This window comes from Wocania ichthyoenteri Th78, assembly GCF_000789235.1.
Lineage (GTDB): Bacteria > Bacteroidota > Bacteroidia > Flavobacteriales > Flavobacteriaceae > Wocania_A > Wocania_A ichthyoenteri.
Map to the genome: position 1 here is coordinate 898,071 of NZ_KN525716.1, position 230,686 is coordinate 1,128,756.

Below are 230,686 nucleotides of genomic sequence, written 5' to 3' on the forward strand. Positions count from 1 at the left end.
TCGCTTTTAATTATGGCACATCAATTTAAATGCATCTGGTTCTATATTAGCTTTGGAAATGGCTATTAAAAACAGAAAATATAAACAAAAAGGTTTGATTCATCATTCTGATAGAGGTTTACAATACTGTTCTGATGACTATCAAGAAAAACTAAAAGATAACTTTATAAAACCAAGTATGACTGAACAATATGATCCTTATGAAAATGCTATCGCAGAACGTATAAATGGTATTTTAAAACAAGAATTTGGTATAGCGAAACACAATGTGGATTTAAAGCTAAGGATCATTTTAATTAAAAATGCAATAAAAATTTACAATAAAAAAAGACCGCATTGGTCTAACAACATGTTAACTCCAATACAAATGCATCAACAAAACACTTTAAAACCAAAACGATATAAATCAAAAAACCTGAACAATAGTAATATTGTTCAGGTTTAATTTATAAATTTAATCCTTTATTAATCTGTATCGATTATTTAGGACTAGACAATTTAAGACTCTTCGACTAGGTTTAAAGTGACATTGTTCAAATTAACCTAATACTTGTTGTACTTTATCTGCAGCTTCTTGAAATTCGGTAGCACTCATTACATCTAAACCAGAATTATCAATTAACTCTTTTGCAATGTCTGCATTGGTTCCTTGTAAACGTACAATAATAGGCACATTAATGTTCCCCATATTCTTATAAGCATCAATAACACCTTGAGCCACACGATCGCAACGTACTATACCTCCAAAAATATTAATTAAAATGGCTTTTACAGCTGGGTCTTTTAATATAATTTTAAAAGCTGCTTCAACACGAGCTGCATCGGCAGTACCACCTACATCTAAAAAGTTTGCTGGCTCACCACCTGCTTGCTTTATTAAATCCATAGTTGCCATTGCTAGTCCAGCACCATTTACCATACAACCAACGTTACCATCTAAATCTACATAATTTAAACCTAGTTCTCCAGCTTCAACTTCAATAGCGCTTTCTTCACGTATATCGCGTAAATCAACGTAATTCTTATGTCTGTATAAGGCATTATCATCAATGGTAACCTTAGCATCAACAGCCATTATTTTATTATCACTTGTTTTTAAAACTGGATTTATTTCGAACAAAGACGAATCCGATTTTACATAAGCCATATAAAGATTAGTAACAAACTTTGTCATTTCTTTAAATGCCAATCCAGACAGTCCTAAGTTAAAAGCAATACGTCTTGCTTGAAAGGGCATTAAACCTACAGACGGATCAACTTCTTCTGTAAATATTAAATGTGGTGTTTCTTCAGCTACTGTTTCAATATCCATTCCGCCTTCAGTAGAATACATAATCATATTACGCCCAGTACCACGGTTTAATAATACCGACATATAAAATTCATTGGTTTCGGTTTCGCCTGGGTAATACACATCTTCAGCTATTAAAACTTGGTGTACTTTCTTTCCTTCAGCAGAAGTTTGAGGAGTAATTAAATTCATCCCAATAATCTGTCCAGCTATGGTTTCTACCTCTTGCAAGTTTTTAGCAAGCTTAACACCTCCACCTTTACCACGTCCTCCAGCATGAACTTGAGCTTTAATTACATGCCAACTCGTACCAGTTTCTTGTGTTAATTGTTTTGCAGCTGCAACAGCTTCTTGTGCATTTTGGGCTACAATACCGCGTTGTATACGTACTCCAAAAGTGCTTAATATTTCTTTACCTTGATATTCGTGTAAATTCATAACTTGCTTAATAGTTTAAGATGCGCAAATGTAAATAATAGCTATTAATTACGCTAATATTTTATTTAGGAATGAAGAAAATTAAAGTTGCAACAACTAAGTTGTTAAATATTAAACATTTTGTTTAATTTGATTAATTTTGTGATTATTAATTTTATTTTGAAAATAATAAAATATCTTTGAAAAAAATAATGTTGTACTTATGACTAATAACCAGTTGCTAAACATAGCGAAAGAATACGGAAGCCCTGTTTACGTTTATGATGCTGAAAAAATTACAGCGCAATATAATCGCTTAACTAGTGCTTTTAAAAGTGTTAAGACTTTAAAGTTAAATTATGCTGTAAAAGCTTTATCAAATATTTCTATATTAAAATTATTTAAACGTTTAGGTTCTGGGATTGATACTGTTTCAATTCAAGAATTACAACTTGGTTTAGCTGCAGGTTTTTCGCCTGAAGAAATAATTTTCACACCTAATGGCGTGTCGTTAGCAGAAATTGAAGAAGCAGCAAAACTAGGTGTTCAAATAAATATTGATAACCTAGCTATTTTAGAGCAATTTGGTACAAAGCATCCAAATATTCCTGTTTGTATACGTATCAACCCTCATGTTATGGCTGGAGGGAATAGTAATATTTCTGTAGGGCATATAGATTCTAAGTTTGGTATTTCCATCCATCAAATTCCACATTTATTGCGTATTGTAGAAAATACCAAAATGACTATTAATGGCATTCACATGCATACAGGTAGTGATATTTTAGATATAGATGTGTTTTTATATGCCAGCGAAATACTTTTTGAAACCGCTAAAGCATTTAAAAATTTAGACTTTATAGATTTTGGATCTGGTTTTAAAGTACCTTATAAGGTTGGAGATATAGAAACCAATATTGAAGAATTAGGAAAAAAACTATCTTCTAAATTCAATCAATTTTGTAAAGACTATGGCAAAGAATTAACCTTAGCTTTCGAACCTGGAAAATTTTTAGTTAGTGAATCTGGTAGATTTTTAACAACCGTAAATGCAGTAAAACAAACGACTTCAACGGTTTTTGCTCAAGTTGACTCTGGGTTTAATCATTTAATTCGCCCCATGTTTTATGGGTCGCATCATGATATAACAAACCTATCTAACCCTGACGGACGCGAGCGTTTTTATACGGTTGTAGGTTACATTTGTGAAACGGATACTTTTGGAAACAATCGTCGTATTAATGAAATAAATGAAGGCGATATATTATGCTTTAAAAACGCAGGTGCATACTGCTTTTCTATGGCGAGTAACTACAATTCACGTTATCGTCCAGCAGAAGTTTTATGGTACAATAACAAAGCACATTTAATACGAAAAAGAGAAACTTTTGATGATATTTTGAAAAATCAGGTAGAAGTTGATTTCTCAACTAAAAAAGAAAAAGAATTGGTTAAATAAAAGACAACTCTAACAAAATAAATAATAATAATATATAATCAACCCTGTATCTGTCCGTTAAAATAGATACAGGGTTTTATTTTAAAAACTCTAACGAAAAACTAAAGTAAGAATAAAAAATCGACCTATTTTTGAGCAAATGACAATATTTTAATGAATTTCACTAACCCATTAGTTTATGGTGTTCCATGTTTTCTTGGTCTTATCCTCCTAGAATTAGCATATAGCAAACATAATAACAAAAAAAAAGATTTATATAATTGGAAAGATTTATCAGCTAGTCTTACAATGGGTATAGGCTCAACCATTATTGCTCCTCTTACTAAAACTATTGCAGCCATTGTTCTATTTAATTATGTTTACGATGTTTTTAATCCAGAAATAGATGGTATTCGTACTAACATTATGGGTTGGAAATCTTTTGGTTATGCATGGTACATATGGCTTATTTGTCAATTGCTAGATGACTTTAGTTATTATTGGTTTCACAGACAAAACCATAATGTACGCTTACTTTGGGCTGCTCATATTGTACACCATTCTTCAAATAAATTTAATTTAGGCACCGCAGTAAGAAATGGTTGGTTTACTATTTTTTATAAACCTTTTTTTTATATGTGGATTCCTGCTCTTGGTTTTCCTCCAGAAATGCTTGTTGTATGCTTAGGCATTGAAGCTTTATGGCAATTTCAACTACATTCTGCTTTTATACCTAAAATGGGGGTTGTTGAAAGAGTATTTAACACCCATACCATGCATCAAGTACATCATGCACAAAATGTAGAATACATGGATAAAAATCATGGTGGCTTTCTGAATATTTTTGACAGACTTTTTGGCACTTGGAAAGAACTTGACGACACTATAGATATAAAATATGGAGTTTCTCACCCACCTAACTCATATAATCCATTAGTTATTTTAACACATGAATATAAAGATATCTGGAACGACATGAAAAAGTCTAAAAACTGGTATCATAAATTTATGTATGCTTTTGGAGCCCCAGGTTGGAGTCATGATGGAAGTACACTAACCATAAAGCAACAGCAAAAACAATTAAAAAATTCTTAATAAATATTAAACATTTTTTTTTATTTATAACTTATTTAATGACCATTTCACAATATGTTTGTTAATTACTGAAAAATACATTAATATTATAAGATAATTCCCTGAGTCTTTTTTTTGTTAATAACAATATAATGAAAGACAACATGAAGAAACCAAATTATAGATGTTTCAACAAGAAACAAAATCTATTTTTTATATTCCCATCTGCTTTTCTTTCATTTTAATAGCATACCTTATTATTGATTAAAATTAAATTTTAATCAATACATATTAACCAACCAAAAACCAATCATAATGAAAAATTCCTTCACACTTTTTATTTTTTTACTCGTACTCTGTATGACATCTTGTTATAATTCCAAAGTTGAAAACAACATTAAAATGTACTCAAATGTCTGGGACGAAGTGATAAACAATGGAAATCTAGATGAGATTAATGGCACTAATTTTGATAAAGATATCACTCTCGTTTATAGTCCAGAAAGCATTGTTGGTATTGAGAATTTTAAAGCTTACTACAGAAATTTTACTACAGGATTTTCGGATGTAAAATTTACTATTGTTGATTTATTCGGGCAAGATGATAAGCTTGTAAAACATTGGAAATTTGTTGGAAAACATACAGGTGATTTTTTTGGTATGTCAGCCACAGGAAATATAGTAAATGTAGAAGGCACAACACTAGTAAAAATGAAAGATGGAAAAATTGCTCAAGAGCAAGATTTTATGGATAATATGGTATTTATGCAGCAATTAGGAATCGTATCATCACCAGAAAACGTTTCTATTATAGAAAAACTTTACAACGATTTTAAAACAGGTGATATTCCTGCAGTTGGGGCAGTTATGGACACCAAAATTGTATGGAATGAAGCCGAAAATTTTCCATTTGCAGATGGCAACCCATATATAGGTTTTGATGCTATAAGAAAAGGTGTTTTTGCTAGAATTGGAAGTGATTGGGAATATTGGAATCTTACTGATATTAACTTAAATGAAATGGCAAACAACAAGGTTTTAGCAACGGGTCGTTATCAAGCAAAATACAAAAAAAATGGTGCTGTTATAAATTTACAAATGGCTCATTTATGGACTCTTAAAGACGGAAAAATAATAAGCTTTCAGCAATATGCTGATACAAAAGGAATAGTTGACGTTATGAAGAAGTAATTTTAAAATATATAAATGTTGATATTAAAATCGACCAGAATAGAATCCATAGATATTTTAAGAGGTCTAGTAATGATTATTATGGCATTAGACCATGTTAGAGATTATTTTCATTATGGATCATTTTTTACAGATCCCTCAAATTTGGAAACCACAACACCTTTCTTATTTTTCACACGCTTTATAACTCATTTCTGTGCACCGGTATTTATATTTCTAGCAGGAACTTCAGCGTTTTTATATGGAAGCAAAAAAACAAAACCAGAACTTTTTAAATTTTTATTTACAAGAGGTTTATGGCTAATTTTTCTTGCCTTTGTAGTAAATAATTTTGTTTGGAAATTTGATATTACCAATAGTTTTGTCATTCTTCAAGTTATTTGGGCTATAGGATTGTGTATGTTACTATTATCATTCATCATTTTTTTCCCTATCAGAGTATTACTCATTATAGGTTTAATATTAGTTACCGGTCATAATTATTTAGATAATATAGTTGTTCAGGGTACAAGTTTCAAATCTATAATTTGGTATATATTACATCAAGAAAAGTTTATTAATATTGGTAATACACTTTTTGTTTTTAAATACCCTATAATACCTTGGTTTGGATTAATTATTTTAGGCTATTGTTTTGGTACGTTTTATAAAAAAGGTTTTGATATTATTTTACGTAAAAAATGGCTACTCTATTTAGGATTTGGTGCTACTGTATTATTCTTCTTAATTAGAGGTGTAAATATATATGGTGACTTAGTTCCATGGCAAATACAAGATACTACTACAAAAACGATGTTGTCATTTTTTAGTGTTACCAAATATCCGCCTTCACTTTCATATTTATTAATAACTATCGGTCCTTCGTTGTTGTTTTTATACAGTATAGAACGTGTTAAAAATAAAATAACAGATTTCTTTTTAGTTTTTGGTCGCGTTCCGTTGTTTTACTATTTCTTGCATGTTTTGGTTATTCATGTATTTGCAATAATTGGCATACTAATTTTTGGAGGTGAGTGGAAAGACATGATACTAACTGCCGAAGTATTCCAAAATGCAAAACTTATAAATTACGGTTATTCGCTTTTTGTAGTATATATGGTTTGGATTGGTATTATAGCACTACTCTACTTTCCGAGTAAAAAATATATGATTTACAAAGCTACTAATAAAGATAAATGGTGGTTGAGTTATTTGTAGTTCGCTTTTAATTATGGCACATCAATTGTTTAAAAGCTTATAGTTTTTTAAGGATTGATTTATTCAAGTATAACCGAAGCCGGAAAAGGACAAATGCTTGTTGGCAGTGCTATTGTTTTTGGCTACGGTGTTATTGGCACTTTTATTAGCTTATAACTTAAAAAAATAATGGTTTACTCGCTTTAATTATTGTAGCATCATTTGCATATTTCTATATTAAATATCAAAAATGTCAAGAAGAAAATGAATACGATAGTTTTTATATTGCTGCTACACCACCTTGGTTAGTGCCAGATCATTTAAAATTAATGATAAAATTCTTCAACTAATGACTAAAAATTAATCTGTTTTAATAATTTTATATGTGCCTTGTTTACCAGTTTCACTCTCAATCTTTACAAAATATATACCATTTGATAAACGGCTTAAATCTATTGTATTATTATTACTAACCTTATTTTTTAATAATTGTCCGTAAGTATTAAGAACCAATATATTATTTAATTTCAGAGAATTAGGGTTAGATATTTTAATAATACCTGTACTTGGGTTTGGATATAAAACTATATTTTGTTTTATATAACCATCATCAACAGACAGGTAAGCACTATATTTACTTAAAATATATTCAATAAGACTTTTACGCTGCATGTCATTAGAAACACTTTCAATTGCAAATGACAAATATTCTACTCCACCTTGCGCAGTTGTAGAACTTACACCTGCAACTCCCGTTGAAGAAGAAATTCCACTGTAAGTAAAAATATTTACAGAGCCATTAATTGGCTTTATTAAATCTGGATATCTAGCATCTAAAATATCATTTGGGTTTTGTACTAAATTATAACTAGCACTATTATTATCATTAACAATATAGTTTAATGGTGTTGGATTGTCTGCAACATAATCTGCTTTTAAAACTGTATTATAAAATACTTTATCGGCAGCTGTAGATTGTGCTCCTCTGGCTAAATCCCAACCTAGTTCGTTTCCAGAAACTATAAATACTCCATCTGCATCTATAAAGTCTGAAACTTTAGTTTGTTCACTACTGCTAAAAGTTTCATCCGCGGTACTTTCATCTAACAACATCCATATAACAAATTTAAAATCACTTAAATTCACAAGTCCGTTTAATACAGCATCATTAGTTGCAGACGAAAATGTATGCCCTAATTGTGTCATCGGATAGTCGTATTGCTCAATAGCATCAAAATTAGCATTTGAAGCTCTTCTTTCTACACCATCAATAATTAAAAATTGAGATATATATGAACTTGGTATGGCTGCAACTACTTCAGATAAGTTAGATGAACCATTACTATTAATCGCTTCAACTTTAAAATAATAAACAACTCCTTCGGCTAAACCTGTTATTGGAATTGTTGTAGATGCAGATTCTGTTACTTTACTAAAAGTTAAATTATCTGTACTTATATAAACACCATAGCTAGTTGCTGTATCCACAGAGCTAAAATGAATATCGACACTTGAACCGCCACTACGAATAGCGCTAAACGATTTAGGTATTGATGGCACACTATTACTAGATATATAACACGAATAACTTGCTACACTACTACGAATACTTGAAATTTGACTATATAAATTAGCCCCTGGACAAAGCGTAGCTGTACAGTTAGATGATGGATAATCATCTTTTCCTGTTCTGTGACCTGACAGATGATCTATAGATCCTAAAGCTGTTACATTACTACTTGCTTCTATATCTATACCTTTATCTGTAGCTTCCCAAGCGATAAAATCTTTTAATGCTTGTATACCTGCAGAAGACGGCGTAGCCGTTTCATAATTCCCTATAAAACAAATCCCAGAAGATGTTCCATTCATACATGGTGAATGCGCTCCTCGCACTCTATCTCCTCTCCCTTCATAAATAACTCCATTTGGGTCAATAAGCCAGTTATAACCTATATCGTTCCAGCCATTTGTATTAACGTGAAAATCCCAATAACCACGAACAACGGCAGCATAATCTGAACTAGAAGTATCAGATGCCGAATGATGCACTACAACATGTGTTGGACTTATGGTTGAAGGACTATTATTTTTTGGGCACGTACCATCTGGACACCAATCTAATCTATCTTGAAAAACAGGTTGTAAACAGCTAGCAAAAACCCTACTTACTGTTGTTGGATTTGTGACAGCGTTTTTTGTACTCTCATAGGTATTTGTGAATTCTGGAAAAAACATTCTAAAAACAAATTTAGACTTAGCAGCCTTATCTGTTTTAAACTGAATACTTTCAAATGCACTTTCTAAATAAGCAGGTGCATAAACTTTTCTATCAAAAGTTTCTCCATCATGTGAATCATTAAATACAATCCATTTTCCCCATACATTATTATTTTTCACTCTATAATACACCGCATTACTAAATTCTAAATCCTTAGTATAAGCGCTTAACATAACAAAAGGAGACGTGTTATTATAACTAATTAAATGTGTTTTACTTTTAGTATTGCCTTTATTTCCATTTTCAATACTTGAAAACTGCAAGGGGATTTCAATGCTTTTATCTTGTGAGAAAGACACAAAAGTAAAAACAAAAAAAACAAATAACGAAATGCGGCTAATTTTAAATGCTGAAGTATTTTTTTTCATAATTATGTTATTATTAAGTAAAACGAATACTAAAATTAATCTATTATATCAGATAAATTTATAATAACAGTTGAAACGCAAATAAAAACGATAAAAAATGCAAAAAAAATGCAAAAAATACGGCAATACCAAGTCAAATACAGCAAATTAAGACAAAATACAGCAAATAACCTGTTAATAATTTGCAAAAGTGTATTCAATAATACTAATCCATCAATTTGCCTCTAAAAACACTAACTTTAGAATTAAACGGATTTCCAGAAGCACGACGAAGCATAACCACTTGCCCACAATGCCAAAGGGCATCTGCAATTGGACCGTTTATTATATTCCAAAACGGAAATCTATCGTTATCATATTTAGAAATATCATCTGATGCTCTTAAAATATTTGAGACTTTTTTAATATTCAACAAAGTCTGTTTTCTTTTTTCATTAAAAGACAATTCGTTAGCATCTTTTTTTCTTTCTTCGCTAGAAATAGAATTCAGAATAAAATTAGATAAACCAAAAATATGATCAATCGTTTCTGCACTTGTTCGTCCACTTTCACTGGGTTTATAATTTAAGTCTTCTGGTCGTAATCCTTCAGTTGCCCAATAATACCTAAATCCTAAACCATCAACCATTCTAGCTGTAACAGTTCCTGCAGTATAAGTTTCTGGATGTTCTGGAATTTCATAATACGGCAATTCCTCCTCACTTTGTGCCATAATTGTTGAAGTAAATACTATTAATAATATTAAAATTATTTTTTTCATCTGTTAATGTTTATTGTTCTTTAGCTCACATATAATAAGTACTAATTTTTTATTGCTTTTTGATTAGGAATAGGATTAACACCATATTTATCAAACAAATATATTAGTGAAGTCATAGTTGCTGCCCCTAATTCTAACTCGCGTTTATTAACATGTTCAAATGTGTCATTACTAGCATGATGATGGTCAAAATAGCGTTGCGAATCTGGGCGCAAACCAGCTAGCACCACAGCATCCGTTTTTAAAGGACCAATATCTGCGCCTCCATAACCTTTTTCAAAATAATGAATTAAATAAGGTTTAAATAAAGGTTTCCAATTTAAGACTTGATTAAAATTGGCATCACTACAATCGAAACTAAAACCACGAGGTGTAAACCCGCCAGAGTCACTTTCAAGAGCAAAAACATGGTTTTCGCCTTTTTGTTTGGCAACTTCAGCATATTTGTTGCCACCACGTAATCCGTTTTCTTCATTCATAAATAACACGACTCTAATACTGCGCTTTGGTTTTATTCCAGATTCTTTAAGAAGCCTTAAAACATCCATAGACTGTACAACACCAGCACCATCGTCATGCGACCCATCACCTAAATCCCACGAATCTAAATGCCCACCAACTATCATATACTCGCTAGGGAATTCACTACCAGTAATCTCGCCAATAACATTATACGATAACACATCTTTTAGTTGTTTACAGCTTTGCTTAAAATAAAAACTTATGGATTTATCTAGTTCCAGCATTGTACTTAACAATTCTGCATCGTTTGTACTAATTGCCGCAGAAGGAATTCGTTTTTCGTTAGGTAAATCGCCGTAACTCATAGCGCCTGTGTGCGGGTAATCGTCTAATCTTAAACTCATTGAGCGCACAATAACACCAACTGCTCCATATTTAGAGGCCTCAACTGCTCCAGAATAACGCTGATTTACACAACCACCATAGGCTTCAAATGTGCTAATCAATTCGGGTTGCATGGGTCTATTATAGAATACTATTTTTCCTTTAATTTTTTCTTCGCCCAAAGCTTTTAATTCTTCAAACGTTTTAACCTCAACAATATTTGCTTTTATACCTAGTGGGTTTGTTGCCACAGAACCGCCTAATGCACAAATATTAACGGTGGTAGTTTTTGCTGTTTCGAAACCTTTTGATTTTGTTTCTATATAAGCATATTCTTTTGCACCACGAACCCATTTTGGCACCATAACAGGTTGTAACCAAACTTTATCTAATCCTAGTTTCTCTAGTTCCTCTTTGGTATAAGCCACTGCTTTTTCGGCATTTAATGAGCCAGATAACCTTCCTCCTATTTGGTTTGAAAGATGATTTAACCAATCGTAACTTTTACCATTTGTTAAAGATTGCGTATAAATTTCTCTTATAACTTGTTCATCAGTTTGTGAGTTGGATTGAATTGATAATAATATGGCTAAAATAAAAATGAATGGTCTTAAATGAATCATATATATATTTTTGATTTAAATATACTATTTATTGAAAGTTGAGTGCTAACTTTAAACATAAATTTGTGTTAATTACATGCTGCAGGTGCGTTAACGATTGAACGGCATGTTTGAAATCCTTTTTGCTTTTTTCGCAAAAAGATTGAGTAGTGAAAGCGTGTTAAAAAGTCCAAAAACGACTACTCGTTGTTTAACTGATTTATGTATTCATCTAAATTTGCTTTTACTTTATCGTCTAATTCTGGTTCTTGAATATCGGTGTATTTGCTTAAGGTATCGTACATGATTTTGGCAACAATATAGCGTGCTGTAGATTTATCGTTTGCTGGAATATTATACCATGGCGCATGTGGCTTTGATGTTCTATTTATAGCATCTTCATAACAGTCTTGATATTTATCCCAAAGGGCTCGCTCTTTTAAATCGTCTGGAGAAAACTTCCAATGTTTTTCCTTTTTATTTAATCGACGGAGTAATCTGTTTTTTTGCTCGTCTTTTGAAAGATTCAAATAAAACTTAAATATAATGGTACCATTTTCGGCTATGTGCTTTTCAAAATTATTGATTTGCTCAAATCGTTTATCCCAGAACTTATCATCGATATCGTCAATTGAGTTAACCGATGGAATCTTTTCATTTAATATATAATTTGGGTGAACACGTGTTACTAACACGTTTTCGTAATGTGTCCTATTAAAAATAGCAAATTTACCGCGTTCGGGCAATGCGACGTAATGGCGCCATAAATAATCGTGACCCAACTCCAAATCGGTTGGCACTTTAAAACTATGCGAAATAACGCCTCTTGCATTAAAATTTTTAAAAACCTCGCGTATTAAACTATCTTTTCCAGAAGTGTCCATACCTTGTATGCACACTAAAACAGCATACTTATCGTGTGCATACATAGTATTTTGTAGCTTCCCAAGTTTTTTACTTACAAATTGTAAGGCGTTTACTAAATCGTCTTTTGAAGCGTCTAAACGATAACTAGAAGGTTGCTCGCTTAATTTTATTTTTGATGTGATTTTAAAATCGCTGGTATCAATAGTTTTCAAAATGTATGGTATTTATTATCGTTTTTAAATATATAAAAATGAAAATCAATTTTCCCTTTATTGGCATTATTTGTTTCTATTATGTTTTTTATTTTAAACCCTAATAATTGCATTACTTCGTTTTACTAAAATTAAAAGAAATGAATAAATCTGTAATTATACAAGGAAGCGCAAGACCCAAAGGTGATACTAATACTATTGTAAATTATATGGCTTTAAAAGGTGGTTTTGATGTAATTGATTTATACTCGAAAAATATTGGACATTACGATTATGAATACAAAAACACTAATGATGATTTTATTGAAATTATGACAAGCATTATTAAAAATTACGATACTATAATTTTTGCAACGCCAGTTTATTGGTACACCATGAGTGGTCATATAAAAGTATTTTTCGATCGAATTTCTGACTTAATAAGAATACATAAAGCCCTTGGCAGAAAACTACGTGGTAAAAATATAGCTATGATAAGTACTAGTAACAGCAATGATTTAGTTCGCGGTTTTAATATGCCATTTGTTGAATCTGCAAACTATTTAGGGATGAATTATTTAGGAGATATACATACTTGGGTTGAGAATAACTATATTCCAAATGAAGTTAAAAACATTATAAATGACTTTATTGAAAATAAGTTAAATACATAAATTCGACGAACGACACAGTTGTCCCCTTGGTTTTTAATATATTCGTCATACCCTACTTAATTTTAACCCCAAATTTTATGAATAATTATTACTTCCTTTTATTTTTTGTAGCTACTTTAAACATTAGCGGACAAACAGCCAATTGCGATGACGCCAACTCGTATCTTGTTAATGCATATTCGCATGTTAAGGATGCATATGACTCTAATAATATAAGCCATTTAAAATATTATGCTAACAGATCGTTGGAAGCTTTTAAGCTTTCGAAAAAAACATTAAAAGATTGTGGCTGCGAAACTGCATTAAACTTAGCTAACAAAAGTATAGATTTACTTGCTAAGGTTGAAGGTACAGAAACTTTTGAAGATGGTCGTTTTTTTGTTAAACGCGCCAGAGACACAAGTAAAGAAAGTGTTATTGAAATTGATAAATGCTCTTATTCTAATAGCTCTGATTCTAATAATTCTGATGTTGCTAAAACTAATAAAAGTACTGAGCTTTCCGATTTACAAAATGAACAATTAAAATTAAAACAACAGCAAGAGGCACTGAAGCTTAAAGAAAATCAAATAAAACAAAAATTAGCACAACAAGAAGAAAAAGCTTTGATGCTTAAAAAAGAACAATTGGTAATTTCTTATAAAATGGCAATTACAGAAAACATTAAAACATACAACGATGCTTTAAAAATTTGTGATTGTAAACATAACATTTTAAAAGAAGTAGATTCATCAATCGACATATCAAAAAAAAGTATTGAAGCCATAAGAACTTATTATATAGACAATCTTAAAACACAAGCTTCAAATTATTTATCGCAACTTAATTTATGTAAAAAGTAGATTTATTAAAAGACCTATTTGGTTTTTAATAGTTCTGTTTATTTACTAGCAAACATCTTAACGTCACTTTCACTAACCTCACTTCCACCAAGTATAATTAGGCGTTCTACAACATTTCGAAGTTCTCGAATATTTCCCGTCCAATCGTAATCTTGTAACAGATTGACAGCTTTATCAGAAAATATTTTTTTGGCTGTACCTTGTTCACTAGCTATCTTATCAGAAAAATAATTAATAAGTAAAGGAATATCGTCTCGTCTTTCATTTAAAGCAGGTACTTGAATTAAAATAACTGCTAGTCTGTGATACAAATCTTCTCTAAATCTCCCTTCTTTTATTTCCTTTTTTAAATCTTTATTGGTCGCTGCAACTACACGTACATCAACTTTAATGTCTTTATCGCTACCAACGCGTTGAATACGACTTTCTTGTAATGCGCGTAATACTTTAGCTTGCGCAGAAAGACTCATATCTCCTATTTCATCTAAAAAAATAGTACCACTATTTGCTGCTTCAAACTTTCCTGCTCGGTCTTTATTAGCACTTGTAAAAGCACCTTTTACGTGACCAAATAATTCACTTTCAATTAATTCGCTTGGTATGGCAGCACAATTAACTTCTATCATTGGTCCTTTTGAACGCTCACTTTTTTGATGCAACCAATGCGCAACTAATTCTTTTCCTGTTCCGTTTGGACCAGTAATAAGCACTCGAGCATCTGTTTGTGCTACTTTTTCAATAATATCTTTTATATGAGAAATGGCTTTACTTTCTCCTATCATTTGAAAATTCTTGCTTACTTTCTTTTTAAGCAATTTGTTTTCAACCACAAGTTCTTTTCTATCTAAAGCATTTCTAACGGTATTAAGCAGCCTGTTTAAATCTGGTGGTTTCGATATGTAATCAAAAGCCCCTAAACGCATGGTATTTACAGCTGTATCTAAATCGCCATGACCAGAAATCATAACCATTGGTATTTCTGGTTTAATTTTTTTTGTAGCTTCCAACACTTCAACACCATCCATTTTTGGCATTTTTATATCGCATAATACCAAATCGAAATCGTCGTTCTTTATTTTTTCAATGCCAACTAATCCATCTTCGGCTTCTTCAACTTGATAAGTGTCATTTTCTTCAGAAAGAATTTTTACTAAAACTCTTCTAATGGCTGCTTCATCTTCTATTATTAATATTTTAGGCATATTTATATTTTAAATTTAAGTCCGGTTCTTAAATAAAACGCATTTACATCGTCTAATTTAAAAATTTCATCTCTATTTTCATTTCGTAACACATTATTTAATCTGAAAGTATAACCTGTATACATATAAGCGACTAAATGTTTAGTAAAGCAATATTCGTACCCCAATCCTCCAATGGCAACAGATAATGAAATATGATCTACATTTTCTCCATTTACAACCGAGGGCTCTTGTAAGTGAGCTAAGTAACCATCTAACCCCACAAAGGCTTGTAAATTATTTTTTTTATTAAATGTGTATTTTAAATTAGACTTTGGCACTCCAGCATTAAAACTCCACTTATCATTAATTTCTCTATAATAACTTACAAACGGTAACGGAAATGGCAAGCCTGTAGTGGCATTGTAGGTTAACCCAAGAATTAATCGATATGGACGTTTTATGCTTTCATCTTTTGTTCTATCATTAATAAGATATAGTCCACCATTAATAAAGTAATCGTCTGAAGTTAATGATTTTGATAAAGTGGAAGCTATTCTTGGATTAAATTTTACACCAAACCGCCATTTTTCATTCCACTTAAAAGTATAACCAATATTTAAATCTATAATGTGAATTTTATTTAAAGTAGAAGTATTAAAAGGGTAATTATCTTCTAAATTAAGTAAAACCCGGTTGTATTCTGCTCCAACAATTAAATAAGCATCCTCTTTAACTTCAATAGGGTAATTAATAAGAGCTCTTAATCTGGTGTATTGGTCTTCTGATTTATTTTTTGGAATAAAAGAATATTCTAATCTTGCCAAATCTGTGAGTTGTGCATTTGAAAATTGACATACAAAAATTAGAAATAACATATATATCCATTTCAATTCTTGCTTTATCATATTTAATATTATACTTTTTTAAAAAATTTAACTCTACTCTGTTTTTTGAATAATATGTACATCGCGTTGCGGAAATGGAATAGTTATATTGTTTTCTCTAAATAATTTATCTATTTCAAATCGAATATCGCTTTTAGGAAATTGTGCTTTAAAACTATCGTTAATAGTGAAGACTATTTTAAAGTTTAATGAGCTATCTCCAAAATCTGTAAATACCACTGTAGGTTCTGGTTGGCTAATAACATCTGGATGTGTGCTAGCTACTTGTAACAATAATTTTTTAACCAATTGCACATCGCTACCATAAGCCACACCAACGTTTACAGATTCTCTAGTTGTTGAGCCGTTTTGTGTCCAATTATACAAGCTGTTTGTTAAATATAAATGGTTAGGAATCACCAGTACTTTATTATCAATGGTTACTGCTCGCGTTGTACGTAATTTAATTTCTTCAACGCGACCTACCTTACCTTCAATTTCAATAATATCGCCAACATGAACTGACTGATCTATGAGTATAAAAATACCAGAGATAATGTCTTGAAATAAGGTTTGCAATGCTAAACCTATTCCTATTAATAAAGCCGCAGAAGCAGCAAAAATTGCTGTAACATTAATACCAATAGAGTCGAAAACAACTAGCATTACAATTATATAAATTACCCATCTTCCAAAAGAAAAAACAGTTGTGAATTTTGCTTTATCATCGGCTGGCATATTCTTGGTAACAAGTTTTTTAACCCATCTTAAAATATATGTTGTTGCTACTATTACAAAAAGTACTAGTAAAACATATTTAACCTTAAGTATTACATCGTGAGCATCATCACCAGTTCCATAAGTAAAATTGATGATTTTAAATTCAAGAAATTCTACAAGTTTTTCCCACAACGAACTTTCGGTAATTACATCACCTATTGATTCTGCTTCTTTTTCAATTTTATCTGTTATTTTATCTTGCATTTAATACTTAATCCATTTTATTAATTCTTTATAACTTGGTTTTTTTCCATACATTAAAATACCCACTCTATAAATTTTTGCTGCAAACCAAACGGTTAGCATAAATGTAGCAATTAATATTAGTAAGGACAAAAGTTGTTGCCATAAAGGCACACCAAAAGGTATACGCATTAACATAACCACTGGTGATGTTAATGGAATGAATGAAAATATGGTAGACACCGTACCATGCGGATCTTCAATAACTGTAAAAATACCTATATATACCGCCAGTATTAATGGCATTAAAATAGGTAACATAAATTGTTGAGTATCGGTTTCATTATCAACTGCAGCGCCAATAGCAGCATAAAACGAGCTATATAATAAGTAGCCACTAATAAAAAATAAGATAAAGGCAATAATTAAATTTAAGATAGGCAAATTATAAAAAGCAGCTAAAATGTCTTGAACTTGCATATTAACCTCTGGATTCTCCATAGCTTGCTGCATCATGTCTTGCTGTGGTGATTGCGCCATATCAATTCCAAAAATTGCAGACACAATAGTCATTAAAACACCTCCTAAAATTAACCAAATTACAAATTGAGTAATACCAGCTAACGATGTACCAATAATTTTACCAAGCATTAACTGTACTGGTTTTACAGACGAAATTATGACCTCTATAATTCTGCTAGTCTTTTCTTCAATAACACTACGCATAATCATATTGCCATAAATAATAATAAACATAAACAACAAGTAGCCAGCAATACCACCAAAAATAAGTTTAACAACACTATCTATTTTAGATGTCTTTTCGCCTTCAAAACTTTCTTGAGCAAGGTTTACATTTATTTTTGAAGCCTTAATCATCTCAACATCTACACCTTTTTGCTGAAGTTTTAAATTTGTTAGTTTTTTTTCTATTTTAGATTCTAAGCTAGAAATTAATGATAACGATGGTGACTCTTCTGAATAAAACTTAATATGCTTTGATAGCACATCAAAATCATCAAATTTCCCAATATGTAGTAAACCATAATTAGAGGTTTCTTTAACTATGGCTTTAGCATCGCTTAAAGACATATTTTGTAAAATATGGTAAGTTGTGTTTTCTGTATCTTTAAAAACTTCTTTTACTATTCCAGACTCATCTAAAACAGAAATAACCCGTGTTTTATTATTATTTAACTGCGATAAATAAGCAACAACCGAGATAAGCGCTATCATAATAATAGGGCTTAAAATAGTCATAATTATAAATGATTTGTTTTTAACTTTTGTTAAATATTCACGCTTTATTATAAGTGGTAAATGGTTCATAAAAATTAATTATTCTTTACTGTTTGAATAAAAATATCGTTAACACTTGGAATTAATTCAACAAAATGAGAGACATTTCCTTTTGTTGTTAAATATGATAAAAAATCGTTTGGTTTATCGCCTTCGTTAAGCTTTATGTTTAGCTTCAACTCATCATCTAAAGTTTTAAAATTAGCATTCGAAACCCTAAATTTTTCTGACAATTCTTGTTGTAGAATGGTGTTCTCGTTTGTTTTAATGCCAACCTCATAAGTATTAGTTTTGTATTGACGTTTAACATCAACTAATTTACCATCTAAGATTTTATTAGATTGATGTATTAATGCAATATCATCACATAACTCTTCAACAGATTCCATACGGTGTGTTGAAAAAATAATAGTCGCCCCGTTTTCTCGTAAACGCAAAATTTCGTCTTTAATTAAATTAGCATTTATGGGGTCGAATCCCGAAAAAGGTTCATCGAAAATCAATAATTTTGGCTCGTGCAATACCGTTACTACAAACTGTATTTTTTGTGCCATGCCTTTTGATAATTCTTGGATTTTTTTATTCCACCAATCGCCAATTTCCAAACGGTCAAACCAATATTTTAATCGGGTTTTAGCTTCAGCCTTACTTAAGCCTTTTAATTGCGCTAAGTACAAAGCTTGCTCTCCTACTTTCATAGATTTATATAACCCACGTTCTTCTGGTAAATAACCAATATCCTTTATATGATTTTGATTTAGCAATTCACCATCTAAATGTACCGTACCAGTATCTGGCATGGTAATTTGATTAATGATTCGTATTAGTGTAGTTTTTCCTGCACCATTAGGCCCTAACAATCCAAAAATACTACCTTTTGGTACTTGAATAGAAACATTATTTAATGCTTTGAAATTACCGAAATTTTTAGAGACTGAATCAGCCACTAATAGATTATTCATTCAAAAAATTTTAGTGTTTAAAATAAGTATGGTAAATATATTAAATGTTACAACCAACATTTAAAATTAATTGATAAAACATATAGAAATTAGCTTTTAATACTAAAAACAAAACCCACCCTTAAAAAAATTAAGGATGGGAAAAAAATTGCTATGAAAAAGAAAAATTATCACTAAAGTTAATTAGTGATAGTCCAAATATAAGTTTTTTTTTGCAATTAATATAAAAACTATAAGAGAACTTTGTATTTTCTAATACTAAGAAAACATATCTTTTACCTTTTCAAAAAATGATTTATCTGAACTTTCTGGCTTCGGAGAAAAATGTTCATCATCTCTCATACTTTCAAAAAATTCTTTTTGTTGTTTATTTAATGTTTTAGGTGTCCAAACGTTTACATGCACTAAAAGATCGCCTTTTCCATACCCATTAATACTTGGAATTCCTTTTCCGCGTAAGCGCAAAATTTTACCCGATTGTACACCAGCTTCAACTTTTATACGCACTTTTCCTGTAACGGTATCAATCTCTTTTGAGGTGCCTAAAACCGCATCAGGATAACTTACATATAAATCGTAATGTAAATTATCGCCCTCGCGTTGTAATGTATCATGATCTTCTTCCTCGATAGCAACTAATAAATCGCCAGAAAAGCCATTTCCTGGAGCATCATTACCTTTTCCAGAGACTTTAAGCTGCATACCGTCTACTACACCTGCTGGTATTTTAATAGATACGGTTTCTTCTGCTACTTTTAAACCTTGTGCATCAGCATCGGCAGGTTTTTTGTCAATAGTTTGTCCTGCGCCTCCACAAACATTACATGGTGCCGAGGTTTGCATGCGTCCTAAAATAGTGTTTGTAATACGTGTAACTTGTCCGCTACCATTACAAGTAGAACAGGTTTTATAAGTGGTTCCTGGTGCTTGAACTTTACGTTTTACTTTAATTTTTTTCTCAACACCATTGGCTATTTCTTCGAGTGTTAGTTTAACTCTAATACGAAGGTTACTGCCTTTTACTCTGCGTTGACCACCGCCACCACCAAAGCCAGAAAATCCGCCGCCAAAACCACCACCAAAGATATCACCAAACTGACTGAATATATCGTCCATATTCATACCGCCACCACCAAAGCCACCACCGCCATTTTCAAAGGCTTGATGACCAAATTGATCGTAACGTGCTTTTTTATCAGCATCACTTAGCACCTCGTAAGCTTCGGCTGCTTCCTTAAATTTTGCTTCAGCGCCTTTATCGTCTGGATTTTTATCAGGGTGAAATTCAATCGCTTTTTTTCGGTATGCCTTTTTAATTTCGGCAGCACTAGCACCTTTACTTACTCCTAATATTTCGTAATAGTCTTTTTTAGCCATATCCTATCCTAAACCCTTTCCATACTTCGACTGCGCTCAGTACAAGCTGGAAAAGCTTTTTTAAATTAATTTTATTTATTGCCCAATTACAACTTTAGGAAAACGTATTATTTTTTCCCCTAGCTTATATCCTTTTTCTACAACATCAATGATTTTTCCTTTTAAATCGTCTGTTGGTGCTGGTATTTGCGTTATAGCTTCGTGGTTATCTGCATTGAAATCATCTCCTTTTTCAATTGCTATTGCAATTAAACCTTTTTGTTCTAATGTTTTTACTAATTTTTGGTAAATTAATAATACGCCTTTACGCAATTCTTCCGCTTCTTTATCTTCTTCAATATGTGTTAAAGCACGCTCAAAATCATCAAGAACTGGCAATAAGGTTTTCATGACATCCTCACTTGCTGTCGAAAATAATTCGATACGCTCCTTAGAGGTTCTTCGCTTATAATTTTCAAATTCTGCAAATAAACGCAAAAACTTATCTTTTTCTTGCTTTAATTCGTCTTGAAGCTTTTCTTCAACAGTTTGCTCTTCAACATCAACGGTTTCGGTTTGTACGTTTTCAACCTGTTCTTTCTCTATATCTTTTTTATCCTTTTTACCCATTGCAAAATTTAATTTATTCGAATACTAAAATAGGTTGGCAAAAGTACTGCCATTATTATAAAAATGTCAAAATGTCACGAAAAAAATTTAATATTTTTTTAGCAAAAAAGAGTAATCAATTAACTAATTTTACAACTTAACACTAAAAACATTGAAAATGAAAAAAAGTATTGCTACACTATTTACTATTGCAGCATTGGTTGTAAGTACAACTGGATGTAAAGACAAAGCTAAAGAAGCAAACACAAAAGAAGCTGAAACAGTAGCAACTACTGAAGCTACAGCCGAAAAATACACAGCTAACATAACCGAATCTACAATTGAGTGGAAAGGGTTTAAACCTACAGGCACTCATACCGGAACTATTAATTTAGAAAACGGAGTACTTAATTTAACCGATGGAAAAATTAACAGCGGTACGTTTTTAATTGATATGAAATCTATTGAGGTTACAGACATTCCTAAAGAAGATGAGTATAACGGAAAACTTGTTGGACATTTAAAAAATGCTGATTTTTTTGATGTTGAAAAATATCCAAGCGCCGCTTTTGAAATTACTGGTTTAAGTGAAGCAGAAGGAAAAACCATGTTATCTGGAAACTTAACACTTAAAGAAACTAAAAACAATGTTACATTTCCTGTAATGGTTACTAATACGGATGGCGCAGTAACATTAACTAGCGAAACGTTTACAATAGACCGCTCTAAATGGAATGTAAAATATGGCTCTAAGTCGTTTTTTGATGATTTAGGTGATAAGTTTATTAATGACGATATTGAATTAAAAATTACAGTTAAGGCTACAAAATCTTAAACTGAAATTTATTTTATTAAAAGCCACTTTGTTTACACAAAGTGGCTTTTTGTTTTTGGCTGCTATTTGACAATCTCATAAAAAATGTCGAAATTCGGTTTAACAATCGATAAAGTTCATCGAAACAGAGCTTTATCTTCACATTATGCTTCATAAAATCAACCATTAACCAATGATTAAATTCTTTAGAAAAATTAGACAAAAAATGCTGACCGAAAATAAATTCAGCAAGTATCTAATTTATACTATTGGAGAAATCATACTTGTTGTTATTGGAATTTTAATAGCACTTTCAATCAATAATCAGAATGAAAATAGAAAAAATCAAGAATTAGTTTCAATTTACAAAACCGAACTTATTAACGATTTATTATTGGATGTTAGTCATTTTAAATTTCATTTATCTCATGCAAAAGAAGAAAACAAAACTATTGATAGCTTAAGAACAATTCTTGAACGTCCAGACTCTAATGAAGACACTTTAAACAATATCATAAGACAAAGCTTGACTTATTTTAAAAGAGAACCATGGATAATGTTAGCCACAACTGAATATCCGCTTATTAGCGACAATACTTTTAAATCACTTCAGAATTCGGGTCAAATAACTTTGCTTGACAACAAACTGCAAGAGGAATTAGTTAGTTTTTATGGCTATACCCAAAAATAAACCTTTATGATTCAAGAAATAATAACGAATAAAAATGAAGTGTATTTTGACTATATAAACAATATTCCTGCAAAACAATCAAATGAAATGAATATTGTAAACTCAAATCTTTACAATAAGCTATGGTACAATGTTGACTGGAATTATGTACAGATTAAGTTTGTTAGTTTACTGAATACATATTATGAACGAAATTTAAAAACGAAATTTTTTAACGATATGCGACTTTATAAAACTAAAATAATGATTAACCAATTAAAATCTGACTTAAAAAAATAACGAAAGCACAATAAAGTATAGCCCATTGCGACTGAATTCCTAATCGAAATTCATTGCAATTTGTTATCTTTCGATTACGGCGGAAAGAATCCTAAAAATTTTTCCGCAACGAAACCATACACAAAATTGTTTAACATAACTTCAAAAAGCATCAATGAAAAAAATATACTCCGTTGAAGAATACATTGAAGAAAACGATCATTTTAGTGAAGCTTTAACTCTTTTACGAGATATAATAAACACAACCGAACTTGAAGAAACTGTAAAGTGGAGCGCACCTGTTTACAGTATAAACAATAAAAATGTAATTGGTTTGGGGGCTTTTAAAAACCATTTTGGAATTTGGTTTTTTAACGGTGTATTTTTAAAAGATGAGCACAAAATATTAGTAAACGCACAAGAAGAAAAAACAAAAGCCTTACGGCAAATGCGATTTGTATCGATTAATGATATTGATAAAAATATTGTTCTAGCCTATGTTAAAGAAGCCATAGAAAACCAAAAATTAGGTAAAGAAATTAAACCTGATAGAAGTAAAAAAGAAACGGTTATTCCGAAAGAATTAAAAGCTATTTTGGTAAACGATTTAAAAGTAAGTTTTAACAACTTATCCGCTTACAAACAACGTGAATATTGTGAATATATTAGTTCGGCAAAAAGAGAAGCGACCAAGAAAACACGTTTAGAGAAAATTAAGCCTATGATACTTCAAGGTGTTGGTTTAAACGATAAGTACAAAAATTGCTGATTTTAAAAGAGTAATGTTATTAACGAAGTATAAAGAGCAATCTAATAACTAAGAAACTTCTCATCGCTCGTTTCTCGCTCTGTCGGAATAACGAACCAAATGATAAGAACAAAAAAAGCTTCCAAAATAGGAAGCTTTTAAAATAATTAAAAAATGTATTATTTATTTAACTGTTGCTGGTGCGTTTAATTTACTACTCATCTCCATAGAAATAGCAGAGCGTTCAAACTTTATTTTACCAGACATGGTTTCAATAACACAGCTATTGTCTTTATCATTAAGCTCTAAAACTTTACCGTGCATACCACTTTTAGTAACTACTTTATCACCACGTTTTAATTCGGCTGCAAACTTTTTTTCTTTTTTAGCACGTTTCATTTGTGGTGCAATCATAAAAAAGTATATGACTACAAACATTAATACAAACGGCATAAATTGTCCTAAATCTCCCATTAACTATTATATTATTGTGCTGGTTTTACAGCTGGTTTAGCATTTGGATCTGGTTTTACAAAAGCTGAAATTTTTACAACTTCTGTTCCTTTTTCCGTATTTGCTGTTACTGTTACTGTTTTTGTTATTTTGTTTTGTCCGCTACCATTAAACTTTACCGTAAACTGTCCAGATTCACCAGCTGCTAATGGTTCTCTACTCCAATCTTTAGGAACTGTACAACCACAAGAACTTTTAATATCTGTAATAACTAATGGTGCATCGCCTGTGTTTTTATACTTAAACACCGTTTCTACTTGTGCTTTAGCTTCAATTTGACCAAAATCATGTTCTTTTTTATCAAACTCTAATTTTGGGAATTTTGAAGATACTGCATCCCTTTTTGCTGCAGCTGCCAAATTACTTTCTTCTATTTTTTTTGCTGCGTTTTCTTCTTTACATGATGTAAATGCAATTAAACACAACGTGCTTAATCCTAATATTACTTTTTTCATTTTAAATGTTTTTATCATTTTGGGATGTAAAAATAACAATTATTTAATCGATTAAAAACTTTTATTATACTCTTAACAGATTATTACATTAAGCCACGACTTATTACATTAAGCCACGACCTATTTTATTAAATTTTCCAGCGGTAGCATATTCTTTTACCAACTTATCTAAAATACCGTTTATAAAAATGCTGCTTTTAGGTGTTGAATACTCTTTAGCAATTTCTAAATATTCGTTAATAGTTACTTTTACAGGAATTGAAGAAAAATTTTGAAGTTCGCAAATTGCCATTTGAAGTAACACATAATCTACATTTGCAATACGATCGGCATCCCAATTCTGGGTTTTAAGTTCAATTTCTTTGTTTATTGCTGTTTTATTTAGTAGTGTTTTTTTAAACAAATCAATAGCAAATTGTTTATCCTCAACATCTTTATACAAATTAGGTGTAAAATGATTTTCGCTTGATGTTGTTTTAACTTTTCGTAATAACTTTAAAATAGTAGTATTTACTGTTGGAAGATCGTCTAACCATGTTAAATTTTTATCTTCCATATAATCGTAAAGTTTCTCGTTTGGAGCAATAACTTCTTTAAAAATATCCACTATAAAATCTTTATCTTCTTTAAAATCAGATACTTTAGTTTGCATATAATCTTTATACAAATCACTAGAAATGATAGCTTTAAATATAATATCTACATACTCGCTGTCTAAATTCCAATTGGTTATTTTATAACTTTCAAGTTGATTTTTTAATGGTAAATTGTTTTTAAGTATTTGCAACACTTGATTGTTAACAAATTTTCGGTTAGGATCTTTGTCTTCTTTAGTCGCTAAATGTTTTTTTTGTTTTTTTTGTAAATCGTTTTCAGCTCTTTTTTGTACTTCAAGAAGCAACGACATTAATAAAAGGTACAGGTTGTACATATTATCTATACTAAACAGTAAAAATTTCTGGTCTTTACTAAAATCGTCACTTTCTCCTCCTTTAAAAGCATACATAGTTTGCATTACTTTTACACGAATATGTCTTCTGTTTAGCATCATTACAAAGAACTTTAAATTAAAAAACGAAAATTATAGTGTTATTTCGTGCTGCAAAAATAATACTATTTTAAAAATAACACTTCATATTATAAACTAATTATCGCAATAATATTTAGGCTATTTTTAACAGTTCTCCTAATAAAGTAAAATCGATTAATGGTTTTAATCTATTATCTTTGTTTCTTCAAATTACATTTGCCTTTACACTTATTAAAGCAACGATTAGATTTATAAATGAAGGAACTTCAGCATTTAAACAAATACTTTTTAAAATACAAAACACACCTTTTAATAGGCAGCGTTATTACTGTAGTAGCCAGAATATTTTTGCTTTTTACACCACGTTATGTCAAGAAAATTTTTGTTACTATAGAAAGGTATTCAGACAACATCATCACAAAAGACGTTTTTAAAGCCGAATTAACAGAGGCTATTCTTTATATAATTGGAGCTGCCATAGTTGCTGGAATACTTACATTTTTTATGCGTCAAACCATAATAAATGTGTCGCGGTATATCGAATACGATTTAAAAAATGAAATTTACGCACAATACCAAAAGCTCTCTTTAAATTTCTATAAAAAAAATAGAACTGGTGATTTGATGAATCGAATAAGTGAAGACGTAGGTCGTGTACGTATGTACGCTGGTCCTGCATTAATGTATAGTATTAATACCATTACGCTTTTTGTAATTGTGTTAATTTACATGTTTAACGCTGCGCCTAAACTAGCTTTATTTACTATTGCTCCATTACCAATACTTTCTGTTGCTATATATAAACTAAGCCGAGAAATACACAAACGCAGTACCATTGTTCAAGAATATTTATCGAAACTTTCAACCTATACCCAAGAATCTTTTAGTGGCATTTCAGTTATAAAAGCCTATGGAATAGAACCTTTAACGTCAACAAATTTTGAAAACCTTTCGGCAACTAGTAAAGAGAAACAAATTAGTTTAGCCAAAGTGCAAGCGTTGTTTTTCCCGATGATGATTTTACTTATTGGGGCTAGTAATTTATTGGTAATTTATATTGGCGGTATGCAATATATAAATGGTGAAATTGAAAGTTTAGGTACTATTGCAGAGTTTATTATTTACGTAAATATGCTTACATGGCCAGTAGCTACTGTGGGTTGGGTAACCTCTATTGTGCAACAAGCCGAAGCCTCTCAAAAACGTATTAATGAGTTTTTAAAAATTGAACCAGAAATAAAGAATACTGTTAATAATCATACTGAAATTACTGGGGATATTGCTTTTAACAACGTGTTTTTTACTTATGATGACACCAATATTCAAGCTTTAAAAAATGTAAGTTTTAATGTTAAAGCTGGTGAAACACTTGCTATTTTAGGTAAGACAGGTTCTGGAAAATCTACTATTTTAGATTTAGTAGGTAGACTTTATGATATTGATGCTGGCTCAATTACTATAAACGATACTGAAATAAGTAAACTCAACCTTACCGATTTAAGAAACAGCATTGGTTATGTGCCACAAGACGCCTTTTTATTTTCTGATTCTATTAAAAATAACATAAGATTTGGTAAAGAAAATGCCACAGACAATGATGTTATTGAAGCTGCAAAAAATGCGCAAGTACATAAAAACATTATAAAATTCAATGAAGGTTATAACACCGTTTTAGGCGAGCGCGGAATTACACTTTCTGGTGGACAAAAACAACGTGTCTCTATAGCTCGAGCCATTATTAAGTCACCAAAAATTTTATTGTTTGATGATTGTTTATCAGCTGTTGATACCGAGACCGAAGAGAAAATACTCAAAAATTTAAACAAATTATCAAAAGGAAAAACAACTGTTATTGTAAGCCACAGAGTATCTTCTGCTAAAAATGCCGATAAAATTATTGTGTTAGAGGATGGTGAAATTATTCAAAAAGGGAATCATGACTCACTAATTAATGTAGAAGGTTATTATAAAGATTTGTATTTAAAACAATTAAGTGAAACAGACTCTAAATAAACTATATCTGCGGAAACACACGAAGTATTTGCAAGAAACTAATTTTGATTTCGAGATAAACCTGTGTGTATTCAAACCTTGTTTACCGAGTAAACTACCTGAATTTTAAATAGATACATCATTTTATTATTCAATTAAACATAATGAATATTTACATTTAAAAAAGAAAACTCATTATTTGTTGGTTAATATGTGATTTTTTTTAGATTTTTGATACAAATAATAGATAATTCAACAAATTTCTAAATAACTATGAATAATAATGATATGATGGAGAAAGAGGAGATTTTTTCTAAAGTACTAAGAGCTGGAAGACGCACCTATTTTTTTGATGTAAGAGCAACAAAAGCAGAAGATTATTATCTTACCATAACTGAGAGCAAGAAATTTACTAATGATGATGGATCTTATCATTATAAAAAACATAAAATATATATTTATAAAGAAGACTTTGCTGAGTTTAAGGACATTTTAGCAGAAATGACTGACTATATTATTAAAGAAAAAGGTGATGAAGTGATTAGCGAGCGTCATCAAAAAGACTTTAAAAAAGAATATGATAATACCCCTCGAGTTACTGAAGATGAATTAAAAACTCCTGAAAGCTTTACAGACATAGACTTCGACGATATATAAAAAATATCTATAAAATTAACAAAAACCGTTACATCTATATGTAGCGGTTTTTTTATATTTATAACCTAACTAACTCATAATGAATAGACTTATAATAGTTTTCTTTTTATCATCTTTAATAGCTACTTCACAAAACCATACAGACTTATCCTATTATCTTCCGCAAGACATCAATTATAACCAAAATATACCAACACCAGAGAGTGTTATTGGGCATCAAGTTGGAGAATGGCATGTAACACACGATAAGTTAGTACAATATATGCATGCACTAGCTAAAGCATCAGATAGAATAACCATAGAAGATAGAGGCAAAACTTTTGAAAATAGGCCACTACTATTACTAACTATTACTTCGGTTAAAAATCATGAAAACATTGATGCTATTAAAAAAAAGCATATTGATGCAACAAATAATAACGCTGTAGATATTAAAGATATGCCCATTGTGGTTTATCAAGGGTTTTCAATTCATGGAAACGAACCTAGTGGCTCTAATGCTAGTTTATTAGTGGCGTATTATTTAGCTGCTGCAAAAGGCAATTACATAAATGAATTGTTAGATAATACGGTTATATTATTAGACCCTTCTCTAAATCCAGATGGATTACAGCGTTTTGCTTATTGGGCAAATACAAATAAAAATATAAACTTAAATCCAGACCCAAATGATAGAGAATATAGTGAGGTTTGGCCTGGTGCAAGAACAAATCATTATTGGTTTGACATGAATCGTGATTGGCTACCTGTACAATTACCAGAATCTAGAGCTAGAATTGAAACGTTTCATAAATGGCTGCCAAATATTTTAACCGATCATCATGAAATGGGTACTAATGCTACATTTTTCTTTCAACCTGGTATTCCATCAAGAACACACCCTTTAACACCTAAATTAAATCAAGAATTAACTAAAAACATTGGCAATTTTCATGCAGAAGCTTTAAACAAAATTGGTTCGTTATATTACACCGAAGAAAGCTACGACGATTTCTACTATGGTAAAGGCTCTACTTTTCCAGACATTAACGGAGGTATTGGTATTTTGTTTGAACAAGCAAGCTCAAGAGGACACATGCAAGAAAGCGATAATGGCATTTTAACCTTTCCATTTACCATCAGAAACCAACTTACTACTGCATTATCTACTTTAAATGCTGCTAAAAATATGCGTGAAGACATTTTAAAGTATCAGCACGATTTCTATAAAAATGCCAGACAAGAAGGGATAAAAGAAGCTACTAAAGCTATTGTTTTTGGAGATGAAAAGGACGCTGCAAAAACCTTTCATTTAGCAGAAATACTAAGTCGTCATAAAATAAAATTTCATGAGATAAAACAAGATTTTACGGCAAATGGAAAACGTTTTAAAAAAGGATATAGTTATATCATCCCAAAAAATCAGAAAAATACACGTTTAATAAATGCCATGTTCGAAACACGCACCACGTTTCAAGATAGTTTGTTTTACGATATTTCTGCGTGGTCTTTTCCATTAGCTTTTAATGTAGATTATGCCGAAAATGTTTCAACAAATAATTTAGGAGAACAAGTCACTAATTTACAGCAAAATATAGGTAATGTTTCAAAACAAAGTGATTATGCTTATTTAATAGAATGGCATGAATACTATACACCAAAACTCCTGAATCAGTTATTAAATAAAGACATTCGTACTAAAGTGGCATTGAAGCAATTTAGCATGAATAATAAAGATTATGACTACGGCACGCTTTTAATTCCAGTACAAAATCAAAAACTAAATGGCACAGGTTTATATGCCTTTTTAAATAAATTAGCTAAAGAAAGTCATATACAAATTGATGCTGTAAAAACAGGTTTAACAAAGGGTATCGATTTAGGTAGCAGAAATTTTAAGACGCTAAAGAAGCCAGAAATTGCATTATTAGTTGGAGATGGTATTACATCTTACGATGCCGGCGAAATTTGGCACTTATTTGATACGCGTTATAATATCACAGCAACAAAACTAGATACAAAAACCATTGGTCGTGCAAATTTAAATCGATACAACACTATTGTTATTCCAAATATGAGGTCATTAAGTGAACCTAATACTAAAAAACTAAAAGCATGGGCAAAAAATGGAGGGACAATTATAGCCTACAGAAATACTGCAAAATGGCTTAAAGAAAAAGAATTCATTAAGTTAGATTTTGAAAAAACGAATGTGCCTGCAAAAAACATAAGCTTCGAAGAAAAAAGCGATTTTAATGGCGCACAGGTTATTGGGGGTGCTATTTTTGAAGCAAAACTAGACCGATCTCATCCTATAAACTTTGGATATAAAAATGATAAAATTCCATTATTTAGAAACACAACTGTTTTTATAAAAGCCGATTCTTTAAGCTACAACAACCCCATTAGGTATACTAAAAACCCGCTTTTAAGTGGTTATATTTCTAAACCAAACTTGGAAGTTTTATCTGAAACTGTTCCTGTTCAAATAAAAAAATTGGGCAAAGGTAAAGTGATTGTGTTTACTGACAATACCAATTTTAGAGCGTTTTGGTATGGCACAAATAAGTTGTTAATGAATGCTATTTTCTTTAGAAAAGAATTATAATTTAACGGCTAAAAGCGAAATTATTAAAACTGAAATAACATAAATTACTGCTATTTTAAAACTGAATAAAAAAAGCAGAGAAATTCCCATAATTAAAATATAAAAAGGGACTAAAGTTATGGCTATAGCAAATCTGAAAGTAGACATAAACTCAACTTCACCTATTTTGGGTTGTACAATAAACTTCCAAAGTAAATAAGGCAGAAGAATATTTAAAATTAATAAGCCTTTAAAAAATAATCGAATCCTTTTTATTTTAGGTTTTCTATTTGTTTCACAATTTTCAAAATGATTAGCAATACAATCATTTACAGTTTTTGGATTCAAAAAATCGACTTGCAAATTGTTTAAAGTCTTTATAATTTCATCATAATTATCTGATGGAATATGCGTTGTTAATTTTGAGATTTCAGATTGAACTCTAGCTTTTAATTTTGCAACATCTTCATTTCTATTTTCTGAGATAAAATCTTTCGCATTCATTGGTTCACCAAAATACATTGATACACTATCTGGAAACTTTTCAGCATTTTCAAAATTTAAACCCACAGGAATTAATTGTAAATCTGTTTCAGGATATCTTTCTAAAGTATCAAAAACAATACGAGTAAAACCCTTACTTAATGGCCTTACAGTACGTTTTAAATTATGGCTTCCTTCAGGAAAAATAACAATCGCTTTATTTTTATTTAAAAGACTTGTGCAGGTTTCAAAAATGGCATTATTATTTGATATGTTGCTCCAACCATCGCGAACTCTATACACAGGAAGCATTTGTAAACTATTTAAAATTTTGCTTGCCAAAGCCTTTTTAAAAACTGCGGCTCGGGTTAAAAAATAAGAAAATCTACCGCATTTAGTCGCAATTAATAAAGCGTCTAATAAAGCATTTTGGTGATTACTGAGTAATAAAATAGGTTTGCTTTTAGACACGTTTTTAATACCATAAGTTTTTATTTTTCTGAAATAAAAAAACATGCCAATACTTAAATACAATCGTACGCTATATAACCAGATAAAATTCAATATGATAAACTTGTTTTTTTATTAGACCAGTACCATGCTAATAATAACCCCGAAATGATATGCCAAACACCCCAAAATGCTGCTAAAATTGCCATACCTCCAATGCCATCAAAAAAAGTAAAAATAAGTAATAATCCTAAGCCAGAATTTTGAATACCAGTTTCTATAGCTAATGTTTTTTGATTTTTAAACGATAATTTAAATGCCTTAGCAACTAAAAACCCAATAATAATTGCTAATATATTATGGCTTATTCCTATTAATAATACATGATGAATGTAATTATTAAACACTTCTAAATTTTTAGAAAATGCAATAATTACAATGGCGATAAAAACGACAATAGATAATGGTTTTAAAACTTTAGAAAGTTTGTTAGCTAACGTTATGTTTTTAAATCTTAACAGCATTCCTAAAATTAAAGGAATGCCAAGAATAAGAAGAACAAGCTTTACTAACTCAAAAGGTTCTAATTGTATGCTTTTTAAAATTTCGGCAGTCGGCTGATATAAATTTCCGTAAAGTTGAAAATTAAAAGGCGTCATAATCATTGCCAAAAACGTAGCAAAAGCAGTTAAGCTTACAGATAACGCTGTGTTTCCCTTTGCTAAACTCGTCATAAAATTTGAAACATTTCCTCCTGGGCAAGCAGCAACCATAATCATTCCTAAAGCAATAGTCGGTTGTGGTTTTATAAGAAGTATGAACAAGAATGTAATAAAAGGCAATAAAACGAACTGAGATAAAATACCAATTAAAACAAGTTTTGGCTGCTTGATTAAGTTTTTAAAATCGGTTATAGAAACCCCTAACGCAACACCAAACATAACTAATGCAAGAGCGACATTTAAAACCCAAAGGGCATTTGTATCAAAATTTATTTGAATATTGTCGAGTTGTTGCATAGGTTAAGAAACAGGCGTACCGTTTTTAACGCTGTTTTCTGGATTTAAAAGCATAACATCTTTACCATTTACAGCACCTAAAACCAAACATTCGCTCATAAATTTAGCGATTTGCTTTTTAGGAAAATTGACAATTGCAACAATTTGTCGGTTTAGTAAATCTTCTTTAGAATACAAGGTTGTTATTTGTGCCGAAGATTTTTTAATACCCAAATCTCCAAAATCTATAGTGAGTTGGTAAGCAGGATATCGCGCTTCAGGAAAATCGTTTACCTCTGTAATAGTACCAATTCGTAAATCTACTTTCGTAAAGTCTTCAAAAGTTATAGTCTCGTTCATTTTTTAAAAATACAAATTATACCGAACTTTGAATAAAAACTTTTAAAATGGCACGAACACCTTCAAATATGCTTCCGTTAGGAACAATAGCTCCAGATTTTAATTTATTGGACACGGTTTCAAATAACATATTATCACTTCAAAATTTAAAAGGAAAAAACGCCACGGTAATTATGTTTATCTGCAACCATTGTCCGTTTGTAATTCATGTAAATTCTGAGGTGGTTTCCATAGCAAACGCTTACGCAGAAAAAGGCATTTCATTTATTGCGATATCTAGTAATGATGTAGTTAATTATCCGCAAGATTCTCCAGAAAACATGACCATTCATGCCAAAACTGAAAATTATCCGTTTCCGTATTTATACGATGAAACTCAAGAAATAGCAAAAGCTTATGATGCGGCTTGTACTCCAGATATTTATGTGTTTGATACTCATTTGAAATTGAATTACAGAGGACAATTGGACGATTCGCGACCAGGAAACGGACTGCCTGTTACAGGAAAAGATTTAAAACATGCATTAGATAGCTTGTTAGAAAATAAAAAAAATACACAAACGCAAAAACCAAGTATTGGCTGTAATATTAAGTGGAAAACCCCATCCTAAATCCTTCCCAGAGGAAGGTCTAGCAGTTTTTTAAAATTTTAATTGCCAAATCCCAATATTCTGCCATTCACCAAATTTTAAACCAACTTCTTTTAAATTGGCAACTTGCTCAAAACCAAATCTTTCGTGAAGTTTTACGCTGGCTTCATTTGGTATAGTAAGTACTCCTAAAACTGTATGCAAATTGATTTCTTTTAATAACCTTAATAATTCGGCATATAGTTTAGTTCCAACTTGCTTTCCGTGTGAATCATGCTTTACATAAACTGTAGATTCAACTACATAATTATAGGCTGGTTTGGGCCTGAATCTACTTCCGTAAGCGTATCCTAAAATCTTATCATTTTCTTCATAAACAATAATCGGGTATTCATCATTTATATGAATCAATTTATCCTTAAAAGCTTGAATTGACAATGGTTCTATATCGAACGTCACAGTTGTGTTTAACACATAATAGTTATAAATATCTAAAAGTACTTGGGTATCTTTTATGTGAAATGGTCTAATCAAAAAAATAAAAATTACTTTTTAACAATAACTCCGTCTTTATACACTTTTGTTTTAATAAGTTTTCCTTGTACATCGTATTCATTAAGCGTACCACTGCCATTAATAAAACTTCCTTTATCTAATGGCTTTCCTTCGCCATCAAAACAATTAATAACTTCACGAAGGCTACCAAAATCGCTATATAACTCCGTTTTATAAATTTCGCCATTGGTATGGTAATATAACCACTCTCCTCTTTTAGTATCTTGAGGCCATCTTTTTTTACCAATACTATACAGCTTTCCATTTTCATGGTATTGCTTGTAATTAAAATCTCTAGAAACGTGAACTTGTTCAGATTTTAAGTTTCCATTTTTAAAATAAACGTTTTTATTTTCAATATATCCATAACTCATTTCTGCTTTAACCCATAACTCTCCTGTTCTATAGTAATGTAAATAATCTTTTTCTAAATTATCGTCTTTATAAACTGAATTTATTTTTAAATTACCATTTATATAATACTCTTTTAAAACACCATTCTTTATTCCTTTTGAATAATTGGATATTTTTGCTGTTTTTCCATTAGAAAAATAACTAATTAATTCTCCGTCAATTTCACCATTTAAATATATACATTTAACTAAAAGTTCTTTATTTGGATGATAAGAAACATACTCACCATGAGCTTCTCCATTTTCATTATAATTCACCTTACTTTTTAAGTTTCCGTTATTATGGTAAGATTTATATTCTCCAACTTTTTTACCACTATTAAAATTAACTGTAGACTTTAATTTACCATCTTCATAATACGTTTTTAATAAGCCATGATATACATCATCCTTATAATTAACTAAAGCGGATAATTGACCACTTTCGTAGTATTCCTTACCAATTCCAAATCTTTTTCCTTTATAATAATAATCTATAAACTCTAAGTTTCCTGATGGATAATAATATTTGACTTCGCCAGTTAAGAGGCCTTCTTTTTCAGTGCCTTCCATTTTAACCGTACCATCATCATAGTACTCTTTATAGGGCGTCTGTGCCTGTATAGTGCCGTAAGCGATAATAATTAGTAATAGTATTTTAAGTTTCATTTGTTTTAAATTTAATCTATATCCAACTCTTCTGCTTTAATAAATTCTCAATATGTGCATAATGATGGTTACTATGCCACGCATAAATGCCTATGTTTTTTTTCAAAGGAACTTCAGTATTCGTTTCTGGATGAATAAAGCATTTGTTAAAATCATCTTCATGTAATGATTTTAATAAATAAACGAGTTTAAAATGAATCGCTTTTAAATGATTCAAAGACATTTCAATTGGTGCAGATTTAGAATCTTCAAGTTCTGCCCAACGCTCTTCGTAATATGCTTTTATAATTGGTTTGTCTTCGGTTAAAGCCCACTTAAAACGTGTATAGCTATGATGATGGCTATCGGACACATGATGGATTACTTGTCTAACAGTCCATCCTCCTGGTCTGTATTGAGTGTCTAATTGCTTATCTGACAAATTTTTAATTAGATTTTCTAATCGATTAGGAAAGTGTTCTAAAATTGAAATCCAACTTTCTATATGTTCTTTTGAAATGTTATTTGGGCAATCGAATTCTCCTATTGGATATTTTAGATTTTGTAGTTCTAAATTTGTCATGTATAAATATAAAAAAAGCACTCCAATTGAAGTGCTTTTCCTTATTTATTTTATTAATCCTTCTCTTCTACTACGCTAAGTACAAACTAACTCAGGCTAAAGAATCTACTCAACTTATTAAATAACAATCATTTATAATACCAATTAAAAAACACTTCGTCTTTGCTCAGTATAAGCGATTCTCTAACTTTTTAGAAGACAAAAGTCGTTCTCCACTTATTTTACATCCATTAATTCTACATCGAAAATTAAAGTGGCATCTGGTGGAATTACTCCACCTGCACCTGCACTACCGTAACCTAAATCGCTAGGTATTACTAAGCGTGCTTTATCTCCAACGTTTAATAAACAAATACCTTCGTCCCAACCAGGAATAACTTGTCCAACCCCAACAGGAAACTCTAAAGGCTGATTACGTTTGTATGAAGAATCAAATACTGTTCCATCAGTTAACTGACCTTTATAATGCACAGATACTGTTTTACCTTTTTCTGCTTTTGCTCCTTTACCTTCTTGAATGATTTGGTAACGCAAACCGCTATCGGTTTTATTAAACCCTGTAGCAATTTTATCTAATTCAGCATCAGCTAAAACTTTAGCCTTTGCTATTTTTTCTTCTCTTGAGCCTTCAAATGTTCTAAAAGCTTCAACAGCATTGTAAGCTACGGCATCAGCACCAATTCTAACAATTTCTAAACTTTCAATAATATCGCCTTGTGCAATGGTATCAACAACTTCTTGGCCTTGTGTTACTTTACCAAAAACAGTATGATTATTATCTAACCAAGGTGTTTCTATATGTGTTATAAAAAACTGACTTCCGTTAGTTCCTGGACCAGCATTTGCCATAGATAATACACCAGGTGCATCGTGTTTTAAATCTGGGTGAAACTCATCATCAAATTTATAACCAGGGTTACCAGAACCTGAACCTTGTGGGCAACCACCTTGAATCATAAAATCTGGAATTACTCTATGAAATTTTAAACCATCATAATATGGTGTGCCTTGAGGTTTTACCGAATTTTCTAAATTTCCTTCAGCTAAAGCAACAAAGTTACCTACTGTTCCTGGAGTTTTTTTGTATTCTAAAGCAACAAGAATTTCTCCTTTAGTTGTGTTAAATTTTGCGTATAATCCGTCTTGCATTGTTCTAATTTTTAAGAAAGTGCAAAGATAGGGAATGCAGTTACAAGTAGAAAAGTTATAAGTTAAAAAGTTTACTCTTAATATTAAAGGTATTAATTTGCTACTTCACTAATAAATTTAATACGGTATAAACGTAATTCTTCATCATCATAATCGCCATCAAACTCATTAATAGCGGCATCAATATCGTCAGATTCTGATTCCATAAAATAATCATGAATTTCTTCTTGTTGATCTTCGTCTAAAATCTCATCAATCCAATAATTAATATTAAGCTTAGTACCTGAATATACTATGGCTTCCATTTCTTTTATAAAGTCTTCCATAGACATCTTTTTAGACGAAGCAATATCATCTAAAGGTAATTTTCTATCAACATTTTGAATAATATATAACTTATTTGCAGAGTTACTTCCTGTAGATTTTACAACCAAATCGTCTGGACGAGTAATGTCGTTTTCTTCTACATATTTTGAAATAAGTTCGATAAAATCTTTACCATATTTTTTTGCTTTCCCATCGCCTACCCCATGAACGTTACTAAGCTCAGGTATAGAAATAGGATATTTTAAAGCCATATCTTCTAACGATGGATCTTGAAAAATCACGAAAGGAGGAACACCTAATTTTTTAGCATTCTTTTTACGTAAATCTTTAAGCATGCCCATTAAAACATTATCGGCTACTGCGCCACTACCCTTAACGGTAGTAATAACTGAACCATCTTCTTGCTCACCTTCAAAAATATGGTCTTCTGTCATCATAAAAGACACTGGTTTTTTTATAAAATCTCTACCAGAGTCTGTCAACTTTATAACACCATAAGTTTCAATATCTTTTTTTAGATAACCAGCAACCAGCACTTGTCTTAACAACGCCATCCAATATTTGTTATCGTGGTCTTTTCCTTTGCCAAAAAAGTCTTGTTCGTTGGTTTTATGTGAATTTATTAAGGCGTTTTCTTTTCCTATAAGTACGTTTACTAAATCTTTAGATTTATATTTTTCGTTGGTTTTTTGAATGGTTTCTAAAAGTAGTTTTGCATCATCTTTAGCCTCTTTTTGTTTTTTCGGATGTCGAACATTATCATCCATATCTCCACCTTCTCCTGTTTTATTGTCAAACTCTTCACCAAAATAATGTAAAATAAATTTTCTGCGAGATATAGATGTTTCTGCAAAAGCAACAACTTCTTGTAATAAAGCTTGTCCTATTTCTTGTTCGGCAACTGGCTTACCAGACATAAATTTTTCTAGCTTTTCAATGTCCTTATACGCATAATACGCTAAACAATGCCCTTCTCCACCATCGCGACCAGCACGACCAGTTTCTTGATAATAACTTTCTATACTTTTAGGAATATCGTGATGAATTACAAAGCGTACATCGGGTTTATCTATCCCCATCCCGAAGGCTATAGTAGCCACAACAACATCGACATCTTCCATAAGAAATTTATCCTGATGGCTCGATCTGGTTTTGGCATCTAAACCTGCATGATATGGTACTGCTTTAATACCGTTTACTTGTAAAACTTGTGCTAATTCCTCAACACGTTTTCTACTCAAACAATATACAATACCAGATTTTCCGTCGTTTTGTTTAATAAATCGAATAATATCAGCATCAACATTTTTTGTTTTTGGCCTAACTTCATAATATAAATTAGGTCTGTTAAAGGATGCTTTAAAAGTTGTAGCACCAGTAATACCTAAGTTTTTTATAATGTCTTCTTGTACTTTTGGCGTTGCCGTAGCGGTTAAACCAATAATAGGAATATCGTCTCCTATACGTCCTATTATATTTCGTAAATTTCTATATTCTGGTCTAAAATCATGTCCCCATTCACTTATACAATGTGCCTCATCAACAGCCATAAAAGATACTTTTACTGTTCGAAGAAAATCAACATTTTCCTCTTTGGTTAATGATTCTGGAGCTACATAAAGTAACTTGGTAATACCATTAACAATATCTTCTTTCACACGCTTTACTTCAGTTTTATTTAATGAAGAATTTAACACGTGCGCCACGCCTTCTTCGTTTGAAAGACCTCTAATAGCATCTACCTGATTTTTCATTAATGCAATTAAAGGAGACACCACTATGGCTGTACCTTCTTGCATTAACGCAGGTAGTTGATAACAAAGAGATTTTCCACCTCCTGTTGGCATAATTACGAATGTATGTTTTTTCGATAGAATACTTTCTACTACACCCTCTTGCAACCCTTTGAATTTATTAAACCCAAAATATTTTTTTAGTGCAGAATGAATGTCACTTTTTGTTGTTAACATTGATTAAATAAAAAATTAATTTACACGATAAAAATACACCAATACAAAGTATACTATTCTGTAATTTAGCAGCATATTTAGAGAACCCTCATGTTTTTTTTCGTTAGTTTTGTAACGTAATTCGAATTTACAATAAAAATTCAATATTGGCTAATCATTTAAAGATAACAAAATCTTTAAAGCATCAACAAAAAATAATAATAAATTTTGAAAGACAAAAATTCTATTATTGATACAGCAAAATACACCATTGAAATGGAAAGTAAAGCCATTTCTAACCTATCTAATCTAATAACCGATGATTTTGCTCATACCGTAAATCTTATTTACAACTCTAAAGGACGTGTAATTATTACAGGAATTGGCAAAAGTGCTATTATTGCAAACAAAATTGTAGCCACCTTAAATTCTACCGGTACTCCTGCTATTTTTATGCATGCTGCCGATGCGATTCATGGTGATTTAGGATTAATCCTTAAAGACGATGTCGTTATTTGCATTTCAAAAAGTGGAAACACACCAGAAATTAAAGTTTTAGTGCCCTTAATTAAAAGTGCAAAAAATAAAATGATTGCTATCACGGGTAATAAAGATTCGTTTTTAGGACAACAAGCAGATTTTGTTTTAAATGCTTATGTCGAGCAGGAAGCTTGCCCAAATAATTTAGCACCAACAACAAGCACTACAGCTCAATTGGTAATTGGCGATGCTCTTGCAGTTTGCTTATTAGAGCTACGTGGTTTTTCGAGTAACGATTTTGCTAAATATCACCCAGGTGGTGCTTTAGGAAAAAAGTTATATTTAAGAGTTCATGATATTTCATCTGTAAACCAAAAACCAAAGGTTAATTTAGATACGAGTATTAAAAATATTATTATTGAAATTACTGAAAAAATGCTAGGCGTTACAGCTGTAGTTGAAAATGAAAAAATTGTTGGTATAATTACCGATGGTGATTTACGTAGAATGCTAACCAAAGTTGATAATTTTTCTACTTTAACCGCTAAAGATATTATGAGTGCTAACCCAAAACATATTAATGTAGATGCTATGGCGGTTGATGCTTTAGAAATTATGGAAACTAACGGTATTTCGCAACTACTTGTTGAAGACAATGGCAATTACGCAGGTGTTGTACATTTACACGATTTAATAAAAGAAGGTATTATATAATGGCAAAAAAAGAGATTAATGAGATGTCTTTTTTAGATCATCTTGAAGATTTACGCTGGCATCTAATTCGCATTTGTGTTGCGGTTATTATAGTTGCCACTTTGGTTTTTATTTTTAGCCGATTTGTTTTCGACGAAATTATTTTTGCGCCATTGGAAATGAGTTTTCCTACCTATAAGTTTTTATGTGATGCAGCAAATTTTATAGGCGTAGACACTACGTTTTGTGCTGATGAAATGCCAATGATAATACAAAACCGTACGATGGCTGGACAGTTTTCAGCAGATATTTGGACAGCTATTTTAGGCGGTTTCATTATTTCATTTCCATACGTTATTTACCAATTATGGAAATTTATTAGTCCAGGTTTGCATTCAAACGAGCGTAAACATTCACGTGGTTTTATCATCATTTCATCACTCTTATTTTTTATTGGCGTATTATTTGGCTACTATATTGTAACACCTTTATCGCTTAACTTTTTAGCAAATTATAGTATTTCTAAAGTCGTAGATAATCAAATCGATATAAGCTCGTATATTGCCTTAGTTAGGTCTTCAGCTTTAGCCTCAGGATTAATTTTTGAGTTACCCATCATCATCTATTTTTTAACTAAAATAGGTTTAGTTACACCAGAAATATTAAGAAAATACAGAAAGTATGCTCTTGTTGTTGTACTAATCCTTTCAGCAATTATAACACCTCCAGATATTGCGAGTCAAGTTATTGTTGCTATTCCTATTTTAATATTATACCAAGTAAGTATTTATATTTCTAAAGTTGTAATTAGAAATCAAAAAAGAAAAGAAAAACAACATGTCTGATATCGTTACAGAATTTAATGAGTATCGGGAAAGAATGAACGATAAAATTCTTGCCGATAATAATAAAGTTATTAAACGCATCTTTAATTTAGATACAAACGCTTATGCGGAAGGTGCCTTAGATGTTAAAACCAAAGAGCTTTTAGGGTTAGTAGCTTCGGCTGTTTTACGTTGTGATGATTGTATTAAGTATCACATGGAAACCAGTTATAAATTAGGCTTAAAAAAAGAAGAAGTTGTTGAAGCCTTAAGTATCGCGACTTTGGTTGGTGGTACTATTGTTATTCCACATTTACGACGTGCTTACGAATTTTGGGACGCTTTAGAAGCCAATAGTAAATAGATTCTAGACCACTACGTTGTTAGGCATTAGAATAAAGACTACACAAAAAGATAAAATTCAGACATTCTGTTATAATAATGAACACGATTTTACTATTTTTAGCGTTCAGTATATAAAATTATGATTTTAAGAGCCGAAAATTTAATGAAGTCCTATAGCGGACGAAAAGTGGTAAAAGATGTTTCTCTTGAGGTAAATCAAGGTGAAATTGTTGGGCTTTTAGGACCAAATGGTGCTGGGAAAACAACCTCTTTTTACATGATTGTTGGTTTAATAAAACCTAATGGCGGACATATTTTTTTAGATAATACTGAAATTACTAAATATCCGATGTATAAACGTGCACAAAACGGTATTGGATATTTAGCACAAGAAGCTTCGGTATTTAGAAAACTTAGTATTGAAGATAATATTTTAAGTGTATTGCAACTTACTAAACTAAGTAAAAAACAGCAACACGATAAAATGGAATCGCTAATTGAAGAATTTGGTTTAGGACATATTCGTAAAAGCCGTGGCGATTTATTATCTGGTGGCGAGCGCAGACGAACCGAAATTGCGCGTGCACTTGCAACCGACCCTAGTTTTATTTTATTAGATGAGCCTTTTGCTGGTGTAGATCCTGTGGCGGTTGAAGATATTCAACGCATTGTAGCACAACTCACCAAAAAAAATATCGGTATTTTAATTACCGATCACAACGTTCAAGAAACTTTAGCGATTACCGATAGAACCTATTTAATGTTTGAAGGCGGTATTTTAAAAGCTGGAAAACCTGAAGAATTAGCCGAAGACGAAATGGTACGTAAAGTTTATTTAGGACAGAATTTTGAGCTTCGTAAGAAAAAGATTAGGGACTAAAGCCTAAGCCTTATTTGATTATTTTTTAGGATGAAAAGGGTCATTTTTATTATCATCTAGTTCAGCACCTAAAGCAAATATAAAATTTGGCTTATTTCTTATAATTACTAGACCTCTTGTTACACCTTCATAAAGACTTAATACAAATTGTCTTTTATCAATAGCATTATGATCTATTCCATGTTTAGTTACACCACCAGAGACACTTATATCTCCTGGTAATTTTATCATACCTCCTTCAATTACTAACCAACCTAAGCCTTTTTCGTCTATTATAATATTAGACTCAGTTTCCAAATCCAATAACGGATTTTTTCCATAAATTTTTACATTGTTTTTTTTTCCTTCATTCTGGTAAACAACTTTAAAACCTCCATTAGGAAAATATTTCATATACGGATTAAAATCAGTCTCATCAAAAAATTCTTTGTTTTCTGAATTAACTAAAACCTTTTCTGCTTTCTCATTTATCTCAGTCATTTTATGCTTTTCATTTATTTTTTCCAGATTATTCAAATATCTATCTCTTTTAGTCGCCAAATATCCAAAAAGCACAACTCCAATTCCACATAATACTGCACATATTGTATAAAACTGATACCAACTATCTTCCATCTTTATTTTTTTATTGTTAGCCATTCTTTATAATTAAATAATTAACACCACCAATCATTAATTCATAATTCATCTTCTATTCTATTCTTTAATGACTTTTCTTTTAAAAACAAATTTAAAACCCTTAACCACTAAAAGAGCAGTAAAACCAACCAACAATCCTAAAATAAAATCTCTTAAAATTGATGGTAATATTTCTAAAAAATGATGAAGCCATTCAATATTATGAACAAAAATACCACCTGCAACTAAAATTAGTGCAATAGTTCCAATCACTGATAAACTTTTAATAACAACAGGCAATGCATTAATTAAAAAGTTCCCAATAAATTTTGAAACGCTTTTTTCTTTATCACTTAATTTTACAAGTCGATAGCCAAAATCATCCATTCTAACTATAAGTGCTACAATACCATAAACCCCTACAGTTGCAATAACAGCAACAATGGAAACAACTAATATTTGAAACAAAATAGGCTTATCTAATACAGTACCTAAAGCAATAATTACAATTTCTACCGATAGAATAAAATCGGTTAAAATGGCTGATTTTATTTTACTTTTTTCGGCTTTTAAAACCTCAACTTCAGAAACGATTTCTTCATCAACTTTAACTTTAATGTGTTTATGTGGCACAAAAAAGTGATATATTTTTTCTACACCTTCAAAAGCTAAATACACACCACCTAATATTAAAGCCAACGTAACTGCCCATGGCGCAAAAGCACTAAGCAAAAAGGCAATGGGTAAAATAATTAATTTATTAAGGAAAGAACCTTTAGTAATTGCCCATAAAACAGGCAACTCTCTTGATGACACAAATCCTGTAGCTTTTTCGGCATTAACTGCTAAATCATCTCCCAAAATACCTGCTGTTTTTTTTGTACTTATTTTACTCATTACAACAACGTCGTCCATTAATGCCGCTATGTCGTCAAATAATGCAAAAAATCCTGATGCCATGTATTATTGTTTTGAAATTAAATTGTCTAAAACAGACATAGAAATATAAAGTAGAATAATTAATGGAATTGCAGCAAACTGCAATACAATTAAAAGCACAACACACAGTAGCATAAAAATATAACGTGTGGAATTGTTTTTAAAACTCCAATCTTTAAACTTTAAAGCGAATAGTTTAATGTTTGCATTTAATATCCAACAACTAAAAACAGTTAACCCAATTAAAAACCATCGATTAAGAATAATAGAATTAATCAAATCGTTATTCTGAAATTCCATAATTAAAGGAAGCGACACAATTAACAAAGTATTTGCTGGTGTTGGCAGGCCTTTAAAGTAGCTTTGCTGTTCTGTATCGATATTAAATTTTGCTAATCGGTAAGCTGATGCTAGGGTTATTAATAAACCTAATAAAGGTAAAACAAAGAAAAACTCAAAGTGTTCGAATTCAAAACCTATTGTTCTATTATATCCAATAGCATCTACAGTTTCTTGCCACGACGGACCAACCATCTGTAATAGCTTATACATCACAATTCCAGGAACCAATCCGCTAGTCACCATATCAGCAAGCGAGTCTAATTGTATACCTAAATCGCTTTGAAAGTTTAATTTTCTGGCAGCAAAGCCATCAAAAAAATCAAAGAAAATACCAAAAAACACAAATAAAGCTGCTGAAACAAAATTATTATTAACAGCCAAAATTACAGCAATACATCCACAAAATAGATTTAAAAGAGTTAATGCATTCGGAATATATCGCTTCATATTTATTATTTTAATACTGTAAAAATAACAAAGTATTTCGGTCTAAAACAAAGAAGAAACAATATTGTATTTATTTTGAAGTTTATTAGATGATAAATTATATGCATCTTTGTAAAAAATTGCGATTGAAAGCTAATATAACCACATTATTTTGTTTGTTATCAATAGCAGTATTTAGTCAAACCGTTAGAAAATACTCCAACGAGTTTATGAATATTGGTGTTGATGCTGCGGCTTTGGGTATGAGTAGCGCTGTTACATCTCATTCTGCCGATGTAAATGCTGGGTATTGGAATCCTGCAGGATTACTTGCTTTAGAAGACAATCAACTGGCATTAATGCACTCTAGTTATTTTGCTAATATAGCCAATTATGACTATGCAGCATTCGCCATGCCTTTAGATAATAGAAGTGCCGTTGGTATATCCCTAATTCGATTTGCTGTTGATGATATTTTAAATACCACTCAATTAATTGATGCCCAAGGCAATATTAATTACGATAGAATTAGTTTGTTCTCGACTGCTGATTATGGACTAACTTTTTCTTATGCTAGAAAGTTACCCGTTCAAGGACTTAATTACGGTATAAATGCGAAAATTATAAGACGAATTATTGGAGATTTTGCATCGTCTTGGGGTTTTGGTTTTGATGCTGGTGTACAATTTGAAACTAAAAACAATTGGAAATTTGGTGTTATGGCACGCGATATTACAACGACTTTTAATGCTTGGGCTATAGATGAAGAAGAATTCGCCAAAATACAAAACGCAGTTGCTGGACAAAACCAAGAATTACCAGAAACTACTGAAATTACAATACCAAAATTGCAAATAGGTATCTCAAAACTGGTAGACTTTAACTTTGATTATACCCTTTTAACATCGGTTAATTTGAATGTTCGATTTGAAGAAAATAACGATGTTATTTCATCATCATTCGCAAGTATAAATCCAGCTTTGGGTTTTGAGTTTGGGTATATCGATATGGTTTATTTACGTGCTGGCGTTGGTAATTTTCAGAATGAGTTACAAATTGATAATACCGAGCAATTAAGCTTTCAACCTAGTTTTGGTGTGGGTTTTAAATACAATGGTGTTCAAATAGATTATGCATTTACAGATATTGGTGATCAAAGTGTAGCTTTGTATTCTAATGTATTTTCATTAAAACTCGATTTAAGTATCTTTAGGTAATATTTATTTTATGCACAAAAAACTACTTTTTCTCTTTTTAACTTTATGTTTTGTATTAAATGCACAGCAAAATGTATTATCTGAGTTATCAGAAATCAGCGTACTGACCATTGGCCCTGGCACATCTTTAAATGATGCTTTTGGGCATAGTGCTTTGAGAATAAAGGATAAAATGAATAGAATTGATACAGTCTATGGATATGGAGCATTCAATTTTAACACACCTAATTTCTACCTAAAATTTGCTCAAGGAAAATTAAATTATTCTATTAGTAAAGATGATTTTCAAAGTTTTTTTCAGACTTACACTTATTTTAACAGAACGGTTAAAGAGCAAGTTCTAAATCTTTCGCAAACCGAAAAACAAAAGCTTTATAATTTTTTAGTAAATAATTATAAACCAGAAAACAGGGCGTATTTATATGAATTCTTTTTTGATAATTGCGCTACTAAAATTAAAGATGTTACCAACATTGCTTTAAATAATAGCATCTCTTTTAGTGAACCAGAAAACTTTCAGCAAGAAACTTTCAGGACTTTAATTCATAATAACCTCAACAGAAATTCTTGGGGAAGTTTAGGTATTGATGTGGCTTTAGGCTCCGTTATAGATAGAAAAGCGACTCCGGAAGAGCATATGTTTTTACCAGAGAATATTTATAGATTCTTTGAAAATGCTACTGTAAAAAATAGTAATAAACCTTTAGTTAAAGAAAGCAAAACACTTTACACTCAAAAAAACAATACCAACTCTAAATCTTTTATAACAAGTCCATTATTTATTTTTGGAATTATTGGTTTACTCATACTTTTCATCACATACAAGGATAGTAAAAGGCAAAAACAAAGTAAATGGTTAGATGTCACTTTATTTAGCCTTACAGGACTTATAGGTCTATTTATCTTATTGCTTTGGTTTGCTACCGACCACACCGGAACACACCAAAATTACAATTTACTTTGGGCATTTGCGCTTAACTTATTTATGATTCCTCAACTTCTAAAAAAGAAAACTAGTAATTGGTTTATTAAATATTTAAAGCTATTAGTCATTCTACTTTGTCTATTAACGCTACATTGGATTATTGGCGTGCAAGTATTTGCTATTGGATTGACACCTTTTTTAATAGCATTATTTGTTAGATATATTTACTTGATAAAAACACTTTAATGACTGTTTAGCAATAACTGAAGATAAATTACTAAATCACTGTCCTCTAAAAAATATCATAGTACTCAGCGTTTTTACAAGAATATTTGCATCTAGAAAAAAACTTCGATGTTTAATATAATACAAATCGTATTGCAGTTTAAGTAAGCTATCATCAACCGATGAGCCGTATCTAGTTTTTACTTGTGCCCAACCTGTTAATCCTGGTTTTATAATATGTCGTGTTTCGTAAAACGGAAGTACTTGAGATAATTCTCTAACAAAATAAGGGCGTTCTGGTCTTGGGCCAATCAAACTCATATCACCCATTAAAATATTCCAAAACTGTGGGATTTCATCTAGTCTTGAGTTTCGTAAAAACTTACCAAATGTTGTTATTCTAGCATCGTTCTTTTTTGCCCAAACCGCACCTTCTTTTTCAGCATTTTTTACCATGGTTCTGAACTTAATAATTCTAAAAAGGTTTCCATTTTTACCAATTCGTTCTTGAGAATAAAAAAGAGAACCTCGATTTGCAATACTATTTCCTAAAAGGATTAATGGCAACAAAATAATACCAGCAAAAATTCCAATTACAGAAATAATTAAGTCAAAAAAACGATGAAAAAATAAATATAATTTATTTTGATTGCTTCGACTAAACGGAAAATATTTATAAAAATCTTTTCCAACAAATTGAACAGGAATTCGCTGCATCATATCTTCATAAACCTGTGTATATTCTTTTATTGGAAAACCTCCTTCTAATAAGGTAATAAGATCTTTGTATATTGTTGATGTTATAGTTTCAGAATTATAACTAGCTATAACAACTTCGGAAATGTTTTCATCCTTGATAACCTGATAAATTTGCTTAGGGCTATATTCAACAATATCTTTAAACTTAACTTTATCAATTTTATTCGTTTCACAATTAATAAATCCAACTATTTTATAATTGGGATCGGCAATATTAAAAGCCTCGACAATAGATTCGATGTTTGATGTCTCGCCAACAATTAATACCTTTTTATAAAACCTTGGAGACACTACAAAGGTAATGTACGCTAGTCTCCAAACAATAAGCGCAAATAGTATAGCGAAATAAAAGTATAAAATTTGTAATCGGTTATCGGGTAATATAGGTGTGAAAAATGGTGTTAAAAAGTAGAACAAAACAGTAATGGATACTGTGAGTACAATGTTAGCAGAAACAGTTTCTATTTTGCTAGATTTTTGTAAATCGTATAACTCGAAAATAGTACCAAAAACGGAGATATAAAGCATTAAAACAAAAATCCAAGTCCAGTTTTCCTGTGTAATGGTAAAATAATTAAAATTGAATGTGTTACTCACAAAATATAATACACCAAGCACCGAAACGATATCGAATATTCTAAGCAGAACTTTACGTTCGGAAATATTAAAATGAATACTGCTATTAGACATTCTTAAAGCGTAATATTGAGAGACTATAAATATAGTAAGTAAATTTGATTAAGCCTTAATTATTTCAAGAGTTTAATCCATTGATTTTTAACTATATTCCAATCAAATTGTTCTGCTGTTTTTCTAGCAGAAATAACCATAGTTTTTATTTTTTCTGGTTGATTTTTAATCTCAATAATAGCTTGTACAAACGCCTCAACATTATTGGGTGGTATTAAAATACCATCCACTTCATTAGTTATTAAAAACGGAAGACCTCCAACATTTGTAGAAATAATAGGTAAACCCAACGCCATAGCTTCAATAACGCTTACAGGCATATTATCAAAATTTGTTGTATTTATAAAAACATTGAAGTTTTTTGATATACCAACCCATTCTTCTTTTTCTAGTTTTCCTGTAAAGATTACTTTTAGGTTTAATTTTTCAGCATATTTTTTGGTCTCTTCTAAACTTCCGTCATTATCTGGTCCAACCATACAAAGTTCTACATCGATATGTTTATCTTTTAAAGCTTTCAAAACTTGTATTGCCAATAATGGATTATAAATTTTTGAAAATGAACGCACCCATAATAACTTTATTTTATCAATATTTCGAATTTTAAATGGGTAGTTTTTAATTTCGATAGAATTTGGAATACAAACTAAATTTGAATACCCTAATGCTTCAAAACTAGATTGCATATATAATGATGGTGCTACATTTTTATATGCATTATTAAATATTAATTTTGATAACTTAGGGCAAGACTCTAAACGATTGGGCAAGTTACCTCCATGCAAAATTGGAATATATCTCAATTTAAGAAATCTACAAAACTGACTTACAAAAAAAGCGTAATAAAAATTTAAAGTGCTATAAGTATCTATTAAAACAAAATCTACTTTTTTTCGATATTTAATACAAGCCCAAAGCATATCAATCAATCTAAAAACAATGTTTTTTTTACTTGATACAGAAAACATCTTATGACACTCACGTATTAATAAAGGCTCCAGAACGTGTATAGGTGATTGATTGATTCTAAAACTATTTAATTTATTTCCTATATATAGAAGCGTTTTCAAATACTTAAATTTTGTTTAATAATAACGTATACTATAATGTAATTTCTTTAGTTCTAGTATTAATTCTTTTCTTAGCACTACTTTTATAATTTATATTTAATAAACACAGACCATATATAAAAGCTGGAGCCGCAATACGCATTGAGGAGTGGTTAATTGTTAAAAACCAGAATAAGTAAAAGGAATAGAAATAAATATTCTTACGGTTTTTCATTCTAAATACTAATGGAGTAAATAATAAAACCATTAAAGCAAATACCCCCATAATACCATGCTCACCTAAAATCCTACTCATTTCATTATGTGAAGCAACATTTTCACCAGACTCCTCTGCTCTCAACTCTTTTAACTTACCCACACCTGTACCAAAAAAAGGGTTATTTAAAAAAATACTTATTTCACTGTTTAATAATTCTGATCTACCTGTAGTAATATCTTCTTTTTCTCTTCCAATAGCATCTTGATTAGCATAACGTTTATCAATTAATCCTAGAGTACTAATTGAACTAACAATCCAAACAAAAGCAAATAGACTTAAAATGATTACTATTGCCTTTACAATATTTAGTTTTCCTTTTACAGATGCATACCAATAATATACTCCAATAAAGGACAAAATACAAACTATTGCTACCAATATACCTCCTCTACTAAAAGTAATAATTGCACGATAAGACATTAGCCCAATAAGTAATATATTTAAAATTTTTGGTGAAAAACCTTTAGATTGAATAAGAAATCTTGAAACCAAAATAAATACGCCCAGTCCTAAAACTGTAGCTACCTGATTAGGACCAAACCCACCTGAAGCTTCAAAATTAGATTGTGTTCCTCTTAAAACATCCCTTACATTGGGAGAATATAAAAACAAATACAATGTCGTAGATAAAAGTGGAAGTAACATTGCCAACAAAACACGCTGTAAATTTTTAAGAGTAATAAACTTGTTATAGCAATATATAGCCGTAATACCTAAACAAACGGGACCACTAATATTAAAAGTAATGGCTGTTCGTACGTTTGTGCCTAAATTTAAAGTTGTAGATGCAATAATAATTCCTGGGATAAGAGCAAATAAATAAATAAAATAAATATAAACACCTCTATTTAAGCCTTTACCTAAAAGCATTCCTATTATTAAATATAATACAACAATATACTTGGAGGATTCATATAAGAAATTTCCTTGTGTCATCCTTAAAAAAACTTCAGCTCCTACAATATATGCACAGGATGTAAGAACTTCAACTGTTAAATCCTTTTTAGCAGCAGAAAAAATCTTAAATAAAAAAACCAGGAAAATTACCAAGAAATACACTTTAGATAGTGGGTTAAATAAATATATTCCAGCAGCAATTATTAAATGTGCAATGACCAATGTTATATATGCTTTTTCACTTTTTAGCATAAAACCTCTTTGTATATTTTAATAATAGATTTAACAATTAAGTCTTTTCCATATCGCTTGTAAACTTGATTATGTAAATTATTTCCAAGAGTTTCCCTTAAACTCTTTTCACATATTAATTCTGTAATAGCTTCTGATAAGGCTTTTTCATCTCCTGTTTCAACAAGTCTACCTAACCTATTATTTGCAATTACTTCTTTACACTGTCCAACATCTGTTGCTACAACAGGTAGCTTAGCTAAAGCGTACTCTAGCAAAGATAAAGGTAACCCCTCAGATTTAGATGACAAAACACCTATACTGGATTGCATTAATATATTATAAACATCTTTTCTACCCCCATAAACATGTATGCTATTAGCAAGTTCCAACTCATTTATTTTACACTTGATTTTTTTTGAATATGAGTCATTAAAATCTTTTCCAACTAAATGCAACGACCAATCAGGATATTGATATAAAACATTTTTAAAAGAATCAATCAGCATCTCATGCCCCTTTTGAGGTCTTAAATTTGCTAAACAAACAATTCTCTTACCTTTATTTCCCAATAGTAAAGTTGATTTTTTTTCTTCTAAATTTAAGTCAACAAAGTTTGAAATATAACTTACATTTTTAGTGTTTAAATTACGCTCTGCCCATGCTTTTAAACTAGAGTTGACAGATATTATGTGATTGAATTTATGGGATGCTAATTTTAATATTTTGACAGGGCGTTTATTTAAAAATTCGCTATTACCATAATGATCGTGCCATATTATTTTCAGCTTAGGATTAAAAATCTTAACCAAAACAGCTATAAAAAAAGAAGAGGAGTGTGCATGCATAATTTCAATATTATGTACCTTCAAATACAGTCGTAATTTATTAATAGCTTTAAAATCTATTTTGCTCTTTTTGCCCAAAAAAAGATACTCAACATTAGCATCAATATTTTCTTTTAAAATACCTTCTTTACGTGTAGTACAAATAAATGATTCAATATTTCTATCTATAAGTGCATTTGCAATATTAATTGCTACACGTTCTGCTCCTCCTGCATCTAAAGAATCTATTATTTGAATAACTTTCATTGAATTAAAGCAGTTTTGAAATTTCGTCTTCAAAAGCATCTAATGTATAATTCTGTGACCAATTTACAGCCTGACTTGAAATATTTATTAAATCCTTTTTCTCAATATAATTTATAATTTCTGAAACTGCAGCATCTAAATTAGGTTCAATTAATATCCCTCTACCACCATTATCTAACATATTTGGCAAGCAAGAAACCTTAGTTACAATTGGAATTGCACCAAAAAACATTGCTTCTGCTACTACTTTTGGCCACCCTTCGCTTTTAGATGGTAATAGTAAAAAGTGAGCGTTTTGTAATGCTTTCTTAACTACTATTTTTTCTTTATTTCCATGAAATAGGACTATTTTATCTAAATCATTATTTTTCACAAAAAGGCTAAGTTGAGACAGAAGAGCGCCATCACCATAAATATCAAAACTAACAGTGAGACCAGATTCTTTCAACTTTTTAATTATTTCTAAACAAAATAAAGGTCTTTTTCCTTCTACCAAACTACCAATGAAAACAAATTTTAAATGAGCACTATAATTTCTTTTATTAACCTCAACAATCTCACTTTTTTTATATGTTGCTGTAAAAAAGGGCTTGATATTTTTTGTTTGATTATTCCAGTCTCCATAAACTACTACAGTCATATTTTTTGTTAGCAATGTATTAGATAATAACCACTTTTGGAATCTATAAGACAAAGGTTGTTTGGCTTTCGGATCCCAATTTCCTGCATATTTGGCGGTTTTTGTCTTTTTTGGAAAAAACACTTGAACAAAACACCCCAAAAGCCCTATATTACCAGGGCATCTTAAGTGAATATGATCTGTGTTTTTACAGGCTCTAAAAAGAGCTATTATTATAAATGGAATTTTTAAAAAAGAACAGAAAATATTTGGTATAGAAATAAACGAAATTTCTGGAATGTTTATAAAGTTTAAATTATCATGTTTATAAGGCAAGGAAATATCTGCAACTTCTTCTTTAGCTAATGGTGCAATAACATCTACCTTCTCTACATATTTTAACCACAAATTCATTTCTCGAACATAAGGAGCATAACCAAAATATTGTTGCTTTTTTTTTATATGTTTAACATGTGTTATGATTAAAAACTTCATTAGATCGATTTATAGAACTCAATATTTTTGTTAACAATGGTATCTATATTAAATGTTTGCAATACAAATTTATTGGCCTGTTTTTCTATTTCAAGGCATTTTTCTGGATTTTCTATACACCATAAAATATTTTCGGCAATGCTATTAATATTGTAAGGGTCACATAATAAGCCTGTTTTTTTATGTTCTATGGTTTCTGTCCCTGGTCCAAGTTTCGAAAAAATAACCGTTTTTTTCATTGCCATAGCCTCTGGTGCTACTAATCCCTGAGTTTCCATTAAAGAAGGAAATACACATAATTTTGCCGATGCATATTTGGTTGCTAGCTCTACATAAGGAACTGTACCTTTAAATATTATATTTTTTGAAAACGCTCCAAGTTCTGGTATTACTTTCTCTTTTAGATATTCAACATAAGAAGTTCCATCTTTAAAAAACCAGTCTCTACCATATATTTCTAGTTTTATATTAGGGTAAGACGCATTCACTGTCTTCATTGCTAATATTAACTGTTTAATGCCTTTTTTCTCGCATATAGTACCTGCAAATAATATAGTATCATTGTTTACTTTAACTTCTGGTTTGGGTTTAAAAACTTCTAAATTTATTGGATATCTAATAATATCTATCTTTTTATTGTTGTAATCTAAATATTTAGAAGTATGCATTTTTACGTACTTTGATACTGCAATAAAAGCATCTGCTTTTTTAAAAGATCGTTTTTCTTGAAACCCTTTCCAAGAATCAACACCACGTTCTTCCGCTTCTGCGAAAAAATGATGACCTCCATGTAATCTAATAATATATTTTATTGGTTTTATTTTTTTTAGAAATGCTAAACCAAGCTCCGAAGTTTCTACAATATTTATTGGTGACTCTGTATGTAATTTTAATAATTGCCTGTTTATATATTTATAATTCAAAAACCATGTAAGCCCTTTTATTTTTCTTGGTTTTAGCCTGTAAATGCGAACACCATGATCTTCTTCTTCTTCGTATATTTTGGTATACACATTTATTCCTATTACATTAACTTTATATCCTTTTTTAACATAGGCTTTTCCAATGGTTTGAATAAATGTACCTATTCCGCCATGTGAAAATCCTTCTTTTGGGTATTCGTGTGTTATAAAGCAAATATGCATATATTATGGTAGTAAAAGTTTTGTAATAGTTTGTGTACTATTGTTATTAGGCTTATTAATAATTTTTAACCAATCTTTTGCTAAAGATTTTTTTTGCAACATAGCTTGTTCAAAAACCAAAAGAAAATCTTCTTTTGAATTAATCCAATATACAACATCTTTATACGGCATGCTTTTAAAATGCTGGTAATTGTATATGGTACTAACAGACCAGTTTTCATCTTTAGTTACATCATAATTCAGATAAGCAGCTGGGTTATCAAAAATAGCAAAATCATGTGCCATAGTTGATCCTACATTGATTACAAGATTACTATGTTTACAAATATTTGCCAATAGCTTTACATCATCATAATAAGGAAATAATTGTGTCCAAAATTTTTGAGTATTACTCCAAACAGGTTCGATTGGAACTATAAAATCAAACTTATTAATTATTGTATCATACCTCCCTGATAAATCTACAGGGCTTCTTCTAAAAATAACTTGCACTTTATTTTGAAAATTATTTCTCACAATAACCTCTGCTAAGTCCTCTAAATATTTAGGGTCGTATGGAGATGTTAACTTATCATCCCCTGAAAAACAAATGGTTGATTTATTTGTATCTAAACCGTAGTTGGTAAAAAATTCTTCTTTTGGTGTTAATAATGAATCCTTGTATAATTCAAACTGTGGTGTTCCTGTAACTATAATATTATCTTCTGAAATTTCAGGGTAATATTTTCTCATATCACCTTTCATATAATCAGACCAAACTATATATTTTTTAGTTCGAACTGACAATCTAGCTTTAACTAAATTATCCCAAGAATAAATGGCTCCAATTGTATCAATATTCAATACTTCGGCAGCCTTAAAAACAGGAATGGCATTTAAAGCTCTTTGATGAGTGCAGAAAATTATATCTGGTTGGATATCTAGCAAAAATTCTTTTTCAGAAGAAATACTTTTAAGTAATTGTTTTTGATAATAATTTTCAAAACACAATATGCTTTCATAGTTTTTACTTATTTGCTTACCTAAAAACTCCACGACTTTATAAAACCATTTCTGCAAACCTTTTTTTTTAGGTTTCCAATTTGAAAGTACTGTTGGGTTTTTGTCTAACTTAGCGTTATAAATTAATCTGCCATAGCATATTGATTCTCTTAAAAGCTTTTGTAAAACAGTTTCTTTATATTTTGATATAGTTTTTTTTGTTAATTGTATATTATGAAGCTTTTCAACTTCAATAATAGCTTCATCTGAAAGCGCGTGATAAACAACAAGTTCTATATTTTGCTTAATTAGGTTTGGTATTATTTCAGAAAACAAATAGTTTCTAATACCTGTTCCGTCTGGAACAACAAACATGACTTTTTTACACTTATTATTCACGTTTCAATTTTTTGTTTTATGAATATCTACAAACTGTTTTTGCTTGTTTAAATTCCATATAGCAGCTCCTAAAAGTGAATTCAAAAACAACTCAGCACTATTTCCATTTCCAAAACTAATAGTATCCTTTTTTACAACTTTAAATTCTGATAAAAGCGCATTAAGTATAGCCTCTTCACTATAAGATGTATTTATAATATGTGAATGTAAAGCTCTATTTTCTTGTCTGGTACCTACGTTGATTGTTGGAATACCATAATATGGCGCTTCGCGAATTCCTGCACTAGAATTGCCTATTATAAAAGTACTATGCTTCAGTAAAGTTAAAAAATACTCAAATCTTACTGATGGAAAAATTCTAAACCTTGAATTGCTTTCTAGACTTTTGTATGCACTTAATATTATTTCTGACCCTAAATCGTTATTAGGATATATTACCACATAATTTTTGTTATCCTTTAATAAGGCTTCTACAAAACTTTGCGCATAATCTTCCATTTTACTAAACTCTGTAGTTACTGGGTGAAACATTGCCAGAGCATAATTACTAAAAGGAATTTCGTAATATCTTTTTACTTCATCAATTGTGGGAAGTTTTTTAGAAAACATACTATCAACATCTGGCGAACCAATTATTTTAATACTATTATCTAATTCGCCCATTTGGATTAGACGTTTTTTAGCATTTTCGTTTGACACATAATGAATGTGACTCATTTTACTAACAGAATGTCTAATAAGCTCATCTACTGTACCGGATAGTTCTCCTCCTTCTACATGTGCTACTAAAATATTATTTAAAGCTCCTACAATAGCTCCAGCCATGGCTTCTACTCTATCACCATGTATAACAATTAGGTCTGGTTTGATTTTTTTTATATAACTTGAAAATCCTTCGATAGTTTTTGCCAAAGTTAAATCCATAGTAGCTTCTGATGTGTGATTTTCAAAAGCATGTGTATTAGAAAAATTACAACGCTCAATTTCTATAAGTGTATAACCATAGGTTTCCATAAGGTGCATACCCGTAACAAATACAAAAGGGTTAAAATCTTTATGATCCTCTAATATCTGAATAAGGGATTTTATTTTACCAAAATCGGCTCGTGTTCCTGTTAAAAAAACAATATTTTTCATTAATATTTATCTGGCTTATTATTTATAAAATATAGCTTAAATAACAAGCGCTTAATTATATAATACATATCTAAAAATGAATTTTTAATAACTTTAAAAACGTCACCAAAAAAACTTCTAATTATACTTTTATAGGTAATGTTGTTATGCCAAAGTTTGTAACTCCCAACAAGTTCATTTTTAAATCTAAAATGGTTTTCTCGCTTAGTCCGTTTAATATTATAGTTGAAAATTGACGGACAAAACTCAATATCAAATCCATTTTTTAGCACTCTAAGCGTCCATTCTTTATCTTCAAAAGTAGTTATATCTGCTTTAAACTGATGCGTTTCCCATACAGATTTATTAAATGCAGAACCACAAAAAATTAGACCTGCACCATTTGGATTATCTTTTGCCGAAATATTATTTATATACTTCGAATAATCATTGTGATTATGCAAGCATCTTACGCCTGCTAAATTTGAATTGTTTTCAAACTTGAGTTTAATTTGCTTAAAAAAATCATGACTAATTGGGTAAGCGTGAGCACTAAAAATAACAACTATATTATTTGACGCTAATTCTGCTGCTAAGTTTGCGCTTCCTCCATAGCTAAACTTTTTTATTGTATGAAATTTAGCTCCATATGTATTTGTAATCAACTCACTATCATCTGTTGATTCGTTATCTATTACTATTATTTCTGAAATATCTTCGCTGTATCTATTATTTAAATTTCTTAAAAGAAATTCTAAAGCTTTAGACTGGTTTTTATTTCTAATTACAACAGTTATATTATTTACCATTTAGCTATTCAGATTAATGAGTTCTTTTTTCCAATAATTAAAATCTATTAAATTTAAATGTTGCTTTCTTTTCTCATCAAGAATAGAGTATTCGAAATAATTATTATCAATTGTTTCGCTTAGTTTATTAAAAGACAATAAATTTCTTTTAGTTAAAACTCCTACTCCCCAATCTGTATCAAAACAAATTGAATTAAAATCTTTATGATGCCTAAATTTATAAAATGCTTTCCATGTTGTTCCATTCCATAATATTCCAGCTGGCGAATTTATAAATTGATAATCTTCTCTTTGATGGTGAATTGTAGGCGGATTACAATCGTGTAACACAATAAAACCATTTTCTTTAAGATAATGCATACTATTTATAATATCCTTCTCTACTTGAGATGAGATATGTAACCCATCTATAAACACTACATCAAACTTAATTGTATTATCTATTTTTTTTAACTCATTATTTTTGAGTTTGCTAAAAAACTCATCGGATGTGTATTTAAAATCTACTTGATTAGATTTAAATTCTAACTCTGGATCGACAGAATATTTATTTGGGCAGTTTATTTTATCAAAATTATTTCTGGGGTCTCTAACTCCTATTTCTAAATAATTGTTGCAATCTGTTAAGGTTAATAAAAAATTAATAATTTCAGTTCTAACAGGAGATTTTAATCTTTCAACATGAGATAGGTTTTTAGCATTAGCAAACTCCTTATCTGTTAAAAAACTTTTAACTTTTTTTAGCTTTTTTATAATTTTCATATTACAAATTAATATCAGAATATTTTATTTGCTCGTCAATATTTATATTTTTTGTTGCTTTTTTTCCTAAAATGTCCTTATAATTTTCTGCTAATATCTCACCTGTTCCAGGTCGTTTTACCCAAATATTATCTTCGGTAAAAATTTCGCCTTTTTTTATCTCTTTTATAGAACAAACTGTAGCAAATGCAAAATCTATAGTAACTTGCTCTTCTTTAGCTGGTGCTTTAATCCCTCCGCGCATTTGGGCAAGTTCTTTACTTCCAATTATTAAATCTTTACATTCTTGCTCGTCCATACTACAAACTATATCTGGTCCAGTGCGTTCTTTATGGTCTGTAAAATGACGCTCTAGTATGGATGCGCCTAAGGCAACTGCACCCAAACATGCATTATTGTTAAGTGTGTGGTCGCTCAAACCAATTACTTTATTTGGAAACGCTTCTTGTAATTGTTGCATTGCCCCAAACCTTACTAAACGAGGTGGTGTAGGATACAAATTGGTCGTGTGTAATAATGCTATAGGAGTTTCATTTTTTTCAAAAATAGCTACTGCTTTTTTTACGCTTTCTATGGTATTCATACCTGTACTTAATATCACAGGTTTTTTGAACTTTGCTATATGCTCCAAAAGTGGATAATTATTGCATTCTCCAGATCCAATCTTATAAGCCGAAACTTTCATTTTTTGAAGTCTATTGGCTGCTTCTCTTGAAAAAGGAGTTGATAAAAATATCATTCCTTTACTTTCTACATATGCTTTCAATTCTACTTCATCTTCTTCATTAAGTGCGCAACGTTCCATAATCTCATAAATAGAAACACTCGCATTACCAGGTATCACCTTTTTTGCCACAGCACTCATTTCATCTTCAACAATATGGGTTTGATGTTTTACTACCTCAGTTCCAGCTCTAGCTGCCGCATCTACCATTTCTTTAGCTATTTGCAAAGAACCTTCATGATTTATACCAATTTCAGCAATGACGAGAGGTGGATAATCTAATCCAATTTTTCTATCTTGTATTTTAATATATGGCTTACTCATTTGGGTAATTTTCTAAAACAAATTGTGCATACTTTAAATCTTCGTTAGTGTCAATATCTACTAATGCACAAGGATGGTTGACTATGAATGGACAGTTTTTACTTCCTAAAATAACATCGTTAAATATCAAGTCTGCTTTAGATATATATAATAACCCATTTTCAAAATATAAAGGTTCCATATCTTGACTTCGCTGACCCATTTTATAATTAAATGGTATAAAGTTTTCATTAACTATTTTTCCTAACTTTCGTTTACTGGAAGACACCGTCATAAGGCTATCGAAATTACCATCAACATATTTAGCATAGGCTTCCTTTAATAGTTCCTTTTGGCGTAACGGATTTGTTGGTTGTAAAAGTATTACATTATCTACTGTTTCATTTATAGTCTCTAATACATGTTTTAGAGCTGAAACTGTCGTAGAGAAATCTCCTGACAATTCTTCTGGTCTATCTATAACTTTAACTCCTAAATCTAACGCTAAAGATTTTATGTTTTCATCATTTGTAGACACGTAAATATCACTTATTATATCTCTATTAGCTTTAGCAAAATTTATACTATGGGTTGTTAAATGCACATCGCTAAGTATAAGCATATTTTTGTTAGGCAATCTTTTCGATCCCCCTCTAGCTGGTATTATGGCAATATTTTTAACTTTCATTAATGGCTTTAATAAATTTCCTCTCCCAATCATTATAATCCAAAATTTTGCTTGTCATGGTTTTATTTGGTCGTATTTTTCCAAAGTTAGTATCTTTTCTGGCTAAGTTAAATGCTTCTATCCAATTTTCTATATCATTTATTTTTTCAACTAAATAAACACGGTCTAAACCATTAAGAACTTCTGGTATTGCTCCTCTATTTGATGCAATAACAGCATTACCGCACTTTAAAGCTTCTACCATAGAAAGTCCAAACCCTTCATTATAAAAAGTAGTAAACATATAGTAATTACTGATTTTAAAATATGTTGCGACCTCTTCATTACTTACACGTCCAATATTATTAACTCTTGGATGATTATAAATACTATTACTCCCTACTATAATAACTTTTAAATCTCGGTGGTTTTTTAACACTTCTTCAATTATTTTATGAAAAACATGAATGCCTTTTTTGGGTCTATCGTTAGCTACCCATATCAATATTTCATCATTACCTACATATCCTTTTTCTTCTCTTTGTTTAGCAAATTCTTTTTCATCTAACGGAAAGAAAGTATTTGAATCTACTCCATTCCCAACAACTTTTGCTTTTGGGAATTTTTGTGGATACTTTTCTTTACTAAACTCATAACCTAACTGCGATAAAAATAATATTTTATCTACTTTGTGTAGTATCTCCTTTTTTAAATTAAGTTCAAATCCATGAAACGAAAAAACTATCTCTATTGGACATTTGTAGCTGTTCTTAGTTAACGTTATTGCTTCTAATAAATGAGGATCGTCCATAACAACAACAGTAATTTTGTTTGCCCTTTTTGATAAAAATTTAATTTTCTGAATATAATCTTTTGCAACCCAAAACTTTAAATTTAATCCTCTAACTTCTTTTCGCCAAATAATAAATCTCCTTTTTTTAGAATTAAGATACTTCTCGTTATAACTTGAAGGTGATAAAATATAATCAAAAAAAGTAGTATTTGCAGTCAGTTTAGATATTCTAGTTGTCCAACTACCTATTCCATTTGTTGGAAGTCTTGCACTACTAACCAATATTTTTAACGATTTATTCATTAATATGGCTGTTTTACACCCATATAGGCAAAATAATATTTCTTGAGTTTTTTAAAAAACAACTTATGAAGTAGTTTGCCTATTTTAAAGCTCATTGAGCCTAAGGACTTTGCTTTAGGAAGCATATCAATGCTATAATAAATACAGGGATTGTTTTCAATTTTGTCCAATTCATCATTCATCCAGAGTTCTATGGTATTTCCTAAATGATACGCATAATTCTCAATTGTTGCCAGCTTTAAAAATCCTGATACATCATTTGGTTTATCCAAGTACTCGCCTTCGCTTCCTCCAACAATTTTAAATTTACAATTTTCGTTTGGAGCTGCCGTAAATACTTCTGCTCTAAAAGTCACTACAAAATGACCACAACCAATTACGGCTTTTCCTTGTTTGTTTGAAAGTACTAGGTGCTTTTTCAAATGCGTTTCATTATACATTTTTCTACCAATGCTCTTTTCGAATTTTAAAAGTCCATCTGGATTATTTATTTCCTCAAAATTCAATTTTCCTTTAAAAAAAGCATAATAAATAGTGCTATTTAAATATTCACCTCGGTAGGCAATGCTACTTGGTACAGGTGACACCATACCACATTCAGGAAACGCTACCATCGTCTTTTCTACAGCTTGCTGCCAGTTAGGTAAAAACATAACGTCTGCATCAGAAATAGTTATTATAGGTTCTAAATTACTTTTAATTGCAGCATATAGTGCATTTACTTTTCCTAAGTTAATTTTGGAATTAAGTAATTGATCAACTTTATCATGTTCTCTATATAAGCTTTCCAAGTAACTAGTAACCTCAACACAACAATTATTATTTATAATCGAGATTCTAGTTTTTACGTGCACTGTTTTTAACAGTGATTGTATAGATAATTTTAAAATTTTTAAACCATCTTTAAAATAGGGTTCGGTTAGATTTGGAATATAGACAGGTATGACAACTCTATGATAAGCATCAACTTCTAAAATATTTTGTTCCTTCTCTGGATTATTTCCTATTCTCATAAAAATCAATAAGTAGCTTCAATCCTTCCTCTAAAGCTATTTGTTCTTTACCTAATAAAGCTTTCATTTTTGAAGTATCTGGGCATCTCCTAGCCATATCTCCTTCTTTTAAAGCTGGAGCATGTATAATTTCTGAATTTGAATTAGACACTCTAATAATAGTATTAGCTAATTCTAAAACAGTCATTTCTTTATCACTTCCTATATTAATTACTTCATTATGACATTTAGGGTCTTTCAATGCTTTAATGCAGGTTTCAATATTATCGTCTACAAAACAAAATGATCGCGTTTGCTGACCGTCTCCATAAATATAAATGGGCTCATTTTTTAAAGCGGCTTTTAAAAATTTAGGAATAACAAAATCTTCACTTTGATTTGGTCCATACGTATTAAAAAACCTAAAAATTGTATATTCCAGACCGTATTCTTGGTAGTAAGATTTAAAAAATGCTTCTCCAACATTTTTCACAATAGCATATGGTAATCTTGAATTTAAAGGTGTTGTTTGCTCGTTTTGTGGAATTTCAAAAGGTTCTCCATATACTTCAGAAGAACTTGAATAAAACACCCTTTTAACACAACTGTTTTTCGATAGTGATAGAATGTTCTTTATGCCTTCAATATCCTCTAACACCATCATTGGATTTTCTAACGTACGTTTTACGCCAACTACAGCCGCAAAATGAAATACATAATCAAAATTGAATCTTCCAAAAATGGGTACAATATCATTGTAGTTATTTACATTCGCTTTAATAAAAGTGACATTATCCTTTTTCGGGATTTTAGTTATAGAGCCTGTTAAAAAATTATCTACTATTACTATTTGGTTATTAATATCTTTAGATAATTCTAGTGTTAATGCACTTCCTATATTTCCTGCTCCACCAGTAATTAAATATTTGGTTACGCTCATGTAATTAACTTTTTAATAATTGTTTTTTGAACCCTAAAATTAACAAACCAAAATGGATTAATCTTGAACATGTTACCTATAGTTTTCCAAAAATTGATTTTAATCATTTTACTTTGCATTAAACAAAGATTTAGCATCAGTTTTTTATAAACATCCTTTTTAATAGTCTCTTTATTATAATAACGCTTTACTACATCAAACAAATATAACGGTAAAAAAATGTATTTCTCTTGATGGTTTGATACATTATTTTCGTGTTGTCTGTACCTAACAAGAGGCGCATCTATATAATAAAACTTGGTATGAAATGCACATCTAGACCAATACTCGACATCTTCTCCTGCATGTGGCATAATTTCATTGAAATAACCTACATCTTTAACAATTTCTTTTCTAATAAGAGGTGTGGAACTCATTATAGTCCAATTACCAATCATTTTAGTTAAAACGTCTCCATGCTTTACATTAGTGTGCCCTGGCTTTCCTATTATCTTTTCTAATTGTTTTCCTTCTCCATCAATTGTGCTACAATATGAGTGTACCAATCCAAAGTCTTTATTTTTATCTAAAATTTCAACCTGAGTTTCTATTTTATTAGGTAACCATAAATCATCATCATCAACAAATGCAATATAAGTACCTTTAGCATTATTAATTCCAATGTTTCTTGGTTTACATGGGCTTCCACTATTATCTATCTTTATATAACTAAGATTCTTATATTCACTGCATAATTTCTCATTTTCATCACCAGGTGTTCCATCATCTACTACAATAATTTCAATATTGCTATAGGTTTGAATAACAATACTATTTAAAGTTTCCTTTAAAAAGTGAGTGCGCTTATAGGTTGGTATAATAACAGAGACCAGTGGTTGCGACATTATTTAAGTATATTATAACTAAATCTTAGCGTAAATTTGAAACATTCCTTTAGACTTCTTAGCTTATAAAAACGCTTCAGGAAAAACATAAAATGGTGCTTTTTTAATTCTTTTGTGATTACTAAAAATACTTCATATTTTTTTAAGTTCTTAATAGCAATTGTTCTAGAAAATGTATTTTGTTTTTCTAAAACTAAATCTCTAAAAAATAGTCGTTTAGCATCTTTTTTCTTGTTATTTAATGTTCCTGAAATACTCTTTGAAGAGAGTCTGAACTTTAAATAAGCCTCATTGCAACTTACTATGTTTCGTCCGTTAGAAAACTCTAACCATGCCATATCATCACTACACCAAGCTAAAGGATAATCTCTAAAACCATACTTATTATAACTTGCTATGCTAAAAACATATTCCGAAAGACTACTGTGCTTACTCCCATAATACTTTTCTGTAAAGGCTTCTGCAGCCATTTGTGTTTTTGGATTATGTTGAATACTACCTAATGCGACACCCTTTTCATTAATTTTAAGTGTTGCAAAGCGAAGTAGCTTACTCTTTTGTAATTTAAGATTTGGTAATGCTCTATAAAAGCATTCAACAAAGTTTTCTGACAAACAATCATCATCACCTAAAATACAAGCCCAAGTTTCGTTGTTTATAAGCTTAAGACATCTATCCCATTGTTTAGTTAAGCTTTTACTGCCTAAATTATCGGCAAATCGATGGTATCTAATTGGTATATCGTTCTTGAATTTATCTACAAGATTATCTATAGACTGTTCACTAGCGTCGTCTCCTATATAAACCGTAAATCTTTTATCGGTTTGCTGCTGTAACGATAGTAATGTTTCTTCAAAAAAATCGTTTTTAAAATATGGTATAACAATAGCTAAAGCATTATTCATTTATCTATCCTTCAATTTTAATAACTCTTGCCATACTTTCACAATGCTTTCTTCTTCTTGCTTCATACTGTATTCGCTCTCAATAAATTTTGATGCTTCTAAACCTACTTTTGCCATTTTCTTTGGGTTACTATCAAAATCCAACATTACTTGCTCTAGTGTTTCGGCAAACTTTGTAACGTTTCTTTGTGGAACTTTATAAGTGATATTAGGCAAAAAATATTCTTCTCCTCCCTGTCCTGTATAACCAACAACTATACAACCACAACTCATAGCTTCAGCTGGTGGCATTCCAAATCCTTCTCTATGATTAAAGCTTAAGAAAACAGCGCTTTCTTTTAAAACTCCTGCTACTTCTTCTTCGTTCATTCCTTGAATTGAAACAATGTTCCAACCATCTAAAACACCTCTTATATCTAAAATATTCAGAATCTGCTCAGAGTCTTCTCTAAGTTTTCTAGGCATAAAAGCTATTTGCTTTTTTTTATTTGCCTGAAAAGAAAAAACATTTTTATCAATACCATATCTTACTCGATAAACTGGTTTCTCCACAAGAAAGCTTTCCACATAAGACACAGCATCGACTGAGGCTACAATAACACCTTGTAATCTATCTTGTTTATAGATTGATGTATTAGAATTGGCTTGATTTGGAATGCCATAACCTCTAAACGAATAGTAGCAATTTTGATTGTAAACTACCGTTTTTTGATCTTGAAAAACTGTATTAATAGCTTTTCCATAAAACTCTGGAAACACAATAATATCATCTGGATTTAGTACTAGTTTTTTATTATTAATAGATTTATCGTACTCTATCTCAGGTTTAAAAGTCTTTTTAACTAGTGTCTTAATTTTCTTTTTAAAATTGCTATTAGAGCTTTTATCTAGTTTAGCAACTATAGGATGCCAAACTACTGGAGTCTCATTTTTAAACCAATTAACTTTAAAATGTCTATGTCCATGAACCACATAAGCCTTAAGCCCTTTTTTATTTAAAACATCAACCTGTCTGTACAATTGCTTAATACCTCCTGCTGGTGTGTTTAAATCTGGGCTAATAAAATAGATATGGCTCATTATATATCTTTAACTATAATTAAAAGTATTGCTTTTTTTAATAAATACATATCCTTTGTTAAATACATTATACACAATTAAAACTATTAAAACCGAAGGTAAGTGTTTAAAAAAGTACTTGTTAAATATGTCTTTTCTACAGAAATGTCCTTTTAAATAATAATATGCCACAAATAATGATACTTTTCTGTTTTTTTCCATAGACTGTTGCATAAAAATTCTATGGATATCATGGAGTAAAAAAACACATGTCGTATGGTTAAGTTTTAGATTCTTATTTTTAAGAAAGGCATATCTCACACGCAAGCTAGAATATGCTTTTGCAAAAGCATTTGTTTTTGAATATGAAATACTATCATCATTGGCTATTACTTTAACTAAAACCTTAGACAAAATAGTATAGTTAGCATCTACTTGCATTACTTTTACATGAAAATCATATTCTTGGGATTGTTGTAAACTTTCATCAAAAACCAATTGATTTTCTTTTAAAAATACTGACTTATACATGACTGCATGTATTGGCCAAAAGGTTTTAAAACTTATATAATCGTTTATTCGATTATTAGACTCTAAAATGCCTCCATGAAATCCATCTATTATTTTTCCGTTTCTTGTAACCCATTCACTTTTACAAATACTATAATTAGCCTTTGTCGCTTGAATATTTTTTAGCTGCAATTCTAAATATTCTGGGCACATATAATCATCACTATCAAAAAAACCTATAAAGTCTCCTTTTGCCTGTTCTAACCCAAAATTTCTACATGCATTGGCTCCTTTAGGTTTATTTTTAGGTCTCTCAAGAAGTTTGAAACGCTTGTCCTCTATAACATAATTTTCAATTATTTTAATTGAATCATCATTAGAACCATCATCAACTATTAAACATTCCCAATTCGTATAGGTTTGCAATACAAGACTATTTAAAGTATCTTCTATAACACTAGCTCTATTGTAAGTAGGTATGATGATTGATATTAAAACGTTAGTATCCAATTTTAAGTTTATTTATTTAATAGCAAACATCGTTAGCCAAATCTCCTTTACTATTAATATTCCAAGAACTAGAGCTACTAGCTGTACTCATATAGAACTTCTGTTCTTCAGTTAAATTATCTATATCCATATACCAACCTCCATGCATCGCCATATATGGACTATTTGTTCGAATGGCATGGTAAAAATTATCTCTAAATGACCATATGTTTTTTGGAGGATACAACGCAAAAGTTGTATCTATACTAGATTGATAATCACCACTTTTCGTTTTAGTTTTCCAGAATCTATTTTCCCATTCTAAAATTTTTGTTTTATTGGGATTTGTATCAGGTATATCATCTGTTTTTAGGCTAAATCCAACTTTAGATAATTTCCAATTCTTATCTAATAGTTGTTTGAATTTTAAAACAAAATCATCTGGACAAGAATTTAAAGGGACAATATCTGGATCGGTAAGGACATAATAGCCTTTATTGTATTTATTAAATATTTCTTTTTGCTCCCAAAATACTCTGTGTCCAAAATTCTCGGTCAATCTATGTATTTCAACTTTATCCTTTAGCTCATCAAAATAGGTTAATAGAGGCTTGTAATTTGAGTTATTATCTACAATGACAATATTTGAGTATTCATTTTTTAAAAGAAAATTAATTAATTTCTTTAAATAAAAAAGTTGATTATAACTCACTATAATAATAGGTATGGACTTATAATTCTTGTTTTGTTTTACAGTTACTTTATTGAAATAGTTATTTATAAAACGGAAGTAGTAATATCTAGTTCTTTTTGATATTCTATGATTTTTAATACGCTTATAAATATTAAATAAAACTGTTTTCAACATTAAAAACTTTAAACTATTACTAGATAATTTATTTTATAACGACTCTATAAACTTATATTTTTTAGTACCTAAAACTAAAACACGTTTTGAGCCAACATATATGCCTTTGTATATAGTAATATTCAATTTTTTAAACAAGAGGAGTAGTTCTTTAACCGTGTCTTGTTCTCCCTGCCTATTGTAATCATCAAAAATAATCATAAACTCATCAGTTGCTTCAAAATGTTTAGCTAGCTTTACTATATCATATCTTGAATAACGTGCGCTTCCAAATGGTCCATCTACTACATATAAATCAAACTTACTTTTTATGTATTTATCTAAGCCATCGTAAACATTAACAGAAAACCCATTAACTTCTTCTTTCTTTAGAGGACAAATAATTATTTCTGAGTGTGAAGATAAACCATGATTAGTTATAAAATGGTTTTTCCATTCATTACTCTCTTCAATAATTTTATGTGTGCTTTCTGTTAATTCATTTTTTAAAGTTGCATTAATAAATTTACTAGATTCCCCTAAGCCAAACTCAAGTATTTTTTTAGGTTTATAATCAGCTAGCACTCTATTCAATACATAAAAAAAAGCGTAATTACCTGCCCATCTCCCAATATTTAAAGGTAGTTCTTCTAACCATGCTCTACCTCTTATGCTATCGTGATACACATTTGCCCACTCGTTCTCTAATGTTGCATTTAAGATTTTACGGTCTCTTTGTCTAAACTCCTCTATTGTCTTTTTTATTTTTTGAAACATTTATCTTCTTATTGAAGTTTCATCTATTTAAGATACTCTTTATTTTTTTCTTTATCTGTTTTTTTGCTAGTTTAATATCATTGCTAACACTAAACTTTGGTTTATTAAAAGTAAAACTTTTAAGAGCCCCAAAAGCAAATATTTCCTTTCCTTTTACTTGATTCGATACATTGTTCCCGTGTATTACTTGAATCCACTGTGGTTTACTTGTTACGTTGATTTTTTTTAGATGTGTCCATTCGCCATGTTGATGTGCATAAACCGTTTCTATTGATTGATTATTCTGTACATTCTCTAAAAGGCTTATAAATGGATTTAATTTATAATTCATCTTACGCAACTTATTAACCTTTCCTATTTCTAGATTGTAGCCAATTGGCATCTCTAATATACATTTATAATCAACTAAGTTATTTTGCAATACTGCAACTGCATCATTAGAAAAAACATCATCGTTATCTAATCTTGTGGTAATAATAGCATCTAACTTTTTACCATGAATTTCTTCTAACAAATCTTTTGCTAAAGTATCTTGAAAATCTTGATAAGATTCTTTAAACTTAGGTGTGAAATTAGGAAACAAAGCACTTAGTTTTTCTATTTTTTCTTTATACAAATTTGGTGTTGAAGTATCAAAAAAAACCCACCATTCAAAGTTTTTATTAGTTTGACTTTTTAAAGAAGGAAAACAGTAATTTTCGAATAATTGAAATCTTTTCTTTAACCAATTATCGTCTAACACTTCGTTACCTAAACTGTCTTTATCCCACTTTTGGGATAAATTAAATCTAGTAATTATAAAGTGTTTGAATGTCACTGTACTAGCTGTTTTTTAAAATTAACGCTTTTAAAAACATTTTCCTTTTAACCACAAACTTAAAAAATTGATTAAAACCTAGGTTTGCATAATGTAGTTTCAACAAAAAATAAATATGATGAGGATTCAATAAATTATTGTTGACAATTAATTTCTCCATAAAGCTTAATATTTCAGTCCTTTTTTCAACTGGCAAAAATTCTATATGATCTTTACAAAAGTCTTTGTAAAACTGTATTGTAGCATCATTTTTTTCTTTTAAATTATTTTTATTCCCAGAAATACTTATAGACGAAACTCTTATTATAACTTTTGCATCATTTATTGTTTTTATTTGTTCTTTAAAAGAAAAATCTAACCAAGCTTTATCATCACTATGCCACCCTAAAGGATAATTTTTAAAACCTACTTTCTCATATATCGTTTTTTTAAAAATATACTCAGAAAGAGAGCTTCTTGTTTTTCCTTTAAATTTTCTATAAAAAGCATCAACACTATGCTCATATTGTGGATGTGTATATACTTCAGAAAATCTTTTCTCATCTGTATAAAGCATTTGAGATGAAAACTTATATAGGTTCGTTTTATCTTCTTTTTCTTTATACCATAGTTCTACCACATTGTTTTCTAATAAATCATCATCGCCCAGTATTAAAATCCACTTTTCGTTTTTAGTTAAACTTATACATCTGTCCCAATGTTGTGGTAATGATTTTTGTCCTAAGTTGCTATCAAACTTTTTATAATAAATTGGAAGATTTTTATTGAATTCTGCTATTATTTTCTCTGGATTATTTGGACTATTATCATTGCCAATATATACATTAAAGTCTTTATTTGTTTGACTTGCAAGCGAATGAAGTGTTTCTCTAAAAAACTCTATTTTATAATATGGAATAACAATTGCAAGTTCTTTAATAGCGTTCACTTTTATTTAAAAATTTTATCCTTTATTTTTCTAAAAATCTTTCTAGGATTATTGTAGTTTTTACTTAAAAAACTTTTTGTTTTAAACATCAAGTAAGCAAATCTATAAAACTTACTTTTTTCAAATGCAGTTTTATTATTTACATATCTATTTAAATTCTCCTTATAAAATTCCATTTTTTTATAAACACTATAAAAATTATTAGCTTGATATAAGGAATGTTGCCTGTACTCTAAAAAAGTGTTTTTAGCTTTTTCTGCTTTAAATCCTACTTCAATAATACGCTTAAACAAATTATAATCCTCTGCTTTTTCTGAAGTTTTATATCCTCCAGCCTTTATAAATGCACTTCTTTTATACATTGAAGATCCATGTATAAAATTAATTTCTGTTAAGTGTTTTTTTAATTTTTCGAAATCATCAAATACTGGGAAGTTAACCTTATAAATTCCTTCGCTATCTGCATCTGTTTTAAATTCTTCTTTTATTTTATTATAAGCTTCTTCTGCTCGTGCTCCAAAAAAAACATAATCGGTATAGGCTATTGCATTTTTTATATCTCTATCTAAGACTATACAACATTCTTCAACATAATTAGATAAAACTCTATTATCTGCTCCTAAAAAAAAGACATATTCATGTTCTGTTAGAGAAATTGCTTTATTAAAATGCTCAACTATACCTAAATTTGTGCTATTTCTATTATACTTAATTAGGTTTGGATAATTTTTTACATAATTTTCAGCAATTAGTTGAGTATCATCATTTGAGCAATCGTCTGATATTAAAATTTCATCTGGTACTATTGTTTGTTTTAAAACAGATTCTACTGCATCAATGAGATAATCTCCATAATTATAACTAGCAATTATACATGAAACTTTTTCTTTTTTAAATGTAGTGTTGTTTACTACTGTAATTCTATTAAAAACATATTTATCTATGTCATTTCCTTGATTACAGGAAACTGCTCCTTTAAATTTTTGTTTTACTAAATTAAGGACTGTATCATTATACTCTCCATGAGGATAGGCAAACCAATCGAAGCCATTATCATCTAAAGCCCTTATTTCAGCGGGAATTTGTAATTCGTTTTCAATAATTTTACTATCCTGAACTGTCTTTAAATTAATATGTGTTTTTGTATGCCATTGTAAACGTCCTCCTCCTTGTACTAATTCTTTTAATTCATTAATAGTTGTAAAAGGTGCATTAGGTTCAATACTATCAAACTCGTTATCTAATCCTATATAATCTGATGTAATAAAAAGCTCAAAAGGATAATTAAACTTCTTTAGGATTGGTAAAGCATATTCAAGTACGTTTTTATAAACTCCATCAAAAGTAATGACAACATGATTTGAGTTTTCGGGGTCATAATCTTTAAGAAACACTACTTCTTTACTCGATAATTCAACCATTTGTCGATAAAAATCGTTTACTTTAACCCACCACATTGTTGGTGAATTAGGATGTATTTTATGATACATTAAAATCATTTAATATATACTTCTAATTTATGATTATATGTTCTATATGGATATAGTATTTCTTTAGCTTTAAAATAAGGAAATTGACATTTGTACCAAGAATCAATATGCACAGAAATTAATGTGCCTCCTTTATTTAATAATTTATCAATAATTAAATAAATTAAACTAGAAGAGTTTCCTATATATTGAGGGTATAATACTCCAGTAATGACTATTAAATCAAAACTATTGTTTGAAAAATTGGTATTTAAATCAAAAATAGAACAACTTAAATAATTAATATGACTGTCTTTATTACTAGACTTAGCGTGCTTAATAGCTTCTTCCGAAATATCAACACCTACAATTTCTGTTCCTGGAAGTTGCTTAGTAACAAATCCTTGACCGCAGCCAATATCCAAAACTTTATTATACTTCTTACTGCGTAATTGTTTTAATAAATAATCAATCCTTTTTAAATCTTCAGCATTATTTTCATAGTTCCAAGGATCTTCTTTTTTGTGAAACTCATCTAATTCTGATAGTTTTTGTATCATTCTATATCCATTTATGGTCTACTACAATAACTCCCCAATTAGGATCAACTTGCTTCCCTGTGTTAAAATAATCATTTTCTTCAACATCGAAAATTAAAATTCTCTCAATATAATCGGCTAATCCATTTTCAGTTGAAATGAATGCATTAAGAATATACTTTCCTTTAACCAGCGGTAATTTAGAAATTTCGCATATAGCTCTAGTTCTATCAATAAACTGAATATCGTTTTTCAATTTGGTTGAAATACTAATAATTTTCGTCTCATCAACTTTCCAAACACTTAAACCTAATTCATTCACTTTAAAATTTCCTAAGTTTTTAAATTCAATTTCAACAGAAAATTTTTCTCCAGTTAAAATACTATTATTTAATATTGTTACTTTTTTAAGTAATGCATTCCCATTTCCAATTCTATCTTTTCTGTCTTCAATATTTTGCGAAGTATTTTTTAATGAATCAAATATGTATTTAGATATTCCTTCATCAACTTTACCTTGATAGGAAATATTACCATTTTCCAAAACTATTAATCTAGAGCATAAGTTTTTTACCGCTGCCATATTATGGCTTACAAATAAAACCGTACGCCCTTCACCTCTACTAATATCTTGCATTTTCCCGATAGCCTTTTTTTGAAACTCAGCATCTCCTACTGCTAACACCTCATCAATAACCAAAATATCTGGTTCTAAATGTGCCGCAACAGCAAAGGCTAAACGCACTGTCATTCCTGAAGAATAACGCTTTACAGGTGTATCTATATAACGTTCGCAACCAGAAAACTCAATAATCTCGTTAATTTTTGATTTAATTTCTGCTTTTGTCATTCCTAAAATCGCACCATTAAGATAAATATTTTCTCGTCCAGTCATTTCTGGATGAAAGCCTGTACCTACTTCTAAAAGTGATGCAATTCGCCCTTTTGTTTTTATTTCTCCTGTGGTAGGACTTGTTACTCTAGATAATATTTTTAATAAGGTTGATTTTCCTGCGCCATTCTTTCCTATAATACCTAAAACTTCGCCTTTTTTAACTTCAAAATTAATACCTTTTAATGCCCAAACATAGTCTGAAGTACCTTTTGTACTTCTATCGTTAACTTCTCCAATTTTTAAAAACGGATCTTCTTTCCCTCTTACTTTACTCCACCATCTATTTAGATCCTGACCTATAGTGTTAGCCCCTACAAGACCCAACTTATATTGTTTAGAAATGTTATTAACTTTTAAAATTACACTCATTATTAAACAGTATCTATAAAACTTTTTTCGGTTTTGTTAAACACAACTAAGCCTAACATAAAGGTGATTATACTAAATACTATAGCGTATGTAAATTTATTTACATCAAATATTTCAACTCCAAGAGTCATATGCCTAAATGATTCTATAATAATTGCAATAGGGTTATACTCTACTAACCAAACATATTCTGGTAATTCTTTTCTAAAAAATGATATTGGATACATTACTGCAGACCCATACATTAATAATTGCACGCCAAACTGTACTAAAAACGTTAAATCTCTATACTTAGTTGTCATTGAAGATATGAGCATTCCAAAACCCAAACCTAACAAAGCCATTACCAAAACAACTATGGGTAGTAGCACCAAATTCCAGTTGGGTAAAATAGACACATCTTCTAACAAGACATAGTATATATAAAAACCTATAAATACCATACATTGAATAGCAAATCTTAATAAATTAGAAATGACTACAGATAAAGGCATTATAACTCTTGGAAAATATACCTTTCCAAAAATGCCTTGATTTTTTGTAAACGTGTTAGATGTTCCTGTTAAGCAAAGTTTAAAATAATTCCAAGTAGTTATACCTGCAAGGTTGAATAAAAATGCTGGTATTCCATCTCCAGTTGGAATATTTGCTAGATTATTAAATATTAATGTAAAAATTACTGAAGTAAATAAAGGCTGAATTACATACCATAGAGGTCCTAATATCGTTTGCTTATATAAAGTAACAACGTCTCTTTTAACAAACAAAAATAACAAATCTTTATATCTCCAAATCTCTTTGAAATTGAAATCTATTAGCTTGTGTTTAGAAGATATTGTATATAACCATTGTTCTTTACTCAAGACATTTAATTTAATTTTATTCTGTTCAATTTTTTTATCCTGTTTTAAACTTATCAAGGATGCTAACTTCTCTTTAGCCAATTCTTTATTTTATTAAAAGTACTTGCCTTTTTAAGGTTTTCGTGATAAGCATTGCCATATAACCCATATCCGTAGCCATAACCATAGCCATAGCCATAATTATGGCTAGCTTTATGTTTATAAAAATTTAAAATGTAGCTTATATTTTTTAACTCTCCAGACTTATGTTTGGCATTAACCAACTCTAACATACCCTTTTTTGTATAATCTAATCTAATTACAAATAATGAGGCATCTGCATATTGTGATAATACCAATGCATCTGTAACTAACCCTAGTGGTGGTGAATCTAATACTATTATATCATAAATTTTTCTCAAATCTAAAATAAGCTCCTCCATTATATCACTCATTAATAATTCTGATGGGTTTGGAGGTATTGGACCAGAAGTAATAATATCCAAATTTTCAATATGGCTTTTAAAAGTAACCTCTTCTAAGGTTTTATCAGCAATAAAATAGTTTACTACACCCAACTCATTATCAATATTAAAGTCTCCAAAAATTTTAGGTTTTCGTAAATCTAAGCCTAGAAGAATTGTTTTTTTGCCAGACGCAGCATAAGCACTAGCTATATTAATTGAGCAAAATGTTTTTCCTTCTCCGCTTACAGACGAGGTAATCATGATTGTACGACCTCCTACTTTATCTAGCTTTTTATAGAAAAATTGTAAACTAGAGCGTATCGCTCTAAAAGCTTCGGCTACAGCCGATTTAGGTTTTTCATGAACTATTAAATTGTTATCATGATTATATTTACCTATAAGCCCTAAAACTGGTATATTTGATAAGCGTTTTACGTCTTCAGTTCCATGAATTGTATTATCTAATAAAAAAAGAACAAATAAAATTACTATTGGCAATGATAACCCAACAATTAGCGCCATCATATAATTTAAGTTTCTGTTAGGCCCAATCAAGCCTCCACCAATATCCTTAGCTTCATCTATTACAGAGATATCAGACACATTAGCAGCCTTTACTATTGCTGCCTCACTTCGCTTTGCTAAGTAAATATCGTAAGCCTCCTGACTTAAATTTAATTTTCTTTGTATTTTTAAATATTCCTGTTGATCTTCTGGCAAATCATTGAGCTTACTCTCTAAGGTAGCCCTTTTTTTATTGATCATTTGCAATTCAATTTGAATTGTCTCTTTAGTCGAAACTATAATTTCTAACAATACATTCTTTTCTGCATTTATTCTAGCGTCTAAATCTTTTAATGATGTAGAACCTTCTTGTACCAATTGTTCCAATTCTTGGCGTTCTATAGCTAACGTTGTAATTTTACCAACAGTCGCTATTATATTTCTTTCTTCAATACCTACTGAAGTTGGTGCAGCTATATTTGTGTAATTAGTTCTAGTACGTAAATAATTTTCAAGAAAATTTAAATACCTTAATTTAGATTGAATAGCATCTTTGTTAAAATCAAGTTCACTTACTTTTTCTGAAAGCTGTAACAACTCCTCATCAACATTAAATATTTTATTTTTTTGCCTAAAAGCATTCATAGTATCTGTCGCCGCCTTTAAATCAGTGTTTACTATACTTAGTGTGCTGTCTATAAATCTTATTGTATTAGTTGCGTATAAGTTTTTACGTTCTAATTCTGTTTTACTTAAAATCTGTGTAGTCGCATTTAGATAATCTACTATTTTAGCTTTATTAACACCCGATAAAGAAAGAATTAATACAGAAGATTCTTTTGAATATGACCTTGCCTTTATTTTAGCTTTGTAATCGTTCACGACAGCATCAAAACTCAAAAATTGAATAAAATATTCAGATTCTGGTACTATTTCTATATTAGATTTTCTTAAGAGTTTAAAGGAGGTAAAAGGTAAGTCAACTTGTTCTCCTATATCAAAAACCTTTTTAAAGCCCCCTTTAGTCACAGATACAGTCTGCATTAATTTATCACTGTATCTCTGTGTTCTTGCTAAGTTATTTTCAAAATCTATAACTAATTCATACTGATTTTCATTAATAAATCTAATCCCTATATATTTATTTAGTAGCTGCTCGCTATTTTTATTTATTTCAACTTTAAAGGGTGCATTTTTATAAATATCATCTTTTCTATATTTCCCTTCTTTCAAATATTTCACATAAAACTGTAAAGAATCGACTACTTTTTCGTTATGACTCCTAGTACTTAATGCAATTATAATTTTGCCTACTTTATCAGAAACGCCTCCCCAATTAAAAGAAATACTTGTATTGGTTGTGAAAAAGGGGTTTTGATCATTCTCAATCGAGATTAAAGAATTTAAACTATAAACATTTTGTTTTCTAACATTAATAGAATATGCAATTATTAACCCAACAATAACAAATAATGTTATAAGCTTCCAGAACTTCAAAATTTTAAAGAAAAAGCCTCGGATATCAAAGCTCATACTGCTAGGTTCCTTAAAATCAATACCTTCAATGTCATCGTAAGCCATGGCTATCTTCTATCTAAAAGTAAAATTGTTGTAGTAATTAATGATAAAACTGTAGCTATAGCTCCTATGTTTTGAATAGCTGTTGTTCCCGTACCCCAAGATTTTTGCTTTAATGGTTTTACGTAAATCATGTCGTTGGGTTGAATATAATAGTATGGAGAATTCATAACATTTGCATCGGTTAAATCGATATGAAATATTTTCTGTCCTTGCGGAAATTGCCTTATAATCAACACATCTTTTTTGTCACCAGTATCAAGTATATCACCTGAATTTGCAATCGCTTCAAAAACATTTACGCGCTCTTTAAATAATGTTTTTGTACCTGAGCTTCCAATTTCGCCCGTAGTAGTGTATTGTAATCCTGTAAGCTTTACGGTTACAAAAATATCATTTGCTGCTTTATACTCGGTCTCTAATAATTTTTTCTCAATAATTTGTTTTATCTCATTAGTGGTAAAACCTAGTACATTAATTTCACCTAGTTTAGGCATAAGTATGTTACCATGTAAATCTACAGTAAAGCCATCAAAATAAGCACGTTCTTCACTACTAGCATTCAAATCGCCTTCGCCAATAGGATTAAAAATGGTTACAGTTTCTTGCTTTGCTGCCTTAATCCTAATATTTAAAATATCATTAATTTGAACACGATATGCCCTTTGTTTTTCAACTATAACTTGAATAGAATCAGTTGCTGTACTTTTGTTTTGAAGATAAACAGTATCTTTATAAGGAACACAAGACACCATTACAGTATTTACAATTAAAAAAACAACTAAAAAATATCTCTTCATATTGAGGCACATTGATTTATCACAAATATAACTTTTCGTCTTGAACAATAAAACTAATAACGGCTTTTTTGGTTTTTTATCCGTTATTTGCAGAAAAAATATCCTTTGAATTATTTAACAGTAGAAAACATATCAAAATCTTACGGAGAATTAACGCTCTTTAAAGACATTTCTTTTAGTGTTCACAAAGATCAGAAAATAGCGTTTGTTGCCAAAAACGGAACAGGGAAAACATCCATATTAAATATCCTTTCTGGCGATGACCAAGCCGATTCTGGAAATATTATTTATAGAAAAGATATAAAAGTTTCCTTTCTCTCGCAAGACCCAAAGTTTGATGAAACTTTAACTATTGAAGACACTATTCTAGCAAGCGATAATCCTATTTTAAAAGTGATTTCAAATTACGAAAAGGCCCTTTTAAATCCAGATGATTCTGAAGCATATCAAACTGCTTTCGAAGCTATGGAACAATACCAAGCATGGGATTTCGAAACGCTTTACAAGCAAATTCTCTTCAAATTAAAACTTGAAAATTTAAGTCAAAAAGTAAACACGCTTTCTGGCGGACAAAAAAAGCGTCTCGCATTAGCCAATGCACTAATTAACAAACCTGATTTGTTGATTTTAGATGAGCCTACCAACCATTTAGATTTAGAAATGATTGAATGGTTAGAAGCCTTTTTCGCCAAAGAAAACATAACGCTTTTTATGGTGACGCACGATCGTTATTTTTTAGAGCGTGTGTGTAACGAAATAATAGAATTAGATGAAGGGCAATTATACAATTATAAAGGAAACTATTCCTATTATTTAGAAAAAAAAGAAGCTAGAATCGAGCAAGAAACTATTGAAACTGGAAAAGCCAAACAACTCTTTAAAAAAGAATTAACTTGGATGCGCCGCCAACCCAAAGCGCGTACCACAAAATCGAAATCAAGAATTAATGATTTTGCTGATATAAAGCATAGAGCTCATCAACGCAGAAACGACCACGAGGTACAGTTAGAATTAAATATGGAACGTTTAGGAAACAAAATTTTAGAGTTCCATAAAGTATCAAAAGCGTTTAAAGACAAAACCATACTTGATAAATTTGAATACACATTTCAAAAAGGCGAACGTGCGGGTATCATTGGTAAAAACGGTACAGGAAAAACCACGTTTTTAAACATTTTAACCCAAACCACGCTACCAGATTCTGGTAAGGTAATTAGAGGAGATACCGTAAAATTCGGTTATTATACCCAAGACGGCATCACCATAAAACCCGAGCAAAAAGTCATAGAGGTTATTCGCGAATTTGGAGACTATATTCCACTCAAAAAAGGGCGACAAATTAGCGCACAACAACTTTTAGAACGGTTTTTATTCAGCAGAAAAAAGCAACACGATTTTGTTGAAAAACTAAGCGGCGGTGAGCGTAAACGTTTATATTTATGTACGGTTTTAATTCAGAATCCAAACTTTTTAATTCTCGATGAACCTACGAATGATTTAGATATTGTTACATTAAATGTGCTAGAAAGTTTTCTTTTAGATTTTCCAGGATGCGTTATCGTGGTATCTCACGACAGGTACTTTATGGATAAAGTTGTAGACCATCTTTTTGTTTTTAAAGGCGATGGTGTTATTGAAGATTTTCCTGGAAATTATACAGATTATCGCATATACGAAGATAGCCAACCAGCTATATCTAGCATGAATACCGAGGATAAAAAAGATAAAAAAGCTTGGAAACAAAATGAAGCTAAAAAGCTGTCTTATAATGAAGAAAAAGAACTTAATAATATTGAAAGCAAACTAAAATCTTTAACTTTTGATAAAAAAGAATTAGAAAATAAATTCAACAATCAAGAACTTTCGCAAGATGAAATAAATAAACTATCTGAAGATTTACAAAAAATAATTAAAACTATTGAAACCAAAGAAGAACGCTGGTTTGAATTGTCTTCGAAATTAGAAGATTAAATAGTTCGCAGTGTTCAGTAGCAGTATTCAGTCAAAAAAATAAGTCAGTTCGAGTAAAATTCTAAGTCACGAAGAATTTAGTATCGAGAACAACTTAAAAGTATGTTTTACCAAATTATTCAATACATAAAATTTCTTTTAAAATCTACCAATCAACACGGTGTACACTCTCCTTTTGTTTATAATTTGGTCTCCAAATGTTTTTATAACAACAAAAATTATGATGCCTATAAAAGTCTTTTAAACTACAAAAAGACCCTTTTAAAAAACAAAACAAAAATTAAAGTAACCGATTTTGGTGTTGGCTCCCATGTTTTAAAACAAAACCAACGGCTCATTTCTGCAATGACTAAAAATGCTGGGACAACCTATAAAAGAGCAAAGCTTTTATATCGATTGGTTGGCTATTTTGAATTTGAAAACATATTAGAGTTAGGCACCTCATTAGGTGTAGCAACACATGCAATGCATTTAGCAAACCCAAAAGCAAATATTACAACAATTGAAGGTTGTCCGAATATTTCTGAATTTACTAAAAAGAATTTCAAAGATTATAAATTAAAAAACATCAATCTCATAAACGATAATTTTAATGATGCCATAAAAAATCTAGAACCCAATACCTACGACCTTATATTTTTCGATGGCAATCACCAAAAAGAAGCGACTTTACATTATTTTGAAACACTTTTACAAACCGCAAACAACAATTCTGTTTTTGTTTTTGACGATATTTATTGGAGCAAAGGCATGACTGAAGCTTGGAAAACTATTAAACAGCATCCCAAAGTAACGGTTACTATCGATACGTTTTTTTGGGGATTTGTATTTTTTAGGAAAGAGCAAGCTAAGGAGGATTTTGTTGTTAGGGTTTAGTTGTTTGTTGCGAAGTTGTTAAGCCGATTAGATTAATTTAAATTTAAAAATATGCATATATTTTGGTTCATCATTCCAGTTCTTATTATTGCTGGCATCTTTAAATTTAAAAAGGAAAAAAAGAAATTTGAAGCTAATTTTTATGAAGGATTGACCAATTCACAATTAAAAAATGAAGCAATAATACTATTAAATAAAATATCAAATAACCCGTTGTGCATTTTAAATAATGCTGATTTTTATATTGTTTATTTTTCTATCAAAGACAAATTTGTTAATGTATTGAATTACAGTTAGCGAAGTTATTTTAGATATTATTCTGGTCTTAAAGCCTTCAAAAGACTTAGCGTAGTTGCGTCTTATCATGAATTGGTCACACAGTTGAGAAAATAAAGTTTCTATCCTCTTTCTCGATTTTCTAAAAATGTACGGTTGTTTTTTGTAATTGTTTTGATTATTTCTCATCGGTGTATTTAGCTTTATGTTACAAGTATCAAACAAGTTAAGTTGAATTTCTGCGGATAAATAACCTCTATCACCAATTAAAGTGCAATTGCTAATTTGTGCTTTAATATCTTTAAGATAATTCACATCATGAACAGATGCCGGACTCAAATCTATACTCTGAAAAATACCGCTAACAGAACAAATAGCATGTAATTTATACCCATAATAATTAGCACTTTGAGAAGCACAATAACCTTTGTCTGGAAAGACATAAGTAGCTTCTTTACATATTCTTGAACGAGAACTTCTTGATAGCTTACAAACCTCTAAAGGCATACTATCTACAATGAAATAGTCTTCAAATTCATTAAAATGAGTAGCCAATTTTAAACGTATTGCATCAATATGATTTGCTAACTTTCTTCTTCTACGATTATAAACACTGCGGTTAATTTTTGATGAAATGACATCAGGAAGTTGTCTAAATAGGTTACTCTCACTATCTATACCCATATATTCTGATGTAAGGCTTAGGCTTACCAACTCCAAATCACTCAGTTTGGGTTGTCGTCTTTGATAAGCTAAAAGCTGCTCTTTTGATATTTTTCTTAATACTTCCAATATTCTTTCGTAATTTGCATTTAAGTTGTTCATAATTAATGTTTTATCGCTAAAACAAGTTACTGATTATCAGTAAGATGGACAACTTTTTTCTTTTAAATCATAATGCACAACGGGTTATAATAGTTTTGACGAAAAATCAAACTTCATTTATACAGACTACAAAAACATAAATCATTTTAAATTAGAAGTTCAAGAAACTTTAGCAAAAATAAAAAACAATAAGATTGATGAATTATTTCCAACTACCTCAATACAGACTCACAATTTTCTTTTCTATGAGCTAGCTAAAAAGAATGATTGGTCTGACAAACAAATAAAATTGATTAAAAATTTAGATTTGATAATTATTGAGTTTTCAATACGCCAAGGCATTTTACCAAAAAATTATCATTCGTGAATAAGTGGCAAAAAACTTTTAACTTTTAACTTTTAACTTTTAACTTGCGTAGCATGAAAATCTACACCAAAACGGGCGATAAAGGCACCACAGCATTATATGGAGGCACACGAGTTCCAAAACATCATATCCGTATTGAAAGCTACGGAACGGTTGATGAATTAAACTCGCATTTAGGTTTAATTCGCGATCAAGATATTAATCAGCATTATAAAGAGGTGTTGATGCATATTCAAGATAGATTGTTTACGGTTGGCGCTATTTTAGCTACCGATCCTGAAAAAGCCCTTTTAAAAAATGGGAAAGAACGCTTAAATATTGAAAAGATTTCTGCTGAAAACATTGAACGTTTAGAGCAGGAAATGGACACGATGAACGAAGCACTACCACCAATGACGCATTTTGTGTTACCTGGCGGGCATCAAACAGTGTCATTCTGTCACATAGCACGTTGTGTTTGTCGTAGAGCCGAACGTTTAGCATCTGCACTTAACGATTTAGAACCTTTTGAAGCGAATGCTTTAACGTACTTAAACCGTCTTTCTGACTATCTTTTTGTGTTGGCACGAAAGTTGTCTTCTGACTTACAAGCAAATGAAATTAAGTGGATTCCTGAGAAAAAGTGAAGCACGGAACTTGTAGACAGAAGTTAGAAGTACAATAGTTTAGTAAATTAAGATTCGACTGTATACTGGATACTGATGACTGTAAACTAGTCCGCGTTAGGGATTGCAGCGGCATCCTTTTAAAACTTGAATAAAATAAAAAATTGCTTGTGTACTTGAATTTGGCAGATTGCCACGTCCTTCGTCCTCGCAATAACGTTTTAAAAAGATATAGCGGAAAGCCCGACCCCTTTTTAGGGGTAACGCCCACTTCTCGATAGCTTTACTGAGCTTGTCGAAGTGCTATTCCAAAAAATATTGGAATAACTCGAAGTGATAAAACTCATTATTTTGCTACATTATTATTAACTCAGCAACGATAAATTTGCAAGGGTTTAGAGTACAAAAAGATACGTTCTTATAATTAATGATTAAATAATTCATTTTTTTCTTGTCTGTTTAAACTAAAAATTTATTTTTGCAAAAAAATTAAACGCAATAAAAAATGTATTGGACTTTAGAATTAGCATCGTATTTAAGTGATGCACCTTGGCCAGCAACCAAAGACGAATTAATAGATTACGCTATTAGAACTGGCGCACCGTTAGAAGTTGTAGAAAATTTACAGTCGATTGAAGACGAAGGCGATTCGTATGATTCGATTGAAGAAATTTGGTCTGATTATCCAACAGATGAAGATTACCTCTGGAACGAGGATGAATATTAATAAGCATAAAGAATAATTAAAAAGTCTCGATTTGAGACTTTTTTTTTGTCCTAATCTTTAAACAAAATGTATCTTTGAATGGCTTTTGTTTAAAGCTTAAAAACTAAATAAAAACAACTAGGACATCCTAGATAAACATAAAATATACACACATGAGTTTTTTAAATTCTGTATTGAAAGTATTTGTTGGAGACAAATCGAAACAAGATGTAAAAGCTTTAATGCCTTTAGTAGATAAAGTTAAAACCTTTGAAGCCGCTTTAGAAGCCTTATCGCATGACGAATTAAGAGATAAAACGGTCGAATTTAAAGCTATTATTGCCGAAACACGCAAGCCTTTTAATGAAAGAAAAGAAACACTTTTAAAAGAAGCTGAAGCTACTGAAGATATTGATAGACGGGAAGATATTTATCAAGAAGTCGATAAAATTGAAGACGAATCGTACGAAGCTGTTGAAAAAACATTAAACGATATTTTACCTGAAGCCTTTGCTGTGGTAAAAGAAACAGCAAAGCGTTTTGTAAACAACACTAATATTACAGTAACTGCTAACGAATTTGATAGAAGTCTATCTGGAGATAAAACGTATATAACACTTGATGGCGATAATGCCACTTGGTCAAACTCTTGGGATGCCGCAGGAAAACCCATTACTTGGGATATGGTGCATTACGATGTACAACTTATTGGGGGTGTAGCGATGCATCAAGGTAAAATTGCCGAAATGCAAACGGGAGAAGGTAAAACCTTAGTTGCTACATTACCTGTGTATTTAAATGCACTTACTGGTCGTGGTGTTCACTTAGTAACAGTAAACGATTATTTAGCAAAACGAGACAGTGCGTGGATGGCTCCTATTTTTGAATTCCACGGTTTGAGTGTAGATTGTATTGACTACCATCAACCAAACTCTGAAGCGCGTATAAAAGCTTATAATGCTGATATTACCTACGGAACTAACAACGAATTTGGTTTTGATTACTTGCGTGATAATATGGCACATTCGCCAGATGATTTGGTGCAACGCCCGCACCATTATGCGATTGTAGATGAGGTGGATTCGGTTTTAGTTGATGATGCGCGTACACCATTAATTATTTCTGGCCCCATTCCACAAGGCGAACGTCATGAATTTAACGAACTAAAACCTAAAGTTGATGATATTGTTTCGGTGCAACGTAAATATTTAACAGGTGTTTTAGCTGAAGCAAAAAAATTAATCAAAGCTGGTGATACTAAAGAAGGTGGTTTTCAATTATTGCGTGTGTATCGTGGTATACCTAAAAATAAAGCACTTATTAAATTTTTATCTGAAGAAGGTGTTAAGCTATTACTTCAAAAAACCGAAAATTTCTACATGCAGGATAACAACCGCGAAATGCCAAAGGTTGATGCAGAGTTATACTATGTTATTGAAGAAAAAAACAATCAAATTGAATTAACAGATAAAGGTATTGAATACATTTCTGGAAAAGATAATCCAGATTTTTTCATCTTACCAGAAATAGGAATTGAAGTTGCTAAAATTGAAGAGCAAGGTCTTTCTGCTGAAGAAGAAGCAAATCTTAAAGAAGAATTATTCAAAGAATTTGGTGTGAAATCGGAACGTATTCACACATTAAATCAATTATTAAAAGCCTATGCTTTATTTGAAAAAGACACACAATATGTGGTGATGGATAATAAAGTCATGATTGTTGATGAACAAACTGGTCGTATTATGGATGGTCGTCGATATTCTGATGGATTACACCAAGCGATTGAAGCCAAAGAAAATGTAAAAATTGAAGATGCTACACAAACCTTTGCTACAGTAACCCTTCAAAATTACTTTAGAATGTACCGTAAACTTTCTGGTATGACAGGTACTGCGGTTACAGAAGCTGGTGAGTTTTGGGAAATCTATAAATTAGATGTTGTTGAAATTCCAACAAACAGACCTATTGCTAGAGACGATAAAGAAGATTTAGTATATAAAACTAAACGCGAAAAATACAATGCGGTTATTGATGATGTCACACAATTATCTGAAGCTGGTCGCCCAGTTTTAATAGGAACAACATCGGTTGAAATTAGTGAATTACTTGGTAAAATGTTAAGCATCCGTAAAATACCACACAATGTATTAAATGCAAAACAGCATAAAAAAGAAGCCGAAATTGTAGATCAAGCTGGTAAAACAGGTCAAGTAACCATCGCAACCAATATGGCTGGTCGTGGAACAGATATTAAATTATCAGACGAGGTTAAAGCTGCTGGTGGTTTAGCTATTGTTGGTACAGAACGCCATGATTCTCGTCGTGTAGACAGACAATTACGTGGTCGTGCTGGTCGACAAGGAGATCCAGGAAGCTCTCAGTTTTATGTGTCATTAGACGATAATTTAATGCGTCTGTTTGGTAGTGAGCGTATTGCAAAAATGATGGATAAAATGGGATTAAAAGAAGGCGAAGTGATTCAGCATTCTATGATTTCAAAATCTATAGAGCGTGCTCAAAAAAAAGTGGAGGAAAATAACTTTGGCGTTCGTAAACGATTATTAGAATATGATGATGTTATGAATGCGCAACGTGAGGTGGTTTATAAACGTCGTCATCACGCACTATTTGGAGAACGCTTGCGTGTCGATTTAGCGAATATGATTTTTGATACATCAGAAGGCATAGCCGATACCAATAAAGGAGCAAACGACTATAAGAATTTTGAGTTTGAATTAATTCGCTATTTTTCAATGAGTTCGCCAATTACCGAAGCAGAATTTGGAAAACTTTCACCACAAGAAATCACCTCAAAAATTTATAATACCGCTTTCGATAATTACAAAGAAAAAATGGCTCGTAATGCAGACATTGCATTTCCTGTTATTAAAAATGTATATGAAACACAACGTGATAAATTTAAACGAATCGTGGTGCCGTTTACAGATGGTGTAAAAAGTTTAAATGTGGTTACAGACCTTGAAAAAGCATACGAATCTGGTGGTAAACAATTAATCACCGATTTTGAAAAGAACATTACACTTGCCATTATTGATGATGCTTGGAAAACGCATTTACGTAAAATGGATGAATTAAAACAATCAGTTCAATTAGCGGTACACGAGCAAAAAGATCCATTATTAATTTATAAATTTGAAGCTTTTGAGTTGTTTAAAGCGATGATTGACCAAGTTAATAAGGATGTAATTTCATTCTTATTTAAAGGAGAATTACCTCAAGAAACTCAAGACACCATTCAAGAAGCTAGACAAACACGTAAAAAGGAAAATCTAAAAACACAAAAAGACGAAATTCCTAATTTAGACGAACGTTCTGCACAAAACAGAGCAGCAGGAAATATACAACGCCAACAAGAGGTTGTTGAAACCATTGTACGTGATAGACCAAAAATTGGACGAAACGATCGTGTTACCATAAAACACGTTATGAATGGTGAAAACAAAACCGTAAAATACAAACAAGCCGAACCTTTAATTGCCAAAGGGGAATGGGTTTTGGTTGAGGATTAAATACTAAAATTTTTGAAACGTTTTGTATTCATATTCCTGATTATACTTTCAACTATCGAAAGTTATAGTCAGGATATTAAGTTTTCTAAAATAAAGAGTGATACTGCTACTACCTTTAATTTTGTTAACAAAACGTATGCCCCTCTCATTTTAAAAATTAAAAAAATAAAAGATTTTAAGTTTTTTATAAAAGAAGGGGAGACATTTTGTAATCCGCAAGATTCTTTAGTTAATGTTATAAATATTCCAAAACGCCTTTTCGAAAATGATTCCACATTTAAAACAAGCAATTATATTGATATATCGTATACTTTTGGAAAAAAATTAAACGAAGATTCTATTAAAGACCATTTATATGAATTACCGTTTCAAAAAAAGAAACGCTATAAAATCATTCAAGGGTTTAATGGTAAGTTTACTCATAGTTCTGCGCAATCACGTTATGCCATAGATTTCAAAATGCCAATTGGCGATACAGTTGTTGCAGCAAGACGTGGTTATGTAGTACAAGCAGTATCTCATTTTAAGAAACATGGCGGTAAAAGGTTTATATCTAAAGCAAATCAAATAATTATAATGCATGATGATGGTACTTTTGCATATTATGTACACTTAGATAAAGATGGAACGCTTGTAAAAGTAAACGATTATGTTGAAGCTAGTCAACCTATTGGAATTTCTGGTTTTACAGGTTACACCACTAAACCTCATTTGCATTTTGTAGTTAGGAATTACGATATGGCTATCCCAATTCAGTTTAAAAATAAAAAAGATATTGGTAAAAAGTCTGGTGTTTTGGTTAAGAATTAAATTCCTTTTAAATATTTTAGCATGAATAAAACTACTTCACTATTGCATAAAATAAACGAGTTAAAAATCTATTCAATTAACTTTGTAAAAATGTAAAACACAAACAAGCTGAACCTTTAATTGACAATTGCTAATGGGTTCTGGTTGAAGATTAATAACTAAGTTATATTATAAACCGTCAATACAGCAATGACGAGAAGTTTTAAAATCTTGATAGTCTTCTGTGAGGATTTTTTGTTTTCATTACGTAGGAAAAATTAATTATCTTTACGGGATAACAGTAACAAAAAACTTACTATATCCTGACTTATTTACGGGATATCGGTAATAAATGTTATTATATAACGAGTTGTACCCAATACGAGAAACCAATTGACCCAAGAAGAACAAATACTACTTAAAATTTTAGATGGAGTCCAAACTTGGGATGATATCAAACCGAAATTTGACGAATGGGTTAAAAAAGATAAAAAGCTTGGTGGAACTTTATTTGAGGTTTTTTGTAAATATTTCTTTCTCACTGAACCGACTTTCAAAGACGAATACAAAAATGTATGGCTTTTCAATGAAGTGCCATTTTCTTTTAAAGCAAATCTTGGTTTTTCAGATGTTGAATATGGAATTGACTTAATTCTTGAAAATGAAGATGGATTAATTGTTGGAGTACAAAGTAAATATAGAACATTAGTAGAAAGAAAAATATATTGGTCAAAAGATAAACTAGCCAATTTAGTTGCCTACGGCAACAAATGTGATAGATTAATCGTTTTTTCAAATGTTCAAGAAATAGATAACCAAACAGATAAATCAATAAATCAAAAAGTACTATTAGAACAATTAGATTCGATTGAAAATTCAACATTTAGAGATATTGAATCACTCTTAAAAGGATTAACACCAAATAACTTCAAGAAATTTAATCCTTTACCACATCAAAAATTAGCAATTAGTAAAGTTGATAAACACTTTGAAAATAATAATAGAGCTCAATTAATTTTACCATGTGGTGCAGGCAAATCACTTACATCATTATGGATAAAGGAAAAGTTAAATCCTGTAAACACGATTGTTCTAGTTCCATCTCTTGCATTGTTAAGGCAAATGAAAAATGAATGGGCTAGACACAAAAAAACTAAATACAAATACTTGTGTGTATGCTCTGAAAAAGACATCGACAGAGACGCTCAACTAACAGAATTTTCACTTGCCGAAATTGGTGGTAACGTTAGTTTGAATCCTACTACTATTGCAAACTTCTTAAAGAACAATAAAGTAAAGTCTAAAATAATTTTCAGTACATATCAATCATTACAAGAAGTAGAAAAAGCAACTAATTTGCTCGACAACTTTAAATTTGACCTAGCTATTTGCGATGAAGCACACAAGACATCAGGAAACAAACAAAAAGTATTCGGCATTATTCATGAAGATTTTAGAATTGGTGCAGTTAAAAGACTTTACATGACAGCAACACCAAGAGTTGCTTCTCAACAATTAAAAAATTTATTAGGAGATAAGATTAAATTCTTATACGACATGAGTAACGAAAGAGTTTTTGGAAAAGAAGCTCATAGAATGTCTTTTGCTGAAGCAATTCCTGATATTCTTTGTGATTACAAAATAATTGGCATCGGAGTTAGCGACAGAGAAGTTAAAAAATTTTTGGACCAAAGAAATTATGTTACTAATGATGAAACAATTGATGAATATGCCCATAATTATGCTCTGAAAATTGCAATGGAAAAGTATAAAGCATTTCATGCTTTATCATTCCATCATACCGTTCAGGGTTCAAAATCTTTTTCTGAACGTCATTCAAATCTTTTTGGCGATTCTATTTTTTCAAAATTCGTAAGCGGACACCAAAGTTCTGGTGTAAGACAATCAATATTAAAAGAATTTTCAAAAAGAGATATTGGTATAGTTGCAAATGCACGTTGTTTAACCGAAGGTGTTGATGTTCCAACAATTGATTTGATATATTTCTGCGACCCAAAAAACTCAAAGGTCAGTATTGTACAAGCAGCTGGTAGAGCATTAAGAAAAGATAGAACGGGTAAAAAAACTTTAGGATATATTGTTGTACCAATTTTTCATAAGCTAGAAGATGATATAGAAAAAGCAGTTGACCGAAGTGTTTTTAAAAATGTAATTCAAGTTATTCGCTCATTATGTGACCATGACGAAAGACTGCAAGCTGAAATAAATGATATTGCTTTTAAAAAGGGCAAGAAAAATAAAAATTCTAAAATAGAATTCTCATTTTCAAATGATGAAACTGAACGGATTATAAAACTAGTCGGCTTTAAAGAAAAATTAAAGACTTCTTTGTTTGACCAAATAATCGAAAAAACCAATGATAGTTGGGATTTAAGATATAGAGAGCTAAAAGAATATCATAATGCAAATAGTAATTCAGATGTTCCAGCACGTTATGAAAACAGAGCGTTAGGAACTTGGTGTGTTGCTCAAAGAGTGCGTTTTAATTCAGGGAAATTAAGTACAGTTGAAATCAAGAAGCTTGAAAAACTAGATTTTAAATTTAAACCTAGAGGCGACAATTTCAAATATTTCACTAATGCATTAATTAAATTCAAATCTAAACATAAACATTGTGATGTTCCAATTCATTCTGATGATTTTCCAAAATTAGGCAAACTCGTAAACAGATATCGTCACATCTACAAAAAAGGAGTTAAAAGACCTGATGGAAGTGTTTATTTAAAGTATATAGGTAAACTTAAAAAAGAAGATATCCAAAAACTTGAAAGTTTAGGTTTTAAATGGCAAGTTCGGAGAAGAAATTGGTTTGATTTTTACAAAGAAATCCAAGATTATTTCAATCAGAATAATAGTTTAAAAGGATTAGCGAGCGAAAATGAATCATTGTACCATTGGCTCTACAATAACCGCAAAAAATTAGATACTTTATCAAAATCTAAACGTGAAAAGCTTGAATTATTTGATATAAAGCCAATCAATGAAGATGATATAAATAAAGACCGTATTACATGGGATGAAAATTATATTCTTTTAAAAAATTTCAAAAAAGAATATGGTCATTTAGATTTATCTCGTTACCTACCAAAGTATAAAAAATTGCATAAATGGGTAAAATATCAAGTTAACGCAGAAAAAAACAACACACTATCAATTAATAGTGTAAATAAACTAATAAGCATTGGTTTAATAAAAAAAGATAAAAATAGTAACGGTCAGCAAGTACTGAATTTTGAAGAACCAAAAGAAATTGTTACAAAAGTTCTAATTAAAAATAATCGAAAAAGTTGGGACGGAAGATATAATGAATTAAAAGAATTTTTTGAAAAAAACAACCATTCCCATTACTTTAAAAGCCATGGTAATGCTACATTATACCATTGGGTTCTTGCTCAAAGAGTAGAGAAAAATAAAGGAAAATTAAGTCAAAATAAAATTAAAAAACTTGATGAAATTAATTTCGTTTGGGAGCCAGACAATATTGGAACTATGCCAGATGATGATAATTGGCTAAACCTTTTAATAAAATTACGTGAATATAAAGATGTATTTGGACATACAAACGTTTCACAAGTCGATAAAAATCCGGAATATAAGAAATTAGGTAAATGGTTGAATGAACAAAGAAATTATAAAAAAGGCAGAAAACTTGGAAAAAGAATAGTGTTTTTGAACGAAGAAAAAGAGGCATTACTCAATGGTTTAGGAATTATTTGGGATGTTAAAGAACATGAATGGAATCAAAGACTTGATGAATTAAAAAACTATTATGATGAATTCAACTCATGGAAAGTTCCTCTAAACGGAAAAAAATTCGGTGGATTAGGTCATTGGATTTACAGAATCAGAAAAAATGGAACTACCTCTGAAAGGGCTGAAAAGTTAAAGAATATTGGCTATGATGTGACTGAATTATTAATTAAGGACTAAAAAGTACTGGGTACAACACCGTGTATAATTAATGGCTAGTTTTCGCCTACTTACGAAAATCCTCGCGAATTTTCTATTCAGTTTTTATTTGCTAAATTAGGTGCTTAAACACGCCACTAATCATACACAAGACCGTTGCCACCAATTTGAATGAACATCAGAAATCCAATATATTCATTTAGTATAATAGTTTTCCTTTTCGGAATTTTCATATTCTTAATTATGGGATTTTGGGGAATTGGAGCTATACTTTGGTTGTTTGGAATTTATTCAATTTTAGTATTAACAAGTTTTTTACTTAAAAAATTCAAAGTCAAATACCGACAAATAATTGAATGGACTTTAATATTTATTTATGTTCTGTCCCACACTTTATACCATTTAAATTGGGACGTAGGAAGTGAAATTTATTTCACAAATGAAAATGAACCTTTTGTTGGAAAAAATCAGAGTTTTATAATAGTTTTCGGAATAGAAAACCAACCAAAACTCGAAAGCAATTACTTTACAAATAATAAAATACTTATTCCAGAAAATGGAATTTTACTAACTTCTTCAAAAAAGGAAACATTTAAGCATAGATATAGATTTCCTGTAGTTGGCAGTGGAGAAAAGTTTTCAGCCACCTACTTTGAGCAATATAATTGTTACGGAGAAAAAAATCACAAATTTAATTACGTTTTTGGAACAATAAGCGACTTGGGAGAAGTTGATTATAGATACAGAGATTCAATTGGAGATTTAATTTGTGAAAAACTCAAAAACGAAGATTTTAAAAACAATCTAAAAGCAGGTTATGAAAACGGAAATTATCTTGACCAAAAAGAGGTTTTAATAAATTATCAAAATTTGACTAAACTTCCTAACGGGCTTTTAGAGTTGAGAAATCTTGAGTATTTAAATGTGCATTCTAATAAACTGAAAGTTTTTCCTAAAAGTATTTTAGAGTTTCCGAAACTTAAAAGACTGACAATTGGATATAATGAAATTAAAACAATTCCTGAATGGATTGGCGGAATTAAAAGTTTAGAAAGCCTTGCAGTAAATGGAAATGATTTGACTTCAATTCCTGATACGTTATTGACTTTGCCGAAACTGAATTATTTACTAATAAGAGAAATTGATTTTAACGATTTGGAAATGAAAAGAACAATTGAAAAATTTGTACAAAAAGGAGTAAAAGTCCAATATGAATAAAAAAACTGGTGGCAACACCGTGTATAATTAATGGCTATTTCTCGCCTACTTACGAAAATCCTCGCGGATTTTCTATTAGGTTTTTATTTGCTAAATTAGGTGCTGAAACACGCCACTAATCATACACAAAACCGTTGTAGGTAATGCGGGAAACAACCGACTAAAGATAAAAATAGTTAGTAATAAATATTAAATTATATTTGCCTAATGGCAACAAGGATTGAAAATATAAATTCTGATATTATAAACTGGGCAATTACTCGAGCAGGTAATAGTCTAGAAGAATTTTATGCGGATAATCCTGATGTTTTAGATTGGATAGAAGGGAATAAAAAACCTACTATAAAACAATTAGAAAACTTCACTCATAAAGTTCACGTTCCTTTTGGATATATGTTTATGAATGAGCCACCAAAAGAAGAAATACCTATACCATTTTTCAGAACTGGAGCAGCACCTAGAGATAAAGTTTCTTTAAATGTTTATCATACTATCCAAATTATAAAAGACAGACAAAATTGGTTAACAAACTACTTACAAGAAAGTGAATATCCTGATTTAGATTTTGTTGGAAAATATAACGACAACTCTGATTATAAAGAGATTGCAAATGATATTAGGAATACTTTAAAATTACCTGTTAATTGGGCCAGTAAACTTGGTACTTGGGAACAAGCTTTAGATTATCTGACATTACAAATTGAGGAAATCGGAATAATCATCAATTTTAATGGAATTGTTGGAAATAATACTAGAAGAAAAATTTTAGTTGAAGAATGTAGAGGCTTTGTTCTAGTAAATAACAAAGCACCTTTTCTATTTATAAATTCCGCAGATGCAAAAGCTGCTCAAATGTTTACCTTAATACACGAAATTGCTCATATTTGGCTAGGAGAAAGTGCTGGTTTTGATAATAAACAAATGCTTCCCGCTGATGACCCAACGGAACTGTTATGTGATAAAGTTGCTGCTGAATTTTTAGTACCTGAAATATTCTTTAGAGAAAAATGGAATAACAGTCAAAATATAAAATATTTAAGTAGAGTTTTTAAAGTTAGTCCAATTGTAATTGCGAGAAGAGCATTAGATTTAGATTTAATATCTAAACCTTCTTTTTTTGAGTTTTACAACAATTATATAGCCGAATTTAAAAACAAAAAGGAGAACCAAAGTTCTGGTGGGAATTTTTATGCAACTGCTAAAAAGAGAATTAGTTTAAGATTTGCTAGTTATGTAAATAATGCAGTAAATGAAAACAATCTTTTATATAGAGATGCATATAAACTAACTAGTTTAAAGGGAAATACATACGAGAAGTTTATTAATGAATATCTATACCAAGTATGAGTAAATACATTGTAGATTCAAACTTCTTCATACAAGCTCATCGTTCAATTTATCCTCTTGATGTTGTTCAAAGTTTTTGGTTAAAAGTTAATGCCTTATCTCAAAATGGAACAATAGTAAGTATTGATAAAGTAAAAAAAGAGATTTATGACAATTCTTCTCACGAAGATGAACTTAAATTATGGTGTGATTCTAATTTACCAAACGATTTTTTTATTAATACTGATACTGTTCTTCAAAATTATATTTCGATTGTAAGTTGGACTAATTCAATGTCTCATCATTTCACACCAAATGCAATTCAGGAGTTTCTTGAAACTGATCTTGCAGACCCTTGGCTTATTGCTTTTGCTATGAGTAATAATTGGACTATTGTTACTTATGAAAAAAGCCAACCTGAAAGAAAAAATAGAATAAAAATACCTGAAGTCTGTAATCAATTTAATGTTAAACATATTGATACAATCCAAATGTTTAGAGAGTTAAACGAAAGTTTCTAAAGCACTACCTACAACAACGTATATAATTTATTGCTAGTTCTAGCCTACTTACGAAAATCCTCGCGGATTTTCTATTCGGTTTTTATTTGCTAAATTAGGTGCTTAAACACGCAACAAACCATATACAAGACCGTTGTAGTGACCCGTCCTGAATAAAGGCTACATAATTTTAAACATTATGTATAAAAATGACAAAGTAATTAGACGGTATTCAGAACCTTTTAAACTGAAAATTCTTGACGAACTTAGTAAAGGTAAGCACACAAAGAGCGAACTTTGTAAACTCTACTCTATTGCACCTACAACGGTCAATGAGTGGATTAAAAAGTACAATCGTAAAGACTTAATGAACACCAGAGTAAAAGTGGAAACTAAAGACGAAATATCTAGAATTAAAGCACTGCAAAAAGAGATTGAACAGCTTAAAAAACTACTGTATAAAAAGGATCTAGATGCTTTGGTATTAGATTCATATCTGGAAGTTGCTGCTGAAGATCTAGGTTACAAATCTGTTGCTGAGCTAAAAAAAAAGCTAAGCATAAAGCCTTAATCAAAGCTAAACAGAAATCTAAGGGATTTGCTTCTTTAAAAACTATAACTCATTGTTTTGGTCTTAAACGTGATGCGTATTATAAATACAAATCTAGAGCTGATAGGCGTTTAAAACTAGAACAACAGATTATAAACATAGTCAGTAAAAAACGTAAATCCCTTCCTAGAGAAGGCGTGCGTAAACTCAAAAAATCATTAGATAATGAATTTACTAAAGCCAACTTAAAAGTCGGTAGAGACACCCTATTTAACGTTCTTAGAAAACACAATATGCTTACACTTAGAAAGAAAACTAGCGCCAGAACAACAAATTCTTATCATCGTTTTTATAAGTATAATAACATGATAAAGGATATGAAAGTCACTAGATCAAATCAAGTTTGGGTATCTGATATTACATACATCAGAACAGTAAAAGGTTTTTGTTATCTGGCTTTAATTACAGACATGCATTCCAGAAAAATTGTTGGTTATGACCTTAGTGATAGCTTAGAACTTAAAGGATGTGTAAGAGCCCTTAATAAGGCCATTTATCAAGCTAAAAACATTAAACAGCTTGTTCATCATTCGGACAGAGGAATACAGTATTGTAGTAATGTATACACTCAAATACTTAAAAGAAAAAAGATAGGTATTAGTATGACTGAAGAAAATCATTGCTATGAAAACGCAATGGCAGAGCGTGTAAATGGAATCTTAAAAGACGAATTTTATCTCGACCAAACCTTTGATAACGTGACTCACGCTAAAAGAACCGCAAAAAATGCAATTAATTTATACAATGAAATAAGATTACATTTATCTTTAGACTATAAAACACCTAATATGGTATACAAATTATCAGCCTAAATTAAATTTTAACCTGTAGCCATATTTCAGGACAAGACAGCTGAAAAGCCAACGCGCAGTCAAGCACATTTCATTTTTTTCGTGCCTCAAAAAATAAAAAGAGCTTGCCTTTTCCCAACGCTCTTGTACGTTCATAAGATTGTTAAAAAACGGAGTGCGGAAAAATGGAATCTATCCTAAATTTTCTTTACTTTACAGATTGATTATGGATAAAAAATATTCGGACATAAAAGAGAAACTTCAAATCGTTGTAGACAAGAAAACTACTAATGATTTAGCACATTTAACACACTATTTTCAGAATCACAAAAATGGTGTTTCTCAATATTTCAGAACATCTGCAACTGAATATTTGACTGAACTTCACGAAGAATTGAATATTCTTCAAGAACCAGACTTTCAATATTATTTACCTATAAAATGGGATATTCCATTTCCACCAACTGAAAAACCAACATTTAAGTTTATCGATCTTTTTGCAGGAATTGGAGGAATAAGACTAGCATATCAAAATAATGGCGGAAAATGTGTTTTTACTAGCGAATGGGATACATACGCAAAAAAGACCTACGAAGCGAATTTTGGAGAAGTACCATTTGGAGACATTACTCAAATTTCAGAAAGAAATATTCCAGACCACGATATTTTATTAGGTGGTTTTCCTTGTCAACCTTTTTCAATCGCAGGAGTTTCAAAGAAAAATTCTTTAGGGAAAGCACACGGATTTTTGGATGAAACCCAAGGAACTTTATTTTTTGACATTGCAAGAATAATCAAACATAAAAAGCCAAAGGCTTTTATGCTTGAAAATGTGAAAAATCTAGTTTCTCACGATAAAAAGAAAACATTTAAAATCATAATTAGCACTTTAGAAAAGTTAGGATATAATGTTCACTATAAAATTCTAAATGGGAAACATTATGTTCCTCAAAATCGTGAACGAATCATTATAGTTGGTTTTAAAAAGACCGTTTTCAAAAGTAAAGAGACTTTTGAAATTCCCAACCCACAAGAATCTAATTTTGTTTTTAAAGATATACTTGAGCCAAAAGTGGATAACAAATATACTTTGTCTGATAAACTTTGGAATTATCTTCAAGAACATGCAAGAAAACACAAAGCCAAAGGAAATGGGTTTGGTTTTGGATTGACTGATTTAAATGGTATTTCAATAACTATTAGCGCGAGATATTATAAAGATGGTTCCGAGGTTTTAATTTTTGATTTGGGCGATACCCTAAAGGGTCGGGCTATCCGTTTCAATCTTTTTTTCGTGCCTCAAAAAAGGATTTCCACTTCTATCCCTATCGCATTAAAGCAAGTAGCATAATGGTAGATTATTCTGAAGTTTATATTTACTCTGACCAACCAACTACTTGTCCAAAATGTAGCGCAAGGTCAAAAGTTGTTTTAAACCTTTCTCATACAAATGATAAAACAGAGGTTCACTTATGCCCTGATAATGATTGCAATTATGAATTTGTAATGCAATATGATGAAGATTTTGATAATGCTTCACTATTATGAAAAAAGGACAAAAACTTTGGACGAGAGAAGAATCAATTTTAGCGATAAATCTTTATTGTAAATTACCTTTCGGTCGATTACATAGGTCTAATCCTCAAGTTATTCATTTAGCACAGTTAATAGGAAGAACACCAAGTTCAATAGCATACAAATTAGTTAATTTTGCTAGTCTTGACCCAAGTTTACAGGCAAGAGGAATTAAAGGTGCTTCAAATTCAAGTAAGTTGGACAAAGCTATTTGGGATGAATTTTACAATAACTGGGAAGAACTACCATTTGAAAGCGAGAAATTATTATCAAAATTTGAGAACAAATCAATAGAAGAACTTAATAATATTGACATTGAAAACCTACCTAAAGGTAAAACAAGAGAACAAGTAGTTAAAGTTAGAGTGAATCAATCCTTTTTTAGAAGTTCTATTCTAGCATCATACAATAGTACCTGCTGTATAACAGGTATAAATCAAAGTGAACTTTTAATTGCTGGACATATTAAACCTTGGAGTTTTGACGAGCAAAACAGATTAAATCCTAGAAACGGTATTGCCATTAATGCTTTACACGATAAAGCTTTTGAAACTGGATTAATTACTATTACACCCGATTACAAAATTAAAGTTTCTAATGTTTTGCTTAAACAGAAGAAAACTGATTCTCTTGAAAAATATTTCTTCCAATACGAGAATAAAGACATCTTTTTACCTTCAAAATTTTTACCTGATGTTGAATTTTTGAAATATCATAATGATAGCAGATTTCAGCGTTAAGGATAGAAGTGGAAAGCCCACAGCGAGGCACGAGCGAGGACTTGTAACGTATAGCCTGACCCTTTAGGGTAACGCCCAAAAAATTAGAAGCAGAATTAGGAGTTACGCCAAATGGCTATTCCGAACCTGATTTTATGGGTTGGGAAGTGAAGCAGTTTGGAGTTACTAATTTTAATCGTACCAAATCTAAAGTTATAACTTTAATGACACCTGAGCCAACTGATGGAATATATAAAACAGAAGGGATTGAATATTTTGTTAGGAATTACGGCTACAAAGATAAAAATGGTATTCCCGATAGATTAAATTTTGGAGGAGTACACAAAGTTGGGGAAAAACATCATCTTACAAATTTAACGATGCAATTAATCGGATTTGACGTTGAAAGTGGAAAAATACGTAACGCGAATGGCAGAATTGCACTATTAGACGAGAATGAAAATGAAGCAGCATCTTGGAGTTTTTCTTCAATGCTAAAACATTGGAACAGAAAACATAATCAAGCTTGTTATGTTCCATCATTGTCAGAAATTAAGCCCAAAAGAAAGTATAAATATGGTAATGAAATAATATTAGGGACTGGAACTGATTTTCAATTATTTCTATCCCAAATGGCTATTGGAAATATTTATTATGACCCAGGTATTAAATTGGAGAATGTATCTACCAAGCCAAAACCTAAGAAAAGAAGTCAGTTCAGAACAAAGTCTGGATTTTTACCGAATTTATATAAACAGAATGAAGTAATAGACATTGCGGAATAGCCAACGCTGAAAGCCATACACATTTACAGTAGCACCATCCAAGCTTCGCCAAAACTGTAAAAGAGTATGTCTTCGCCAACGCTAGCAAGTTTGCGGAAAAAAGCCAGCAGGTAACTAAGAACTGAGTTAAAAAACAAGCATTATTGAGCTAATTTTGAAACAAAGTTTTCATCATAAGGTCTTCCTGATTTTGCAATAGCAAAAGCTTGTTTTAATAGCTTATTTGCCACTGCTATTAATGCTAACTTTTTACTCTTTCCTTTAGTTACTATCCTTTCGCATAACTCTCTGCAAGCCTTGTTGTGTTTACAGGCTGAAAAAGCACATAAAAACAGTAGATTTCTTAATTTCTTATTCCCTACTTTACTAATCCTGCTCCGCCCTTTTACGCTACTACCTGATTCTCGTATAGTAGGTGTAATACCAACATAACTACATAACTGTGATGCCGTTTCAAACTTATAGAATCCATCGGTTACTACTATTAAAAATAAAGCGGTCTTTACGCCCATACCTGGGATACTTTTTAATAACGTTAATTGATATTGCTGGTCTTGTTTTACCAATTCTAGTAACCGTGCCTCCAAAACTTCTACTTCCTTGTTTAAATGCTTTAAATTCCGCTTTAAAGACCTATAAACAAACTTGGAGGGCACACCCAATACTTCTTCTCCTTTTAGCTTGTTCTTGGTGGCTGTTCTATGTTTTAGGTAACTATCCAATAACCTAAAGAGTTGTAAACACTCACTCTGAATATCTGTCAAGGCATTATACAATGGAACATCATTCATTTGCCCATATTCGCAGATAGCTTTTGCATCACTTTTGTCTGTCTTAACTTTGGCTAATTTCATCTGTATAAATCGCTTTACGGATAACGGATTTACTACAGGTACAAAAACACCTTCATGGTATAAAAACTGTGCTAAACGATAATGATAATAGCCTGTAGCTTCCATAACTAATAAAGCCCCTTGTGGTAAGCTCTTCAAAAAGCTTTTAAAACCTTGCTCATCATTTTTAAACTGATTATGTCCTGTCTTGGAACCATAAACATCAAAGACATTTTTACTAATGTCAATTCCGTAAATTTCGCTATATTTATTCATAAGAACTGTATTTTGGAAAGAACGAGCTACTGACGTTTCAACAACTTGAAATCGAGTTTTAATACTCACAGAACTGAACGAAATCTTAGTAGGAAAAGAGAGAGGGTTATCAATGTTGTCGAAGTCTTTGCTTCACCGTGTATACTAACCTTATTTCTCTCTTTTGTTCTTTCTATTTTATTATCTAAAATTAGAGATTGTAAACTTAAGACGTGTATAATTAATTGCTAGTTCTAGCCTACTTGGAAATTCCTTCGGGATTTCCTCTGGTTCGTTTTTGTTTATTAATTTAGTTGCTGAAACACGTAACGAAATTATACACAAACACGTTGTACCCAATTAAAAAATTTCGTTTAATTTCATAATTAGAGTTAAAATGATTGTATCTTTGATAGTATCAAATGATAGTATCATAAATGAAGCCACCTTACGAAATAACACCATCAATTTTAAAATTAATAACTTCCATTTCAGAAAAAATTGGTGAAGTAAATGCAAATTTATTGAACAAGCCTTCAACTAAATTAAGAAAACAGAATAGAATTAAAACTATTCATTCTTCTTTGAAAATTGAAGGGAACACACTTACTGAAGAACAAATAACTGCACTTCTAGAAAACAAGAGAGTTATTGGTCCAAAAAAAGATGTTGTTGAAGTTTTAAATGCAATTAAAATCTATGAAAATTTAGATTCATATAATCCTTCACAAGAAAAATCTTTTTTAAAAGCTCATCAAAACTTGATGGAAAGTCTGATTCAGGATGCTGGAAAATATAGATCCCAAAGTGTCGGAATTGTTAAAGGTTTAAAAGTAGAACATTTAGCACCTCCTTTTGAAAATGTTCCATACTTAATGAAAGATCTTTTTGAATACTTGCAAAAATCAGACGAAATAGAATTAATTAAAAGTTGTGTTTTCCATTACGAAATGGAATTTATACATCCTTTTTTAGATGGAAATGGTAGAATGGGACGATTGTGGCAAACTTTAATTTTAATGGAAAAATATCCAGTCTTTGAGTTTTTACCTTTTGAAACCTTAATTAGTAACGACCAAGAAAAATATTACAAAGCTTTAGCTGAAAGTGACAAATCTGGAAAATCAACAAAATTTATTGAATATATGTTAAGTGTAATTGATATTTCAATAAGCGATTTATTGGATTTCAACAATAGAACATTAAATGAAAATGATAGATTAGAGTATTTTGTTTCTTTGAATAAAACTGAGTTTACTAGAAAGAATTATATGGATGTTTTTAAAGATATTTCTTCAGCAACAGCTAGTAGAGATTTAAAAAAAGGTGTGGAACTAAATCTATTTGGGAAAATTGGAGAAAAGAATAAAACAATTTATAAATTAAAATAACTGGGCACAACATGCGGATATAACATTTAAAAAGATACAACCTCGACTATGCTCAAGACAAACTACCAGCCTAACCACTTGCTCTGAGCGTGTCACACTGAGTGCAGTCGAAGGGTTAGGGTAACGTAACGCCCAAAAAAATAAAAAAGAATTTCTGAAATTAGAGAAGAAAACACTACTGCATAACCACATTGCTGTACTTTGCATTAACCACAATGGTTTTGTTGGTTTCGGTGTTATTAGTAGTAAACGAAGATATGTTATTTTCTATAGGCTTTTCTGGGTGTTTAAAGCGTGTACGTGTGCCTTTATACTGCAAATTATAATTTACTTTTGGTAGTGTTATAACGGCATCACTATTTTGAAGAATAACGTTTAAGTTTGTAAATGTATCATCTATTTTTAAAATTTTAAGGTCGCCAATACTACCATCAATAATGGCACTACCCAATAAATTTTGTATTTCTATATTTGAAGAATTAGAAGTTAACACCAATTGCTTTACATTATTTAACTCTGCATTTTCAACGTGTTTTAAATTCAACTCTCCTAAATTCCAATGTGTTACATAAACTGGCGAATAAGAAGCATTAATGGAAGTTCTACTTCCATTAATGCTTAGTGCTGTAAATTTGGTATGCGATAAATCTGCTTCTAAATTTTCAATATTAGCAGCGAATTCTATTTCGCCATGTCTTACATTAACTTTTAATTTAGCGCCTTTTGGCATTTTAATTTTGATGGTTTTCTTAACTTTTGAGTTTGATTTTTTATTAACCAATCGTTCAATTAAAACACGACGCTCGTCTGATAGTTTTTTACGCTCTTTAGCATGCTTTTTATGTTCTTCTGTACGTGCTTTGTGGGTTTTGGCGTGTTCTTCAGCTCTTTCTTTATGCGCTTTTTGAGCTTCAGTTCGTTCTTTATGTGCTTCTAATCGTTCTGCTTGACCCTCCATTCGTTCTGCAAAACGTTTACCCCATGCTTCCATTTTTTTAGCATATTCTTCACTATCCCATTTGTTTTCAAACTTTTTAGCCCATGCTTCCATTTGCTTGCCATATTTCTCACCCCATTCTTTACCGAATTTTTCGCCCCATGCTTCCATTTTCTTTTCATAATCTTTACCAAACCTCTTTTCAAAATTTTTGGTATATTCTTCCAAATATTTTTCACCATCTTTTTTATAGGCTTTATAATCAAAATGGAATTGATGCACACCTTCTGGTAATTCAGGTAGTTCTGGCATTTCGGGTAACTCAGGTATTTCTGGTAAGTCTGGCATCTCGAAATGGAAATCGAAATTCATTTCTGGTAAATCTGCCAATTCATATTTTAATTCTTTCAATACGGCTTGTACAGCTTCACTATCTCCAGTATTACTATAAGCCCAAACTGTAGATGTATGCCCTTTGGTTTTTATTGAAACCATATCTTGCGATCCGTAAACATTTACACCCCAGTCTTTTAAGACTTCTTGCAATTCTTCTTTAGTTAAATCTTCGCTTTCAATGTAAGCTTCAATTTCTACTGTGCCTTTATTCCAAGTGTCGAATACAATGTTACAATGGCTTGTGTTTAAATCGATGGTAACATCTTTATCTACTTTAATAGATTGCGATACTTTAGTTAGTTTTTCTTGAGCATATAAACCGCTCGATATAAAAAACACCAAAGCAAATTGTTTTATTTTTATAATTGTCTTGTTCATTTTTTGATTTTTAGATGGATTGTTTTTCTTCTTCAATGTTATCATCAGAAGTTTTAAATACTTTTAATTGCGACCGTAAACGATGCAAAAGATTTAAACGAAATTTCAAATTATCAATTAATGCATTTACTGTTAATTCACTGGGTCCAGACTCAGTTAATTCTAACGATAAGCGTTGGTATTCTTTATCAAGCTCATCTAACTGTAATAAATAACCATCAAAAATAGCTTTAGTTTCTGGTGTATATTCCATTTTAGATAACTCCAAATTTATACTTGCCAAATAATAGTCTTCAACCTTTTTTAAACCTGGTGACACATCTCCCAAAGTTTTAGTTTCAACCGGATTAATTGTTGCAACCTCAATAGGCTTTTCTGTTTGAAAATAATTATACGCGCCAAAACTAAACCCTAAAAGCACCACTACACTAGCAGCTATTTGTAACCAATTAAAATTAGATTTTCGCTTTTTAGGAAATGCTTTATCTAGCTTTTCAAGAAATCTATCTTGATGATTTTTTGGCATCTTTTCGTTCAATACTTTATCATCCTTAAATAATTCTCTAATATCTCGTGCCATTTTTTTTAAGTGTTAACAGTTCTTGTAATTTTGCTTTACCTCTCGATAATTGTGTTCGTGATGCAACTTCCGTAATATTTATAATCTCCGAAATTTCTTGATGATCGTAACCTTCAATTAAATACAGCATCACCACATATTGGTATTTATCTGGTAAATTATTAATTGCCTTTTTTACATCATTTAATGTAATGGCATCTTCTACTAACCATTTGTCCTCAACTTCTGTATCAATAACTTTTAGATGCACCTCATCCAATTCAACAAGTTTTTGCTTTTTAGATTTTAAGAAATCAATACTTTTATTAACAACAATACGTTTTAACCATGCACCAAAAGTAACTTCTGCTTTATATTGATGCAGTTTAGAAAACGCTTTTATAAAGGCCTCTTGCACCACATCTTCGGCATCATTAGCATCTTTTAAAAATCGGTTTGCCACAATATACATCCCGTCGCAGTACTGGTTGTATAACTGCAATTGTGCTTTACGATTGTTTTGTTTACATTGTTCAATAATGTCAACTTTAAACATGCTAATTCTACTTTTGGTTTAAGTTAGTCATTATAAAAGACGACAAAAAAAGTGTCGTGTTGCAAAAATGAATGTTTTTTTCAGAATAATAAAAATTTGGGCGTTACCCTAGCCTTTCGACTACGCTCAAGATGGCAGGTCGGGCTATCCGCTATATCTTTTATTTGGTAACTTCGAGATCCTCAGTCACCAAATAAAAGGGTGTCGCTACTATCCTTAACGCGTGCTAATCTACAAATGACAGTGTTAAACAGCTATCGAAATTTCAATTTATGATGGCTATATATCATCTGTCATCCATCAAAAAAATAATTACACAACAAAGCTAAATAAATCTGCGTTTCAATTTTATTAATTATTACTTTTTAAAGTATCTTTAGCTCATAATAAATTACTCTCTATGAATACCTTTTTAAAACGCGTTTTATTTATATTATCATTTATTGCTTTAGGGCTTTTTTTATATTCTTATTTTGTTGAAAATATTTTCGCAAGTCGGTTAAGCCCTAAAGATACTGTAGAATTCAAGTTAAATGATTTAAAACTGGAGGTATTTTATAACAGACCATCGAAAAAAGACCGTGAAGTTTTTGGTGCATTGGTGCCATTTAATCAAGTATGGCGAACAGGTGCCAACGAAGCGACGACATTTGAAACCAATCAAACACTCGATGTTAATGGTATGCCTTTACCAAAAGGAAAATACACACTTTGGACTGTACCAAAAGATAGTGTTTGGACTGTAATATTTAACTCAAAGCAATATCCTTGGGGTGTTACTAACGAAATGAAACCGTATTGGGATCCTAATTACGATGTTTTAAATGTTGATATTCCCGTTGAAAAACTTGACACTACGGTTGAACAATTTACTATAGCCTTCGATAACTCAACAGATAACCTTTTTTTAACCTTGGCTTGGGATGATGTAAAAGTTTCAGTGCCGTTAAAATGAGTATTTAGTTGGCAGTAACCAGTTTATTATCACCTTTAAATTAAAAACAGCTGATTGAAATATTATTGTAAATTAGACAAACATTTGTGTATTCGTGGCAAAAGAAAAAAAATCAGCTTTAAAAGAAAATGAAGGCGTTTCTCAGTCAGAAATTACCAATAGCACTTCTATTAAAAACATAAAAAAGAAACGGAATACTAAAATCAACTCAAAAACTTTAGTAGCATCCATCTTAAAAAAAGATATAACGGCGTTAAGTAGAGCTATTACTTTAGTTGAAAGTAAAAACGTAGAGCATTTAGATATTGCAAATAGTATTATAAAACAGTGTTTACCACACGCTAACAACTCCATTAGAATAGGCATAACTGGTGTTCCTGGAGTTGGAAAAAGCACCTTTATTGAAACCTTTGGCAAACATTTAACCACTTTAGGAAAACGTGTTGCGGTTTTAGCAATTGACCCCAGTAGCTCGCTTACAAAAGGTAGCATTTTAGGCGATAAAACCCGAATGGAAGAATTAGTTAAAGACGAGAATGCGTATATCCGTCCGTCTGCATCAGGAAAATCGCTTGGTGGTGTTGCCAGAAAAACACGTGAAAGTATTATTTTATGTGAGGCTGCTGGTTTTGATGTTATTATTATTGAAACCGTTGGCGTTGGGCAAAGTGAAACTAGCGTACACAGTATGGTCGATTTCTTTTTATTATTGAAACTAGCTGGTGCTGGCGACGAACTACAAGGTATTAAGCGTGGTATTATAGAAATGGCAGATACTATTGCAATTAACAAAGCCGATGGCGATAATTTAAAACCTGCCAAACTTGCTAAGGTAGAATTCAACAGAGCTCTTCACCTCTACCCTCAAAAAAACTCGGATTGGCAACCTAAAGTAATGCTGTGCAGTGCAATAAAAAACGAAGGGATTGATACTATTTGGAATGTTATTAAAGAGTATATTGAAATCACTACTAAAAATAATTATTTCTACACCAAAAGAAATGAACAAAATAAGTTTTGGCTTATTCAAACCATTGAAGAGCAATTAAAATCTGATTTTTTTAACCGACCAGATATTAAAAAAGAGTTGGCAACACAATTACATTTAATAGAAAATAACAAAACCACCCCTTTTGCCGCTGCTTATTATTTGTTGAATCTTACGCACTAACATTTTACATATCGTTTTAAAAGATGCTTTGCTAATTTATAAAATAAAAACCCAGAAATGGCTCCAAAAGTTAATCCGCAAATAACATCCAGTGGATAATGCACGCCAACATAAATTCTGCTATATGCTAAAACAGCACTCCAAAACAATAAAATAAAAATGAGGTTTTTATAATACGTTTTAAGCATTAGTCCAGCGAATACAGCTACTGCCATTGAGTTTGATGCATGCCCAGAGAAGAAACCATATTTTCCACAACGTACTGCTATAAAACGCATTTGGTCTATTAAATCGGCTTCCCCACATGGTCGCGGACGCATAAAACCACGTTTAAAAACATTAGTTATTTGATCAGTAAACGTTATCATTAAAGCCACAACCAAAACAAAAATCAATAGAGATTTAGCTCCAAATTTTTTATATAACAGAAATAACAGAAAAGCATATAATGGTATTGATGCAAGTTTGTCTGTTATAACCAGCCATAAATTATCCCACGATTCGGCACCCAAGTTGTTTAAAAACAAAAAGAGTTCGGTGTCATATTCTAAAAGCTGATCTATCATTTATAGTTATAGGTTTAATCTTTATACTTTGCGATTTCATTGTCGTAAAACTCGGTAGCTAATTTTATGGCAGTTTCTGTTTCGGTTTCTAATTCTTTTTCATCATCTGCATCAAAATCTTCAAACCATTCTACTTCATCATCTTCAAGATTAATAATAAACCTAGGGAATTCCGTATGAATTACATAAATAGCATTTGGATATTCTGTATTATCACCGAGTATAAACTTTGGAAGTGTCATTTTTTGAAAATTATTAGTTATTAGACAAAATTAACTTTTTAGTTAGATAATTAAATCGAATATATAATAAAATAGCAGCTGTTGTTAAACCTGCTAGTAATCCTAACCAAATACCAAAACTTCCATAAGCTTCTTCTTTACCAAAAAACCAACTTATAGGGAAGCCAATTAGCCAATACGAAATAAAGGTAATAATAGTTGGTATTTTAACATCTTGCAATCCGCGTAAAGCACCTAAAACAACAACCTGAATACTATCACTTATTTGAAAAATTGCAGCAGCTATTAATAATTTTGAAGCAATTGAAACTACCTCGATATTATCAACTAAGTTTTTAGCATCGTCAAAATCGACATATATTTTTGGCAACTGAGTATGAAATGCGAAGAAAATAATGGCAAAACCGACAGCAAATATGGTTCCCATTAAAAATAGAGAAAATGCAATACGGCGTAACTCAAAATATTTTTTCAATCCTTTTTGATTACCAACTCTAACCATAGATGCTACACTTAACCCCATAGCAATCATAAACGTCATAGAAGACAAGTTTAGTGCAATTTGGTTTGCCGCTTGCGGGTTTTTACCTAATAGGCCACTTAACCATATTGCTGCAGTAAAAATAGCTACTTCAAAAAACATTTGCATTGCACTTGGAGCGCCTAGATTTATAATTTTTTTAAGCATTAATTTATTAAGCACAAAAAACTTGATATTGGTTACAAAGGTTTTCGATTTTTCTTTTCCTTTTAATAAAAACCATAAATACCAAACCATAATAAATCTTGATATTAAAGTCCCATAGGCAGCACCAACAATTCCTAATTCTGGAAATCCGAACTTTCCAAAAATCAAAATATAGTTTAAAAGCACATTTATAATATTTGCTAAAACAGTAGCATACATAGGGTATTTAGTCATAGATAATCCATCACTAAACTGTTTAAAACCTTGGAAAACTATAAGTGGAATTAATGAAAAAGCCACTAAATCTAAATACGGAATAGCCAATTCTACAACCTCAACAGGTTGCTTCATTAAATACATAAGTGGTTTTGCAAAAAATACAACTAGAAATAATAAAATACCTAAAACAGTACATAAAAATAAACCGTGTTTAAATGACGATTTCCCTTTAGCAAAATCCTCCTCCGCATCAGCTTCAGCAGCTAAAGGTGTTATGGCTGTTGAAAAACCAATACCCAAAGACATAGCAATAAACATAAAACTATTACCCAAAGATACAGCAGCAAGTTCTGCAGTTCCTAATTGACCAACCATAATATTGTCAATAAAGCTAACAAAAGTGTGCCCTAACATTCCTAGCATAACTGGTGCTGCCAATTGCCAATTGTATTTAAATTCTTTTGTGTAATTTTTTAATTGCATGATGCAAAAGTAAACTTATGCATTGTGTTTACCAATTTTGTAATATTCTTTTAAATGTTAATAACTCAATATAATTTTTAAACATTTTACAGAAGTATTTTCATACATTCGTCACGCTTTAAAAAGCATTCTCTAACTAACAATTTATAGCACTTAGAAACATAATAGCATTATTTTATAGGGATTAAAAATATTATGGCTTATCGTTTCATTATTAAGGAGGAAATTAATTTCCTCCTTTTTATTTCTAATTAACATTCCTTTTAGAATTTTGAATTATCACTTTTAGTATATTGTGATAAATACTGTTTTTTATGAAACATTTATTAATACTCTTTTTTACTTTCAATATCTTTTTTGGTTTTTCTCAACAAACCATTACTCCTTTTTTAGAAGATATTGTAAAACAATTTCCAAATGTAAGAGATATTGCCATTGCTCCTAACGGAAATGAAATTATGTTCTCTGCACAAAGTGTTATGGGAAATACATCGGCTATTATTACTATAACAAAAGAAAGCGGAGAATGGAGTAATCCCAAAGTAGCATCATTTTCTGGTCAGTTTTTCGATTTAGAGCCTTTCTTTTCTCACGATGGTTTAAAGCTTTATTTTGTATCGACAAGACCATTAGATCACTCAAACAATACACCCAAAGATTTTGATATTTGGTTTGTAGAGCGACATGATTTAAAAAGCAATTGGTCTAAACCAATAAATATGGGAAGCCCTATAAATACAGAACATGGAGAATTTTATCCATCAATAGCTAAAAATGGAAATTTTTACTTTACACGAGATAACCCTAAGTTAAAACAAAAGGATGATATTTATATGAGTGAAAACATTAATGGAAAATTAAATGAACCCAAAGTATTACCAAACACTATTAATTCTGAAGGATACGAATACAATGCGTTTATTGCTCCTGATGAATCTTACTTAATTTATGGCTGTTATAACAGAAAAGATGGTTTGGGTAGTGGCGATTTATATATAAGCTATAATACAATTGAGGGCTGGACAAAAGCTAAAAACTTAGGTGATAAAATAAATTCAACAAAAATGGATTATTGCCCATTTGTAGATATAAAAACCAACACCCTTTACTTTACAAGTAAATTAGATAACACAAAAACTAAATTTGAAAAACCTCAATCCATTGAAGATTTACTTGATGAATTTAACAAATACGATAATGGACTGAGTAGATTGTATAAGATTACTTTTAATTCTAATGCGTTTAAAAATTAATTTTAGACTCTTAGAAAATTAATTTTTGGAAAATACCTAATATTTTTTTCTTTATAAATTCTGTAAGAATTAATAAGAATCATTATGAAGTTAAAGCAATACATTACTACCACAAGAATCATCTGATTTCTCAAATTATTAATAATTATTGTTGGACTTATCACTCCAGTAGTATCTAATTTATTGGTCAATAATAATGCATTACAAATAAAGCCAACAGAAAAAATTATTATCCAAGTTATTTGAAAATTAATAATTGATTTCGCCAAAACATTTACATTTTTTAATTTATCTTTTTTAGAAATCCACATAATCAATGGAATAATTATACCTAATAATGGAAAAAACAAAAAAGAAAGAGCAGACAAATTTAAAGCCTGCAAGTAGCCCTTATCTTCTTGTAAAGTCCAATCAACTAACTCATCGGGTGTAACATTTAGTGCATTTGCTAATCGCTTAAAAGTATCACCTCGTGGTTCGGTTTCGCCATTTTCTATTCTTTGAATAGTTCTTAAACTTAAACCTGAAATTTCAGTTAACTCTTCTTGAGAAAACCCTTTTCTCTTTCTTAATTCTTTAACTCGGTTTGCTAAATTTTTGTTCTTCATTTTAGTAGTATAAATTATTTAGAACAAATGTAGTTTCCTGTTGTATGATTGATACCGTCAAGCATATGTCATTCTTACGTCATATACGCCAAACACAAATATTCAATTGAAAAATTATAGTTCAGAAACTTCTTTTTTAGCAATTTCAAATTCATTCATTATATCCTCAACTATTTTAGCCACAGGTTTTATATCGTGAATTAATCCTGCTATTTGCCCAATTTCTAATTCGCCTTCTTCTAAATCGCCTTCAAACATGCCATGTTTTGCTCGCGCTCGTCCTAATAACTCTTTTAATTGTTCTGGTGTTGGAGAAACTTTATATAATTGCTGAATATCGTTATAAAATTTATTCTTAATTAATCTTACAGGAGCTAATTCTTTCAAAGTTAATTGGGTATCGCCTTCTTTGGCATCAACAACAACTCGCTTAAAATCAATGTGTGCCGAACTTTCTTCACTAGCTACAAATCGGCTTCCTACTTGCACGCCATCGGCTCCTAGAATCATGGTTGCTAACATCGCTTTTCCTGTGGCAATTCCACCTGCAGCGATCAATGGAACTTTTATCTGCTCTTTAACCATAGGAATAAGTGCTAATGTTGTAGTTTCATCTCTACCGTTATGCCCACCAGCTTCAAAACCTTCAGCTACAATAGCGTCAACGCCTGCTTCTTGTGCTTTTAAAGCAAACTTAACACTACTTACTACATGCGCAACGGTTATACCTTTATCTTGTAACCAAGATGTCCAAGTTTTTGGGTTTCCTGCTGAAGTGAAAACAATTTCAACCTCTTCTTCAACAATAATATCCATAATTTCCTGAATGTTCGGATACAACATTGGTACATTTACTCCAAACGGCTTTTGTGTTGCATTCTTACATTTTTGAATATGTTCACGTAATACTTCTGGGTACATGCTTCCAGCTCCAATTAGTCCTAAAACACCAGCGTTACTAGAAGCTGAAGCTAATTTCCATCCACTATTCCAAATCATTCCTGCTTGAATAATGGGATATTTAATGTTGAATAATTCGGTAATTTTATTTGGCATCTAATTCTTTATAAATTTAAAAGACTTTACGTTGTTTTTAGATTTAGCATTGATAATGTAAATGCCTTTTGATAATGAAGAAATATCAACCTGATTATTGGCACTATTAATTGAATACTGCAAAATCTGCTTGCCTAAAACATCAAAAAAGGTAATTGTTAACTTGTTTTCGATTGAAGGTATTTTAAAGTAAATAAACTCTTTTCCAGGATTAGGATAAATTGATATATCATTCATCTTTCCAAAATCATCAACCGATAATGAACTATTAAGTGCATCCATTAAATTAGGAATACCATAACCCAATTGAAAATCTGGAGTACTAAATTGAGAACCCGATTCTCGAACCAACTGCATAATTTCAGCATTCGTTTTATTTGGTAAGGCTTGCATTAAACATGCAATCCCACCAGCTAAAATTGGTGAACTAAATGATGTTCCATTATTAGTACCAATACTGTTACTAGGATTTATTACAGCAGACGACTGACCTTGAGCAACTACATCTGGCTTTTGAGAAGGCTGAGTAGCACTACCGACAGAGCTAAATGTGGCATAACTCCCAGCCGAATTTACAGCACCAATAGCTAATGTATATTGAGAATCGGCAGGCGCACCAACACCAGAATCCCCTTCATTACCAGCAGAAGTAACCAATAACAAACCTTTTTCAAAAGCAATGTTAGCTCCTTTAGTAATAAAAGCTGTATTACCATCCATTTGAGCTGAAGTATAACTGTAATTCGGGTAATTTGGAGAATAATCTTTATAACCCAAAGATGTGTTTATTAAATCTACCCCCAAGCTATCTGCTCGCTCAACAGCTTCAACCCAATAACTTTCTTCAATAGGGTTTTCGTCACTACTATCTTCAGTTATAAATAAATAATATGATGCATCTGGTGCAGTACCTACATAACTATTTAAAATATAACCAGCCATAGTACTTAAAACTTGAGTACCATGTGAACTGGAAGTATTAGCATAAACATCTGGGTTTCTGCTTACAAAATCATAACCCCCTAGTAAATCTCCAGCATCCCTTATACGCTGAAAAGCCCCCATTATATTCACATTTATAAATCCCGCATCAAGTATTGCAATCGTAACACCGTCGCCTGTATAATCTGCAACATGTAAATCATCAACATTAATCATATCTACTTGATTTTGAGTATTGCCATAAGTAAAATTTACAAATGCTTTTTCAACTTCAAATTTATCCTTGATTTTAAATATTGCTTTTTCTTTAATTATTTTAGTAGTATTTAAACTTTTATCAGCAAAATCAATGCGGTCTAAAAACGATGATGTTGATGGGTTTATTCGCAAATCATTTATATTGGTTTCAGTTCCCCTAATGTGTACCGCATTAAACCATTTAGACTTTGCCATAACTGTAATTCCCGTGGCATTTTTTAGTGCTGTAATATATAATTCGTTTACTGGAACGTCTCTAACATCAATTGTTACCCCGTGTTTAGCTTTTCTATCAATGGCCTTTTGGGTAAGAAATGCTGAAGGATCGTTAATGGGATACGTATCGGTAGGTTTGTCTGTTAAATATACCCAAGCATCTTCTTGTTGGGCAAATAAAAAAAACTGAAAATTTAAAATGCAAAAAAGGAATAATTTCTTCGCCATAATTGGTGTTTTATTGGCAATTTACGAAATTACTCCAGAACCTATTAATTCATCATTTAAATACCAAGCTACGAACTGCCCTTCGGTAATGGCAGATTGTAATGCTTCAAACTCAACATACAATCCACTGTCTACTTTGTGTAAAGTTGCTTTTTGAAGTGATTGACGGTAACGTATTCTAGCATTAACCTGCATAGTTTCATCAACTTTTAAAGCTAAATCTTCACGAACCCAATGCAATTCTTCATTAGTAACAAACAGGGCTTTTTTGTATAAACCTGGATGCGCTTTACCTTGTCCGGTATAAATTATATTCTCATTTACATCGGTATCAATTACAAATAAAGGTTCAACCGTTCCGCCAACAGCAAGCCCTTTACGTTGCCCTTTTGTAAAATAATGTGCCCCTTGATGTTTGCCAACAATTTTGCCGTCTTCTATTTTATAATCAATTTTTCTGGACAAATATTTTAGTTTTTCTTCTTCAGATTGAAATTCTGGAATCGTTTCATTAAAAAATTCCTGTTCTTTTGAAACCTCGACAATAACACCTTCTTTTGGTTTAAGTTGCTGCTGTAAAAAATCTGGTAGTTTTACTTTACCTATAAAGCAAAGTCCTTGAGAATCTTTCTTTTCAGCTGTAACTAAATCTAATTTAGTGGCTATATCTCTAACTTCTGGTTTTGTTAATTCGCCGATAGGAAATAACGATTTTGCCAATTGCTCTTGCGATAATTGGCATAAAAAATACGACTGATCTTTATTATCATCAACTCCAGCAAGTAATTGATAAATATCTTTACCATTTTTTTGAATAGTTCCTTTTCTGCAATAATGCCCCGTAGCAACATAATCTGCACCAAGTTCTAAAGCAATCTTCATAAAAACATCAAACTTAATCTCTCTATTACAAAGTACATCTGGGTTTGGTGTTCTGCCTTTTTCGTATTCGTTAAACATATAATCTACAATACGCTCTTTATATTGCTCGCTTAAATCTACTGTTTGAAAAGGTATTCCTAATTTTTCAGCAACTAACATGGCATCGTTACTATCGTCTAACCAAGGACATTCGTTAGAAATGGTAACAGAATCGTCATGCCAGTTTTTCATAAACAAACCTATAACCTCATACCCTTGCTGCTTTAACAAATAAGCTGCAACACTAGAGTCTACACCACCTGAAAGCCCTATTATTACTCGTTTCATAATTAAAAATTGGCTACAAAGATAAGCATAAATAAAGAAAATTAGAGTTTTTATAGCCTTATGAAAACATCGATGAAATACATTTTGTTTATTTTTTTCAAAAAAAGTTTGAACAAAATTTGAATTTATGTTTAACTTTTATTTATATTTGTTGAACAAAATAAAAATCATAAAAAAATGAAAACATTAACAGCATTAAAAAAAGTAGTACTGCTTACTCTAGTAGCAGCATTTTCACTCTCATGTAGTGATGACGATAATCCAGTTCTGTTTAAAGTACAAGATAACATTGTAGGGATAGCATCTGTTAATTCAGATCTAAGCAGTTTAGTAGCTGCATTACAACGTGCAGACCTTGTAGAAACATTAAACGGAAGTGAAAAATTTACCGTATTTGCACCAACAAATGAAGCATTTTCTAAATTTTTATCAGACAACGGTTTTGCAAGTTTGGATGATGTACCTGCGGATGTATTAAAACAAGTATTATTAAATCATGTAATCTCTGGAGATTTAAAATCATCTGGTTTAACTAAGGGGTACGGTAAAACTTTAGCAACAGAAGCATCTACTCAAAGCAATTTAAGTATTTACATAAACACTGCGTCTGGTGTTAATTTGAATGGCGTTTCAGATGTTGTAACTGCAGATATTGACGCGACAAACGGTGTTATCCATATAGTGGATGCTGTAATAGGTTTACCAACTGTTGTTGATTTTGCTTTAGCTGACAATACTTTTTCTATATTAGTATCAGCTCTAACTAGAAGCGATTTAACATTCGATTATGTTACCACGCTGTCAACTCCAAACGGTACAGCTCCTGCTCCATTTACAGTGTTTGCACCAACAAATGATGCCTTTGTAAGTTTATTATCAGAGCTTGGAGCATCATCTTTAGATGATATTGATGAACCAACTCTGAAAGCAACCTTAGATTTACACGCAGTAGCTGGTGCAAACGTACTTGCTTCAAATTTAACTGATAATATGACGGTAGCTACCTTAGGTGGCGATATAACAGCTAACGTAACTGGCGGCGCTACATTAACTGATTCAAACGGAAGAGTAAGCATGATAGTAGTTACAGATGTGCAAGCTGCTAACGGTGTTATACATGTAATTGATAAAGTAGTTTTACCAAAACTACCTGAAAATATAGTTAGTAAAGCTTATAATACTCCCGAATTAAGTATTCTATATGCTGCTTTACAGGCTGCTGATGGCGATTTAGCAAACGTACTTTCTGGAGAAGGTCCTTTTACAGTATTAGCTCCAACTAATGATGCCTTTGCAGCTTTTTTAACAGACAATAATTTTGCGGCTTTAGGTGATGTACCAACTGATGTTTTAGCACAAGTACTTTTAAACCATGTAATTGATGGAAGCGTAATGTCTACAGATTTAGTTGCCGCTGGATCTGGTTACACATCAACTATGGCAACAGGTGCAGGCGATAATAAAATGAGTATTTTTTATAATACTTCTAGCGGTGTACAATTTAATGGAATTTCAACAGTTTCAACTGCTGATGTAGAGGCGACTAATGGTGTAGTTCATATAGTTGATAAAGTAATAGGATTACCAACAGTTGTAGATCATGCTTTAGCAAATCCAAGCTTTAGCAATTTAGTTGCCGCTTTAGGTGCTGCCGATGGCGATTTAGTAAACGTATTAAGCGGAGCTGGACCATTTACAGTATTAGCACCAGACGATGCTGCATTTGCAACATTCTTAAACGGAACACCTTTGGCTAATGTACCTACTGATGCTCTATCTAATATATTATTAAACCATGTTTTAAGCGGCGTAACTATGTCAACCGATTTAGTTACTGCGGGTGCTGGATATACAAGCACGAATGCTACTGGTCCAGGAATGAGCAATTTAAGTTTATACTATAACACAGATAATGGTGTTGTTTTTAATGGTGTTTCTACTGTTGCTGCCGCCGATGTAGTTGCAAGCAATGGTATTATACATGCTGTTGATGCAGTAATAGGTATTCCAACTGTAGTAACATTTGCAGTGGCAGATCCTAATTTTTCAACTCTAGTTACTGCCCTAACTACATTAACTCCAACTACAGATTTTCCTGCAGTTTTATCAAGAACAGAAGGTATGAATGGTGATGGTATTAATCCGAATTTCACAGTGTTTGCACCAACTAATGCTGCTTTTGATGCGTTAGCAAGTATTCCAGAAGAAGCTGCGTTAACACAAGTATTATTGCATCATGTTATTGGAGGTGCAAATGTAACTTCTGGAGATTTAACTCCAAATGGAGATACTGTTGCTGCAAGTTTACAAGGCGACAACATTACGGTTACATTACCAGCAACTGGTGATAACATTGCTGATATTACCGATGGCGCTGGAAACTCTGATATTGGCATTGTAGCGGTAGATGTTCAGGCTGGTAATGGAGTAATACATGTAGTAAATAAAGTTTTACTACCAAGTAATTAAAAATAAAAAACAGCGATATAAAATGGTGAAGCTCTGCAACTTTAAAAGACACATACAATTTAACATTACCGCTGTTAATGTGAAATTAACAAATTGTATAACCAAAAGCTATTTTAGAGTTGCATTTCACCATAAACAAAATTAAAGTATTTGATTTAGTTAAGTTAGTTTGGTTATTAGATTGTAGACAGGGAAAATACTTGTCTATGAAAAAGAGGAGGCTGCCCATTAGGGCAGTCTCTATTTTTATTCCTTTTTAATGTACTTAGGTTTATAAGTAAAATCTTTTTTATCAATCAATTTACCATTTTCATAGTATTTCCAGATACCATGCTTCTTTCCTTTTTTATATTGCCCTTCTGTAATTAATTCACCTTTAGGATTATAATATTTTGAAACTCCGTGTAATTCTCCGTTCTCATAAATAAATTCTTTTAGAACAATATTCTTTTCCGAATACCAAACTGAAATACCATCTAATTTTCCGTTTTTATAGGTTTGCTTTTCAGCAATCTGTCCGTTTTCATAATACACAAAGCGTTCTCCATCTAAGACGCCTTTAGAATTGTAATGTTCTAATGTGAGTAAATTATCATTTCTATTTTGATAGTATTTCCATTCGCCTATATAGGTTTTTCCATTCATTTGTCCTTCGCTAATAAGCTTGCCTTTGGAAGATAAAAACTTTACATAAGCTTTATTGTCAGTTTTATTAAACTGTTTTGTCGCAGTTAAAACTGCTTTCTTTTTTATGTTTTTATAAAACTTAAACAACCCTATTTCTTTACCGTGAAAAAATTCGCCTTCGTACCTTAAAACATTGGTGTCTTGAAATGTTTTTTTCCAAATACCATGGCGTTTTCCGTTGGCATCAAATTGGTTTATACTTTGTGCAAAAGTTAGTGAGCTAATAAAAAACAATAAGTAAATAAATGTATGTTTCATTTTTTAATGATTTATGTAATACTAACGAAAAATATTATCAAAATGTATATTACAAAAAAGCTGCCAAACATTTAATTTGACAGCTTTTAAAGTTTTTAATGTGAATCTGAAATACTGAAATAAATTCAGCACAGGCGAGTTCAGATTAGCGAACACCAATTATTTATATTACTTACGTTTTTGTTGCGCTTGTTTTTGTTTTTCAGCCTGTTCCATCATTTCAGCCATTTTTTTCTGAAAACGACCTTGCTTTTTAGGCTTCTTTTTATTCTCTTGAATTTGTGCATGAATTTTATCTTCGTCAAGAATATAATTCTTAATCACTAATATAATTCCGATACTAATTAAGTTAGAAATGAAGTAGTATAAACTTAAACCTGATGCGTAGTTATTAAAGAAAAACAGCATCATTATTGGTGAGAAGTACATCATATACTTCATCATTTTACCCATATCTGGCATCCCTTCTTGTGTTGGTTGCGATGCCATTTGTTGGCCTGTTGTTAAACGCATATAAAAGAAAATAGCTATAGATGCCAATATTGGAAATAAACTAACATGGTCTCCATAAAATGGAATATGGAATGGTAATTCTGCAATGGTATCATAAGATGATAAATCTTTTACCCAAAGGAAGCTTTTTTGACGCAAATCGAAAGCCGATGGAAAAAATTGAAACAACGCATAAAATACAGGTAATTGTATTAGTGCTGGCATACAACCTGCCATTGGGCTCGCACCTGCTTTTGTTTGTAATGCTAAAGTTTCTTGTTGTGCTTTTGCTTTATTATTTTTATGTTTTTCGCGAATCTCATCTAACTCTGGCTTTAAAATTTTAAGTTTTGCCTGTGACAAAAACTGCTTGTATTGCACAAAAGACATAATCAGCTTTATCAATATTGTCATCACAATAATAGCAATCCCGTAAGGTAAAAAGCCTCCTAAAAACCCAAATAAAGGAATAAAAAGGTAACGGTTAATCCATCCAAAAATTCCCCAACCTAACGGTACAATTTCATCTAAATTTCTATTGTAACTATTTAATACTTTATAGTCACTTGGACCATAATACCAATCCATGGTCTTGTTTATTTCACCACCAGCTAGTTCTAAAGGTAATGTAGTAGTAAAAGCTTTAGTATATACAGTATCAATCTCTTCGTCTTGAACTAAATTTTGAGATAAAAATCTCCCTGTTTTAAAAGGCGCATCGGCTAATAATATGGATGTAAAGAAATGCTGTTTAAATGCTACATAACTTACATCTTCTGCGATATCTTCGGTACTTTCTTGTTGCCCTAGATAATCATCTTTACCATCTTCATACTCAAAAACAACCTCGGTATATCTATTCTCGTAAGAAATACTTTTTGCATGACGGTAGGTTTTTAAATTCCAATCTAAATTTACAGCTTGAGAACTATTAATAACATCGCTTAAACCTTGAGAACGGATGGTAAAATCCATCATGTAATCGCCTTCTTTAATCTCATAACGATATTCTAAAAATTTAGAATCTGATACTTTAAGCTTCATTGAAACTACTGTAATCTCTCCATTTTTTGCTACAGATGGCTCGAAATACAAATCTTTAGTATTTAGTGTTCTACTATCTAGCGTACCGAAATTGATATTGAAAGCGGCATTATTATCTTTTATCAAATAGATAGGAACTGAATCGAAATCTACAAATTTCTTTAATTTAACTTCTGACAGATACCCTCCTTTATTATTGAATTTCAAAGCTAATAAATCGCTTTCTACAACAGTTTCTTTATCTGATGCATTGGCTGCTGAATAAGCAAAAGCTCCTAATTTATTTTGTAGATTGATTAATTTTAAAGAATCTGAAACTGTTGGCACACTATAATCTTGGACAGTAGTTACCTTAGCTTCTTCTGGTATTTCAGCCTTCTTTTCAGCTTCAACTTGTTCTTGTTTTGCTTTTTCTTGAGCTTCTAATTCTTCTGGTGTTGGTTGGTTTTGCCAAAGCCAAAACATCATTATTCCAAAAATAAGCACGAAACCTATTATCGAATTAATGTCTAGTTTTTTTTCTTCCATATTTTAATTTGTGTCATTCTGATTAAAATGCAAAATCTCAAAATAAGATATTTTGCTTTACCCAATTATGACAAGCTTAATTTTATAATAAACAATATTACAACAGCAATTGATTAATCAATAAGCTATCCAACTTTAATTTTGTGCCATACTGACACCCTTTTTTCTTTTATGATTGTTTAATGCTGCCTTTACAAATGCCACGAACAATGGGTGCGGATTTGCAACTGTACTCTTATATTCTGGATGATATTGTACACCAACAAACCATGGGTGCTCAGGTATTTCAACAATTTCTACTAAACCTGTTTTTGGATTTAAACCCGTTGCAAACATACCTGCAGCTTCCAATTGTTCTTTGTAATTACTATTAAACTCGTAACGGTGTCTGTGACGCTCACTAATAGTCTCAGATTTATAAATATCTCGAACTTTGCTTCCCATTTTTAACTCACAATCCCAAGCTCCTAAACGCATGGTTCCTCCTTTATCTGTAATGGTTTTTTGTTCTTCCATTAAATCTATTACAGGATTTTTTGTAGTAGCACTCATCTCTGTAGAATCGGCATCCACTATGTTTAAAACATTTCGCGCAAATTCAATTACTGCCATTTGCATCCCTAAACAAATACCAAAAAATGGCACGTTATTTTCACGCACATATTTAACAGCATCAATTTTACCTTCAATACCACGTTCTCCAAAACCTGGAGCTACTAAAACGCCATCTAAATGCGACAGTTTTAATTTAGCGTTATCGCAATTTATATATTCTGAATGAACAGACTCTACATTCACTTTTACTTCATTTTCCGCACCTGCATGAATAAAAGCTTCTAAAATAGATTTATACGAATCTTGTAACTCAACATATTTGCCTATTAAACCAATGGTTATTTCTGATTTTGGATTTTTATGACGTGTTAAAAATTGATTCCATCTAGTTATATCTGGTGTTGTGCTTTTTAATGCTAATTTTTTAAGCACTACTTTATCTAAACCTTGTTCTAACATTAAGTTAGGTACATCGTAAATAGTAGATGCATCAATAGATTGAATTACAGCTTCTTCACGAACATTACAAAATAACGCTAATTTTTTACGCAAATCTTCAGGTAATTCATGCTCTGTTCTACAAACTAAAATATCTGCTTGCACTCCACTTTCCATCAATGTTTTTACACTATGCTGTGTGGGTTTTGTTTTTAATTCGCCCGCAGCTGAGAGGTATGGTACTAAAGTTAAATGTATAACTAAACCATTATTATCGCCTAAATCCCAACGTAATTGTCTTACTGCTTCTATGTATGGCAAGGATTCAATATCTCCAACGGTTCCTCCAATTTCGGTAATAACAATATCGTAATCGCCAGAATTCCCTAAAAGCTGTACACGATGTTTTATCTCGTCTGTAATATGGGGTACAACTTGTACGGTTTTACCTAAAAATTCACCTCTGCGTTCTTTTTCAATAACACTCTGGTAAATACGACCTGTAGTAACATTATTAGCTTGACTTGTAGGTACGTTTAAAAAACGCTCGTAATGCCCTAAATCTAAATCAGTTTCTGCACCATCTTCGGTTACGTAGCATTCTCCGTGCTCATAAGGATTTAATGTTCCTGGATCTACGTTAATGTATGGATCTAATTTTTGAATAGTTACTCTATATCCTTGTGCTTGTAATAGTTTAGCCAAAGATGCAGCAATTATGCCTTTTCCTAGAGAAGATGTAACACCACCGGTTACGAATATGTATTTTGTTGTAGTTGTCATGTTGCGCTTATAAACGCAGGCAAATTTACAAAATTTAAATAGTTATTTAGTTATTCTTATTAACAAAAAAGTCGTTTAAAAATTGGCAATCTTATAGCCTATCAATTCCTATAAAATCTATAGATATAATAATATCTTGAAGTTTAAAACATTTATCTATAATTTTATTTAAAACTTTCTTGACACATTTCTAATTCTTAATCGTCTTACTTTAAAATAAAGTAAAAAAAAATGCAATAGATTAAAAAAATTGCGTCTTTATAATAGAAGAGCCTTTAAAAAGAGTCTTTTAAATGAATCATCAATCAGAAAACAATAAAAAGCTTAATGCGTTTTTTAATGAGGAATACACATCTCTTAAAACTTATGTAAGCTCAAATATTAAGGCTAGTATTAACAGAGATGCGGAGGACATTATTCAAGATGTAGCTTTAAAACTGTTTACTGGTGCTGATAGATATTCTCCTATAAACAATGTGGCAAGTTTTGTTTACAGAGCACTAAAAAATAAGGTTATTGACGTCATGAGAACATCAAAGAAAAATAGAGTTGATTATGACACCCAAAATGAAAATAAGCTAATAGAATTTGCATCAATTATTTATGAATCTGCAGATAATTCATATCCTGAGCAAATGAAAGAAGCACTGAAATCAGCTATTTTAGGCTTAAAACCAGACTATAAAAATATTATTATAGCTATTGATTTTGAAGGTTATACTTACAAAGAGATTGAAAAAGAAACAGGTATTCCAATAGGCACTTTAATGTCTAGACGCCACAGAGCTATTTCGCTTTTGTACAAAAAATTGAAACATAAAAAAGAAATTATTAATTAAAACAAACAAACATGTCAAATTACTTTAAACATAAATTTCGCGGTAAATCTCCTGGAGAAATTATAGGAATGATAATTTTTGGAGGTATTTTTATAACTGGGTTAGCCATACTATTTGGTTTTATAATAATGTGGTTATGGAATTGGTTGATGCCTATGATATTTGGGCTTACAACCCTTACGTTTTGGGAAGCCGCTGGTATTTTTATACTCTTTAAAATATTGCTTGGTGGTTGTAATTTTGGTGGCGATGGTAATTCATCTAAAAAATCAAAACATTATTGTAATGAAGGTGGTAAAAGAGAATTTTCTAAATGGAAACATTATGACAGTTTCTGGAAAGAGGAAGGCAATAAAGCTTACGAAGAATATTTAGAGCGTATAAACAAAGAAGATATTTAAATGATTAATTTCTTTTACCAAAATAATACGTTGCATACAAAGCTTTTAATATTAAAAACTGATATTAAGACTAGTGAAAAAGTTAAAATTATAGAACCTTTTTTAAACAATCATTCTAGGATTATAAAATGGTCAATAGATATTGAAGATATAGATAATGTTTTAAAAATTGAGGTTAATTACAATTTGGAAGAGGAAGATTTAATTACCCAAATTAAGAAAATAGGATTCTATTGTGATACTTTAGCTGATTAATTATTAAATACGCAACTAATTAATAACCTAAGACACTTATCTAGGATACTTTTGCTTAATATTCCTAATTAAATCTTCAAGTCCATTTAATTTAAGTTCATAAACCTGTTTAAGCATATCACCTAATTTACCTTTAGGGAAGCCTTTATTATTATACCAGACAATATAGTATTCTGGCAAATCGATTAAGTAACGGTCTTTATATTTACCAAAAGGCATTTTGGTATGTGCCAGTTTTATTAAAAAATCTTTATCTGGAGTCATATTACTAGTCATACTTTAAACAGATTACCATATTTCAACTGCGCGCAATATAGGCTTCCATCCCTGATTCGCAATGTCTAGTTTGATTTATATTTTGAAAACTTTTCTAGTTCTTCCGCAATATAGGTTTTCCATTTTGCTTGGTTTTCAAAATGTCTTGAATAATTAGTTTCAGCATCATATTTATCTTGCATTACAGACAGCTCTTCGTTAATTGATTTATTAAGTTGCCGTAATTCATTCTTAATAGTATTTGATATTTTAAGCTGGCTAATTCGTTGCCTAAATTTACGCACATGTAGTTCGGTAATATTAAAATGCAATTGTTCGTGACCTAAAACATGATTATCTGCAACATTGGGTTTATACCACGATTGTTCTGGATAAAAATGACAAAACACCTCAGTTGTAAAGCTTATAACTTTTGAATCTGTTTCTCTTACCGAAAACCCAAATGAAATACCAGAAGCTGTAATAGCAACGGCACTTACTTTATAATTTGGTTCCCCTTTAAAATCTGCCCAAGATAGTTTGTAAGATTCATTCCAAGACATTGCAGGTTCGTCTTGAACACAAACAAAAAAACATAAAACAAATAATAATTTTATCACAGAAAAAATGAAGATTAAAAATAACAATTAGAGTATTTGGCTACTTACAATTCTTTTATGAGATTGCCGCAGTCGTGCCTCCTTCGCAATGATGTAAAACTAAAACGTTTCGCTTTAAAGCTTATTGTTTTACCTCAACGATTGTTAAATTTTGATATTTTACTAAATACACTGTATCATTATAATAACCACCAAAAAGTTTTTTTTTGTATGCAAACTTGTTTTCTACATATTCAGTTAGTGGTGCGTTATTAACAGACATGTATAGATCTGCTGAAGACACTATACGTAATACAACATCCATAGTCAAATCAAAGCCCTTAACTGCTGCACTATTTGGTGTTGTATTATAAAGTTTTTCATAACGTTTTACAAAAGCGTTATTATCGGTTTCGTTATACGATTTAGATGTGGTTGCATAAAGAAATTGTAATTTTGATAGATGCTCGTTAGAAACACCATCACTAGTAAAAGCATTATTCATGTTGGTAGTAACCAAGGTTATTTCTATAGCTTGAGTATTTGTTTTGGTGTTTTCTTCTTTAATTAATGAAGCTAAAATGCTTGTAACATTAGAAACAAAACCATCATCTTTTGTTTCTAAAAACACAATGTTTTTACCAGGTTTTAAAGCATCTTCTATATCTTGCTTAGTGACAAAAAACTTATCTACACCTTCCTTATCTTTTTTTGAATGAATTTGTTTTGCATGATTAAAATCTCTTTTTAAATCATTAGAGATTTGAGTGTGCTTTGAATCTGAAACAACAACTATGTTATTCGCCAGAGTATCAGCTTTCACATGATTAACTAAAGTACTTTTCAATTTATCATTTGGTGGTCTGGATTGAAATACATTATCGTATAATTTTAAATTCAATCCAATTGGAGAAACCACTGGTACATTATAGCTCCTTAATTTTAATGCAGCTTTTTCAAAAGTGTTTGGGGTTAATGGCCCTATTACAGCATTAACCGTTTCAAAATCATTTTCATCTATTATTTTTGACACTTCACCAACTTCATTCTTAGTATCATACACATCTACTTTAAGTGAAACACCTAAGGTTTTCAAAGAATCGATAGCCAATAAAACTCCTGAATAAAAATCTAATGAAGCATCTAAATAAGGGTCTTTAGTAATACTCTTTTTAGTATCATCAACAGTTCCAAAATCAACTCTATTTAACCTAAAAGGCAGCATAATGGCAATGCGTTTTGTATTAAAGTCTACAATGCTATCGGCTAAGTTAATATTGTTTGATTCTTCAATTGAAACAGCATCGGTAAAAGGTATTTTTAAAATCATACCTACTTTTAAACCACTTTCTGCTAACTCTGGATTTAAAGCTTCTAATTCTGCTTGTTCTAATCCTAATTTAAGCTTTAATCGATAAAAACCTTCTTTTGGTAATACTTTATAATAGCTATATTTTTCATCAACTTCCCGTTCTTTATCATCTTCAATATTTGGCACTATTATTTCCTGACCATCTTTTAAAACATCCCCCATTTCTGGATTAAGCTCTTCTAGCTCTTTAACCGACATTCCAAATTTATAAGCAATACGCCATTTACCTTCTTTGGGTTGGACAACGTAAGTTTTTGTAGGGTTTGCTTCAATCTCTTCAGTTATTTTAAATATAGGAATTTGTAGTTTATCACCTTTTCTAAGCGGATCTGCGTATAAAAATTTATTGTATTTTTTTATATCATCTTCAGATACATTGTACCTTTTTGCTAAACTATATAAGGTTTCTTTTCTTCTAGTTTTATGCTTTTTAAATCCCTGCAATTCTTTAACTATAACCATTTTAGGCTTTTTAGCCTTAGAAACTGGAATAATTAAAACCGTATTTGGTTTTAACTCCTTTTTGGCATCTGGATTTAATGCGTAAATATCTGATGGTGTTACAAAATATCTTTTTGCAATAGCTTCAATAGTTTCTCCTTTTTTAACTTGATGCGTACTGAAGTTTTGAGCATTAATTGTATTAAAACTAAATAGTAATAATAAACATAAAACGGTAAGAAATCTATTCATGTAATCTATTTTTAATTACGATAATAATACTTGTAATATCCTTAATACTTTTAATTATACATATAGTATGCCAAAAAGAATATGATATACAAAGACAATACTTTTTTAACTTACTTAATTATATACGAACATTTTGCATAAACCAGATAACTTTATTGATATAATCATGACACACAATTAATTAGCAAGTCACCAAATTATTCCCACTCAATGGTTGCAGGTGGTTTCGAGCTAATATCGTATACTACTCTATTAACGCCTTTTACTTTATTTATTATATCGTTTGACGTTTTTTGAAGAAACTCGTAAGGTAAGTTTACCCAATCGGCTGTCATACCATCGGTACTTTCTACAGCTCTAAGTGCTACACATTTTTCGTATGTACGCTCGTCGCCCATAACACCAACACTGTTTACAGGGAGTAACATGGCACCTGCTTGCCAAACTTTATCGTATAAGCCCCAAGATTTTAATCCGTTTATAAAAATAGCATCAACCTCTTGAAGAATACGTACTTTTTCGGCTGTAATATCGCCTAAAATTCGAATACCTAAACCTGGTCCTGGAAAAGGATGACGGCCTAAAAGTTCTGGGTCAATACCTAAAGTAGCACCAACGCGTCTTACTTCATCTTTAAAAATAGCGCGAAGTGGCTCCACAATTTTAAGTTTCATAAAATCTGGCAAACCACCAACATTATGATGACTTTTTATAGTTGCTGAAGGTCCACCAGTAGCAGATACACTTTCAATAACATCTGGATAAATAGTCCCTTGTGCCAACCATTTTACATCTTCTAATTTATGCGCTTCATCATCAAAAACCTCAATAAAAGAGTTTCCAATAGCTTTACGTTTTTTCTCTGGATCTTCAATACCCGCTAAAGCATCAAGAAATCGCTTTGATGCATCAACGCCTTTTACGTTAAGCCCCATGCCTTCATATTGTTTTAACACATTTTCGAACTCATTTTTTCGAAGCAAACCATTATTCACGAAAATGCAATACAGGTTTTTACCAATAGCTTTGTTTAATAAAACTGCAGCTACGGTAGAATCTACACCTCCAGAAAGTCCTAGAACCACTTTATCATTCCCTACTTTTTCTTGAATAGCTTCAACAGTTTCTTCAACAAAAGAATCTGGTGTCCAATCTTGTTTGAGTCCAGAAATACCAACTAAAAAATTCTCTAAAAGTTGTTTTCCATCGGTTGAATGATACACCTCTGGATGAAATTGAATAGCATAAGTTTGTTCGCCTTCAATTTTATAGGCTGCATTTTTAACATCGTTCGTACTCGCCAATAAAACAGCATTTGTTGGCAATTGTTTGATGGTGTCGCTATGACTCATCCAAACTTGACTTCCTTCTGAAATATTTGCGAAGAATAATTCATCATCTTTTATAAATGATAAATTTGCACGACCATACTCTCTTGTATTTGATGGCGCTACTTCTCCCCCAGAAAAGTGTGCTAGATATTGTGCTCCGTAACAAACAGCAAGTAATGGCTTTTTTGCTCTTATCACAGATAAATCTGGATGTAGAGCAGCTTCTCCTCTTACTGAAAATGGGCTGCCAGAAAGAATTACGGCTTTGTATTCTTCTACGTTTGTTGGAATTTTATTGAATGGGTGTATTTCGGAATATATGTTAAGTTCTCTAACTCTACGTGCAATAAGTTGTGTGTATTGCGATCCGAAGTCTAAAATTAATACCTTGTCGTGTTGCATGCGCAAAAGTAATAATTGATTTTATATTGACGAATTACCAATCCCTCTTTTTTTAACATTTTTTAAACCATGGAATCTAAAATCATTTCTATGTCATTTTCTGTAGTATCCGGGTTAATAAAACAGAAACGTGAAACGGTTTCAAAAGCATTACCATTTTTCCATTTTGTTGGTGTTACTAAAGCGAATCCTTTTCTATGATTTTCGTAAGTCCAATGCGTATAATCTTCTGGACTCCATCCTATTCTTCTATATAAAACGCATGATAAACTTGGTTCTCGCACTAACTCAACATGAGGATTTTTTTCAATCATTCTGCCAGCAATTTGTGCTAATTCAATACCACGTTCTATAGCTTCTTTATATCTATCAGTCCCATGAGTTGCTAATGAAAACCACAGAGGCAAACCTCTAACACGACGTGTTAATTGTATTTGGTAGTCGGTTGGGTTGAAACCATGCGCGCCTTCATCTTTAAAAATATCTAAATAAGACCCTTGTTGTGAGTGTGCTTGTTTTGCCAATTCTAGATTTTTATAAATAACTGCTCCACAATCGTAAGGCGAAAACATCCATTTATGCGGATCGATTGTAATACTATCTGCTTTTTCAATACCATTAAACAAATGTCTTACAGAATCGGCTGCTAAAGCGCCACCACCATAAGCAGCATCAACATGAAACCATAAATTTTCTTTTTCGCAAATAGAAGCAATACCTTCTAAATCATCAATAATTCCTGCATTGGTTGTTCCACCAGTACCAACAACTGCAAATAAACGCATGCGCTGATGCTCAGTTAAACCATCAATCGTTTTTTGTAACTCTGAGCCATACATTATATCCTCTGTATCTACCAATAAAATGTCAACATCGGCTACTTTTGCCATAGCTTTTATTGAAGAATGCGCACCTATGGATGCTATTATTAATCCTTTTTCTCCTTTAAACGCATCATTCTCTCTCCAGTGTTCACGCGCTGTAACAATTGCCGATAAGTTTGCAGCAGTCCCACCACTTGTAAAAACACCAAATGCACCTTTAGGCAAACCGGTTAAAGACACAATCCATTTCATGGCTTCATTTTCGCAAAAAATACCACCAGCACCTTCCATCCAATACGCACCATGTATACTTGATGCCGATGTTACCAAATCGAACATAATCGCTGCTCGTGTTGGAGCCGCTGGCACGAAAGCTAAATTTCTTGGATGATCTACAGGCACATTACTTTTCATTAAGTATTTTCTCCATTTTTTAAAAGCAACCTCGCCACCTATACCTTCTCTGGTAATGGTTTCTCCTACTAATGCTTTTAATTCTTCAGATTTTTTAGGCTTCCCTATTTTAGGGTTTGTAGATGAAATTCTATCTATGGTATATTTCATAACATCCATAGTCATTTCAACTAACTCTATATCTATTTTATGCATTTAATATTACATGTTTAGTATTAAAAAATCACCCTTTAGAGGTTGTAAACTTTTAATCAAATTAGGGATTAATTCTTCTCCATATTCTAAATAAAATTCTGAGAAATTTGTATTACGTTCTTGTAAACTACTTCCTGGAAATAAGGCTCTTTGAATATCAGTCATTCGAGAAACTTGGTCTGCTAACTTCTTTTTTTGAGCTTTTAACAGACGTTTTTCAAGATTATCTAATCCTTTTAATTGTTTTGTTTCTTGGGCTTTTATTGCTCCTAAAAATGATTTATCTGTTTGTTCGGCTAATTTATATAAATCTTCAAATTGTTTTTTAAGATATTCTTTTTGTTGAGAAAAGTCAATTTCAATATCAGAAATTTGTCTTACTTTTTTATTTATAAAAGCATTAGGCTTTAAAAAAATGTCTGTTTTTGAAATATTTAATTTTTCAAGTTTCTTATACTGATTTTCGGTTTGAATTAAAACCGAATTACGCAACAATAATATAGGAAACGGTACTTTTACTTTATTGAAAAATTCTTTTAACTGAAACCAATAAGCTAGCTCACCTCCCCCGCCAATATAACATAGATTTGGCAAAATAACTTCTTGATATAACGGACGCATAATCACATTTGGTGAAAAGCGTTCTGGATGATTTTTTACTTCATTTAAAATTTCATCTTTATTAAACGTGATATCTGTATTATTTACTTTGTAAACGTTGTCTTCAAAAACAATACGTTCGCGTAAATTTTCTTTTAAATAAAATAAATTAATCTCTCTGGGATTAACCTGAATATTATAACTTTTTTCAAGTTTGATATTGGTTTTTGAAACTTCAGTAAACGACGTTTGATTTAATAATTCATCTTCTATAAAAGGGATAAATTGCTTTTTTAAATCGGCATCATTAGCATCAATAATTACCAATTCATAATCCTTAAATAATTGGTTTGCTAAAAAACGTGTGGCATCCGTTAAGTTATCATGTTTTATATAAGCTTCTTCAAATAACTGCTTTAAATAATCGGCATTTTTACTGCTGCTTAATTCTTTTGAAAACAACTCAAAAACCTTATCTAATCCGTTGGTTGATAATTCGCCAACCGCACCATTTGATTGCTTATTCCACTGTACTTTTTTGCCTTCAAAATTGAAATAATTAATTTCTTCGAAATCGTGATCCTCGGTAGCCATCCAATACACAGGTACAAAATTGTATTTTGGGTATGCTTCTTTTAATACTTTTGAAAGGTTTATTGTTGAAATTATTTTATACAGAAAATATAAAGGTCCTGTGAATAAATTAAGCTGGTGTCCTGTGGTAATTGTAAAGGTATTCTCTGATTTTAATAATTCAATATTTTGAAGTGTGCCTTTTGATGCTTGAATATTTTGATATTGTTTTTTTAAAACTGAAGCTAAAACTATACGATGAGATTCTGAAACAAATTCAGAACGACGCTTTTCTTCTATTTGGTCTTTAAAATTTTCAAGCTTTGGAAAACGATTATAAGACGAATTTAATTCATTTTTTTCGTCTAAATAATCACAAATTAGTGGTGAAAAGTAACCAGTATCTCGAAACGGAATATAATTTTGCTGCATGTTTAATTTAAAAGCTATACAAATATACAGCTATTCAATTTTTATCATTCTAAAAAATACGTTAAAGCATTTGTCTTTTAATCAATATTTCAACACTCCATTTTTTATATCAAAATTGCATTATCCTTAACTTTTTAATAAAAATACACTATTAATTCATACAATTTTTAGTAATTTCACATAACGTCATCAAAATAAATCAATCATGAAAAATCAAAATTTCATATTAATCTATTCTTTTTTCCTATTCACTTTATTAAGTTGTAATAAATCTGGTGTTTTTGATGAACCCGATATTGCAGAACCAGGACCAAGAACTTATGAAAATATTCAAGAAGATTTTGAAAATATTGATTTTAAAACTGGACACAATGATGTAGACCTAGAAAATCTTGAGAATGATATTTGGAAGTTTAGAGTAGTAATGCCCGATGTAGATTTTACAAATAACAAGAGACCTCTAATTATTACTCTACATGGATGCGCTTCATGTGGTATATCTCCTGATTCGCATAAATTTACAGAGTGTTTAGCCGAAGTAGGGTTTGAATCTCTTGATGCCATTATTTTAAGCCCTAATAGCAATGGCAAACTATGGCCTACAATAGAAAATAATGAGCAAGTTAAAACTCTAGTAGATTTGGCATCTACATATCTTCCTGTAGACACAAATAAAATTGTAATACATGGTTATAGCGACGGAGGTAACGGAAGCTGGTTTTTTGCTGAAACACAATCTAACATATTTTCAGCATCCATTCCTATGGCAAGTCAATACAATACCACAAATAGTGGTATAGGCAGACAAATCCCTATTCCAGTATATGTTATTCATGGACAAGAAGATGCGCTATTCCCTGTAGAAAATGTCGAAAATTGGGTAAATGCTAGTATTGAATCTGGTAGTGATATTACAATGGTTGTAGCTCCAGATTTAACCCATAATGAACCTTGCGAATATGCATTCTATTTACAAGATGCTACTGATTGGTTAGTTAATCATGTTTGGAATTAAATTTAGTATAAGAAATAAAAAGCTTTAGAACCTGATAAATATATCAGGTTTTTTTATGTTATAAATTAAGTAAATTAGCTCTCAATTAATTCTCCATTATTTATGAAACAGTATTTAAGTAATTTTCTCTTATTAGCTTTTTTAGCATTTATATTTAATGCTAACTCTCAAAATCTTCAATCTCCTTCTGAATTTTTAGGGTACGATTTGGGTACTCAATTTTCAAGACACCATCAAGTAGTCGATTATTTTAAACATGTTTCCAATCAACTTCCAAATCAAATAAAGCTAGAAAAATATGGTGAAACTTACGAGCGCAGACCTCTGATGCTTGCTTATGTTTCATCCGAAGAAAATTTACATAACCTTGAAACTATCCGCCAAAATAACTTAAAAAATACTGGCATGAATAATGGCACACCAACAAATACTGATGTTGCAATTGTATGGTTAAGTTATAATGTTCATGGTAACGAAGCATCAAGTACAGAGGCTGCAATGAAAACGCTTTACAAGCTCTTAACCGAAAAACAAGAGTGGCTAAAAAACACTTTGGTAATAATTGATCCTTGCATAAATCCAGACGGACGCGATCGATACGCCAATTGGTATAACGAAACAGCTAGTAAGCCATACAATATCAATCAACAAGCCAGCGAACATAATGAGCCTTGGCCAGGTGGAAGACCAAACCATTATCTTTTTGATTTGAATAGAGATTGGGCTTGGGCAACACAAATTGAATCTGCTTCAAGACTTAAAATATACAACAAATGGTTGCCACATATTCATGTCGATTTTCATGAACAAGGGATTAATGAACCGTATTATTTTGCGCCAGCAGCAGAACCTTTTCATGAAATAATTACCAATTGGCAACGCTATTTTCAGACACAGATTGGGAAAAATCATGCTAAATATTTTGATGCGGCTGGCTGGCTTTATTTTACTAAAGAACGTTTCGATTTGCTCTATCCTAGTTATGGCGACACCTACCCAACCTACATGGGAGCTATTGGGATGACTTACGAGCAAGCCGGTCACGGACGTGCTGGATTAGGTATTTTAAATGATGAAGGCAACGTTTTAACTCTCGTTGATAGAATTGCGCATCATACAACTGCCGCCTTATCAACTGTTGAAATAGCTTCAAAAAATGCTGAAAAATTAAATATTGAGTTTAAAAAATTCTTTAATAATTCAAACTTAAAATATAAAAGTTATGTTTTAAATGGCAATTCAGATAAAATTGAATCCTTAAAAAACCTACTAGATAAACACGAGATTACTTATGGTTTTGCTCAAAGCGGAAAAGTTAGCGGTTATAATTATACTACGTCTTCACAAGGGCAAATAAATACATCATCGAACGATTTGGTGGTAAGCACTAATCAACCAAAGGGAAAAATGGTAAAAGTGCTTTTTGAACCTAATACCAAATTAAACGATTCTATAACTTATGATATTACGGCGTGGAGCATACCTTATGCTTACGGATTAAACGCTATTGCTAGTAAGAACTTAGTACGCTTTAACGCAACCAAACCAACAACTACAATAAACAACACCATTAGCAAAACTGCAACTGGTTATATTGTAAAATGGAATCATTTAAAAGATGCAGAATTTTTAGCGGACTTATTAAAGCAAAATATAAAAGTTAGATTTACCGAAAAGCCTTTAAAAACTGAAGAGAAATCCTTTAATAGAGGGTCTTTAATTATTGTAAGAGGTGATAATAAAAAGGTGGATAATTTCGATAATATCGTTTTAAAGTCGGCTAATACATATAATCGTGAACTACATGCTGTACAATCTGGGTTTTCTACAAGTGGCCCAGATTTTGGTTCGCCAGAAATTAAATTAGTTAACAAACAAAAAATCGCCATACTTTCTGGCAAAGGCACATCATCATTAAATTATGGCGCACTTTGGCACTTTTTCGAGCAGCAAATACATTACCCAATTACCTCAATTAACACTAATAACTTTAGCGGTTTAAATTTAAACAAATTTGATGTACTTATTATTCCTAGCGGGAATTACAAAAGTATTTTAAACGAAAAAGGTTTAGAGAAATTAAAATCATGGGTTACCAAAGGCGGAAAAGTAATTGCCATTAGTAATGCCTTAAAGGCTTTTGCTGACAAAAAAGGATTCAAGCTAAAAAAGAACGAAATCAACAAAAAAGAAAAAGATACCATTAACTTAATTCCTTACGCAAACCGAGAACGTGAAGCTATTAAAAACCTAATTTCTGGCGCTATTTTTAAAACAAAAGTAGATAATACACACCCAATGGCTTTTGGTTATAGTAATATATATTTTTCGCTTAAGTTGGGTAGTAGCCCGTATAAATTACTAAGTGATAATAATTTCAATGTGTCTTATTTAGACAATAACCCAACTCAAGTTTCTGGCTTTGCTGGAAGTAATACTTTAAAGAAATTAAACAACTCTTTAATTTTTGGAGAAGAACGTATTGGTAAAGGCAGCATGATTTATATGGTAGACGATGTTATGTTTAGAAGCTTTTGGGAAAACGGAAAACTGTTTTTAGTAAATGCCATTTTCTTTGTAAATAATAACGCGGTTGAGTTGTAGATTTAAAGACTTGACTTTGTAAAAAATTTCAGCTACCACCGTTTAGCTGCTAATATAAAACAACTTGTACTGAGTGGAGTCACAAAGTATTAAAACGATTTGATATCAGTTGAGCATTAAACGAAACACTCAATTAATTAATGAGCTACCTCTGCATACAAATCGAAATCTTCAGCTTCAATAATTTTTACATTTGCAAACTCCCCTGTTTTTAAATAGATTTTTGTTGCATCAATAAGAACTTCGTTATCTACATCGGGCGAATCGAATTCGGTACGTCCGATAAAATAATTTCCTTCTTTTCTATCAATAACCACTTTAAACTCCTGCCCTATTTTTTGCTGATTCAATTCCCAAGAAATCTGAGATTGAATTTCCATAATTTGGTTTGCTCTGTCAATTTTCACTTCTTCTGGCACATCATCTTCTAAATTATAAGCATGTGTGTTTTCTTCGTGAGAATAAGTAAAACATCCTAAACGCTCAAAACGCATGTCTTTGACCCAGTTTTTCAAAGTTTGAAAATCTGCTTCGGTTTCACCCGGATATCCAACAATAAGGGTGGTTCTAATCGTCATATTAGGAACAGCAGCTCTAAAATCTTTTAATAATTTAGTTGTTTTTTCTTGAGTTGTTCCGCGGCGCATACTTTTTAAAATAGCATCAGAAATATGTTGCAACGGAATATCTAAATAGTTACAAATTTTAGGCTCGCGATTCATCACGTCCAATACATCCATTGGGAATCCTGTTGGAAATGCATAATGCAAACGAATCCACTCCACACCTTCAACTTTTACTAAAGCTTCAAGAAGCTCTGCTAAATTTCGTTTTTTGTATAAATCGAGTCCGTAATAGGTTAAATCTTGTGCAATTAAAATGAGTTCTTTAACGCCATTCTCAGCTAATTTTTCAGCTTCAATAACAATATCTTCAATAGGCGTGCTTTTATGTTTTCCTCGCATTAAAGGAATGGCACAAAAACTACAAGGTCTGTCACAACCTTCAGCAATTTTTAAATAGGCATAATTTTTAGGTGTCGTCGTTAAACGCTCGCCAATAAGTTCGTGTTTATAATCGGCACCCAAAGCTCTTAGTAAACCGGGTAATTCTGTAGTCCCAAAATACTCGTCAACATTCGGAATTTCTTTAACTAAATCTGGCTTATAACGCTCACTTAAACAACCTGTTACAAACACCTTATCAACTTCGCCTTCTTCTTTTTTCTGAACGTATTCTAAAATCGTATTAACACTTTCTTCCTTTGCATTATTAATAAATCCACAGGTATTAATCACCACAATATTACCTTCTTCTTCATGTACAACCTCTTTATTGTTAGCTTTAAGTTGGCCCATTAATATTTCGCTGTCGTAAACATTTTTACTACAACCCAAGGTTACTACGTTTATTTTATTTTTTTTAAGAGTTTTTGTGCGCATACGTTCTATAAATCTGGGCGCAAAGATACGTAATACTTAATGATTAATGAATATTGAATAGCGACTACATAATTTTGACTTTTTAGAATAGATTCCCGTTTTCACGGGAATGACAATTTCATAAGGAAACTTCGAAGTTTGGCTTCGAAGCGTTTATTTTCAATTAAACCTTTCTTATATTTATACGTCTTAAATTAAAACCTGCTACTATGAAAAAGAAACTCTACCTTATTTTATTGGTAATTATATCTTTTTTTAATTGCTCATCAAATGATAATCCAATTGATGAAAACCCAATTCAAGACGAACTCTACTTTCCTCCAATAGACTCTGATGTATGGGAAACAAAGTCGATAGGTGATTTAGGGTGGAACGAAAGTGCATTACAACCGCTTTTAAATTATGTTGAAAGTAAAGGCACCAAAGCTTTTATTATTTTAAAAAATGGTCGCATAGTTGTTGAATGGTATGGCAATGGAGAAGATGAAGCCTCAAATTTAGCGTGGAATTCTGCCGCTAAAACACTAGTGGCTTTTACAACTGGTATTGCTCAACAAGAAGGCTTTTTAAATATTAATGATTCGTCAAAAGATTATTTAGGTAACGGCTGGTCTAATTTAACATCAGAACAAGAAGAAAGTATAAGTATTTGGAATCATTTAACCATGACTACTGGTTTAGATTATACTGTTTCTAATAATAATTGTACAGATCCAGAATGTTTTATTTATAAAAATGAATCTGGCAGTTTTTGGTTTTATCATAACGGAGCATATACCATATTGCATGATATTGTTGCTGGTGCTGTAAACACCGATTTTGATAGCTATTTTAATGATAAGTTGAAAAACAAAATTGGTATGCAAGGTGCTTGGATACCCTTTGGATATTACAAACTATACTATAGCAATGCTAGAAGTATGGCAAGATTTGGGCTATTAAACTTAAACAAAGGAACATGGAATAAAACAGCTATTCTAAATGATAGCAGCTATTTTGAAGCGATGACAAGTACATCGCAAGACTTAAATAAAGCGTATGGTTTTTTATGGTGGTTAAACGGAAAAGATAGTTATAGAAGCCCTAGTTTAACCTTGGAGTTTCAAGGACGATTAATCCCGAATGCTCCAGATGATTTAATTGCTGGTTTGGGTAAAAATGATCAAAAAATGTACATTATACCAAGTAAAAATCTTGTTATAATTAGAATGGGCGATGATGCTGGTGAAGCTTTATTAGGCCCTTCAAGTTTTGATAACGACCTTTGGGGAGAAATTAATAAACTGATTAACTAGTTGTAATTTTTTGGTGCTTTTCGCCTTTTGGAAACCTGCTCATACAAATAGGGCCAACTCAATAAATCATTTTCAGATAAGGGTTTACTAATAAACGTTAAACCTTTTGGCGCACCTTTTTCCGTGTAACCCATAGGCACCGTTATAGCAGGGTATTCAGCCACTGCAGCAAAACCTGCATGGTAATTATTTATAGATAAAAAACCATCTAAATTATGTTTTTTCATTGGTTTATCATAAAAGATTCTTCCATTAGTTTTTAATGTGTTTTTTATATTTTGAAACTCTCCATTGGTTGCACTGTCTGCTACAATGCCTTCAAATAGTTTTTGACCATAAGGCATAATATGAATTGAATCTTTTTTATTGAAATTAACAACATCCTTAACAGAGTTTACCTCTATTTCGTTATCTGCAAAGTTTGAAAGGTATTTAGGCAAATCGGTTTTCATGTCTAAGTTTAACAGCCTTAAAAAATTAGGTAAGTCAACTTTCTCTTCCTTTACTTCAATAATTATAGCATCTTTAGATTTTAAATCTGAAATAGCTTGAGCATATAACGAATCTTCTAACAACCTTTTAAATGCACCAAAACGTTTTCCTCTTAAATTGTCATTTGATGAAATATCACTATAAAAATTATTTTTCCATTTTTTATTAATCGATTTTGAATCCTTTTCATCAAAACCAAACATCGCATCTAATAAAATAGCATTATCCGTTACATTCTTAGTCATAGGTCCTGGTGTATCCAAAGTTGACGAAATAGGCACAATACCACTTCTACTTAATAACCCAATAGTTGGTTTTAAGCCCACTACCGAATTCTGACTTGAAGGCGATAAAATAGAACCCGATGTTTCGCTACCAACTGCTGCCACACAAAAATTAGCAGCAACAGCTACACCGCTACCTGAACTTGAGCCACCTGTGTCCAAAACGCGTCTTCCATAAGGATTTAGGGTTTGTCCTCCAATAGCACTATAACCACTTGGACAATCACCACAAAAGAAATACGCCCATTCGCTAAGGTTTGCTTTTCCTAAAATTAAAGCCCCTTGATTTTTTAACTGCTTTACAATAAAAGCATCTTCAGTTTTATTATTTTGTAGTGCTACAGCTCCTGCAGTTGTGGGCATTCCAGAAGTATTAATGTTATCTTTTAATAAAATGGGCATGCCAAAAACAGGATGTTTTAACATTCTATTTCTTAAATCGATGTCTTTTTGTTTGGATTCTGCTATTACGTTTGGATTTAATGAAATAACTGAATTAAGCGATAATTCATTTTCTCTATCAAACTTTCTAATACGATACAAATAGAATTTAGTAAGCAATTCATAAGATAATTTACCAGACGATATATGTTTTTGAAGTGTTGGAATATCTGCCTCTAAAATTAATGGTTTTAAATTATTATAAACCACCTCAGTAAAATTTTCTAAACCCTCTTCAAAAGGTTTCCAAATCTTACTATTATTAATATACTTAGAATCTAAAACCTTAAATTCTCTAAAGTCTTTTACTCCTATAGTATCTTCTACAATTGACGTTTCTGTTGATGAAACTTTAGAATTTTGATTTTTACAAGAAAAGATAAAAAAGGGTAATAGAAAGAAAATAGAAAATCTCATAATTAGTATTTTGAATAAAAATACTAATTAATTTGATGACTTAGTTTCTATCTTCAAGAAGAATAACGATTCCTGTCTTTGCAGAAATTTTACTTAAAAAACGAATCAACAAACTCAAATTTATTAAACACTTGCAAATCTTCAATACCTTCACCAACGCCGATATATTTTACAGGTATTTTAAATTGGTCTGAAATACCAATCACGACACCACCTTTAGCTGTTCCGTCAAGTTTTGTAACGGCCAAAGATGTCACTTCGGTTGCCGCAGTAAATTGTTTGGCTTGCTCAAAAGCATTTTGTCCTGTAGAACCATCTAAAACCAATAACACATCGTGTGGTGCATCTCCAACTACTTTTTGCATAACGCGTTTAACTTTGGTAAGCTCGTTCATTAAATTTACCTTGTTGTGTAAACGTCCTGCAGTATCAATAATAATAACATCGGCATTTTGATTAACTCCAGATTCTAAAGCATCAAAAGCAACTGATGCTGGATCGCTACCCATGTCTTGTCTAATCATTGGTACATCTACACGGTCTGCCCAAACTTGTAATTGGTCTATTGCAGCTGCTCTAAACGTATCGGCTGCTCCTAAAACTACTTTTAAACCTTGTTTTTTAAATTGATAAGCTAACTTACCTATTGTTGTTGTTTTACCAACACCATTAACACCAACAACCATTAATACATATGGTTTTTTGTTTTCAGGAATTGTAAATTCGGTGTCTTCGCCTGAGTTTGTTTCACTTAATAAACCTGCTATTTCTTCGCGAAGTATTTTATTAAGTTCATCTGTTCCTAAATATTTATCTTTTGCAACGCGTTCTTCTATACGTTCAATAACTTTTAGTGTGGTATTTACACCAACATCACTCGATACTAAAACCTCTTCAAGATTATCTAAAACTTCATCGTCTACTTTAGATTTTCCTGCTACGACTTTACTTAGTTTACCTAAAAAACTTGATTTAGATTTTTCTAACCCTTTGTCTAATGTTTCCTTTTTTTCTGATGAAAATATTTTTTTTAAAAAACTCATTAAAAATGTTTATTCGTTTGTCGTTAATTTGTTTAGAAGTTAAAACTTCTTTTTTGCGTTAGGGATTGAAGCGGCATCCTTTTTAAACAATTTAAAAGTGACATTGCTTATGAGAACTAAACTTTGGCAGATTGCCACGTCCTTTGTCCTCGCAATGACGTTTTAAAAAGATACAGCGAAAAGCCCGCCCCTTGTGGTAACGCTCAAATTAATATTGTCAATTTTCGCACCACTTTTTTTTACTGTAATTATGGCAGTAAATTTACTAAAATATAAGCATAAAAAAACTGCTTCCAAAATGAAAGCAGTTTATAATATTTTATGCAATTAGTTTTACTTTTTATTTAAAAAGTCGTTTACTAATTCTGGACTCATAATAGACTCAACAAACATGTAAGCTCCTGTTTTTGGAGACTTAACCATTTTTATAGCTTTTGTTAATCTTTTTGATCCTGTTTGTAATGATGCTACTGATTTCTTTGCCATGACTTATGCGTTGTTTGAAGTTTTCTAAAACTTCTAATTATTTAATTTCTTTATGAACTGTCATACGTTTAAGAATTGGATTAAATTTTTTAATCTCCATTCTATCTGGCGTATTTTTTTTATTTTTTGTAGTAATGTAACGCGAAGTTCCTGGTTGCCCAGACTCTTTATGCTCTGTACATTCTAATATTACTTGTATTCTGTTGCCTTTCTTTGCCATGTCTTTTTACTTATTAAATACAGCTATTATTTATAAAACCCTTTAGATTTTGCTTCCTTAATTGCTGCAGAAATACCAATTTTATTAATAGTTTTTAAAGCAGATGTTGAAACTTTTAAAGTTATCCAGCTTTCATCTTCTGGAATGTAAAAACGTTTCTTCACTAAATTCGCGTTAAATTTGCGTTTAGTTCTGTTCATTGCATGAGACACGTTGTTTCCAACCATTGCCTTCTTTCCTGTAAGTTCACAAACTCTTGACATTATTTATAACTTTAAATTTTTTGTTGCTTAAAATCGAGGTGCAAATATACAAATTCTTTGTATTATGGCAACCTAATTTTTATCTATTTTTTAAAATTTCTTTTTGAAGCATTTCGAATGCTTTATTTACCGCTTTATTTATCACTTTTACACGATGGTTTCCCATATTAAACTTTTCTGAAAACACATGGTTTTTTGTAGCTATGGCGATAAAAACAGTTCCAACCTCAGCATCAGCATCACCTTTTTCTGGACCAGCATTCCCTGTGGTTGCTATAGCATAATCTGAATTAAATAATTGCAATGCATTTTTTGCCATAACCTCGACAACTTGAGCACTTACAACAGAATATACATCAATAATAGTTTTAGAAACCCCTAAGACATCAATCTTAGACTGGGTTGCATAAGTTACTAATCCTCCTTTAAAGTATGCAGATACTCCTGCATTTGCGGTAATGTGTTCTGCAATTTTTCCGCCTGTACAACTTTCGGCTACTGCAAGTGTTTTACCTAATTTAACTAATTGCTTTCCTAGAACCACTTCAATAGATGATTCTTCGTCTTCAAAACCATAAAACTCATCTTTAATTAATGGTAATAATTGATCTATTTGTTGCTGTACCTCATCTTTAATTTGTTGTTCATTAAATCCTTTTGCCGTTAATAGTAACCTAACCTTTCCTAAGTTTGGTAAATAGGCGAGTTTAATGTGTTTTGGCAAGGCATCTTCCCAAGTTTCTATTCTTGCGGCAAGCGAGCTTTCACCAACACCATAAACCAACAATGTTTTATGTAATATAAACGGGCAATTAAATGTGTCTTTTAATTTTGGAATAACCTCATTTTCCATTAAAGCTTTCATCTCAAAAGGTACACCTGGAAGTGATATAAAAACTTTGCCTTTAGCGGCAATCCACATACCAGGAGCACTACCTAATTTATTCATTAAAACTGTTGCTTTTGATGGCACTAAAGCTTGGTCTTTATTTACTTGTGCTAGTGGTTGTTTAATATATTGCTCCCATAAATGCTCAATATTTTTTAAAACTGAAGCATCACGTACTAATGTATCATCAAAATATTCTGCAATGGTTTTTTTGGTAATATCGTCTTTTGTTGGCCCTAATCCACCTGTTAAAATAATAATGTCTGCATTTTCTTTGGCTTCTTTTAACGCTTTAAGTATATGGGATTTATCATCTTGAATTGAAGTAATTTGATAAACTGAAACGCCTATTTTATTGAGTGCTTTAGCTATAAAAACCGAATTGGTATCTGTAACTTGCCCGATAAGCAACTCATCACCAATGGTAATTATTTCAGCCTGCATTATAAATTAAAATCGGATTTTATTTCTACCAATGCATTGTCAACAGCTGTAATAACAATATTTAGCTTATCGGTAATATCTAAATCTGTTTTAGTAAATTTCCCCCAATCTTGAACTTCTATTAAATCTTCAAGAATACCAAGTTCAAACAAATCTACTGTGGGTTTCATTTTATGAGCCGCTTGATATGCTTCTTGATAATCTTTTTCAGCTACTGCTTTCTTTAGTCGTTCTGCATCAACTGAAACTTCTTCTAAAAAAGTCTCTGCCAAGGTTGCAACAAAATCTTCGTCGTTGTCAGCTAATTCGCGTACTCTAAATAATTTGTAATGTTGTTCCATTTATTTTACTGTAATTGAAAACATTTCTTTGTCTTCTATAAATCCTTTTAATTTATCGTTAGCAATAACTTTGCCAACTCCTGCTGGCGTGCCTGTAAATATAATATCTCCAATCTTTAAAGTAAAATATTTTGAGACATATTCTATTATTTCATCAATTTTCCATAACATGTGGCTTGTATTTCCTTGCTGAACTATGGTGTCATTTTTTTGTAACGAAAATTTTATATCATCAACATTTCTAATAACATCAACCGAAAGCCAGTTCCCTACAACAGCAGCACCATCAAATGCTTTTGCTTTTTCCCAAGGCAACCCTTTGGCTTTTAACTGACTTTGTAAATCACGTGCTGTAAAATCAATACCCAACCCAATTTCTTTATAATACTTATGCGCAAATTTTTTATCAATATGTTTCCCTACCCTATTTATTTTAACCAAAATTTCAACTTCGTGATGCACATCATCTGAAAAATCTGGAATAAAAAAAGGCTGTTTTTTAAGAAGAATTGCTGTATCTGGTTTTATAAAAACGACTGGATCTGTTGGTTTTTCGTTTTCTAATTCTTTAATATGTTCAGTATAATTTCTTCCGATGCAAATTAACTTCATAACTTTTTATTAAGTGAGATTCCTGTCTTCGCAGGAATGACAAGATTACCCTAATTTATTATTAAAGCTTTTTAATTTTATGGCAGTTAGCACTTTTTTGGTGTACAACGGAAAATCAGCATTAAGCAACCAACCAAAATATCCGGGTTCTTTCTCTAAAACATCTGTTACCAATTTGCCTTTGTGTTTTCCGAAAGAAAAACATTCAATACCTTCTTTATTATAGGTTATAAATCCTGCAAAATCTGCAAACTTTTTTCGTGAGCTAAATTCAGCTAAAAATTTGGTGTCGTTTTCAAGGTCTTCGTATTTAGCAATTTGAGCTTTTAAAACCTCGTATGTCGCATTCGTATCTGCCTCGGCACTATGTGCGCCGTCTAAATTTTTATCGCAATAAAACTTATAAGCGGCACTTAATGTGCGTTGTTCCATTTTATGGAATATGGTTTGAATATCAATTGATAGGCAGTTTTTCATATCAAAATCTACCTCAGCACGTAGCATTTCTTCGGCTAAAAGCGGAATATCAAATCGGTTTGAATTAAAGCCTCCTAAATCAGAATCTTTAATGAGGTTATAAATCTCTTTTGCAAGCTCTTTAAACGTTGGTTTATCGGCAACATCAGCATCAGAAATACCATGAATCTCTGTAACTTCCTTTGGAATTGGCATTTCTGGATTTACCAACCACGTTTTACTTTCTTCTTTTCCGCTAGGGTACACTTTTAGTATCGAAATCTCAACAATACGGTCTTTGGTAATATTTATTCCTGTGGTTTCTAAATCGAAAAAACAGATGGGTTTTGTTAGATTTAATTGCATTAGCTATTTTTATTAAGCGTAAAGGTACTAAATTACTAAAGTGTAAAAAACAAAAAACCAACCGTTTTAATGGTTGGCTTTTATACTGTACTATTATATTGAGGTTCTTTGCTGCGCTCTGAATATCACTAAATTTCTCTATTACTATCCCAAGCTTCTAAATAATCCGCAACAGCTTTTACAAACTGTCCACCAAGTGCACCATTTACTACACGATGGTCGTAAGAATGCGACAAAAACATTTTATAACGAATACCAATAAAATCGCCTTCTGGCGTTTCAATAACTGCGGGCACTTTTCGTATAGCTCCTAAAGCTAAAATACCAACTTGTGGCTGATTAATAATTGGAGTTCCCATAATACTACCAAAGGTCCCCACATTAGTAACGGTATAAGTTCCTCCTTGAATATCGTCTGGTTTTAATTGGTTCAATCTAGCTCTGTTTGCTAAATCGTTAACCTGTTTGGTCATGCCTACTAAATTAAGTTGGTCTGCATTTTTAATAACTGGTACAATTAAATTACCATCGCCAAGAGCAGCAGCCATACCAAGGTTAATGTTTTTCTTTTTTATAATTTTATCTCCTTGAATAGAAATATTCATCATTGGAAAATCACGCAATGCTTTAGCAATGGCTTCCATAAAGATTGGCGTAAAGGTTAAATTTTCGCCTTCGCGCTTCATAAATCCATCTTTAACTTTCTTTCTCCAATTCCAAATTTTAGTTACATCGGCTTCAATAAAACTTTGAACGTGTGCCGAGGTTTGCGTAGATTCCACCATGTGATGAGCAATAAGTTTGCCCATTCTAGTCATTTCAATAATTTCATCTTCACCACTTGCAACAACCGATGTTGGTGCAGTTTTTTGCTGGGTCTCAGCTTTTGTGATAGGTTTTTTAGTTTCAGAAATTGATGCTACTTCTTTTTTAGTAGAACCTCTATTGTCTATATAATTTAAAACATCGTTTTTAGTTACACGTCCGTTTTTACCTGAACCAATAATCGCATCCAATTCATTTTGAGAAATACCCTCTTGCTTTGCTATGTTTTTAACTAGCGGCGAATAAAAACGATCTTCTTTTGAGCTAACTGGAGCAACAGTTTCTTTTGCAACCACTATTGTTTGTTCTACTTGTTCAACTGCTACTTCTTGTTTTTCGACTTCAGCAGTGGTAGATTGAATATTATCGATAGAATTTTCTCCTTCAGTTTCAATAATAGCAATGGTTTGTCCAACCTGAACAATATCATCTACATTAAAAAGCTTTTCAATTAAAATACCATCAACTTCACTTGGCACTTCACTATCTACTTTATCTGTAGCAATTTCTAAAACCGCTTCATCTAACTCGATAGTATCGCCAACCTCTTTTAACCAAGAAGTTATCGTTGCTTCAGCAACACTTTCTCCCATTTTTGGTAACTTAAGTTCAAACTTTGCCATATCTATAATGTAATCCTTAATTTTTAATTTCAGTTTGCAAAATTAATAAAAAAACATTGATTTTTTTAAACTATTTGCAATAAAAACTATTCTAAAACCACAACCTCTCCTCTGCTTATCGCATCGTCGCTCCCAAGTATAAAATTAGAATTTTCTGGTAATATTTTATAGGTTACATGTTTATTTTTCACACCATCTCCAACCATCTCAATAATTCTTTTATAGCCCAACCCTTTAGCATCAAAAATAACTTCAGTGTGCTCTTGAATATTTTTTAAATCTGATTTTAAAGTAACCTCGTTCTCCAAAGCAAATTTAAGCTTTTCATTAATTTGATTTGCAATTAAAACATATTTTTCAATAGTTTTAGTTTTTTTAACCGGTGTTTTTCTAAACACATAAACTAACCTTATACCAATCCAAACTAGCATATCAAAAAAAATATTTTTCTTAAAATGCTTTTTATAAAAAATCTGCATAGCGCCATAAAAACGACGTGCATAATATTTATCTCTTAATGTGCTTTCTCCTTTAAAATGAATGATTGTTGTATCACTGAAATAGTAATTATTATAACCTGATTTTAAAACTTTATATGATAAATCAATGTCTTCGCCATACATAAAATAATCTTCATCAAAACCGCCTACTTCATTATAAAGATCTCGTTTCATAAACATAAAAGCTCCAACTAACACATCTACTTTTCCACTTTCATTTTCATTCAAATGATTCGCATAATAGTCTTTAGAACTGCCTATTGATTTTTTAAAAGCAGCCCCTATATAAGGAACGTTTCGTTTACTTTCTGGTAAAAACTCTCCAACTCCATTTATTAATTTGCACCCTATAACCCCCAATTTTTCTTTATTTTGTGCAAAGCTTAAAAGTTTAGTGAAAGTGTCTTCGGCAACAACAGTATCTGGATTTAGTATACAAACATACTCACCTTTTGCTTGTGAAACACCTATATTATTGCCTTTTGAAAAGCCAAAATTTTCTTTATTTTTTATGAGTTTAATATTAGGGAATAATGTTTTTACCATATTGCAACTATCGTCTTCAGAATAATTATCGATTACAATAATTTCTGCATCAATATTTAAAACAGCTGCTTGTACACTTTTTAAACAGAGTTCTAAAAAGTAACGAACGTTATAATTTAGTATGACTATTGATAATTTCAAATTAATCTCATCTATTTAACTTTGCCCTTAAGCTTATGACTTCTAATTTATATGTAAAGAACCTTTACAAATTATATACTCTAAAATAACTTAATTGTTACAAAAAAACGACTACTCTTTCTATTATTCATCTTTAAAGTTAAAAACCCTAGTTTATAAAAATCAAACATATAAATATTAACAAATCCAATAGATAATAAATATTTAATTAGAGGCTTAAAAATTAAAAATATTCCTAAAATTATTTTTCTGATTTTATATAGCTTAAAATAGACTCTTAAAAGCACTACATCTTCTATAAAACTTTTATCATAATTTACATATTCAAGTATATCAACTAAATTACTAATAGCCTTTTCGGTATTATTAATATAATCAATATTATTGTCTAAACTGCCATTTAAAACTGGGTTGTTAGTATGATTTATTACAATGCTATTTTTTTTTAATTCAAATCCAAATAAAGTATCTTCATGACCATAATCAACAAGTCTTTCATCAAATGGAGTTTCTTCAAATATAGCCTTGTTAATTAAAAAATTATTGGTCATAAAAGATTTATTTTTACTTTGTTTTCTTATTAACCAGTTTTTATTTTCTCTTTTCAAACCACAAAGCCATCGAAGTCTCTTATTTCTTTTTGGTTTTACTTTTTTGTAAATGCTACCGCCATAAATTATACTGTATCGTCTTTCTTTTATTTCTTTAATATAATTTAACAAAAAATGATTTGAAATAATGATAGAATCACAGTCTAAAAAAAGCATGTTTTCAAACTTGGCATATTTAATAAATCTATTTCTTATAGCTGCTCTTCCAACATTTTTATCTAATTCAATATACACTTGATTTGCGCATACACTTTTATTTAATTCTTTAATTGAATTTTTAGAACAATCATCTATAAGAATTATTTCGGATGGCACTTTTAGAAGCAAAGCCTGTCTAGATAGCTCATTTACAAGTTTTGTGACTTTACAATTATAAATAGGAATACAAATTGAAATCATTAATCAATATTATAATTTTAAAGAAGTTTCAAACGGAATTCTATTCACAATACTTCTTCCTAAGGTAATCTCATCAGCATATTCTAATTCATCTCCAACCGAAATTCCACGCGCAATAGTTGATGTAATGACCTTATAATCTTGAATTTGCTTATATATATAAAAGTTGGTGGTATCGCCTTCCATTGTAGAGCTTAATGCGAAAATTAACTCCTTTACAATCCCTTGCTTTACTTTAGTTACTAGTGTTTCAATATTCAAATCGTGAGGACCAATACCATCCATTGGCGATATTTTTCCGCCTAAAACATGATACAATCCTTTAAAAGAGCTTGTATTTTCAATTGCCATAACATCTCTAACATCTTCAACGACACAAATAATAGTTTCATTTCTATTTGGATTAGCACATATTTCGCAAAGATTTATATCGCTAATATTATGGCAAGATTTACAAAATTTCACATTGCCTCGCATATTTTGTAAAGCCTCAGAAAGCATAGTGGTTTGTTCTTTAGGCTGCCTTAACATATGCAACACTAAACGCAATGCTGTACGCTTACCAATTCCTGGTAATTGAGACATTTCGTTAACAGCACGTTCTAGTAATTTTGAAGAAAACTCCATGGCTGCGAATTTACTATTTAGACCTGAATTTCACTAATTTTAAATATAAGACTTTTAACTATTGTGTACTACTATTTGGAAATTGAAATTTAATATTTGTACTTTGAAAACTTAAAAAATTGCTTTTTATATGACAGCCACACAAATACTACTACTCATTGCCGCCTATTTTGGCTTACTTATTCTAATATCTTATTTAACTGGAAAAGACGATAGTAACGACGTTTTTTTCAAAGCCAAAAAGCAATCGCCTTGGTATTTAGTCGCTTTTGGAATGATTGGTGCTTCCCTTTCAGGTGTTACTTTCATATCGGTTCCAGGAATGATTGGCGGTCAACAATTTGCCTACATGCAAGGCGTTTTTGGTTTTTTTGTGGGTTATTTATTTATTATATTAATATTGCTTCCGCTGTATTACAAACTCAACGTCACTTCAATTTATCAATATTTAGAGCAGCGTTTTGGCATAGTAAGTTATAAAACTGGTGCTTTTTTCTTCTTACTTTCTAGAGTAACTGGTGCATCATTTAGATTGTATTTAGTGGCTTTATCTATGCAATATATTGTTTTTGAAAAACTTGGTGTTCCGTTTTGGTTAACTGTTGTTATTTCAATTTTACTAATCTGGTTGTATACCAAAAGAGGAGGTATTAAGACTATTATCTGGACCGACACTTTACAAACCTTAGCGATGTTAGTTTCTGTGGGAGTTGGTATTTATCTAATAAATCAGAAATTAGATTTCACAGTAATTAGTATGTTAAAATCTGAATCGTTTTCGGCAAAAAGTCAAATTTTCTTTTTTGATGACCCTAATGCTACAACTTATTTCTGGAAATACTTTATTGGAGGTATATTTATAGCCATTGCCATGACTGGTTTAGACCAAGATATGATGCAAAAAAACTTGACTTGTAAAAACAAAAAAGACGCTCAAAAAAATATGTTTACCATGGCTACTTTAGTTATTGTAGTAAATTTTGCGTTTTTGTCTCTTGGTGCTTTACTGTTTATTTATGCCGATAAATTTAACTTGCAAATACCTGTTGTAAATGAGATAATAAGAACTGATTTATTATTCCCAGAAATTGCCATGAATCAAGGTTTAGGTAATACCTTATCTATAACATTTCTTATAGGTTTAATTGCAGCTGCTTATAGTAGTGCAGATAGTGCGTTAACATCATTAACCACATCGTTTTCAGTAGACTTTTTAAACATTGAGAAAAAACCAGAAGCAGAGCAAAAACCCTTGCGCAAAAAAGTACATATAGGAGTTTCTTTATTGCTAATACTTGTAGTTATTATATTCAATAACCTAGAAGGTAATGTGGTAAGTAATTTATTCAAATTTGCAACGTACACTTATGGTCCGCTATTGGGTTTATTCGCCTTTGGTATTTTAAGTAAGCGTCAAATAAAAGACAGCTATGCGTGGATTGTTGCACTACTATCTATTATACTAAGCTTTGTAATAACATCTTTACCAGAAAGTGTTATAGGTGCATATAAGTTTCATTGGGAAATATTACCACTAAATGGCATTATTACCTATTTAGGTTTAATATTGATTAGTAGAAAGCAAAACTAAAGAGCAGGCCACTTCAAACTCAATATTATTCTCTTTTAATATTTGATAAAATTCTGGGTTTTCAGTTCCTGGATTAAAAATAACACGATTAGGTTTTAAAGACACGATATAATCATAATACGCTACTTGCCGTTTAGGGTTTAAATATAAAGTTACTGTGTCTATATTTTTATATTGTTTTAATTCTGTGTCTATATACACACCTGCAACTTCTCCATTTTTTAGTCCAAAAGCTACAACTTCATAACCATTATTTACAAGTTTTTGAATTACAAAATTTGAATACCTATTTGGTTTTAATGAGACACCAAGCACTAATGTTTTTTTATTCATATGTTAAAAGGATGTTAATACTTATTAAATATAGTAACAGAATTAAAACTTAAGCGTCTACATTATATTACTTTTAATCAAAATATCAATCAAAAAACGATCAATCAAATGAAAAACTTATTTTTCGCTTGCTTATTATTATTCTCAATAACTACTCAAGCAAACTCCACAGATTCTGAAAACAATGCTGATAAAACCGGTACTATTTCAGGAAAAGTATTAGACGCAAAGTTAAAACAACCCTTACCATATGTAAATGTTATTATAAAAAATAATGCAGGAGAAACTTTAACAGGTGGTATTACTTTAGAAGATGGCTCTTTTGAAATTGAAAAAATAGCCGAAGGCAAAATTAAAATCAGCATCCAATATATAGGTTACAAAACCATAACAAAAGATGTAACAATTAGAAAAGACAATTATAAAGTTAATCTTGGCAATATTTTTTTAGAAGAAGAAGCTGAAGGTTTAGACGCAGTTACTGTTATTGCAGAAACCTCAACAATTCAACAAAAAGTAGACAGAAAAGTAATTACTATTGGTAAAGATTTAGCGGCAACTGGTAGTGCATCAGAACTCATGGTTGGTATTCCATCTGTAAGTGTCGATGCCCAAACTGGCGACATTAGTTTACGCGGTAACCAAAACGTTCGTGTTATGGTAGATGGTAAATTATCAAACATTCCAACGGCTCAATTACTAAAACAAATTCCTTCAACCGCTATTAAATCTATAGAGTTAATTACTAATCCATCAGCGAAATACAATCCTGAAGGTATGAGTGGTATTATAAATATAGTGCTTCATAAAAACACAATGGTAGGCTTTAATGGGAATCTAAGCTTAGGTTTAAGTCACGAAAAAGAAGCAAAATTTAATAGTGCTTTAAATATGAATTACCGTAACGGAAAGTTTAATTTATACGGTAGTTACAGTAATAACATTTCAAAAAATAGAAATCGCGGAAATGTTGCCAGACCCGAAAACAACTCAGAACAATTCTTTAAATTTTTAGACAAAAGACAATCTCATTTGTATAAAGCTGGTTTAGATTTTTATTTAGATGATAAAAACACCATGTCGTTTTTCACTACACAAAACACGTCTGATAGTAGCACCGAGGGCGTAACCGAAGCCTTGTTTTACAGCAATTCATCATTTAACCAAAGTCAAATTTTTCTTGCCGAAAGCAATAACATGTCATCTCAATATAATTTTGATTATAAGCATGATTTTTCTGACGATGGCCATAATATTGAATTAGAAGTTGACTACAATACATTTGAAGATGACACACCTGCAGATTTTAAATTTCTACTAGGCTCAAATGAAGATTATAAGGATTTTAATAATACAGATAGAAAAAGCACCACTGTAAATTTAGATTATGTAAACCCACTATCTGAAACTACAAAACTAGAATTAGGCTTACAAGCACGTTTATTTAATTCAGATATTGCATACTCGTCAACAGGAGAAACTTTGAATGATCAAGGCGTTTTAAGACCAACACCAAGTAATGATTTTGATTATACTAGAGACATTTATTCTGCTTACGCCACATTTAGTAAAAAGTTTGAAAAATGGACGTATCAAATAGGTATTCGTACAGAAAATGTTAAAGAAGATGCTTTGGCATTATCTTCGGAAGCGGCAAGTACAGAAACTTTTAAAAATGATTATTTCGAGTTGTATCCATCTGCTTTTATAACCTATTCTCCAAGTGAAAAAAACTCATACCAATTTAGTTATAGTCGACGAGTAGATCGTCCAGGAATTGGGCAAGTAAACCCAATTAAAGAATGGAGTACACCCTTAATATCTTCTTTTGGAAATATAGATTTAAGACCACAGTTTACAAACTCCATTGAAGCAAATTACACAAGAACTTTAAATAACAGAAAAGGGAGCGTTACTGGGGGTGTTTTTTACAGACTTATTTCTGATGAAATTAACAGAGCTTTATTTATAGACAGAACAGATGTAACCTCGGGTCGTATTATATTAACCCATGATAATTTTGATGATACTTCTGCCTATGGTATAGAATTATCCTCAAATTACAGACCAACAAAATGGTGGAGTATAAACGGAAGTTTCGACTTGTATTCACAAACCCAAAAAGGTATTGCTGAAAATTTAACAGCACCAATAGAAACTGCTACTATTAACGATATTGAAACTAATATTGATGAAGTTGATAATGTAGCGTGGAATTTTAGAATGTTTAATAATTTTAGTGTGAGCAAAACCTTAAGTTTTACTGCATTTGGATTTTATAGAGGAAAAAACAAAACGCTTCAATTTGATATGAAACCCATGTATTTTGTAAATCTAGGTTCACGTGTAAGTTTTGCGCAAGGTAAAGGTTCTTTTAGCCTAAATTTTAATGATGTATTAAATACTATGAAATTCGCTTTTGAGGGCACAAAACCATTTGAACAAATTGGTGAGTTTAATTGGGAAAGCCATACTGTACAGGCCACTTTATCATACCGTTTTGGTGGTGGAAAATATCGTGCTAAATCAAGAAAACAGCGTGATGATAACACAAAATCTGGAGGCGGAGGCTTCCTTTAAAATATAACATTTAATTACCTGCATAATAGTTGATGGTTAGTGTTACTGCAAGGTTATTAAATAAGAAAACCCAAAAGACATATCTTTTGGGTTTTTGTTTACATAATTGTTAACTTATTTTAAAAAAAGTGTTAAAAATGTTAAAATTTAATATTTAATGTAATAAATTTTAAAACTAATCGTTAAACGCACATACAATCACACGAAAAAATAATTATTTTAAGAGTTAGTCACCTTCATTTAATAAAATTTTCGTCAATCAAAGATTCGTATGATTAGAAAACTCGAAATATAATTTCGAGTTTTTTTATGCAAAAAAAAATTAAAACACTGATAATCTGTGTAATGAATTTAAAATTAATTCGTCCAAAATCATAACATTAGATATGGAAAGTATTTTTTATTTGAATTAGTCGTCAATAAAAGCATATAAATTGCTAAATGTTTAAAACAGAAACTCGAAATTGAAATTTCGAGTTTCTTATGTTTAAAGATGTTAAAAAATATAATAAAAGTAAGTTTTTTACGTCTTATATAATAGTTTGTATACTTAATACAAGTTTAAGGTGGTTAATAGTTGAAAAAACCAAAACGGTATGTTTTGGGTTTTTTGTTTTTTTTGAGTTAGGGATTGAGGTATACATTCGACTTCGCTCAGTACAGGTCTGTTGGAGCTCGCCGACGCAGGAGGAAGCGACTGCCCAAAGCCCGACCCCTTTTCGGGGTAACGCCCAAATGTTTTATTTTATTTGTTTACCATTTAATAATGGCACTTGCCCATGTAAAACCACTACCAAAAGCTGCAAGAACCACATTACCACCTGGTTTTATTTTGCCTTCTTCCCATGCTTCGGTTAAAGCAATAATTACAGATGCGGCGGTGGTATTACCATATTTTTGAATGTTATTAAAGACTTGGTCGTCTCTTAATGCAAATTTCTTTTGAATAAATTGAGCGATACGTAAATTGGCTTGATGAGGAATGAGCATATCTATATCTTCTTTATTGAGTCCGTTTTTTATTAAGCCTTCTATAATAACTTCACTAAAACGAACCACTGCGTGCTTAAAAACAAAAGTGCCATCCATATATGGAAAATAAGATAAATCTTCTTCTTTAGATTCTAATATTTGCGGTACCCAATGCTTAATGCTTGGCGATTCTACAATAAGTTTATCAGCATATTTGCCCTCGCTATGCAAATGTGTAGATAAAATGCCTTTTGTATTATCTTCTTCTCTAGATAGAACGCAAGCGCCCGCTCCATCACCAAAAATAACAGTAACACCTCGTCCTCTAGTAGTTTTATCTAATCCGTTAGAATGATATTCTGCACCTACAACCAGAACGTTTTTGTACATCCCCGTTTTTATAAATTGGTCGGCAACCGAAATAGCATAAACAAATCCAGAGCATTGGTTTCTAATATCAATAGCTCCCACGTTTTTCATATCTAATAAATCCTGAATTTGCACACCACAACCAGGAAAATAGTAATCTGGTGTCATAGTTGCAAAAACAATAAAATCAATATCATCTTTAGTTAATCCCGAACGCTCAATTGCCATCCTAGAGGCTTTTGCCCCCATAATTGCTGATGTGTCGTCAGTTCCTTCTTTTATCCATCTGCGCTCTTGTATACCTGTGCGTTCTTGTATCCAAGCATCATTGGTATCCATCATTTTAGACAAATCTTCATTAGTTACCACATTTTCTGGAACATATTTACCTAAGCCTATTATTTTTGAATTGTACATAGCTATCAATTTTTGAAAAACCAAAGTACAAAATTTAAAATTCAAATTACAATATTTAAAATTCCAAAAGCAGCTCTAAGAGTATTTTGGAATTTAGCAATCTTAGAATTTGTTTTTTTAAAGAAAAAAGTCGTGTCAGTTTGTCATATTTCATCAATTGGCATTTTTGTTGACTATTACTTTTGCAGTAATTGAAAATCAAGTTAAACAGTTTTCCGCCTTCGCGGAAAAGAAAAACAAATAAATTATTATGACAAAAGGAAATATTAATGTTTCGGTAGAGAATATCTTTCCTCTCATTAAAAAATTCTTGTATAGCGATCACGAAATCTTTTTACGTGAGCTTATTAGTAATGCTACAGATGCCACTTTAAAGTTGAAACATTTAACTAATGTTGGCGATGCTAAAGTAGAATACGGCAATCCTCAAATTGAACTTAAAATTGATAAAGACGGTAAAAAACTCCATATTATAGATCAAGGCTTAGGAATGACTGCTGATGAAGTTGAAAAATACATCAATCAAGTCGCGTTTTCTGGAGCTGAAGAGTTTTTAGATAAATATAAAGATTCTGCTAAAGATTCAGGGATTATTGGGCATTTTGGACTTGGTTTCTATTCTGCTTTTATGGTTGCTGAAAAAGTAGAGATTATTACAAAATCTTATAAAGACGAACCTGCAGCACATTGGACTTGTGATGGCTCTCCAGAATTCACTTTAGAAGCTTCAGATAAAACTGAAAGAGGTACAGAAATCATTCTTCATATTGCTGAAGACTCAACCGAGTTTTTAGAAGAGAGCAGAATTCGCGAGTTATTACAGAAATACAACAAGTTTATGCCTATTCCAATTAAATTTGGAACTAAAGAAATAAACGATCCAGAGCACGAGCCTAAAACAACAAAAGACAAAGACGGTAAAGAAACTACCGAACCACATAAACAAATTACGGTTGATAATATTATTAACAACCCTAATCCTGCATGGACAAAACAACCAGCCGATTTAAAAGATGAAGACTATAATAGTTTTTATAGAGAATTGTACCCCATGCAATTTGAAGAGCCATTATTTAACATTCACTTAAATGTAGATTATCCGTTCAATTTAACAGGGATTTTATATTTCCCTAAAATGACGAACGATTTAAACATTCAGAAAGATAAAATTCAACTGTATCAAAATCAAGTTTTTGTAACCGATAATGTTGAAGGTATTGTGCCAGAGTTTTTAACCATGTTACGTGGTGTTATTGATTCTCCAGATATTCCATTAAACGTTTCTCGCAGCTATTTACAAGCCGATGGTGCGGTTAAAAAGATTTCATCTTACATTACTAGAAAAGTTGCCGACAAATTAAAATCGTTATTCAACAATAACCGTGAAGATTTTGAAGCCAAATGGAACGATATTAAAATTGTTATTGAATATGGCATGCTTTCTGAAGAAAAATTCTTCGAAAAAGCAGATGCATTTGCACTTTACCCAACAGTTGATGGCAGCTATTTTACTTACGAAGAATTGGTAAATAAAATAAAAGCCAACCAAACCGATAAGGATGACAAAATGGTGATTCTTTATGCATCAAATAAAGATGAACAACACAGTTACATTGAAGCTGCAAAAGCTAAAGGTTACGAAGTATTACTTTTAGATTCGCCAATTGTATCACATTTAATGCAAAAACTAGAAACTACAAAAGAGAAAATAGCTTTTGTTCGTGTAGACTCAGACAATGTAGATAAGTTAATTCAGAAAGACGAAACTAAAATTTCTAAGTTAGACGAAGATCAAACTAAAGCTTTAGATGAATTGTTAAAAGAGGTTATCCCATCAGAAAAATTCATGGTACAGTTAGAACCTATGGATAGTGATGCTGCCCCGTTTATGATTACACAACCAGAATTTATGCGTAGGATGAAAGAAATGCAAGCCACAGGTGGCGGAGGCGGAATGAATATGTTTGGTAGTATGCCAGAAATGTACAACTTGGTTGTGAATACTAACTCTGAATTAGTTGGTGAAATTCTTGGTACAAAAACCAAAAAGAAACAAGAACGTTTAATTACACAAAGTTTAGATTTGGCTAGACTATCTCAAGGACTACTTAAAGGTGAAGAATTAACAAACTTTATTAAACGCAGTTATGATATGATAAAGTAATAAGTTGACGCGCTGATTCATTTTCAGCATCCTATTATAAATAAAAACCACTTTGTGAAAACAGAGTGGTTTTTTGTTTTTCCTAGCGTTTGACTTTGTCAGAAAAAAAAATGATAACTTCGTTTAAAATATTTTAAACGAACACTTCAAAAAACTAGTTCCAAATAATATGTAATATAACATGAGACCATTTAATTATATACTATTTCTCTTTATATGTATTAGTTTATATTCTCAAGAGAAAAAGCCAAATATATTGTTTATCATTTCTGACGATTTAACAGCCACGGCAGTCTCATCTTACGAAAACAAAACATGCCATACTCCAAACATCGATAAATTAGCTTCAGAAGGTATTAGGTACACCAAAGCCTACACACAATATCCTGTTTGTGGGCCATCACGAGCTTCTTTTATGTCGGGATACTACCCTAATGCCACCACAACTTTTGGTTATGTTAGCGGAAGAAAAAACATAGGCACTAACAGAAAAACATGGTCGCAATTATTTAAAGACAATGGCTATTACACCGCACGAGTGAGTAAAATTTACCACATGGGTGTTCCTATTGATATTGAAACAGGCTCGAACGGACAAGATGATGAAGCCTCGTGGACCGAACGTTTTAACAGTCAAGGTCCTGAATGGAAAGCCAATGGTAATGCAGAATTGGTTCAAGGAAACCCTGATGGAAAAATTGAAAGAAAAGGTGGAAACGTGATGACCATTGTAAAAGCAGATGGCGACGATTTAGTCCATTCGGATGGGAAAACTGCAAAAAAAGCGTCCGAACTTATTAGAAAACATAAAAGTAAACCCTTCTTTTTAGCGGTTGGTTTTGTACGACCACATGTGCCTTTTGTGGCTCCGAAATCTTATTTTGAACCGTATCCCTTTAACAACATAACACTACCTAAAAAAGTGGATGACGATTGGGACGACATACCAAAACGAGGTATAAACTACGTAACGAGCGTTAATGCTAAAATGACTTTAGAGCAAGAAAAAAAGGCAGTAGCTGCATATTATGCGTCGGTAGCATATATGGACGCACAAGTTGGAAAAGTACTTAAAACACTTAAAGAAGAAGAATTGGAAGACAATACCATTGTTATTTTTACTTCGGACCACGGCTTTCATTTAGGCGAACATAATTTCTGGATGAAAGTAAGTTTACATGAAGAATCTGTTCGTGTGCCATTAATTATTAAAGTCCCTGGTAAAAAAGCCACTGTCTGTCATTCTTTTGTCGAATTACTGGATTTGTATCCAACCATTTCAGAATTAGCAGGTTTAAAACCATCAAAATATATCCAAGGAAAAAGCTTAGTAAAAACCATTGATAATCCTAAAAAGAAAGTTCGAAATATGGCTTTTAGTGTATCGCAAGGTGGAAAAAGTTTTTTATTACGACATGATAAATGGGCTTATATTCAATATAACGAAGATGCCTCAGCTGGCATTGAACTTTTTGATATGGAAAACGACCCAAAACAATTTACCAATTTAGCTCTAAAACCTAATTATTTTAAAATTGTTAAGCGATTTAAAAAGAAACTAGCTCAAAAATTAAAAGCCGTTAGAACTAATGATTTAGGTATTGAGTATTCAATTGACTAATATCTTAGATTCTACTTAAATAATTTATTCTATCGAATTTAACGCAACTAATAGACATATCTTGCATCTATAAGGTAATAAATCATAAAAAATGATGAGACAGAATATCATATTTTTAATCCTTTTATCCTTTGTTATTTTATCCTGTAAAACTGATGATGATAACTTAATTAACACTTGTAACGTTACAAACCCAATTGAAGATTTAGCTTGGTTAAAAGAAATAATTGCAGACATAGAACAATCAAGTCAAAGTGATGAGTTTTATATTTCTCAAGCTATATATGAAGGAAAAACTGTATTTATAGTTGGTAATTGTTGTGCTTCATGCAACTCAATCCTTCCTGTTTATAATTGCGACGGTGAACGGATTAACATACTTGGGTGTAAAGAAGAGTTTATTAATTTTAGTATTTTAAATAGTGATACAGTGATTTGGAGTTCTGAAAACTTTATTTGTAAAGATTCAGATATTTTTTTATGCGATTAAAATTTAATTAAACTCTGTCTCAAAAAGCGTTGTAAAATGCTTTAATAATTTTTCTTTTACCTCTTCCATAGACACTTCTTTTACACCAAGTTCTACGTTTAATGAGGTTACTGCTTTTCCGCGAATACCGCAGGGAATAATATTATCGAAATACCCCAAATTAGCATTTACATTTAGCGCAAAGCCATGCATCGTTACCCAACGGCTTGCTCGCACGCCCATAGCACAAATTTTACGGGCAAACGGCGTGCCAACATCTAACCATACGCCTGTTTCTCCTGGGCTTCTTTCGGCTTTTAAGTCGTATTCCGCAAGCGTTAAAATTATCATTTCTTCTAAAAATCGTAGGTATTTATGGATGTCGGTAAAAAAGTTTTCCAAATCTAAAATAGGGTAGCCCACTACTTGCCCCGGCCCGTGATAGGTAATATCGCCACCACGATTTATTTTATAAAAGGTTGCTCCTTTTTGAGTAAGTTGTTCTTCGTTTAAAAGTAGGTTTGAAAAATCACCACTTTTACCTAAAGTATAAACATGCGGATGCTCTACAAACAAAAAATAGTTATTAGTTTTTAAACCAGCAGCTTCTCGCCTATTTTTAATTTTAGTATCTACAATATGCTTAAACAGTTGTTCTTGGTAATCCCAAGTTTGTTTATAATCTTTAAGACCTAAATCTTGCAGTTCTATTGTCTTGTTCATAGACTGCAAAATTACAATAATTTATATAAAAAATGACAGAAGTCCCATGACAGAAGTAGAAATCCAAATGCAAACTGAATACTATAGACTGAAAGCTAATTTTTTGGATTATTAATTATAACCAGTGCTGCAATAACGCCTGGGACCCAGCCACAAAGCCATAATAAAAAAGTGATTAAAATAGAACCACAACCTTTATCTAAAACAGCTAAAGGTGGACAAATAATAGACAGTAAAACTCTCCAGAAACTCATGATTTGATTTATTTAATTGATGATTTACTTATTTGACGTAAAAGTATATTTTTTGTTACACTTCGACTGTGCTCAGTGCAAGCTTTCTGCGTTGGGGATAGTAGTGAAAATCCTTTTTGCTCGTGCCTCACAAAAAGATTGTAACGCATAGCCCGACCACTTGCCTTGAGCGCAGCCAAAGGGTTGTGGTAACGCCCAAAAAATTCGTAAATCAATAATCGCAAATCGTAAATCAATTGATTATCTTTGTGCCTTTAAAATTTACACTCAGCATTTATAATATGTCGCAATTATCAGAGCAAGAACTTGTACGAAGAGAAAAGTTAATAAAACTACGCGAATTAGGCATTAATCCGTATCCAGCGGATTTATACCCAGTAAACCATACCTCTAAACAGGTAAAAGAACAGTTTGAAGAAGGTAAAAAAGTAACTATAGCTGGAAGATTAATGCTAATAAAAGTACAAGGAAAAGCAAGTTTTGCGCAGTTACAAGATGCTGAAGGTAAAGTACAAGTATATTTTAATCGTGACGAAATTTGTACTGGCGATGACAAAACCAAATACAATGATGTCTTTAAAAAGCTATTAGATTTTGGAGATTTTATTGGAATTGATGGCGAATTGTTTACAACGAAAGTTGGTGAAAAATCGGTTCGTGTAAAAGACTTTACACTTTTAAGTAAAGCTTTAAAACCTTTGCCATTACCGAAAGAAAAAGATGGAAAAATATATGATGCGTTTACCGACCCTGAGCAACGTTATAGACAACGTTACGCAGATTTAGTGGTGAATCCACATGTAAAAAATGTGTTTGTTAAGCGCACAAAATTATTTAATGCTATGCGTAACTTTTTTAACGACGCTGGTTATTTTGAGGTTGAAACACCTGTGTTGCAACCCATTCCTGGCGGTGCTGCAGCGCGCCCGTTTATTACACATCACAATGCTTTGGATGTCCCATTATACATGCGTATTGCCAACGAATTGTATTTAAAACGATTAATTGTTGGTGGTTTTGATGGTGTTTACGAGTTTTCTAAAAACTTTAGAAACGAGGGTATGGACAGAACTCATAATCCTGAGTTTACAGCCATGGAAATTTATGTTGCTTATAAAGATTACAACTGGATGATGGATTTTTGTGAGCGCTTATTAGAACATTGTGCCATTGCTGTTAACGGCACAACAAAAGCAACTTTTGGTGAACACGAAATAGATTTTAAAGCACCTTACGCCAGAGTAACTATGGCCGATTCTATAAAGCATTTTACAGGATTTGATATTACTGGTAAAAGCGAAGATGAAATTAGACAAGCTGCCAAAGATTTAGGTGTAGAAGTTGATAACACCATGGGTAAAGGCAAACTTATTGATGAAATTTTTGGCGAAAAATGTGAAGGCAACTATATACAACCAACATACATTACAGACTATCCGAAAGAGATGAGTCCGCTGTGTAAAGAGCATCGAGATAATCCAGAGTTAACAGAACGTTTTGAATTGATGGTTTGTGGTAAAGAAATTGCCAATGCTTATTCTGAATTAAACGACCCCATAGACCAACGCGAACGTTTTGAACATCAATTAAAACTAGCTGCAAAAGGAGATGACGAGGCTACAGAGTTTATAGATCACGATTTTTTACGTGCTTTAGAATATGGTATGCCTCCAACATCGGGTATGGGTATTGGCATGGATAGATTAATTATGTTTTTAACTAATAACCAGTCGATACAAGAAGTGTTGTTCTTCCCTCAAATGAGACCAGAGAAAAAACAAGTGGCATTAAGTGATGAAGGAAAAGCTGTTTTAGATATTTTAAAGAAAGCTGAAAAATTAGAATTAAATGATTTGAAAGTTCAATCTGGCTTATCAAATAAAAAATGGGACAAAACCATTAAGGAATTGACTAAAAACAAATTGGCTAAAGTTGAAAAGACAGATGAAGGTTTGTTTGTAAATTTGTTTAACAAATAAACTTCAACCTCAAGTATTAAATCCAATACCTACAATCCTTAAAACAAAACTATTTAAAGAACTAAACTTAAATTGAAAATATTAAGCTATATTGATAGTATTATTACTAAAATAGCATCTATATACAATAAATCTTATAATTGTATTTTCATAGTTAATTAAAATTGGGTTAAAACGGCTCTCACATTAGCCCCAAACTAATATTGCATTATAATGTTTAAAAAACTCAACAAAAAAATTCTGTTGTTTCCTTTAGCTTCATTTATAATTACTGTTTTAATAGTTTTTACTATTTGGAATAAGGCTCAAAACAACAACAATCAATTAATTAAAGAAAATGTTCTTCAAACAGGAAATCTTATTTCCAAAGAGTTTAAAAACATTATAAAAGCAGATATCGCTCATCTTCAAAACCTTAAAAACAGAATTGAATTTACAAATGGAGCCTATCTAGAGTATTGGGGAAAAGATGCCAATATGTTATTACAACAAAATCAATCTTTTAAATTTCTAGAATGGATTGATAGTACTATGGTGATAAGAAAAATCAACCCTTTATTTGGCAATGAAAGTGCGATTAATTTAGACATTTCTAAGATTGAATACCGAAGAGATGAATGGATAAAACATAGTAAAGATGGTTCAACAAATATAACTCAATGGGCAAACTTAACGCAAGGTGGCAACGCTTTTTTAGTAGACGTTCCAGTTTATTTCCAAAACCGCTTTCAAGGCACTATCACTGCTGGGATGGACTTTAAAGAAAACTTTAACAAACTAACAGCCAGCTTAGAAGACCAATATTCAATAAAGCTTTGGGATGATAAAAAAACTCTTTTTTATCAATTAAATATAAGCAATGATCTTAAAACTGAGCACGATTTTGTTCATGAAAGTAGTATTTTAGTTGATGCATTGGACAATCAAAAATGGTTATTAAAAATTTCTGCAAGTAACGAATTACTTTTATCTCAAGGAAAAACTATTATAAATTTCACCTTATTAATTGGATTAATTTTTTGCGTCTTAATGAGTTTACTAATTTACTTTTATTTAAAAGCTAGAGAAAGTACAAAACTGGCCCTTGAGTCAAACTTCAAGCTTTCAAAAACAAATAAAAAATTGAACAAATCACGATTAAGAGCCGAAAAAGCATCATTAGCTAAATCAGAGTTTTTATCTAATATGAGCCACGAAATACGCACACCACTACATGCAATATTGGGGTTCATTGAGCTTTTAAAAAGTAGTAAACTAAATAAAGTTGATAAAGAATATCTAGACTTAATGGGGAAGTCTTCTAACAATTTATTGGGCATTGTTAATGACATTTTAGATTTTGAAAAAATTGAATCAGGACAAATAGCATTAACAGAAGTACGCTTTAATCCATCAGAAAAAATAAGCGATTTAATAGAAGTTAATCAGTTCCTTTTTTTAAAAAAGAACTTGTTCTTGAAAGCCAATTTCAAAAACACTCATAATATGATGGTTATTGGTGATGAAAGTAAATTAATGCAAGTAGTTAATAATGTTATTAAAAACGGATTAAAATTTACTAACTCGGGTGGAGTGACGTTAGAATATAACGAAACAATAGTAAAGAAAAACCAACTAAGAATAAACATTTCAATTCAAGATACTGGAATTGGCATCCCTAAAGATAGAATAAATACAATTTTTGAAAGATTTACTCAAGTTGAAAATAGCATAAAAAAACAGTTTGAAGGTAGTGGTCTTGGATTAGCCATTAGTAAAATTTTCATTAATATGATGGGTGGTAAAATTACTGTTAAAAGTATTCCTAATGTAGGCACTAATTTTCAATTTGATGCAATATTTCCAATTGCAAAAAAGCAAAGCCAAAAATTAAATATAAGTAATAAAAAAAGTGTTGTTTTTTCTGATTTAAATGTTTTAATTGTTGATGATAATAATCTTAATATTATTGTTCTTAAAAAATTCCTTGAAGATGTAGGCATAAATCCAGATTCGGCAAAAAACGGAAAAATTGCTTTAGAAAAATTTAAAACGAAATCATACCAACTCATTTTTATGGATATTCATATGCCAGAAATGGATGGATGGGAAGCTACCGAAGAGATTAGAAAAATTAATACTGATATTATAATTTTTGGACTTTCTGCAAATGTTACGACTGAGGCAATAGATAGAGCTTTAGAAAATGGTATGAATAATTACCTCTCTAAACCCTTTAAAAAAGAACATATTTATAAACTCTTACATTTTCATTTTAGCAATAAATAATTTAGGGAAGTATTTTATTTATGGTAATGAAGTAAGCTTCAAAATCAATCAAATTTCCATGATTACCTCCTTCAATAGTTATAAAAGTAACTAAGTCTTTTGGTGATACTTCAAAAAGTTTTTTAGCAGATTTATAAGGAACCACCACATCGTCTGTTCCATGAAACATTGTAATTGGGCATTTTACTTGCTGAATATATTGAAACGATGGTAGCTTATACTTTAAAAGTTTTTCAACAGGAAACATAGGAAATCTCGATTGCGACACATCTGTAATACTATAATACGGTGTTTCTAAAATAAGTTGACTTGGTTTGTTTTTTGATGCTAAATACGCAGCAATTCCTGAACCTAAAGATCTTCCGTAAAGTGTAATTTCATTTTCTTTATATCGTTCTTTTAAATAATCATAGCAATATTGAGCATCATTATAAAGTACATCTTCACTTAACTTACCTGTACTTTTTCCATAGGTTCTGTAATCCATTATAAGCACATCGTATTGTTTTTCAACAAAATATTCAGCTATAAAACCCCAACGTGATAAATCGCCTGCATTTCCATGAAAATATAGTATAACCCCTTTAGGGTTTTCCGTTTTAAAATGAATAGCATTAATTACTGCTTTATCATCTGTTTTTAAAAATAATTCTTCGAAAGGTTTCGAAAATTTAAACACGTAATCTTGCTCTAAAACCGTTGGAAAAAAAAGCATTTTTTCTTGCAAAAAATATAATAAAGAGCCAACCATAATGTAGATGCTTAAAAGAAATAAAACGCCTTTTTTAAGCTTTTGTTTTAATGGGTTTTGAAGTGTGTTTAACATGAATACTTGTAGTTGATAAATCGATGTCGTGTGGTTTTTGGTTAAGTATATCGTGAATCATTTTATGGTAAGATTCAAAGTTATTTAAATCTTTATGACCGCCACCAATTACTGAATGTAGCTTAGTAAGTTTAGGGTTGACTTGCGATAATTTTACACTGGTTTTATACGGAATTAAATTATCATTGGTTCCATGAATAATGTGGATTGGGCATTGTACATATTTTAACCATTTATAAGTTGGTAATGGATATTTTATTAAAATACTTAACGGCATAAAAGGTGCATAACGCGCCGTAACTTTAGTTAAACTATAATATGGCGCATCTAAAATGAGCATTTTGGGGTTATTCATTGAGGCTAATTTTGCCGCAAAACCTGAACCTAAAGAGCGACCATAAAGTATAATCCTATCTTCGGTTGTATGCTCTTTTATTTTATTATACACTTTCTGTAAATCGCGCTTAATGGCTTTTTGCGAACGTCTGCCCGTGCTTTTTCCAAAACCTCGGTAATCTACCATAAGCACATTATAATTGTGTCGTGTAAAATCAACTGCAAATTTACCCCAACCTTTTATGCTTTTCGAGTTTCCTTTTAGATATAAAACAATGCCTTTTGATTCCCCTTTGGGTTTAAAAAGAATACCGTTTATAACGGCACCATCTCTGGTTTCAAGATTATGCTCTTCAAAATCTTGATTTTCATAATTAAACTGAAAATCATTTGGTAATTTTTCTGGCTTAAACAACATATAATCTTGCAAATAGTACAAAGCAATACTTATTGCAATGTAAACTATCAATACAATTATAAGCGTATGTAACCAATATGGCATATTAAAAAATACGTTAGATTACTAATATACAATAAATCAATCTATTGCCTTTTCAATGTCTTTCTCAACATAGTCTTTAATTGAAATATCGTTTATAACCACATCATTTAAAACTGCTTCGCCATCTTTAATATATACTAAAGCGTAGGTTGTATTGGTAGTAGAATCGCGTCTGTTATTTCTAACTGCAACTTCGGCATCATAAGCTTTGGTTTCTTCCATATAATACCGATTAAATGGTAGATTGAAGTTTAGTTTTTGCTCATTTTTATTGTACCACCATACTTCTCCAACAATAAAATCTTTATTCAAATTTAAAGGCGATTTACTTACTTGGTTCACTTTTGCAAAACCTAAACTATCGGTATCTAAATACACGTAAACTTTATCTTGTCTCTCCCAAAGTGAATCGTTAGTTACAAAAGAACTTATCTCGTAATTCAAGTTGATGTATTTACCTCTGTAAGGATCACTGGGGTCTACAGGCTGAGTTTTAAATTTATATGCTGTTCCTGTATTTATAATACTTTCTCTATTAAAAATCATTTGAGCTGGAACGAATAATTGTGCTGCTGCTACAACTACAAATAGTATAAATATGTGAATTGTTTTCATGTTATTGTTTTTTGTATTTATTAATAATTCCGAAATCAAAAGGCGTCCAGTAACAGCTTTTTAAACCACTAGTTTTAAGCGCAGAATTTGCCCAAGAGTTACACGTTTTTATAATAGAATAACTTCCTTTAGCTTTATAAAAATCGTCATTTAAATTATAGCCTTTGTTTTTCAAGATTATTTTATTGCCATTTTCGTCAAACTTGAAAGCATTTAAAATATACTTATTAAGCTTCGATAATTGCTCTTCATTTATGTTAATCACAGTCCATTTAGGGTTCTTTTCTGAATATCTTGTTAGATGAATCAATGTATTACCCTTTAAAAACATAGCGCTGAAGGCATTTTTAAAAGTTAAATCGCTCCATGTTGGCGTGTTTAAATAAAAATTTTCGTCTCCCCAACCAAAGGACAAATATTTTTCATCTTTCATTTTAAGTCCATTAATTAATTCATTATCAACTTCCGAAACCGGTATTATAATATCCAAATGAATACCATTTGTACTAAGGAATATCTCTTTTTCAGTATATAAACCTGCTTCATTTTTATTAATAGTAATAGCCGTTAACAATAGAGAAACTAAAAGATAAATTGCAGGGAGAGCCAAAACTCCTAAAATAAGTTTTAATATTTTTTTTAAATACTTCATTATTCAGTCTTACTTTTCTTTTGCCTTTTCAACATCATATAATTGGTAAAAAAGAAACCTAAACCAACACTTACAAACAGCAAACCTCTAATTACAAAACTCATGTTTGTATCAAAAAAGCGACATATTATAAGCGTGGTTATTATTAGTAATCCATAATTTAAAATGCCAAAATGAAATTTATCTGCTCCAATTTTTATCGCTATAATTCCTAAAGCTAGAATCAACAAATTAATTAATACTATTGAAACGAAACTACCAGATATTCCAATAAAAAAGATAACTGTAAAAATGATAAACACCCATTGAAAAAGATTGAATTTTTTAATCCATTTTTTTGTGTGTGAATAGATTAAAACACTTAATGCTATTAGAAAAAGCACTATTGATATATAAAATTCTTGAGAATTAAATACAATATCATGTCTTAAAATATCTTCCCACAACCATTCAAAACTAGTAAGCATTAGCATATAAATAGTTCCTAAAGACCCTAAAACTAAATATCCATTTTTTCTTAATTTCTGATTATCGAAAAAAGGTAACTTCCCTATATTATATAACAATCCAAATAGAATAACATACATTAAAAACCCAAACTCTGCACTTTTTGCAACAAAAGATCCTAATACTATAACACCACTTAAAGGTAAAAGCCAATTAAAAATTGAAGTGATATTATGCGCTTTTTTAAATTTTAATAAATTGAAATAATAAGGTAATAGTATTACTAATAGCAACAAATACATCCAAGGTGTTTGGTTGCCATCAAAATACCCATATGCACAAGCATAATTTGTTGCATAAACAATATGTAAAATAGCTAGCGCATTAGATTTTAAATGATAAATAAGCGGCGCACAAAGTAAAATCCAAGTTAGCATGTAGCTGCTAAAATCTCCAGGAATATTGTAAATCTGACTCACTAAAGCCATACTAGAACCTACCGCAAAAAACAAGAATACTCCAGAAGCCTCTTTCCAAGTTACCGATTTCTGTTTTAAAATAGAATAACCTACAAATAATTGCCCTATAACTAATGGTGCAAAAGCAAAAATGGTTTTTATCAATCTGGAAAAATCATCCCAATTATGTGCCAGTATTAAAATAATACCAAGACCAACAAGTGTAGAGCCCAATACTGCAAAAACAGTAAATAATCGATTTGGCGAATCTACTTTTTTAGACTTATAATAGTTTTCGATATTTGTTGCAACTTCAGTTGAAATAACTTGCTTTTCAACAAGCTCTTTTATATCGTTTTGAATTTTTGAACTCATAATTATTTATTTAAAAAAACAGATGGCAATTTAGTTGTAATTAAACTTCCCAAAGTTAGTGTCATTGTGATTAAATATATTATTAAAGCAAAAAACGCATATGATTTTACTTCAAATTTTATTCTAATAAATATTCTTAAAGATAAAAACAATATTATTGGCTGGACTAAAATACTTGGAATTGTAAATAATTCTTGAAAAACTCCTATTAGCACAAAATTCATTTTAAAAACCGTCGAGTTTAGATAAATTAAAACCAGAAATAGTGACATTATTACACTTGCACTAAAAAGAATTTTCCCTCTAGGAATTAAGCGTTTTTTATAGAATTCAACTAAGTCTTTTGTGATTTTCGGTTTCATTTGAAAAGATTTTAAAACCTCGCAGCCAAAAACCACGAGGTTTAGGGTTAACTAACCATCATCAAAACAACCCTTTGTATTTTTGTTTTGATTTTTGTGGTAATTACTATTTATCGTCATCAATAGACCTATCGATATATTGTACATCTCTGGTGTTTTTTTGCACTGCAATAGCTGAGAACAAACTCAACAGAAAAGACATGCCGTAAAACCCTTTTTCACTCAGTAATAAATCGGCATTCCAAAGCCCGATAACCAAGAGTACAATTGAGGTAACCGTTGTAAACCAACTAATACTATAATAAATTTCGGTAACCGGAATATCTTCTAATTTATCTCTTACAGCCTTTTGCACTGAGATAACAGAAAACAATCCAAAAAGAAGAATAGTAAAATAATATCCTTTTTCGTTTAGTAACATATCAGAATTCCATAAACCTATACAATAAGATGTCATTCCTATTAAAAGGGCTGTCCAAGAAGCCCCAATGAATGCCGCAGTAGGTTTTTGATCGAAAATTTTAACTTCTTTTTTAATTTCTGGTTTTTTAGACTTATCATCTAAAGACACCGTTGTTTCATAATTCATAATTTTTGTTTTAATGATTACAAAGCAAAACTGCAAAACCTTTTAAAACAACCAAACACAATTTTTACATAAAACTGACGATATTTAATTTGTATTATATCTTTAAATAACTATAATTTATTAATATTTTTAAATATTTTATGACGATTAAATGAATAACTTAAACACAATAATTTTGACATTTTCTAGTGAAGACCAACAACATTTTATAAATTATCTAGAAAAAAAGAACAAACGTAACGATACTAAAAATGTTCAATTATTTAAGTATTTGTTACAAGACGATTTAAACTCGAACGAACTGTGTTATAAACTCTACGGAAACCAAAGTAAAGGCGCATATCATGCTTTAAGAAAACGTTTATATCAATCTATAATCGATTTTATTGCTAATACAAGTTTACAAGAAGAAAAAGCTGTTGATATGCAAATTATTAAATACATATTGGCAGCGCGTACTTGCTTGCAAAACAAACAATACAAAGTGGCATATAAAATTTTAGATAAAGCCGAAACATTAGCTACAGAGCATCATTTGTTTCCCTTACTAAATGAGATTTATCATACAAAAATTCAATATGCTTATGCACATCCATCAATAGACATAAATCAACTTATTTCAAAATTTAAAAGCAATCAAAAAAAGCATCAACTCGAAGACCAGCTTAATATTGTTTACGCAAAAATTAGGCAAACGCTAAATAATATGACTTACAAAGGAGATGTTGTAGATTTTCAAACCATTTTAAACAACACCCTAAAGGAACATCATATTAATATTAACGAATCTATGTCGTTTAAATCGCTCTACCAATTAGTAGCCATTACTAGTTTTTCGGCATTTGCAACTAACGATTATTTAAAAATTGAGCCGTTTTTAATTAATACCTATAAATCTATATTAAAGCATAAAAACATTGACAAACAAATGTTTTATCACATCCAAATTCTCTATTTTATTGCTAATACCCTTTTCCGAAATAAAAAATTTAGTGCGTCATTACAGTACTTAAAATTAATGCATAAGTACATGAATGAGAAACAAAAAAAGCATTACAACAATTTTAAACTTAAATACAACTTGCTTTTAAGCCTTAATTTAAATTTTACGAATAAGCAAAACGATGCTATAGATTTATTAACTCCACTAGCTACCATAAAACACGCTGATATCGAAACTTTATTAGATATTCGTTTAAGTTTAGTCATGTTTTATTTTCAAAAGAATGATTTAAAAAAAGCTTCAAATTTATTTTCAAAATTTTATCATACCGATAAATGGTACACCGAAAAAGCTGGGAAAGAATGGGTAATTAAAAAACACTTAATAGACATACTACTTCAAATTGAACTTAAAAATATTGATTTAGTAGAGTCGAGATTATTAAGTTTTAAAAGAAACCATTCCAAATATTTGAAAAGCATCAACCAACAGCGTGCACTAACTTATTTAACTTTAGTTGAAGATTGTTATAAAACGCCAGAGAGAGTTACCTCTGAGGCTTTTAAAAATAAGGTTGAAAGTGCTTTTATGTGGATTGATAAAACTAGAGAAGATATTTTTGTAATGAGTTTTTATGCGTGGTTAAAAAGTAAAATGGAAAACAAACCGCTTTACACAACCACTTTAAATTTAATTAAAACTGTAACACTAGTTTAATAAACTTTCATATTTTTATTGCATGACCAAAATATGGCTTTCTTTAATGCTTTGTTTCAGTTTCTCTCTTTTAGCTGCCCAACAAACAGACAGCTTATCTATAAAAAATGGCATTGACAATCCTAATATTTTAACAACACATCATTTCGGAATATTTAGTTCTCGAATTCACCAAAGCTTTAAAATAAAACCTCCAAAGAACACAACCTTTAGCATAAATCATAATAGTGGTAATAATTTCCATCCGTTTGTTGAAGCCTATTTACCAAAAGACCCAGAAGTGCAGAAAGCATTAAGCAAGGTGATTTGGCACAATCGTAACTTCACGTTTGTAGATCAAGAAACCACTCCAGCAAATTATATAAATATTGTTATTGATGCTGTTATTAAAGAATTTAGATTTAATATAAACATCCCTTTAGCAAAACGTCACGAATTAGGCATTTCACTACGCTCGTATTTAATCACAAAAGGCAAACACCCTTTTTCTTTTTTTACAGGTGATGAAACAATCGAATGGTTTCATAGTAACATTTCTGGCGGTGAAGACCCATACGGAAGACGTTATTACGGATTAAATCAAGTAAATTTTAAATACACCGATAGAAATGGAAGCACACTAGAGCTAAACAACAACGATTTCTTTTTAAGTGGCATTGAATTCAACCATTATTACTATCCTTCATTAAAAATTAACAATACCAAAAACATCTTTATAAGTTTCGGAAATCATTTAGGAATTAACACCTCTAAATTCAACCCGTCAATAGATTTTGGTATTTCTGCTAGCGGAATTAAAAAAATCACATTAAAAAACAACAACCAATTTAATTTTGGCGTTGGCATGAATTTACTCCGTAAAAACATAATAAACCTAGGGGATGTTATCGATTTAGGAAACAACAAATTTTTAGCAACCATTGAAACCGATATAGAATTCACCAAATATACAAAAAAAAGAAGTTACCATGCTTTTGGAGTAAACTATCAAATACAATCGCGTTATAGCAAACGTAAAGAAACCAGTTATTATAAACTTTTAGGTAAATGGCAAGAAATAAATGGTGGTTGGCAACATGGTATTACAACGCAATACAAAGCACTCTCTAATTGGTCTTTTATTTACACCTACGGTCGCCCAAACTACAAACTAGCTATATATCTTAAAGAAGATTTTTTAGTAAATAATGCCCCAGATTTTCAAACAGGTCTTAGTTTAAGTATTCCTATTTTTAAATAACAGACTTAATATTCTTTGGGCGTTCCCTTAGGGTCAGGCCTTCGGCAGTCGCTCCCTCCTACGTCGGTGAGCTTCAACAAATGCCTCAATCCTTAACGCGGGTCTATCCGCCAAAGCCTTTGCTTAGACTAAGTGCTATCTAACATGTTAACATCTCGTTAAATATCAAGGTGCAATTAAACCTTTTTGTTTTACCAAAGTCCTAACAACAAATAACTTAAAACATAACATAATGAAAAAATTAGTAATAATTGCAGTGGCTTTTTTAGCATTACAAGCTACTGCACAACAAAAAAAAGAACGCCCTAACAATCAAGAAAGAGGTCAAAAAATGATGAACCTTTCTGCAGAAGAAATGGCAACATTGCAAACAAAAAAAATGACCTTACATTTAGATTTAAACGAATCGCAGCAAGCAAAAATCCAGAAGCTAAATTTAGAAAATGCCACTAAAAGAAAAGCAATGATGGAAGCACGAAAAGCCAAAAAAGAAAGTGGTAATACCGAAAAACCATCAAAAGAACAACGCTTAGCAATGGTGAACACAAAGCTAGACCATCAAATAGCAATGAAAGCAAAAATGAGAGATATTTTGAATGAGGAGCAATATGCTAAATGGGAAAAAGCGCAAGCGAATAGGATGAATAAATCTAAAAACCGTAAAAAAGGAAACGGTAAGAAAAGACAATAAATGATTTTTTGGTTGATTATTTGATTATAGTTTGTTAATGAAAAAACGCATTTCTGAATTCAGAAATGCGTTTTGTTTTATATGCTATTTATACATGTTAGAAACTATATATTCATTTTTCATGTGTGAATAGTTTATTTACAATTTTCCAATCATTATTAATTTTAGCTAATGATAAATAATCATAATAATTATACCCTAGCATGGGAACATGCAATTTAGCAACGGCAATTTTACCCATAATATCTATTCCAATTATTTTCATTTGGAAAGATTCGCCCAAATCTTTTGGACTTTGTCTATTCTGGACTCCATCTAAATATTCTTTTATGCTTTTCAAATATTCAACTCCTTTTATATCCCCATAAATATTTACATTCTCGTTAAAACAGGCTTCAAGTTTTACTATATCTCCATTAAAAATTCCCATGAAGTAATCAGTAATCAAATTTTCAATTTCTTTTATATTCTCTTTATACATAACCATTAATTTTTAAATAGCATGCCCAATGGTATGTCCACCAGCAACATTAATTGTTTCTCCTGTTACAAAATTTGAAGTAGCCAAATAGTATGCAGCTTCAGCAATTTCATTTGCCTCTCCAATTCGATTCAGCAAGTGCAATCCAGCTAAACTATCCGCATCTTCAATTCCAATTTTGCCTTGTAATGGACTTCTAATAATTCCCGGGGCTATTGTGTTAATCTTGATATTGTTTTTTCCAAATTCTGCAGCTAATTGTCTCGTTAAAGAATGAATAGCACCTTTACTTGTTAATGGCGCTGTTGCAGGAAATCCATCTATGGCATGTTCTACTAAAACGGTTCCTATGTTTATTATAGAACCATTTTGTTGTTTTATCATATGAGGAATAGCAGCTTGAGAGGTGAAATATGTTCCCTTTAGGTTTACATTCCAATAAAGGTCTAAATCTTTTTCTTCAACATCTAAAAAAGGTTTTGGAGCAAATACTCCAGCATTATTAATTAAAACATCTACAGAATTAAATTTTTCCAGCGCTAAAGCAACGAGTTTTTTACCAGTTTCTTGTTTACTAATATCTCCAGCTAAATAAATAGCATTAGTAGGAGAACCAAATTCATTGTAAGCCTTTCTTAAATTTTCTTCATTGGAAGAGTTCATTACAACATTACTTCCTCGTGTTATAAAATATTTTGCAATTTCTTTACCAATTCCTGTGGATGCTCCTGTAATGATTACCGTTTTATTTTCCATTTTCTTTATTTTTTAGTTCCTAAATACTGTTTCCCATTTACTCCCCAATTTTCTATTGGTATTTCATCAATAACCACATGGGTTGTTTGTGGGTTTTTGTTTAGTACTTCAACTACTAACTGTGTAGCTCCTTCTATTAATTGACGTTTTTGTTCTTGTGTCACTTGTTCATCGGTAACTCTAATATTAATGTATGGCATAACTTTTCTATTAAATTAATGTTATACAAAGGTGATGAGAACCTAAAGTGTTAGAAAGGAGGTTTATCACTTCTTTGAAGTGATGCAAGTCACATTGACTTGATTATAGTAGGTAATAAAGTTATGAGTTTAATCTACTAAGTGTTTCTCTAGAAACACCTAAATAAGCCGCAATCATTTTTTTGGGGACACGTTGGAAAAGTTTTGGGTATTGTTCGAGAAGTAAATCGTATTTTTCTTTAGTTGAATTCTTTAACAATGACAGAATCCTATTTTGAAGTGCAATACGACCAATTTTACTTTTTTTAGCCCAAAAACGTTCCATTTTATGCATTTGAGCAGTCAGTTTATCTCTGTTTTCGAAAGATATATATAGTAATTCACTATCTTCTATACAGTCGATAGAAGTTTTAGATTTGGTTTGTTTTACAAAAGATTCATAATCTGTAATCCACCAATTCTCCATTCCAAATTGAAGTATGTATTCCTTTCCTGCGTTATCAACAAAGTAGCTTTTTAAACACCCTTTTATTATCCAGTATTCTTTATTGACAATTTCTCCTTCTTGGACAATATATTGATGCTTACGCTTATTAATTTGCACAAAATGACTCAAAACAAAATCAAATTCCTCATCTGTAAGGTTAATTACTTCTTCTATATGCTGTCTTAGAGGATGTGTCATTTTAATTGTTACTAACTCGTTATACAATAACTCTTACTTCTCATATCCCGTAAACAAGTTAGAATATAGCAAAGTTTTTTGTTACTGTTATTCGATAATTTTTTATAACATAATCTAAAGGCTTTTATTTATCATAAAGCCTATTCATTTTTATAGTGTTTTTGCAACTATCTCAATAGCTTCAATTGTAAAATCTAGATCTTCATAAGTTAAAGCATCGGTAATAAACCAAGTTTCAAAAGCACTTGGTGCAATATAAATACCTTTGTCAAGCAATCCATGGAAAAACTTTTTAAAAGTGTCATTATTTCCTTTTGCTGCGGTTTCAAAATCTACAACTTCAGCTTCATCAAAATGTACAGAAATCATCGAACCCACTCTATTTATAGTATGTGCAACATTATTAGCATTTAAAACTTTAGCTATACCTTCATGTAAATACGCTGTTTTTTTAGCTAATCTGTTAAAAATTTCAGCATCATTATTCAACTCATTTAACATGGCTAATCCAGCAGCCATAGCTAAGGGGTTACCACTTAAAGTTCCTGCTTGATAAACTGGTCCTAAAGGCGCTAAATGATTCATAATTTCGTTTCGAGCTGCAAAAGCTCCAACGGGTAAACCGCCACCAATTACTTTTCCGAAGCAAACAATATCTGCTTTAATATTAAATAACTCTTGTACACCACCTTTTGCTAAACGGAAACCCGTCATCACTTCATCAAAAATCAAAAGGATATTATTAGCATCACACAAATCTCTTAATGCTTGTAAAAATCCTTCTATTGGCGGAATACAACCCATATTTCCTGCAACGGGTTCAATAATAACACAAGAAATTTCGTTTTTATTAGCTTCAATTAATTGCGTAACATTTTCAATATCATTATAGCGCGCAAGCAATGTATCTTTAGCTGTTCCTTGTGTAACTCCTGGACTATTTGGCGAACCAAAAGTTACCGCACCACTACCCGCTTGTATTAAAAACGAATCGGAATGCCCATGATAACAACCAGCAAACTTTATAATTTTATCTTTACCTGCAAAACCGCGCGCCAATCGAACTGCACTCATACAAGCTTCAGTTCCAGAATTTACAAACCGAATTTTATCAATATTTGGCACCATAGAAACTGCTAATTGGGCGATTTGAGTTTCAATTTCTGTTGGCATACCAAACGATGTTCCTTTTTTAGCTTTATCAACTACTGCATTCACCACAGGTTCGTATGCATGACCAAGAATCATTGGTCCCCAAGAATTTATGTAATCGATTAATCGGTTATCATCCTCGTCATATAAATAAGCGCCTTTTGCCTCTTTTACAAAAATTGGTGTGCCGCCAACTGCTTTAAAAGCGCGTACCGGCGAATTTACACCTCCAGGAATAACAGTTTCAGCTTGCGCAAACAGAGCGCTACTACGTTTATAGTTCATGTGTTTTATTAATTTTTTGATGATGGTCTAACAATCAATGCTTGCCCAATGCTGATGGTATTATCGTATAAACCATTAATATTTTGAAGTTCTTTTACACTAATATTATATTTTCTTGAAATAGAATACAAGGTATCTCCCTTTACTACCGTATAAGTTAAAGCATCACTTAGTACTGGTTCTTCGTATTTTACATAAGTATCTCCCAACACTTCTTTATCAAATTCGTATAACTTGTAACGCTCTATTAAGCTAATTAATTTTTGAGGATACTTTCTATCAGTGGCATATCCTGCGGCTCTTAAACCTTTTGCCCAACCTTTGTAATCTTCTTTTTTAAGCTTGAAAAGCTTTGCATATCGTTTTCGCTCGGTTAAAAATAATGAATGGTCTCTAAACGAATATTTGGCGTCTTTGTATTTCCTGAAACATTCTTGTTTTTCATCGTCATCATGATAGATTTTTTTCCCTGTCCATTTATGGCATTTTATCCCAAAATGATTATTGGCTTGTACTGAAAGTCGCCCGTTACCAGAACCCGATTCTAAAATACCTTGCGCCAAAGTAATACTTGCAGGAATATGATATAATTGCATTTCGTTTTGAGCAATTTTTTTATAAGTGTCAATATACTTTTCTACTTTATTGGCGTATACTTTAGGTGTTGTAACCGTAACTTTTTCTTCAGTTTTATTGGTTTCAACTTTTACCTCAACCTGTTCGGTACTGTTTTTAGGTTTTTTAGTTACAATCGCTTTTTTAGAACGACAGCTAACAACAAAACTTACTAAGCAACATATTAATACTAACCGTTTCATTTGTTTATACATATTGTTTTTAAGGTCACATGTAACATTCATTTAATCATTCTTATTCGTATAGAAAATTTATTATGAATGTTTCATTATTTATTCAATTATTGGTAAATTCTTCTTTTTTAAAATTGCATTCATTCCAGAAACACCTTGCAAACCTCCTGTATGAATAGCTAAAATTTTTGATCCTTTAGAAAAAAATCCTTTATCGATTAAATCGAAAATTCCAAACATCATTTTTCCTGTATAAATAGGATCTAAAGGAATTTGATAATCCGTTTTAAAATCATTAATAAAACTGATTAAGGCCTCATTTATTTTAGCATAGCCTCCAAAATGATAATCGACTACGAGTTTCCAATTGGTTTTGGTTACAAATCTACTAATATCTTCTTTTAAAAAATCACCTTTTAAGGCTGAAAAACCTAAAACTTGTTGACTGGGTTTTGAACAATTTATAAGTCCTGAAACAGTGCCACCAGTTCCCACTGAGGTGCATATAAAATCAAAATTTGCGTCGTCATCATTTAATATCTCTTCGCAACCTTTAATAGCTAATGGGTTTGTACCGCCTTCTGGAATTAAATAAAAGGCACCAAATTCTTCTTTTAAATTATCAATAAAATTTTGAGATGTTTTATTACGATAATCTTCACGAGATACAAACCTAAATTGCATGCCGCATTGTTTAGCAAAACTTAAAGTCGCATTGTCATCCACTTTATTTTTTAATTCTTCACCTCGAATAATACCAATGGTTTTAAAACCTTGATTTTGTCCAGCCAAAGCTACCGCTGCAATATGATTTGAATAGGCGCCACCAAAAGTAAGCAGCGTTTTGAAACCTTTATTTTCGGCATCAATTAAGTTGTATTTTAGTTTTCTGTATTTATTTCCAGAAACAAAAGGATGTATTTTGTCCTCGCGTTTAATATACAACTCAACACCTCTATTTTCGGATAAAACAATAGGCTGATTAACACTATGTTCAAGCTTAAAAATCATTGGCACGAAGATACTTTAAAAATTCCCAAAATAGTCGTTGCTTTAAGTAATCTAAATTCAATTCGTTAGCATAAGCTTCGCGTTCAAAAGAAATATTACGATAAGCTAAATTCCAATTTCTGTATTGAATTAATCTAAACAAAAACTCAAGTATATAGGCCAAATAAAAAGGTATTACTAACATTTCTAGTTGTTGTCTCAAATGAATTTTTTCATGGTTAATTAAAATATAATCGGTTTTAAAACGACTATTTTTTAAAAACACAAAAGGAAAAACGGTTAAACCGGTATATCCTTTTGGCACTAAGTATTTAGAAATAAAAATCATAAACAACTGCATTCAAAAATCAATCCAATCTCCACTTTCGTGAAGATGACTAATAAATAGAAACCATGACTCTTTAGTCTACGAGTGGTTTTCCAATATATATTATATTTGCAATATAATGAAGAAAATAATCCCCATTGAAGAAGGCGACTTCTACTTAACGCCAGAAGGTTACCGTTGTTTTACCGAACAATACCATTTAAAAAGAGGTTATTGTTGTGAAAGCGGTTGCAGACATTGCCCATATGGCTACAGTCAAAAAACTAACTCAATAAAAAAATAAAATACAATAGCCCTAGCAATCTTATTTTTATACCACTTGGTATGATTATTGATACTTTTTAATAGTGAAAAACATTAAAAATCAATAATTTTCAAGTGAATTGTTGTATTTTAGAAATGAAAAAGAAAACTAAATATTAAGACTATGAAAAAAACATTAAAAGCATTACCATTTTTAGCGTTGTTAATTTTGGTCTCTTCTTGTAGCTCTGTTAGAGTGGCAACAGATTATGATAAAAATGCAAACTTTGGCGAATACAAAACCTTTGCTTTCTACAAAACTGGAATTGATAAAGCTGAAATTAACGATTTAGATAAACGTAGAATTCTTCGTGCTATTGAATCCGAACTTTTAGCAAAAGGCTTTACAAAATCTGAGAACCCCGATTTATTAGTGAGTCTTTTTACTAAATCTCGCGAAAAAATAAACATCTATAATAACGGTTTTGGCCCTTACGGCTATGGCTGGGGGTGGCATCCTTGGTATTGGAATAATTATAATTCTAGTTCTGTGTCTCGCTCAACCGAAGGTGTTTTGTATGTAGATTTAATCGATGCCAGTAAAAAAGAACTCGTATGGCAAGGTATGGGAACGGGTTATTTATCTCAGAATATGGAGAAAAAAGAATTACGTATTAAAGAATTTGTCTCTAAAATCATGGAGAAGTATCCTCCAGGAACGCAACAATAAAACAATAAAAAAGCAACTCGTTTGAGTTGCTTTTTTATTTACGGAAAATACGGTTTTGCATGCCCGTTATCAACCAACCATTGGTTAACCTCTAAACCATCTTCTAAAACAATATTAGCTAAATAACGCCCATATTTACCTTGTTTATCTTTGTAGGAGCGGATAGTAACTTCTTTATCGAGAATCATTGTTCTTAAAATATCTCTCACTTTTTTACCTTCTTCTTTTTCTGGGCCTCTCATTTCTGGCGTATCAATACCGTAAAGGCGTAATTTCATTTCTTGCGAATGCAAAAACCCTAAATCTACAACAGCAGTCACAGTGTCTCCGTCGTAAACATCAATTATTTTGGCTTTATAATTATACATAATTTAATTTATTAATTACATTACAATATCATTTGTCCATTTGTATGGTTCAGGAATATCAGTATCATCAATAAGTTGTCTAATATCAATTTCAATACCTCGACTCATATCTGTAATAGGAATATCGTTTGGCCCACCTTCAAATGGGTTTTCGGTATTTTCGCCAATAGCTTCCATAGTATGGAACACCCAAGAAATCAATGCACTAAACGGAATTGAAAACCACACAAAATGCTTCGCAATAAATTCCTGTATTAAATGACCTAATGATGTTTGAGATTCGTGATTTGCTAAATCTTCGAGAATATGATTACCAATGGTTTCAAATCCCTCCATAATTCCGAAAGGTAAAAGAATGATGAAAATCCAAACAAAAAGATAATTTAAAGTAGCAAATTGTCTTGGGTACGGAAAGTTTTTAATACGCTCAGACTTACCTTGAAGTGTATAAAACTCAACCAACATATTAGCCATTTCCATATGCCTAAAATCCTCAATCAAACCTTGATTCATTAATTCTTTTAAACGTTTAGATTGTATACCTAAAATTTGGGATGCTTGATTTTCTTTAGCAAAAACCGCCTTAAACTCAGCTTCTGAAAGATAAGGTTTTATGGCTTCTTCAATTGGAGTTTCATCTTCACATACTCTATATTTTGCTGCTCTAAATTCTATATTAGATTGCTTATTTTTAAGATACATTTCCCAGGGTTTATCTTTACGCAACTGATAACGTAGTGCTGTTAACCATGCTACATGACGGTGAACTAGCTCACGATGTACTAAGAATAATTCAACTTCAGAAAGAGAAACTTTTGCATGGTCATTATTAATAAAATCTTTAACCATAATAGTCCAAGAACGTGATGCATTAACAATGCCTCCCCAAATTTTACGAGCTTCCCATAATCGGTCATAAGACGCATTATTTTTAAATCCTACAATAAAAGCCACAGCGGTAGCTAAAGCCCCTAATGGCAACCACGGTACGTGTAACCATTTTAAACCTACAACATCAAAAAGAAAAACAGGAATTAACGCTAAAAAAAGGAATAAAAAAATATGACGACGTGTCCATTTTAAAACACCGGCCACTGGAAACATTCGTCTTGTATACATAGTATTGAAACAATTATAGAGTTATAAATATATGGAATTCTTATTTCAAACCTTAAAACGGTTTATTTAATTTTTAATAAATCATTTTTTGACTAGTTTTTATAGAGAATTCGTATTTTTACATCAAGTTATATAAATAAAAATCATGTCGAATACCATAGAATCTAATGTTATTTTAAATCGCTTACCAAAGCATTTAAAACAATTTATAAAGCCTCAAAATTACGACGATTATTCGGCTATAGATCAAGCAGTTTGGCGTTATGTAATGCGTAAAAATGTCGATTTTCTAGCAAAAGTCGCCCACAAATCCTATTTAGACGGTTTAAAACAAACAGGGATTTCTATTGATAGCATTCCTAACATGTACGGTATGAATCGCATTTTAAAAGACATTGGTTGGGCAGCAGTTGCGGTAGATGGCTTTATTCCGCCTAATGCTTTTATGGAATTTCAAGCGTATAATGTTTTGGTTATTGCGAGCGATATTAGGCAATTAGAGCATATTGAATACACCCCTGCTCCAGATATTATTCACGAAGGTGCTGGACACGCTCCTATTATTGCAAATCCTGAATATGCTGAATATTTACGGCGTTTTGGAGAAGTTGGTAGTAAAGCCATTTCATCGGCTAAAGATTATGAGTTGTATGAAGCGGTTAGACATCTTTCCATCATCAAAGAAGCACCAAATTCTAAAGAAAACGATATCGTTTCTGCGGAAGAAAAGGTTGAATACTTACAACAAAATATGGGTAAACCTAGTGAAATGGCACTGATAAGAAACCTACATTGGTGGACTGTTGAATATGGATTAATAGGCACCATAGAAAACCCAAAAATATACGGTGCAGGTTTGTTGTCGTCTATCGGAGAAAGCGCGTGGTGTATGACTGATGAAGTTGAAAAGCTACCTTATAACATTGAAGCTACATATAAAGATTTCGACATTACAAAACCACAACCTCAGCTTTTTGTAACGCCAGATTTTGCTCATTTAAGCTTAATTTTGGAAGAGTTTGCCAACACGATGGCATTGCGTAAAGGTGATCTCTCTGGAGTTAATAAATTAATTCACTCTAATGCATTAGGTACTATAGAGCTAAGTACTGGTCTACAAATTTCTGCTGTTTTTAGTCATGTTATTGAAAATGAAGGAAAACCTATTTACATTCAAACAACCGGTGAAACAGCATTGGCATATCGAGAAAAAGAGTTGGTTGGTCACGGTGTTGAAACACATACCGAAGGGTTTGGATCGCCTATTGGAAAACTGAAAGGTATTAATCTTGCTATTGAAGATATGAGTCCGCGCGATTTAAGTGCTTACAATATTTATGAAGAAAAAGTTGTAACTCTAGAATTTGAAGGTGGTATTATCGTTTCTGGTGAAATCATAACTGGTAAACGAAACCTACAAGGAAAAATAATATTAATTAGTTTTAAAAATTGTACCGTTACACATCACGATACGGTTTTATTTAAACCAGAATGGGGTATTTATGATATGGCTGTTGGTAAAGCTATTGTTTCAGCTTTTTCTGGACCAGCAGACTTAAACAGTTTCGATTTAATTACACATGTGCCATCAACACAAACCATTCATATTAAAAAGTCTAGCGAATTACTAAAACTTGAAGCACTTTACAAACAAGTTAGAGATTATAGAGAAGGCAAAAACAAAACCATTTCTAGAACTAAAGTTTTAGAAGAACTTATTGAAAATCATCCTAGCGATTGGTTATTACCTATTGAACTTTACGAATTGGCTTTTATAGGAAATGAAACTAAATTATGTGAAAGCATTATAAATCATTTAGAAACTATTAAACAAAACAGACCTGAAGTTGGACGTTTAATTGATGATGGATTGGGGATTGTGAAAAAAGGAACTGTTGTAAAATAGGTTTTTCGTCGCTCTGAACTAGTTTCAGGGTCACATAATTGAAAAATCATGAGATTCTGAAACTAACTCGGAATAACGTAACAATACTCAATTTATTTAAACCGGTTTAAAGTCTCTTTAGTAAAGGTACTCAAAACCAAGTTACCACTAATCTCGGCACGTTCAATAAGTAATTCATCCCAATACGCTGTATCTTTCCAAAACACATCTTTCATTTCTTTTAAAGCTTCAGGATTATAACTTGCTAGTTTTTCCGCTAAAATTTTTACAGCTTCATCTAAAGCTTCAACGGTATCAAAAACATCGGCATATAAGCCTTTTTCTTTTGCAAATTTCGCAGAAAAAAAAGCTTCCGCATTTATTGTCATTTGAGACATTGTAGCTTGTCCCATTTTTCGAGATACTGCAGGTTCAATAACAAAAGGGCCAATACCAATACTTAGTTCGCTTAATTTAATAGATGCATATTTGGTTGCCAAACAATAATCGGTTGCTGCTGCTAAACCAACGCCACCGCCAACTGCTTTTCCTTGTACACGTCCAATAATCAACTTTGGGCATTTGCGCATTACATTAATAAGATTTGCAAAACCCGAGAAGAATTGCTTTCCAGTTTTGGCATCATCAATAGAAATAAGTTCTTTAAAACTTGCGCCAGCACAAAACGTTCTGTCTCCTCCACTTTTTAAAACAATAACTTTAATAGCATCATTATTTCCAGCGTCAACAATAGTCTGTTCTAGTTTTTTGAGGTTTTCACTTGGCATCGCATTATGCTCTGGATGGAAAAACTCAATATATCCAACTTGATTTTCAATCTCTAATTTTACGTATGGTTTTAACATAGTTGCAAATTACAATTATTTATTAAACGGTAAATTAGACAAATCTACATTTCCGCCAGAAATTATTACACCAATATTTTTATTTTTTAAAGCTTCTTTTTCTTTTAAAACTGCTGCAAAAGCAACGGCACTTGAAGGTTCGATAATAATTTTCATACGTTCCCAAATGAGTTTCATAGCATGAATTATTTCATCTTCTTCAACACGTATAATTTTCTCTACATACTTTTTTATAATCGGGAAATTTCTGTCGCCTAAATGCGTTCTTAAACCATCGGCAATCGTATTTGATGTTTCATTTTTTTCAATGTTTCCAGATAGTAACGACCTGTAAGCATCATCAGCTTCTTTGGGTTCTCCAGCAATCACTTTACAGTTTTTAGAAAAATATTTTGCAGCCAATAATGTTCCAGCCAATAAACCTCCTCCACCAACGGGTGTAAAAATATAATCTAAATCGGGATAATCTTCCAATAACTCTATAGCTGCTGTACCTTGTCCGTAAATAACATCATCATCATTTGACGGATGAATAAACATAGCTCCTTTTTTAATTACAATTTTATGAGCTTCTTTTTCTCGTGCTTTAATATTTGATTCGCATTCAATAATAATCCCTTCATAAGTTTTTACTGCATCTTTTTTTACCTGAGGGGCATTTTTAGGCATCACAATAAAAGCTTTAACTCCTATTTGTTTTGCTGCCAACGATAAAGCTTGAGCAAAATTACCAGAAGAATGTGTTACCACGCCTTTACTTTTCTGTGTGTCCGTCAAATTTAAAATAGCATTGGTAGCACCTCGCATTTTAAAAGCGCCCATTTTCTGAAAGTTTTCGCATTTAAAAAAAACATTTGCATCGCATAAATTATCTATTAATTGCGAAGTTAAAACTGGGGTTCTGTGAATGTATGATTTTATACGATTGTGGACGTTTTGCAAAGTAATTTTATTCATAATTGAGAATTACAATTTTAAATTTTGAAAGATGTCCAACGATTCCATTTGTGTTTCGTTATATTTCAATGTCCAACCTAAAGAATTGGTTAAAATGTAAAACTTTGAAAGCTCACTAACCAACCTGTTTTTCGCATTGGCTTTTAAATCAGATTTTTCTAGTTTTTTAGCTAATGACACTTTAACTGTGTTTTTTATATCGTTGTAATCTTTAGCTTCAAAAGGATTAAAAAAATCGGATTGCATATCGTAATACTCCAAATCTGGATTTATTTTTATTTCTTCTTTTGGAATACTAATTATTTGAAGTGTTTTTGTGGCTTCATCAATTTTAAATTCAATTTTACTTAAATCGTAAGCAATCGTAACTTCAGCATTTACAACAACCAGTGCTTTTTTATCTGAAGTAAAATAGTCTCCAAAAATTTCTTTGGAGTTTTTATAGTTAAAGACTTCGCTAAAATGACCTTCGGTAACAATAAGCTTTCCAACATTTTTAATTTGCTTTTGAATAAGTGCCGAACTTTCTTGAAGTACTATTTTATTATCTCTTTTGTCTCCACAATATTTAAAAGTGAATAAAACAACTAAAGTAATTACGACACCAAATAGAATTTTTCGCATGTACCAATTTAGAAATATTTTTCTATTAAGCTAAGAGAAGTATAATTTATAAACAAAAAAACATCAGTTTCCTTCGACATAAGAAGTCTAACTAATGTTGTAAATAAACTAACAGTACAAATATAATATGCTAGAAGAGAACAAATGTTAACTAAAGGTTAAACAAATATTAAGTTAAATAAAGCATAAAAAAACACCAATTATAAACCATATTATTTATGATTTAAGTAACTGATGTTTTTTTGATACGTACTGATTAATAGCGTTTTAAATCTACAATTATAAGTTTAATTTTAAATAATTTATCGATAAACCGTTATTAAAAAAGATGAAACGTAGCAATCAATATTTATACCTGCTAATTAAAAACTATATGGATTATTTGTAAAGGCATTACAAATTAAAACTCAATAAAAGGAAATTCTCTTTGAAGAAATTCTTTTTTACTTTCTAAACTTTGAAGAAATTTAGTATGTGCTTCAGAATTTGGATTGAAAGGCTTATGTTGTAATCCTTTTTGAATCGTATCCACGTCTCTCATAGTTTTAGAAGCTTCTTTTGAAATCCAAACCTCTTGAAACTTCTCCCAAATATAATGTATTGCCATACTGTTTGGATGCAACATATCTTCATTATAAAAACGATAATCTCGAAGTTCATCCATCATAATTTCATAAGAAGGGAAATAAGAAAGATTAATAAACTGCATTTGTGATGACAGTAATTTATGAATTGCAGAAATTAGGTGTGCTTTACTTTGTGTGTTTTCAACAAAACCATCTTTAATATGTCTAACAGGTGACACCGTAAAAATAATTGAAACATCAGTATTTACGCTTTTAATTAATTCGAGTAGATTTTTTAAGGATTCAAAGACAGCATCAACTGGCATTAATTCTTTTTTAAATTGCTTTTGCGGTACTTTATGACAATTAGCAACTATTTTATTGGTTTCAATATGATTATAAACCCAAGCTGTCCCTAATGTGATTATTATGTGTGTTGATTTACTGATTTGTTTGTTTATTGATTTTATAGCAAGATTCAAATCTGCTAATAAATCTTCTTTTGAAGTATTACTTAACCTTGAATGCGCGTCAAAACAATGCCATTGTTCATTTTGAAAAAAGACATCATCTTCAGAATATTCTTTTTTATCAATAGCACTAGTAAATAATGTTTCAATGGCTTTAGAGTGAAATAGTATTCCGAACGGATTTTGTGAATTTTGAAACTTGAAATAGTTGAGTTTTTCTCCAATATTTTCTGAAAAACAAGAACCCAATAATAGAACATTAGAGTTATAATCTATTTGATTATTAGATTGTTTTTCTATTAGTATTTGTGTTTGTAGCTTCATAGAATTAATTTCCTGTAACATTTTCTACTTTTCACACACTAATAACGAATAACATTTAACAATTATAAACATGAAAAAGAATAAAATCAAATATGCATCATTAAAACATAAATTTTTAAAATTTTACAGATGTGAAATAAAAACGTTCAATAAAATTTTAGGAATTAAATAACTTTTAATTTAAATAACCCTTAGCTTTTTCTAAAGCCTCACTAATTCCATCTGGGTTCTTACCTCCTGCGGTTGCAAAAAATGGTTGTCCGCCGCCGCCGCCTTGAATATATTTACCCAATTCTCTAACTACTTGTCCGGCATTTAATCCTTTACTTGCTACTAATTCTTTTGAAATATAACAAGATAACAATGCTTTTCCGTTTTGTTCGGTTGCAAATAATAGAAATAAGTTATCGAACTGACTTCCCAACTCGAAAGCAACATCTTTTATACCTGAAGCATCTAAATCTAGTTTTTTAGCTAAAAATTGAATACCATTAATATCTTGTAACTCACTTTTAAGTTCGCCTTTTATGTTTTTCGCTTTATCTTTTAATAAAGCCTCTATTTGCTTTTTAAGATTTGCATTTTCATCTTGTAAATTCTGCAATGCTTTAACAGGTTCTTTGGTGTTATTAAGCAAATCTTTCATTTCAAAGTAAGCACGGTTATTTTCAAAGTAAAAATCTTTAACCGCATCGTTTGTAATAGCTTCAATACGACGTATTCCTGCAGCCACAGCACCTTCCGATACTATTTTGAAATGCCAAATATCAGCTGTATTTTTCACATGTGTGCCTCCACAAAGCTCTATAGATTTCCCAAATCGAATAGCACGAACTGTATCGCCATATTTTTCACCAAATAAACTCATTGCACCTTCTGCAATAGCTTCTTCTTTTGGTATATTTCTTTTTTCAATCAACGGTAATTTTCCATCAATTCTTCTATTTACAAAATTTTCAACATCTCTTAATTGCTCAACTGTTAGCTTTGAAAAATGAGAAAAATCAAATCGTAAATATTTTGAATGCACCGCAGACCCTTTTTGCTCAACATGCTCACCCAAAACCTCTCTTAGTGCTTGATGCAATAAATGTGTTGCTGTATGATTACACTCGGTTCTGTAACGCTGTTTAGCATCAACAACGGCTTTAAAAGTTTCATTAAGATGCTTTGGTAAGTTTTTAGTAAAATGAATAATAACGTTGTTTTCCTTTTTGGTGTCTAGGATATAAACAACATCGCCATGTGTATCTTCTAAATAACCTTTATCGCCAACTTGTCCACCACCTTCGGGATAAAATGGCGTTAAATTAAAAACCAATTGATACATATCGCCATCTTTTTTGGAAGTTACTTTTCTGTATCTGGTTAATTTTACGTTAGCTTCAAGCGTATCGTAGCCTATAAATTCTTCTTCGTCATCATCATTTAAAATCGTCCAATCTTCAGTAGACATTTTGCTTGCTGCCCGCGAACGATTTTTTTGTTTTTGAAGGTGTTCATCAAAACCTTTTTCGTCTAATTTTAAGCCTTTTTCAGAAAGAATTAAAGCCGTTAAATCTATAGGAAACCCATAAGTGTCATACAATTCGAAAGCTTTTTCGCCTGAAACCCTATCACCTTTCGTTTCATCAACAATTCTATTAAGCAATATTAAGCCTTGATCTAAAGTTTTTAAAAACGATTGTTCTTCTTCTTTAATAACATTTTCAATCAATTGTTTTTGAGCCTTTAGTTCTGGAAATGCTGTTCCCATTTTATTACTCAACACACCAACTAATCGATATATAAAAGGCTCTTTTTTATCTAAAAACGTAAAGCCATAACGCACAGCACGACGTAAAATTCTACGAATAACATAACCTGCGCCTGTATTACTTGGTAACTGTCCGTCGGCAATTGAAAACGCCACAGCACGAACATGGTCAGAAATAACACGAATAGCAACATCTGCTTCTTGGTTTTTACCATAATCTTTTCCTGTAATGGTTTCGATTTCGCGAATTATTGGTGTAAAAACATCGGTATCGTAATTAGATTGCACACCTTGTAAAACCATACAAAGTCGCTCGAACCCCATACCAGTATCAATATGTTTATCAGGAAGGTTTTCTAAACTTCCATTGGCTTTTCGGTTGTATTGCATGAAAACTAAATTCCAAATTTCTACAACTTGTGGGTGATCCATGTTTACCAAATTTTTTCCATCAACCTTAGCTTTTTCTTCTGCAGAGCGAATATCTACATGAATCTCACTACAGGGGCCACATGGACCTTGGTCGCCCATTTCCCAAAAATTATCTTTTTTATTGCCTTTTAAAATACGGTCTTCAGAAATGAATTCTTTCCAAAAATCAAAAGCTTCGGTATCCATAGGGAGTTTATCAGCATCATCACTTCCTTCAAAAACAGTAACATATAAAATATCTTTATCAATGCCATAAACCTCAGTAAGCAACTCCCAAGCCCAAGCTATAGCTTCCTTTTTAAAGTAATCGCCAAAACTCCAATTCCCTAACATTTCAAACAAGGTATGGTGATATGTGTCGTAACCAACCTCTTCCAAATCGTTATGTTTTCCAGAAACACGAAGACATTTCTGAGAATCGGCAATACGGTTATTTTTGGGCTGAGCATTTCCTAAAAAATATTCTTTAAAAGGTGCCATTCCAGAATTTACAAACAATAATGTAGGATCGTCTTTTAAAACCATAGGTGCAGACTGCACAATGCTATGCTTCTTTTCCTCAAAAAAACTTAAAAATTTTGATCGAATATCTTGTGACTTCATGTACTTTTATTGTAAATCTTGTTTCTGTTAAATTACTCTTAATGCGAAACAATTTTTATATTTATACTGCAAATTTATTTTAAATTTAGGACAGCATGAACCTACTATTGAAATAATATTATAAAACATAAGATAATTTTTTTGTAGGTTTGTTCGTTTGCATATTAAATTCAACCTCTTATGTTGCTTTTTCAATTGCAAAAATAGTATAATTTAAACAATGAGTAAGGTAAAATATTATTACGATTCTGATTCGCTTTCCTATCGGAAAATTGAGCGTAAAAAAAGAAAAACATTTGCATTTATTTCTGTTTTTCTTTTAGCCTCTTTTTTGTTTTCATTTATCCTTTTTTTTATAGCCAATTTATACATTGAATCACCTAAAGAAAAAGCTTTAAAAAGAGAGCTACAAAACGCACAGTTACAGTTTGAGTTATTGAACAAAAAAATGGATGAAGCTGAAGCAGTTCTTGCAAACGTAGCCGATAGAGATAATAATATATATCGTGTTTATTTTGAAGCAAATCCTATACCAGATGAGCAACGTAGAGCAGGCTTTGGTGGTATTAATCGTTATAAAGATTTGGAAGGTTTTGATAATTCCAAATTAATTATAGAAAGTAATAAACGTTTAGATATTCTACAAAAACAAATTGTAGTGCAATCTAAATCTCTAGATGAAATTACCGTTTTAGCTGAAGAAAAAGAAAAACTTTTAACAGCAATTCCTGCCATACAACCTGTTAGTAACGAAGACCTAACACGTATGGCTTCTGGTTATGGTATGCGATCCGATCCTTTTACCAAAGTCAGAAAAATGCATTGGGGCATGGATTTTACAGCCCCTAGAGGCACACCTGTTTATGCTACTGGCGATGGAATTGTAAAACGTGCCGATGCTGGATCGAGTGGTTATGGTAAACATATTAGAATAGACCATGGTTTTGGTTACGTAAGCTTATATGCGCATTTGTATAAATATAATGTAAAAAGAAACCAAAAAGTTAAGCGTGGTGATTTAATAGGTTTTGTTGGTAGTACTGGTCGTTCTGAAGCACCACATTTACATTACGAAATATTCAAAGATGGTACACGTATTAACCCTATAAACTTTTATTACGGTAGTTTAACCGCCGAAGAATTTAGCAAATTATTAGAACACGCATCGTTAGAAAATCAATCATTAGATTAATGCATATAGATTTACCAGAAAAAAGATATTACGGTATTGGCGAAGTAGCCAAAGCTTTTGATGTAAACACCTCACTAATTCGTTTTTGGGAGAAAGAGTTTGATGCACTTAAACCAAAAAAGAACGCCAAAGGCAATCGTAAATTTACGCCTGAAGACGTTAAAAATTTAAAACTCATTTATCACCTCGTAAAAGAACGGGGTTTTACTTTAGAAGGTGCTAAAATTCATTTAAAAGAAGGCAAAAAAGAAACCTTAACTAATTTTGAAATTATAAGCAAACTAGAAGATGTAAAAAATCAATTGATAAAAATTAAAAATCATTTGTAACATTTTAAGGTTTTATTCAACTTATATATTATAACATTAAAAAACAACTAAAACACTACTACTATGAAGAAATTTTTACCATGGATTATTATAGCTATAATTGCTATAGGCATCTATTCTTGGGCTAAAGGATTTAATAATACGGCTGTAGAATATGAGGCTGATGCCAAAACAGCTTGGTCAAAAGTTGAGAGTGCATACCAACGTCGTGCCGATTTAATTCCAAACTTAGTTGCTACTGTAAAAGGTTATGCAGCACATGAAAAAGAGACTTTAGAAGGTGTTATTAAAGCCCGCTCTGAAGCGACAAAAACCACTATAAATGCTGGCGATTTAACCCCAGAAAAAATGGCTCAGTTTCAACAAGCACAACAGGGATTGAGTGGAGCTTTATCCAAATTATTGCTAACAGTAGAACGTTATCCAGATTTAAAAGCAGATAAAAGTTTTTTAGAATTACAATCGCAACTTGAAGGTACCGAAAATAGGGTTAACGTAACAAGAGATCGTTTTAATGATGCTGTTAATAAATACGATATTTACACTACAAAATTCCCTGGAAAACTATTAGCTAGCCTATTTGGTTTCGAAGAAATGGCAAGATTTAAAAGTGCTTCAGGTAGTGAAAACGCTCCAAAAGTAGAATTTTAATGTCTGAGATTGAGGCTTTTTTAACCGCTAGTGAAGAACGCGATATTGTTGAAGCTATAAGGTTAGCTGAATTAAATACATCTGGCGAAATAAAAGTTCATATTGAAAAAACGGCAAATGGCGATGCAACAAATCGTGCTTTGGAAGTTTTCCATACTTTAAAAATGGACAACACCAAACTGCAAAATGCTGTATTAATTTATGTAGCTATCAAGGATAAAAACTTTGTTATTTATGGTGATATTGGTATAAACAACGTAGTGCCAAACAGCTTTTGGGATAGCACTAAAGATATTATACAATCTTATTTTAAGTCAGGAAATTTCAAACAAGGTCTTGTTGAAGGCATTCAAAAATCTGGAGAACAACTTAAAACGTATTTCCCCTATTCAAATTTAGACACTAACGAACTTTCAAACGATATTTCTAAAGGCTAAGTTTAACATGCAATACTTAATATTAACTATTAAATCATTCATAAAAAAAAGGACACTTTTTACAAGTTTGCTTTTAATCGTTTTTGCATTTAGTTTTTCTTTTGCTCAGTTTGATATTCCTGATAAACCAAAATTTCAAACTAGTATTTACGATTACATTAACTTGCTTTCAGCATCACAAAAAAACAGCTTAGAAAAAAAACTTATAAAATATTCTGATACCACTTCAACTCAAATCGTTTTAACAATTATCAGTTCAACTAAAGGCGAAAACATCAATTTTCTTGGAGCTCAATGGGGTGAAAAATGGGGTATTGGACAGGAAAAAGAAGATAATGGTATCTTAATAATTCTTGCTAAAGATGATAGAAAAATAGGTATAAGTACTGGAGAAGGCATAGAATATCTTTTAACAGATGCCCTATCTAAACGTATTATTGAGCGCGACATCATACCTTATTTTAAGCAAAATGATTATTACGGAGGTTTAAATAAAGGTATAGAATCTATTTTTGAAGTTTTAAATGGTGAATATCAGGGTACTCGAAAATCATCAAATAACGAGTTTCCAATTGGATTTATTTTTATTCTACTTTTCATATTTATCATTATTCTAATTTCTATTTCTAAAAACAGAAGAAATGGAGGTAATGGTGGTAATAGAGGCAATAGATCTAACGGCATTGATATTCTTGAAGCCATTATTTTAAGTAATTCTGGACGCGGAAGTTACAGACGAAACTCTGGAGGTTTTGGTGGCGGCTGGTCTTCTGGTGGAAGTAGCAGCGGTGGCGGATTTGGTGGAGGCTTCGGCGGCGGCGGTTTTAGCGGCGGCGGCGCATCTGGTGGTTGGTAGTGTTACTCTATTTAATAAAAAAGTTGCGCCTTAAAAAACTCAAAACACAACTAATCAATTTTAAAATCTATGAAACCCTCTATCCTGTACTTCTCCTTTTTTACCTAAACTATTAAATTTCCAACTAAAACTAAGCATAAAATAACGTTGCAAAACCGTACTTTGAGAATCTTGAATATAGTTTTCTGTTGCTATTCGTCTTGCATTTGTATTTTGGTTTAATAAATCATATGCCTTTAGTGTTAAAGTAGCATTATCCTTCATAAACGAATAAGCTAAAGTAGCATTCCAAAACCAAGCACTTTTTTGAAAACCATCTGCGATATTTGGATTGTAATTATAGTTTATATCATTTCGCCATTCAAAATTTTTAGGCAAATAAAAAGCAGTACCTATATTTAATCTATGATACACAAATGTTCTATCTTCAAAAGTATTAATATCATAAACGTTTTTTGTAAATGACAAATTATATCTTGGACGAATCTCTAAAACATCTTTAATATTAAATTCCATATTAAAACTAGGCCCTATATTTCGCACCTTACTACTATACTTTACATCATTATTAAAATTAATGTTCTTACTTAACCCTAACGAAGCTCCTAAACCAAATTTAATTGTTGTTATAGAATCTACCTTAATCTTTTTATTGTAAAATAAATTAGAGTTAATGTTATAATTTCCGCTTACGTTTTCATAAGTTGTTTTTCTTATTAAATTGTCATCTATTATCGATTTTCTAACGACTTGATTATTGCTAAAACTACTACTCAAATAACCATAAAACCCTGTGCCTTTAGTAAAATCGAAAGCATTAAAATTTGCATAAACTCTATGGTTGCTTCCTGTTTTTAAATTAGGGTTACCCACAACTGTATTTAAAGGGTTAGACACATCTTGAAAAGGTTGTAACTGCGATAAACTTGGTGTGGTATTTCTAAGTCTGTAACCAATTCTAAACGATGATTTTGGACTAAAACGGTATCTTACTCTTGATGAGAGTTGTAAATTATTAAAATTTCTTTTTATACTTAAATCTGGCCTTAAAAAATCATAATTTTCTAAGGTTCTTAAAATATAATCAGCTTCAACATTGGTAGACAATTTATCTTTTCTGTATGATAACCCCAAACCAAATGTACTATTGTCATCAATATATTTAAAGTTAGTACTTAAGTCTTTGTTAAAGGTATTATAGTCTTGTTTGCTGGTGTCAAAATCAAAAGTGCTTCTTATATTTTCTTGCTTATTTTTATTATAAGAATAGTTAAAATCAAGAGATAGCTCTTTACCCTTAATAGGTTGTCTATAAGTAATTCCTGTTGAAATATCACTAGATTGATTTTCACCATCAGTAAATTGTCTCCTTATAATATCGTTTGGTGTTGCACCAAAAATATTAGTTTCAGAATCGAGGAAATCGTCCGTTTCGGTAATATTATTTCGGTTATTAAAAAAGAGCTTAAAAAATGATCCTTTACTTCCAAAACGTTTTGTTAAACTAAGATTATTACTAAAATTTTTAGCTGTGTTTTCAACATAAGATGAAGATGTAGATTCGTTTATTAAAACTCTATCTATATCGCTGGAAGCTTCATCTCTTAATGATATATTTTCACTCTTTATATAGTTAAATGAAGGACGAATGTTTATATATAACGTTGAATCTATTTTGAATTCTAACTCAGTATTGGCTCTGTGGCTATCAGTAGAGTTTGATGAATTGGAATTAGAATCGGTAAAATATCTAGTGTCTGATAAAATATTTTCTCGTTCTGTTGATGACTTGTTTTCAGATTGACTTCCAGAGAAAAAATAACTACCAGAAACATCTGTTTTTTCTCCAATTTTATCAGCATAATTTATACCAGACGTTCTTGAGGTTGTTATACCTTGCCCACCACCAAAAGAACGCCCATCAATTGCAAAAGAGCCATCACCATTAAATCTCATACTGTTTCCGCCTCCAAACATTTTTCTAATCTCACCAAAGCTAAATCCAGAAGAGTTAATATTGTTGCCTCCAGATAAAACACTTATACGTCTGTCATTATCAAAATAATTAAACATCCCAGCAAATTCGTAGCGCTCGTCTGTTCCTGCACCGGCTGCTAAACGACCAAAAGCACCCTTATTGTTTTCTTTTTTAATGGTTAAATTAATGGTTTTATTTTCACCATCACTTTCTTTTCCTGCAAAAGCATCAGCTTTAGATTTAGTGTCTGTTATCTGTACTTTTTCTATAATGTCTTTAGTTAAGTTTTTGGTTGTAATGGTTGGGTCGTTGCCAAAAAACGGCTTACCGTTTACCAAAATTTTGTTTACTTCTTTACCATTTACAGTTATTTTACCTGTTTCGTCAACCTCAACTCCTGGTAATTGTTTTAATAAATCTTCAACATTTGCATCTTTTTTTGTTTTAAAAGATTTTACATTAAACTCTAAAGTGTCTTTTTTAATGGTTATTGGCGCTCTAGATTTAACTATTACTGCATCTAAAGCATTATCATCTATTAACATATTAATAGGTCCTAGATTAATGTCTTCTTTATTTATAAGGATGGATTTCTTAAATGTTTTATAACCAACATATGAAATTAAAAGATTTAATTCTTTATCATATGTTTTTCCTTCTAAAATAAAATCACCTTTTTCATCAGAAATCGTATAAGTAACTAGAGTACTATCTTTTGCGCGCTCTAAATATACTGTTGCAGATTCTAATAGCATTTTATTTAAATCTCCTTTAACAATTCCTGATATTTTAAATGATTGAGATTGTGAAAAAGAAAACACCGTGTACGAACACAATAAAATTAAAAAAAAGTACTTCATTAAATGATTGATTGATGATAAATAGCTTGATTTGCGTCAAAATTTATACCAAAACAACAGTAATTAAGTTTAGTATTAAATGACACAAAATATTTAACGAAAGTAACTAACTTTAAGTATGACTTATCATAAATAAATCTTAAACTTATGTAAGAAAATGTTATTTTTTTCTCATGTAAACGCTAATAGGAACACCATTAAAATCGAAATGTTCACGTAATTTATTTTCAAGAAAACGTTTGTAGGCATCTTTTACATACTGTGGTAGATTGCAGAAAAAAGCAAATTGCGGTTGTGGTGTTGGCAATTGCATAATATATTTAATCTTTACAAACTTTGCTTTATATGCCGGTGGTGGATAATTTTCTATAATAGGTAACAGTATATCATTTAACTGACTTGTTTTTATTCTTTTAGTTCGATTTTTATAAACCTCAACAGCAGTTTCAATAGCTTTAAAAATACGCTGTTTAGTAAGTACCGAAATAAAAACAATTGGCACATCTGTAAAAGGTTCCATTTGTTTTCTAATGGCTTTTTCGTAATCTTTCATAGATTTATGGTCTTTTTCAACTAAATCCCATTTATTCACTAAAACAACAATGCCTTTTCTATTACGCTCAGCTAACCAAAAAATATTTTGTACTTGTCCGTCAAATCCTCGTGTAGCATCCATAACCAGTAAGCATACATCGGCATGCTCGATAGCTCGCACACTTCGCATAACAGAATAAAATTCTAAATCTTCTTTAACCTTAGCTTTACGACGTATTCCGGCTGTATCAACTAAGTTAAACTCGAAACCAAAGCGATTATATTTTGTATCAATAGCATCGCGTGTGGTTCCTGCAATATCGGTAACGATATACCTATCTTCTCCAATTAACGCATTTATAAATGATGATTTCCCTGCATTTGGGCGACCAACAACTGCAAACCTTGGTAAGATCTCTTCTTCTACTTCTTCTTTTTCTGGTAATGCTTCAATTAAAGCGTCTAAAAGTTCACCAGTACCACTACCATTAATACTTGCAATGGTATAATACTCACCCAATCCTAATGAATAAAACTCAACAGCATCTTCGGCACGCTTACCATTATCAACTTTATTTACAACTAAAAAAACAGGTTTATTAACCTTACGTAATAATTTAGCAACATCTTCATCCATTCCGGTAACACCAGATTCTACATCAACCATAAAAATAATAGCATCGGCCTCATCAATAGCTAACTCCACTTGCTTATCAATTTCGGCTTCAAAAACATCATCGCTACCTAACACATAACCACCAGTATCTATAAGAGAAAACTCTTTACCATTCCAATCACTTTTGCCATAATGACGATCTCGGGTTACACCACTTACGGCATCAACAATGGCTTCTCGTCGTTGTATTAAACGGTTAAAAAATGTTGACTTGCCTACATTTGGACGACCTACTATAGCTACTATATTACTCATACTTATTACTTCTATAACAGTCTAAGACTGAATTTTATATCTCTTTTGAAATATTTTGCAAAAATAGGAAATATACCCATTGCAACACTCTTTTTAAGTAAAGATTAAAAACGATTTATAATTTGAATAAAAAATGTTACTTTTCTGTGGTTAAAAAATGAGGCATGCCAGCTACTAACGATATTGTTTTGCGTCCGAGATTTAAGATGGAGTTAAATAAAAATAACGAAATGTTATTAAAAGCTTTTGAGGATGCTAAAAACACCCAAAGTGAATTTATTATTAGTAGATTAGACGACCATGTATTCATTAAATTTCCTAAAGAGAAACAACATTTTTGGTCACCTCAATTGCATTTAGAAATAAATGAATCTGAAAACAATTCTAGTACGCTTCATGGTTTATTTGGACCCAATCCAACAGTTTGGACAATGTTCATGTTCTTTCATTTTATAGTCGCTGGGTTTTTTATTGCTTTTGGTATTTGGGCTTACACCAATTGGTCTTTGAAAAACGATTACGCTATACAGTTAAGCCTCATGTTTTTAATGATAATTATTTGGTTTGCACTCTATTTTGCAGGAAGTGTTGGTAAAGCATCGAGTAAAAATGAAATACACGATTTACATAATTTTATGAATAGTGTTTTAAAAGGTAATGATACTAATTGCTAATTATTATAGCCAAAACGTTTTAATTGGTTTTGATTACTGCGCCAATTTTTATTCACTTTAACATAAAGTTCTAAATGAATTTGCTTACCAAAGAATTTCTCTAAATCTTTTCTGGATTCAACACCAACACGTTTTAAAGCAGAGCCTTTATGCCCAATAATAATCCCTTTTTGAGTCTCACGTTCTACCATAATTACCGAACGAATACGAATAATATTTTCTTCTTCAAAAAACTCCTCGGTTTCAATTTCTACAGCATATGGAATTTCCTTTTTATAATGCATTAGAATTTTTTCGCGAATGCTTTCATTTATAAAAAATCGCTCTGGTTTATCTGTTAATTGATCTTTTGGATAAAATGCTGGCGATTCTGGAAGCAATTCTATAATACGATTAAATACTTCTTTTACATTAAAACCTTCTAAAGCAGAAATAGCGATAATTTCAGCATTGGGTACTTTTTCTGTCCAAAGTTGCACTTGAGTTTCTAATTGTTGTTGATCTGATTTATCAATCTTATTTAACAGTAATAAAACTGGGATTTTAGAATTTTTAATTTTATTAAAAAAAGCTTCATCTTTTAACTCTTGCTCACCAATCTCAACCATATAAAGTAAAACATCAGCATCTTCAAAAGCAGATTTAACAAAACCCATCATGGATTGCTGTAACTCGTAAGCTGGTTTTATAATCCCTGGCGTATCGCTAAATAACACTTGAAAATCGTCGCCGTTTACAATACCTAAAATACGGTGACGCGTAGTTTGTGCTTTTGATGTGATTATTGATAACTTCTCACCAACAAAGGCATTCATCAATGTAGATTTTCCCACGTTTGGGTTACCAATAATATTTACAAAACCTGCTTTATGGCTCATAGATTCTTTGTTTTTAGAACTATGCAAAGTTACAATCTTGATTTGTTTATTGCACTATTCTATCCTTTTAAAACAAAAAAAACAGGAAGCTAGGCTTCCTGTTTAAATTATATATTAAGTAAGTTTTAAGTAAACTACTTAACTATTTCTAATAATTCAACCTCAAAAATTAAAGCATCAAATGGTTTAATTTTACCTCCTTGACGTGGAAAAGCACCATAAGACAATTCTTGTGGAATAAAGAATTTATATTTTGAGCCTACAGGCATTAATTGTAAACCTTCTGTCCATCCTTTAATAACTTGGTTTACTAAAAATTCAGATGGAGTACCTCTATCTACTGAACTATCAAAAACTTCACCATCGATATTAGTTCCATGATAATGTACTTTTACTTTAGAAGCCGCTTCTGGCTTTTCTCCAGTTCCTTCTTTTAAAACAATGTATTGTAAACCTGAAGCTGTAGTTTGCACACCTTCTTTTGTTTTGTTTTCTTCTAAAAAGTTTTCACCAGCAACTTTAACATCATTATACTGCTCTTCAAGTTTTTTTAATTGTTCCGCTTTTTGTTTTTCTTGATCTTCTTGTTGCTTCTTAGTAAAATAATCACTTAAAATTTTCTGAATTTTATCCTCTTCAATTAAAATATTTGTAGAATCTATTCCACTAGTAAATCCTTGCTTGATAAAATCAATATTAACCTCATCAAATTTACTTCCCTTTATATTTGCTTTTAAACCAGCAGCTATATTTAAACCTATGGCATAATTTACTGAATCGACTTGAGTATTTAATGGCATATTAGTTACTCCATTTTTATTACAAGAAAATAACATGGTTGCTACTAAAGCAATACTTAAAAGTTTAATTGTTTTCATTCTTTTATAGTTTATTTTTAATTTGATGCCAAAAGTATGGAATTTTATAACAGTATACAAAGCAAGTTTGCTCCTTTAGCTTTTAAATAATATGAGCTAAAAACTTTTCCAAAATAGGATTTCTATTCTTTCTATTCCAAACTACAGATAATACAGTTTTTTGTGAAATATTTTTGAGTTCTATAAACTTGATCCCTTTTATATTTTGAGTTTGAAGCGATTTTGGAACAATAGAAATACCGAAATTATTTTCAACCAGTTTATATATAGAACTTGCATGAATGGTATTGTGTGCAATAATTGGAGTAAAGCCATTGTCATCAAAAATTTGCATCACTTTTTCGAAATAAGATGCACTATATTTAGAATCAAATAATATAAAAGGATCATTTTCGAATTGCTTAAGGCTTTTAAAATTACTAACATTTATTGGGTGATTTTCAGGCAACACCAAACAAAAATTTTCTTTTAAAATGGGTTTTATTTGTAAATCTCTTGGCACGCGTTCTAACCGTACAAAGCCAATATCAATATCGTGAGATAGTAAATTCTCTATTTGTTTTTGATTGTCCAATTCTTTTAAACTAAAGTGTGCGTTGGGGTTTTCTTTTCTAAATTTTAGTAATAAATTCGGTATAATATTTTGCATTGCAGACCCAACATAGCCAAATTTTAAATCGCCACCAATGCCATCATTCAACAATTTAGCTTGGTTAAAAATGCGGTCTAAACCCTTTAAATGTTGTGTGATTTCTGCTTTCAAATAATGTCCTACTTTTGTTAATTCCACTTTTCTATTGTGCCGTTCAAACAATTTAATTCCCAAATCGTCTTCCATTTGTTTTATTTGTCTACTCAATCCAGGTTGCGAAATAAACAAGCGTTCTGCTGCTTTTCGAAAATGCAAATCTTCGGCAACAGCAATAAAATATTTAAGATGCCTTAACTCCAATTGATGCTTCATGATTATTAATTATTTGCATTATTAATCTTAATAAGCATCAAAAATAAGAATAACTTTGTTAATATATCCATTACACAAAAAATATGTTTAAATACGGAATAGAGCATCTTACAGTTAATAAAGCTATTACCATTGCAAACGGTACTTTAAAAGCTGTAATTACTGAAGAAGTTAAAAATAAAGTAAACGATTGTCGACAAAAAGTTGAAACCATAGCCAGTTCTAACAAAGCGGTTTATGGCATTAATACAGGTTTTGGTCCTTTGTGCGATGTTCAAATTACACCCGAGCAAACCAGTAAACTGCAAGAAAACTTATTAATCACCCATGCGGTTGGTGTTGGAAATCCGATTGATAAAGAACTATCAAAAATCATGATGATTTGCAAAGTGCATGCGTTATGCCAAGGATTTTCTGGAGTGCGTTTAGAATTGATTGAACGCATTTTATATTTTATTGAAAACGATTTGTTACCTATAGTCCCAGAACAAGGCTCGGTAGGAGCCTCGGGAGATTTAGCACCCTTATCTCATTTATTTTTACCTTTATTAGGTGAAGGCGAATTTTGGATTGATGATGCCATCGAACCTGCAAAAAAAGTTTTAGAACAACACAATCTAAAACCGATGAAATTAGAAGCTAAAGAAGGTTTAGGGCTTATTAATGGTACACAATTTATTTTAGCACACACCATTATCGGATTAAAAAAAATGGAATATCTACTTAATTTAGCAGATGTTTCTGGTGTTATGAGTTTAGAAGGTTTTCAAGGCAGTGCGTCGCCATTTAAAGAAGCCTTGCATAAAATTCGTCCGTTTAAAGGTAATTTAAAAGTCGCCGAACGCATAAGAATGTTATTGAAAGATTCACAAAACCTCGAAAATCATTTTGAATGCAGTCGTGTGCAAGACCCGTATTCTATTCGCTGCATGCCACAGGTTCACGGTGCTTCAAGAAATGCCTATTATCATTTGAATGAATTGGCAGAAATTGAAATGAATTCGGTAACCGACAATCCTATTGTATTAAGTGAAACTGAAGCCATTTCTGGAGGAAATTTTCATGGACAACCATTGGCCATGGCTTTAGATTACACTTCTATTGCAGCTTCAGAATTAGGCAATATTGCAGACCGACGGTGCTATTTATTATTAGAAGGCAAATACGGATTACCGCGTTTATTAACCAAAGCTGGTGGTTTAAACTCAGGTTATATGATTCCGCAATATACTACAGCAGCATTGGTAACCGAGAATAAATCGTTGTGTTTTCCACCATCGGCAGATAGTATTCCAACATCTTTAGGACAAGAAGATCATGTGTCTATGGGCAGCATATCCGGACGCCAATTTAATCAGATTTTAGGAAATGTTGAAAAGATTTTAGCTATTGAATTAATGTATGCGGCGCAAGCTATGGAGTTTAGAAGACCGAATACATTTTCAAAAATAATTGAAGAAAATTTCAAAATTATAAGAAGTAAAGTTACTAAACTAGAAGATGATCGTGTTTTAAAAGACGACATCAACACCTTAATAACAATGGTGAAAAATCAAGTTTTTATTGTACATTAATACATTCTAAATTATGACTTTTAAAGAACACATATTACAAGGTATTCCAACTGAATTACCAGTAAAACGCGCCTATCCAAAAAATACCAATAGAGCACCAAAACGAAAAGATATTTTATCTAAAGGCGAAAAACAACTTGCTATTCGTAATGCTTTACGCTACTTTCCTAAAAAATGGCACGAAGAATTAGCTTTAGAATTTGCCCAAGAATTACAAGATTTTGGTCGTATTTACATGTACCGCTTTAAACCAAACTACAAAATATATGCAAGAGATATAGTTGAATATCCAGCAAAATGTACACAAGCAGCGGCAATTATGCTAATGATTCAAAACAACCTAGATCCTGCTGTGGCACAACACCCCGAAGAATTAATTACGTATGGGGGCAACGGTGCTGTGTTTCAAAATTGGGCACAATACCTTTTGGTTATGCAATATTTAGCAACCATGACTGATGAGCAAACTTTACACCTATATTCTGGTCACCCTATGGGTTTATTTCCTTCTTCAAAGAATGCCCCAAGAGTTGTAGTAACTAATGGTATGGTAATTCCAAACTATTCGCAACCTGACGATTGGGAAAAGTTTAATGCACTAGGCGTTTCGCAATACGGACAAATGACGGCAGGTTCATTTATGTATATTGGTCCGCAGGGCATTGTACACGGAACAACCATTACTGTTATGAATGCTTTTAGGAAAATTTTACAAAAATATGAAACACCCGCTGGAAAAATATTTTTAACTGCTGGATTGGGTGGCATGAGTGGCGCACAACCAAAAGCTGGAAACATTGCTGGTTGCATTACAGTTTGCGCCGAAGTTAACGCAAAAGCAGCAACCAAACGACACGAACAAGGTTGGGTTGATGTGCTGATTGATGATATGAATGATTTAGTTACCAGAGTAAAACGGGCACAAGAAAATAACGAAGTGGTATCAATAGCTTTTATTGGAAATGTAGTTGATGTTTGGGAACGTTTTGATGAAGATGATATTTTCATTCACGTTGGATCCGATCAAACCTCGTTACATATTCCATGGACAGGTGGCTATTATCCTGCTAATATTTCTTATGAAGAATCAAACCGATTAATTCGTGAAGAACCCGAAACATTTAAAGAAAAAGTACAAGCTACATTGCGTCGTCATGCAGCTTCGATAAATAAACATACAGCAAAAGGCACATATTTTTTCGATTATGGCAATGCATTTTTATTAGAATCATCTAGAGCTGGAGCAGACGTTATGGCAGGAAATGGTATTGATTTTAAATATGCATCTTACGTTCAAGATATTTTGGGGCCTATGTGTTTTGATTATGGTTTTGGGCCTTTCCGTTGGGTTTGCACTTCAGGAAAATCAGAAGATTTAGATAAAACTGATGCTATTGCAGCTAAGGTTTTACAAGACATTATGGAACATTCTCCTGAAGAAATTCAATTGCAAATGCAAGACAACATCACTTGGATTAAAGAAGCGAAAAAAAACAAGATGATAGTCGGTTCTCAAGCACGTATTTTATATGCAGATGCAGAAGGACGTGCTAAAATAGCTGAAGCTTTTAATAATGCTATAGCAAAAGGTGAGATTGGACTCGTTGTTTTAGGACGTGATCACCATGATGTAAGCGGAACAGATTCTCCGTATAGAGAAACTTCCAATATTTATGATGGTAGTAAATTCACCGCAGATATGGCAATACACAATGTTATAGGCGACAGTTTTAGAGGTGCTACTTGGGTGTCTATACATAACGGCGGTGGCGTTGGTTGGGGCGAAGTTATTAATGGTGGTTTTGGCATGTTACTAGATGGCACAAAAGAAGCTGAAACACGTTTAAAAAGTATGCTCTTTTACGATGTAAATAATGGAATTGCACGCAGAAGTTGGGCACGAAACAAAGAAGCTTTATTCGCAATAAAACGAGAAATGGAACGAACACCTAACTTAAAAGTCACACTTCCTAATTTAGTTGAAGATGACTTATTAAACAACTTATTTTAATGACTACTTTATTTAAAAATATAAAAGAACTTATTCAAGTTCGTGAAGAGCAAATTAACTTTGTTTCAGGTTCAGCAATGAAAACTTTACCAAGCATTAAGGATGCCTTTTTAGTGGTTGAAAACGGAGTGATTTCTAATTTTGGAAATATGGATAATTGTCCGAATTCAGAATTTGACAAGGTAGTTGATGCAACAGGAAAAATGATTTTACCGTCGTGGTGCGACTCACATACCCATATTGTTTATGCAGGTAATAGAGAAGGTGAATTTGTTGATAGAATTAATGGATTATCTTATGAAGCTATAGCAAATAATGGGGGAGGTATTTTAAACTCAGCTAAAAAACTTCAAGAAACATCTGAAAATGATTTATACAACCAAAGCAAAACCCGTTTAGAAGAAATTATTCAGTTAGGCACTGGAGCTGTTGAAATTAAATCGGGTTACGGATTAACTGCTGATGCCGAATTGAAAATGCTTCGTGTAATTAAACGCTTAAAAGAAAATTATCCTATTGAAATAAAAGCCACTTTTTTAGGCGCACACGCCCTACCTTTAAGCTATAAAAACAATAAAGCGGGCTACCTTAATATGCTAATTCAAGAAGTAATGCCAAAAATTGCTTCAGAAAATCTCGCAGAATTTGTTGATATTTTTTGCGAAACAGGATATTTTTCAGTTGAAGACACCAAACTCATTTTAGAAGCAGGAAAAAAACATGGGCTAATTCCTAAAATACACGTCAATCAATTTACCGCTATTGGTGGCGTTCAAGTTGGCGTAAAATATAATGCACTATCTGTAGATCATTTAGAGGAAATGCGAGATGAAGATATTGCTGCGCTTCAAAACACATTAACTATGCCTGTGGCTTTACCAAGCTGCTCCTATTTTTTAAGTATTCCTTACACTCCAGCTAGAAGAATAATTGATGCCGGTTTACCACTAGCTTTAGCAACCGATTACAACCCTGGGTCGACTCCATCTGGTAATATGAATTTTGTAATATCTACCGCATGTATCAAAATGAAAATGACACCAGAAGAAGCCATTAATGCAGCTACTATTAATGGTGCTTATGCCATGGGATTAGAACAACAAGTTGGCTCGATTACCAAAGGAAAACTGGCTAATCTCACTCTTACAAAACCTATTAATTCTTACGGATTTATACCTTATTCATTTGGAAACCATCAAATAGAAAAAGTATACTTAAAAGGAGAACAAATTACAAACAAACACTAGTTAACAAAAAAGACTAAAATTTACGTTTTACCGAACCTGTAAAGTCTTCTATATCGTCTTTCACTTTATCAAGTTCTTTTTTTACGTCGGTAGTAATACTTGTATCTATGCCGTTTTTCTCGGCTGTTTTAGTGATTTCGTGTTTAATATCGTTGGTAGCATCTTTAAGTGTACGCATACCTTTACCTAAACCACGAGCTATTTCTGGTAGCTTATCGGCACCAAAAACCATGATAGCAATAAATAGTATAAAAGCTATTTCTCCACCACTTATAAACAAAAATGTAGGTTGATATATCACATTACAAATATAGTGAGTGTTTTGTTAGAATAAAAAAAAGCCAACTATTAAAAGTTGGCTTTTTTTTAATATTTATCCTTTTACTTTATCTTTAAATTGGTCGAACTGACTTTTCCCTACTTCTTTAGGCCATGAATTGTTAGAGGTATCAATATCTGCTGTCTCTAAATTCGGGTCTATTTTAATACTTACAATCTCTTTTTCTGAAGCAATTGCTTTACTAACTTCATTATCGTTAAATCTCCAAATTTGAGCTGGATAGGTTTCGGTTTTCGAAGTACCATCTGCATAATTATACTGCACAATAATCGGCATTACTAAACCACCTGGTTTTTCAAATGTAATATTATAAAAATATTTAGGTGCTTTTATGTTTTTTTGTTCATCAGGAGTAAAATTGTCCATAATATACTCTTTAAGAGGTATTGAGTTCTCGTTTGGAGTTCCATTTTTCATATCCTCTTTAAACTCTTCACTACCTTCTTCAACCATATAAACTAATGGCCTTAATTGATTTTCACTAATACCTCTTTCTTTCATAAGCTTTTTCATGTAAGCATTTGGCTCTGATGAAACATAGTATTTTTTAACTTCTTTCAACCCTATATCAACCCAATCGGTAGTATAAAACCAACCTCTCCAGAACCAATCTAAATCGAATGCCGAAGCATCTTCCATCGTTCTAAAGAAATCTTCAGGTGTTGGATGTTTAAACATCCAACGTTGCGAGTATTCTTTAAATGCATAATCGAATAGCTCATGACCCATTACAGTTTCTCTTAAAACATTTAAAGCTGTTGCTGGTTTACCATAAGCATTATTTCCAAATTGATAAGTATTAAGTCCTTTAGTCATAATTGGTGCAATATAGTCTTGATTGCCACCCATATAATTTACAATGTTTGCTGCTGGACCACGACGTGATGGATATTCTTTATGGGCTTTTGATAAAGCATCTGGATACCACGCTCCAAAATCTTGTTCTGCTACATATTGTAAAAAGGTATTAAGACCTTCGTCCATCCATGTCCATTGGCGCTCATCACTATTTACAATCATTGGGAAAAAGTTATGACCAACTTCATGAATAATAACACTCATCATTCCATATTTAACGCGATCGCTATAATTACCTTCTTCATCTGGTCTACCATAATTCCAACAAATCATTGGATATTCCATTCCTTGACTTTTTGCATGTACAGAAATGGCTTTATGATACGGATAGTCAAACGTCATTCTTGAGTAGGACTTTAAGGTACTAGCAACGGCTTTAGTAGACCATTCTTCCCATAATGGGTTCCCTTCTTTAGGATACATAGATACTGCCATAACATCTTTACCACCAATTTTAACAGTCATCATATCCCAAATAAATTTTCTTGATGTTGCAAAACCATAGTCACGTACGTTTTCTGCTTTAAATTTCCAAGTTTTAGTTTGATTTGAAAAACCTTTTTCTGCAGCTTCAGCCTCAGCTTGATTTACAATAATTACAGGTTCGTTATACGACTTTTTTGCTTGCTCATAACGCTCCATCATCGTCTTAGAAAATACTTCTTTTCTGTTTAAAAGCTTTCCTGTGGCATCTAAAACATGGTCTGCTGGTACTGTAATATTTACCTCATAATCTCCAAATGGTAAGGCGAACTCATCACGTCCCCAAAATTGCGAATTTTGCCAACCTTCTACATCGCTATAAACTGCCATTCTAGGAAAAAACTGTGCAATAACATAGGCTCTATTTCCATCTTTTGGAAAATACTCATAACCCGACCGTCCGTCTTCAACAACGTGGTCATTAATATTATACCACCATTTAATTGAAAATGAAAATTTATCACCAGATTTCATAGCTTTTGGCAATTCTATACGCATCATGGTTCTATTAATCATGTGCTTTAAAGGTTTACCATCAACACCTTTAACTTCTTCAATATTAAAACCTCTTTCTAAAGATTTTTTCATGTAAGCAGAAGTAAACTGTGAAGGCGTTAACACTGGTGTTACACCACTAGTTTCTATTAAAGGTGATTTAGAATCTTTGGCGCGTTGGTTTTGATCTAGTTGTACCCAAAGATATTTTAAAACATCTGGAGAATTATTAGTATAAGTAATAGTTTCAAAACCAGATAATTTAGCATTTTTATCATCTAAAACAAGATCCATTTTATAATCGGCTTGTTGCTGATAATAAGCTACGCCTGGAGCTCCCGATGCTGCTCTGTACATATTTGGCGTTGAGAACTCATCATACAATTGCTTAAATTTATTAGTATTTGCGTGTCCTTTTTTTCGTTCTTGCTGGTCTTGATTTTGAGCAAAAACACTTGTAGATACAAACACTACAGACAGAAGATAATAGGTGATTTTTTTCATTTTCAATTTTATAACATTTTTAATTTAAAGAATTGTATTTTTTTAGACAAAAAGGAGGCTTTTATCGTAAAAATCGCTCGAAAATAGCAAATTTTAAAGAGTATTAACTTTATTTTAATTAAAGTTTAACAAAGCATTATCATTTTGAAGAGTAAATAAATAGCTCTTCTGTTTGGAGTTGATTTTTGTTTTAACAATATTTTGTTGTTCTTCGAATAAGTCAAACAATAACTGGTTTGTAATTTGAATGGAATTGATTGCTTTTACACCTTCTATTTCCAAGTAACAGCGCATAATATCGGCATCGTATTCTTTACCTATAAAATTAAACTTAGCGTCTTTATTATTTATTTTAATTTTAATTTTTTCAATTAAATACCGCTCTATATAAGTATCTACAGTTTTTAGTTCGTTTTTATCTGCTAATGTTATGTTTTCATTATAACGCTTTCGTAATAAATTTTCGAAATCATCAATAAAAATTCTTGATGTAATTTGTACTGATTCTTTCTCTTTTATATAATTTATCTGAGTAACACTTACATAATATTTATGTGCCAATGTAAATGCAAATAGTGGAATTATTAAAAAGAATAAAAAAGACTTTGAAAACCTCATAATTATATTTTTTGCTAAAGTAATTATTTTAGGTTGCTAGTTTCAAAAAGCATTCCAGAAAGTATTAATCTTTCATTACGGTTTTGTTTTCTTTATACTGTTGATACTTCATTCTTAAAAAAATTAAAATTTCAAAATCTGTTTGGTCTTTACAATACTTAATAAAGTTTTCATCATCTGAACAGAAATAAAAAAAATCTGCAACCTGATCTTCTTCTAATGGATTTGAAATTAAAAAATCTCTCCCTAATCGTACTTTTATACTTTTCATTAGTGCTTCTTTCGCTTCTATTTCAACACGATTTTTAAGCTCTTTTGTTCTTCCTGAAATTCCATTTAATATAGGATTTAATGGCATTCCTCCTGTTAAAAGCCCTAAAAGCATTTTTGGTTTAAACTCTCCAGCCTCATGTAATCGCCTTTCACTTTGTGTTGCAATTTTACCTGTGTACCCAGGAATACCAACATCGAAAAAATTAATAGGCGGATCGCCTTCAACATTCTCAATATCTGACAATAAATCTCCTGTTAACACTTTGCCAACTAAAACCTCATCAAGCATATTTATTTGTTCTTCTAGTTTAACTGTTAGTTTCCTAATTAGAATTGTATTATCATTAACTACAATAAGTTTTGGAATATGCTGAATAGACGAAAACATTAAAGTATCGTTTAATTTTGCCGTAATTTCAAACTCACCTATTTTATTTGTAGTTGTAAAAACTTGTGCCGTTTTGTTTATTACATGTATATTTTCAACACCAGCACTACTTTCTACTTTTCCGTAAATTTCGACAGATTGAGATACTACTATTTGAAAATTAAGTAATAGGATAAAAAAAGTAAAGTACTTAATGTTTTGCATCTTCTAATTTCAAAAATTCTTTACTTTGTTTAATTAAAAAGTCTGTTAAATATACTTCGTTTTCATCTTTTAAAAGATCAAAATTCATTCCGTTTTCATCAATAAATGCTAAAAACTGCTCGATCTTATCTAGAGGTATATTAAAAGCCTGATTAAGCTTATTGTTAGAATAAACATCTAGTAATTCTATAGGCTTCTTTTCTACTACTTGTTCTCTAAAAAGTTTTTTTTGAATACGTAATGGGTTTTTCTTGAATAATAACTTAAGTATTTTTCCAACATCTGGTAAATAGTTACGTGCTTCTGGGTCTAATATTGATGTTAAGTGATTATCCACAATCGAGTTATCAAAAGCTTTATCATCATTATATTCAAAGTCTATATTCATACTACCCATATCAATAACTATCGATTTTACGGTTTTTACGTTTGATATATCGGTTTTAATATTTCCAGAAAGCCCAGATGAAAGTAAAACGGCATCCAATTGATTAACCTGTTCTATTAACTGTATTTTTAGTTGTTTTGACTGAATAACTTCGGCATCAACAATAACAGAAACCATTTGAAACTGTAGCGCAGATATTTCAATAATATCGTTTAAAGCTACTTTAATTGTAAACTCACCTTTACCATTTGTAATGGTGCCTTTATTACACGATGTGTTGTAAACCGTTATGTTTTCCACATCGCTATTCTCTGCTAAAATAATTCCGCTAACTTCAACGCGTTCAACATTCTGACTCATTAACGAATCACATAAAAAAAATAATATAAAAAGAAGTCCTAATTGTTTCAATACGTTTGATTTATTCTATAAAGAAAGCATTTCAAATCTTAAACAAAATGAAAAACCAGTTTAAACTTTTGTTAAAACGTGCTTTTGGTTACTTTTACCTAATATACAAAACATTATGAAAAACCTTATTATTGCTAGTACTTCTACCCTACACGGAAGTAGATATTTAGAGTATATTTTAGATGAATTGGCAAGCTTATTTAAAGAAGCAAAAACGATTTTATTTATTCCATACGCTAGACCTGGCGGAATATCGCATGACGAATATACTGAAAAAGCAGCCTTAGCATTTTCCAAAATTGATAAAAAGGTAGTTGGTATTCATACTTATAAAAACCCTTTTGAAGCTGTTAAAAATGCGGAAGCTATTTTTACTGGTGGTGGCAATACGTTTGTATTAGTAAACCAGTTATATAAAAATGATTTAATTACTGTTTTAAAAGAAACCGTTACAAATGGCACACCATATTTGGGCACAAGTGCTGGTAGTAATATTTGTGGACTTACCATAAAAACATCTAACGATATGCCCATAGTTTATCCGCCTAGTTTTAATACTTTAGGGTTGGTGCCTTTTAATATTAATCCACATTATTTAGATCCTGATACTAAAAGCAAACATATGGGAGAAACTAGAGAAACAAGAATTAAAGAATTTCATAGCTACAATACACTGCCTGTAATTGGTTTACGTGAAGGTAGCTGGCTGCGTGTTAAATACAACTCGATAGTTTTAAGTGGTGATTTAACCGCTCGTATTTTTGAATGTAATAAAACACCTTACGAAGTAGAATCTGGAACGCAATTAAATCATTTAAAATAAAAAAGCCCCATATTTCTACGAAGCTTAAAGAGCGGGAGACCAGGTTCGAACTGGCGACATTCAGCTTGGAAGGCTGACGCTCTACCAACTGAGCTACTCCCGCATTAATCGAGCTACAAATATATATAAACTCTCTCTTCTGACGCAAAAAAAATCAAAGCTTTTTTAAAAAATGATACCCCAAAATTTTAAAGCCCTCATTAAAATAAAATTTATGAGACGCAGAATTTGCAACATAAGTATTTAACTCCATGGATTCAAACCCTTTAGCTTTTACGTAATTATAAATCCAACAAAAGAATTGCTTTCCTAAACCTCGTCCGCGATAATCATCATCAATAAAAACATGATCAGGCTCTACACTTTTTCCAGAGTAATGTCTCGTACAAAACCATAATCCACAAACACCGATTAACTTTTCGTCATCATATATAACTGCACATTCATAGTTTTGAGTTATCATTTCTGAAAAACGCTGTTTTAAAACGGCATCAGACACTTTACTACCATTTAGTTTTTGAACTAAAGGTATCACAGAATTTATATTTTTTTTATCAATAATTTTAAAATGAAAAGACATGAAATACTTTTTTAAGTGAAGATAATTATTTTCTAATTATTAAATAAAATATCATTATAAAGAGTGACAAAAACCTAAAAAATGTGTCCAACCATTATGTTTACAAATTCAAATAAAACAGATTATTCATATAAAGTCATTTTTTTGTAATTTTAGTATCATAAATTTATATCGATGAGAAGTAGAAATTTTAAAGTTAGATTATTAATTGGTTTGGCTATAGTGGCTTTTGCATTTATTCAAAAATGTAATAGCAAAGAAAAGAATGACTATACAGGTCGCGTACAAACTATTAATATGACTTCGGATCAAGAAATAGCAATTGGGTTACAACATGCGCCACAAATGGCTCAACAACATGGTGGATTACATTCGAACAACCAATATCAAGCACTAGTGGACCAAGTGGGAAATAAACTTGTTAATAATAGTATGGCAAAAGATACACCATACAAGTATGAGTTTCATTTGTTAGCAGATGAGAATATAATAAATGCATTTGCACTTCCTGGTGGACAAATTTTTATAACCTATGCTTTATTTTCTAAATTAGAAAATGAAGATCAATTGGCTGGTGTTTTAGGGCATGAAATTGGTCATGTTTTAGGTCGTCATTCTGCTGAACGTATTGCAGAAAGCGACTTTTGGCAAACCGTAACTACAGGTGCTTCGGTTGGGGCAGACATGGGAGGATTAGTAAGTGGCATTGGACAACAAACTTTATTAAAAAATGGTCGTGGAGACGAATTGGAAAGTGATGATCTTGGTGTTTTATTTATGCTAAATTCTGGCTATAACCCACAAGAAATGATTGGCGTTATGGAAATTTTAAAAGATGCTGCTGGCTCTAATCGTGTGCCAGAATTTCAGAGCTCACACCCAGATCCTGACAATAGAATTGAAAAAATTCAAGAATCTATAGAAAAATATAAAAATCAATAAAAAAAGCCTTGTTAAAAACAAGGCTTTTTCGAGTGACTAGCTCTAAATAATTGTTATATGAATAATTAATTATTTTCTAACTTAACGCTTCTTCAATAATTGACAAAGCTTCTTTTGCATTAGATTGTTTTGCATATTTCATAGCAGTTAAACCCTTATCGGACTTAATTTTTAACTTAGCTCCTTTAGATATTAAAAGCTTTAAAATGTCTGTTCTGTTAAACTTCGCTGCATACATTGCTGGTGTCATTCCATTAGATTTTTTGTTAACATCTTGGCCTAAATCAATAAGTTTCTTAACGGTTTCTATGTCTCCTTTAGCTATGGATACACAAAAAGGATTAACTTGAACTACAGATTCTACGCTATAACCTTTAGCGCTTTCATTAATAGATTTTGCATTAACAGATACTACAGAGAAGCATAATGCGATTGCGGAAATAATGATTGTTTTTTTCATGATGAAAGATTTTAATTTGATTATTGATTTCGTTTTTTGATATACTAAAGAGACGACAAAAACTTTAATCTGTTACACAAAAAAATATTAATAACATTTTTTTAACATTGATTTCACATTTTATTATGTTAAAGCTTTTTCATTGAGATACTCGCAAAAATCTTTTGTTTTAGAGCTTTTTGAAGGTTTTTTACAAGGATATTTTTTATAATCTCACTATCTTTGATTACTTAAATTTTTTTATAAAAATGAACAAAAAAGTCATCTTAATGATATTGGATGGCTGGGGAAATTCTCCAGACCCAAAAGTTTCAGCAATCGATCATGCCAATACACCATTTATAGATTCACTGTATAAAAAATATCCTTTTGCTACCTTAAGAACTGATGGATTACACGTTGGTTTACCTGAAGGTCAGATGGGAAATAGTGAAGTTGGACACATGAATTTGGGGGCTGGACGTATTGTTTATCAGGATCTAGTGAAAGTAAATTTAGCTGTTAAAAATAAAACCCTTAATACTGAAAAAGTTTTAGTTGATGCGTTTAACTATGCAAAAAATAATAATAAAAATGTTCATTTTTTAGGTTTACTAAGTGATGGTGGCGTGCATTCACATATTAACCATTTATTAGGTTTAATTGATGCTGCTAACGATTTTGGATTAACCAACACTTACGTGCATGCATTTACAGACGGACGTGATGTTGATCCTAAATCTGGTTATGGGTTTATAACAGAATTAGAAAACCATATTGAAGACACAAACACCAAATTAGCAACTGTAACTGGCCGTTACTACGCCATGGATAGAGATAAACGTTGGGAACGTGTAAAATTAGCCTACGATGCTATGGTTAATAGTGTTGGTGAAAAATCGACTAATGCAACAAAATCTATTCAGAAAAGCTATGATAACGATGTTACCGATGAGTTTATCAAACCAATTATTATGGTTGATGAAACCGATAACCCCGTTACAAATATTAAAGAGGATGATGTTGTGATATTCTTCAATTTCAGAACAGATCGCGGTCGCGAGCTAACTGAAGCTTTATCACAAACCGATTTTCACGAGCAAAATATGCACAAACTCAATTTGCATTATGTAACGCTTACTAATTATGATGACACCTATAAAAATATCAACGTTATATTCAATAAAGATAATTTAACTGAAACTTTAGGTGAAGTTTTAGAAAAATACAATAAGAAACAAATTAGAATCGCAGAAACTGAAAAATATCCACACGTTACCTTTTTCTTTTCTGGTGGACGCGAAGCGCCTTTTAATGGTGAAACTCGACTTTTAAGAAACTCTCCTAAAGTAGCTACTTACGATTTAAAACCAGAAATGAGCGCTTACGAGTTACGTGATGCTTTAATACCAGAGTTACAAAAAGGCGATGTAGATTTTGTATGCTTAAATTTTGCAAACGGTGATATGGTTGGACACACAGGCGTTATGGAAGCTGCTATAAAAGCTTGTGAAGCTGTTGATGAGTGTGTAAAAGATGTAATTACGACTGCCTTAGATAATGGTTATTCTACACTTCTTATAGCAGATCACGGAAATTGTGAAACCATGATTAATCCAGATGGCTCTCCAAATACCGCACATACTACCAATCCCGTTCCTGTTATTTTAATTGATAATGAATTAAAGAATATTAAAAACGGGATTTTAGGAGATATGGCTCCAACTATTTTAAAACTTATGGGCGTACCGCAACCTGAAGCTATGACTCAACATGCTTTGGTTTAAATAAATGAAAAATAAATTATTGTACTTTTGTGCTAAACTCAAGTCTATAATTTAAATGAATTTTAACGAGACACTTATAATCGCTGTAGATTTTGATGGCACTATAGTAGAAGACGCTTTCCCAAAAATAGGAAAGCCAAAACTTTTTGCCTTTGAAACCCTAAAAAAGTTACAAGAAGAAGGTCATCGATTAATTTTATGGACTTACAGGTGTGGCGAAAAGTTAGATGAAGCTGTTACCTTTTGTGAAAATAATGGCGTTGTATTTTATGCCATAAATAGTAGTTTCTCTGGTGAAGAATACAATGAAAGCATAAGTAGAAAAATTCATGCTGATTTATTTATAGACGACAGAAATATTGGTGGCTTTATAGGTTGGGGCGAAATATACCAAATGCTTACCAATACAAAACCAAACCTGCCAGAAAATAAAAAAGGTTTTTTTAGCTTCTTTAAATAAACTTTAAATCAATTCGAAATAAGCTTTATCAATAGACTCTCTATGGTCTGGATGTGCTATATCTACTAAAGCTTTAATTCTATCTTTTATAGTTTTTCCGTATAAATTAGCTATACCATACTCAGTAACAACATGATGTACATGTGCACGTGTTGTAACTACTCCCGCACCTGGTTTTAAACTAGGTACAATTCTGCTAATACCTTTGCGTGTTACTGATGGCAATGCAATAATAGCCTTACCACCTTCGCTAAGTGATGCACCTCGAATATAATCCATTTGCCCACCAACACCCGAATACATTTTTGCTCCAATGGAGTCTGCGCAAACTTGCCCTGTTAAATCTACTTCTATTGCAGAATTAATTGCAACCATTTTTGGGTTTTGTTTGATTATTGAAACATCATTTACATAATCTGAAGCTCTCATTTCTATAAAAGGATTATCATCTACATAATCATACAAACGTTTTGAACCCATCAAAAAAGTTGTTAAAGCTCTACCTGGATTAATTGTTTTATAATTTCCATTGATAACATCATTCAAAATTAAATCAATAACACCATCTGAAAACATTTCAGTATGTAACCCTAAATTTTTATGATTTGTAAGTCGAGACAAAACTGCATTAGGAATAGATCCAACACCCATTTGCAGAGTGCTTTTATCTTCAATTAAACTTGCAACATAACCTCCAATTTTATTTTCAATAGCTGTTGGTTTATTAATATTATGTACTGGTATTGACTCATCGCATTCTACAAATAAATCAATTTCGGTATGATGTATTATACCATCACCATGAGTTCTAGGCATTTGAGGGTTTACTTGTGCTATAACAATTTTTGCATTTTCAATAGCTGCTAAAGTAGCTTCAACCGAAACACCTAATGAGCAATATCCGTGTTTATCTGGAACAGACACATGAATTAATGCTACATCTAACGGTAATATATTCCGCTTAAACAATAAAGGTAATTCACTTAAAAAAACTGGTGTATAAGATCCATTTCCTGCGGTTAACGTATGCCTTACATTACTTCCTATAAAAAATGAATTGACGTGAAAACTATTTTTAAATTCCGGGTTTGCATATCGTGTTTCGCCTTCAACATGTAAATGGCAAACCTCAACATTACGTAATTCTTCATGTCTTTCAGACATCGCATTCATTAATAACTGCGGAGCGGCAGCAGCTGCTTGAATATAAACTCTATTGTTACTTTTAATTGTCTTTACAGCTTCTTGAGCACTTACTACTTTAAACATTTTTCAAGTATTTATAGCACAAAATTATTTATTTTAAAGCTGATAAAAAATGTCAAAAGTCATATAAAGTCAGAATAATTAGAATTTTAATTTTAAGTATCTTTGCACATATTTTTTAAAAGATGATTATAGTAAAAACAAGCGAGGAAATTGAATTAATGCGAGAAAGCGCTTTGATTGTTTCTAAAACATTAGGCATACTAGCCAAAGAAGTAAAACCTGGAGTAACAACACTCCAATTAGATAAAATTGCAGAAGAATATATTAGAGAACAAGGTGCTGTACCAGGGTTTTTAGGGTTATATGATTTTCCAAACACGCTTTGTATGAGTCCAAACAATCAAGTAGTCCATGGGTTTCCAACAAATGAACCCTTAAAAGAAGGAGATATAATATCCATTGATTGCGGTGCTTTAAAAAATGGTTTTTATGGCGATCATGCCTACACGTTTGCTGTTGGTGAAATTGCTCCTGAAACCGAAAAACTTCTACAAGTTACCAAAGAGTCTCTATATATTGGTATTAGAGAATTTAAAAAAGGTAATCGTGTTGGCGATGTTGGTTATGCTATTCAAAAATATTGCGAAGATCATGGTTATGGAGTCGTGAGAGAATTAGTCGGTCATGGTTTAGGAAGTAAAATGCACGAAGACCCAGAAATGCCAAATTATGGAAAACGTGGGCGTGGTAAAAAATTTATAGATGGTATGGTGGTTGCTATTGAGCCAATGATTAATATGGGAACTCAAAGAATAAAACAACATAAAGACGGTTGGACCATTACAACATTAGACAATAAACCAAGTGCTCATTTTGAACATGATGTAGCATTAGTAAATGGCAAACCAGAATTACTCTCAACTTTTGCTTATATATACGACGCTTTAGGAATTGATAGTAATGAGGAAGAGGAATTTAGACAAAAACAGTTTGTTTTATAGTTATGACTTATAAATTTTCAGACATACCAGAAAAAGACCTTGTTGAAGGTATAAAAGGAAAATATATTCATACTAATAATAATACTGTAGGGCTTATCAATATTGAAAAAGGAGCTATTTTACCAGCACACTCTCATATTCATCAACAAATTACTCAGGTAATTTCTGGTAAATTAGAAATGACAATTGATGGTATAACTCAAATCCTTGAATCAGATTCAATTACAGTAATACCTTCAAATGCGATTCACAGTGCAAATGCGTTAACAAATTGTATTGTTATTGATACATTCTTCCCTTTACGCGAAGATTATAAATAATCGCTTTTGAAAAAACTCTTCAAAATTATACTAAATGTAATTCCTAGACCTCTACTAATTAGGTTAAGTTATATTATTCGTCCTGTTTTAGCTTTCTTTTTAAAGGGAGATAAATACACCGACCCTATTGATGGTAAAAGTTTTAAAACCTTTTTACCCTACGGATATGGTAAACAACGTAATAATGTACTATCTCCATCTACATTAAGTTTAGAGCGTCATAGGCTTTTATGGTTGTTTTTAAATAATGAAACCGATTTCTTTTTATCTGATACAGAAACAAGTCCATCACAAAGAAAAAGTGTGCTTCATTTTGCACCCGAACAAGCATTTTACAAACGTTTTAGAAAGATGAAAAATCTAAATTACACAACTACAGATTTGAATTCGCCTTTAGCAGATGTAAAAGCAGATATTTGCAACCTTCCATTTAAAGATAATAGCTACGATCTTATTTTATGCAATCATGTTTTAGAACATATTCCAAACGACACTAAAGCGATGCAAGAATTATATCGCGTTTTAAAACCTAACGGAATGGCTATTCTTCAAATTCCACAAGATTTAAGTAGAGCAAAGACTTTTGAAGATGATTCGATAACAGACAAAAAAGAACGTGCTAAAATATTTGGACAATACGACCATGTACGTGTTTATGGTAAAGATTATTTTGACAAACTACGAAGTATTGGCTTTAAAGTTGAGGAAGTGAATTACACATCAACTCTTTCAGATGCAGAAATAGAAAAATATTGTTTAGCTAAAGGGGAAATTATTCCAGTTTGTTATAAATAATTAATATTAAAACAAACAGATTACCACATCACATAAAAAATGTGATGTGCAATGACAACTATTCTGGAAAACCGTTTAAAGTCAAGGTTTCCAATTCTTTGTTTTCATTTTCAAAAATTAAAAACACTTTAAGTTCTGGATGTGTTTTTAAAAATGCTTTCACTTTTTCAATACCCATAGCTTTAAAAGCGGTTGCATAGGCATCAGCCATCATACAATTATCTGTAATAACAGAAATACTTAATAAGTTCGTTTTGCTTGGGTAACCCGTTTTTGTATCTATAATATGGGCATATCGGTTTCCGTTTTCATCTACTTTAAATTTTCTATAAGTTCCTGAAGTAGCCATGGCTTCATCTTTTAAAACTAAGGCTCGGTTTATTGATTGTGTACCATCAAAATTTGGGTTTTCTACGCCAACTCTCCAAGGCTTTTGTTTTTCAATATTAATACCGCTTGCTCTCAATTCGCCACCAATATCTACAAGATGATTTTTAGAGTTTTTGTTACTTAAAAATTCTGAAATAACATCAGCGGCATAGCCTTTTGCTATCGCATTAAAGTCTATAAAAGTTTCTTGAGATTTCACAACTTTCTTATCTACTAATTTTACTTTATCAAAACCTACAGACTGCATTAAGCTATCAATTTTAATGCTATCTAAATTTACAATTTTTCCTTCTGGTCCAAAATCCCATGCGTTAACTACCGCTCCAATAGTTGGATCGAATGCTCCTTTTGTAAATTTATAAATCTTCTTTGAAACAATAAACACCTTTATAAAATGTTGGTCAATTTCTACATCTTCATTTCTATTTAATTTTGAAATATCTGAATTTACTTGGTAGGTAGACATCGATTTATTTATTACATAAAACAAGCTATCAATTTGATTTTGGTAGTTAATATCGGAATCATAAGTTACTCTATAATACGTACCAAAAATGGCACCTTCTAGAATGGTGTTTTTAGGATCTTCTTTTTTACAGGAAAAAATTAAAACAAACAGAAAAGATAATATTAAAATTCGTTTCATAATAAATCCGTTATTACGAGGAGGTAATAATTCAACTTTTTTTTAATTCAAATTAGTTTCTAAAACTTGTATGCCATTATATTCTAACAAATATTCTTCATTTAAATAGATAGGCGATTTTTCATTATCTGGATTTCCTAAGCCTACACCCGCGTAAAGTACTTTAGCATCTTTTTCTCTGGCATGCTTTTTAAAGGATTCCATCCAAACTACATCATAATTATTAGGATTATCTGGTAAAATTACTGCTCGAACAATAACAAAAAAGTATTGTTTGTTTTTATCGATACACACAAATTGCGGATGCTTTTTTAGTTTACTATTTACAGCAATAAACTCAAAACCGCGTGCTTCTAAATCTTTACCAACATGATTCATGGCTAAATTGTGTAATTCTTGTGGTGTAAGTGGTTTACTCATGCTTTAAAAATAATTAAAAAACCCAACACTTTCGTATTGGGTTTAATTTATAATTAAATATCGCTTAGCGATCTATCCTCCAAAGTCATCAAATCTAATATGCTCGTCTGGGATACCAAAATCCTCTCCCATTTTCTGAACAGCTTTATTCATTAATGGAGGTCCACAGAAATATAATTCAATATCTTCTGGTGATTCATGGTGATTTAAGTAATTATCTATAACACAATTGTGAATAAACCCAACAAACCCATCACCAGGAGCATCAATATTTTCTTTTACTTTCCAGTTATCTTCTTCCATAGGTTCAGATAATGCTAAGTAAAATTTAAAGTTCGGAAAATCTCTTTCTAATGCTTCAAAATGCTCTAAATAGAACAATTCACGCTTAGAACGTCCACCGTACCAATACGATACTTTTCTTCCAGTTTTTAAAGTTCTAAATAAATGATACAAGTGTGAACGCATTGGCGCCATACCTGCTCCTCCACCAACATAAAGCATTTCGCTTTCAGACTCGTTGATAAAGAACTCTCCATAAGGGCCTGAAATAGTGACTTTATCACCTGGTTTCTGATTAAATATATATGATGATGCTACTCCTGGATTAACATCCATCCATCCGTTTTTTGCACGATCCCAAGGCGGTGTTGCAATACGAACATTTAACATAATTTCACGTCCTTCAGCAGGGTAAGAGGCCATAGAATAAGCTCTTTCCACAGTTTCAGAATTCTTCATTACTAATGGCCAAAGACCAAACTTATCCCATTCTGCTTGAAACTTGTCTGGTGTTTCATGCTCTTCAGGATGCGCAGTAATATCCATATCTGCAAACTTAATTTCGCATTCTGGTATTTCTATTTGAATATATCCACCAGCTTTATAACCCATATCTTCTGGAATTTCAACAACAAATTCCTTGATAAAAGATGCTACATTATAGTTACGCACCACGGTTGCTTCCCATTTTTTAATACCAAACACTTCTTCTGGTATGGTAATATTCATGTCTTGCTTCACTTTTACTTGGCAAGATAAACGTGCGCCATCTTTTAATTCTTTACGTGTAAAGTGAGGCGTTTCAGTTGGCAAAGCCTCTCCTCCACCTTCTAACACATGACATTCACATTGAATACATGTTCCACCGCCACCACATGCTGATGGTAAAAATATTTTTTGAGCACCTAATGTAGATAATAAACTATCTCCTGAAGCTACTTCAATTTCGCGTTCACCATTAATGGTAATTTTTACCGGACCAGATGGTGATAATTTTTGCTTTACAACTAATAGTAATGCTACTAATAACAGCGTAATAATTAAAAAAGCTGTTACTGTTGCGATTATTGTTCCTAATGTACCTGCTGCCAAAATCATATTACTTATTTACTTTTATGTTGTTAGCTACCACTTTATCTTTATCTTCTTTAGAATCCACTTTTACAGTTTTTTCTTCTTTTGGAGCTTCTTCATCTCCTCCTGTTAACATACCTCCAAAACTCATAAAACCAATCGCCATTAAACCTGTAATGATGAATGTAATTCCTAACCCACGTAATGCTGGTGGTACGTTTGAATATCTAATTTTCTCACGAATTGCCGCAATTGCAAGTATTGCTAAAAACCATCCAATTCCAGAGCCTATACCATAATTTAATGCTAAACCTAAAGTTGCAATTTCACGAGATTGCATAAATAACGATCCTCCTAAAATGGCACAGTTTACAGCAATAAGTGGTAAAAAGATTCCAAGTGAGTTATATAATGATGGTGAAAACTTTTCAACTACAATCTCTACCAATTGTACCATAGTTGCAATGGTTGCAATAAACATGATAAATGATAAGAAACTTAAATCGTAACTAGCATATTCTTCACCTAACCAAGATAAAGCTCCTGGTTGTAAAAGGTACTGATCTAATAACCAGTTTAAAGGCACGGTAATAGCTAGTACAAATATTACTGCAGCACCAAGGCCAACGGCTGTACTTACTTTTTTAGAAACCGCAAGGTAAGAACACATTCCAAGGAACGTAGCAAATACCATGTTGTCTATAAATATTGATTTGAAAAATAATTCTATATGTTCCATATTTTTTAGTCTTCAGTTTGCAGTTTGCAGTCTTCAGTTTCAGCATTGACTGCCAACTGTGGACTGTTTTACAGCCTACTTATTTAATGATCTTCTATTAATGCTTTATTTCTACTACGTTGTACCCAAATAATAATACCTACTACAATTAATGCCATTGGTGCTAAAAGCATAAATCCATTATTTTCATAACCTGTAGAATACAATCCTGTTTTAGCAATTGGATCTCCTAAAACTTTAAACCCTAGTAAAGTTCCAGAACCTAATAATTCTCTGAAGAATCCAACAATTATTAAAATTAAACCATAACCTAAAGCATTACCAATACCATCTAAAAACGATTTCCAAGGTCCATTACCTAAAGCAAAAGCTTCAAAACGCCCCATGATAATACAGTTTGTAATAATCAATCCTATAAAAGCTCCAAGCTCTTTACTTAATTGATATGAAAAAGCTTTTAAAACTTGATCAACAATAATTACTAGAGCCGCAACAACTGTAAGTTGTACAATGATTCTAATTTTAGAAGGAATAATATTTCTCATTAAAGAAATAACCACGTTACCAATTCCTAATACAAAAATTACAGATATTGCCATTACAATTGATGCCTTTAATTGCGCCGTAATTGCTAAAGCAGAACAAATCCCTAATACTTGTATAGTAATTGGATTATCATCTGCTAATGGGTCTAAAATTAATTTGCCATCTTTTTTTGAAAGTAAGCCCATATAATTATTGTTTTAATGTTTTAAAATAAGGCACGTAAAGTCTTAGTTCAGACTTTATCATTGCTGCTACGCCGTCGCCTGTAATAGTAGCACCTGCGATAGCATCAACCTCATTATCGTTTTTATCTTTATTTAAAGGATCTGCATTACTTTTAGAAATATTTATTCCTACAAAGTCACCTGATTCATTTAGTAAGTTTTCGCCAATAAAATCATCCATAAAGAAACGCTCTTTTATATTCGCTCCTAAACCAGCTGTTTCTCCTTGATGATCGAAATAAGCACCTTGAACAACCATGTTTTCATCCATAGATACTAATGCCCAAACTGCATCCCAAAGTCCTTTTCCTCTAATTGGTGCTATATAATATGTTTTACCATCTTTCTCACCAATAAACAAAGGCAATTTTCTTTCTGTTCCAGACTTCGCATTAGATTGTTGTTTTTTAACATCTATTAAATATGCTTGATCATCTTCTGAAATTTTTTCACCTTGAATAACTAATTGTTTTGTAATGTATTCTTTAAATAATTCTGGAGCTTTTTCAGTTGAAACAAAATTTGCACTACTCTCATCATTTTCATTTACGCCCATAGCATACAAAATATTTTGTTGCTTTTCTAAACGTTTATTTTCATCAATTCTTGGTCTTAAAGACGACGCTACAAAAGCCAAAAGTGATCCAACAACTATTACCATACCTATGGCAAAAAATATTGTATATGAGTTTTTATCTGTTCTCTTTTCCATCGTTAGGCTGTTTTTGCTTTTAGACGTTTCATTCTTTGTTTCACATTACCTTGAACGACGTAATGATCAATCGTTGGTGCAAACACATTCATTAACAGAATAGCTAACATTACACCTTCTGGATATGCTGGATTGAATACACGAATCATAATAGAAATAAATCCTATTAAAAATCCATAAATCCATTTACCTTTATTGGTTTGCGATGCCGTAACTGGGTCGGTTGCCATAAAAACCGTACCAAATGCAAAACCACCAATTAATAAATGATGCCACCATGTTGTGCTCATTAAACCATAAAATTTACTACTTTCTGTTATCCATCCAGAATCTACAACACCATTAAAAATTAATCCCATAGCTATAGCTCCTAAAACAGACGATAGCATAATTCTCCAACTCCCTATTTTTGAAAAGATTAAGAATAAACCGCCTAATAGAATTAATAAAACTGAGGTTTCTCCAACTGAACCTGGTACGAACCCTAAGAACATATCCATAACTTCATAACCTGCTGCTTTTCCTTGAGCTAAACTTCCTAATATAGTTTCACCAGATATAGCATCAAGGTTTGCTCCTTCCGCAATTTCTTTAGTGCGTTCTACAGCACCTTCAACCCAAACTTTGTCTCCACTCATCCAAGTTGGATAAGCAAAGAATAAGAATGCACGAATAGTTAATGCTGGATTAAGAATATTCATTCCTGTACCACCAAAAACTTCTTTACCTATAACAACACCGAATATTACGGCTACTGCTAACATCCAAAGCGGAATATCAACGGGTACAATAAGCGGCACAAGCATCCCTGTTACTAAATAACCTTCTTCTACTTCGTGCCCTTTAATTATGGCGAAAATGAATTCAATTCCTAAACCAACACCGTAAGACACAATTACTAGTGGTAATATTTTCCAGAAACCAATCATAAAGTTAGCCATAGTCCAAAATTCCGAACTAAAGAAACCACTAGTGACTGCTTGAATTTCTCCTACTTGTAAATTATGTTGATAACCAGCATTAAACATTCCGAAAATTAAACACGGTACCATGGCCATAATAACGGTATTCATGGTACGCTTTAAATCATCGGCAACTTTTATATGAGTTCCGTTATGAGTGGTCTCATTTGGTAAGTATAAAAACGTATGAATAGCATTAAATGCTGGTATCCATTTTTTGTTTTTGTTCTTTTCCTTAAAACTATGTAATGTTTCTTTTAAACCCATTATCCTATCTCTTTTAGCATTAAGTCTAATCCTGCTCTTATAATTTTTTGATGTGGTTGTTTAGACACACAAACAAATTCTGTTAATGCAAAATCTTCAGGTGCCACTTCGTACATTCCCAAAGCTTCCATTTCATCTAAATCTTGATACAAGCAAGCTTTTAAAATTTGCATTGGATATATATCTAAAGGAAAAACCTCTTCATAAGTCCCCGTCGTTACAAAGGCACGATGCTCCCCATTAGTATTAGTATTCAAGTCATATTTCTTCTTAGGATTTAACCAAGAAAATGTCATGGCTCTTGATGTAGAGATTTTATTAAAAACAGGTTTATTCCATCCGAATAATTCGTAATCATCTCCTTCTGGAATTACGGTAATTACATTGCTGTAATAATCTAAACAGCCATCAGGTTGAATCTGTTTTCCGCTTAAAACATTACCAGAAATTATACGCGCATTAGCATCTTTTGAAATGCCTTTATCGTAAACCATAGTAGCTGCTTCACTAGCTATTTTAGTAACAAAATATCTTGGTTTTTCTACTGAAGACCCTACTAAAGCTACAATACGTTCTGCATTAAATTTTCCTTTCAGCAAAAGCTCTCCTATAATAACTAAGTCTTGCGGATTAACCGTCCAAACTACTTCTCCTTTATTAACAGGATCAATTTTATTAATTTGAGTACCTACATTTCCTGATGGATGCGGCCCAGAAACTTTATGAATAGTTGCTCCAGAAACATTAGCCAATGGTGAATTAGAATTTTTACCAACAGATACATGTACTTTACCTTCGGTCAATTTAGTAAGTGCTGTAATAGCCGCTTGTAACTCTGCCTCTTTTCCTTGTAAAGTAAAATCTAAATCGGCTGTTAATGGTGCACTAGCATATCCAGAAACAAAAATTGCTTTTGGCAATTTATTCGGGTTTGCAATAACATCGTACGGACGTTGTTTTACAAATGGCCAGCAACCTGTTGCTAGTAAATGCGCTTTAATACTTTCGGCAGTGGCTCCATTCAAATCGAACTTTCCATGATCTAAGTAAACTTGTGTTTTGTCTGCTTCAAGTTTAATAGCATCAATGCGTCGTTTAGGACCACGAAGCACTTCAATTACTTTTCCTGAAACGGGCGATGAAAACGTAATAGCTTCATGAGACTTATCATAAAACAAAGTGTCTCCAGCTTTAACTAGAGCGCCTTCTTTTGCAACAAGTTTTGGGATAACGCCGTGAAAATCTTCTGGTCTTATGGTGTAGTAGTTACTGATAATAGCCTGTTCAACAGTTTTCTCAGCTTCACCTTTAAGTTTAATGTCCAGACCTTTTTTAATACGAATGTCGTTTGACATATTTATTTTATTGAAATTAGTTGTCTAAAAATCCGTGCAAAAATACGAATTAATAGCTATAAAATTAGCTCAAATAAAGCCTTATCATTTATTTATATTAATTCTAAATAACAAAGAGTATTTAGGCATTATATTTGTTTATCTTTATACAAAAATTAGCTTAAAATGCCATCAAAGTTTAAACAAACCATCGTTTTTCTATTTTTCCCCTTAATAATCCTATCACAAGTCAAGGAAGTTAATCCTCCTGATTATATTAAAACTATTGCTTTTAAAAGTAATACAAAAGAAAGCCAGCTTCCTATTTTAAAACTTGGAGCATATTTAGTTTTAGAATTTGATGCCTTAAACGGTAATGAAGAAGATTTTTACTATAAAATTGAACATTTTAATTTTGATTGGACACCCTCAATTTTAGTTAAATCTGAATATATGGATGGTTTCGACAATCAACGCATTCGTGATTACGAGAATTCATTAAACACCTATCAAATATATTCGCATTACAAACTCGCCATTCCTAATACACAAACTAAAGGCTTAAAAGTTTCTGGCAATTATATGTTAAGTGTTTTTAATGATGATGACGAGCTTGTGTTCTCCAGAAAATTTATGATTTACGAAGATAAAACCAACGTTGGCATTAGTATAAAACGCTCAAGAGACATTCAGTTTATAGAAGAAAAACAACGTGTAGATATTGTTATTTCAGCAAAAAATATGCAATTCAATAATCCAAAACAAAATGTAAAAACGTTAGTAATTCAAAATAATAATTTAAATACAGCCATTTCAGACTTAAAACCACAATACACCATAGGCAACAAACTGATTTATAAATACGATACTGAGTCTAGTTTTTGGGGCGGAAACGAATATTTATATTTTGAAAACAAAGACATAAGAGCTGCAAATATTGGTGTACAGCAGATTGATTTACAAGACTTGTATCATAATTATTTATTCACAAACACAGAAAGAGCTAGCAAACCATACACGTATAATCCAGATATTAATGGAAACTACTTAGTAACTAATATTGATGCTGATGACCCAAGTATAGAAGCCGATTATGTATGGGTACATTTCTCGTTAATCGCTAATGATACTTTAAAAGATAAATCTGTACATATATATGGCAACTTTAACAATTACGCCATTGATGAGAGTACCAAAATGACTTACGATGAATACAACCAAGTTTTTACTAATGCGCAATTATTAAAACAAGGGTTTTACAACTACAAATATGTGGTTGTTGAGAAAGATACATTAAACGAAGGTGCCATTAGCGGAAACTTTTACCAAACCGAAAACAACTATAAAGTTATTGTGTATTACCGAGATTTAGGTGCACGCTACGATAAAATTATAGGCTTGGGAGAAGGCAACTCGGTCAATATTTCCAATTAATACCAAATAAACATACCGTTCAACTAATATTTTCAATCATTGGTGTTAAATTTTGTTATTCTCAATGTAATATTCATTATTTTAGCCGACTAAACGCATTGTATATCAATAGTTAACATGGTTCAACAAGTTACAAGTGGCATAAAAATTTCGGTCGAAACCAATTTCGAAGGCTCATTTTATAAAAATTATAAAATACAGTTTGCTTTTGGATATACGGTAACTATTGAAAACCAAAGTAAAGACTCAGTGCAGCTTAATGCACGCCACTGGGAAATTATGGATGCCTTAAATAATGTTGAAGTTGTAACTGGCGAAGGCGTTATTGGCGAAAAACCTGTTTTAAAACCAGGAGAATCGCATACCTATACTTCGGGCTGCTTATTAACATCTCCTTTTGGCGCTATGCAAGGGCATTACAGTATGGTAAACTTTACCACTACAAAAAAGTTTCAAGTTACCATTCCTACGTTTAAGTTGAGTGCACCTTTTGCTATAAACTAATTTTTTTATTTGGGCGTTAACTTTCAGGTCGGGCTAGTTGTATCCAATTTGCAATCACTTTCTTATCCGCTAAATCCAGAGTATTTAAAATAGATTTGGAGAAAAAAGAAATCAAACCTTCCTCTCAAACCTAAAAACCCTCCCATTTTGCTCAACATTAAAAAAATTACAATTGGAGTAATGTACAAATTGATATGTTAAACTGTAATCAAAAGTATCATCTTCAACTTTAAAAATAGCATCACAATCAATATTCCCATAAGGTGAAATACGCCTAAAACGGTATTCGGTTTTACTTTCTAAATAGTGCAATTCAAACCACGCGCCAGCAGCAATTCCAGATAACCATTGTGCTTTTTTACACAAACCTTCAACTGGTTTAGGGTGTTGTGTCCCAACTAAATTAACTTTATGATTCCTTAACTTATCTAAAAAACAACGTACATTTTCGCTTTTTTGTGATCCTTTAAACTTAGATATTAAACCAGCATCAGAAACTTCATAAACATAATTTTCAGTATCGGCAAGTAACACATTACCAACCGTACTTGGTGTAAACCATTTAGAATTTTCAAGCTTCTTTTTAGTGTTTAAATCAGTTACCGAGGCAATTAAGGTATCGGTTACAAAACGCGCGCAATTACAAGCCTCTTTTATAAATGCTGCATATCTAATAAAATGCTTGTTTTGCATTCTTGTAATCTGCGTTCTTGCTTTTTTATAATCTATAGCATTACAAACTGATGTAATTAATTTCCCTTCGCCGTGTGTTAATTTGGGGTGTGTACTTAAAAACTCTAAAATAGTATCTAAATTTGTAATGGTATCATTTTCAATTTCAGCTTTTAAAGGAAAATGCAACTCGTTATCGGTATCACTTCCGCGTACGCGTCCGTTGGGTTCTGGCGTAATATAGCGTCCAAAATCGTGGTATTCTAAAATACCCGTTTCTTTATCAATCAACACCAAAGCAGCATGTCCTGCACGTAAATAATTCTTTTTACCAACACCAATAAATCTTAAATACGGAGAAAACCATTCCTCAGAAACCATAACAATAGTATCTGGATACGCAAGTGTTAAAATGATTCCTGTACTATTCATTAACGGTTTGCGAAATATGAAATGTTTTTGAAGTAACTGTACTATCTATAAGACTTTCATAACACATTTTTAAGTTATCATCAGATTTTTCTACTTGCGTAATACTGGTTGTTTTTACAAAGCCACGATTCATAATCACTCCATAATCATCATTGTTCTTTCCAGCGTTTTTATGAAATTGCATTACCGAATTTGCATCTAAATCATTGTTATGTTTAAAATCTTTAAACCATTGAAAGCGTTCTTTCTTCATAGCCTCTAAATACAATGTTGAAGACGACCAAATTTTAGATTCCAATGGCAATTGTGTAAAATGTTTGTTTTTTCCGTCCCAAACCAATTCATAAAATTTTAAAGTAGCATTCCAATCTACAATTACCATAGTAAAAGGCTCAATATCTTTAAGGTTAGAATTACTAACTGTGTTCTCTAAAGCATCAGCAATCATAAAATGGTTAGCCACAACACCTCTACTCAACCTATATTCTGGTTGGCGCTCATAAAACTCGAAACCACCATTAAGTACACAAACCACTCTGTTTTTTTCACTCACACCAATCCAAGTTCCACCAGACAATTCATCTTTTGGAAATAGAATTTTAGTATCATTAATAGTATAAAATTCAGGTTTTAAAGATACTCTGTTTGGTGCTTCATCTCGATTTGAGGTTAACACAAAATCATTTTCACCTTTCGGAATTATTGTTACTGTACACATAAAAACGATAGTCTTAAAACGGTTTGGCAACTTACAAAAATTAACTAAATATTAATACCTATTTGACGAATCTATATCATTATAATTGAATATAAAATTCGTAAATTTGCAGCTCAAATTTTGACAATTCTA

General features: G+C 31.3%; 215 protein-coding genes, 1 tRNA gene and 1 pseudogene. 78 read left to right on the forward strand and 139 right to left on the reverse strand.

Features of this window, described 5'->3' with window-relative positions:
- Window positions 1–58 precede the first annotated feature (58 nt).
- The gene (locus tag RG22_RS17965) at window positions 59–445 is read left to right on the forward strand and encodes an integrase core domain-containing protein (RefSeq protein WP_052143623.1); all 387 of its coding nucleotides are present in this window, start codon (window positions 59–61) and stop codon (window positions 443–445) included.
- A gap of 93 nt (window positions 446–538) precedes the next feature.
- Here RG22_RS17965 and sucC read toward each other — a convergent pair whose 3' ends face one another.
- The gene (gene sucC / locus RG22_RS03805) at window positions 539–1,729 is read right to left on the reverse strand and encodes an ADP-forming succinate--CoA ligase subunit beta (RefSeq protein ID WP_034041009.1); all 1,191 of its coding nucleotides are present in this window, start codon (window positions 1,727–1,729) and stop codon (window positions 539–541) included.
- Between the two features lie 175 nt (window positions 1,730–1,904).
- On the opposite strand from sucC, the gene lysA reads away from it, so the two are divergent.
- The 4 genes from lysA to RG22_RS03830 all read left to right on the forward strand — a co-directional run bounded on the left by lysA (window position 1,905) and on the right by RG22_RS03830 (window position 6,608).
- Window positions 1,905–3,167 (forward strand): diaminopimelate decarboxylase, encoded by a 1,263-nt coding sequence (lysA, locus tag RG22_RS03810; RefSeq protein WP_262507885.1) that lies wholly within the window; start codon window positions 1,905–1,907, stop codon window positions 3,165–3,167.
- Window positions 3,168–3,320: 153 nt separating this feature from the next.
- Complete coding sequence (locus RG22_RS03815) at window positions 3,321–4,241, forward strand: sterol desaturase family protein (protein ID WP_034041012.1); 921 nt, start codon at window positions 3,321–3,323, stop codon at window positions 4,239–4,241.
- A gap of 381 nt (window positions 4,242–4,622) precedes the next feature.
- Window positions 4,623–5,411 carry an ester cyclase gene (locus RG22_RS17565; RefSeq protein ID WP_162183637.1) on the forward strand — a complete coding sequence of 263 codons (789 nt, stop codon included), beginning with the start codon at window positions 4,623–4,625 and terminating at the stop codon, window positions 5,409–5,411.
- Window positions 5,412–5,426: 15 nt separating this feature from the next.
- Window positions 5,427–6,608, forward strand: a complete 1,182-nt coding sequence (locus tag RG22_RS03830; RefSeq protein ID WP_034041014.1) for an acetyltransferase domain-containing protein — start codon at window positions 5,427–5,429, stop codon at window positions 6,606–6,608.
- A 339-nt stretch (window positions 6,609–6,947) separates the two neighbouring features.
- On the opposite strand, the gene RG22_RS03835 is transcribed toward RG22_RS03830, so the two are convergent.
- The 4 genes from RG22_RS03835 to RG22_RS03850 all read right to left on the reverse strand — a co-directional run bounded on the left by RG22_RS03835 (window position 6,948) and on the right by RG22_RS03850 (window position 12,523).
- Window positions 6,948–9,236, reverse strand: a complete 2,289-nt coding sequence (locus RG22_RS03835; RefSeq protein WP_034041016.1) for an N-acetylmuramoyl-L-alanine amidase — start codon at window positions 9,234–9,236, stop codon at window positions 6,948–6,950.
- 205 nt (window positions 9,237–9,441) lie between these two features.
- The gene (locus tag RG22_RS03840; RefSeq protein ID WP_052143624.1) at window positions 9,442–9,996 is read right to left on the reverse strand and encodes a hypothetical protein; all 555 of its coding nucleotides are present in this window, start codon (window positions 9,994–9,996) and stop codon (window positions 9,442–9,444) included.
- Window positions 9,997–10,037: 41 nt separating this feature from the next.
- The gene (locus tag RG22_RS03845; RefSeq protein ID WP_034041017.1) at window positions 10,038–11,465 is read right to left on the reverse strand and encodes a M20/M25/M40 family metallo-hydrolase; all 1,428 of its coding nucleotides are present in this window, start codon (window positions 11,463–11,465) and stop codon (window positions 10,038–10,040) included.
- A 179-nt stretch (window positions 11,466–11,644) separates the two neighbouring features.
- Window positions 11,645–12,523, reverse strand: coding sequence for a PPK2 family polyphosphate kinase (locus tag RG22_RS03850; RefSeq protein WP_034041019.1), 879 nt, complete (start codon window positions 12,521–12,523; stop codon window positions 11,645–11,647).
- Window positions 12,524–12,663: 140 nt separating this feature from the next.
- On the opposite strand from RG22_RS03850, the gene RG22_RS03855 reads away from it, so the two are divergent.
- Window positions 12,664–13,176 carry a flavodoxin family protein gene (locus RG22_RS03855; RefSeq protein ID WP_034045692.1) on the forward strand — a complete coding sequence of 171 codons (513 nt, stop codon included), beginning with the start codon at window positions 12,664–12,666 and terminating at the stop codon, window positions 13,174–13,176.
- 77 nt (window positions 13,177–13,253) lie between these two features.
- Complete coding sequence (locus RG22_RS03860) at window positions 13,254–14,018, forward strand: hypothetical protein (RefSeq protein ID WP_034041021.1); 765 nt, start codon at window positions 13,254–13,256, stop codon at window positions 14,016–14,018.
- Window positions 14,019–14,056: 38 nt separating this feature from the next.
- On the opposite strand, the gene RG22_RS03865 is transcribed toward RG22_RS03860, so the two are convergent.
- From RG22_RS03865 to RG22_RS03895, 7 genes are all read right to left on the reverse strand, one after another.
- Window positions 14,057–15,220, reverse strand: a complete 1,164-nt coding sequence (locus RG22_RS03865) for a sigma-54-dependent transcriptional regulator (RefSeq protein WP_034041022.1) — start codon at window positions 15,218–15,220, stop codon at window positions 14,057–14,059.
- A gap of 2 nt (window positions 15,221–15,222) precedes the next feature.
- Complete coding sequence (locus tag RG22_RS03870; RefSeq protein WP_034041024.1) at window positions 15,223–16,107, reverse strand: DUF6268 family outer membrane beta-barrel protein; 885 nt, start codon at window positions 16,105–16,107, stop codon at window positions 15,223–15,225.
- 33 nt (window positions 16,108–16,140) lie between these two features.
- Window positions 16,141–17,070 carry a mechanosensitive ion channel family protein gene (locus RG22_RS03875; RefSeq protein WP_081997665.1) on the reverse strand — a complete coding sequence of 310 codons (930 nt, stop codon included), beginning with the start codon at window positions 17,068–17,070 and terminating at the stop codon, window positions 16,141–16,143.
- Complete coding sequence (locus RG22_RS03880) at window positions 17,071–18,378, reverse strand: ABC transporter permease (protein ID WP_034041026.1); 1,308 nt, start codon at window positions 18,376–18,378, stop codon at window positions 17,071–17,073.
- A 5-nt stretch (window positions 18,379–18,383) separates the two neighbouring features.
- Window positions 18,384–19,310, reverse strand: a complete 927-nt coding sequence (locus tag RG22_RS03885; protein ID WP_034041028.1) for an ABC transporter ATP-binding protein — start codon at window positions 19,308–19,310, stop codon at window positions 18,384–18,386.
- Between the two features lie 258 nt (window positions 19,311–19,568).
- Window positions 19,569–20,687 carry a molecular chaperone DnaJ gene (gene dnaJ, locus RG22_RS03890; protein WP_034041029.1) on the reverse strand — a complete coding sequence of 373 codons (1,119 nt, stop codon included), beginning with the start codon at window positions 20,685–20,687 and terminating at the stop codon, window positions 19,569–19,571.
- A 75-nt stretch (window positions 20,688–20,762) separates the two neighbouring features.
- Window positions 20,763–21,296, reverse strand: coding sequence for a nucleotide exchange factor GrpE (locus tag RG22_RS03895; RefSeq protein ID WP_034041031.1), 534 nt, complete (start codon window positions 21,294–21,296; stop codon window positions 20,763–20,765).
- A 157-nt stretch (window positions 21,297–21,453) separates the two neighbouring features.
- Between RG22_RS03895 and RG22_RS03900 the strand changes: the two genes are divergently transcribed.
- From RG22_RS03900 to RG22_RS03915, 4 genes are all read left to right on the forward strand, one after another.
- A complete protein-coding gene (locus tag RG22_RS03900; RefSeq protein WP_034041033.1) occupies window positions 21,454–22,110 on the forward strand; it encodes a YceI family protein in 657 nt (218 codons plus the stop codon).
- Window positions 22,111–22,282: 172 nt separating this feature from the next.
- The gene (locus RG22_RS03905) at window positions 22,283–22,780 is read left to right on the forward strand and encodes a DUF6090 family protein (protein WP_034041034.1); all 498 of its coding nucleotides are present in this window, start codon (window positions 22,283–22,285) and stop codon (window positions 22,778–22,780) included.
- Window positions 22,781–22,786: 6 nt separating this feature from the next.
- Window positions 22,787–23,059 carry a hypothetical protein gene (locus tag RG22_RS03910; protein WP_034041035.1) on the forward strand — a complete coding sequence of 91 codons (273 nt, stop codon included), beginning with the start codon at window positions 22,787–22,789 and terminating at the stop codon, window positions 23,057–23,059.
- Between the two features lie 154 nt (window positions 23,060–23,213).
- Complete coding sequence (locus RG22_RS03915) at window positions 23,214–23,807, forward strand: YdeI/OmpD-associated family protein (RefSeq protein WP_034041036.1); 594 nt, start codon at window positions 23,214–23,216, stop codon at window positions 23,805–23,807.
- A 162-nt stretch (window positions 23,808–23,969) separates the two neighbouring features.
- On the opposite strand, the gene yajC is transcribed toward RG22_RS03915, so the two are convergent.
- From yajC to nusB, 3 genes are all read right to left on the reverse strand, one after another.
- Entirely contained in the window at window positions 23,970–24,260 is a 291-nt protein-coding gene (yajC, locus tag RG22_RS03920; protein ID WP_034041037.1) for a preprotein translocase subunit YajC, read from the reverse strand.
- Between the two features lie 11 nt (window positions 24,261–24,271).
- Entirely contained in the window at window positions 24,272–24,754 is a 483-nt protein-coding gene (locus tag RG22_RS03925; RefSeq protein ID WP_034045694.1) for a DUF1573 domain-containing protein, read from the reverse strand.
- Between the two features lie 103 nt (window positions 24,755–24,857).
- Window positions 24,858–25,805 (reverse strand): transcription antitermination factor NusB, encoded by a 948-nt coding sequence (gene nusB, locus RG22_RS03930; protein ID WP_081997666.1) that lies wholly within the window; start codon window positions 25,803–25,805, stop codon window positions 24,858–24,860.
- Window positions 25,806–26,039: 234 nt separating this feature from the next.
- On the opposite strand from nusB, the gene RG22_RS03935 reads away from it, so the two are divergent.
- The 3 genes from RG22_RS03935 (at window position 26,040) to RG22_RS03945 (ending at window position 31,020) form a co-directional block, all read left to right on the forward strand.
- Window positions 26,040–27,797 (forward strand): ABC transporter ATP-binding protein, encoded by a 1,758-nt coding sequence (locus RG22_RS03935; protein WP_034041038.1) that lies wholly within the window; start codon window positions 26,040–26,042, stop codon window positions 27,795–27,797.
- A 252-nt stretch (window positions 27,798–28,049) separates the two neighbouring features.
- The gene (locus RG22_RS03940; RefSeq protein ID WP_034041040.1) at window positions 28,050–28,433 is read left to right on the forward strand and encodes a PUR family DNA/RNA-binding protein; all 384 of its coding nucleotides are present in this window, start codon (window positions 28,050–28,052) and stop codon (window positions 28,431–28,433) included.
- Between the two features lie 79 nt (window positions 28,434–28,512).
- Window positions 28,513–31,020, forward strand: a complete 2,508-nt coding sequence (locus tag RG22_RS03945) for a M14 family metallopeptidase (protein ID WP_081997667.1) — start codon at window positions 28,513–28,515, stop codon at window positions 31,018–31,020.
- Here RG22_RS03945 and RG22_RS03950 read toward each other — a convergent pair.
- The 3 genes from RG22_RS03950 to RG22_RS03960 are packed head-to-tail and all read right to left on the reverse strand — an operon-like array spanning window position 31,015 to window position 33,290.
- Entirely contained in the window at window positions 31,015–31,998 is a 984-nt protein-coding gene (locus tag RG22_RS03950) for a lysophospholipid acyltransferase family protein (protein ID WP_034041042.1), read from the reverse strand. The genes RG22_RS03945 and RG22_RS03950 overlap by 6 nt on opposite strands.
- Window positions 31,999–32,042: 44 nt before the next feature.
- Window positions 32,043–32,951, reverse strand: a complete 909-nt coding sequence (locus tag RG22_RS03955; RefSeq protein WP_034041044.1) for a bile acid:sodium symporter family protein — start codon at window positions 32,949–32,951, stop codon at window positions 32,043–32,045.
- A 3-nt stretch (window positions 32,952–32,954) separates the two neighbouring features.
- Window positions 32,955–33,290 (reverse strand): tRNA-binding protein, encoded by a 336-nt coding sequence (locus RG22_RS03960; RefSeq protein WP_034041046.1) that lies wholly within the window; start codon window positions 33,288–33,290, stop codon window positions 32,955–32,957.
- Between the two features lie 47 nt (window positions 33,291–33,337).
- Between RG22_RS03960 and RG22_RS03965 the strand changes: the two genes are divergently transcribed.
- Window positions 33,338–33,901 carry a thioredoxin family protein gene (locus tag RG22_RS03965; protein WP_034041048.1) on the forward strand — a complete coding sequence of 188 codons (564 nt, stop codon included), beginning with the start codon at window positions 33,338–33,340 and terminating at the stop codon, window positions 33,899–33,901.
- 30 nt (window positions 33,902–33,931) lie between these two features.
- Here RG22_RS03965 and RG22_RS03970 read toward each other — a convergent pair whose 3' ends face one another.
- The 5 genes from RG22_RS03970 to RG22_RS03990 all read right to left on the reverse strand — a co-directional run bounded on the left by RG22_RS03970 (window position 33,932) and on the right by RG22_RS03990 (window position 39,504).
- The gene (locus RG22_RS03970) at window positions 33,932–34,414 is read right to left on the reverse strand and encodes a GNAT family N-acetyltransferase (protein ID WP_052143625.1); all 483 of its coding nucleotides are present in this window, start codon (window positions 34,412–34,414) and stop codon (window positions 33,932–33,934) included.
- Between the two features lie 11 nt (window positions 34,415–34,425).
- Window positions 34,426–35,496 carry a toxin-antitoxin system YwqK family antitoxin gene (locus RG22_RS17215; RefSeq protein ID WP_052143626.1) on the reverse strand — a complete coding sequence of 357 codons (1,071 nt, stop codon included), beginning with the start codon at window positions 35,494–35,496 and terminating at the stop codon, window positions 34,426–34,428.
- Between the two features lie 16 nt (window positions 35,497–35,512).
- Window positions 35,513–36,058 (reverse strand): YfiT family bacillithiol transferase, encoded by a 546-nt coding sequence (locus tag RG22_RS03980; protein ID WP_034041050.1) that lies wholly within the window; start codon window positions 36,056–36,058, stop codon window positions 35,513–35,515.
- Between the two features lie 216 nt (window positions 36,059–36,274).
- On the reverse strand, window positions 36,275–37,207 hold the full coding sequence (locus RG22_RS03985) for a peptidylprolyl isomerase (protein ID WP_034041052.1): 933 nt from the start codon (window positions 37,205–37,207) through the stop codon (window positions 36,275–36,277).
- 92 nt (window positions 37,208–37,299) lie between these two features.
- Window positions 37,300–39,504 (reverse strand): RecQ family ATP-dependent DNA helicase, encoded by a 2,205-nt coding sequence (locus tag RG22_RS03990; protein ID WP_034041054.1) that lies wholly within the window; start codon window positions 39,502–39,504, stop codon window positions 37,300–37,302.
- Window positions 39,505–39,759: 255 nt separating this feature from the next.
- Here RG22_RS03990 and RG22_RS03995 point away from each other — a divergent pair, with 255 nt between their 5' ends.
- From RG22_RS03995 to lptB, 4 genes are all read left to right on the forward strand, one after another.
- Complete coding sequence (locus RG22_RS03995) at window positions 39,760–40,677, forward strand: KpsF/GutQ family sugar-phosphate isomerase (RefSeq protein WP_420804787.1); 918 nt, start codon at window positions 39,760–39,762, stop codon at window positions 40,675–40,677.
- The gene (gene tatC, locus RG22_RS04000; protein ID WP_034041056.1) at window positions 40,677–41,501 is read left to right on the forward strand and encodes a twin-arginine translocase subunit TatC; all 825 of its coding nucleotides are present in this window, start codon (window positions 40,677–40,679) and stop codon (window positions 41,499–41,501) included. Before RG22_RS03995 ends, tatC begins: the two co-directional genes overlap by 1 nt.
- The gene (locus RG22_RS04005) at window positions 41,494–41,844 is read left to right on the forward strand and encodes a carboxymuconolactone decarboxylase family protein (RefSeq protein WP_034041057.1); all 351 of its coding nucleotides are present in this window, start codon (window positions 41,494–41,496) and stop codon (window positions 41,842–41,844) included. Before tatC ends, RG22_RS04005 begins: the two co-directional genes overlap by 8 nt.
- A gap of 120 nt (window positions 41,845–41,964) precedes the next feature.
- Window positions 41,965–42,705 (forward strand): LPS export ABC transporter ATP-binding protein, encoded by a 741-nt coding sequence (lptB, locus tag RG22_RS04010; protein ID WP_034041058.1) that lies wholly within the window; start codon window positions 41,965–41,967, stop codon window positions 42,703–42,705.
- A gap of 18 nt (window positions 42,706–42,723) precedes the next feature.
- Here lptB and RG22_RS04015 read toward each other — a convergent pair whose 3' ends face one another.
- The 3 genes from RG22_RS04015 to RG22_RS04025 are packed head-to-tail and all read right to left on the reverse strand — an operon-like array spanning window position 42,724 to window position 45,051.
- Window positions 42,724–43,344, reverse strand: coding sequence for a hypothetical protein (locus RG22_RS04015; RefSeq protein ID WP_034041060.1), 621 nt, complete (start codon window positions 43,342–43,344; stop codon window positions 42,724–42,726).
- 57 nt (window positions 43,345–43,401) lie between these two features.
- A complete protein-coding gene (locus RG22_RS04020) occupies window positions 43,402–44,283 on the reverse strand; it encodes a DUF808 domain-containing protein (protein ID WP_034041062.1) in 882 nt (293 codons plus the stop codon).
- A gap of 3 nt (window positions 44,284–44,286) precedes the next feature.
- Window positions 44,287–45,051: a CDP-alcohol phosphatidyltransferase family protein gene (locus RG22_RS04025; protein WP_034041064.1), complete on the reverse strand. Its 765-nt coding sequence runs from the start codon at window positions 45,049–45,051 to the stop codon at window positions 44,287–44,289.
- 125 nt (window positions 45,052–45,176) lie between these two features.
- On the opposite strand from RG22_RS04025, the gene RG22_RS04030 reads away from it, so the two are divergent.
- Together RG22_RS04030 and RG22_RS04035 are read left to right on the forward strand one after the other, a co-directional pair.
- A complete protein-coding gene (locus tag RG22_RS04030; protein WP_034045704.1) occupies window positions 45,177–46,247 on the forward strand; it encodes a putative type IX sorting system protein PorV2 in 1,071 nt (356 codons plus the stop codon).
- A 10-nt stretch (window positions 46,248–46,257) separates the two neighbouring features.
- Window positions 46,258–47,418, forward strand: a complete 1,161-nt coding sequence (locus tag RG22_RS04035) for a lipoprotein N-acyltransferase Lnb domain-containing protein (RefSeq protein ID WP_034041065.1) — start codon at window positions 46,258–46,260, stop codon at window positions 47,416–47,418.
- A gap of 36 nt (window positions 47,419–47,454) precedes the next feature.
- Here RG22_RS04035 and RG22_RS04040 read toward each other — a convergent pair whose 3' ends face one another.
- From RG22_RS04040 to RG22_RS04180, 29 genes are all read right to left on the reverse strand, one after another.
- Window positions 47,455–48,846, reverse strand: coding sequence for an exopolysaccharide biosynthesis polyprenyl glycosylphosphotransferase (locus RG22_RS04040; protein ID WP_034041067.1), 1,392 nt, complete (start codon window positions 48,844–48,846; stop codon window positions 47,455–47,457).
- Window positions 48,847–48,905: 59 nt separating this feature from the next.
- Window positions 48,906–49,916 (reverse strand): glycosyltransferase family 4 protein, encoded by a 1,011-nt coding sequence (locus RG22_RS04045; RefSeq protein ID WP_034041069.1) that lies wholly within the window; start codon window positions 49,914–49,916, stop codon window positions 48,906–48,908.
- A 31-nt stretch (window positions 49,917–49,947) separates the two neighbouring features.
- Window positions 49,948–51,324, reverse strand: coding sequence for an O-antigen ligase family protein (locus RG22_RS04050; protein ID WP_034041071.1), 1,377 nt, complete (start codon window positions 51,322–51,324; stop codon window positions 49,948–49,950).
- The gene (locus RG22_RS04055) at window positions 51,318–52,397 is read right to left on the reverse strand and encodes a glycosyltransferase (RefSeq protein ID WP_034041073.1); all 1,080 of its coding nucleotides are present in this window, start codon (window positions 52,395–52,397) and stop codon (window positions 51,318–51,320) included. The genes RG22_RS04050 and RG22_RS04055 overlap by 7 nt, the downstream gene beginning before the upstream one ends.
- 4 nt (window positions 52,398–52,401) lie before the next feature.
- A complete protein-coding gene (locus RG22_RS04060) occupies window positions 52,402–53,511 on the reverse strand; it encodes a glycosyltransferase family 4 protein (RefSeq protein ID WP_034041075.1) in 1,110 nt (369 codons plus the stop codon).
- On the reverse strand, window positions 53,511–54,656 hold the full coding sequence (locus tag RG22_RS04065) for a glycosyltransferase family 4 protein (protein ID WP_034041077.1): 1,146 nt from the start codon (window positions 54,654–54,656) through the stop codon (window positions 53,511–53,513). Before RG22_RS04065 ends, RG22_RS04060 begins: the two co-directional genes overlap by 1 nt.
- A gap of 3 nt (window positions 54,657–54,659) precedes the next feature.
- On the reverse strand, window positions 54,660–56,036 hold the full coding sequence (locus RG22_RS17220; protein ID WP_052143627.1) for a hypothetical protein: 1,377 nt from the start codon (window positions 56,034–56,036) through the stop codon (window positions 54,660–54,662).
- Between the two features lie 3 nt (window positions 56,037–56,039).
- Window positions 56,040–57,173, reverse strand: coding sequence for a UDP-N-acetylglucosamine 2-epimerase (gene neuC / locus RG22_RS04075; protein ID WP_034041079.1), 1,134 nt, complete (start codon window positions 57,171–57,173; stop codon window positions 56,040–56,042).
- The gene (locus tag RG22_RS04080; protein ID WP_034041081.1) at window positions 57,173–57,961 is read right to left on the reverse strand and encodes a glycosyltransferase family 2 protein; all 789 of its coding nucleotides are present in this window, start codon (window positions 57,959–57,961) and stop codon (window positions 57,173–57,175) included. Before RG22_RS04080 ends, neuC begins: the two co-directional genes overlap by 1 nt.
- Complete coding sequence (locus RG22_RS04085) at window positions 57,962–58,723, reverse strand: class I SAM-dependent methyltransferase (RefSeq protein ID WP_052143628.1); 762 nt, start codon at window positions 58,721–58,723, stop codon at window positions 57,962–57,964. It lies immediately after the preceding gene.
- Window position 58,724: 1 nt separating this feature from the next.
- Window positions 58,725–59,771, reverse strand: coding sequence for an N-acetylneuraminate synthase (neuB, locus tag RG22_RS04090; protein WP_034041083.1), 1,047 nt, complete (start codon window positions 59,769–59,771; stop codon window positions 58,725–58,727).
- Window positions 59,764–60,438, reverse strand: coding sequence for an acylneuraminate cytidylyltransferase family protein (locus RG22_RS04095; RefSeq protein ID WP_034045710.1), 675 nt, complete (start codon window positions 60,436–60,438; stop codon window positions 59,764–59,766). The genes neuB and RG22_RS04095 overlap by 8 nt, the downstream gene beginning before the upstream one ends.
- Entirely contained in the window at window positions 60,428–61,513 is a 1,086-nt protein-coding gene (locus tag RG22_RS04100) for a glycosyltransferase family 4 protein (RefSeq protein WP_034041085.1), read from the reverse strand. The genes RG22_RS04095 and RG22_RS04100 overlap by 11 nt, the downstream gene beginning before the upstream one ends.
- Window positions 61,513–62,526, reverse strand: coding sequence for a glycosyltransferase family A protein (locus RG22_RS04105; RefSeq protein WP_034041087.1), 1,014 nt, complete (start codon window positions 62,524–62,526; stop codon window positions 61,513–61,515). The genes RG22_RS04100 and RG22_RS04105 overlap by 1 nt, the downstream gene beginning before the upstream one ends.
- Window positions 62,510–63,445 carry an NAD-dependent epimerase/dehydratase family protein gene (locus RG22_RS04110; RefSeq protein WP_034041089.1) on the reverse strand — a complete coding sequence of 312 codons (936 nt, stop codon included), beginning with the start codon at window positions 63,443–63,445 and terminating at the stop codon, window positions 62,510–62,512. The genes RG22_RS04105 and RG22_RS04110 overlap by 17 nt, the downstream gene beginning before the upstream one ends.
- Entirely contained in the window at window positions 63,442–64,329 is an 888-nt protein-coding gene (locus tag RG22_RS04115) for a glycosyltransferase family 2 protein (protein ID WP_034041091.1), read from the reverse strand. Before RG22_RS04115 ends, RG22_RS04110 begins: the two co-directional genes overlap by 4 nt.
- Complete coding sequence (locus RG22_RS04120) at window positions 64,329–65,234, reverse strand: glycosyltransferase (protein ID WP_052143629.1); 906 nt, start codon at window positions 65,232–65,234, stop codon at window positions 64,329–64,331. The genes RG22_RS04115 and RG22_RS04120 overlap by 1 nt, the downstream gene beginning before the upstream one ends.
- Window positions 65,235–66,314 (reverse strand): glycosyltransferase, encoded by a 1,080-nt coding sequence (locus RG22_RS04125; RefSeq protein ID WP_052143630.1) that lies wholly within the window; start codon window positions 66,312–66,314, stop codon window positions 65,235–65,237.
- 9 nt (window positions 66,315–66,323) lie between these two features.
- Window positions 66,324–67,313, reverse strand: coding sequence for a glycosyltransferase family 2 protein (locus tag RG22_RS17225; RefSeq protein ID WP_052143631.1), 990 nt, complete (start codon window positions 67,311–67,313; stop codon window positions 66,324–66,326).
- Between the two features lie 16 nt (window positions 67,314–67,329).
- Window positions 67,330–68,160, reverse strand: a complete 831-nt coding sequence (locus RG22_RS04135; RefSeq protein ID WP_052143632.1) for a glycosyltransferase family protein — start codon at window positions 68,158–68,160, stop codon at window positions 67,330–67,332.
- 33 nt (window positions 68,161–68,193) lie between these two features.
- On the reverse strand, window positions 68,194–68,916 hold the full coding sequence (locus tag RG22_RS04140) for a hypothetical protein (protein WP_034041093.1): 723 nt from the start codon (window positions 68,914–68,916) through the stop codon (window positions 68,194–68,196).
- A gap of 19 nt (window positions 68,917–68,935) precedes the next feature.
- Window positions 68,936–69,733: a glycosyltransferase gene (locus RG22_RS04145; RefSeq protein WP_034041095.1), complete on the reverse strand. Its 798-nt coding sequence runs from the start codon at window positions 69,731–69,733 to the stop codon at window positions 68,936–68,938.
- A 4-nt stretch (window positions 69,734–69,737) separates the two neighbouring features.
- Window positions 69,738–70,661 carry a glycosyltransferase family 2 protein gene (locus RG22_RS04150; RefSeq protein WP_052143633.1) on the reverse strand — a complete coding sequence of 308 codons (924 nt, stop codon included), beginning with the start codon at window positions 70,659–70,661 and terminating at the stop codon, window positions 69,738–69,740.
- Between the two features lie 2 nt (window positions 70,662–70,663).
- Window positions 70,664–72,151 (reverse strand): glycosyltransferase, encoded by a 1,488-nt coding sequence (locus RG22_RS04155; RefSeq protein WP_162183638.1) that lies wholly within the window; start codon window positions 72,149–72,151, stop codon window positions 70,664–70,666.
- A gap of 5 nt (window positions 72,152–72,156) precedes the next feature.
- Window positions 72,157–72,690, reverse strand: a complete 534-nt coding sequence (locus tag RG22_RS17230; RefSeq protein WP_052143634.1) for a class I SAM-dependent methyltransferase — start codon at window positions 72,688–72,690, stop codon at window positions 72,157–72,159.
- A 1-nt stretch (window position 72,691) separates the two neighbouring features.
- On the reverse strand, window positions 72,692–73,933 hold the full coding sequence (locus tag RG22_RS04165; protein ID WP_034041098.1) for an ABC transporter ATP-binding protein: 1,242 nt from the start codon (window positions 73,931–73,933) through the stop codon (window positions 72,692–72,694).
- 2 nt (window positions 73,934–73,935) lie between these two features.
- Window positions 73,936–74,796 (reverse strand): ABC transporter permease, encoded by an 861-nt coding sequence (locus RG22_RS04170; protein WP_052143826.1) that lies wholly within the window; start codon window positions 74,794–74,796, stop codon window positions 73,936–73,938.
- A gap of 62 nt (window positions 74,797–74,858) precedes the next feature.
- Window positions 74,859–77,327, reverse strand: coding sequence for a GumC family protein (locus tag RG22_RS04175; protein WP_034041100.1), 2,469 nt, complete (start codon window positions 77,325–77,327; stop codon window positions 74,859–74,861).
- Window positions 77,328–77,329: 2 nt separating this feature from the next.
- Window positions 77,330–78,124 (reverse strand): polysaccharide biosynthesis/export family protein, encoded by a 795-nt coding sequence (locus RG22_RS04180; RefSeq protein ID WP_034041102.1) that lies wholly within the window; start codon window positions 78,122–78,124, stop codon window positions 77,330–77,332.
- Window positions 78,125–78,229: 105 nt separating this feature from the next.
- Here RG22_RS04180 and RG22_RS04185 point away from each other — a divergent pair, with 105 nt between their 5' ends.
- Together RG22_RS04185 and RG22_RS04190 are read left to right on the forward strand one after the other, a co-directional pair.
- The gene (locus tag RG22_RS04185) at window positions 78,230–80,095 is read left to right on the forward strand and encodes an ABC-F family ATP-binding cassette domain-containing protein (RefSeq protein ID WP_034041103.1); all 1,866 of its coding nucleotides are present in this window, start codon (window positions 78,230–78,232) and stop codon (window positions 80,093–80,095) included.
- Window positions 80,096–80,197: 102 nt separating this feature from the next.
- Complete coding sequence (locus RG22_RS04190; RefSeq protein WP_034041106.1) at window positions 80,198–80,971, forward strand: O-methyltransferase; 774 nt, start codon at window positions 80,198–80,200, stop codon at window positions 80,969–80,971.
- 222 nt (window positions 80,972–81,193) lie between these two features.
- Here RG22_RS04190 and RG22_RS04200 read toward each other — a convergent pair whose 3' ends face one another.
- Window positions 81,194–82,072 (reverse strand): IS982 family transposase, encoded by an 879-nt coding sequence (locus RG22_RS04200; RefSeq protein ID WP_034040883.1) that lies wholly within the window; start codon window positions 82,070–82,072, stop codon window positions 81,194–81,196.
- Window positions 82,073–82,492: 420 nt separating this feature from the next.
- Here RG22_RS04200 and RG22_RS04205 point away from each other — a divergent pair, with 420 nt between their 5' ends.
- The 13 genes and pseudogenes from RG22_RS04205 to RG22_RS04270 all read left to right on the forward strand — a co-directional run.
- Window positions 82,493–83,065 (forward strand): cob(I)yrinic acid a,c-diamide adenosyltransferase, encoded by a 573-nt coding sequence (locus tag RG22_RS04205; RefSeq protein WP_034041112.1) that lies wholly within the window; start codon window positions 82,493–82,495, stop codon window positions 83,063–83,065.
- Window positions 83,066–83,549: 484 nt separating this feature from the next.
- Entirely contained in the window at window positions 83,550–83,771 is a 222-nt protein-coding gene (locus tag RG22_RS04210) for a DUF2795 domain-containing protein (protein WP_019387375.1), read from the forward strand.
- A gap of 152 nt (window positions 83,772–83,923) precedes the next feature.
- A complete protein-coding gene (gene secA, locus RG22_RS04215) occupies window positions 83,924–87,280 on the forward strand; it encodes a preprotein translocase subunit SecA (RefSeq protein ID WP_034041114.1) in 3,357 nt (1,118 codons plus the stop codon).
- A gap of 12 nt (window positions 87,281–87,292) precedes the next feature.
- Window positions 87,293–88,090: a M23 family metallopeptidase gene (locus tag RG22_RS17235; RefSeq protein ID WP_052143635.1), complete on the forward strand. Its 798-nt coding sequence runs from the start codon at window positions 87,293–87,295 to the stop codon at window positions 88,088–88,090.
- A gap of 372 nt (window positions 88,091–88,462) precedes the next feature.
- Window positions 88,463–92,020 carry a DEAD/DEAH box helicase gene (locus RG22_RS04225; protein WP_034041116.1) on the forward strand — a complete coding sequence of 1,186 codons (3,558 nt, stop codon included), beginning with the start codon at window positions 88,463–88,465 and terminating at the stop codon, window positions 92,018–92,020.
- A gap of 222 nt (window positions 92,021–92,242) precedes the next feature.
- Window positions 92,243–93,217, forward strand: coding sequence for a leucine-rich repeat domain-containing protein (locus tag RG22_RS04230; protein ID WP_034041117.1), 975 nt, complete (start codon window positions 92,243–92,245; stop codon window positions 93,215–93,217).
- A 207-nt stretch (window positions 93,218–93,424) separates the two neighbouring features.
- Entirely contained in the window at window positions 93,425–94,564 is a 1,140-nt protein-coding gene (locus RG22_RS04235) for an ImmA/IrrE family metallo-endopeptidase (RefSeq protein WP_034041119.1), read from the forward strand.
- Window positions 94,561–95,064: a DUF4411 family protein gene (locus RG22_RS04240; protein WP_052143636.1), complete on the forward strand. Its 504-nt coding sequence runs from the start codon at window positions 94,561–94,563 to the stop codon at window positions 95,062–95,064. The genes RG22_RS04235 and RG22_RS04240 overlap by 4 nt, the downstream gene beginning before the upstream one ends.
- Before the next feature lie 178 nt (window positions 95,065–95,242).
- Window positions 95,243–95,614: a transposase gene (locus RG22_RS04245; RefSeq protein WP_034040247.1), complete on the forward strand. Its 372-nt coding sequence runs from the start codon at window positions 95,243–95,245 to the stop codon at window positions 95,612–95,614.
- On the forward strand, window positions 95,614–96,465 hold the full coding sequence (locus RG22_RS04250; protein WP_052143586.1) for an IS3 family transposase: 852 nt from the start codon (window positions 95,614–95,616) through the stop codon (window positions 96,463–96,465). Before RG22_RS04245 ends, RG22_RS04250 begins: the two co-directional genes overlap by 1 nt.
- 205 nt (window positions 96,466–96,670) lie before the next feature.
- Window positions 96,671–97,795, forward strand: a complete 1,125-nt coding sequence (gene dcm, locus RG22_RS04255) for a DNA (cytosine-5-)-methyltransferase (RefSeq protein WP_081997671.1) — start codon at window positions 96,671–96,673, stop codon at window positions 97,793–97,795.
- A 193-nt stretch (window positions 97,796–97,988) separates the two neighbouring features.
- Window positions 97,989–98,759: an HNH endonuclease gene (locus tag RG22_RS04265; RefSeq protein ID WP_034041125.1), complete on the forward strand. Its 771-nt coding sequence runs from the start codon at window positions 97,989–97,991 to the stop codon at window positions 98,757–98,759.
- A gap of 92 nt (window positions 98,760–98,851) precedes the next feature.
- Window positions 98,852–99,523 (forward strand): annotated as a pseudogene (locus tag RG22_RS04270) (MvaI/BcnI family restriction endonuclease); the annotation flags it as partial.
- A 140-nt stretch (window positions 99,524–99,663) separates the two neighbouring features.
- On the opposite strand, the gene RG22_RS04275 reads toward RG22_RS04270, so the two are convergent.
- Window positions 99,664–100,632 (reverse strand): IS110 family RNA-guided transposase, encoded by a 969-nt coding sequence (locus tag RG22_RS04275; RefSeq protein ID WP_052143827.1) that lies wholly within the window; start codon window positions 100,630–100,632, stop codon window positions 99,664–99,666.
- Window positions 100,633–101,048: 416 nt separating this feature from the next.
- On the opposite strand from RG22_RS04275, the gene RG22_RS04280 reads away from it, so the two are divergent.
- Window positions 101,049–102,002 (forward strand): Fic family protein, encoded by a 954-nt coding sequence (locus tag RG22_RS04280; RefSeq protein ID WP_034041127.1) that lies wholly within the window; start codon window positions 101,049–101,051, stop codon window positions 102,000–102,002.
- Between the two features lie 175 nt (window positions 102,003–102,177).
- Here RG22_RS04280 and RG22_RS04285 read toward each other — a convergent pair whose 3' ends face one another.
- The 3 genes from RG22_RS04285 to RG22_RS04295 are packed head-to-tail and all read right to left on the reverse strand — an operon-like array spanning window position 102,178 to window position 104,828.
- Window positions 102,178–103,713 (reverse strand): hypothetical protein, encoded by a 1,536-nt coding sequence (locus tag RG22_RS04285; protein WP_156113343.1) that lies wholly within the window; start codon window positions 103,711–103,713, stop codon window positions 102,178–102,180.
- A gap of 10 nt (window positions 103,714–103,723) precedes the next feature.
- Window positions 103,724–104,293: a hypothetical protein gene (locus tag RG22_RS04290; protein WP_034041131.1), complete on the reverse strand. Its 570-nt coding sequence runs from the start codon at window positions 104,291–104,293 to the stop codon at window positions 103,724–103,726.
- A complete protein-coding gene (locus RG22_RS04295; RefSeq protein ID WP_034041133.1) occupies window positions 104,277–104,828 on the reverse strand; it encodes an RNA polymerase sigma factor in 552 nt (183 codons plus the stop codon). The genes RG22_RS04290 and RG22_RS04295 overlap by 17 nt, the downstream gene beginning before the upstream one ends.
- Before the next feature lie 400 nt (window positions 104,829–105,228).
- Between RG22_RS04295 and RG22_RS04300 the strand changes: the two genes are divergently transcribed.
- Together RG22_RS04300 and meaB are read left to right on the forward strand one after the other, a co-directional pair.
- Window positions 105,229–105,783, forward strand: coding sequence for a DUF2911 domain-containing protein (locus RG22_RS04300; RefSeq protein ID WP_034041135.1), 555 nt, complete (start codon window positions 105,229–105,231; stop codon window positions 105,781–105,783).
- A 94-nt stretch (window positions 105,784–105,877) separates the two neighbouring features.
- Window positions 105,878–106,954 (forward strand): methylmalonyl Co-A mutase-associated GTPase MeaB, encoded by a 1,077-nt coding sequence (gene meaB / locus RG22_RS04305; RefSeq protein WP_034041137.1) that lies wholly within the window; start codon window positions 105,878–105,880, stop codon window positions 106,952–106,954.
- Here the strand turns inward: meaB and RG22_RS04310 are convergent.
- The 3 genes from RG22_RS04310 to RG22_RS04320 are packed head-to-tail and all read right to left on the reverse strand — an operon-like array spanning window position 106,951 to window position 109,152.
- Window positions 106,951–107,520, reverse strand: a complete 570-nt coding sequence (locus RG22_RS04310; RefSeq protein ID WP_034041139.1) for a phosphatase PAP2 family protein — start codon at window positions 107,518–107,520, stop codon at window positions 106,951–106,953. The two genes, meaB and RG22_RS04310, sit on opposite strands and share 4 nt — an antisense overlap.
- Before the next feature lie 14 nt (window positions 107,521–107,534).
- Window positions 107,535–107,762: a hypothetical protein gene (locus tag RG22_RS04315; RefSeq protein WP_034041141.1), complete on the reverse strand. Its 228-nt coding sequence runs from the start codon at window positions 107,760–107,762 to the stop codon at window positions 107,535–107,537.
- 13 nt (window positions 107,763–107,775) lie between these two features.
- Entirely contained in the window at window positions 107,776–109,152 is a 1,377-nt protein-coding gene (locus tag RG22_RS04320; protein ID WP_034041143.1) for an MATE family efflux transporter, read from the reverse strand.
- A gap of 314 nt (window positions 109,153–109,466) precedes the next feature.
- On the opposite strand from RG22_RS04320, the gene RG22_RS04325 reads away from it, so the two are divergent.
- Window positions 109,467–110,405, forward strand: a complete 939-nt coding sequence (locus RG22_RS04325) for a TolB-like translocation protein (RefSeq protein ID WP_052143637.1) — start codon at window positions 109,467–109,469, stop codon at window positions 110,403–110,405.
- Between the two features lie 2 nt (window positions 110,406–110,407).
- On the opposite strand, the gene RG22_RS04330 is transcribed toward RG22_RS04325, so the two are convergent.
- The 4 genes from RG22_RS04330 to mnmA all read right to left on the reverse strand — a co-directional run bounded on the left by RG22_RS04330 (window position 110,408) and on the right by mnmA (window position 114,922).
- Window positions 110,408–111,013 (reverse strand): helix-turn-helix domain-containing protein, encoded by a 606-nt coding sequence (locus RG22_RS04330; protein ID WP_034041144.1) that lies wholly within the window; start codon window positions 111,011–111,013, stop codon window positions 110,408–110,410.
- Between the two features lie 114 nt (window positions 111,014–111,127).
- Window positions 111,128–112,069, reverse strand: a complete 942-nt coding sequence (locus RG22_RS04335) for an NAD(P)H-dependent flavin oxidoreductase (RefSeq protein ID WP_034041145.1) — start codon at window positions 112,067–112,069, stop codon at window positions 111,128–111,130.
- Complete coding sequence (locus RG22_RS04340) at window positions 112,070–113,713, reverse strand: S8 family serine peptidase (protein ID WP_034041146.1); 1,644 nt, start codon at window positions 113,711–113,713, stop codon at window positions 112,070–112,072.
- 21 nt (window positions 113,714–113,734) lie between these two features.
- Window positions 113,735–114,922 (reverse strand): tRNA 2-thiouridine(34) synthase MnmA, encoded by a 1,188-nt coding sequence (gene mnmA, locus RG22_RS04345; protein ID WP_034041148.1) that lies wholly within the window; start codon window positions 114,920–114,922, stop codon window positions 113,735–113,737.
- Window positions 114,923–115,099: 177 nt separating this feature from the next.
- Between mnmA and RG22_RS17570 the strand changes: the two genes are divergently transcribed.
- Window positions 115,100–117,391 carry a fasciclin domain-containing protein gene (locus RG22_RS17570; protein WP_081997672.1) on the forward strand — a complete coding sequence of 764 codons (2,292 nt, stop codon included), beginning with the start codon at window positions 115,100–115,102 and terminating at the stop codon, window positions 117,389–117,391.
- Between the two features lie 246 nt (window positions 117,392–117,637).
- On the opposite strand, the gene RG22_RS04360 is transcribed toward RG22_RS17570, so the two are convergent.
- The 3 genes from RG22_RS04360 to RG22_RS04370 all read right to left on the reverse strand — a co-directional run bounded on the left by RG22_RS04360 (window position 117,638) and on the right by RG22_RS04370 (window position 122,176).
- Complete coding sequence (locus RG22_RS04360; RefSeq protein ID WP_034041150.1) at window positions 117,638–118,336, reverse strand: toxin-antitoxin system YwqK family antitoxin; 699 nt, start codon at window positions 118,334–118,336, stop codon at window positions 117,638–117,640.
- 168 nt (window positions 118,337–118,504) lie between these two features.
- On the reverse strand, window positions 118,505–120,400 hold the full coding sequence (gene yidC / locus RG22_RS04365; protein WP_034041152.1) for a membrane protein insertase YidC: 1,896 nt from the start codon (window positions 120,398–120,400) through the stop codon (window positions 118,505–118,507).
- Between the two features lie 135 nt (window positions 120,401–120,535).
- The gene (locus tag RG22_RS04370) at window positions 120,536–122,176 is read right to left on the reverse strand and encodes a CTP synthase (protein WP_034041154.1); all 1,641 of its coding nucleotides are present in this window, start codon (window positions 122,174–122,176) and stop codon (window positions 120,536–120,538) included.
- A gap of 293 nt (window positions 122,177–122,469) precedes the next feature.
- On the opposite strand from RG22_RS04370, the gene RG22_RS04375 reads away from it, so the two are divergent.
- Genes RG22_RS04375 through RG22_RS04385 form a run of 3 tightly spaced genes read left to right on the forward strand, consistent with a single transcriptional unit; the run spans window position 122,470 to window position 123,671 of the window.
- Window positions 122,470–123,015 carry an RNA polymerase sigma factor gene (locus RG22_RS04375; RefSeq protein WP_034041156.1) on the forward strand — a complete coding sequence of 182 codons (546 nt, stop codon included), beginning with the start codon at window positions 122,470–122,472 and terminating at the stop codon, window positions 123,013–123,015.
- An 11-nt stretch (window positions 123,016–123,026) separates the two neighbouring features.
- Window positions 123,027–123,416 (forward strand): hypothetical protein, encoded by a 390-nt coding sequence (locus RG22_RS04380; RefSeq protein ID WP_052143638.1) that lies wholly within the window; start codon window positions 123,027–123,029, stop codon window positions 123,414–123,416.
- On the forward strand, window positions 123,417–123,671 hold the full coding sequence (locus RG22_RS04385; RefSeq protein WP_034041158.1) for a hypothetical protein: 255 nt from the start codon (window positions 123,417–123,419) through the stop codon (window positions 123,669–123,671). It abuts the gene before it with no gap.
- A 36-nt stretch (window positions 123,672–123,707) separates the two neighbouring features.
- Here RG22_RS04385 and RG22_RS04390 read toward each other — a convergent pair whose 3' ends face one another.
- The 6 genes from RG22_RS04390 to bshC all read right to left on the reverse strand — a co-directional run bounded on the left by RG22_RS04390 (window position 123,708) and on the right by bshC (window position 131,361).
- A complete protein-coding gene (locus RG22_RS04390) occupies window positions 123,708–123,935 on the reverse strand; it encodes a DUF3820 family protein (protein WP_034041160.1) in 228 nt (75 codons plus the stop codon).
- A 77-nt stretch (window positions 123,936–124,012) separates the two neighbouring features.
- A complete protein-coding gene (locus RG22_RS04395) occupies window positions 124,013–124,546 on the reverse strand; it encodes a DUF922 domain-containing protein (RefSeq protein WP_244462114.1) in 534 nt (177 codons plus the stop codon).
- Window positions 124,547–124,667: 121 nt separating this feature from the next.
- Window positions 124,668–126,590 (reverse strand): PBP1 and LysM peptidoglycan-binding domain-containing protein, encoded by a 1,923-nt coding sequence (locus RG22_RS04400; RefSeq protein ID WP_034041162.1) that lies wholly within the window; start codon window positions 126,588–126,590, stop codon window positions 124,668–124,670.
- Between the two features lie 197 nt (window positions 126,591–126,787).
- Window positions 126,788–128,323, reverse strand: a complete 1,536-nt coding sequence (gene guaA / locus RG22_RS04405; protein WP_034041164.1) for a glutamine-hydrolyzing GMP synthase — start codon at window positions 128,321–128,323, stop codon at window positions 126,788–126,790.
- Window positions 128,324–128,385: 62 nt separating this feature from the next.
- Complete coding sequence (locus RG22_RS04410; protein WP_034041165.1) at window positions 128,386–129,756, reverse strand: pyridoxal phosphate-dependent decarboxylase family protein; 1,371 nt, start codon at window positions 129,754–129,756, stop codon at window positions 128,386–128,388.
- A 6-nt stretch (window positions 129,757–129,762) separates the two neighbouring features.
- On the reverse strand, window positions 129,763–131,361 hold the full coding sequence (gene bshC, locus RG22_RS04415; protein ID WP_034041167.1) for a bacillithiol biosynthesis cysteine-adding enzyme BshC: 1,599 nt from the start codon (window positions 131,359–131,361) through the stop codon (window positions 129,763–129,765).
- A gap of 205 nt (window positions 131,362–131,566) precedes the next feature.
- Here bshC and RG22_RS04420 point away from each other — a divergent pair, with 205 nt between their 5' ends.
- Window positions 131,567–132,376: a carboxylesterase family protein gene (locus tag RG22_RS04420; RefSeq protein ID WP_034041169.1), complete on the forward strand. Its 810-nt coding sequence runs from the start codon at window positions 131,567–131,569 to the stop codon at window positions 132,374–132,376.
- A 102-nt stretch (window positions 132,377–132,478) separates the two neighbouring features.
- A complete protein-coding gene (locus tag RG22_RS04425; protein WP_034041170.1) occupies window positions 132,479–134,980 on the forward strand; it encodes a M14 family metallopeptidase in 2,502 nt (833 codons plus the stop codon).
- Window positions 134,981–135,117: 137 nt separating this feature from the next.
- On the opposite strand, the gene rimO is transcribed toward RG22_RS04425, so the two are convergent.
- Window positions 135,118–136,422, reverse strand: a complete 1,305-nt coding sequence (gene rimO, locus RG22_RS04430; protein WP_034041172.1) for a 30S ribosomal protein S12 methylthiotransferase RimO — start codon at window positions 136,420–136,422, stop codon at window positions 135,118–135,120.
- A 209-nt stretch (window positions 136,423–136,631) separates the two neighbouring features.
- Between rimO and RG22_RS04435 the strand changes: the two genes are divergently transcribed.
- Entirely contained in the window at window positions 136,632–137,717 is a 1,086-nt protein-coding gene (locus RG22_RS04435) for a serine hydrolase domain-containing protein (protein ID WP_034041174.1), read from the forward strand.
- On the opposite strand, the gene RG22_RS04440 is transcribed toward RG22_RS04435, so the two are convergent.
- The 13 genes from RG22_RS04440 to recR all read right to left on the reverse strand — a co-directional run bounded on the left by RG22_RS04440 (window position 137,714) and on the right by recR (window position 148,743).
- Complete coding sequence (locus tag RG22_RS04440) at window positions 137,714–139,351, reverse strand: amidase family protein (protein WP_034041175.1); 1,638 nt, start codon at window positions 139,349–139,351, stop codon at window positions 137,714–137,716. The two genes, RG22_RS04435 and RG22_RS04440, sit on opposite strands and share 4 nt — an antisense overlap.
- 89 nt (window positions 139,352–139,440) lie before the next feature.
- Window positions 139,441–140,394 carry a signal recognition particle-docking protein FtsY gene (ftsY, locus tag RG22_RS04445; RefSeq protein WP_034041176.1) on the reverse strand — a complete coding sequence of 318 codons (954 nt, stop codon included), beginning with the start codon at window positions 140,392–140,394 and terminating at the stop codon, window positions 139,441–139,443.
- A gap of 333 nt (window positions 140,395–140,727) precedes the next feature.
- Window positions 140,728–140,880: a DUF4295 domain-containing protein gene (locus RG22_RS17575; protein WP_081997674.1), complete on the reverse strand. Its 153-nt coding sequence runs from the start codon at window positions 140,878–140,880 to the stop codon at window positions 140,728–140,730.
- 37 nt (window positions 140,881–140,917) lie between these two features.
- Window positions 140,918–141,100 carry a 50S ribosomal protein L33 gene (gene rpmG, locus RG22_RS04450; protein WP_007648529.1) on the reverse strand — a complete coding sequence of 61 codons (183 nt, stop codon included), beginning with the start codon at window positions 141,098–141,100 and terminating at the stop codon, window positions 140,918–140,920.
- A 26-nt stretch (window positions 141,101–141,126) separates the two neighbouring features.
- The gene (rpmB, locus tag RG22_RS04455) at window positions 141,127–141,363 is read right to left on the reverse strand and encodes a 50S ribosomal protein L28 (RefSeq protein ID WP_034041178.1); all 237 of its coding nucleotides are present in this window, start codon (window positions 141,361–141,363) and stop codon (window positions 141,127–141,129) included.
- A 79-nt stretch (window positions 141,364–141,442) separates the two neighbouring features.
- Window positions 141,443–142,696 (reverse strand): competence/damage-inducible protein A, encoded by a 1,254-nt coding sequence (locus RG22_RS04460; protein ID WP_034041180.1) that lies wholly within the window; start codon window positions 142,694–142,696, stop codon window positions 141,443–141,445.
- The gene (locus tag RG22_RS04465) at window positions 142,696–143,037 is read right to left on the reverse strand and encodes an Hpt domain-containing protein (RefSeq protein ID WP_034041182.1); all 342 of its coding nucleotides are present in this window, start codon (window positions 143,035–143,037) and stop codon (window positions 142,696–142,698) included. Before RG22_RS04465 ends, RG22_RS04460 begins: the two co-directional genes overlap by 1 nt.
- Window positions 143,038–143,649 carry a fumarylacetoacetate hydrolase family protein gene (locus RG22_RS04470; RefSeq protein ID WP_034041184.1) on the reverse strand — a complete coding sequence of 204 codons (612 nt, stop codon included), beginning with the start codon at window positions 143,647–143,649 and terminating at the stop codon, window positions 143,038–143,040.
- Window positions 143,650–143,694: 45 nt separating this feature from the next.
- Window positions 143,695–144,471: a 3'-5' exonuclease gene (locus RG22_RS04475; RefSeq protein WP_034041186.1), complete on the reverse strand. Its 777-nt coding sequence runs from the start codon at window positions 144,469–144,471 to the stop codon at window positions 143,695–143,697.
- Window positions 144,472–144,599: 128 nt separating this feature from the next.
- The gene (locus tag RG22_RS04480) at window positions 144,600–145,919 is read right to left on the reverse strand and encodes a dihydrolipoamide acetyltransferase family protein (protein WP_034041187.1); all 1,320 of its coding nucleotides are present in this window, start codon (window positions 145,917–145,919) and stop codon (window positions 144,600–144,602) included.
- An 86-nt stretch (window positions 145,920–146,005) separates the two neighbouring features.
- The gene (locus RG22_RS04485; RefSeq protein ID WP_034041189.1) at window positions 146,006–147,106 is read right to left on the reverse strand and encodes a glycosyltransferase family 2 protein; all 1,101 of its coding nucleotides are present in this window, start codon (window positions 147,104–147,106) and stop codon (window positions 146,006–146,008) included.
- Between the two features lie 80 nt (window positions 147,107–147,186).
- Window positions 147,187–148,116, reverse strand: coding sequence for a glycosyltransferase family 2 protein (locus tag RG22_RS04490; protein WP_052143639.1), 930 nt, complete (start codon window positions 148,114–148,116; stop codon window positions 147,187–147,189).
- 9 nt (window positions 148,117–148,125) lie between these two features.
- The gene (gene recR / locus RG22_RS04495; protein ID WP_034041190.1) at window positions 148,126–148,743 is read right to left on the reverse strand and encodes a recombination mediator RecR; all 618 of its coding nucleotides are present in this window, start codon (window positions 148,741–148,743) and stop codon (window positions 148,126–148,128) included.
- Between the two features lie 130 nt (window positions 148,744–148,873).
- On the opposite strand from recR, the gene RG22_RS04500 reads away from it, so the two are divergent.
- Window positions 148,874–150,334, forward strand: coding sequence for a sodium:solute symporter (locus tag RG22_RS04500; RefSeq protein ID WP_034041192.1), 1,461 nt, complete (start codon window positions 148,874–148,876; stop codon window positions 150,332–150,334).
- Here the strand turns inward: RG22_RS04500 and RG22_RS04505 are convergent.
- On the reverse strand, window positions 150,305–150,667 hold the full coding sequence (locus RG22_RS04505) for a CoA-binding protein (protein WP_034041194.1): 363 nt from the start codon (window positions 150,665–150,667) through the stop codon (window positions 150,305–150,307). The two genes, RG22_RS04500 and RG22_RS04505, sit on opposite strands and share 30 nt — an antisense overlap.
- Window positions 150,668–150,775: 108 nt before the next feature.
- Between RG22_RS04505 and RG22_RS04510 the strand changes: the two genes are divergently transcribed.
- Window positions 150,776–153,247, forward strand: a complete 2,472-nt coding sequence (locus RG22_RS04510; protein WP_034041196.1) for a TonB-dependent receptor — start codon at window positions 150,776–150,778, stop codon at window positions 153,245–153,247.
- Between the two features lie 753 nt (window positions 153,248–154,000).
- Here the strand turns inward: RG22_RS04510 and RG22_RS04515 are convergent.
- On the reverse strand, window positions 154,001–155,005 hold the full coding sequence (locus tag RG22_RS04515; protein WP_034045742.1) for a 3-oxoacyl-ACP synthase III family protein: 1,005 nt from the start codon (window positions 155,003–155,005) through the stop codon (window positions 154,001–154,003).
- Window positions 155,006–155,255: 250 nt separating this feature from the next.
- Between RG22_RS04515 and htpG the strand changes: the two genes are divergently transcribed.
- The 3 genes from htpG (at window position 155,256) to RG22_RS04535 (ending at window position 159,280) form a co-directional block, all read left to right on the forward strand.
- A complete protein-coding gene (htpG, locus tag RG22_RS04525) occupies window positions 155,256–157,169 on the forward strand; it encodes a molecular chaperone HtpG (protein ID WP_034041200.1) in 1,914 nt (637 codons plus the stop codon).
- A gap of 181 nt (window positions 157,170–157,350) precedes the next feature.
- Window positions 157,351–158,790, forward strand: a complete 1,440-nt coding sequence (locus RG22_RS04530) for a sulfatase (RefSeq protein ID WP_034041202.1) — start codon at window positions 157,351–157,353, stop codon at window positions 158,788–158,790.
- A gap of 91 nt (window positions 158,791–158,881) precedes the next feature.
- Window positions 158,882–159,280: a hypothetical protein gene (locus RG22_RS04535; RefSeq protein WP_156113344.1), complete on the forward strand. Its 399-nt coding sequence runs from the start codon at window positions 158,882–158,884 to the stop codon at window positions 159,278–159,280.
- A 3-nt stretch (window positions 159,281–159,283) separates the two neighbouring features.
- Here the strand turns inward: RG22_RS04535 and lipB are convergent, their stop codons facing one another.
- Both lipB and RG22_RS17580 read right to left on the reverse strand, forming a co-directional pair.
- On the reverse strand, window positions 159,284–159,982 hold the full coding sequence (lipB, locus tag RG22_RS04540; protein ID WP_034041206.1) for a lipoyl(octanoyl) transferase LipB: 699 nt from the start codon (window positions 159,980–159,982) through the stop codon (window positions 159,284–159,286).
- A gap of 95 nt (window positions 159,983–160,077) precedes the next feature.
- Window positions 160,078–160,236 carry a YqaE/Pmp3 family membrane protein gene (locus tag RG22_RS17580; protein WP_081997675.1) on the reverse strand — a complete coding sequence of 53 codons (159 nt, stop codon included), beginning with the start codon at window positions 160,234–160,236 and terminating at the stop codon, window positions 160,078–160,080.
- A gap of 281 nt (window positions 160,237–160,517) precedes the next feature.
- Between RG22_RS17580 and lysS the strand changes: the two genes are divergently transcribed.
- Window positions 160,518–162,215 carry a lysine--tRNA ligase gene (gene lysS, locus RG22_RS04545; RefSeq protein WP_034041208.1) on the forward strand — a complete coding sequence of 566 codons (1,698 nt, stop codon included), beginning with the start codon at window positions 160,518–160,520 and terminating at the stop codon, window positions 162,213–162,215.
- Window positions 162,216–162,428: 213 nt separating this feature from the next.
- Complete coding sequence (locus RG22_RS04550; RefSeq protein ID WP_034041210.1) at window positions 162,429–164,483, forward strand: response regulator; 2,055 nt, start codon at window positions 162,429–162,431, stop codon at window positions 164,481–164,483.
- 1 nt (window position 164,484) lies between these two features.
- Here RG22_RS04550 and RG22_RS04555 read toward each other — a convergent pair whose 3' ends face one another.
- The 6 genes from RG22_RS04555 to yiaA form a co-directional block, all read right to left on the reverse strand.
- Window positions 164,485–165,309 (reverse strand): alpha/beta hydrolase, encoded by an 825-nt coding sequence (locus RG22_RS04555; RefSeq protein ID WP_034041212.1) that lies wholly within the window; start codon window positions 165,307–165,309, stop codon window positions 164,485–164,487.
- Complete coding sequence (locus tag RG22_RS04560; protein ID WP_034041214.1) at window positions 165,269–166,147, reverse strand: alpha/beta hydrolase; 879 nt, start codon at window positions 166,145–166,147, stop codon at window positions 165,269–165,271. The genes RG22_RS04555 and RG22_RS04560 overlap by 41 nt, the downstream gene beginning before the upstream one ends.
- 36 nt (window positions 166,148–166,183) lie before the next feature.
- Window positions 166,184–166,762 carry a GDYXXLXY domain-containing protein gene (locus tag RG22_RS04565; RefSeq protein ID WP_156113345.1) on the reverse strand — a complete coding sequence of 193 codons (579 nt, stop codon included), beginning with the start codon at window positions 166,760–166,762 and terminating at the stop codon, window positions 166,184–166,186.
- 1 nt (window position 166,763) lies between these two features.
- On the reverse strand, window positions 166,764–167,414 hold the full coding sequence (locus RG22_RS04570) for a TIGR02117 family protein (protein ID WP_034041216.1): 651 nt from the start codon (window positions 167,412–167,414) through the stop codon (window positions 166,764–166,766).
- Window positions 167,414–168,694: a DUF2157 domain-containing protein gene (locus tag RG22_RS04575; RefSeq protein ID WP_034041217.1), complete on the reverse strand. Its 1,281-nt coding sequence runs from the start codon at window positions 168,692–168,694 to the stop codon at window positions 167,414–167,416. Before RG22_RS04575 ends, RG22_RS04570 begins: the two co-directional genes overlap by 1 nt.
- 468 nt (window positions 168,695–169,162) lie before the next feature.
- Entirely contained in the window at window positions 169,163–169,645 is a 483-nt protein-coding gene (yiaA, locus tag RG22_RS04585; protein ID WP_034041219.1) for an inner membrane protein YiaA, read from the reverse strand.
- A gap of 175 nt (window positions 169,646–169,820) precedes the next feature.
- Here yiaA and RG22_RS04590 point away from each other — a divergent pair, with 175 nt between their 5' ends.
- From RG22_RS04590 to RG22_RS04600, 3 genes are all read left to right on the forward strand, one after another.
- Window positions 169,821–171,305 (forward strand): hypothetical protein, encoded by a 1,485-nt coding sequence (locus tag RG22_RS04590; protein WP_244462115.1) that lies wholly within the window; start codon window positions 169,821–169,823, stop codon window positions 171,303–171,305.
- A gap of 46 nt (window positions 171,306–171,351) precedes the next feature.
- A complete protein-coding gene (locus RG22_RS04595; RefSeq protein ID WP_156113346.1) occupies window positions 171,352–172,545 on the forward strand; it encodes a hypothetical protein in 1,194 nt (397 codons plus the stop codon).
- A gap of 232 nt (window positions 172,546–172,777) precedes the next feature.
- The gene (locus RG22_RS04600; RefSeq protein WP_034041225.1) at window positions 172,778–173,236 is read left to right on the forward strand and encodes a hypothetical protein; all 459 of its coding nucleotides are present in this window, start codon (window positions 172,778–172,780) and stop codon (window positions 173,234–173,236) included.
- Between the two features lie 112 nt (window positions 173,237–173,348).
- Here the strand turns inward: RG22_RS04600 and RG22_RS04605 are convergent, their stop codons facing one another.
- The 8 genes from RG22_RS04605 to RG22_RS04640 form a co-directional block, all read right to left on the reverse strand.
- On the reverse strand, window positions 173,349–173,717 hold the full coding sequence (locus RG22_RS04605; protein WP_034045744.1) for a nuclear transport factor 2 family protein: 369 nt from the start codon (window positions 173,715–173,717) through the stop codon (window positions 173,349–173,351).
- Window positions 173,718–173,729: 12 nt separating this feature from the next.
- On the reverse strand, window positions 173,730–174,473 hold the full coding sequence (locus RG22_RS04610) for an SDR family NAD(P)-dependent oxidoreductase (protein ID WP_034041227.1): 744 nt from the start codon (window positions 174,471–174,473) through the stop codon (window positions 173,730–173,732).
- A gap of 5 nt (window positions 174,474–174,478) precedes the next feature.
- Window positions 174,479–174,673, reverse strand: a complete 195-nt coding sequence (locus tag RG22_RS04615; RefSeq protein ID WP_034041229.1) for a tautomerase family protein — start codon at window positions 174,671–174,673, stop codon at window positions 174,479–174,481.
- A 121-nt stretch (window positions 174,674–174,794) separates the two neighbouring features.
- Complete coding sequence (locus RG22_RS04620) at window positions 174,795–175,358, reverse strand: Crp/Fnr family transcriptional regulator (protein WP_034041230.1); 564 nt, start codon at window positions 175,356–175,358, stop codon at window positions 174,795–174,797.
- A 150-nt stretch (window positions 175,359–175,508) separates the two neighbouring features.
- Window positions 175,509–176,795: a glutamate-1-semialdehyde 2,1-aminomutase gene (gene hemL / locus RG22_RS04625; protein ID WP_034041232.1), complete on the reverse strand. Its 1,287-nt coding sequence runs from the start codon at window positions 176,793–176,795 to the stop codon at window positions 175,509–175,511.
- An 8-nt stretch (window positions 176,796–176,803) separates the two neighbouring features.
- Complete coding sequence (locus RG22_RS04630; RefSeq protein ID WP_034045746.1) at window positions 176,804–177,613, reverse strand: glucosaminidase domain-containing protein; 810 nt, start codon at window positions 177,611–177,613, stop codon at window positions 176,804–176,806.
- 90 nt (window positions 177,614–177,703) lie between these two features.
- Complete coding sequence (locus tag RG22_RS04635) at window positions 177,704–178,615, reverse strand: 1-aminocyclopropane-1-carboxylate deaminase/D-cysteine desulfhydrase (RefSeq protein ID WP_034041234.1); 912 nt, start codon at window positions 178,613–178,615, stop codon at window positions 177,704–177,706.
- Window positions 178,605–178,943, reverse strand: coding sequence for a hypothetical protein (locus RG22_RS04640; RefSeq protein ID WP_034041236.1), 339 nt, complete (start codon window positions 178,941–178,943; stop codon window positions 178,605–178,607). The genes RG22_RS04635 and RG22_RS04640 overlap by 11 nt, the downstream gene beginning before the upstream one ends.
- A gap of 118 nt (window positions 178,944–179,061) precedes the next feature.
- Between RG22_RS04640 and RG22_RS17930 the strand changes: the two genes are divergently transcribed.
- Both RG22_RS17930 and RG22_RS04645 read left to right on the forward strand, forming a co-directional pair.
- Window positions 179,062–179,226, forward strand: a complete 165-nt coding sequence (locus RG22_RS17930; RefSeq protein WP_162183639.1) for a C1orf53 family protein — start codon at window positions 179,062–179,064, stop codon at window positions 179,224–179,226.
- Window positions 179,227–179,370: 144 nt separating this feature from the next.
- The gene (locus tag RG22_RS04645; RefSeq protein WP_034041238.1) at window positions 179,371–179,916 is read left to right on the forward strand and encodes a DUF4136 domain-containing protein; all 546 of its coding nucleotides are present in this window, start codon (window positions 179,371–179,373) and stop codon (window positions 179,914–179,916) included.
- 38 nt (window positions 179,917–179,954) lie between these two features.
- Here RG22_RS04645 and RG22_RS04650 read toward each other — a convergent pair whose 3' ends face one another.
- Both RG22_RS04650 and RG22_RS04655 read right to left on the reverse strand, forming a co-directional pair.
- Window positions 179,955–180,284: a thermonuclease family protein gene (locus RG22_RS04650; RefSeq protein WP_034041240.1), complete on the reverse strand. Its 330-nt coding sequence runs from the start codon at window positions 180,282–180,284 to the stop codon at window positions 179,955–179,957.
- 15 nt (window positions 180,285–180,299) lie between these two features.
- A complete protein-coding gene (locus tag RG22_RS04655) occupies window positions 180,300–181,403 on the reverse strand; it encodes a bestrophin family protein (RefSeq protein ID WP_034041241.1) in 1,104 nt (367 codons plus the stop codon).
- Window positions 181,404–181,548: 145 nt separating this feature from the next.
- Here RG22_RS04655 and RG22_RS04660 point away from each other — a divergent pair, with 145 nt between their 5' ends.
- Window positions 181,549–183,309 (forward strand): aromatic amino acid hydroxylase, encoded by a 1,761-nt coding sequence (locus tag RG22_RS04660; RefSeq protein ID WP_034041242.1) that lies wholly within the window; start codon window positions 181,549–181,551, stop codon window positions 183,307–183,309.
- A gap of 92 nt (window positions 183,310–183,401) precedes the next feature.
- Here RG22_RS04660 and RG22_RS04665 read toward each other — a convergent pair whose 3' ends face one another.
- The 5 genes from RG22_RS04665 to alaS all read right to left on the reverse strand — a co-directional run bounded on the left by RG22_RS04665 (window position 183,402) and on the right by alaS (window position 189,886).
- Window positions 183,402–184,154: an enoyl-CoA hydratase/isomerase family protein gene (locus tag RG22_RS04665; RefSeq protein ID WP_034041243.1), complete on the reverse strand. Its 753-nt coding sequence runs from the start codon at window positions 184,152–184,154 to the stop codon at window positions 183,402–183,404.
- Between the two features lie 15 nt (window positions 184,155–184,169).
- Entirely contained in the window at window positions 184,170–185,111 is a 942-nt protein-coding gene (locus RG22_RS04670; RefSeq protein ID WP_034041244.1) for a pyridoxal-phosphate dependent enzyme, read from the reverse strand.
- A 9-nt stretch (window positions 185,112–185,120) separates the two neighbouring features.
- Window positions 185,121–185,735: a DUF4230 domain-containing protein gene (locus RG22_RS04675; protein WP_034041245.1), complete on the reverse strand. Its 615-nt coding sequence runs from the start codon at window positions 185,733–185,735 to the stop codon at window positions 185,121–185,123.
- Between the two features lie 400 nt (window positions 185,736–186,135).
- On the reverse strand, window positions 186,136–187,095 hold the full coding sequence (locus tag RG22_RS04680; protein WP_034045748.1) for a GSCFA domain-containing protein: 960 nt from the start codon (window positions 187,093–187,095) through the stop codon (window positions 186,136–186,138).
- A 175-nt stretch (window positions 187,096–187,270) separates the two neighbouring features.
- On the reverse strand, window positions 187,271–189,886 hold the full coding sequence (alaS, locus tag RG22_RS04685; protein WP_034041246.1) for an alanine--tRNA ligase: 2,616 nt from the start codon (window positions 189,884–189,886) through the stop codon (window positions 187,271–187,273).
- Window positions 189,887–190,106: 220 nt separating this feature from the next.
- Here alaS and RG22_RS04690 point away from each other — a divergent pair, with 220 nt between their 5' ends.
- The 5 genes from RG22_RS04690 to RG22_RS04710 all read left to right on the forward strand — a co-directional run bounded on the left by RG22_RS04690 (window position 190,107) and on the right by RG22_RS04710 (window position 193,351).
- Window positions 190,107–191,078: a M23 family metallopeptidase gene (locus RG22_RS04690; RefSeq protein ID WP_034041247.1), complete on the forward strand. Its 972-nt coding sequence runs from the start codon at window positions 190,107–190,109 to the stop codon at window positions 191,076–191,078.
- The gene (locus RG22_RS04695; protein WP_034041249.1) at window positions 191,078–191,407 is read left to right on the forward strand and encodes a MerR family transcriptional regulator; all 330 of its coding nucleotides are present in this window, start codon (window positions 191,078–191,080) and stop codon (window positions 191,405–191,407) included. The genes RG22_RS04690 and RG22_RS04695 overlap by 1 nt, the downstream gene beginning before the upstream one ends.
- Before the next feature lie 63 nt (window positions 191,408–191,470).
- Entirely contained in the window at window positions 191,471–192,058 is a 588-nt protein-coding gene (locus RG22_RS04700) for a LemA family protein (RefSeq protein ID WP_034041251.1), read from the forward strand.
- On the forward strand, window positions 192,058–192,495 hold the full coding sequence (locus RG22_RS04705; protein ID WP_034041253.1) for a TPM domain-containing protein: 438 nt from the start codon (window positions 192,058–192,060) through the stop codon (window positions 192,493–192,495). The genes RG22_RS04700 and RG22_RS04705 overlap by 1 nt, the downstream gene beginning before the upstream one ends.
- Window positions 192,496–192,502: 7 nt before the next feature.
- Window positions 192,503–193,351: a TPM domain-containing protein gene (locus tag RG22_RS04710; RefSeq protein WP_034041255.1), complete on the forward strand. Its 849-nt coding sequence runs from the start codon at window positions 192,503–192,505 to the stop codon at window positions 193,349–193,351.
- A 60-nt stretch (window positions 193,352–193,411) separates the two neighbouring features.
- On the opposite strand, the gene RG22_RS04715 is transcribed toward RG22_RS04710, so the two are convergent.
- A complete protein-coding gene (locus RG22_RS04715; RefSeq protein ID WP_034041257.1) occupies window positions 193,412–196,189 on the reverse strand; it encodes an outer membrane beta-barrel protein in 2,778 nt (925 codons plus the stop codon).
- A gap of 160 nt (window positions 196,190–196,349) precedes the next feature.
- Window positions 196,350–197,654 (reverse strand): ribosome biogenesis GTPase Der, encoded by a 1,305-nt coding sequence (gene der, locus RG22_RS04720; RefSeq protein WP_034041259.1) that lies wholly within the window; start codon window positions 197,652–197,654, stop codon window positions 196,350–196,352.
- Window positions 197,655–197,818: 164 nt separating this feature from the next.
- Between der and RG22_RS04725 the strand changes: the two genes are divergently transcribed.
- Entirely contained in the window at window positions 197,819–198,328 is a 510-nt protein-coding gene (locus RG22_RS04725; RefSeq protein WP_034041261.1) for a hypothetical protein, read from the forward strand.
- Here RG22_RS04725 and era read toward each other — a convergent pair.
- The 3 genes from era to RG22_RS04740 form a co-directional block, all read right to left on the reverse strand.
- Window positions 198,325–199,206, reverse strand: a complete 882-nt coding sequence (era, locus tag RG22_RS04730; RefSeq protein ID WP_034041263.1) for a GTPase Era — start codon at window positions 199,204–199,206, stop codon at window positions 198,325–198,327. The two genes, RG22_RS04725 and era, sit on opposite strands and share 4 nt — an antisense overlap.
- 134 nt (window positions 199,207–199,340) lie before the next feature.
- Window positions 199,341–200,084 (reverse strand): FKBP-type peptidyl-prolyl cis-trans isomerase, encoded by a 744-nt coding sequence (locus tag RG22_RS04735; RefSeq protein ID WP_034041265.1) that lies wholly within the window; start codon window positions 200,082–200,084, stop codon window positions 199,341–199,343.
- 82 nt (window positions 200,085–200,166) lie between these two features.
- The gene (locus RG22_RS04740; RefSeq protein ID WP_034041267.1) at window positions 200,167–201,048 is read right to left on the reverse strand and encodes a LysR family transcriptional regulator; all 882 of its coding nucleotides are present in this window, start codon (window positions 201,046–201,048) and stop codon (window positions 200,167–200,169) included.
- Between the two features lie 83 nt (window positions 201,049–201,131).
- Here RG22_RS04740 and hutH point away from each other — a divergent pair, with 83 nt between their 5' ends.
- Genes hutH through hutI form a run of 3 tightly spaced genes read left to right on the forward strand, consistent with a single transcriptional unit; the run spans window position 201,132 to window position 205,880 of the window.
- Entirely contained in the window at window positions 201,132–202,622 is a 1,491-nt protein-coding gene (hutH, locus tag RG22_RS04745) for a histidine ammonia-lyase (RefSeq protein ID WP_034041268.1), read from the forward strand.
- 13 nt (window positions 202,623–202,635) lie between these two features.
- On the forward strand, window positions 202,636–204,633 hold the full coding sequence (locus RG22_RS04750) for a urocanate hydratase (RefSeq protein WP_034041270.1): 1,998 nt from the start codon (window positions 202,636–202,638) through the stop codon (window positions 204,631–204,633).
- Entirely contained in the window at window positions 204,633–205,880 is a 1,248-nt protein-coding gene (hutI, locus tag RG22_RS04755) for an imidazolonepropionase (protein WP_034041272.1), read from the forward strand. Before RG22_RS04750 ends, hutI begins: the two co-directional genes overlap by 1 nt.
- A 13-nt stretch (window positions 205,881–205,893) precedes the next feature.
- Here hutI and RG22_RS04760 read toward each other — a convergent pair whose 3' ends face one another.
- The 5 genes from RG22_RS04760 to RG22_RS17240 all read right to left on the reverse strand — a co-directional run bounded on the left by RG22_RS04760 (window position 205,894) and on the right by RG22_RS17240 (window position 210,791).
- Window positions 205,894–206,181 carry a Sec-independent protein translocase subunit TatA/TatB gene (locus tag RG22_RS04760; RefSeq protein ID WP_034041274.1) on the reverse strand — a complete coding sequence of 96 codons (288 nt, stop codon included), beginning with the start codon at window positions 206,179–206,181 and terminating at the stop codon, window positions 205,894–205,896.
- Between the two features lie 72 nt (window positions 206,182–206,253).
- The gene (locus RG22_RS04765; RefSeq protein ID WP_034041276.1) at window positions 206,254–208,560 is read right to left on the reverse strand and encodes a M1 family metallopeptidase; all 2,307 of its coding nucleotides are present in this window, start codon (window positions 208,558–208,560) and stop codon (window positions 206,254–206,256) included.
- A gap of 114 nt (window positions 208,561–208,674) precedes the next feature.
- Window positions 208,675–209,178 (reverse strand): DUF6702 family protein, encoded by a 504-nt coding sequence (locus tag RG22_RS04770; RefSeq protein WP_034041278.1) that lies wholly within the window; start codon window positions 209,176–209,178, stop codon window positions 208,675–208,677.
- Window positions 209,179–209,242: 64 nt separating this feature from the next.
- Window positions 209,243–210,043 carry a peptidase associated/transthyretin-like domain-containing protein gene (locus RG22_RS04775; RefSeq protein WP_034041280.1) on the reverse strand — a complete coding sequence of 267 codons (801 nt, stop codon included), beginning with the start codon at window positions 210,041–210,043 and terminating at the stop codon, window positions 209,243–209,245.
- Window positions 210,030–210,791 carry a carboxypeptidase-like regulatory domain-containing protein gene (locus RG22_RS17240; protein ID WP_052143640.1) on the reverse strand — a complete coding sequence of 254 codons (762 nt, stop codon included), beginning with the start codon at window positions 210,789–210,791 and terminating at the stop codon, window positions 210,030–210,032. The genes RG22_RS04775 and RG22_RS17240 overlap by 14 nt, the downstream gene beginning before the upstream one ends.
- A 166-nt stretch (window positions 210,792–210,957) precedes the next feature.
- Here RG22_RS17240 and pepE point away from each other — a divergent pair, with 166 nt between their 5' ends.
- The gene (pepE, locus tag RG22_RS04785) at window positions 210,958–211,665 is read left to right on the forward strand and encodes a dipeptidase PepE (RefSeq protein WP_034041281.1); all 708 of its coding nucleotides are present in this window, start codon (window positions 210,958–210,960) and stop codon (window positions 211,663–211,665) included.
- A 30-nt stretch (window positions 211,666–211,695) separates the two neighbouring features.
- Here pepE and RG22_RS04790 read toward each other — a convergent pair.
- A tRNA-Gly gene (locus tag RG22_RS04790) sits at window positions 211,696–211,768 on the reverse strand.
- A gap of 51 nt (window positions 211,769–211,819) precedes the next feature.
- On the reverse strand, window positions 211,820–212,245 hold the full coding sequence (locus tag RG22_RS04795; RefSeq protein ID WP_034041283.1) for a GNAT family N-acetyltransferase: 426 nt from the start codon (window positions 212,243–212,245) through the stop codon (window positions 211,820–211,822).
- A gap of 174 nt (window positions 212,246–212,419) precedes the next feature.
- Between RG22_RS04795 and RG22_RS04800 the strand changes: the two genes are divergently transcribed.
- The gene (locus RG22_RS04800) at window positions 212,420–213,187 is read left to right on the forward strand and encodes a M48 family metalloprotease (protein WP_034041284.1); all 768 of its coding nucleotides are present in this window, start codon (window positions 212,420–212,422) and stop codon (window positions 213,185–213,187) included.
- Between the two features lie 76 nt (window positions 213,188–213,263).
- On the opposite strand, the gene RG22_RS04805 is transcribed toward RG22_RS04800, so the two are convergent.
- On the reverse strand, window positions 213,264–213,647 hold the full coding sequence (locus RG22_RS04805) for an ankyrin repeat domain-containing protein (RefSeq protein WP_034041285.1): 384 nt from the start codon (window positions 213,645–213,647) through the stop codon (window positions 213,264–213,266).
- 248 nt (window positions 213,648–213,895) lie between these two features.
- On the opposite strand from RG22_RS04805, the gene gpmI reads away from it, so the two are divergent.
- Window positions 213,896–215,413: a 2,3-bisphosphoglycerate-independent phosphoglycerate mutase gene (gene gpmI, locus RG22_RS04810; protein WP_034041286.1), complete on the forward strand. Its 1,518-nt coding sequence runs from the start codon at window positions 213,896–213,898 to the stop codon at window positions 215,411–215,413.
- A 55-nt stretch (window positions 215,414–215,468) separates the two neighbouring features.
- Complete coding sequence (locus RG22_RS04815) at window positions 215,469–215,873, forward strand: BT0820 family HAD-type phosphatase (protein WP_034041287.1); 405 nt, start codon at window positions 215,469–215,471, stop codon at window positions 215,871–215,873.
- A 3-nt stretch (window positions 215,874–215,876) separates the two neighbouring features.
- Here the strand turns inward: RG22_RS04815 and RG22_RS04820 are convergent, their stop codons facing one another.
- Entirely contained in the window at window positions 215,877–217,142 is a 1,266-nt protein-coding gene (locus RG22_RS04820; RefSeq protein ID WP_034041289.1) for an acetyl-CoA hydrolase/transferase family protein, read from the reverse strand.
- Between the two features lie 122 nt (window positions 217,143–217,264).
- Between RG22_RS04820 and map the strand changes: the two genes are divergently transcribed.
- Genes map through RG22_RS04835 form a run of 3 tightly spaced genes read left to right on the forward strand, consistent with a single transcriptional unit; the run spans window position 217,265 to window position 219,198 of the window.
- Entirely contained in the window at window positions 217,265–218,083 is an 819-nt protein-coding gene (gene map, locus RG22_RS04825) for a type I methionyl aminopeptidase (protein ID WP_034041291.1), read from the forward strand.
- Window positions 218,084–218,085: 2 nt separating this feature from the next.
- Window positions 218,086–218,403: a cupin domain-containing protein gene (locus RG22_RS04830; RefSeq protein WP_034041293.1), complete on the forward strand. Its 318-nt coding sequence runs from the start codon at window positions 218,086–218,088 to the stop codon at window positions 218,401–218,403.
- A 6-nt stretch (window positions 218,404–218,409) separates the two neighbouring features.
- Window positions 218,410–219,198, forward strand: a complete 789-nt coding sequence (locus tag RG22_RS04835) for a class I SAM-dependent methyltransferase (protein ID WP_034041295.1) — start codon at window positions 218,410–218,412, stop codon at window positions 219,196–219,198.
- A gap of 58 nt (window positions 219,199–219,256) precedes the next feature.
- Here RG22_RS04835 and RG22_RS04840 read toward each other — a convergent pair whose 3' ends face one another.
- The 8 genes from RG22_RS04840 to RG22_RS04875 all read right to left on the reverse strand — a co-directional run bounded on the left by RG22_RS04840 (window position 219,257) and on the right by RG22_RS04875 (window position 226,815).
- Window positions 219,257–220,234, reverse strand: a complete 978-nt coding sequence (locus tag RG22_RS04840; protein WP_034041297.1) for an FAD:protein FMN transferase — start codon at window positions 220,232–220,234, stop codon at window positions 219,257–219,259.
- A 42-nt stretch (window positions 220,235–220,276) separates the two neighbouring features.
- Window positions 220,277–220,654, reverse strand: coding sequence for a hypothetical protein (locus RG22_RS04845; RefSeq protein WP_034041299.1), 378 nt, complete (start codon window positions 220,652–220,654; stop codon window positions 220,277–220,279).
- 72 nt (window positions 220,655–220,726) lie between these two features.
- Window positions 220,727–222,034 (reverse strand): NADH:ubiquinone reductase (Na(+)-transporting) subunit F, encoded by a 1,308-nt coding sequence (gene nqrF / locus RG22_RS04850; RefSeq protein ID WP_034041301.1) that lies wholly within the window; start codon window positions 222,032–222,034, stop codon window positions 220,727–220,729.
- Window position 222,035: 1 nt separating this feature from the next.
- Entirely contained in the window at window positions 222,036–222,749 is a 714-nt protein-coding gene (gene nqrE / locus RG22_RS04855; RefSeq protein ID WP_081997676.1) for an NADH:ubiquinone reductase (Na(+)-transporting) subunit E, read from the reverse strand.
- Window positions 222,750–222,832: 83 nt separating this feature from the next.
- The gene (locus RG22_RS04860) at window positions 222,833–223,480 is read right to left on the reverse strand and encodes an NADH:ubiquinone reductase (Na(+)-transporting) subunit D (protein WP_034041305.1); all 648 of its coding nucleotides are present in this window, start codon (window positions 223,478–223,480) and stop codon (window positions 222,833–222,835) included.
- A gap of 4 nt (window positions 223,481–223,484) precedes the next feature.
- On the reverse strand, window positions 223,485–224,231 hold the full coding sequence (locus RG22_RS04865) for a Na(+)-translocating NADH-quinone reductase subunit C (protein ID WP_034041307.1): 747 nt from the start codon (window positions 224,229–224,231) through the stop codon (window positions 223,485–223,487).
- A 2-nt stretch (window positions 224,232–224,233) separates the two neighbouring features.
- Window positions 224,234–225,460, reverse strand: coding sequence for an NADH:ubiquinone reductase (Na(+)-transporting) subunit B (locus RG22_RS04870; protein ID WP_034041309.1), 1,227 nt, complete (start codon window positions 225,458–225,460; stop codon window positions 224,234–224,236).
- Window positions 225,460–226,815: a Na(+)-translocating NADH-quinone reductase subunit A gene (locus RG22_RS04875; protein WP_034041311.1), complete on the reverse strand. Its 1,356-nt coding sequence runs from the start codon at window positions 226,813–226,815 to the stop codon at window positions 225,460–225,462. Before RG22_RS04875 ends, RG22_RS04870 begins: the two co-directional genes overlap by 1 nt.
- A gap of 165 nt (window positions 226,816–226,980) precedes the next feature.
- Here RG22_RS04875 and RG22_RS04880 point away from each other — a divergent pair, with 165 nt between their 5' ends.
- Window positions 226,981–228,228, forward strand: a complete 1,248-nt coding sequence (locus tag RG22_RS04880) for a type IX secretion system plug protein (RefSeq protein ID WP_034041313.1) — start codon at window positions 226,981–226,983, stop codon at window positions 228,226–228,228.
- Between the two features lie 117 nt (window positions 228,229–228,345).
- Window positions 228,346–228,732, forward strand: coding sequence for a Co2+/Mg2+ efflux protein ApaG (gene apaG, locus RG22_RS04885; protein WP_034041315.1), 387 nt, complete (start codon window positions 228,346–228,348; stop codon window positions 228,730–228,732).
- 111 nt (window positions 228,733–228,843) lie between these two features.
- Here the strand turns inward: apaG and RG22_RS04890 are convergent, their stop codons facing one another.
- Together RG22_RS04890 and RG22_RS04895 are read right to left on the reverse strand one after the other, a co-directional pair.
- On the reverse strand, window positions 228,844–229,836 hold the full coding sequence (locus tag RG22_RS04890) for a DUF6695 family protein (protein WP_034041317.1): 993 nt from the start codon (window positions 229,834–229,836) through the stop codon (window positions 228,844–228,846).
- The gene (locus RG22_RS04895) at window positions 229,829–230,554 is read right to left on the reverse strand and encodes an NRDE family protein (protein WP_034041318.1); all 726 of its coding nucleotides are present in this window, start codon (window positions 230,552–230,554) and stop codon (window positions 229,829–229,831) included. Before RG22_RS04895 ends, RG22_RS04890 begins: the two co-directional genes overlap by 8 nt.
- Window positions 230,555–230,686 lie beyond the last annotated feature (132 nt).

Bases quoted from the DNA above. Each gene is read 5' to 3' on its own strand.
- RG22_RS04380 (WP_052143638.1), top strand. From the start codon at position 123,027: ATGTCAAATTACTTTAAACATAAATTTCGCGGTAAATCTCCTGGAGAA.
- RG22_RS04820 (WP_034041289.1), bottom strand. From the start codon at position 217,142: ATGTTTAAAGTAGTAAGTGCTCAAGAAGCTGTAAAGACAATTAAAAGT.
- RG22_RS04180 (WP_034041102.1), bottom strand. From the start codon at position 78,124: ATGAAGAGATATTTTTTAGTTGTTTTTTTAATTGTAAATACTGTAATG.
- RG22_RS03945 (WP_081997667.1), top strand. From the start codon at position 28,513: ATGAATAGACTTATAATAGTTTTCTTTTTATCATCTTTAATAGCTACT.
- RG22_RS04565 (WP_156113345.1), bottom strand. From the start codon at position 166,762: ATGAAAACAATTCACATATTTATACTATTTGTAGTTGTAGCAGCAGCA.
- RG22_RS04280 (WP_034041127.1), top strand. From the start codon at position 101,049: ATGAAGCCACCTTACGAAATAACACCATCAATTTTAAAATTAATAACT.
- RG22_RS04620 (WP_034041230.1), bottom strand. From the start codon at position 175,358: ATGACACATCCTCTAAGACAGCATATAGAAGAAGTAATTAACCTTACA.
- yidC (WP_034041152.1), bottom strand. From the start codon at position 120,400: ATGGAAGAAAAAAAACTAGACATTAATTCGATAATAGGTTTCGTGCTT.
- RG22_RS04475 (WP_034041186.1), bottom strand. From the start codon at position 144,471: ATGCAATTAAATCTAACAAAACCCATCTGTTTTTTCGATTTAGAAACC.
- RG22_RS17570 (WP_081997672.1), top strand. From the start codon at position 115,100: ATGAAAACATTAACAGCATTAAAAAAAGTAGTACTGCTTACTCTAGTA.
- RG22_RS04425 (WP_034041170.1), top strand. From the start codon at position 132,479: ATGAAACAGTATTTAAGTAATTTTCTCTTATTAGCTTTTTTAGCATTT.
- RG22_RS04300 (WP_034041135.1), top strand. From the start codon at position 105,229: ATGAATACCTTTTTAAAACGCGTTTTATTTATATTATCATTTATTGCT.
- RG22_RS04570 (WP_034041216.1), bottom strand. From the start codon at position 167,414: ATGAAGTATTTAAAAAAAATATTAAAACTTATTTTAGGAGTTTTGGCT.
- RG22_RS04840 (WP_034041297.1), bottom strand. From the start codon at position 220,234: ATGAAACGAATTTTAATATTATCTTTTCTGTTTGTTTTAATTTTTTCC.
- RG22_RS04005 (WP_034041057.1), top strand. From the start codon at position 41,494: ATGTCTGATATCGTTACAGAATTTAATGAGTATCGGGAAAGAATGAAC.
- RG22_RS04645 (WP_034041238.1), top strand. From the start codon at position 179,371: ATGAAAAAAACATTAAAAGCATTACCATTTTTAGCGTTGTTAATTTTG.
- RG22_RS04440 (WP_034041175.1), bottom strand. From the start codon at position 139,351: ATGAGATTTTCTATTTTCTTTCTATTACCCTTTTTTATCTTTTCTTGT.
- RG22_RS04875 (WP_034041311.1), bottom strand. From the start codon at position 226,815: ATGTCAAACGACATTCGTATTAAAAAAGGTCTGGACATTAAACTTAAA.
- RG22_RS04025 (WP_034041064.1), bottom strand. From the start codon at position 45,051: ATGAAGCGATATATTCCGAATGCATTAACTCTTTTAAATCTATTTTGT.
- RG22_RS04115 (WP_034041091.1), bottom strand. From the start codon at position 64,329: ATGTCGCAACCACTGGTCTCTGTTATTATACCAACCTATAAGCGCACT.
- RG22_RS04285 (WP_156113343.1), bottom strand. From the start codon at position 103,713: ATGAACAAGACAATTATAAAAATAAAACAATTTGCTTTGGTGTTTTTT.
- RG22_RS03860 (WP_034041021.1), top strand. From the start codon at position 13,254: ATGAATAATTATTACTTCCTTTTATTTTTTGTAGCTACTTTAAACATT.
- RG22_RS04105 (WP_034041087.1), bottom strand. From the start codon at position 62,526: ATGAGAATAGGAAATAATCCAGAGAAGGAACAAAATATTTTAGAAGTT.
- RG22_RS04210 (WP_019387375.1), top strand. From the start codon at position 83,550: ATGTATTGGACTTTAGAATTAGCATCGTATTTAAGTGATGCACCTTGG.
- gpmI (WP_034041286.1), top strand. From the start codon at position 213,896: ATGAACAAAAAAGTCATCTTAATGATATTGGATGGCTGGGGAAATTCT.
- RG22_RS03950 (WP_034041042.1), bottom strand. From the start codon at position 31,998: ATGTTTTTTTATTTCAGAAAAATAAAAACTTATGGTATTAAAAACGTG.
- alaS (WP_034041246.1), bottom strand. From the start codon at position 189,886: ATGAAGTCACAAGATATTCGATCAAAATTTTTAAGTTTTTTTGAGGAA.
- RG22_RS04705 (WP_034041253.1), top strand. From the start codon at position 192,058: ATGTCTGAGATTGAGGCTTTTTTAACCGCTAGTGAAGAACGCGATATT.
- RG22_RS04400 (WP_034041162.1), bottom strand. From the start codon at position 126,590: ATGAATAGATTTCTTACCGTTTTATGTTTATTATTACTATTTAGTTTT.
- RG22_RS03965 (WP_034041048.1), top strand. From the start codon at position 33,338: ATGGCACGAACACCTTCAAATATGCTTCCGTTAGGAACAATAGCTCCA.
- RG22_RS04670 (WP_034041244.1), bottom strand. From the start codon at position 185,111: ATGAATAAAATTACTTTGCAAAACGTCCACAATCGTATAAAATCATAC.
- RG22_RS04595 (WP_156113346.1), top strand. From the start codon at position 171,352: ATGCTTTGTTTCAGTTTCTCTCTTTTAGCTGCCCAACAAACAGACAGC.
- RG22_RS04615 (WP_034041229.1), bottom strand. From the start codon at position 174,673: ATGCCATACATTAATATTAGAGTTACCGATGAACAAGTGACACAAGAA.
- RG22_RS04510 (WP_034041196.1), top strand. From the start codon at position 150,776: ATGAAAAACTTATTTTTCGCTTGCTTATTATTATTCTCAATAACTACT.
- guaA (WP_034041164.1), bottom strand. From the start codon at position 128,323: ATGCAACACGACAAGGTATTAATTTTAGACTTCGGATCGCAATACACA.
- RG22_RS04765 (WP_034041276.1), bottom strand. From the start codon at position 208,560: ATGAAAAAAATCACCTATTATCTTCTGTCTGTAGTGTTTGTATCTACA.
- pepE (WP_034041281.1), top strand. From the start codon at position 210,958: ATGAAAAACCTTATTATTGCTAGTACTTCTACCCTACACGGAAGTAGA.
- rimO (WP_034041172.1), bottom strand. From the start codon at position 136,422: ATGCGCACAAAAACTCTTAAAAAAAATAAAATAAACGTAGTAACCTTG.
- RG22_RS04575 (WP_034041217.1), bottom strand. From the start codon at position 168,694: ATGAGTTCAAAAATTCAAAACGATATAAAAGAGCTTGTTGAAAAGCAA.
- RG22_RS04245 (WP_034040247.1), top strand. From the start codon at position 95,243: ATGTATAAAAATGACAAAGTAATTAGACGGTATTCAGAACCTTTTAAA.
- secA (WP_034041114.1), top strand. From the start codon at position 83,924: ATGAGTTTTTTAAATTCTGTATTGAAAGTATTTGTTGGAGACAAATCG.
- RG22_RS04420 (WP_034041169.1), top strand. From the start codon at position 131,567: ATGAAAAATCAAAATTTCATATTAATCTATTCTTTTTTCCTATTCACT.
- RG22_RS04100 (WP_034041085.1), bottom strand. From the start codon at position 61,513: ATGAATAAATCGTTAAAAATATTGGTTAGTAGTGCAAGACTTCCAACA.
- RG22_RS04055 (WP_034041073.1), bottom strand. From the start codon at position 52,397: ATGAAAGTTATTCAAATAATAGATTCTTTAGATGCAGGAGGAGCAGAA.
- hemL (WP_034041232.1), bottom strand. From the start codon at position 176,795: ATGAACTATAAACGTAGTAGCGCTCTGTTTGCGCAAGCTGAAACTGTT.
- lptB (WP_034041058.1), top strand. From the start codon at position 41,965: ATGATTTTAAGAGCCGAAAATTTAATGAAGTCCTATAGCGGACGAAAA.
- mnmA (WP_034041148.1), bottom strand. From the start codon at position 114,922: ATGAAACGAGTAATAATAGGGCTTTCAGGTGGTGTAGACTCTAGTGTT.
- RG22_RS17930 (WP_162183639.1), top strand. From the start codon at position 179,062: ATGAAGAAAATAATCCCCATTGAAGAAGGCGACTTCTACTTAACGCCA.
- rpmG (WP_007648529.1), bottom strand. From the start codon at position 141,100: ATGGCAAAGAAAGGCAACAGAATACAAGTAATATTAGAATGTACAGAG.
- map (WP_034041291.1), top strand. From the start codon at position 217,265: ATGATTATAGTAAAAACAAGCGAGGAAATTGAATTAATGCGAGAAAGC.
- neuC (WP_034041079.1), bottom strand. From the start codon at position 57,173: ATGAAAAATATTGTTTTTTTAACAGGAACACGAGCCGATTTTGGTAAA.
- RG22_RS03865 (WP_034041022.1), bottom strand. From the start codon at position 15,220: ATGCCTAAAATATTAATAATAGAAGATGAAGCAGCCATTAGAAGAGTT.
- RG22_RS04240 (WP_052143636.1), top strand. From the start codon at position 94,561: ATGAGTAAATACATTGTAGATTCAAACTTCTTCATACAAGCTCATCGT.
- RG22_RS04065 (WP_034041077.1), bottom strand. From the start codon at position 54,656: ATGCATATTTGCTTTATAACACACGAATACCCAAAAGAAGGATTTTCA.
- RG22_RS17565 (WP_162183637.1), top strand. From the start codon at position 4,623: ATGTACTCAAATGTCTGGGACGAAGTGATAAACAATGGAAATCTAGAT.
- RG22_RS04370 (WP_034041154.1), bottom strand. From the start codon at position 122,176: ATGACAACTACAACAAAATACATATTCGTAACCGGTGGTGTTACATCT.
- RG22_RS04725 (WP_034041261.1), top strand. From the start codon at position 197,819: ATGCCAGCTACTAACGATATTGTTTTGCGTCCGAGATTTAAGATGGAG.
- RG22_RS04140 (WP_034041093.1), bottom strand. From the start codon at position 68,916: ATGTTTCAAAAAATAAAAAAGACAATAGAGGAGTTTAGACAAAGAGAC.
- RG22_RS04125 (WP_052143630.1), bottom strand. From the start codon at position 66,314: ATGAGCCATATCTATTTTATTAGCCCAGATTTAAACACACCAGCAGGA.
- dcm (WP_081997671.1), top strand. From the start codon at position 96,671: ATGGATAAAAAATATTCGGACATAAAAGAGAAACTTCAAATCGTTGTA.
- RG22_RS04530 (WP_034041202.1), top strand. From the start codon at position 157,351: ATGAGACCATTTAATTATATACTATTTCTCTTTATATGTATTAGTTTA.
- RG22_RS04775 (WP_034041280.1), bottom strand. From the start codon at position 210,043: ATGCAAAACATTAAGTACTTTACTTTTTTTATCCTATTACTTAATTTT.
- hutH (WP_034041268.1), top strand. From the start codon at position 201,132: ATGTTTAAATACGGAATAGAGCATCTTACAGTTAATAAAGCTATTACC.
- RG22_RS04050 (WP_034041071.1), bottom strand. From the start codon at position 51,324: ATGCTAAAAAGTGAAAAAGCATATATAACATTGGTCATTGCACATTTA.
- RG22_RS03835 (WP_034041016.1), bottom strand. From the start codon at position 9,236: ATGAAAAAAAATACTTCAGCATTTAAAATTAGCCGCATTTCGTTATTT.
- RG22_RS04845 (WP_034041299.1), bottom strand. From the start codon at position 220,654: ATGAGTAAACCACTTACACCACAAGAATTACACAATTTAGCCATGAAT.
- RG22_RS04110 (WP_034041089.1), bottom strand. From the start codon at position 63,445: ATGAGCGTAACCAAATATTTAATTACTGGTGGAGCAGGAAATATAGGA.
- RG22_RS04205 (WP_034041112.1), top strand. From the start codon at position 82,493: ATGAAAATCTACACCAAAACGGGCGATAAAGGCACCACAGCATTATAT.
- RG22_RS17240 (WP_052143640.1), bottom strand. From the start codon at position 210,791: ATGAGTCAGAATGTTGAACGCGTTGAAGTTAGCGGAATTATTTTAGCA.
- dnaJ (WP_034041029.1), bottom strand. From the start codon at position 20,687: ATGGCTAAAAAAGACTATTACGAAATATTAGGAGTAAGTAAAGGTGCT.
- RG22_RS03895 (WP_034041031.1), bottom strand. From the start codon at position 21,296: ATGGGTAAAAAGGATAAAAAAGATATAGAGAAAGAACAGGTTGAAAAC.
- RG22_RS04325 (WP_052143637.1), top strand. From the start codon at position 109,467: ATGAAACATTTATTAATACTCTTTTTTACTTTCAATATCTTTTTTGGT.
- nqrF (WP_034041301.1), bottom strand. From the start codon at position 222,034: ATGATTTTGGCAGCAGGTACATTAGGAACAATAATCGCAACAGTAACA.
- RG22_RS04605 (WP_034045744.1), bottom strand. From the start codon at position 173,717: ATGTATAAAGAGAATATAAAAGAAATTGAAAATTTGATTACTGATTAC.
- RG22_RS17230 (WP_052143634.1), bottom strand. From the start codon at position 72,690: ATGATACAAAAACTATCAGAATTAGATGAGTTTCACAAAAAAGAAGAT.
- RG22_RS04490 (WP_052143639.1), bottom strand. From the start codon at position 148,116: ATGATTTCAATTTGTATTCCTATTTATAATTGTAAAGTCACAAAACTT.
- rpmB (WP_034041178.1), bottom strand. From the start codon at position 141,363: ATGTCAAGAGTTTGTGAACTTACAGGAAAGAAGGCAATGGTTGGAAAC.
- RG22_RS04650 (WP_034041240.1), bottom strand. From the start codon at position 180,284: ATGTATAATTATAAAGCCAAAATAATTGATGTTTACGACGGAGACACT.
- RG22_RS04680 (WP_034045748.1), bottom strand. From the start codon at position 187,095: ATGAAGCTACAAACACAAATACTAATAGAAAAACAATCTAATAATCAA.
- bshC (WP_034041167.1), bottom strand. From the start codon at position 131,361: ATGCAGCAAAATTATATTCCGTTTCGAGATACTGGTTACTTTTCACCA.
- RG22_RS04435 (WP_034041174.1), top strand. From the start codon at position 136,632: ATGAAAAAGAAACTCTACCTTATTTTATTGGTAATTATATCTTTTTTT.
- ftsY (WP_034041176.1), bottom strand. From the start codon at position 140,394: ATGAGTTTTTTAAAAAAAATATTTTCATCAGAAAAAAAGGAAACATTA.
- RG22_RS04320 (WP_034041143.1), bottom strand. From the start codon at position 109,152: ATGCAATTAAAAAATTACACAAAAGAATTTAAATACAATTGGCAATTG.
- RG22_RS04655 (WP_034041241.1), bottom strand. From the start codon at position 181,403: ATGTATACAAGACGAATGTTTCCAGTGGCCGGTGTTTTAAAATGGACA.
- RG22_RS04290 (WP_034041131.1), bottom strand. From the start codon at position 104,293: ATGGCACGAGATATTAGAGAATTATTTAAGGATGATAAAGTATTGAAC.
- RG22_RS04770 (WP_034041278.1), bottom strand. From the start codon at position 209,178: ATGAGGTTTTCAAAGTCTTTTTTATTCTTTTTAATAATTCCACTATTT.
- RG22_RS04175 (WP_034041100.1), bottom strand. From the start codon at position 77,327: ATGGCTTACGATGACATTGAAGGTATTGATTTTAAGGAACCTAGCAGT.
- RG22_RS04890 (WP_034041317.1), bottom strand. From the start codon at position 229,836: ATGAATAGTACAGGAATCATTTTAACACTTGCGTATCCAGATACTATT.
- RG22_RS03855 (WP_034045692.1), top strand. From the start codon at position 12,664: ATGAATAAATCTGTAATTATACAAGGAAGCGCAAGACCCAAAGGTGAT.
- RG22_RS04085 (WP_052143628.1), bottom strand. From the start codon at position 58,723: ATGAAAATTATAAAAAAGCTAAAAAAAGTTAAAAGTTTTTTAACAGAT.
- RG22_RS03960 (WP_034041046.1), bottom strand. From the start codon at position 33,290: ATGAACGAGACTATAACTTTTGAAGACTTTACGAAAGTAGATTTACGA.
- RG22_RS04360 (WP_034041150.1), bottom strand. From the start codon at position 118,336: ATGAAACATACATTTATTTACTTATTGTTTTTTATTAGCTCACTAACT.
- yajC (WP_034041037.1), bottom strand. From the start codon at position 24,260: ATGGGAGATTTAGGACAATTTATGCCGTTTGTATTAATGTTTGTAGTC.
- RG22_RS03955 (WP_034041044.1), bottom strand. From the start codon at position 32,951: ATGCAACAACTCGACAATATTCAAATAAATTTTGATACAAATGCCCTT.
- RG22_RS17215 (WP_052143626.1), bottom strand. From the start codon at position 35,496: ATGAAACTTAAAATACTATTACTAATTATTATCGCTTACGGCACTATA.
- RG22_RS04020 (WP_034041062.1), bottom strand. From the start codon at position 44,283: ATGGCATCAGGATTTTTTGCATTATTTGACGACATAGCGGCATTAATG.
- RG22_RS04895 (WP_034041318.1), bottom strand. From the start codon at position 230,554: ATGTGTACAGTAACAATAATTCCGAAAGGTGAAAATGATTTTGTGTTA.
- RG22_RS03845 (WP_034041017.1), bottom strand. From the start codon at position 11,465: ATGATTCATTTAAGACCATTCATTTTTATTTTAGCCATATTATTATCA.
- RG22_RS04155 (WP_162183638.1), bottom strand. From the start codon at position 72,151: ATGTATCATAAAATACATCCTAATTCACCAACAATGTGGTGGGTTAAA.
- RG22_RS04480 (WP_034041187.1), bottom strand. From the start codon at position 145,919: ATGGCAAAGTTTGAACTTAAGTTACCAAAAATGGGAGAAAGTGTTGCT.
- RG22_RS04695 (WP_034041249.1), top strand. From the start codon at position 191,078: ATGCATATAGATTTACCAGAAAAAAGATATTACGGTATTGGCGAAGTA.
- RG22_RS03995 (WP_420804787.1), top strand. From the start codon at position 39,760: ATGGAAAGTAAAGCCATTTCTAACCTATCTAATCTAATAACCGATGAT.
- RG22_RS04665 (WP_034041243.1), bottom strand. From the start codon at position 184,154: ATGTTAAAACCATACGTAAAATTAGAGATTGAAAATCAAGTTGGATAT.
- RG22_RS04735 (WP_034041265.1), bottom strand. From the start codon at position 200,084: ATGAAAACAATTAAACTTTTAAGTATTGCTTTAGTAGCAACCATGTTA.
- nqrE (WP_081997676.1), bottom strand. From the start codon at position 222,749: ATGGAACATATAGAATTATTTTTCAAATCAATATTTATAGACAACATG.
- tatC (WP_034041056.1), top strand. From the start codon at position 40,677: ATGGCAAAAAAAGAGATTAATGAGATGTCTTTTTTAGATCATCTTGAA.
- RG22_RS03925 (WP_034045694.1), bottom strand. From the start codon at position 24,754: ATGAAAAAAGTAATATTAGGATTAAGCACGTTGTGTTTAATTGCATTT.
- der (WP_034041259.1), bottom strand. From the start codon at position 197,654: ATGAGTAATATAGTAGCTATAGTAGGTCGTCCAAATGTAGGCAAGTCA.
- hutI (WP_034041272.1), top strand. From the start codon at position 204,633: ATGACTACTTTATTTAAAAATATAAAAGAACTTATTCAAGTTCGTGAA.
- RG22_RS04660 (WP_034041242.1), top strand. From the start codon at position 181,549: ATGTCGAATACCATAGAATCTAATGTTATTTTAAATCGCTTACCAAAG.
- RG22_RS03985 (WP_034041052.1), bottom strand. From the start codon at position 37,207: ATGCAAGACGGATTATACGCAAAATTTAACACAACTAAAGGAGAAATT.
- RG22_RS04295 (WP_034041133.1), bottom strand. From the start codon at position 104,828: ATGTTTAAAGTTGACATTATTGAACAATGTAAACAAAACAATCGTAAA.
- RG22_RS04675 (WP_034041245.1), bottom strand. From the start codon at position 185,735: ATGCGAAAAATTCTATTTGGTGTCGTAATTACTTTAGTTGTTTTATTC.
- RG22_RS04375 (WP_034041156.1), top strand. From the start codon at position 122,470: ATGAATCATCAATCAGAAAACAATAAAAAGCTTAATGCGTTTTTTAAT.
- RG22_RS04795 (WP_034041283.1), bottom strand. From the start codon at position 212,245: ATGTCTTTTCATTTTAAAATTATTGATAAAAAAAATATAAATTCTGTG.
- lipB (WP_034041206.1), bottom strand. From the start codon at position 159,982: ATGAACAAGACAATAGAACTGCAAGATTTAGGTCTTAAAGATTATAAA.
- apaG (WP_034041315.1), top strand. From the start codon at position 228,346: ATGGTTCAACAAGTTACAAGTGGCATAAAAATTTCGGTCGAAACCAAT.
- RG22_RS04740 (WP_034041267.1), bottom strand. From the start codon at position 201,048: ATGAAGCATCAATTGGAGTTAAGGCATCTTAAATATTTTATTGCTGTT.
- RG22_RS04710 (WP_034041255.1), top strand. From the start codon at position 192,503: ATGCAATACTTAATATTAACTATTAAATCATTCATAAAAAAAAGGACA.
- RG22_RS04470 (WP_034041184.1), bottom strand. From the start codon at position 143,649: ATGAAGTTAATTTGCATCGGAAGAAATTATACTGAACATATTAAAGAA.
- RG22_RS04610 (WP_034041227.1), bottom strand. From the start codon at position 174,473: ATGGAAAATAAAACGGTAATCATTACAGGAGCATCCACAGGAATTGGT.
- RG22_RS17580 (WP_081997675.1), bottom strand. From the start codon at position 160,236: ATGAGTTTCTGGAGAGTTTTACTGTCTATTATTTGTCCACCTTTAGCT.
- RG22_RS04690 (WP_034041247.1), top strand. From the start codon at position 190,107: ATGAGTAAGGTAAAATATTATTACGATTCTGATTCGCTTTCCTATCGG.
- RG22_RS17965 (WP_052143623.1), top strand. From the start codon at position 59: ATGGCTATTAAAAACAGAAAATATAAACAAAAAGGTTTGATTCATCAT.
- RG22_RS04335 (WP_034041145.1), bottom strand. From the start codon at position 112,069: ATGCCAAATAAAATTACCGAATTATTCAACATTAAATATCCCATTATT.
- RG22_RS04340 (WP_034041146.1), bottom strand. From the start codon at position 113,713: ATGGCGAAGAAATTATTCCTTTTTTGCATTTTAAATTTTCAGTTTTTT.
- RG22_RS04815 (WP_034041287.1), top strand. From the start codon at position 215,469: ATGAATTTTAACGAGACACTTATAATCGCTGTAGATTTTGATGGCACT.
- RG22_RS04040 (WP_034041067.1), bottom strand. From the start codon at position 48,846: ATGTCTAATAGCAGTATTCATTTTAATATTTCCGAACGTAAAGTTCTG.
- nusB (WP_081997666.1), bottom strand. From the start codon at position 25,805: ATGATGCTAAACAGAAGACATATTCGTGTAAAAGTAATGCAAACTATG.
- RG22_RS04750 (WP_034041270.1), top strand. From the start codon at position 202,636: ATGACTTTTAAAGAACACATATTACAAGGTATTCCAACTGAATTACCA.
- RG22_RS04870 (WP_034041309.1), bottom strand. From the start codon at position 225,460: ATGGGTTTAAAAGAAACATTACATAGTTTTAAGGAAAAGAACAAAAAC.
- RG22_RS03900 (WP_034041033.1), top strand. From the start codon at position 21,454: ATGAAAAAAAGTATTGCTACACTATTTACTATTGCAGCATTGGTTGTA.
- htpG (WP_034041200.1), top strand. From the start codon at position 155,256: ATGACAAAAGGAAATATTAATGTTTCGGTAGAGAATATCTTTCCTCTC.
- RG22_RS04555 (WP_034041212.1), bottom strand. From the start codon at position 165,309: ATGTTAAACACACTTCAAAACCCATTAAAACAAAAGCTTAAAAAAGGC.
- RG22_RS03940 (WP_034041040.1), top strand. From the start codon at position 28,050: ATGAATAATAATGATATGATGGAGAAAGAGGAGATTTTTTCTAAAGTA.
- RG22_RS04700 (WP_034041251.1), top strand. From the start codon at position 191,471: ATGAAGAAATTTTTACCATGGATTATTATAGCTATAATTGCTATAGGC.
- RG22_RS03980 (WP_034041050.1), bottom strand. From the start codon at position 36,058: ATGACAAATTTAGAACTACAAAATCTAAAATATCCAATAGGAGAATTC.
- RG22_RS03885 (WP_034041028.1), bottom strand. From the start codon at position 19,310: ATGAATAATCTATTAGTGGCTGATTCAGTCTCTAAAAATTTCGGTAAT.
- RG22_RS04460 (WP_034041180.1), bottom strand. From the start codon at position 142,696: ATGCAGGCTGAAATAATTACCATTGGTGATGAGTTGCTTATCGGGCAA.
- RG22_RS04330 (WP_034041144.1), bottom strand. From the start codon at position 111,013: ATGAAGAACAAAAATTTAGCAAACCGAGTTAAAGAATTAAGAAAGAGA.
- yiaA (WP_034041219.1), bottom strand. From the start codon at position 169,645: ATGAATTATGAAACAACGGTGTCTTTAGATGATAAGTCTAAAAAACCA.
- RG22_RS04080 (WP_034041081.1), bottom strand. From the start codon at position 57,961: ATGGTAAATAATATAACTGTTGTAATTAGAAATAAAAACCAGTCTAAA.
- RG22_RS04385 (WP_034041158.1), top strand. From the start codon at position 123,417: ATGATTAATTTCTTTTACCAAAATAATACGTTGCATACAAAGCTTTTA.
- RG22_RS03905 (WP_034041034.1), top strand. From the start codon at position 22,283: ATGATTAAATTCTTTAGAAAAATTAGACAAAAAATGCTGACCGAAAAT.
- RG22_RS04265 (WP_034041125.1), top strand. From the start codon at position 97,989: ATGAAAAAAGGACAAAAACTTTGGACGAGAGAAGAATCAATTTTAGCG.
- RG22_RS03880 (WP_034041026.1), bottom strand. From the start codon at position 18,378: ATGAACCATTTACCACTTATAATAAAGCGTGAATATTTAACAAAAGTT.
- RG22_RS03990 (WP_034041054.1), bottom strand. From the start codon at position 39,504: ATGTTAACAACAAAAAGTGACATTCATTCTGCACTAAAAAAATATTTT.
- RG22_RS04120 (WP_052143629.1), bottom strand. From the start codon at position 65,234: ATGAATAATGCTTTAGCTATTGTTATACCATATTTTAAAAACGATTTT.
- RG22_RS03815 (WP_034041012.1), top strand. From the start codon at position 3,321: ATGAATTTCACTAACCCATTAGTTTATGGTGTTCCATGTTTTCTTGGT.
- RG22_RS04015 (WP_034041060.1), bottom strand. From the start codon at position 43,344: ATGGCTAACAATAAAAAAATAAAGATGGAAGATAGTTGGTATCAGTTT.
- RG22_RS04190 (WP_034041106.1), top strand. From the start codon at position 80,198: ATGTTTTACCAAATTATTCAATACATAAAATTTCTTTTAAAATCTACC.
- RG22_RS04830 (WP_034041293.1), top strand. From the start codon at position 218,086: ATGACTTATAAATTTTCAGACATACCAGAAAAAGACCTTGTTGAAGGT.
- RG22_RS04880 (WP_034041313.1), top strand. From the start codon at position 226,981: ATGCCATCAAAGTTTAAACAAACCATCGTTTTTCTATTTTTCCCCTTA.
- lysS (WP_034041208.1), top strand. From the start codon at position 160,518: ATGTCGCAATTATCAGAGCAAGAACTTGTACGAAGAGAAAAGTTAATA.
- RG22_RS04505 (WP_034041194.1), bottom strand. From the start codon at position 150,667: ATGAATAAAAAAACATTAGTGCTTGGTGTCTCATTAAAACCAAATAGG.
- RG22_RS04860 (WP_034041305.1), bottom strand. From the start codon at position 223,480: ATGGGCTTACTTTCAAAAAAAGATGGCAAATTAATTTTAGACCCATTA.
- RG22_RS04410 (WP_034041165.1), bottom strand. From the start codon at position 129,756: ATGCATAAAATAGATATAGAGTTAGTTGAAATGACTATGGATGTTATG.
- RG22_RS04630 (WP_034045746.1), bottom strand. From the start codon at position 177,613: ATGAAACGGTTAGTATTAATATGTTGCTTAGTAAGTTTTGTTGTTAGC.
- RG22_RS04230 (WP_034041117.1), top strand. From the start codon at position 92,243: ATGGGATTTTGGGGAATTGGAGCTATACTTTGGTTGTTTGGAATTTAT.
- RG22_RS04805 (WP_034041285.1), bottom strand. From the start codon at position 213,647: ATGAAAAAAACAATCATTATTTCCGCAATCGCATTATGCTTCTCTGTA.
- RG22_RS04465 (WP_034041182.1), bottom strand. From the start codon at position 143,037: ATGGAACAACATTACAAATTATTTAGAGTACGCGAATTAGCTGACAAC.
- RG22_RS03915 (WP_034041036.1), top strand. From the start codon at position 23,214: ATGAAAAAAATATACTCCGTTGAAGAATACATTGAAGAAAACGATCAT.
- era (WP_034041263.1), bottom strand. From the start codon at position 199,206: ATGAGCCATAAAGCAGGTTTTGTAAATATTATTGGTAACCCAAACGTG.
- RG22_RS04095 (WP_034045710.1), bottom strand. From the start codon at position 60,438: ATGAAAGTTAAAAATATTGCCATAATACCAGCTAGAGGGGGATCGAAA.
- RG22_RS03870 (WP_034041024.1), bottom strand. From the start codon at position 16,107: ATGATAAAGCAAGAATTGAAATGGATATATATGTTATTTCTAATTTTT.
- RG22_RS03840 (WP_052143624.1), bottom strand. From the start codon at position 9,996: ATGAAAAAAATAATTTTAATATTATTAATAGTATTTACTTCAACAATT.
- RG22_RS03830 (WP_034041014.1), top strand. From the start codon at position 5,427: ATGTTGATATTAAAATCGACCAGAATAGAATCCATAGATATTTTAAGA.
- RG22_RS04500 (WP_034041192.1), top strand. From the start codon at position 148,874: ATGACAGCCACACAAATACTACTACTCATTGCCGCCTATTTTGGCTTA.
- recR (WP_034041190.1), bottom strand. From the start codon at position 148,743: ATGGAGTTTTCTTCAAAATTACTAGAACGTGCTGTTAACGAAATGTCT.
- RG22_RS04640 (WP_034041236.1), bottom strand. From the start codon at position 178,943: ATGATTTTTATTTCTAAATACTTAGTGCCAAAAGGATATACCGGTTTA.
- RG22_RS03910 (WP_034041035.1), top strand. From the start codon at position 22,787: ATGATTCAAGAAATAATAACGAATAAAAATGAAGTGTATTTTGACTAT.
- RG22_RS04315 (WP_034041141.1), bottom strand. From the start codon at position 107,762: ATGACACTTCCAAAGTTTATACTCGGTGATAATACAGAATATCCAAAT.
- RG22_RS04515 (WP_034045742.1), bottom strand. From the start codon at position 155,005: ATGTACAATTCAAAAATAATAGGCTTAGGTAAATATGTTCCAGAAAAT.
- RG22_RS04235 (WP_034041119.1), top strand. From the start codon at position 93,425: ATGGCAACAAGGATTGAAAATATAAATTCTGATATTATAAACTGGGCA.
- RG22_RS04310 (WP_034041139.1), bottom strand. From the start codon at position 107,520: ATGATAGATCAGCTTTTAGAATATGACACCGAACTCTTTTTGTTTTTA.
- RG22_RS04550 (WP_034041210.1), top strand. From the start codon at position 162,429: ATGTTTAAAAAACTCAACAAAAAAATTCTGTTGTTTCCTTTAGCTTCA.
- RG22_RS04560 (WP_034041214.1), bottom strand. From the start codon at position 166,147: ATGCCATATTGGTTACATACGCTTATAATTGTATTGATAGTTTACATT.
- RG22_RS04800 (WP_034041284.1), top strand. From the start codon at position 212,420: ATGAGAAGTAGAAATTTTAAAGTTAGATTATTAATTGGTTTGGCTATA.
- RG22_RS04865 (WP_034041307.1), bottom strand. From the start codon at position 224,231: ATGGAAAAGAGAACAGATAAAAACTCATATACAATATTTTTTGCCATA.
- RG22_RS04635 (WP_034041234.1), bottom strand. From the start codon at position 178,615: ATGATTTTTAAGCTTGAACATAGTGTTAATCAGCCTATTGTTTTATCC.
- RG22_RS04035 (WP_034041065.1), top strand. From the start codon at position 46,258: ATGCACAAAAAACTACTTTTTCTCTTTTTAACTTTATGTTTTGTATTA.
- RG22_RS17575 (WP_081997674.1), bottom strand. From the start codon at position 140,880: ATGGCAAAGAAATCAGTAGCATCATTACAAACAGGATCAAAAAGATTA.
- RG22_RS04135 (WP_052143632.1), bottom strand. From the start codon at position 68,160: ATGTTGAAAACAGTTTTATTTAATATTTATAAGCGTATTAAAAATCAT.
- RG22_RS04200 (WP_034040883.1), bottom strand. From the start codon at position 82,072: ATGAACAACTTAAATGCAAATTACGAAAGAATATTGGAAGTATTAAGA.
- RG22_RS04165 (WP_034041098.1), bottom strand. From the start codon at position 73,933: ATGAGTGTAATTTTAAAAGTTAATAACATTTCTAAACAATATAAGTTG.
- RG22_RS04535 (WP_156113344.1), top strand. From the start codon at position 158,882: ATGATGAGACAGAATATCATATTTTTAATCCTTTTATCCTTTGTTATT.
- RG22_RS03935 (WP_034041038.1), top strand. From the start codon at position 26,040: ATGAAGGAACTTCAGCATTTAAACAAATACTTTTTAAAATACAAAACA.
- RG22_RS04390 (WP_034041160.1), bottom strand. From the start codon at position 123,935: ATGACTCCAGATAAAGATTTTTTAATAAAACTGGCACATACCAAAATG.
- RG22_RS03875 (WP_081997665.1), bottom strand. From the start codon at position 17,070: ATGCAAGATAAAATAACAGATAAAATTGAAAAAGAAGCAGAATCAATA.
- sucC (WP_034041009.1), bottom strand. From the start codon at position 1,729: ATGAATTTACACGAATATCAAGGTAAAGAAATATTAAGCACTTTTGGA.
- RG22_RS04600 (WP_034041225.1), top strand. From the start codon at position 172,778: ATGAAAAAATTAGTAATAATTGCAGTGGCTTTTTTAGCATTACAAGCT.
- RG22_RS04060 (WP_034041075.1), bottom strand. From the start codon at position 53,511: ATGAAGTTTTTAATCATAACACATGTTAAACATATAAAAAAAAAGCAA.
- RG22_RS04275 (WP_052143827.1), bottom strand. From the start codon at position 100,632: ATGAATAAATATAGCGAAATTTACGGAATTGACATTAGTAAAAATGTC.
- RG22_RS04715 (WP_034041257.1), bottom strand. From the start codon at position 196,189: ATGAAGTACTTTTTTTTAATTTTATTGTGTTCGTACACGGTGTTTTCT.
- neuB (WP_034041083.1), bottom strand. From the start codon at position 59,771: ATGAGTAAGCCATATATTAAAATACAAGATAGAAAAATTGGATTAGAT.